The sequence below is a fragment of the Stenotrophomonas sp. SbOxS2 genome (genome assembly GCF_013416715.1).
GTDB classification, from domain to species: domain Bacteria; phylum Pseudomonadota; class Gammaproteobacteria; order Xanthomonadales; family Xanthomonadaceae; genus Stenotrophomonas; species Stenotrophomonas lactitubi.
The window spans coordinates 113564-341374 of the sequence record NZ_JAAVXD010000004.1 but is presented as its reverse complement, the minus strand read 5'-3'; the positions used below and the strand labels follow the sequence as shown (position 1 = coordinate 341374).

Below are 227811 nucleotides of genomic sequence, written 5' to 3'. Positions count from 1 at the left end.
GTGGTTGATCGCCCCGAGCCACCGCCGCCGATCGAGCTGCGCCTGGATGCGTCCAGCCAGTTGAGCTGGGACGGGCAGCCGATGGCCATCGGTGATCTGCAGTCGCGCCTGCAGTCGCAGGCCAGCCAGCATGCCGGCAACCTGCCGGAGCTGCGCATCAGCACCGATCCGTCGGCCGAGTACGACGGCATGGCCAAGATCCTGGCCGCCGCCGAGGCCACCGGCATGCAACGCATCGCGTTCGTGCAGTGATGGCTTGACCGGTGCGGCCTTCCATAGGGAGGGCCGCACTAGGGCAGCAGGCTCTCGGAAGCGCGCCGATGTAGATCGCCGCCTTCGGTGAATACGTAGCCAAATGACGTTATCTGCTCTCAGAATCGTCAAATCTGCGTGAAAGAGTGTCGGGCATCACGCCGCGATCTTTACCGCTTGTTTACAAAGGAGACGCTGCCGCCATGCAGGGGGGAGCGCGGCAGTCCATGTCCCGACATTCCTTTGGAGAGAGAGCGAATGAATTACCTGCACCACCGCCCCTTGGCGGTTGCCGTCGCGCTGTGCGTGACCGCCCTGGCACCGATGGGTGCTGCCGCCCAATCGACCACCACCAATCTGGATGCGATCGAAGTCACCGGCACCCGCATCAAGCGCGCTGAAGTGGAAGGCCAGGTGCCGGTCCAGACCCTCAATCGCGCCGATATCGAACGCACCGGCCTGACCTCGATCGGTGAAGTGCTGCAACAGCTCACTGGTTCCGGCTCGGCGCTCAATGCCAAATTCAATTCGTCGGGCAACTTCGGTTTCCCGCCCGACGGCAGTGGCGTCGGCGCGGGTTCGGCGCAGGTGGACCTGCGTCATCTGGGTGCCAAGCGTGTACTGGTGCTGGTCGATGGCATCCGCTGGGTCAACGAATCCTCGGCCTCGGGCGTGGGTTCGGCCACCGACCTCAACACCATTCCGCTGGCGATCGTTGAGCGCATCGAAGTGCTGGAAGACGGCGCGTCGTCGCTGTACGGCTCCGATGCCATCGCCGGTGTGGTCAACATCATCACCCGCCGCGACTTCGATGGCGGCCAGGTGACGTTGAACTATGGCCAGTACGGCAAGGGCGATGGCACGCAGAAGGGCGTGGACCTGGCCTGGGGCAAGAGTGGCGACCGTTACAGCCTGTTCCTGGGGGCAAGCTGGACCAAGCAGGACCCGGTGTATGCGAAAGACCGCGAGCAGTCGCGCTTCCCGATTCCCGGTACCGGCCTGGCCTTCGGCAGCGGCGGCATTCCGCAGGGGCGCTTTGCCTTCGTCGATCCCAATACCGGTGCCGAACAGGACATCGTGCCCAACACCGGCGTGAGCAGCCCGCGTTACGACGGCAGCGCCGGCTGCAACCGCACCGACGACTACCACTGCTTCACCAGCGCCGACCGCTTCAACTTCGCCGAATACAACATGGTGCTGACGCCGTCGGAGCGTAAGGGCCTGTTCGGCCAGTTCCGTTTCGACATCACCGACAACGTGCAGTGGTACGTCAAGGCACTGGGCAACCGCCGCGAGTCGACCAACCAGGCCGGCCCGGAGCCGTTGTTCTTCGGCCCCGATGGCGCCACCGGCAATCCGCTGGCCGACAACATCGTGGTCTCGGCACTGAACCCGTACAACCCGTTCGGCTTCGACCTGGTGTCGTCCGGCAACATGAGCCTGATCGGTCGCCGCCCGGTGGAAGGCGGCGCGCGCGTGTTCGAGCAGAAGGTGGACACCACGTACTTCGCCACCGGTCTGGTCGGCAACTTCCAGGCGGCCGACCGCAGCTGGTACTGGGACGTCAACGGCATGTACAGCAAGAACAAGGCCGAGCAGACCAACTACGGCAGCTACAACATCTACAACGTCAACATGGCGCTGGGCGATCCGGCGGTGTGCGCGGCCACGCCAGGCTGCGTGCCGCTGAACATCTTCGGTGGCGCCGGTTCGATCACCCCGGACATGCTGAAGTGGATCCAGCCGGTGGTGCGCGACCGCAGCCAGAACGAGCTGAGCCTGTTCACCGCCAACCTGTCCAGCGATCTGTTCACCCTGCCGGCCGGTCCGGTGTCCTTCGCCACCGGCCTCGAACACCGCAAGTACAAAGGCTCGTACCAGCCCGACCCGCTGACGGTGATCGGCCACTACAACGGCGTACCGTCGCGGCCGACGTCCGGTTCCTACGACGTCAACGAAGCGTACCTGGAGCTGAGCGTGCCGATCTTCGCCGACTCGGCACTGGGCAAGAAGCTGGACCTGAGCCTGGCCGGCCGCTATTCGGATTACTCGACCTTCGGTGGCGAGTTCACGCCCAAGTACGGCCTGCGCTGGCAGGTGACCGATGACTTCGTGCTGCGTACCACCTACGCCGAAGGCTTCCGCGCACCGTCGATCGGTGAGCTGTACGGTTCGGCTGCGCGCGCCGACCTGCAGCTGTTCGATCCCTGCTCGGTCGGCCTGGGCGGCACACCGCCGCGCGGCAGTGCGGCCAACTGCGCCTCGCTGGGCGTGCCGACCGGCTTCCAGCAGGCCAACTCGCAGATCTCGGTGACCACTGGCGGCAACCGCGAGCTGGAACCGGAGCGGTCGCGCAGCTTCAGTGCCGGCTTCGTGTGGAGCCCCTGGTTCGGCAACGATGCATCGTGGTCGGAGCGCTTCGACGTGGAAGTGACCTTCTATCGCCACAACATCGATGGCGCGATCCAGGCGATCAACGCGCAGACCCAGCTGGACCTGTGCGTGGATACGCTGGACCCGATCTACTGCGATGGCATCACCCGTGCCAGCACCGGTGCAGTCAGCAGCTTCAACAACCGCCTGACCAACCTGGGTTCGATCAGGACCGATGGTTGGGATGTGGATCTGTTCTGGACCCTGCCGCAGAGCTCGATCGGCCAGTTCAAGCTGGGCTGGAAGAACACCTTCGTCGGTCGCTATGAGGCCACCGGTGCGGCCGGCCAGCGGCAGCCGCAGAAGCCCGGTGTGGAAGTGGCTGACAGTTCGATTCCGGAATGGACCAGCAACGCCAGCATCGGCTGGACGCTGGACAACTGGAGCGCCAACTGGACGGTACGCCACATTTCCGAACTGACCGAAGACTGCGGTGACGCCGTGGCGTTCCCGGTGTGCAGCAACCAGGCTGCCGGCACCAACACGCTGTCGGCCACCACCTTCCATGACGCGCAGGTGGGCTACAAGATCGACTGGATGAAGGGGCTGCAGCTGACGGCCGGTCTGAACAACGTGTTCGACAAGGATCCGCCGATCTGCCTGTCATGCTCGTTGAACGGCTATGACGCCTCGACCTACGACATTCCGCGTGGCCGCTACTGGTACCTGCGCGCGGACCTGCGGTTCTGATGCGGTGACGGCGCCGGGCTCAGCCCGGCGTCCCCATGTGGAGTTAGAGCCGAGCCCATGCTCGGCTCGATCGCCCACAACGTTGCGAAAGGCAGCCGAGCATGGGCTCTGCTCTACAGGTGCGGGGCGATCGTGCCCCGCGCCCGCTCAGAACGACCAGGTGAAGGTCAGCGAACCGTTGCGACCATCGCCATACGCGCCGTACCCATTGATCTGCGACAGATACTTCTTGTCCAGCAGGTTGTTGAGGTTGGCCTGCACGCTGAACTCCGGCGAGATGCGGTAGCGCACGAATGCACTGACCAGGGCGTAGCCACTCTGCTCGATACGGCCATAGGCCGGCACCGGGTAGTAGATGCGGTTCTGCCAGTTGGCACCGCCACCGACAGTCAGTTCCTGTAGCGACTGCGGGGTGTAGCTGGTGAACAGCTTCAGTGCGGTCTGCGGCAGATTGGTGTTGATGTCGGCGTCGTTGGCATCCTTGGCCACGTAGCGCGACGCACCGAAGGTGGCATTCCAGCCCGGTGCCAGTTCGCCGTTCAACTCGAACTCGAAGCCACGGCTGACCGTGCCGCGTGCGGCGACATAGGCCGTTTCATTCTGCTGCCCGTCCACCTTGTCCATGGTGGCCTGGCCGACGTTGTCCTGCTCGATGCGGAACACGGCCAGCGAGGCATTCAGGCGGTTGTCGAACCAGGCACCCTTGACGCCCACTTCGTAGCTCTTGCCATCCACCGGGTCCAGGTAGCTGCCCTGTTTGTTGCGCAGCGTCTGCGGCTGGAAGATCTCGGTGTAGCTGGTGTACGCCGAATAGGTGTCGTTGATGTCATAGACCAGGCCGGCGTACGGCGTGGTGACCTTGTGCGAGCGATCATTGCCTTCGTCTTCGCTCTTCCAGTCGGTGTAGCGCGCACCGACGATCAGCTTCAGCGGATCAGCCAGTGACAACCGCGCGGCCACGTAGCCGGCCTTCTGGGTGATGGTGCCTTCGCTGGCCAGTGCCAGTGGATTCCAGTTCGGCTGGGGGATGTTGCCGGTCCAGTTGAGGTAGGTATCGAATGGGTTCCAGCCCGGGCCGCCCATCTGGAAATCGCCGTAGTTGGCGAACTCGCGCTTGTTGTAGCTCAGGCCGGCCATGAACTGGTGCTCGCGACCGAACAGCTGGAAAGGACCATCGATGTAGCCGTCGATGCCATCGACCTTGCGCTCGGTGTTGTAGAAGCCGGCCATCGGCGTTACACCTGCGCCGGTGGTCTTGTCGAAGGCGGTGTAGGACGGATAGAACAGCTTGTCATCGGCCTGGGTGCGATCGTGGGTGGCGCCGATCTTGAACTTCCAGCCATTGCCGAACGCGTGCTGCAGGGTGGCGAAGGCGCGCTTGCTGGTGGTGTCCCAGTAGGTCCAGTCCGGCGAGGGATTGAACGACGTCGGGTAGTGGGTTGAACTACCGTCCGCGTACCACATCGGGAAGCCGCCCCAGGTCGCGCCGCTGGCCTTCTTGTGCTGGTAGTCGTAGCCCACGCTGAGCTGGGTATCGGGGGTCAGGTCGGCATCGATCACCGCGTAGCCGAGGGTCTTGCGCTGGTTGTAGCGGTCCATCTGCGCGTCGGTGTCCAGGTAGCTGCCGATCACGCGGCCGCGTACGGTGCCGCTGGCGTTGAGCGCGCTGCCCACGTCCACGGTGGTGCGGGTGCGGCCCCAGCTGCCGACGTTCACCGACACGCTGCCGGTCAGCTCTGCGCTGTCGGCGTGCTTGCGGATCAGGTTCACCGATGCCGACGGGTTGCCGGCGCCACTGAGCAGGCCGGTGGCGCCGCGCACCACTTCCACGCGGTCGTACAGGGCCAGGTCCAGGCCGGAGTCGCCGTAGCTCCAGTTCTGCACCATCTGCGTGGGCAGGCCATCGAACTGGTAGCTGTCGATGTAGAAGCCGCGCGCGTAGAACTCGGTGCGCTCGCTGTCCGACTGCGTGCTGGTCACGCCGGTGGTGTTGCCCAGCACGTCGATGATGTCGTCCAGCTTCTGATCTTCGATGCGCTGATGGCTGATGATGCTGACCGACTGCGGGATTTCGCGTGGCGCCAGGTCGAAGCGGGTACCGGCCGAGGTGCGGCGCACCGAATAGCCTTCGGCACGCTCGCCCTTCACCACGACCTTGTCGAGCGTGGTCGGGTCGGCGGCGGTTTCGGCGAAGGCAGCGGGCGCGGCGGCCGTGCAGAGTGCGGCGAACACGGCAGCGGACAGCCGCTGCGGCTGCAGGGGACGGAAGGCGGGACGGATCATTGGGGGATTCCTGGGCGGGCACGCGCGTTCGGCCGGCATCCAGGAGGCGAGGCGCTACGGGTAGGGGAAGGGCGGGCAGGCCGTCCTGGCGCCACCGGAAACGAAAGAAATGGTAATACGAACTATTCCTATTTACAAATAATGAACGGGCGGATCCAAGGCGAGGCCCGCGCCGCAGTCAGCGGATGTCTTGCCCCTGCAGCAGCGGCAGTGGGTCGCGGGCACCATCGGCGCCGTAGATACCCCAATGCAGATGGGGCGGCGTGCCCTTGGCGTTGCCGCTGTCGCCGACGTGACCGAGCAGGTCGCCGGGGCGCACCACCTGGCCGCGCGCCAGGCCCTCGGCCCAGCCTTCCAGGTGCGCGTAGTAATAGCGCTCGCGTCCCGGGCCGATGACCCAGACCTGGCGGCCACCGAGGCCGCTGTCGCGGATGTCGGCGATGACGCCAGGGGTGGCGCTGCGCACCGGCGTGCCGCGCTTGCCGAAGATGTCGATGCCCGCATGCGTGCGGTCACGCCCGCGTGGCGCACCGAAGGTATCGGCGATCTGGCGCGGGCGGACGCCTTCCACCGGCACCGGCAGCTGCGTGGCCGGCGGCATGCGCGAGAGCGTCCACAGCATCTTCGGTGCGGCGGCCCACGGGCTGTTCCAGAAGGCCATCGCCGCGATGACCAGGATCAGCAGGATGGCGCCACGCAGCAGCCAGCGGCGCAGGCGTCTGGCATTGGAGGGGGCAGGGGTATTCATGCGTTGCCAGTGTAGGAGCAGGCCATGCTCGAACGCATCTATGCTATGACAACGGCACGTCGAAGCCACGTTTCAACGTGCCCAGCGCCACCGACGTTCGGAAGCGCTCGATGTTGTCATCCGCACCGAACAACCGCTCGGTGATCGCCTCGTACTCTTCCATCGATGCCGCCGAAAGCAGCAGCAGGAAATCGCCGTCGCCGGTGATCGAGTAGCACTGCTGCACGGCAGGATCGTCCTGCACGCGGCGGCGGAACGGGGCGACCTTCTCGCGCTGTTCGCTGACCACGCGCACCTCGACGATGATGGTCAGCGGCCGGCCGATCTTCGCGGCATCGATCACCGCCACGTTGGCGGCGATCACCCCGCTGTCCTGCAGGCGCTTGATCCGCCGCTGCACGGCCGGGGTCGACAGGTGCACGGCCTCGGCGATCTGCCGTTGCGGCAGGGTATTGTCCTGCTGCAGCAGGGCGAGGATGGCGCGGTCGAAGCTGTCCAGCACGGGGGCGGTGGCCATGGTGAGCAGAAGTTGCACGGACGGGCCGTCAATTGAGCCAAGTGCTCGCCGCCGGCGCAATAGACTGGCGGCATGCAGACTTCTCGAATCGCGCCGATGTTGCCGGCGCTGGCGGTGCTCGGCTCGGTCACCGCACTGGCCATCGGTACCTCCTACGCCAAGCAGCTGTTTCCGTTGATCGGTGCGCAGGGCACCAGCGCGCTGCGCGTGGGCTTCTCGGCGCTGTTGCTGCTGCTGTTCTGGCGGCCATGGCGCTGGAAGACCAGCCGCGTGGATGCGATCACGATCCTGCGCTACGGCCTCACCCTGGGCCTGATGAACCTGTTGTTCTACATGGCCTTGCGCACGATCCCGTTCGGCATTGCGGTGGCCATCGAATTCACCGGCCCGTTGACGGTGGCGATGCTGTCGTCGCGGCGGCCGATCGATTTCCTCTGGGTGGGCTGCGCGGCCGTGGGGCTGCTGTTGCTGCTGCCGATCGGCGGCGGCCCGGCTCTGGACCCGGTGGGCGTGCTGTACGCCATGGGCGCGGCGGCCTGCTGGGGCCTGTACATCGTGTTCGGCAAACGCGCCGGCCACCTGCACGCCGGGCACTCGGTGTCGCTGGGGCTGCTGGCTGCGTCGCTGGTGGTGGTGCCGGTGGGCGTGGTGCATGCCGGTGCGGCGTTGCTGGAGCCGAAGATCCTGCTGGCCGGGCTGGTGGTGGCGCTGGTATCCAGCGCGATCCCGATGTCACTGGAGATGATGGCGCTCAAGCGCCTGCCGAAGGAAACCTTCGGGATCCTGATCAGCATGGAACCGGCGGTGGCCGCGCTGTGGGCGATGCTGCTGCTGCACGAGCACCTGCATGGACTGCAGTGGCTGGCGATCGGCTGCACGGTGCTGGCCTCGGTGGGCAGCACGATGACGGCAAGGCGGTTGAAGGTGCCGGTGGCGCAGGCGGGGTAGCGCCGGGCCATGCCCGGCGGAGAGCGTGCGGACCAACGGTCCGCACCCACCGGATCAGCGTGCCAACCGAGGTTGGCACCTACCAGAAGCGTTAGCGCAAGGCGTCGGCCGGGACGTCGATCGCCATTGCCAGGGCGAGATGGTCGGAGAACGCCGCCGGCACCGCTTCCACGTTGCGGGTCTGCAGGCCGCTGCTGACCAGGATGTGGTCGATGGCGCGGTCGGGGCGCCAGCTGGGGAAGGTCGGCACGATGCAGCCGGGCGGCTGCAGGCGGGTCTTCTGGTACAGCACCTGCATTTCCGGCCGTTCGGCCAGGCAGTTGAAATCGCCCATCAGCACCGCATTGGGATGGTCGGACAACAGCTCGGCGATGAAGCCAAGCTGGGCCATCCGCGAGCCTGCGCCCAGCGACAGATGCGCCACCGCAACGGCCAGGCCATCGCGACCATCGCCGAACTTGGCCAGCAGCACCCCGCGCCCGCCGATGCGGCCGGGCAGGGCGTGGTCCTGCACTTCCACCGGTTCCAGCTTGCTCAGCAGGCCGTTGGCACTGGAGGCAACGCCGCCCATGCGCCGGTTCGGCTGGTGGCTCCAGTAATTGAAGCCGGCACGCTGGGCCAGGTAATGGGTCTGGTTGGTGAAGCCCGAGCGCAGGCTGCCCGGGTCGGCCTCCTGCAGGCCGACGATGTCATGACCGCGCGCCAAAGTGGCAATCGCGTCAAGGCTGCTGCGCTTGCGACCCGCCGGCAGCGCATGTGACCAGCTGCGGGTCACATAGTCGCTGTAGCGGCGGGTACTTGAGCCGGCCTGGATGTTGGCCGTCAGCAAACGCAGGGTCCGTGTTGTGGGGGAAGTCACGGCCGGGAAAACGTCTCTTTGATCAGTGAGCCTGGGCCGCACCGCGTTCGCGGGCGATCAGGTGGTCGGCAATGCGCAGCATGTCCGGGAAGCTCTTGCCCTTCACCAGGTACTTGCCGTTGACGATGATCGACGGGGTGCCGCTGATCTGGCTGCGCTGGGCGAACTGCTTGGCCGAGTTGGTCTTGGCATTCACCGCGAAGCTGCCCATGGTGGCGGCGAACTGCTTCGGATCGACGCCGTAGGCACCGTAGAACTTGGCGATGTCTTCGACCGAATCAGCACCGCGCTCGCCCTTCAGGGTCTTCTGCGAGTGGATGGCCGAGTACAGCGCTTCGTGGGTCTTCTCCTGCACGCCCAGGGTCTGGGCAGCGTAGAAGGCACGGGCGTAGTTGTCCCAGGTGCCGCCGAACATGGCCGGCACGTAGACGAAGTTCACATCGCTCGGCAGGCCGGCCTTCCACGGGCCGACCAGCGGCTGGAACGCGGCGCAGGCCGGGCAGACGTAACCGAAGATCTCGACCACTTCGACCTTGCCGGCGGCCGGCTGGAACGGCTGGCCGTTCGGGATCAGCTGGTAGTCGGCGCCTTCCACCGGGGCCGGGCCGGTCAGCGCGGCGGTGGTCGGGGCAGGGGCGGTGCTGGCGGCGGTCTTGTCACCTTCGGCAGCCGGTGCAGCGGCTTCGCTGCCCGCGGCCGGCGCGGCCGGTTCGGTGCTGGCCGGGGTCGTGGCCGGTTCTGCCGGGGCGGCGGTGTTGGCGGTGCCATCGTCGGCCTTGCAGGCCGCCAGGATCGGCAGCAGCGCTGCGAGGGCGAGGGTGGCGAAACGGGTCTTCATGGAAACGTCTCCAGCATCTGGAAAGGTGGGGCCGGCGTCAGGCGCCGGCCAGAGGGAAATGATGACATGCGGCGGCGACAGCGCCGTGTCGATGGTGTGTGTTGGTTCAGCGGCCGCGGGCGGCGCGGGCCTGGGCGATCAGCGCCGAGGCGATGCGCAGCTGGTCGTCGAAGCTCTTGCCACGGACCAGGTATTGGCCGTTGATGATGATGGCCGGGGTGCCCGGCACCTGGGTGCGCTGGGCGAAGGCACGGGCGGCATCGACCTTCTTCTGTACCGCCTCGCCGCGCAGGGCCTGCGTGTAGCGCTCCGGGGTCACGCCGTAGGCCTTGTAGAAGCTGGCGAGCTCATCGGCCGAGACGTTCTGCATCGGCAGCGTGCCGTCCTCGTGCAGGGCCTTGAACACGGCGGCGTGGCTGCGCTTGGCCACGCCTACTTCGTCGGCGGCGTAGTAGGCCAGGGCCCAGGCATCCCAGGCACCGCCGAAGGCGGCCGGGACCGGGGTGAAGCGCACGTCGGCCGGCAGCTTGGCGGCCCAGGCGGCCAGCTGCGGTTCGAAATGGGCGCAGTGCGGGCAGGTGTAGCCGAACACCTCGACCACTTCGATCTTGCCGGCCAGCGGCTGGAACGGGCCAGGCTGGGCGATGCGCTCGTAGTCTTTGCCTTCGACCAGCGGGGCGTTGGCGGGGGTGGCGGCGCAGGCCGCCAACGGCAGCAGCACCAGCAGGGACAGCAGAAGGCGGGGAATCAACCTCATCGACACGCATCTCCGTTGAAAATGACAACGCCGGCGCAGCCGCCGGCGTGAAGGAAACATACCGCAGCGGCGGGCCGTCGTGGCGACCCGCGCCGACCAGTGGCGGTCAGGGGGCGGCGGCCGGTCGCGTCGAAGCGCTCTCGGCGGCGAGGTCGTCGGCCTTGTTGTGCAGGCCCTGCAGGTAGCTGGAAAGGGCCTGTACCTCCTGCTCGGTCAGCTTCTGCGCCACCGTGGCCATGATCTGGAAGCGCGCCTTGTCGGTCTCGTTGGTCTGCCCGGCCTGGTATTCCTGCAGGCGCCGGGCGACATAGCTGGCGTGCTGGCCGCCGATGTGCGGGTAGGCCGGGCCGGGGTTGCCGGCGCCACTGGGGCCGTGACAGGCCATGCAGGCCGGCAGCCCGCGCTGGGCGTCGCCGCCGCGGTAGAGCTGCTGACCGATCTGGTAGAACTTCAAGCCCTTGTACGGGCCCTCGGCCACCAGCGTGTCGTCGGCGATGCCGGCGTTGGCCTTCTGGGTGGCGAAGAACGCGCCGATATCGCGCATGTCCTGCGGGGTGAGGTTCTGCACGAAGGGCACCATCGCCACAGCAGCGCCGGAACTGCGCTGGCCGTTGGCGATCAGGGCCATCTGCTGGGCGACGTAGCGCTCGCTCTGGCCGGCGATGCTGGGATACATCTCCACCGTGGAATTGCCATCGGCACCATGGCAGGCGGCACACGCGGTGGCCTTGGTCTGGCCGGCCTTGGCGTCGCCCCAGGTGGTCTTGCTGAAATCCACCTCGAGCGAGGCGGTCCTGATCGGGCCGTTGTCGGGCAGCGGGGTCAGCGTGGTCTGCGCAAAGGCAGCAGCGGCAACAACGGCAGTAGCAAGGGCGGATACGGCAAGAACGCGAGCGTGGCGCATGCTGAAGCTCCGTATGGACCGGCCGGGCGGCGGCGGCCGGCATCGCCCGGATTATCAACGCCGTTTCCGTACACGGTCAACGCAGCAGTGCAGCATTTTCCCGCAGGAGGCCCGCGGGCCGGGCGCGCGGCGCCGCAACATGCGATCCTATGCGCATGTCATTGCTCATCGAACGCGCCCAATACCACCTCTCTGCCCACAACATGGGGCAGCTGCCGCCCGATGAAGGGTCCGAAGTGGCCTTTGCGGGTCGCTCCAACGCCGGCAAGTCCAGCGCGCTCAACGCGCTGACCCGCCAGAACAGCCTGGCCCGGGTCTCCAAGACGCCTGGCCGAACCCAGCAGCTGGTGTTCTTCGAGGTCACCCCGGACGCCCACCTGGTCGATCTGCCCGGTTACGGCTACGCCAAGGTGCCGCTGGACCTGCAGGCGCACTGGCAGGCCTTCATCGACCGCTACTTCCGCACCCGCGAGGCCTTGAAGGGCCTGGTGGTGGTGATGGACATCCGCCATCCGCTGAAGGACTACGACCGGCAGATGCTGGCCTACGCCGTGCAGCGTGGCCTGCCGGCGCATGCGCTGCTGACCAAGGCCGACAAGCTGAGCCGCAGCCAGCAGATGCAGACCCTGCAGAAAGTGCGCAAGGAACTGCATTCGTCGTTCGGCGATACGGTGAGTGTGCAGGTGTTCTCCGGCGCCGCCCGTACCGGCGTCGAGGAAGCCCGCGGCATCATCGGCGGCTGGCTGGGGCTGGAATAAGTAACAGGGCGCCGGGCCTTGCCCGGCGACACTTTTGTAGAGCCGAGCCCGCGCTCGGCTGCCGCGCGTAGCGCGGCGAGACCCTGATGGCCGAGCACGGGCTCGGCTCTACACGGGGTCATTTCAGCGGCGAGAACTCCGCCGGCACCCACGCATAGGCCTTGCCCTCGCTGCGTACGTGACCCAGCCCGGGGAAGGGCAGGTGCGCGCCGGCCACCCACCAGCCCTTGGCGGTGGCTTCCTGCAACACGCTGCGACGGCTGGCCGTAGCCGCCTTGCGGTCCGAATCGGCCTCGAATGCCGCTTCCGGGTGCGCGAACTGCACTGCATGGAAATGCAGTACATCGCCCCACACCAGCAGTGACTGGCCCTGGCTGTCGAAGCGATAGGACACATGCCCCGGCGTGTGGCCGTGGGTATCCATCGCCACCGCGTGGCCGGGCAGGGCGTCGCCAGGCTGGAAGGTGTGCAGGCGACCGGCGGCCTGGTACGGCGCCACCGCATTGCGTGCCAGCGCGAAGGCGAAGCGCACGCCTTGCGGCGCCGTGGCTTCGCTGGCCGGGTCGAGCCAGTAGCGGGCATCGGCCTTGGACAACCACACCGTCGCATTCGGATAGGCCGGCTTGCCCTGTGCATCGAGGATGCCGCACAGGTGATCGGGATGGGCGTGGGTCAGCAGCACCTCATCGATCTCGGCCGGGTCCACGCCCGCCGCACGCAGGTTGCCCAGCACCTGGCCCTGGTCAGGGCCGAAGCACTGCGCGGTGCCGGCATCGACCAGGGTCAGGTGCTTGCCCTGGCGCACCAGGAAGGCGTTGATCGCGGTCTGCAGGCCTTTCTTGTCTTCGGGCACGTAGCGGCCTTCGAGCAGGCGGCTGACCAGCGTTGGCGGCACATCGACCACTTCCTGCCGGCCGAGCGCGACTACGCCGTCGAACAGGGCGGTGACCTGCAGCGCACCGATGCGCTGGTGTTGCACACCCGGCACCTGCTGGGTGGGAGCGGGCGAGGTGGCCTCGGCCAGTGCGGTCAGCGGCAGGGAGGACAGGGCCAGCAGCAGGGCGGCGCGCAGCGGCAGGTGGCGCAGGGTCATGGCGGTTCTTCTCGATGAGTGATGGGCAGGCCCGGTGCGCACAGCGTGCCGCGTTGCGCGTGCGTGCGGCGCTCAAACCACTGCGCGGAATGCTCAAGGGGGTTACCGGCAGGGCAGCGCCCTGCACCCGCAGAGGCAACGGACGGCCAAAGCAACGGCAACGGCCGAAGCAACAGCAGAAGCGGGCTTCCTGTGGGGAGGCGGGGTGGGGCCGGTGGCGGGGGACGCCGTGAATACGTCCCTGTAGGCTTGGCCGCGGCATCCATGCCGCGGACACCCCCGCCACCGGACCCACCCCGCCTTCGACAGATTTTCGCGATCTGTTGGGATGGCATGACCTGCTCTTGGTGGGTGTCGACCTTGGATCCACGCCATGGGTGGATGCTCTTCGAATTCAATTCGGAATCATCGAAATGAATCGAATGGAATTGGAGGAAATCATCCACGCATGGCGTGGATCTACTGGGTCACCGGGAAACTGTCAGGGGTGGGGCGGTGTCGGAGTGCGGGGTGTCAGCCGCATGGATGCGGCTGCCAAGCCTACAGGGACATACTTGCGGCGTCCCCGCACTCCGACACCGCCCCGCCATCCCACGGAATGCACGCTGTTGCTGTTGCTGTTGCTGTTGCTTCGGCTGTTGCCGTTGCTTCTGCGGGTGCAGGGCGCAGCCCTGCCGAACAACCTAGATGTCGGTAGGAGCGAGCCCGTACTGCTCGGCGAAGCGCTTGCTGAAGCTCGCTGCAGAGCGATACCCCGCGCGCGCTGCCACGGTCTTCAGCGGCAGATCGGTGGTGTACAGCAGCTGCATGCCGTGGGCCAGGCGCGCTTCGGTCAGCAGCTGGCGCAGGCTGGTGGCCTCAGCCGCCAACCGCCGCCGCAGGGTCGCGCCACTCAGCGCGAAGTGTGCTTCAACGTCGCGTGACTGCCAGTCACGTGCCGGTTCGGCGGCGATGCGGTCGCGGATCTGTTCGCCCAGCGTCGGTGCGTGCGGCAACAACAGGTTGCCGTGGCCCTGCCGGCACCACGCCAGCACCAGCGTGGCCAGTGCCAGCCGTGCTTCGCTGTAGCGGCCATCCTGCAACGACTGCCGCCAGCTGCGCAGCGCCGTGGCGTGATCGCTCAACGCCTGCCGTGCCAGCGCCGGTCCGGCCGTCGGCAAGGCTTCGCTCCACAGCGTGCGCGCCGCCGCCAGCACTTCCGTGCACAGCGGCACGATCGCGCTGAGGTAGCGGCCGGTCTGCGGATCGGGTGTATTGACCACGTCGATGCGGCAACGCTGGGTGATCAGCAGGATGTCGCCCGGGACGAAGGTCAGTGACTGGTGTGCGGTACGCACCTGCTTGCGGCCTTCCAGCAGGATCGCGAACTGCGGCTGCGGTATCTCCACCGAGCTGGCGCCGTGCTCGCGGCGGGCGGTGATGCAGGCGTAGCCTTCGGCGCGTTGGCAGCCGGCCAGGCTGGCCATCTCCGCCAGCAGTGCCATGGCGGTGGGGGGCATGCCGGTCATACGACGTGCGCGCCCAGCAGGCGGCCGACCGCAGCTGCAGCCGCCATCGCCAGCGCACCCCAGAACATCACGCGCAGGGCACCACGCGTCGGTGACGCGCCACCGGCGCGTGCCGCCATCGCGCCGGTCAGGCACAGGCCGGCCAGCGTGCTGACCGTGGTGGCGGTGGCGACGTTCTGTACCGGTGCCAGCAGTGCGGTCAGCACCGGCAGGGCAGCGCCACAGGTGAAGGCGCCGGCCGAAGCCAATGCGGCCTGCAACGGTCGCGCGCGCAGTTCCTCGGTGATGCCCAGTTCGTCGCGCGCATGGGCGCCCAGCGCGTCGTGGGCGGTCAGCTGCTCGGCGACCTGCCGCGCCAGCGCCGGCTCCAGGCCACGGTGGCGGTAGATCGCGGTCAGCTCGTCCAGTTCACTGTGCGGGTCTTCGTGCAGCTCGCGCTTCTCCATCGCCAGATCGGCATTCTCGGTATCGGCCTGGGTCTGCACCGACACATACTCGCCGGCGGCCATCGACATCGCACCGGCCACAGTGCCGGCCACGCCGGTGGCCAGGATCGTGCTGGCCGAGGCGCCGCTGGCAGCCACGCCGACCACCAGGCCGGCGACCGAGACGATGCCATCGTTGGCGCCAAGCACGGCAGCACGCAGCCAGCCGACGCGATCGGCGCGATGCAGTTCAGGATGTCGTGAATGGCGGCTCATGGCCCTGAGTGTACGAGGGTCAAGAGGGTGTCGGTAGGATGCTGAAACCCGTCACCGTCGCATGACGTAACGAGCCGCCACGCTATAGTGCGCCCTTGCGATGCAAGGCTCCCAGCCCCACATCCCCTGCCACCGTCCAGCGAGCCACCCCCTTGTCGAGCCCCAGCCACGTCGCCGATACGCCCATTACCGACCGCGCGCAACTTGTGGCGGAGATCGCCTCCGGCGAGAAGCCCCGTTCGCAGTGGCGCATCGGTACCGAGCACGAGAAGTTCGGGTTCCGCCTGGATGACCTGCGTCCTCCGACCTTCGAGGGCGATCGCGGCATCGAAGCACTGCTCAACGGCCTGGTCCGTTTCGGCTGGACCCCGGTGCAGGAAAACGGCAACACCATCGCCCTGCTGCGTGATGGCGCCTCGGTGACGCTGGAGCCCGCGGGCCAGCTGGAGCTGTCCGGTGCGGCGCTGGAAACCATCCACCAGACCTGCGTGGAAACCGGCACCCACCTCAATGAAGTGGCACAGGTGGCCGGCGAGCTGCAGCTGGGCTTCCTCGGCATGGGCTTCCAGCCGAAGTGGACGCGCGATGAAATGCCGTGGATGCCCAAGGGCCGCTACAAGATCATGCGTTCGTACATGCCCAAGGTCGGTTCGCTGGGCCTGGACATGATGACCCGCACCTGCACCGTGCAGGTGAACCTGGATTACGCCAGCGAAGCGGACATGGTGAAGAAGTTCCGCGTGTCGTTGGCGCTGCAGCCGATCGCCACCGCCCTGTTCGCCGACTCGCCGTTCACCGAGGGCAAGCCGAACGGCTACCTCAGCTACCGCTCGCACATCTGGACCGACACCGATGCCGACCGTACCGGCATGCTCGACTTCGTGTTCGAGGATGGCTTCGGTTACGAGCGCTATGTCGACTACCTGCTCGACGTGCCGATGTATTTCTCCTACCGCGACGGCATCTACCACGATGCGAGCGGGCAGAGCTTCCGCGATTTCATGCAGGGCAAGCTGCCGGTGTTGCCGGGCGCGTTGCCGACGCTGCGCGACTGGTCGGACCACACCACCACCGCGTTCCCGGAAGTGCGGCTGAAGAAGTACCTGGAAATGCGCGGTGCCGATGGTGGCCCGTGGAGCCGCCTGTGCGCGCTGCCGGCCTTCTGGGTGGGCCTGCTGTACGACGACACCGCACTGGATGCAGCGTGGGACCTGGTGCGCGACTTCAGCCTGGTTGAACGCCATGCGCTGCGTGATGGGGTGCCCAAGCATGCGATGAACCTGCCGTTCCGCAATGGCACCGTGCGCGACCTGGCGCGCGAAGCGGTGAAGATTTCCGTGGAAGGCCTCAAGCGCCGTGCGGCGCGCAATGCCGATGGCCAGGATGAAAGCAAGTTCCTGGACGTGCTGCAGGAAATCGTCGAGTCTGGGCTGACCCCGGCCGAGCGCAAGCTGGCGCTGTTCCATGGCCGCTGGCATGGCGATGTGGATCCGGTGTTCCGCGAGTTTGCTTACTGACGCGGGATGGATGACCGCCGGGCATGGCCCGGCGCTACCGTCAGGAATGAAAAAACCCCGGCATTGCCGGGGTTTTTCGTTTCCACAACCGACTTGGATCAGGCGGCGTTGTTCATCGTCGCCATGTCGATCACGAAGCGGTAGCGCACATCATTCTTCGCCATGCGTTCCCAGGCTTCGTTGACGTTCTTGATGTCGATCATCTCCACATCGCTGACGATGCCGTGCTCGGCACAGAAGTCCATCATTTCCTGGGTTTCAGCCATGCCGCCGATCGCCGAGCCGGTCAGGTGCTTGCGACCGAAGATCACGCTGCCACCGGTCAGCGGCGGGTCCAGTTCGGTCAGCACGCCGACCAGGCACATGGTCGCCTCACGCTTGAGCAGGCCCATGTACGGGTTGGTGTCATGACCAACCGGGATGGTGTTGAGCAGGAAGTCGAAGCTGCCGGCGTGTGCCTTCATCTGCGCGGCATCGCGCGAGACCAGCACTTCGTCGGCGCCCAGGCGCTTGGCGTCGGCACCCTTTTCCGGGGTGGTGGTGATCATCACCACGTGCGCGCCGAGTGCCTTGGCGAACTTCACGCCCATGTGGCCGAGGCCACCCAGACCGATCACGCCGACCTTCTGGCCCGGGCCGACCTTCCAGTGGCGCAGCGGTGACCAGGTGGTGATGCCCGCGCACAGCAGCGGCGCGGCGGCCTTCAGGTCCAGCGTTTCGGAGACCTTGACCACGAAGCGCTGCTCGACCACCACATGGTCGGAATAGCCGCCGTAGGTCGGTGCGCCGCTTTCACGCTCGCGGCCGTTGTAGGTCCAGGTGGCACCTTCGGCGCAGTACTGCTCCAGGTCGTGCTGGCAGGCATCGCAATGGCGGCAGGAGTCGACCATGCAGCCGACACCGGCGTGGTCGCCGACCTTGAAGCGGGTGACCTCGCTGCCGACTTCGGTGACCCGGCCGATGATCTCGTGGCCCGGCACCATCGGGTAGATCGAGCCACCCCAGTCGTCGCGGGCCTGGTGCAGGTCGGAATGGCAGATGCCGCTGTACAGGATCTCGATGCGCACATCGTTCGGGCCGACCGCGCGGCGCTCGAACTCGAAGGGTACCAGCGGGTCGGTATGGGTATGGGCGGCGTAACCACGGGCGAGGGACATGGGGAATCCTTGGCGGGTTTGTCGAAAGGCGTTTTACAATACGCCCCGTACCGCAAGGTAAGAAGCGCATATATCGGCATGATTCATCAAGGCAGACTGCACAATCATGGCCACTGACAACCTGTCCCACCTGGCCGCCTTCGCCGCGGTCGCCCGCCACCGCAGCTTCCGCCGCGCCGGCGCCGAACTGGCCCTGTCGACCTCGGCGGTGAGCTATGCGATCCGCGCGCTGGAGGAGCGGCTGGGGGTGGGCCTGTTCCACCGGACCACCCGCAGTGTGGCACTGACCGAGGCAGGGCAACGGCTGCTGGAGCGCCTGCAGCCGGCACTGGGCCAGGTGCATGACGCGCTGGAGGAGATGAACCACTTCCGCGCCGTTCCGGCAGGCCTGCTGCGGATCAACGCGACGCGGGCGGCGGTGGCGACCCAGTTGGGGCCGCGGCTGGCGCGTTTCCTGCACGCGCATCCGGATGTACGGGTGGAGCTGACCGAGAACGATGGTCTGGTCGACATCGTCGCCGAGGGTTACGACGCGGGCGTGCGCCTGCACGAGTTCGTGCCCGAGGACATGGTGGCGGTGCCGATGGGGCCGCCGCTGCGCGGCTTGATCGTCGGTTCGCCCGAGTACCTGCGGCGCCGGCCGGCACCGCAGCATCCGCGCGACCTGGCCGCGCATGAGTGCGTGCGGTTCCGCTTCGCCAGCGGCCATCTGTACAAGTGGCAGTTCGAGCGCGAGGGCCAGACCCTGGAGATCGACGTACCGGGGCGGCTGACGCTCTGCGAGCAGGGCACCGTGGTTGGCGCGGTGCTCGATGGCATCGGCCTGGCCTATGTGCTGGAAGACACCGCGCGCCCGTACCTGGACGATGGCCGACTGGTGGCGGTACTGGAAGACTGGAGCGAACCGTTCGCCGGGTTCGCGTTGTACTACCCGAAGCAGCGGCAGATGCCTGGAGCGTTGCGTGCGTTCGTGGACATGTTGCGCGAGTGAAGCGCGGTGTATCGCATCCACGCATGGCGTGGATCTACTGACCATCGCCGCATGCCCACTTTGACCCCGCCACGCGTGGATGCCGTTGCACAGTAGATCCACGCCATGCGTGGATGGCACCACGCTACGCAGCCTGCAGCATCGGCTCCATCAACTGCAGGCAGTCACGCAGATGCGCATCCACCGATGCGTCTTCGGCAACCACACCGATGGCGCGTTCGCGCAGCGGTTCGGCCACGGCCATGGACAGCACCAGACGTGCCATCCGTTCTGGATCACCGGCACGCAGCAGGCCACGCTGCTGCTGCCGCGCCAGCCAGTCCGCCAGCAACGCACGTCCGCGGCCGATGCCGTTGTCCAGGTAGGCCCGCAGCAGCGCGTCCTTGCCCGGGAAGTCGGTGGTCAACAGCCGGAACACCCGCACCGCCTGTGCTGACAATGCCTGCGCGCACACCGCCTGCAGGATGTCGTGCAGCAGCGGCAGCACGTCTTCTGCGTGGCGGGCATCACGTTGCAGCTGCGGTGCGAAGCCATCGGTCCACTCGCGCACCGCCAGGCCTACCAGCTCATCACGGTTGCCGGCATGCCGGTACACCGTCTTCTTGGCCACGCCGGCATGCGCAGCGACGGCTTCGATGGTGGTCGCTTCGTAGCCCTGCGCCAGCAGCAGATCCAGCGTCGCCTGCAGCACGGCATGGCGGACGTCGGCCTCTGGCCGTGCTGGACGCCCGCGGCGACGGGGTGATGCGATCGGATCGGGAGGCGCAGTAGCGGTCATCGCGCACATTCTAGCGCATTTTGATAATTGCGAAACGAAGTGCGTTTCCGTATTGTCCGGGCTTCACCTCCCCAAGGATTAACCATGGACACCGTCGCCAACGCTCACGCCTGGCTGGACCACCACGATCTGCTCGACCCGGCGCCGATGCACCTGGAAACCGGCATCCAGCGTCGCGAAGACGGCACCCTGCTGGTCGCAGTGCGCACCGATCTGCATGGCTGCAAGGGCCGCATGCTGGACTGGTGGTTCACCTTCTTCGAGACCACCCAGCACATCCGCTGGTGGCACCCGCTGGACCATGTCGAGCATCGTGGCTGGGACGCGGCCTGGCAGCGTGGGCGCAGTTACCATGGCGCCAGCATCCATGCGGTGGAATCGCTGGCCGACATTCCGCCGGTGGCGGCACGCCTGAAGTTCCATGATCCGCGCACGCTGCTCACACCTGGGCGTCTGCAGACGGCGCAGGATGCGGGCGATGTCTCGGCGGTGATTGCCGCACGCATCGGTTTTGGTGACCACGTTCGTCTGGACGCACACGGTGATCCCTGCGACGGCCAGATGCTGCACGTCGTGCGCGATACGCCGTTCGGCTGCGTGCTGCGCAGCCGCTTCGTGTTGGGCCTGGACAGTGAAGACCCGCAGCGCGATGCCAGCGATGCGATCGGCCTGGGGCTGCTCAAGCACTGCTATACCGAGTTCAGTTTCCTGTCGCGGCTGTTGCCATCGCTGTATTACGGCGAACGCGCCAATGGCGAGGCGGTACCGCTGCCGTGGTGAGCAGGCGCGTCATTCCAGCAGGGCGTCGTAGCCTGCCTCGCTGAACTGGATCAGGCAGAAGCCGTGGCCGAACGGGTCGGCCAGCACGGCGATCTTTCCCCAGCGGCGTTCGCGCACGCGGCGTTCGAGCGTGGCTCCGGCCGCAACCGCGCGGGCAAGCGCAGCGTCGATGTCAGCGACCACCCAGTCCAGATGCACGGGCGTCCAATGTCGCTCGTAATCGCGCACGTCGCCGTCTTCGGTCGCTGCGCTGCCGGCGTCGTTCTGCAGCAGGTATAGCGGCGTGGGGCCGCCGAGCAGTTCCAGTGCGCCGGGGCCCAGGCGGCGGCCGATCCTCAGGCTGAAAGCTTCGGTGTAGAACGCCTCGGCCGCTGCAAGATCGGGGACGTCGAGGTTGACGATGAAGGAGGCCGCTGAGCAGTTCATGGGGCAGGACCGAGTCCGGACCGGGCCACGATGCACTCGTGGCCCGGCGGGATCAAGGCGCGGCATCCACGCATGGCGTGGATCTACTGTGCGAGCGGGTAGTCGAGGTAGCCTTCGACGCCGCCGCCGTAGTAGGTGCTGCGATCGGGCACGGCCAGCGGCACATCGCGCTGCAGGCGCTCGACCAGATCCGGATTGGCGATGAACGGCTGGCCGAACGCGGCCAGGTCGATGATGCCGTCCTCGACCAGGCGCAGAGCACGCTCACGGGTGAGCCCACCGGCGAGAATCACGGTGCCGCCGTAGGTTTGCTTGAAAGTCTTCAGGAACGCTTCGCCGATGACGGGCGCGCCGCGCAGGTAGTTGTCGTTCAGATGCACATACGCCAGCCCGCGCTTGCCAAGCTCTTCGGCCAAGTAAAGATAGGTGGCTTCGTTCTCTGCATAGGCCGGCATGTCGAAAGTCTGGCTGTTCGGCGCCAGGCGCACGCCGATCCGCTGTGCACCGATCCGCTGCGCCATCGCATCCACGGTGTCCAGGATCAGCCGTGCGCGGTTGCGCAGTGAACCACCGTAGAGATCCTGCCGATCATTGGTGATCGGGTTGAGGAACTGCTCGAACAGGTAGCCGTTGGCAGCATGCAGCTCGATGCCATCGAAGCCGGCAGCGATGGCATTTTCAGCGCCGCGTACGAAGTCGCTGACGATACCCGGCACTTCGTCGGTGCGCAGCGCGCGCGGCGGCGTCGGATCGGCATGGCCACGGCTGCCGTCATCCAGATACACGAACGAGGTGTTCTTCGGATCGCTCGCCACCGGTCGCGTGCCGGCGCTCACCGGCTGGCCGCGGTCGGGCTGCAGCGAGCTGTGTGACATGCGTCCGACGTGCCACAGCTGGGCGAAGATCGCGCCCTGCGCAGCGTGTACGGCGTCGGTGACAAGCTTCCAGCCGGCGACCTGTTCAGCGGACCAGATGCCCGGCACGTCGATATAGCCCTGGCCCTGCGCCGACACTGGCGTGCCCTCGCTGATGATCAGGCCTGCGCTGGCACGTTGCCGGTAGTACTGCGCAGTGAGTTCGTTGGCGACCGCACCGGGGTTGCGGGCGCGGGTCATCGGCGCCATCGCGATGCGGTTGCGCAGTGGTGTTCCGGCCAGGTCGTAGGGGTGGAAGAGGGGGGAGGTCATGTCAGTCATCTCGGAGCGGGGGAGGGCGCCAACGGCGCGACAGCACCATGATGGAGTTGACATGCAGGCGCATAAAGACGGTAAATTTCCCATCAAGCGGGACTATCTGTCCCCAATGAGCGAGTCCGCCGATGCTTCCCGTCGAATCCCTGAATGGCCTGGCGACCTTCGTCACCACGGCGCGCTCGGCCACCTTCACCGAAGCGGCCGATGCCCTGGGCATCTCGCGCTCCGCGGTCGGCAAGGCCATTGCCCGGCTGGAAGCGCGGCTGGGGGTGCGCCTGTTTCATCGCACCACCCGGCGCATCGCGCTGACCACCGATGGCGAGGCGTACTACGCCTCGTGCGCGGCGGCGCTGGATGAAATCGCGGCAGCTGAAGCGTGCCTGGGTTCGGCTGCGCATCTGCCGAGCGGCCGCCTGCGCATCGACATGCCGTCCTCGTTCGGTCGGCTGGTGGTGCTGCCGGTGCTGCTGAAAATGTGCCAGCAGTATCCGGACCTGCAGTTGACGATGACCTTCACCGATCACTTCGTTGATCCGCTGGAGGAAGGCATCGACCTGCTGATCCGCTTCGGCGGCCTGCACCACGCCGAGCATCTGGTTGCACGCAAGCTGGCCAGCCAGCGGCTGGTGACCTGCGCCGCGCCGTCCTACCTGCAGGCGCATGGCACGCCACGGACCATTGACGATCTACATGCACACCGCAGCATCGTCGGCTACCGCCATGGACAGCCTGTGGCCTGGCGGATGGGAGACGCGGGCACCCACGGTGTGTTCATTCCCAGCGGCACCTACCAGCTCAATGATGGCGATGCGGTGATCGAAGGCGCGCTGGCTGGCCTGGGCATCTGCCAGATGCCGGTATCGCTGGTGCGCCGGCATCTCGAGTCCGGCGCGCTGCAGTCGGTGCTCGACCACTGCATGCAACACCATGTGGACATCCACGCGCTGTGGCCGCAGACCCGGCACCTGCGGCCGAAGGTGCGTTACGTGGTGGAGGAGCTGACCCGACTGGCCGCAGAGGGCGTCTTCGATTGAGGTACCGATCGGCTTCTGTATACTATCCCCCAGTATAGTTCCGAGGCTGGCCTGCCATGCCGCACTCCCCCGAAGAAAAAAAGAAGGTTCTCGCCCGCGTGCGCCGCATCCGCGGCCAGTGCGATGCGCTGGACCGCGCGCTGGAGGCCGGCGCCGACTGCGGGCCGGTGCTGCAGCAGATCGCCGCCATCCGCGGGGCGGTCAACGGCCTGATGTCCGAAGTGATGGAGGCGCACCTGCGCGAAGAGTTCGGCCAGCCTGCCGCTTCCGATGAACAACGCGCCGAACGCGTGCGCGACATGAGCGCGTTGATCCGCTCGTACCTGAAATGAACGACGGCGCGACACAGCGCCGCGCATCCTGTTTCCCGCAAGCCTTTTTGGAGAGTGCCATCATGAAATCCCGTGCCGCCGTCGCCTTTGGTCCTGGCCAGCCGCTGCAGATCGTCGAGATCGACGTCGCCCCGCCGAAGCAGGGCGAAGTGCTGGTCAAGATCACCCACACCGGTGTCTGCCACACCGATGCGTTCACTCTGTCCGGCGATGATCCGGAAGGCCTGTTCCCGGTGGTGTTGGGCCATGAGGGTGCAGGCATCGTGGTGGAAGTGGGCGAGGGCGTGACCAGTGTGAAGCCGGGCGACCACGTGATTCCGCTGTACACCGCCGAGTGTGGTGAATGCCTGTTCTGCAAGAGCGGCAAGACCAACCTGTGCGTGTCGGTGCGTGCCACCCAGGGCAAGGGCGTGATGCCCGATGGCACCAGCCGCTTCAGCTACAACGGTGAGCCGATCTACCACTACATGGGCTGCTCGACCTTCAGCGAATACACCGTCGTTGCCGAGGTATCGCTGGCGAAGATCAACCCGGATGCGAACCCGGAGCATGTCTGCCTGCTCGGCTGTGGCGTCACCACCGGCATCGGTGCAGTACACAACACCGCCAAGGTGCAGGAAGGCGACAGCGTGGCTGTGTTCGGCCTGGGGGGCATCGGCCTGGCAGTGATCCAGGGTGCGCGCCAGGCCAAGGCCGGCCGCATCATCGCGGTGGATACCAACCCGTCCAAGTTCGAGCTGGCCCGCGAATTCGGTGCCACCGACTGCATCAACCCGAAGGATCATGACAAGCCGATCCAGCAGGTCATTGTCGAAATGACCACCTGGGGCGTGGACCACAGCTTCGAGTGCATCGGCAACGTCAACGTGATGCGTGCGGCGCTGGAATGCGCGCACCGTGGCTGGGGCCAGAGCGTGGTGATCGGCGTAGCCGGTTCGGGCCAGGAGATCTCCACCCGCCCGTTCCAGCTGGTCACCGGCCGCAAGTGGATGGGTACCGCGTTTGGCGGCGTGAAGGGTCGCAGCCAGCTGCCGGGCATGGTCGAAGACGCGATGAAGGGCGATATCGAGCTGGCGCCGTTCGTCACCCACACCATGGACCTGGACAAGATCAACGAAGCTTTCGACCTGATGCATGAAGGCAAGTCGATCCGTTCGGTGGTCCATTACTGAGGCGCGTCATGGGCTGGCTGGATGCCCTGCGCCGGCCGCGTGCGGAAGACCCGCGCGCGGCTCTGGTGGCCCCGATCGAGCAGGCGCTGCGCGCGCTGGGCTGGGTCGTGGGTGAAGTGGGGCTACCGCGTGCGGTGACCTCGGCCTTCGGCAGCGACGATGGCATGTCGTTCGAGCAGTGGCTGGGGCAGGTATTCCTGCCGCGTCTGCACGAGGCCCGCGCTGATGGCCAGTGGCCGCCGCGCAGCAACGTGGCAGCGGCGGCATATCGCAATCTTGATGGCCAGCCTGGCGTCGAGCCGTTGCTGCGCTTGCTGGCGCAGCTGGATGAACTGATCAACAAAGGCATCCACGCCGTGCGTGGATAAGCCGACCAAGGTCGGCATCTACCAGAAGCACGCGTGCGCTGACGCGCCGCGCAGGAGAACATCATGGAACGCATCGAACACCGCGCCTGTGCCGGCGGTTGGCAGGACGTCTATCGCCATCACTCCACCACGCTGGGCTGCGACATGCAGTTCGCCGTATACCTGCCCCCGCAGGCCGCCAGCCAGAAGCTGCCGGTGCTGTACTGGCTGAGCGGGCTGACCTGCACCGAGCAGAATTTCATCACCAAGGCTGGGGCTCAGCGCTACGCGGCCGAGCACGGCGTGATCATCGTCGCCCCGGACACCAGTCCGCGCGGCGATGACATGGCCGATGCCGAGGGCTATGACCTCGGCAAGGGCGCGGGCTTCTATCTCAACGCCACCCGTGCGCCGTGGGCGAAGCACTACCGCATGCACGACTACGTAGCGCAGGAACTGCCGGCGCTGATCGAGGCGAACTTCCCGGCTACCGATGCGCGGGGCATCAGCGGCCATTCGATGGGCGGCCACGGTGCACTGGTGATCGCGCTGCGCAACCCGGGCCATTACCGCAGCGTGTCGGCGTTCTCGCCGATCGTCGCGCCCAGTCACGTGCCGTGGGGACAGAGGGCGTTCACCGCCTACCTCGGTGACAACCCGGCCGACTGGGCGCAGTGGGATGCCTGCCAGCTTGTGGCCAATGCCGGAGAGCGCCTGCCGCTGCTGGTCGACCAGGGCGAGGGCGATGAGTTCCTGCACACCCAGCTGCAGCCGCAGCGCCTGCAGCAGGCCTGCGATGCCGCCGGTCATCCGCTGAGCCTGCGCCTGCAGCCCGGCTACGACCACAGCTATTACTTCATCGCCAGCTTCATCGGCGAGCACGTCGCCCACCACGCCCGCGCCCTCAACGCCTGAGGGCTCTCCGGTAGTGCCGGCCGCTGGCCGGCAACCCCAGGGAAACACGGAGCTGCAGGTTGCCGGCCAGCGGCCGGCACTACCGGGCGGTGCAGGAACAGTCCAGTTTGCTGCAGTGGATCACGCCGCTGTGGCGTGGCGGCGCGCTATCGTGCCGCCATACGGCCTTGCGCATGGGGGATGCATGCTGGTTGTGCTGGCGCTGATGTTCGTGATCTGCCATGGCGTGGTCGTGGCGTTCTGGCCGGGTACGGCCGGTGGGGGATCGTTCGTGTTCCTGACCGCGGCGCCTCTGCTGGCCGCCGCGGCCTGCCTGTGGCGCGGCCAACGCGACCGCGCTGCACTGGGCTGGCGGGCCACTGCAATGGCGCTGCTGCTCTGGGCCGGTGGCATGGCCTTCAACATGGCCGACGCCCTGGGGGCCGGACGGTCCGACATCACCCCGCGCGCCAGCCTGCTGTTGTACGTGCTGTACGGCGTGCCGCTGGTGTTCATCCTGGCCCGCGCCCGTCGCGAACGCCGGATGATCAGCCTGATCGACGGCGTGATGGCCGCGCTGCTGGGCGTGCTGTTCTTCGTGCATACCCAGTCCTTCGCCGACCGCATCGACATCGATGACCAGGCGATGGCCCACATGCAGCGCATGTTCGATATCCAGAACCTCTGCATCGCCGGTTTCGCGGTGGTGCGCTGGGTCGCAGGCGACGCGCCTGAACGGCGCAGCTTCTACCGCGCGCTGGCGCTGTACGCATTGTCATATCTGCTGCTGGCGTTCTACATCAATCACTACACCTCCGAACAGTCGTTCGGTGCCTACAACGACCTGTTGATCGACCTGCCGTTCCTGCTGCTGGCGCTGCTGGCGTTGCGCCAGGCACCGGCGCCGGGCTTCGTGCTGCATCCCCGCCTGCTGCGATTGGTGCAGGCGGGTGGGCCGATCATCCTGCCCTTGCTGCTGCTGGTGGTCGGCACTCTGGTGGTGGATCACGCGCGGCCTTTGGCCGTGACCGGCTTCGTGGTGGCGACACTGGGCTTCGGCCTGCGCAGCACGCTGCTGCAGATCGATCTGCTGGAACGGCAGGCGGGCCTGGATCAGCTGGCGCGGCAGGACGGCCTGACCGGCGTAGCCAATCGCCGTGAATTCGATACGCTGCTGTTGGCCGAATGGAACCGTGCGCGCCGCAGCGGCAGCGAAATGGCGTTGCTGCTGGTGGATATCGACCATTTCAAGGCATTCAACGACCAGCACGGTCATCCCGCCGGCGACCGCTGCCTGCAGGCGGTGGCTGCGGTGCTGCAGGCCACCGCCGGGCGCGCGGCCGAAAGCGTGGCGCGCTATGGCGGTGAGGAGTTCGCGGTGATCGTGCCCGGCAGCCCGCTGTCGGGTGTACTTGCGCTGGCCGAGCGTCTGCGCGAGGCGGTGGAAGCATTGCCACTGCCGGAAGGCCCGGTCAGCATCAGCGTGGGTGTGGGCTACCTGCATCCGCCGGCGCTGGCCAGCGCCGAACAGTTGCTGGCCGATGCCGATGCCGGGCTGTACGCGGCCAAGCGTGCAGGCCGCAACCGGGTGATCCTGCACGCGCACGTGCTGGACGACCACGGGGGCGCGCACGGCACGCTGGACTGTTGAGCACGCCTGCGCCACGGCCGCGACAGGAACGTACGCGGCCGATCAGCGCTGGCGCAGCCATCCGGCCGGATCCAGCAGGCGCAGGCCCACTGGTGACAGCGACCGTTGCCGCAACGTCAACGGCGTGGCGTGCACCGCCGCCGCACAAGATGCCAGTTGGCGACGCAGCGGTGCCAGCACATCGTCCTCGCGTGGGCGTGCGTGCCGCCATTGCGCAATGCGCAGCAGGCAGACCAGCAGGTCCAGTTCGCTGGCGGAAATGAACGGCGACCCGGCCGGCAGCAGTTCGATCGGTGCATGCGGCGTGGCCAGCAATGGCAGCAGTTCACGGAAGGCGTCGCGTCCTTCGGCATCCAGGCCCAGTGCGGCCAGTTGCAGCAGGCCCTCGGCCTGCAGCGCAGGGTCGCCCAGTTGCCGCAGCGCAGCCAGCAGGGCCTGTTCGCCGCGACTGAACTGACGGCCGAAGGCGCGATAACTCACGCGGGTGGGAAATACGGGGGAACGTGAGGCCATGCCGGGAGTACCTACGGATCGCGGGTTTCCACCAGCACCGGGCATGGCGCATGGTCGATGGTCCATTGCCCGACCGAGGGCTCGAACAGACGCTGCAGACGCGACAGATGGCGGTGGCCGATGACGATCAGGTCGCACTGCAGGCGCCGCGCCTGCGCGCTGATCACTTCGCCCGGGTCGCCGGACGGTAGTTGTGCGATGGCGTCCACGCCGCGCTCGCGCAGCTCGGCCAGGGCGTCGGCAAGCACGGCTTCGGCATGCGCCTGCTGCCGGGCGGCGGCGGGATATTCGCGGCGGTCGGCATCGCTGGCATCTGCTGCCAGTGCGAATTCGGGGTCGAGCACGCACAGCAGGTGCAGACGGCTGCGGGGGCCAGCCATGGCGGCGGCGAGGTCCAGCACGCGGTCGTGCTGGGGGCCGCCATCGAGCGCGACCAGCAGGGTGTTGAACATGAAAAGCTCCTTTGCAGGGCGGTGATGGTCGCGCATGTCGTCGCGCGCACCCATGCCGTGCGCCGCAGTCAATGCGTGCGCAGGACGCAACTCTGGTTGGTCTGGATTGCAGTAGAGTCATCGCATTTACGGAGACTGCCATGCCCTTGCCGGACCTGAACCTGTTGCTGGCACTGGATGTGCTGATCGACGAATGCAGCGTGGCCGCCGCCGCGCGGCGGATGAATCTCAGTGCGCCGGCGATGAGCCGTACCCTCGGCCGGGTGCGCGTGGCCCTGGGTGATCCGGTGCTGGTGCGCGCCGGCCGTGGGCTTGCCCCCACGCCGCGCGCGCTGGAACTGCGTGAGCAGGTGCGCGATGTGATCGAGCAGGCACACCGCGTGTTCAATGCCGGCCGCGAGGTCGACATGGCCACGCTGGAACGCACGTTCAGCGTGCGCGCCAACGATGTGTTCATCGGCAGCTATGGTGGCCGGCTGCGCGAGGTTTTCCGCCAACAGGCACCGCGCTGCATGCTGCGCTTCGTGCCCGAAGGCGATACCGATGACGATGCGATGGTGCAGGGGCGGATCGACCTGTACATCAGCACTGCGGGCAAGCACAGCCCGGAAACCAAGGTGCAGCACCTGTTCACCACCTCGCTGCTGGGCGCTGCACGCGAGGATCATCCGTTGTTCGACGGCGACATCAGTGCCGAGCGCTTCGCGGCCTGCGACCACATCGCCGTGTCCCGGCGCGGGCTGGCGCACGGCCCGATCGACGAGGAACTGGCCGTGCTCGGCCTGCAGCGGCGGGTGGCGGTGGTCATCCCCACCTTCCACGGTGCGATCTTCGCTGCTGCTGATTCAGACCTGGTACTGCCGCAGATGCCGAGCGTGATGCTCGACCGCATCACCCACATGGGCCTGCCGCTGCGCATGTTCCCGCTGCCGGTGCCGGTACGCACCGTGGCACTGGTGCAGGCCTGGCACCCGCGCATGGACAACGACCCGGCGCACCAGTGGCTGCGGCGGGCGATCAAGGTGATGTGCGATTCGGTCGAGGCGGCCCGCCACTGATCGCCTGCAGGCGTGCGCCGGACGCACGCCTGAGGTGCCGGGCACGCCATTTTTCACAGGCAACGGCCTTTCTAGACTGCGCTCCCGATAGTTTCACTGAGCGCAATCCAATGACTCCACATATGCCGTGCACTGCACGGATGGGCGGCCAGCAGTGAGCACGCCCGCCGCCGTGCTGCCGGCGTCGGCAGCGCCCCGGCCCGTCGCCGCACCCGGGCTCGACCGGCGCATCCTGGTAGGGCTGTGCGGTGTGCTGCTGGCGGTGCTGGTGTCGGGCTTCAACGAGAACGTCACCAAGGTCGCACTGGCCGACATCCGCGGTGCGATGGGTTTCAGCGTCGATGACGGCAGCTGGATCGTGGCGCTGTACAGCGCGATGTCGGTCAGCGCGATGGCGTTCGCACCGTGGTGCGCCGCCACCTTTTCGCTGCGCCGTTTTGCGTTGGCGATGATCGGCGTGTTCATGGTGCTGGGCGTGCTGTGCCCGCTGGCACCCAACCTGCAGACCTTCCTGGTGCTGCGCGCGTTGCAGGGCCTGTGCGGTGGCGCGTTGCCGCCGCTGCTGATGAGCGTGGCGCTGCGCTTCCTGCCGCCGGGCATCAAGCTGTACGGCCTGGCCGCCTACGCACTGACCGCCACCTTCGGGCCGAGCATGGGCACCCCGCTGGCCGCGTTCTGGGTGGAGCAGGTGGGCTGGCACTGGGCGTTCTGGCAGATCGTGCCGTACTGCCTGGCAGCGATGGCGATGGTCGGCTGGGGGCTGCCACAGGATCCCCTGCGGCTGGAGCGCTTCGCACAGTTCGATGGTGTCGGCCTGATGCTCGGCCTGCCGGCGCTGGTGCTGCTGGTACTGGGCCTGGTGCAGGGCCCGCGCTTGAACTGGTTCGACTCGTCGTTGATCACGCTGATGCTGGGTGGCGGTGCGGGTCTGCTGGTGCTTTTCATGGTCAACGAGTGGTTCCATCCGTTGCCGTTCTTCAAGCTGCAGCTGCTGGCCAACCGTAACCTCAGCTATTCGCTGATTACTCTGGGTGGCGTGCTGTTCGTGCTGCTGGCGGTGATCTCCATTCCCTCCGGCTTCCTCGCCAGCGTGCAGGGCTATCGGCCGCAACAGACCGCGCCGATGCTGCTGTGGGTGGCGGTTCCGCAGGTAATCGCGCTGCCGTTGGTAGCCGCGTTGCTGAACATCCGCGCGATCGATTGCCGTTGGGTGCAGGCCACCGGCCTGGCGCTGCTGGCGCTGGCGTGCTGGCTGGGCGCACATCTGGACGTGAGCTGGATCCGCGACAACTTCCTGTGGGTGCAGTTGCTGCAGGTGTTTGCCCAGCCGATGGCGGTGCTGCCGCTGCTGATGTTGGCCACCGGTGGCCTTGCGCCACAGGACGGCCCCTTCGCCTCGGCGTGGTTCAACACGGTCAAGGGCTTTGCCGCGGTACTGGCCAGCGGCGTGCTTGAAGCGGTCGCGCAGGGACGCCGACATTTCCATTCCACCGTGCTGGTCGATCGCCTCTGCGAACAGCCGTGGCTGGCCGATGGACCGCAACTGGGCGCACGCCTGCATGCACAGGTGCAGGCATTGACCTCGGCCGATCTGTACCTGCTGGTCGCGTTGGTCGCGCTGGCCTTCATTCCCCTCATTGCCTGGATGCCCACCCGCATCCATCCGCCACGTGCCGTGGCCTGATTCCCTTCGCAGGAACCCCCTCATGACAATCAATCGAACGTATCTCAACGCCGGCCTTGGCCTGGGCGTGCTGGTGCTGGCCGGCGCCGCATGGCTGCTGCTGCGCGATGGCCGCCACCAGACCACCAACAACGCCTATGTGGTTGCTGATTACACGGTGGTCGCACCCAAGATCGCCGGCTTCGTCAGCGCGGTGGACGTGCAGGACAACCAAGCGGTGAAAGCCGGTGACGTGCTGGCCCGCATCGATGACCGTGACTACCAGGTCGCCTTGCTGGCCGCCCGCGCCGACCTGGCCAATGCACGTGCACAGCTGGCCAACGCACAGGCGGCGCTGGCACAGCAGGGCTCGCTGATCGAACAGGCCAGGGCGAGCGTGGATGTCAGCCGCTCCGAGCTGACCCTGGCCAGCGCCGACCAGCAGCGATACCGCGAGCTGGCCCGCGACGGCGCCGGTACCGTGCAGAACGCACAGCAGGCGCAGTCGAAGCAGGCCGTGGCCAATGCGCACCTGCAACAGGGGCAGGCGGCATTGTCGACCGCACGCCAGCGCACCGACATCCTCACTGCCGGGGTGCAGGCCGCGCAAGCGGCCGTGCAGCGTGCCGAAGCCGCGCAGGCACGCGCCGAACTGGATCTGTCGCACACCGAGCTGCGCGCACCCATCGACGGCATGGTCGGACGCCGCGCAGTGCGCGTCGGGGCCTACCTGACCCCGGGCACGCCGGTGGCCGCGGTGGTGCCGCTGCAGCGCGCCTTCGTGGTCGCCAACTTCCAGGAAACGCAGATGACCCGCATGCAGCCCGGGCAACAGGTTGAGCTGACGGTGGACGTATTTCCCGGCACGCCGCTGCGTGGCCATATCGACAGCATCGCACCAGCCACCGGCGTGACGTTCGCCGCGATTGCACCGGAGAACGCGACCGGCAACTTCACCAAGGTGGTGCAGCGCATTCCGGTGAAGATCGTGCTGGAGCCGGGGCAGGCATTGCTGGGCCAGCTGCGTGCCGGCATGTCGGTGGAAGCGAGCGTGGATCTGCAGAGCACGCAGCACGTGCAGAGTGCGCAGCGCGAGCAGCACCGCAAGGGCGGGGAGGGCGCATGATCCGCGTAATCCCGCGTGTACTGGTTGCAGCGGTACTGTGCACGGCGTTGACCGCCTGCACGCTGGGCCCGGACTTCGTGCGCCCGCAGGCCGAACTGCCCACGCAGTGGCAGGGCGAAGCGGTGGCGTCAGCTGCGCTGGATGACGACGCCCGCTGGTGGTCCGGTTTCGATGACCCGCTGCTGGGCCAGTTGGCGACGCGGGTGTTGCAGGCCAATCTCGACCTGCAGCTGGCGGCCAACCGCGTGCAGCAGAGCCGCGCCGCGCGGGGTGTCACCGCTGCCGATCGCCTGCCCAGCGTCAGCGCCACCGCCAGCGGCGTGCGTGCGCGCAACAGCGAGGTAGGCCTGAACGATCCATCCGGTAATGGCGGTCGTGAAGACTATGGCTTGTTCCAGGCCGGCATCGGCATGAGCTGGGAACTGGATCTGTGGGGCCGCGTACGCCGTCAGGTGGAAGCGGCCGACGCACGCGTGCAGATGGCCGAGGAAGATGCACACGCGGTGCGTATCGCGCTGCTGGCGGAAACCGCGCGCGATTACCTGCAGTTGCGCGCAACACGCCAGCTGCTGGCCATCACCGAGGACAATCTCAGCATCGCCCACGACATCAAGCGGTTGACCGAAGCGCGCCAACGCCAGGGCGTGGCCAGCACGTTGCAGGTCTCCAGTGCGGCGGCGCAGGTGGCATCGTTGCAGGCGCGCATCGCGCCGTTGCGGCATCGAGAATCACAACTGCGCAATGCGCTGGCGTTCCTGCTGGCGCAGCCACCGCAGACGTTGGACGCGCAGTTGCAGAACGCGCGCCGCGACTGGCCAGCGTTGCCGACCGTGTCCGTGGGCATGCCCAGTGAGCTGGCCGAGCGTCGCCCCGATGTCCGCCGTGCCGAGGCCGCACTGCATGCAGCCACGGCGGGTATCGGCGTGGCCAAGGCCAGCTTCCTGCCGCGCATCACCTTGAATGGCGATGCCGGCTTCCAGGCCAGGCAGCTGGATGACCTGGATGGTTGGAACGCGCATCGCTTCAGCGTCGGGCCGTCGATCAGCCTGCCGATCTTCCAGGGCGGACGCCTGAAGGCCAATCTGGCGCTGAGCAGGCTGCAGCAGCAACAGTCGGCGCTGCAGTTCCGCCGTACCGTGCTGCAGGCCTGGCATGAAGTGGACGACGCCATCGACGGCTATGCCGCCGAACAGCAACGCACCGCGCAGCTGCATGTGGCGGTGGATGAGAGCGAGACGGCGCTGGGCGCTGCGCGTCGGCAGTACCAGGCCGGCGTGGTCGACATGCTGGATGTATTGAACACGCAACGCATCGCGCTGGACAACCAGGCCGCGCTGGCCAACAGCCAGGCCACAGCCGCGATTGCGCGCGTGGAGCTGTATCGCGCGCTGGGCGGCGGTTGGTAGGGCGCAGGATGGGGAGTGCCGGCCGCTGGCCGGCAGCTGCAGGATGCATGGATTGCCGGCCAGCGGCCGGCACTACCCTGGTCGTCAGTCCGACGACTTCTCGCGATAGCAGCAGATCCTGGTGCTCGGTAGTGCCGGCAACGAGGAGTCGGTAGATGCCAACCTTGGTTGGCAGCCTTTTGGAAAGCGCCAACCAAGGTTGGCGCCTACCAGAGACGGAATTCAACGCACGTCGCGCAGTTCCCAGTGGTGCCCGGCCAGCAGGCGCAGGCGCTGCTTGAACACATCACTGTCGATGCGGGTGGTGGCCACCAGGTTGATGCGCAGGTCCTTCTGCTCACCGGTCACGGTGGCCTCCGGATCGGTCACGCCCCACTGCGGCTCCACCGCATCCGGGTCCGGCTGCTTGTCGCGCCAGCGCTCGAACAGGCTGCCATTTCGCAGCGCGTTCTGCAGTTCTTCGGCGAAGCCGGCCGCGCCCTGCGAATGGAAAGCCAGGTCGGGGTCATTGCCGCGGGCCTTGGACGGGTCGGGCAGGCTGATGTGGTACTGCGCAGGCATGTTGGTCTCCTTGAGGTGGCGCTAGGCTGGCATAAACGCGGTGGAATCGATGTGCAGATTCCAATGCGTGGTTGGCCTTCATTCAAACCGATGCGGCCCATCGGCGAAGCCCACGGTGACCGCGCCCTTGCCGACGTTGACCATGCCGGTCAGGCTCATCACCGATTCGTACACGGTCACGCCATGGCCGGCGCAGACCTCTTTCATCTGCGCATAGCCGGGCAGGGCGCGTAGCTCGTCCAGTTCACCGCCGTAGCTGACGCACACGGTGGGCGTCATCAGGCCGGCGCGCACACGCTGGCCGACCACGCCGAACAGCTTCAGCACGGCATTGTCGAAACCCTTGATCTTCGCCACCGGCCCGGTCTCGCCGCGATAGCCATGCAGCACCGGCTTGATGTCCAGCGCGCTGCCCAGCGCCGCGCTGAGCAGGCCGACGCTGCGGTCGCCCTTGTGCCGGGCGCGGGCGCGCATGTAGTACAGGTCGCGGGTGACCATGTAGCCGTGCACGTTGCCCGCCAGTTCTTCCAAGCGCTCGCGGATCTGCTGCACGCTGGCGTCGCTGGCACGCAGGCGCACCGCTTCCACCGCCGTCACCGCCTGTGCGGCGAACAGGTTCTGGGTGTCGAGCACACGCAGCGCGAACGGCGAGTTGTAGCCTGCCGCCTGCCGCACCGGCTTGTAGTCGTTGAGGATGGCGAAGCTGGCCTGCAGCGCGTTGTCGTGGATCGGGCTGCGGGTCTTGGTGATGGTCATGCAGAACACGTGGTCGTAGTCGATCACCAGGCGCTGCAGGAACAGGTCGCGGATCTGGTTGACGCTGAAGGGGATGGTCTCCGCTTCGGCGCCGTGCTCGGCGACGTGTGCGTGCAGGAAGCTCAGCGTGGCCTGCTCGTCGCGGTGGTCGGCGAGCACGGCTTCGCCGATCCGTACGGTGATCGGCAACAGCACGATGTTGTGCTCGGCAATGAAGTCCTGCGGCAGGTCGCAGGCCGAGTCGACGACGATTCCGATGCGCATCCGCGGCTCCCCCTCCAGGGCGGTTGTAGGTTCGGAAATGTGAAAACTATCTCAAAACCGGATCGGGCGCGCGAGGGAAATGCGCCACTGCCTGTTCAGCGACTGCGCTGCACTGCCATCGGCAGGGCCACCGCCTGCTGCCAGTCGGGGCGATCCAGCAGGCCCGGGTCGTCCAGCACCGCCGCCATCAGCGGGTGGGTATCGTTGCCCCAGAACAGTTCGCCGTCGATGGCCAGGGTCGGCACGCCGAATACGCCGGCCTCGATTGCCGCGTCGGTGTTGCGTCGCAGCTGTTCCTTGATTGCCGGCTCGCCAATGGCCGCCTCCACATCGCTGATACCCAGCCGGGTGGCGGGTTCGCGCAGGGCCGGGGCGCTGTCGGCCGCGTGGCCGTCGCGCCAGATCCAGTCAAACAGCACATCCACCGCCTCGGTGCTGGCGCCCGCGGCCAGGCACAGGCGCAGGGCCGCCAGCGGGTTGAACGGATGCCCGGGCGGGAAGCGCAGAGGGGTGCCCTCGGCCTGCGCGGTCCACAGCAGCTGGCGGTACATGAAACGGCGCTTGGCCGGGATCTCCGCCGGGCCGAGATTGCCCAGATGGTGCAGGACCGCACCAAAGGCGATCGGTACCGGTTGGATGTGCTCGAACTGCGGCAGCCGCTTCACCTTCTGCCAGTGCAGGTAGGAATAGGGCGAGACGAAGTCGAAATACCAGCGCAGGGTGGGCATCGGTGGCTCCTTGTAACGATCAGGGCTGCGCGTTGCGCTGCAGGTAGCGGTCGCGCAGTTCGGTCTGGCGCGAGCGCATCGGCATCGCACGACCGCCCAGCCAGACCTGTTCGGCATAGTGCGCCACATCCAGCGGATCACCCTCCCACAGCACCAGGTCGGCACGCTTGCCCGGCTCGATGCTGCCGATCTGGTCGGCCACGCCCAGCACCTCGGCCGGTACCCGGGTCAGCCCGGCCAGGCCGTCGGCCCAGGGCAGGCCATTGGCTACCGCATTGCCGGCCAGCTGGCGCATCTTGCGCGCGTTGTGCGAGGCATCGTCGCGCTGTGCGAAGGCCACCGGTACGCCGGCGCGCTGCAACCGCGCGGCGTTTTCCAGGGTGGCGCCGATCTGGTCGAAGGTCGTCGGCAGGTTGCCCAGTGCGTCGACGAACACCGGCACCTTGGCCGCTGCCAGTTCCGGTGCCAGCTGCCAGGCCTCGGCACCGCCGGCGATGGCGATCTTCACTTTTTCGCGGGCCGCCCAGCGCAGCAGCTGGCGGATGTCGGCCGCGCGGTCCACTTCCACCACGATGCGGCCTTGCCCGGACAGATAGCGGGCCAGCGTGCGGCGACCGGCCGGGGTCAGCAGCGCATGCGGCGAATCGGCGGCGACCTGGCCACGTGCTTCATCGACCATCTGCTGCAGCAGCATCCATTGCGCCGCGCGCGATTGCCCGGTCAGTTCAGACGCCGCCGCACCCAGGCGCAGGAACAGGGCGCGCGGGCCGATCGGGTCGGCACTGCCATCGAAACGCACCACGCCACCCTGGCCGGCGACGAAGCCACCGCCGGTGGCAGCGCCCAGTGCCGTGAAGCCGATACCGTCCAGGCGTGCCACCGGAATCAGCACCGAAGCGGGGTTGTAGGCCAGGGTCACGTCGAATTCCGGACGCAGCGGCTGCTCACCGATCTTCAGCGCGCTGTCGACCGTGCTCGATTCGCCGGACACTTCCTCGATGCCGATCTCGGTGATACCGCCGAACAGGGCAGGGGTCAGCGTGCGGCCCTTGGCCTCGACCACCGGCACGCCGGCCGGTGCGGACAGGCCGCGACCCACCGCGCGGATGATGCCGCCCTGCACCAGCACGTCGGCGTCCTCCACGTTGCCGCGTGCGCTGGCGGTAGCGACGGTCGCACCGCGCACCAGCAGGTCCTGCGCCTGTGCAGACGATGCGATGCAGGCCAGCGCCATGACGGCAGCGCCGAGCGTTGCGGCAGGCTTCGCCATTGCCTTGAACATGCCCATCAGCGCAGCTCCTGCCCAAGTTGGAAATCCGACCGCGGCGTTGCCGGCGGCGTGCTGCGGTCGTACACACGGCGGCCATCGACGAACACCTGTTCGGCCAGTGCATACGAACTGAAGGGGTTGCCGTTCCAGATCACCACGTCGGCCATCTTTCCGGCCTCCAGCGTGCCGGTCTGCGCGTCGATGCCCAGCGCCTTGGCGGCGTTGGCGGTCATCCAGGTGATCGCGCGTTCCGGCGCGATCTCGGGCATGTGCGCGCGGCGCGCGGCGGCCATCACCTTGGCCGCTTCCTGGTTCAGGCGCTGGATGCCTTCGGGCGAGTCGGAGTGGACGATGGCGCAGCTGTTCTTCGGCCGGTCGACCAGCGCGATGTTCTCGGCGATGCCGTCGAAGGCCTCCATCTTGAAGCCCCACCAGTCGGCCCACAGTGCCCCGCACACGCCTTCGGCCGCCAGCCGGTCGGCCAGTTTGTAGGCCTCCACGCCATGGTGGAAGGCGGCCACCTTGAAGCCGAATTCCTTGGACAGGTCGAGCATGGTGGCCATTTCATCGGCGCGATAGCAGTGGATATGCACGCGGATATCGCCCTGGATTGCACCCGCCAACGTGTCCAGCTTGAGGTCGCGCTTGCCGCCGGCGTCACCGGCGCTGTCGCCCTTGTCGCTGCCGAACCAGCCCTTGCGCTTGGCCGGCTTCGGTTTGTTCTTGGCGATGTAGTCGGCCGCGTCGATGAAGGCTGCGCGGTAACCGGCCACGTTGCCCATCCGCGTGGCAGGTGCAACGCCCTTGCCGCCACCATAGACGCGCTTGGGGTTCTCGCCGCAGGCCATCTTCAGGCCCCACGGCGCGCCGGGGAATTTCATCGCCTGGTAGGTGGTGGCAGGCACGTTCTTCAGCGTTACGCCGCGGCCACCGACCAGGTTGGCCGAGCCGGGCAGCACCTGCATGCTGGTCACCCCGCCGGCCAGCGCCGCCTGGAAACCGGGGTCCTGCGGCCATACCGAATGCTCGGCCCAGACATTGGCGGTGACCGGCGCGGTCATCTCGTTGCCGTCGCTGTGCGCGCTGACGCCAGGGCTGGGATAGACGCCCAGGTGCGAATGCACGTCGATCAGGCCCGGGGTCACCCATTTGCCGTCGGCGTTGATGCGGGTGACGCCAGCGTCGACCTGCAGCGCATCGCCGACGGCGACGATGCGGCCATCGCGCAGCAACACATCGGCGTTGTCCAGGCGCTGGCCGGTGCCGGTCAGCACGGTGGCGTTCTGGATCAGCAACGGCCCATCGGGATGCGCCTGGTAGGTGCTCGGGTAGGGATCGGCCACGAAGCGCGAAGCGCCCACGGCCGGCGCCGTGCTCAGCGATACCAGCGCCAGACCCAACCCGGCGCGCAACAACGTCGATGTCATGCAGATCCCCTTGGCAGCGTGTTCAACCCACCGACGCTAGCCGGGGACCGGCCTGCTTGCCAAGTGTCCTTGTTCACGGGGCCGCATCTGCCATCTCGACGGCAACGTCCGCCTCCCGGAAAATGGTGCTCCCCACGCCGCACCGGACCGCCCATGAAGAGCAAGCAGGACATCGTCGACAACTGGCTGCCGCGCTATACCGGCGTGCCCCTGGACCAGTTCGGCCAGCACATCCTGCTGACCAACTTCGGGGGCTACCTGCATACGTTCTCCGCGCTGACCGGTGCGCCGGTGATCGGCCTGGACCGGCCCATGGCCAGTGCCACCATCGACGGCATCACCATGATCAACTTCGGCATGGGCAGCCCCAATGCCGCGATCATCATGGATCTGCTGTCGGCGGTGATGCCCAAGGCCGTGCTGTTCCTGGGCAAGTGCGGGGGGCTGAAGCGCAAGAACGAGCTGGGCGACCTGGTGCTGCCGATCGCGGCCATCCGCGGCGAAGGCACCTCGGGCGACTACCTGCCGCCGGAAGTGCCGGCCTTGCCCGCCTTTGCCCTGCAGCGCGCGGTCTCCACCATGATCCGCGACCTTGGCCACGATTACTGGACCGGCACCGTCTACACCACCAACCGCCGGGTCTGGGAGCACGACGAGGCCTTCAAGGAGCGGCTGCGGGCGATGCGCTGCATGGCCATCGACATGGAAACCGCGACGATCTTCGCCGCCGGCTTCGCCAACCACATTCCCAGTGGCGCCCTGCTGCTGGTTTCAGACCAGCCGATGATCCCGGACGGGGTGAAAACCGAGGCGTCCGACGCCAAGGTCAGCTCGCAGTTCGTGGAAAACCATATCCAGATCGGCATCGAGGCGCTTAAGCTTATCCGGCGCAACGGCAAGTCGGTCCGCCACCTGCGCTTCGACGAATGATGATGATGGCCTGGCGCGGTGCGCCGGCCTTGGGGAGTAGGTGATGGACGTTGCCGCGCAAGTGGTGGAATTCTGGAAGGACGCGGGCCCTGAAAAGTGGTTTGCCCGCGATGATGCGTTCGATGCACGGTTCCGTACGCTGTTCGCGGACGAACACCATGCCGCCGCATCGCGCGCGCGCGAGCACTGGCTGGGCAGCGCCGAGGGTGCGCTGGCGCTGATGCTGCTGCTGGACCAGTTCCCGCGCAACTGCTTCCGCGGCACGGCCCATTCCTATGCCACCGATGGCCTGGCCAGGCACTACGCCATGCGCGCGATCGAAGAGGGGCTGGACCTGCAGCTGGTTCCCAAGCTGCGCGCCTTCATCTACCTGCCGTTCGAGCATTCCGAAGATCCGCTGGACCAGGACCGCTCGGTCGCGATGTTCGACGTGCTGGGTGACAAGGAATACCTGCAGTACGCCGAACTGCACCGCGACATCATCCGCCGCTTCGGCCGGTTCCCGCATCGCAATGCGGTGCTCGGCCGCATGCCGTCGCCGGAAGAACTGGACTACCTGGCCGAAGGCGGGTTTGCCGGGTAAGAAACAAAAAACGCCGGCTTTCGCCGGCGTTTTTGTGGGTTTCAACTGCAGCCGATCAGTACTTCGGCACGCCGTTGTCCACTTCGTCCGACCAGGCATCGATGCCGCCGGTGACGTTGAACACCTTGCTGAAGCCCAGCGTACGGAACTGCTCCGCTGCCTGTGCGCTGCGGCCACCGTGGTGGCACAGGAAGGCCAGGGCGGTGTCCTTCGGCAGGGCTTCCAGCTCGGCGCGGCCGTTGCCATCGAAGCTCTTGAACGGCACGCCGACAGCGGCGATGGCACGTTCTTCGGCCGGGCGCACGTCCACCAGCATCACGTTGCCGGCACGCACCAGGTCGTCGGCATCGCGCACGCTGATTTCCTGCACCGGCTTGGGCGCGTTCGGGTTGTCGATCGCCAGGCCCTTGCCACGGATGTCGTCAACCCAGTCGATGGTGATGCCATCGGCGCGGCGGGCGCTGGCCAGGTCGAACTGCACGCGCAGGCCGTTGGACTCGGCGGCGATCGCGCCTTCGTCGTACGGGGCCAGCTGGAAGTTCGGCTGGAAGCGGGCATCGATGCCCAGCTGCAGCGACGCACCCGGCGAATCGGCCAGCGCGCCCTTCAGCATTTCCACCGCAGCCGGGGTGACGGTGATGCGCGGCGGGGTGCGGTCCGGTGCAGCCAGGCCCAGCACGCTGCTCAGCTCACCACTGGCGGCCATCTGCAGCACGATGTCGCTGCCGCCGACCAGTTCGCCGTCGATATACAGCTGCGGGATGGTCGGCCAGTCGCCATAGGCCTTGATGCCTTCGCGGATCTCCGCGTCCGCCAGCACGTTGACGTGGGCGAATTCCACGCCCAGGTCCTGCAGGGCACCCACGGCCTTGGCCGAGAAACCGCACTGCGGCATCGACGGCTGGCCCTTCATGAACAGCACGACGCGGTTGTCGTTGAGGATGGTTTCGATGCGCGAACGCAGGGCGGGATCGAGGGACATGGCAGTCAAGGGTCCGAAAAATTCGAATCATCAATTCTACCCCCCATGGCATCATGGGGAATGACCAGCGCAGGAACATTGCATCGCATCCCGACCCGGCCCTGGCGCTGGGTACCCTGGCTGGTGCTGTCGCAGCTGGCCGTGATCCTGACCTGGGTGCTGGCCGGTTGGCACTGGGGCCTTGCGCTGATGGTGGCAAGCCACGCGTTGTTCATGGTGCCGGTGTTCCTGCCCAACAGCCGCTTCTACGCGCCGGTGCTGAGCCGGTTGCCCGATGCCGGCAACCGCGTCTGGCTGACCATCGACGACGGCCCCGGGGAGCAGACCCCGGCGGTGCTGGATCTGCTGGACCGGTACCAGGCACGGGCGACCTTTTTCCTGGTCGGCGAGCGCGCATTGGCGCATCCGGCCCTGGTGGAGGAGATCCTGCGTCGCGGACACGACCTCGGCAACCACAGCTACAGCCACCCGCAGGCGCGCTTCTGGCGGCTGGGCCCGGGCACGATGGCGGCGGAGATCGAGGGTTGCCAGCAGGCGCTGCAGACGGTGAGCGGGCGACCGGTGCGCTGGTACCGCTCGGTGGTGGGCATGACCAACCCGTTCGTAGCGCCGGTGCTGCGCAAGCTGGGCCTGGTGCGCGTGGGCTGGAGCGCACGCGGCTACGACGGCGTCGGCTGTACGCCGGATGGCGTGCTGGCGCGTCTGCTGCCCGACCTGCGCCCGGGCGCGATCGTGCTGTTGCATGAAGGTGCCGCCCACGGCCACAACCTGGCCATCATCGAACGCGTGCTGCAGGCGCTGGACGAGCGCGGCCTGAAGGCCGAACTGCCGGCCGGCTGACCGGTAGCGCCGGGCCACGCCCGGCGAGCGCGCAGCGCGGAAAGAGCGAAGCGACCCGCTTTTGCTCTTCGCTTTTCTCTCTTGTCTTCCGTGGTGGACGCCCCCGTAAACCGTCCGTGGCCGGGTGGGTGGGCTGCACAGGGGCGTGAGCCGCATGGATGCGGCGACCGAGCTTACATGGACGTACTTGCAGCGCCCCCTGTGCAGTCCACCCACCCGGCCATCTCACGATCACCTTGGCCGCCCACCACGAGGGGCTCAGCCGTTGGCCGCAGTTCCCGGACGCTCAGCCACCAGCAGCCAGCTGTTGAACGGCGTGCGCCCATGCAGGGGACGCAACGGAGCCACCTGCAGCCCAGCCTCGGCCAGCGTGGCCTGCAGCCGCTGTGGATCCGGGTAGTGACGCGGTCGCGTGCCCATCCAGCCGACCAGCCACGCCAGCCGATCAGCCACCCGCGTGGTGCGGTCGCGGCGGTCGCCGGTCGCCAGCGGCGTGCGCAGCAGCAGGCGCCCACCGGGTGCGACCCGCGCGCTCACCGCGCGCAGCAGTTCCAGCTGCGGCGCTTCGTCCAGGTACTGCAGCACATCCAGCAGCAACACATGCCCTGCATGCGCCGGCAAGGGGGCCTGCACATCCAGACAGTCGAAACGTGCATCGGCCAGGCCGGTGCCGGCGCGCTGCGCACGCGCGATCTTGTCGCTGTCCACGTCGATCCCGAGGTAGGCCTGCTGGCGGCCGCGCTGGCGCAGCACGTGTGCGAACAGGCCCAGCCCACAGCCCAGGTCGAGCACCGGCTGGCCGTCGTCCGGCAGGTGCTGCAGTACGCCGTCATACAGCGGGTCGCTGCCCAGCTTGCCGCGGGTGTAGTAGTAATCGCGGCGGCTGCCCCAGGCCTGCATCGGCCGGAAGGACTCGGCGATCAGGCGCGCCTGCCCGGCATCCAGCGGCGAACAGGGTAGAGGCGTGCCGTTCCGTGGCGTGCCGTCCATCGGCTCAGTCCGTCCTGCCCAGCAGGTGCGCGGCCACCGGCAGCGCACGCGCGCTCCACAGCGCATACATCCGCGCGGACGGGTGCAGGCCATCCTCGGCGATCATCGTAGGGTCAGCGCCGTTGTCGCGGCTGATATCGGTGATGTCGACGAAGGCCACGCCCTGCTGGCTGCTGATCACCTCGGCGGCAGCATTGAACTCGTCGGTCTCCAGCTCGACGCGGGCCAGGTCGCGACCGCTGCCTGCACCGTACGGCGTGGTGCCCCAGTCCGGGAAGGACAGCACCAGCACGTGGTCCGCGCGGCCACCGGCAAAGCCGATCGCGCGCTGCAGCAGGGCCTGGAACTGCACCTGGTACTCGTCCAGCGGGCGCTCGCGATACTGGTTGTTGACGCCGATCAGCAGGCTGACGAAGTCGAACGGCCCTCGCGGCGCCACTTGGTCGATGCCGGCGTCGAGCTCGTCGGTGGTCCAACCCGTGGTGGCGATCGTCTGCGGGTCGGCCAGATCGATGCCCTGCGCGCGCAGCGCGGCGGCGAGCTGATGCGGCCAGCGACCGTCGACCGCGACCGCTTCACCAATGGTGTAGGAATCGCCTAGGGCCAGATACGACAAGCCCATCGCTCAAGCCACCGACCGGCGGGGCTTCAGCGGCACCACCTTGGTGGCGTCTTCGGCACGGCGGGCGAGGGCACGATCGATACGGGCGAACACGTCGCGCATCACCGACGCCTCTGGCAGCAGGGTCACGCGGAAGTGGTGGCGGTAAGGCACGTTGAAGCTCGAGCCCGGCACCACCAGCACGCCGTCGTTGTTCATCAGGTCCAGCGCGAAATTGTGGTCGTCGAAGCCCTTGGCGGCGGCGCCGACCACGGCCGGGAAGGCGTACAGCGCACCGGCGGGGGCGACCAGCGACAGATGCTCGCTGGCCTCGCAGGCTTCGATCACCGCACGGCGGGTTTCATACAGACGGCCGCCCGGTGCGCACAGCTCGGAAATGGTGTCCGGCCCGTTCACTGCGGCGTCGATGGCGTACTGGCCCGGCACGTTGGCGCACAGGCGCAGCGCGCCCAGCAGGTCCAGCGCGGCGCGGAAGTCGCCCAGGCGCGCGTCGTCGCCGCTGAGGTGGGCCCAGCCCACGCGCCAGCCGCAGGCGCGGTGCACCTTGCTCAGGCCGCCGAAGGTCAGGCAGGGATGGTCACCAGCCAGCGGTGCGACCGGCTGGAACACCGCGTCGTCGTACAGGATCTGGTCGTAGATCTCATCGACCAGCAGCAGCAGGTTGTGCTGGCGCGCGATCTCGACCACGCGCTCCAGCAGCTCGCGCGGGTAGCTGGCGCCGCTGGGGTTGTTCGGGTTGATCAGCACGATGGCGCGGGTGCGCGAGGACACCAGCGTCTCGATCTCGCTCGGGTCCGGCTGGAAGCCGTTCTCGGCGGCGCAGCGGTAATACACCGGGCGGCCGTCGTTGAGGATGGTCGAGGCCGACCACAGCGGGTAGTCCGGCGAGGGCACCAGCACTTCGTCGCCCGGGTTGAGCAGCGCACGCAGCGACAGGTCGATCAGCTCGCTGACGCCGTTGCCGACGAACACACGGTCGGGGTGGGCATCCGGTGCGCCACGGCGGGCGTAGGCGGCGGCGATGGCTTCGCGGGCGACCGGCAGGCCCTGCTGGTGGGTGTACGGATCGGTGCGGCCCATGTCATCGGCGATGGCGCGCTGCAGATGTTCCGGTGCACGGAAGCCGAAAGCGCCGGGATTGCCGATGTTGAGCTTGATCAGCTTGTGGCCCTGCGCTTCCAGCTCCCGGGCTCGCCGTGCCAGTTCTCCGCGGATTTCGTAGCGCACTTCGGAAAGGCGCTCGCGGATGACCAGGGGTTTGGGCGAGGGAGTGGACATGGGCGGTGGGCCGCAAAAGGCATGGGGGTTCCATGGTAGCGGAATTGCTGCAGCGCATGGCAAGGGCTGCAGGGCCCGCCAACATTGGGCTGGGCGGCATCGCACAGGTAGAATGGCGGCGATGACCCAGACCCCCGATTTCACCGCCCTGCAGACCATTGGCTGGCCCTGGCCGGGCCCGCCGCAGCAGGCCGACTGGCAGGCCGTGATGGCTGCGCACCCGCAGGCCCACCCGGCGCGGGTGATCGAACAGCACCGCACCCATTACGTGGTGGCGGATGGCCCGGAGGCGTCGATCAAGGCCGAATCGTTGCCGGAATGGCAGCGCCCGCGCTTCCCCAGCCACGAACGGCCAGCGGTTGGCGACTGGGTGCTGCTGGACGGCATCCGCATCGTCGCCCTGTTGCCGCGACGTACCGCGATCAAGCGTGGCGCCGCCGGTGAGCATTACCACCAGCAGGTGATCGCGGCCAACATCGATACCGTCTTCATCGTCTGTGGGCTGGATGCGGACTTCAATCCGCGCCGTATTGAACGCTACCTGCTGCTGGTGGGCGGTGGCGGTGCCGAACCGGTGGTGGTGCTGACCAAGGCCGACCAGACCGAGTACAGCGAAGACGCGCTGGCGGTACTGGAAGAGCTGGAGATGCAGGGCATTGCCCTGCACGCGATCAACGGCCTGGATGCAGACAGTGTTGCCGTGCTGGAGCCGTGGCTGGGCCCCGGCCGCACGGTGGTGCTGGTGGGTTCTTCCGGTGCGGGCAAGTCGACGCTGACCAACACGCTGCTGGGCGAGCAGCGGATGAAGACCAACTCGGTGCGCGCCAACGATTCGCGCGGCCGCCATACCACCACCCACCGCGCACTGATGCCACTGCCGATGGGCGCCTGCCTGATCGATACGCCGGGCATGCGCGAACTGAAGCCGACCGGCGAAGAAACGCTGGCCGAAGGTGGTTTCGCCGATATCGAAGCGCTGGCCGCGCAGTGCCGCTTCCGCGACTGCATGCACCAGCAGGAACCCGGCTGTGCCGTGCGTGCGGCGATCGATGCCGGCGAGATTGAAGAGAGCCGGCTGCAGAACTACTTCAAGTTGAAGGAAGAAGTGGCCGCCGCCGCCGCGAAGCTGGCCGTGCGCCAGGCCGAGACCGCGCAGGAGCGCGGTGGCAGGAAAGGCAAGGGCCAGCAGTTCCGCCCCGCCGGCAAGCCGCGCAGGCGCTGACCCGGATCGCGGGGTCGGATCCCATTGCGCCGCAATGGGCTCTGCCCCCGGCAATGATCCCGCTGCTGCCTGCTTCTGGTAGGTGCCAACCTTGGTTGGCACGAACGCGTCCGAAGCCCGCCGTCGGCGGCTGCCAACCAAGGTTGGCACCTACCAAAGCAAGGGCAGGGCGCTATAGTCCGCCCATGGAACCGACCGCGACGCTTGACCGTGACGTGGCCCACCATGCAGCGCTCGATGCGCGCCTGGTCGAGGCCGTAGGAGGCATCCGCCTGCTGGGCCTGACCAGCTGGCCGGCAACCCTGCAAGCACCCTTCCTGGACAGCGTTGCGCGCGGCCAGCCGACGCTGCCGGTGGTCGACTACCCGAAGCTGGACTTCAGCGACGAACGTCGCGCGCTGGCGGCGCTTGCTGCCGAGTGTGATGAAAGCCATCCGCTGGGCCATTACGTGCGGCAGTCCGCGCAGAGCTGGGATCTGGCTGCACAGCTGCTGGAAGGCCTCGGTACCGCGGCCGTGGATGCCTGTTCGGTGCAGTTGTTCGGGTCACCCGAGCAACCGTTGCCCGGCAACGGACCGAGCACGCGCGATGCAGCGCGCCACTTCATCCAGATCGCCGCCGAACTGGATCACGAACTGCTGGCACCGGAAGAACAGGTGCCGGTTTCGGCGATCGCGTTGCAGCTGCAGCTGCAGAATGACCTCGATGCGTTCTTCGAATCACGCATCATCCAGGTGCAGCTGGACCCGGAGCTGGTCTCCAAGGCAGCGGCCGGACCGACCCGCATCCGCCTGCGCACCAGTGCGCGTTTCAGCGCCTACGACCGCGCGCAGCTGTTCCACCACGAAGCGCTGGTGCATTCGCTGACCGCATTGAACGGCCGCGCGCAGCCGGTGCTGCCAAGCCTGGCGCTGTCCTCGCCACGGGTGACGGCCACCCAGGAAGGATTGGCGACATTCGCCGAGCAGATCACCGGCAGCATCGACATCGAGCGACTGAAGCGCATCAGCTTGCGTACCGAGGCGATTGCGATGGCGCGCGAAGGTGCGGACTTCATCGAGGTATTCCGCTACTTCTGCGATGCCGGGCAGAACCCGGAAGAGAGCTTCGCCTCGGCGCAGCGGGTATTCCGCGGTGTGCCGCCGAGTGGTGGCCTGGCCTTCACCAAGGACACGGTGTACCTGCGCGGGCTGGTGTCGGTGCATACGTTCTTCCGCCACATGCTGGCTGAGGATCGCCTGCAGGTCTGCCGTTGGTTGTTTGCCGGCAAGATGAGCCTGACCGATGCGATCGCGTTCGCGCCGCTGTTCGAATCGGGCGTGCTGAAGCCACCGCGTTGGCTGCCGCATTGGATGAGCCGGGCGAATGGCCTGGCCGGCATGCTGGCGTTCTCGTTGTTTGCCAACCGCATCCGGATGGACCAGCTGGCGCCGGAATGAAATGCGTTGGCGGATCCTCCGGCGCCTGCCTGCTATCGGCTGGGAGGAGGCGGGGCACCCTGGCCAGGACACGCAAAAGCCCCTCCATGGTGCTCGATGGCGCCATCCATGGCGCCAACGGTCCTGGCCAGGGTGCCCCGCCTCCTCCAGACAGTTTCCTGCGAGCGCGGTAGCAGGTCCACCAGAGGATTGCGTTTGAAAAGCTTGAAAAGCAAGGAGCCGGGCATCGCCCGGCTCTTTGCTTTTGCCCTTGCTTCTCATTGCCTCCGCGCCGGAGCGGGAAACTGTCGAGAGAGGTGGGACGGGCCGAGGCAGGACCGTGAGGCGCATGGATGCGCCGACCGAGCCTACAGGGACGTACTTGCGGCGTGTCCTGCCTCGGCCCGTCCCACCTCGCCCCACTACGGCATCCCCGCGCCGCAGCGCCCGCTTTTGATTTAGAACTCCGCCGCCACCGTCATGAACACCTGTCGCGGTGCACTCGCATGGATCGCATACCGCGTGCCCTTCGGATCGGTCGGTGCGAACGAACTCAGCTGGCCCGCATAGCGCTTGTTGGTCAGGTTCGTCGCGTTCAACGACACCCGCACGTTGCGCAGGCCCATGCCCGGGCCGAAGTCGTAACCAGCACCCGCATCGAAGGTGGTCACGCCCGGCACCGACTGGTCGTTGGTGTAGGTGTAGTAGCGCTTGCCGGTGTACTTGGCGCGCAGGCTGGCGAAGAAGCCGTCGCGGTTCCAGCTGATTTCGCTGGAGGCCATGCGCTGCGGCGTATCCACGGTGATCTTGCCGGCCACCGGCACGATCGCGCCGCCCGAGGTGTAGTCATCCTCGTAGGTGGTCTTGTTCCAGGACAGCGCGTTGTACCACTGCAGGCCATCAACCGGCTTGAGGATGAAGGTCAGCTCGGCACCGTGGCTCTTCACCGAACCGACGTTGATGAAGCGCGTCACGCACTCCGGCCGCGTGCCGACTTCGATGCTCGAGCACGGGTTCAGCGACAGCAGGCGGTTGTCGAACTTCACGTTGTAGGCGGCGATCGAGGCCTGGTATTTCTCGCCGAAGGTACGGAAACCCGCTTCCAGGCTCTTGGACTTCTCCGGCTCCAGGCCGGCGCTGGCCGCGAACGATTCCGGCGACACCTGCAGCGGGCCACCGCTGCCGCCGCCGACGAAGGCAGCGATGTTCTCCGCATACGAGGCGAACACTTCATTGTTGGCGTTGAGCTTGAAGCCCACGCCCAGCTGCGGCAGCACCGATTCCTTCGCGGTCAGCGTGCCCGAGGCAATGCTGGTTTCCACGCCCGGCTGGGCCTTGGCGGTCATGCGCGTGTTGGGGCTCTTGATGCCCACGTCCACGGTCAGGCGCTGGTCGAGGAAGCGCATCCGGTCCTGCACGTAGAACTGGCGGGTACGGATGTCGAAGTCCTGGTTGAACAGGCGGCGGTCCGGGTTCTGCAGGTACAGGTCGTCCAGGAACGGGCCGCTGATGTAGTAGAAATTGCGCGAGACGTTATGGTCGTTCTGTTCGTACCACACACCGGCTTCCAGCTCATGGATGCCCACCGTCCACGACAGCGCGGCGGTCACGCCGTCGCGGTTGATGGTGTAGTTGGTGCTGCGGATCGAGATCGGCAGCATCTTGTCGGTGCCCGGGTAGGACGGCTGGCCCGGTGCCCACCAGTGGCCCTGGCCACGGTTCTCATGGTGGTAGCCCAGCAGCTTCAGGCGGCCCTGCTCACCCAGGCGGATGTCGGCGTCGATCGAGTACAGGTTGTCGTCGCGCAGCGCACGGCTCTGGTAGTACGCATCGTCGATGCTGTTGACGCCGCCGCTGAACGCGCAGCGCGCCTTGTTGTAGGTGCCCGGTGCACAGTACGCAGCCGCGACGGCGCGATCCCAGTCCGGTGCATAGATGTTCCAGTCGTAACCCAGGCCGCGCGCCAGCATGTCCTTGGACAGGTAGGCATAGTTGGCCTGGCTGGCGCGCGAGGTGGCCACAAAGGCACCGAAGCGGTTGTCGCCCACGTTCCACACCGCCTTGGCGTTGAACTGGCGGGTGGTCTGGTTCTGGTACGGCGCGGCCCACATGTCCTGGTCCTGGTGCACGCCGGAGACATAGGCCGAGAAACCGTTGATGTCGCCGGTGTCCACGCGCAGGTAGCCGCGGCGCTGGTTGTCATCCCCCGCGGTGATGCTGGCGCGTCCGCCGAACTCGGTGGACGGATCCATCGAGAAGTACTGGATGGTGCCGCCCAGGTTGCTGGTCGAGGCCACGCCCAGCGAACCGATGCCCTGCGACAGCTCGGCGCCGGCCAGGTTTTCGGCGATCAGTGCACGGGCGATGCTCAGGCCGTTGTAGTTGCCGTAGCTGTTGTCACCCAGCGGAATGCCATCCAGCGTGTAGCCCAGGCGGCTCTTGTCGAAGCCGCGCAGGCTGATGGTCTGCGATTCTTCATTCGCACCGAATGCATCGTTGGACTGCACCGACACGCCGGGCAGGCGGTCGAGGATCTTCTGGCCGCTGGTACCCGGCGGCAGCACCTGCTTGTCGACGGTGGTGATGCGCTGCACCTGGCGGGTCTCGCCCTGGCCGATGACCGAGACGGTATCCAGCGTCTGCGCGCTCAGCGCGGTATCGGCGGTGGCGTCGGTGGCTTCAGCGGCGTGGGCGCTGGCGGCGGAAAGCGCGATCGCCACAGCGATCGTCAGGTATCGGGTCTGCATGATGGTCCATTGCATGGGGGGTGGTCACCGGCCCGGGGGCGCGGTGCATGGCCACTATGCGAACGGAACATGAAACCTTGTTTACGAAAAACCAACGAATGGCGTCGTGGGGGGAAGCCGCGCAGGGCGTGAACCTACCGGGGGAGGGGAGTACACCCACGCCCTGCGTGGGAAAGCGCTAGCCCATGTACAGGCCACCGTTGACCGGATAGTCCGCACCGGTCACGTAGGAGGCCTCATCCGAGGCCAGCCAGGCACACAGGCCGGCCACTTCTTCCGGGCGACCCAGGCGTCGTACCGGCACCGACGCGGCCAGTCGATCCAGCACGTCCGGCGGGAAGCTGCTGATCGCCTGGCTGGCGATATAGCCTGGCGACAGGGTATTCACGGTGACCCCGCGCGAGGCGACTTCAGCGGCCAGCGCACGGCTGAAACCGTGCATCGCGGCTTTTGCCGTGGCGTAGTTCACCTGGCCGATCTGGCCCTTGTGGGCGCTGACCGAACCGATGTTGATGATGCGGCCCCAGCCACGCGTGGCCATGCCATCGACCACCTGCTTGGTCAGGTTGAACAGCGAGTTGAGGTTGGAGGCGATCACCGCATTCCAGTCCTCCACCGTCATCTGCCGGAACAGCAGGTCGCGGCTGCCGCCGGAGTTGTTGACCAGCACGTCCACCTCGCCGACTTCGGCACGCACCTTGGCGAAGGCCACCGTGGTCGACGCCCAATCGGTCGCGTTGCCTTCGGAGGCGATGAAATCAAAGCCCTGTTCGCGCTGCTCGCGCAGCCAGTTGGCCTTGCGCGGCGAGTTGGGTGCGCAGCCGGCGACCACGGTATGGCCGGATCGGGCCAGGCTCTGGCAGATGGCAGTGCCGACACTGCCCATGCCGCTGGTGACGTAAGCAATTCGAAGCGTCATTGCAGAAGACTCCTTGGTAAGGGATCAGGCAGCGAAGGGGTACAGGCCGAACAGCAGGCCGCCGATCATCAGCAGCAACGAAATGGCGATCGCCCACTTCAGGGTGAATTTCTGGTGGTCGGCGAACTCGACCTTGGCCAGTCCCACCAGCAGGTAGGTGGACGGCACCAGCGGGCTGAGCAGGTGCACCGGTTGCCCGGCCAGCGAGGCGCGGGCCATTTCCACCGGCGTGATGCCGTAGTTGCCGGCCGCTTCGGACAGGATCGGCAGCACGCCGAAGTAGAACGCGTCGTTGGACATGAAGAAGGTGAACGGCATCGACGCTACAGCGGTGATCACTGCCAGGTAGGGGCCCCAGCTGTCGGGGATGATCGCCAGGAAGCTGTGCGACATCGCTTCGACCATGCCGGTGTTGTTGAGGATGCCGGTGAAGATGCCCGCGGCGAAGATCAGCGCCACCACCGACAGCACGCTGCCGGCATGGCTGACCACGCGGCGGCGCTGCTCGGCCAGGTTCGGGTAGTTGATCACCAGCGCGATGGCGAAGCCGATCATGAACAGCACCGGCATCGGCAGCACACCGATGATGAGTGCGCTCATCAGGGCCACGGTCAGCGCCAGGTTCACCCACAGCAGCCTGGGGCGCTTGGTGTCTTCGGCGTCTTCCACGGTCGGCAGCGTATTGCCGTCGTCGGACACGCTGTTGTCCATCCAGCTGCCACCCTTGGGCAGGGTCACCACGCCCAGGCGACGGCGCTCCTTCAGGCCCAGGTACCAGGCCAGCAGCAGCACGCCAGCGCAGGCGATCACCATCGACGGAATCAGCGGCACGAACACATCGGCCGGGTCCACGTGCAGTGCGGTGGCCGCGCGCGCGGTCGGGCCACCCCACGGCGTCAGGTTCATCACACCGCCGGCGAGGATGGTCACGCAGGTCATGTTCAGCGCGTTCATGCCCAACCGCTGGTACAGCGGCAGCATCGCCGACACGGTGATCATGTAGGTGGTCGAACCATCGCCATCGAGCGAGATCAGCATCGCCAGCACGGCGGTGCCAAGCACGATCTTCATCGGGTCGCCCTTGACGAAGCGCAGGATGATCCGCACCAGCGGATCGAACAGGCCCGCATCGATCATCACGCCGAAGTAGAGGATGGCGAACATCAGCATCACGCCGGTCGGCGCGATCTTCTTGATGCCTTCCAGCATCATTTCGTCGATGCCGGCAGCGAAGCCACCGATCAGGGCGAAGATGATGGGAATGGTGATCAGGGCAACGAGTGGCGACAGTCGTTTGCTCATGATCAAGTACATGAACGTAATGACCATGCCAAAGCCGAGGATGCTCAGCATCATCTGCGGACTCCTTGAAGAATCAGGATGTGGGGAAGTGGAAGGGGCTGACGTTTAGAAGTCGAACTGCAGGCGCCCGGTGACCGCGCGCGTGCGGTCCACCGTGGTGCCGGCCAGGCGATCGCGGTTGCGGCTTTCGATCACGTTGAGCATGAAACGCAGGTTGTCGCGCAGGTACCAGTTGCCGCCCAGCGTCCAGCCTTCGGTGCTGCCACGGCGCAGGTCGGGTTGGCCATCGAGGTGCTGTGCGCCCCACATCTGGTCGTAGCGCAGGGCCACTTCGAAGGCACCGGCCTTGTGGCGGATGTTCTTGACCCGGGCGAAGCGGCCGGTCTTGCGGTCGTAGGCACGGCTTTCGCCGGTGACGAACCAGCTGAGCATGCCGTAGGCGGCCATCACGTCACCGCGCTGGGCGCCATCATCGAAGGTGGCGCCGCTGAACTCGCCCTGCCATGACAGCGGGCCGCGCACCTGCGCATATTCCAGCGACCACTTGTTGACGTCGGTATCGCGGCCGGCGGAGAAGTCGACCAGAGTCAGGCGGCTCTCGTCGGACAGATGGCCGGCCGGACGCGGGCGGATCTTCAGGCCCGGCGTGCCGTTGCCGCCCGGGTTGTCGTAGGCCTCGCGGGCCAGCGACAGGCCCAGGTGCAGCACGTCGCCCTCACTGGGGGCCGGTGCCCAGGTGACGCGGCCACCGGCGGCGCGGCCCTTGACCTGCCAGGCATCGATGCTCTCCAGGCTGTACACGCTGGCCGCCCAGGTGAAATCGCCTGGATTGGCCTGCCAGGAGGCGCCCAGACGGTACAGCGGCGCCAGCGTGGTGCCGGCGTTGCCGCGCTCCAGGAAGCTGCCGTAGTTGGAGCCGGTGCGGTCATCCAGCGAGAAGTACTGCTTGAACTGGCCCACGGTGAGCCGGCCGGCATCGCCGAAGCTGCGGCTCAGGTAGACGTCTTTGGCCTCGACACGGTCGCCGGAGAAATCGGCTTCCAGCTTGTAGTCGACCACGAAGAACTTGCCGGAAACGTCAACCCAGGCGCGACGGATCTCGGTGTCATCCTTGTTCGGCGTACCCCGGTTGTCGTTGTCGAAGGTAGCGAAGTCCAAGTGCAGACGGCCGCCAAGGGTGGCCGTGACCGGACGGTCGTCTTCGGCGGCGAAGGCCGGCGCGGACAGCGCAGCCAGGGCCATCATGGCGGCAGGACGCCGCCAGGCAATGCTCAATTCCACAAACCCTCCCAGGTGCACGCCAGGCGCGCGGCAATCGTGGGCACCGGACGGTGCGCGGCCGCAGTCTGTGTCGCGCAAGCTGTCATCGTCCTGTCAGCGGTTTGTGCGGTGCAGCGTAAAGACCGCCGCTGCGCTCGCCGGGCATGGCCCGGCGCTACCCCGCGACGATGCACCCGGTGGCGCCGCCACGCCCGGCGGAACAGGTCAGCATCGGTAGCGCCGGGCCATGCCCGGCGAGCGCAGCGGCGCCATGCGGTAGCATTCGTTTCCCCCCTCACGCCCCCGCCCATGCGCCTGCTGCTGGTCGAAGACAACCCGGACTTGGCCGATGCGATCATCCGTCGCATGCGCCGCAGTGGTCACGCGGTGGACTGGCAGGCCGACGGTCTGGCTGCTGCCAGCGTGCTGCGCTACCAGAGTTTCGACCTGGTGGTGCTGGACATCGGTCTTCCCAAGCTCGATGGCCTGCGCGTGCTGGCCGGCATGCGTGAGCGCGGCGACAGCACGCCGGTGCTGATGCTGACCGCACGCGATGGCATCGAAGACCGTGTGCAGGCGCTGGATGTGGGCGCCGACGACTACCTGGGCAAGCCATTTGATTTCCGCGAGTTCGAGGCACGCTGCCGCGTACTGCTGCGGCGTGCGCGAGGACAGGCCAGCGAAGTGGTGCAGATCGGCGGCTTCCAGTTCGATAATGCCGCGCACCGTGTCAGCCTCGATGGCGAGCCGATCGAACTGCCCAACCGCGAATACCGCCTGTTGGAAATCCTGGTCGGGCGCCTCGGCCAGGTGGTGGGCAAGGACGAGATCGGCAACGGCCTGTTCGGCTTTGATGACGAAGCGGGGCCGAACGCCATCGAGCTGTATATCGGTCGCCTGCGCAGGAAGCTGGCAAGCGCGCCGCTGCGGATCACCACGGTGCGCGGTGTCGGCTACCTGCTGGAAGCCAGCGATGACAGCACCGACACCGATGGCTGACGCGCGCGCTGCGCCTGCCGCTCCGGGATCTCTGCGGCGTACGCTGCTGCTGTACCTCGGTGCGTTGCTGGCGGTATTCGCGGTAGCGCTGTTGTTTGCTGCACGCGATTACGGCCAACGCGCCGCCAACCGCTCCTACGACCATCTGCTGGTGTCCTCGGCCCTGTCCATCGCCGATTCGGTGGCCTTGGTGGACGGCCAGTGGCAGGTGGATCTTCCCTATGCTGCGCTGGACCTGCTGGCGATGGCGCCGGAGGACCGCGTGTTCTACCGGGTTGCCGACAGCCGCGGCACCCTGATCACCGGCTACGGCGACCTCCCCGCGTTGCCGCGTCGGCCGGGCACGCAACCGCAGTTGTTCGATGCTGCCTACAGCGGCGAGACCGTGCGTTTCGTAGTGGTCGGGCGCAGCTTTGCCGCCGCCTCCGCGCAGGGCGAGGTGCAGGTGCAGGTGGGGCAGACCCGGCGTGCGCGCGAAGCGGTGGCGCAGGAACTGGTCAACCGTGCGCTGCTGGCGATCGGCGTGTTGTCGGGGTTGCTGCTGGCACTGGTGGCCTTCGGCGTGCACCGCGCGTTCCGGCCACTGGTCCGGGTCGAGCGCGAACTGTCCCGCCGCGAGCCGTCTGACCTGAAACCGCTGGATGCGCGCGTGCCACGCGAGATGGACCAGATGGTGGCAGCGCTGAACCGCTTCATGGAACGTCTGTCCAGCAGCAATGAAACCCTGCGCGCGTTCATGGCCGAGGCCGCGCACCAGATGCGCACGCCGCTGGCCGCGCTGCGCGCGCAGGCGCAGCTGGCGCTGGATGATGACGACCCACAGGACATGCGGCGCAGCCTGCTGGCGATCGAGCGCAATGCCACCCACATGAGCCGCCTGCTCAACCAGCTGCTCAGCGACGCCAGCGTGATCCATCGATCACATCTGCAGCGCTTCGCCACCGTGGACCTGGCCGAGACCGTGCACCAGGCGCTGCACGAAGCGCTGCCGCAGGCTGGGCCTGCCCCGCGCGTGCAGCTGGCGATGACCGCCGAGCCGGTGCAGGTGCACGGTGACGCGTTGCTGCTGCGCGAGGCCATCAAGAATCTGGTCGACAACGCGCTGAAGTACGGCGGCGAGGGTCCCTTGCAGATCGCGCTGACCGCTGAGGGAGCGCAGGCCGTGCTGACCATCGCCGACCACGGTACGGGCATCGCCGCTGCGGATGCCGAACGCGTGTTCGAGCGTTTCGCACGGGGCGAGGGCGCGCCCTCCGGCGGTGCCGGCCTCGGCCTGGCCATCGTCAAGCGGGTGGTCGACAGCCATGGTGGCCAGATCGATCTCAGCAATCGACCGCAGGGCGGCTTGGTCGCCACCATCCGCCTGCCCCGGAGCAGCACATGATCCGCCTGTTCGCCACCGTTGTTGCCCTGTTGCTGGCCGTGCCGGCCCTCGCTGCTCCGGGCGATGTGCGCCGCTTTCCCGCACAGGGCACCGCCACTGCACAGCTGCGCATCCACGGCACCACCGATATCGAGGTCTTCGCCGAAGTCATCGCCGACTACCAGCGGCTGCATCCGGGCAGCGAGGTGGTATACGAAGACATCATCACCCAGGACCTGTACGCGCGTTACCTGCATGACCGCGCCGGACCTGCGTCGCCGGATCTGCTGATCTCCAGCGGCATGGACCTGCAGACCAAGCTGGTCAACGACGGCCACGCGCTGCCGCACCGCTCGGTGCAGACCCAGGCGCTGCCTGCGTGGGCGCAGTGGCGTGGCGAGGCGTTCGGCATCAGTTACGAACCGGTGGTGATGGTCTACAACACCGGCAGGCTGCCGGCCGCGAAGGCGCCGCACACGCGTCGACAACTGCTGGACCTGCTGCGCGCGGAAGGCGCGCCGTTGCGCGGCAAGGTCGGCACCTACGATATCGAACGCAGCAGCGTGGGTTACCTGCTGGCGACCCAGGATGCCCAGCGCGGCAGCATCGCCGGCGCCCTGCTCGGCGCGCTGGGGGACAACGCGGTGGTGCGCGAGGAACGCACCGGCGTGCTGCTGGACCAGGTGGCCAGCGGCCAGTTGTCGCTGGTCTACAACGTGCTGGGCTCGTATGCGCAGGCGCGTATCGACGCGGGCGCACCGCTGGCCATCGTCGAGCCGGAGGACTACACGCTGGTGGTGCTGCGTACCGCGGTGATTCCGCGCACCGGAGCGCACCCGCAGGAAGCGCGACGCTTCCTCGACTACCTGCTGTCGCCACGCGGCCAGCAGGTGCTCGCGCGCGAGGCGCGGCTGATGCCGATCGTGCGCGGCGATGCAGGCGGCGACGAAGCGCCCGGCCGCAGCCGTCGCCCGATCCAGCTCGGCCCGGGGCTGTTGGTGTACCTGGACGCGCTGAAGCGGCGGCAGTTCCTCGATGCCTGGCGCAGCAGCGTGGAGCCGGCAGGGCGCTGATGCCCTGGCAGCGCCGGCCAATGCCCGGCGTAGGCCGTTTGCTGCCCGTACAATGGCTGCATGAGCGAATACACCATCCTGATCGCCGACGACCACCCGCTGCTGCGTTCGGCGGTGGTGCAGTCATTGCGGCAGAGCCTGCCGCTGGCGCAGGTGCGCGAGGTGGCCAGCGCCGAAGCACTGGCTGCGGCGCTGGATGCACAGCCCGATGTGGATCTGGTACTGCTGGACCTGACCATGCCCGGCGCACACGGTTTCTCAGCGCTGCTGCACGTGCGCGGTTCGCATCCGGACATCCCGGTGGTGATCCTGTCGTCCAACGATCATCCGCGGGTGATCCGTCGTGCGCAGCAGTTCGGCGCAGCCGGTTTCATTCCCAAGTCCGCGCCTGCCGAAACCATCGGTGAAGCAGTGGCGGCGGTACTCGATGGGGGCCTGTGGTTCCCGGCGATGGCGGCCGAGCGCTCCGAGGCCGACGCGCTGCTGGCCAGCCGCCTGGCGCAGCTCACGCCGCAGCAGTTCCGGGTGCTGCTGTGCCTGGCCGACGGGCTGCTCAACAAGCAGATTGCCTATGAGCTGGGGTTGGCCGAGAACACGGTGAAGGTGCACGTGACCGCGATCCTGAAGAAGCTCGAATGCCACAGCCGCACCCAAGCGGCAGTGTTGGTGAAGGCGCTGGAGCCCGAAGGCGACGCGCGCGCCGGGTTGGATGGCTGATCGCGGCAGGTCATTGAATTGACTCGTGTACCAGGTCGTTGTTGATTCTGTTCCGCTTCCTCGATCAGTTTCCGCTGATCGAATTCAGTTCCGGATCGATAGAGAAAATGAATCTGTTTTCGTATCCCGCACCGATACCCTCAGCTACTTCCGCGTAGCTGTAAGTGGGAGACGATCGGTCTGACGCCAGCCTCTGGCCCCATGCCTCGTGATCGGCATTGCTTCGGGCTCGAGCGATGCCAATGCATATGCTCAGGCCGCACGCAAGGCGCTCAAGAACGGTGTTCTGATCCATTGCGCGGATGAGAGACGATCGATAGTGCCTGGCCAGGTCCTGCGCATCAGGGCTGGATGCTGCGTCGATGGTCATGCGGTCGATTGCATCATGGGTACTACGACTCGACCGCAGAAGGTCTTCAGCCGTCTGGCTTGAGATGCCTCTGTTTGCCATGAATCCAGACTCGACCTGAAGGTACTCGAATGTACGTTCCCTACGATTCCCGGCCGACGCCGAAATGCCCTGATTCGACAATGTGCGGCCACGCGGGTTGGCTGAGTCGGGCGTGTCTGGATGACGCTGGCCGATGCTGCTTTCTTCTGTAGTTCCCTGTTGATTCCCGTCTGCTTTCGGTGGTTTGCCATCGATGCATCCGCTGCAGCAAAGGCCGAGGAGCGTCGCCACGATCGGGCTGAAATATCCTGCAGATGCAGGAGGTGCGGGAGAAACGGGCACGATCAATGCCTCTGGTCTGGCTGGCCGATTGGCCCGGTCATGCAATTTTCTGATCTTCAGCAACGGTGGCAAGTAGGGCAATTGCTCGTCTGCTGTTCAGACTATGCCCATCCTCTATCCATGGGTGGGTCGCTTTTCAGCCTCCTCTCAAAGAGCGGCCGATGGTCCGCGCGTGGTGCGACAGCTTTACCCGCGATGCCGCAACAGCAACTGCGTCATCAATGCACGCAGCGCCGGTGGCCGCACCGGCTTGAGCAGGAAGCCCCAACCGTTCTCGGCAGCATGCGCCTTCAGCGCATCATCGCGCTCGGCAGTCACCAGGATCACTGGCGGCCGCGCCTGCCACAGCGTGCACAGCGCTTCATACAGGTCTGGTCCGTGCCACTGCCCCATGCGCACGTCCAGCAGCAACAGCTGCGGCACGTTCAACGCGCTGGCGATTTCCAGCGCGCCCTGCGGGCCGTCGGCAAGTTCCACATTGCAGCCCCAGCGTTCCAGCAGCGCACGGGTCGCCGCGCAGACGTGCGGGTCATCATCGATGCTCCATACCCGACATTGCCGCAGCGGGCTGTCATCGGACGGTTCGGTCGCGATGACCGGCGCTGCCGGCGGTGCAATCACCTCGTCGGCGCGTCCGAGTGCAACGCTGACGGCGAATACGCTGCCCTTGCCCAGCGTGGAACGCAGGCTGATGCGGTGGCCGAGCAGGCGACCGATGCGCTCGACGATGGCAAGGCCCAGGCCGGCGCCACGTTCCTGCTCCACGCCGTCATTCAAGCGGCGGAATTCTTCGAAAATTTCGCCCTGCAGGCTTTCCGGAATGCCCGGCCCCTGGTCATGCACCTCGATGCGCAGCTGGTCGCCGGTGCGCCGACAGCCGATCAACACGCGCCCACGTGGCGTGTAGCGCAGCGCATTGGACAGGAAATTCTGCAGGATGCGCCGCAGCAGCGCTTCGTCACTGATGACCACCGCGCGGGTGTCCACCCAGTCAAGCTGCAGACCGCGGCTCTGTGCGGCGATGCCAAACTCGCGCGCTAGGGTTTCCAGTAAAGGCGAAAGTGCAAAAGCGCGCACGCGGACCTGCAACGATCCCGATTCCAGCCGAGAGATATCCAGCAGGCTGTTGAGAATCGCATCCTGTGCCGCCAGCGCGGCATCGATATGGTCACTGGTCTGCTGCTGCGCTGGGTCACTGAGCTTGCCGCGCAGCACCGACACGAACATGCGCGCGGCGTTCAACGGCTGCAGCAGGTCGTGCACCGCCGAGGCCACGAAGCGGGTCTTGTAGCGGTTGGCCTGTTCGGCCTCGCGGCGGGCTTCGTCCAGATCCTGGGTGCGCTCGGCCACGCGGTGTTCCAGCGCATCGGCCAGCGAGCGCAGTTCGCGCGCAGCGTTCTTGTAACTGGTGATGTCGGCATAGCTGGTGACGAAGCCACCATCGGGCAGCGGGTTGCCGCGGATCTCCAGCACCGTGCCGTCGTCCTTCTCGCTCTCGCGCATGTGCGGGCGGCCACTGCGCAGGTGGGTCAGGCGGCGTTCGATGGCTTCGTCGATCGGACCGGGGCCCAACAGGCCACGACGTGCGTTGAAGCGGAACAGTTCCTCGATCGGGCGGCCCACCCGAACCAGCCCGGCCGGGAAGCGGAACAGTTCCAGATAGCGTGAATTCCACGCCACCAGGCGCTGCTCCTTGTCGATCACCACTACGCCCTGTGGCAGATGTTCGAGGCTGCGGCTCAAGCCGACGTCGGCGTCGGTGGCTGCTTCCAGCAGGCCGTCCTGGGCGGTGCGCAGCTCCTGCGCGTGCTGCTTGAGCAGGGTTTCCAGTTCGCGCCGGCTGCGCTGGCGATGCTTGGACAGGCGACGCCGTTGCTGTACGAACAACACCAGGAATCCCAGCGCCAGCCATGCAGCCGCGCCGGCCACGGCCGCGCCGCGGCCAGCGCTGGTGGCCGCGCCCGCGTCATGCAGCAGATGCAGGCTCCAGTCTTCGTCCGGCAGCGCCAGGGTCTGCCACAGCATTGCCTGCGGCAGTGGTGGGTCGAGCAGGCGGACCATGCGGCCGCCATCGGCCAGCACATCTTCGGTGCGCACGCGCAGCGGTTGCAGCGAGCGATCGGCATACTGCCGCGCCGCGCGCATTTCGTTGCGTTCCTCCGCGCCGAGCGGGCGCAGCAGGCGGTAGCGCCAGGCATCGCGGTTGGCCAGGAACACCACGTCGTGGTTGTCGCTGGTCAGCACCACGTCCGGGCTGTTCAACCACTCCTGTTCCAGCGCGGACAGCTCGATCTTGATCACGATCACGCCGATGCGCTGGCTGTCGGCATCCAGGATGGCTTCGGACATGAAATAGCCGGGCACGCCGGTGGTCATGCCGATGCCGTAGAAACGACCACGGCCATGAGCCAGTGCTTGCTGGTAGTAGGGACGGTAGCTGTAATCCTCGCCGACGTTGCTGGTCGGCTGGTCCCAGTTGCTGGCCGCCACGGCCACGCCATCGCGGCCGACCAGGGTCAGCGTCGAGGTGCGGGTGACCTGGTTGGCGCGCTGCAGTTTCAGGTTCAGGCGTTGCCGCTCGGCGGGCGAGGGCGGTACCCGCAGTGCGTGCTGCAGGTCCGGATCCAGCGCCATCACCTGCGGCAGGGTGCCGAACCGGTCGATGCGCTGTTGCAGCCCCTGGCCATACAGCTGTAGCTGGCGCTGCACCTGTGCGCTTTCCGTGCCCAGGGCGCGACGCCAAGCGTAGTGGCCGGCGGCGACCGCGCACAGCACGGTGCCGGCCACCATCACCAGAACGGTCAGCAACTGCAGGCGGTGGCGGCTGAGCCAGTACATGGCGGCAGTCTACGCAGGGCCGGCGGGCGCGGTGTACACGCCCGCCGGGATCTGACACGTGGAAGGGATCAGAAGTGCATCTGCGCGCGAAGTTCGAAGATCTCCGGGGTGCTGTGCACACCGCGACGGCTGGCGTCGACCTTCACGTAGTTGGCCTGGAACTTGAAGTGGCTGGTCAGGTACCAGTTCGCGCCCAGGGTCAGGTCATGCTGGCGGCCGCCGAGGACGCTGCCGTCGTCCAGGTCCAGGCGGCTGTAGCGGGCCACCAGTTCCACCGCGCCGTAGTCGTGCGCCGGCTTGACGTTGGCAACGGCGCCGGCGTTGTACGGGCGCGATTCGCCGGTCAGCACCCAGCTGGCCATCGCGTACTGGCCGTGGCCGGTGTAGTCGGGCTTGCCATCATTGCGGGTGACCGTCGCCTGCAGCGCTTCGGCCTGCAGCGAGAACGGACCGCGGATCCAGATACCTTCCAGACCGGTGCGGCGGATCTGGTCGGCGGTGACCAGCGCGCCCGAATCGACCAGGCGGATGTCGGTCAGGCCGGCTTCCGGGCGGGCGCGCAGGCGCGCGCTGGCTTCATGATGCACGTCGCGGCCATCGTGGTAACCGCGCGGGTTTTCCTGCGAATAGGCCAGGCCCAGGTGGATCACATCGCCCGGTGCCTTTACCGGCGTCCACACCGCACGCACCGCCTGGGTGGTGCCGGGGTTGTCGCCCTGCAGGTCCTTGCCGCCATAGGCGCCGGCCTGCAGCAGGTACTGCGGACGTTCCAGCACCCATTCCACGCCGGTGCGGCGGCCTGCGTAGAACGCCTGCACGGGCAGCGCGGTTTCCAGGAAGCTGCCGGCGCGCGAGGAGGTGTTCGCATCCAGGCCGACCGGGGTCTTCATGTAGCCGAAGCGGAAGCGGCCGACATCGCGGCCGAAGAACGCCTTGCTCTCGAAGCGCACGAACACGTCCAGCCAGGTATCGGCCTGGAAGTCGTAGTAGACCATCGCGTCGTACACGCCCTTCTTTTTCAGGGTCGCGCCGAATTCCTTGCGGCGCACCGCGTCGTCATCCTCGATGCCGCTGGCGGACGAGAAGTCGTTGTAGTCGTAGGCGATGTTGGCGGTAGCGGCCAGTTCGGTGCCGTCGCCGAAGGCGTACTTGGTCGGCCAGTTGTCGAAATCCGCAGCGGATGCGAAGGCGGGGAGGGCGGCCAGGGAAAGGGCCAGCAAGGTGGGAATCGGGCGCATGGGTGGTGCGGCTCTCTCAGAATGCGTGTGGACAGGACAACAACGGCCGCAATGGCCGGAACTTTCGCAATGACGCGCCCGGCCGTTCAGGTCGGGCCACCGGCATCCCCGCGATCAGCGGTGCGGCGCCAGTGTAGGCAGCGCAGCCACCTGAACCGGGGGGCTAGTACCAATAGGTTATCTGCGCGGCGGTGCGTGGCGCGTACAAAGGCGTCCATTGGTCGCACCCCGCGCCTGCAGTCCAGGGGCGTGCGATCAGTTTCCACGGTAACGGTTCCCGTGCACTTCCGGGGCCGTACGTGCCTGAAAACGCCCCTTCCGGAGTCCGCCATGCACATCCCGACCGCTGCACCGGTGCCCAGCAAGCCGTTGCCGCTCTACCGCCAGCTGTATTTCCAGGTGATCGTGGCGATCGTCCTGGGCGCTGTCCTCGGCCACTACGAGCCGCTGATCGGCGAGAAGATGAAGCCGCTCGGCGATGCCTTCATCAACCTGGTGAAGATGATCATCGCACCGGTCATCTTCCTGACCATCGTCACCGGCATCGCCGGCATGACCCATCTGCGTACGGTGGGCCGGGTGTTCGCCAAGGCGATGGCGTACTTCCTGTTCTTCTCCACGCTGGCGCTGATCGTCGGCATGATCGTGGCGCACGTGGTGCAGCCCGGCGCCGGCATGAACATCAACCCGGCCGAGCTGGACCAGACCGCGGTGCACAGCTACGTCGAGAAGTCGCACGACCTGACCCTGGTCGGCTTCCTGATGGACATCATCCCGAAGACGCTGCTCAGCGCCTTCGTTGACGGCAACATCCTGCAGGTGCTGTTCGTGGCGGTGCTGTTCGGCATCGCGCTGGCCTCGGTGGGCGAGAAGGGCAAGCCGATCCAGAACTTCCTGGAAGCGCTGGTCGCCCCGGTGTTCAAGCTGGTGCACATCCTGATGAAGGCCGCGCCGATCGGTGCCTTCGGTGCCATCGCCTTCACCATCGGCAAGTACGGCGTCGGCTCGCTGGTCAACCTGGCCTGGCTGGTCGGCTCGTTCTACCTCACCGCCTTCCTGTTCGTTGCGGTGATCCTGGGCGTGGTCTGCCGCCTGTGCGGCTTCTCGGTGTTCAAGCTGGCCCGTTACCTGAAGGCCGAGCTGCTGCTGGTGCTGGGCACCTCGTCGTCGGAGTCGGCGCTGCCGTCGCTGATGGAGAAGATGGAGCGTGCCGGCTGCAGCAAGTCGGTGGTCGGCCTGGTGGTCCCCACCGGTTACTCGTTCAACCTGGACGGCACCAACATCTACATGACCCTGGCCGCGCTGTTCATCGCCCAGGCCACCAACACCGAACTGACCCTGGGCCACCAGATCGCGCTGCTGCTGGTGGCGATGCTCAGCTCCAAGGGCGCGGCCGGCGTCACCGGTGCCGGCTTCATCACCCTGGCCGCCACCCTGGCGGTGGTGCCGGAAGTGCCGGTGGCCGGCATGGCGCTGATCCTGGGCGTGGACCGCTTCATGAGCGAATGCCGCTCGCTGACCAACTTCATCGGCAACGCGGTGGCCACGGTGGTGGTGTCGCGCTGGGAAGGCGCGCTGGACCGCGACCGTCTGAAGCTGGCGCTGGATGGTCGCGAAAGCGAACTGCCGCCGCCGGTCGATGCCGTGCCGCTGGCAATGACCGAGGCGCTGCCCGCCAAGGGCTGATCCGGGTGTGTGGTACTGCGGGGCCGGTCACGACAGTGGCACGGCCCCGCAGCGTTTCAAGGCGTCCCACGGCTGTCATCGCCAGCGCCGAAGCTGTGCTCTGATAACGTCGCATACGCCATGGAATTGTGCGGTCGCAGCATCACTGCGACAGCATAGCGACAGGTCCGACCGCTCCAACGGGGGTATGATCCCCTGTCCCTTCTGCCCATTCATGTAACCCACATCGATGTCCAACGAAGATTTCAAACAGGCCGCCCTCGATTACCACCGGATGTCTCCGCCCGGCAAGATCAAGGTTTCCGCTACCAAGCCCATGCTGACCCAGCGCGACCTGTCGCTGGCGTATTCGCCGGGCGTGGCGTACGCCTGTGAAGCGATCAAGGCCGATCCGCAGCAGGCCAGCGAGCTGACCGCCCGCGGCAACCTGGTGGCGGTGATCTCCAACGGCACCGCGGTGCTGGGCCTGGGCAACATCGGCGCACTGGCCGGCAAGCCGGTGATGGAAGGCAAGGGCGTGCTGTTCCAGAAGTTCGCCGGCATCGATGTGTTCGACATCGAAGTGGACGAGAACGACCCGGACAAGCTGGTCGACATCATCGCCTCGCTGGAGCCGACCTTCGGCGGCATCAACCTGGAAGACATCAAGGCACCGGAGTGCTTCATCGTCGAGCGCAAGCTGCGCGAGCGCATGAAGATCCCGGTGTTCCATGACGACCAGCACGGCACGGCGATCATCGTCGGTGCCGCGGTGCTGAACGCCATGGCGATCACCGGCAAGAAGATCGAAGAAGTGAAGCTGGCGACCACGGGCATGGGCGCGGCCGGCATTTCCTGCGTGAACATGCTGGTGCAGCTGGGCCTGAAGCCGGAGAACATCCTGGCCTTCGACCGCGAGGGCGTGATCCACACCGGCCGTACCGACCTGGACCCGGAAAAGCTGCGCTATGCGCGCGACACCGACAAGCGCACCCTGGCCGAGATCGTCGACGGCGCAGACATCTTCCTGGGCCTGTCGGCGCCGGGCATCCTGACCGCCGAGATGGTCAAGACGATGGCGCCGGACCCGGTGATCTTCGCGCTGGCCAACCCGACCCCGGAAATCATGCCGGAACTGGTGCGCGCTGCGCGTCCGGACGCGATCATCGGTACCGGCCGTTCGGACTACCCGAACCAGGTCAACAACGTGCTGTGCTTCCCGTACCTGTTCCGCGGTGCGTTGGACGTCGGCGCGACTGCGATCAACGAGGAAATGAAGATCGCCTGCGTGCGCGCGATCGCCGCGCTGGCCCGTCGCGCCGCCACCGACATGGGCTCGGCCTATGGCGGTGAGACCCCGAGCTTCGGCCGCGAGTACCTGATTCCGCGTCCGTTCGACCGCCGCCTGCTGGTGGAGCTGTCGGCTGCCGTGGCCCAGGCCGCGATGGATTCGGGCGTGGCCGCCCGTCCGATCGCCGACATGGAAGCCTACCGGCAGAAGCTGTCGCAGTTCGTCTACCGCACCAGCCTGATGATGAAGCCGGTCTACGACCGCGCGCGCAGCGACAAGCAGCGTGTGGTGTATGCCGAAGGCGAAGAGGAAGTGGTGCTGCAGGCGGTGCAGAACGTGGTCGACGACGGCCTGGCACACCCGATCCTGATCGGTCGCCCGGAAGTGATCGAATCGCGCATCGAGCGCCTCGGCCTGCGCCTGAAGATCGGCGAGAACATTGAAGTCACCAACATCAATGACGACCCGCGCTTCAACGAATACTGGCAGTACTACCACGGCCTGACCGGCCGTCGTGGCGTCACCGTGGCCGCAGCCAAGAACCTGATGCGCTCGCGCCCGACCCTGATCGCCGCGGTGATGGTGGCCCGTGGCGAAGCCGATGCGATGCTGACCGGCATCGTCGGCCGCTTCCACAAGAAGCTGGGTTACGTGCGCAGCGTGCTGCCGCTGGAATCGAAGGTCACCTCGACCTCGGCGATGACCGGCGTGATCAACCAGCAGGGCGTGTTCTTCTTCGTCGACACCCACGTGCAGGAAGACCCGACCGCCGAGCAGCTGTGCGAAGCGACCCTGCAGGCGGCGTACCGCATGAAGCTGTTCGGCGTCGAGCCGAAGGTGGCACTGCTGTCGCACTCCAACTTCGGCAGCCACGATTCGAAGGATGCGCTGAAGATGCGCCAGGTGCGCGAGCTGCTGCTCAAGCGCAACCCGCGTCTGAACGTGGACGGCGAAATGCAGGGCGACACCGCATGGGATGAAGCCCTGCGCCAGAAGCTGCTGCCGGGCTCGACCCTGCAGGGCCGTGCCAACCTGTTCGTGCTGCCGAACCTGGAAGCGGCCAACATCGCCTACAACCTGGTGCGCGTGTTCACCGATGGCGTGGCGATCGGCCCGATCCTGATGGGCGTCAACAAGCCGGTGCACATCCTGACCACCAGCGCGACCTCGCGCCGGATCCTGAACATGACCGCGATTGCCGCAGTCGATGCGCAGATCCGCAAACAGATCGAAGCGGAAAAGAAGGCATAAGCCTTCGTTCCGCTGCGATCTGCAGAAACGCGCCCTTCGGGGCGCGTTTCTGTTTCCGCCCGGCGGAAACCGGATCGGGTAGCGCCGGGCCATGCCCGGCGAGCGCGCAGCGCGGCGCTTCTCGCATTCCGCCAGGCGTGGCCCGGCGCTACCGGAGAACTGCAGCCGCCCGGTAATCGCCCTGCAACCTCGCTGCGGCCCAATACGCCCACGCGGCCTGGCCGTGGGAAGGGACCGGACCGGCCTTCCCACCCTGGGCCCGACCAACTTTCCATGGGCGGAGCAGTGTCATGCGCAGTCGAGTGAGCAAGCGGTATTTCCAGCAGCTGTTCGCGCTGTACGCCGGCTTCGTGCATTCGCGTTGAAGGCCGCCGGGGCATCGCCCCGGCAACGTCGGGCTTATCGCCGCTTCGCGCGTCGGGCGGGCGGCGGTGCAGGGGCCGGGGAACGCGGCTTGGCGTACTCCGCCCACAGCGCCGGCAGGGTCTTGCCGGTGTGCTTCTGCCACAGCGCGGGTGCATAGCGCCCGTCGCGCAGATCCTTGTCCAGTGCCAGCACCAGTCCGGGGTGTGCCGCTTCGGCCCACTTCAGGAAAGCACCGGTTACCCGATAGCCACTTTCCACCGTCTGGCCCTGGCTCAGCTTGTCCGGCAACGCCCAGCCCGCAGCGGCGTTGTTCATGCCGTAGCGATCGCGCGCGTAGTCGGCGATGCCCTCCACCAGCCAGCCCGGCACGCGCTTGTCGCCGTAGCTGGGGTAGCCCTGCACGATGTGCATTGCTTCGTGGGTCACCAGATCGATGTCATCCGGGTGCTGGGCCAGCCAGCCCGGATTGATGGTGATGGTGCTGGCCTTGTCCTTGTCGCCGACGAAGGCGACGCCGGTGTACGCCGGATCGATCACGATGCGCACTTCGTTCGGCGCGGCCGGGCGGAAGTCCGCACGCTCGCGCAGGTAGGCGAAGTAGAACGTATCGATGATGCGCTTGCGCACCGGCGCGGCCAGCGCACCGGCAGCGTCCTGGTAATACAGCGTTACCCCGTCACGGCTGACCTGGCCATCGAAGGCCTGGGTCTGCGGCTGTGCCTGGCTGAGACTTGGAGATACAAGGGCGGCAAGAGCGAGGGGGAGGAAACGTAGGCGCATGGACGTCATTGTAGGGGGGAGGGCGCCAACAGTTCGATCTCTGCCAGCTGCAGGCGCCCCGGCGCAGCCAGGCGCAGACGGTACTCGGCGTAGCGTGAGGGCGAAGCGATACGGAACGGGCGGGTCTGCCGGGCCGAGGTGAACTCTTCTCCGCGGCGCTGGTCCAGCGTTACCCAACGCCCATTGCCGGTACGTGCTTCCAGCGTCCACTCGCCGCCGCGGATAGCACCATCACCGCTGGTCAGCGTGTACATCGTGGGTACGCCATCGCCCACGTGGCTCAGCGCGATGGTCGCGCCACCACCCAGCGGCACCGCCGTCGTGGCATCGTCGTCCACCAGCGCGGGCAGGGCGCGACCGTCGGCCAGCGTTGCCTGCGCGCCGCCGCCCAGAAGGTCGTGCAGCAGTTGCGGTCGCTGGCCACGCGCGGTCAGCGAGCGCGGCACATCATCCATGCCGCTGCCCCAGCGTGACGGTTGCGGGCCCATCACGAAGTCCAGGGTCGCACCCTTGGCGATCACCTCGTGCGGCACCCAGGTCTTCGTCCACGGCTTGCCGTTGATCTTCAGCGACTGCACGTACACGTTCTCACGCGAATTCTGCGCTGCATTGACGGTCAATACCGCGCCGCCCTGCAGCTCCACGCGCGCATGCTGGAACGCCGGCGAACCAATCGCGTACTCCGGCGCTCCCATCCGCAGCGGATACAGGCCCAGCGAGGCCAGCACGTACCACGCCGAGGTCTCGCCGTTGTCCTCGTCGCCCGGATAGCCTTGGCCGATTTCGCTGCCGACGTACAGCCGCGACAGGATCTCGCGCACATGCTGCTGGGTCTTCCACGGCTGTCCGGCATACAGGTACATCCACGGGATGTGGTGTGCCGGCTGGTTGCTGTGCGCGTACATGCCCATGCGCACATCGCGCGCTTCGGTCATCTCGTGGATGGTGCCGCCGTAGGAGCCGGCGAACGCGGCGTCGGCGGTTTCCGGCGTGGCGAAGAAGGTGTCGAGCTTGGCGGCCAGCTTGTCGCGGCCACCGTACAGCGCGGCCAGGCCTTCGCCATCGTGCGCGGCGGTGAAGGCGAACGTCCAGCCATTGGATTCGGTGTAGTCGTGGCCCCACACGCGCGGGTCGTAATCCTTGGCCTGCAGGCGCCAGCTGCCATCGGGCTTGCGGCCCTGGAAGAAGCCGGCGGCCGGATCGAACATCGTCGCGTAGCTGACGGCGCGGTAGCGGAAGTAGTCGGCTTCGGTGGTGTAGCGTTCGCGCGCGGACGATGTCGTCGCGCGCTTGGCCAGCGCTTCGGCCATGTTGGCGATGCCGAAATCATTGAGCGCACCTTCCATCGTCCACGACATGCCCTCGTGCACGTCGGCGCTGGCATAGCCGCGGAACGTTGAGCGGTCCATGCCCTTGCGGCCGACATGGCGGTCCGGCGGCACCACGGTGGCGTTCTTCAGCGCTGCGGCATAGGCCTCTTCGGGATCGAAGCCACCGATGCCCTTCAGCCATGCATCGGCGAAGGCCACGTCCGAACTGGTGCCGACCATCAGGTCCGCGTAGCCGGGCGAGGACCAGCGCGCGATCCAGCCACCGGCGCGGTACTGCTCGATGAAGCCCTGTACCAGCTGCCCGGCATCATCCGGGGTGAACAGCGCATACGCCGGCCAAGTGGTGCGGAACGTGTCCCAGAAGCCGTTGTTGACGAAGACCTTGCCGTCGCGCACCGGTGCGAAGCTGCGCGTTGCGCTGCCATCGGTGTTGTCATCGGCGGCGCTGGCCTGGCTTGCATAGCGCCAATCCGGAGCGGCGGCGGTGCCCGCATTCTCGTGGCCGGAATTGGGGTACAGGTACAGCCGGTACAGGCTGGAGTACAGCGTGGTCTTCTGGTCGTCGCTGGCGTTGCCGATGTCGAAGCGGGCCAGGCGCGCGTCCCACGCATCCTGTGCACGCCCGGCCACGCTTTCCAGCGTATCGGCGGCGGCAATTTCCAGCGCCAGGTTGTGGCGTGCCTGCTCGATGGAGATCAGCGAGGTGGCGATGCGCATCGTCACCCGGCGCTCGCTGCCTGCGTCGAACTTGATGTAGCCGGTCGGGCGGCCGGTACCGATCTGGCCGCTGCTGCGCCACGGCTTGTCGAAGCTGGCCACCACATACATGCGGGTGGCGCCGTTGGACAGGCCGCTGCGGGTATCGGTGTAGCCGGATAGCGTCTGCGTGGCGGCATCAAGGGTGAGTCCGCCGCGCGCATCAACGTTGTCGAACAGCAGGTTGGCGTCGCCACCTGCGGGGAAGTCGAAGCGGAACAGCGCGGCATGGTCGGTGGGGGCGATGGATGCGGCGATGCCGTTGTCGAAGCGCACGTCGTACCGATACGGGCGCGCGCTTTCCTGCGCGCGGTCGAAGGACAACGCCCGCTTGCTGCGATCAGCTTCAGGCACACCGCGCGTGGCGGAGGGCATCACCTGGAAGGTCTGGCGGTCGCCCATCCACGGGCTGGGCTGGTGGCTCAGGCCAAGCGCCTGCAGCTGCGGCCGGTTCTTCGCATCGTTCTGCTCGTTCCAGCGGTATAGCCAGTTCAGGGCGCCTGCATCGGTCACCGGCGTCCAGAAGTTGAAGCCGTGGGGTACAGCGGTGGCCGGGAAGTTGTTGCCGCGCGAGAAGGTGCCATTGGCCTGGGTGCCGCGCGTGGTCAACACCCAGTCGGAGACACGCTGCGGTGCCTGCCGTGGCTGCACGTCCAGGCGCACGTCGTCGATCCAGCCCGACACGGGGGCGCCATCGGCGCTTGCCACCTCGAGCTCGATGCCGATCACGCGGCGGCCCTTCAACGCGGGCACATCACCAAGGCGTACCGCCTTGCGCGCCCACTGCTGCGGATACAGCGTCTTCGAATCGCCCTGCGCCTGTGCGCCCAGCGCCACGCCGTGCTGGTCGCGCGCGCCGCTGGCGGATACGCGGCTGCCATCGTCCAGCAGCAGGTCCAGCGACACATAGGTGGAGGCCACGGTGTCCTTGCCAACGATCTCCGGCAGTACCAGCCAGGACAACGTGGTGTCGGCGTCGATGGGCACATCGGTCTTGAACAGTTCGCGGCGTGCCGGGCCGCCATTGGCGCTGTAGTGCAGCGCATGCAGGCCGCTGTAGCCGACGTTGCGCTTGGCCGCGTACGGCGCGCCAGGGCCGCTGCCGACGTCAACGGACAGCGCGCCAGCGGATCTGGCCGGTGCCGGCTCGCCCGGCTCGAAGGAGGTCTGCAGCCCTTGCGCCAGCACCGGTGTCGCAGTGGTCGCACAGGCCAGGGCCAGGGCGAGCGGAAGCAGGGCGCGGCGTGGGTCGGACAGGGTCATGCAGGGTCTCCCGGTAGGGCAGGCGGCAGGCAGAACCCGCATCGGCGAACACCACGGACAGCATCGCCCCGCCCGCCACGGGGCAGTCGGGAGGCGATGCAGGTCCGGTGGGGGGCGGGCCATGCGATCGGGTCAGGAATGGATCGGACCCGATGCTGCAACAGCCGGCGGGGCCCTGACAAGTGCCATTTAGTTCGATCCAAATGCGGGAAATTCGGACGAAGACCGGTTCTGCACGGAACTGGCTGGTGCGCTTGGGGATTTCCTGCCGCCGTGGCTCGGCGCCGTCGCCGGGGAGCGGGCAGGGCGGTTGCATGGCGGGACCAGGGCGTGGGGGTAAAGCTGGCCGCCGCGCGCAGCGGCCACGCCGCGCACGGTGTTTGCCGGGCCCAGATGCTAGAATCGCAGGCCTCGCAATCCGTTCATCGACATTCGCCATGAGCCATACCGCCACCGCGCCCGCCAACGCTGAAAAGCGCTACACCGTGCACCGCAGCGATCTGCCGCTGAGCTGCCCGACTCCGGAAATGGCGCTGTGGAACTCGCATCCGCGGGTGTACCTGCCCATCGAAGACGAACCCAACGGGCAAGCGCAGTGTGCTTACTGCGGTGCCGTGTTCGTGCTGGCCGACTAAGCGGCCGCCCCCTCGATGCGCCGATTGACCGTGGTGCAGTTGCTGCCGGCGCTGCACTCCGGTGGCGTCGAGCGCTCGACCCTTGAAATCGCCGCGGCCCTGGTCGCTGCCGGCCATCGCGCGCTGGTGGTGTCGGCCGGCGGTCGCCTGGTGCAGCCGCTGCTCGACAGCGGTGCCGAGCATCTGACCCTGGATATCGGCCGCAAGTCGCTGCTGACGCTGCGCCATCTGCCCACGCTGCGTCGCTTGTTCACCGAAGTGGGCGCCGACATTGTCCACGCCCGTTCGCGCCTGCCGGCGTGGCTGGGGCTGTATGCGATCCGTGCGATGCAGCCGGCGCAGCGCCCGCATTGGGTCACTACCGTGCATGGGCTGAATTCGCCCGGCCGCTACAGCGCGGTGATGACCAGCGGCGAACGCGTGATCTGTGTATCCAACAGCGTGCGCGACTACGTGCACACCCATTACCCCACGGTGGCCCGCGACAGGCTGCAGGTGATCCCGCGTGGGGTGGATGTCAGCCAGTTCCCGCGTGTGGCACGCGCCGATCGACGGCCCCGGCTGGCGCTGGCGGCGGACTATCCCTGGCTGGCCCAGGTCGATGGACCGCTGTTGCTGCTGCCTGGTCGCGGCACCCGGCTGAAAGGCCACGCCCACGCGCTGCAGTTGCTGGCCGATGTCCGTGCAGCGGGCGTGCCGGCGCAGCTGTGGATGCTGGGCACCGACGAGCCTGGCCGCGAAGCCTATGTGGCAGAGCTGCGCAGGCAGGCAGACGTGCTTGGCGTGACCGGGGCCGTGCACATCAGCACGCCCACCGCACGCATCGCCCAGGCGTACGCCGCCAGCGATCTGGTGCTGCAGCTGTCGGACAAGCCGGAAGCCTTCGGTCGCACCGTGGTCGAAGCGTTGTCGGTCGGCAGGCCGGTGCTGGGTTGGGACCACGGCGGCGTCGGCGAACTGCTGCAGCAGCTGCAGCCCAGTGGCGCCGTGCCGCTGGGCAATGCGCAACTGCTGGGTGAACGTGCGCTGGCCCTGCTGGCACAGCCGCCATCACTGCCGGGTCGTATCCCGTTTACCCTGCAGGCCATGCAGCGCGATACCCTCCGTCTTTATGCCGACCTCGCTGGCTGACGCCACGCCGCCCCTGCGCGACGAGCGCGCCGGCCGCTGGGCACCCTGGTGGGTGCTGGCCTACGTCGCGTTGTGGCCGCTGCCAGGCATCGCCGAAACGGTGCTGGGCCTGGGAGCGTTGTACGCCGCCGCACGCATGGTCATCCGCCGGGTGCAGCATCGACCGCATCTGCTGAGCCCGGCCGCGTGGGCGCTGACATCGATTCTCTTCCTCGGCTACTGGTTGCCGCAGGCGTTCTCGGCCTTCGATGCCGTGGACCCGTCGGCGTCGTGGACCAAGGCGGCGGCCGGGCTGCGCTATCTGCCTTTCATGTGGCTGGTGGCGATCGCCGTGGCCACCCCGCAGCGGCGGCGCTTGACCCTGGGTGGGTTGGCGCTGATCACCGGCCTGTGGACGCTCGACGCGCTGGTGCAGGCACTGGCAGGCACCAGCCCGTGGTTCTGGTCGCTGCAGCAGCTCAAGTTGGCCATCAGCGGCCACGCATTGTGTCCGGCTGAAGAAGCCGCGCTGGCTGATCGTCTCAGCGGGGCGCTTGGGCCGTGCAACCTGAAATTCGGCCAGGTGCTGGCCAGCCTTTCGCCGTTCCTGTTGTTGCCGGTGGCGCGCCGTTTCGGCAATGCGGGCTGGTTGCTGGCCGCTGCCGCAGTGGGTGTGGTGCTGCTGCTGGCCGGCTCGCGAGCGTCATGGATTACGTTCGGCCTGGTGGTTGTCTACAGCGGCGTGCGCCAACTGGGGTGGAAGCGGCTGGGCCTGCTCGCGCTGGTGGGGGTTCTCTCGGCGGGCGTACTGACCGCCAGCGTGCCGCAGCTGCGGGAGCGTGTGGCGCGCACGGCAATGGCCTGGGATGGGGGCGAGGACGGGGTCGAACAGGCACTGTCCGGTCGTACCCGCATCTGGAGCGCGGCGGCCTGCATGATCGAAGCGCATCCGATCAATGGTGTCGGTGCACGTGGCTTCCGCGATGCCTATCCCCATTGCGTTGCGGATGAAGGGCCGGCGGTGTGGGGCACGATGCCGGCGCTGCACGCCCATCAGATCGTGCTGGAAATCCTTGCCGAAACCGGTGTGCTGGGTCTGTTGCTGTGGCTGGCGGCGGTGGCGCAGGCATGGCGTGCATGGCGCTTCGCCCCGGCAGCGGCGCGTGAGCGTGCACGGCCGGCGATGCTGGCACTGGCGGTCACCGTGTTCCCGCTCAACACCCACCTGGCGTTCTATTCCGCATTCTGGGGCGGCCTGACCGTGCTGCTCGCCGCGCTGTTCGTCGGCACGTTGCTGGCGCGCGAACCGGACGATCTGCCGCGCGCCACGTAGCGCCGTATCCACGCATGGCGTGGATCTACCGGAGATACCGATCAGTAGATCCACGCCATGCGTGGATGGGCTTTCCCATGAACATTGGCCGTCGTCGCGGCTTTTCCCGACCTGCCGCGAGGTGGTCCGCCAATGCACGCAGGGTCGCGCAACCCGCAGTCTGTGCCCATGGCAAGCCCCAGACTCCGTTACGGTCGCTATTCCCGATCCGGCAACGTGTACTCACTGACCACGGCGACCCACGGCCGTGCGTCCTTGTTCGCAGATGCCGCCAACGTGGCGGTCCTGGTCGATACCCTGCGTTTCATCGAACGCAATGGTTTCAGCCACAGCCTCGCCTGGGTGGTGATGCCCGACCACCTGCACTGGTTGATGGAACTGCAGAAGGGAACCCCGGCCCAGTGCATGGCCGTGCTCAAATCACGCAGCAGTCGGCTGCTGAACCGGCAACTGGGACGGAAAGGACCGCTGTGGCAGCACGGCTACCACGACCATGCGGTACGTACCGATGAATCCCTTCATGAAAAGGCGATGTACATCCTGGCCAATCCGGTGCGGGCTGGACTGGCCGGCGAGTTGGGGGAATACCCCCACGCCTGGTGTCGTTGGCCGTTGTAGATTCCGGCATCGGAACGGAGAGCATCCACGCATGGCGTGGATCTACCGGGGAAGCAGTAGATCCACGCCATGCGTGGATGGGACGTTCCCGACCGCCCGTCATATCACTTGTAGAAATCGCTCCGCCCACCGGGCTGGCGCTTGAAGCGACGATGGATCCACAGGTACTGGTCCGGTGCCTCGCGCACCATCTGTTCGATGGCCTGGTTCACCCGCGCGGTATCCGCTTCGACATCTTCGCTGGGGAAGTTCTCCAGCGGCGCGCCGATCTTCAGGAAGTACTTCCCGCCTTCGCGGCGATGGAAGTAGGGGATGACCGCGCAACCGGTCATCCGCGCCAGCTGGTGGGTCGCGGTGATGGTGGATGCGGTGTGGCCGAAGAACGGCACGAACACGGTGTCCTTGCCGCGCATGTCCTGGTCGGGCGCGTACCAGAGGAAGCCGCCCTTCTTCAGGTGGCGCACCGTCGCGCGGATGTCCTCGTTGGCGTACATCGCCTTGGCGTAGCGCAGGCGGCCGAACTTCACCGCCCACTCGTACACCGGGTTCTTGTGCTTGCGGTACATGCCGGACAGGTCGACGTGGTCGCACAGCAGGCGGCCGCACATCTCCAGGGTCATGAAGTGGCCCGAGACCAGCAGCACGCCGCGGCCTTCGGCCTGCATCTGCTTGAGGTGTCCCAGCCCTTCGATGTGCACCTGCGGGCGGATGCTGTCGATGCTGCCCCACCAGGAGCGCGCGCATTCGAAGATGCCCACGCCCAGTGCATCGAAGCTGTCGCGCACCAGGCGCTTGCGCCAGGCCTCGTCCTTCTCGGGGAAGCACAGCTTGAGGTTGACCTCGGCGGCATGGCGGCGGCTGCCGGCCAGGCGCCAGGCGATCGAGCCGACCCCGCGGCCGAGCGCGCGCTGCAGCATCCACGGCAGCCGGGCGATCCCGAAGGCAGTGAACATGACGGCAAACATCGGCCAGTTGCGTGGATCACGCAGCGACGGACGGACGGCGGTGGTGGCATCGGACATGCCGCCATTCTACCAACCCGGCCGCGTGTCTTTCCCGGGGGGCTCCCGTATCCTTGCCGCATGCGTAAAGACCCTGTCGAATGGATCCTGCGTGGCCTGTACTCGGCCGTGCTGTACCTCCTGCTGCCGATCACCGTGTACCACCTGGTCTGGCGCGGCTTCCGGGTCCGTGAATACTTCCGGCGCTGGGATGAACGCTATGCGTCCTATCCGCAGCCGACAGGCCAGCCACGGGTCTGGCTGCATGCGGTCTCGGTGGGCGAGGTCAACGCCGCTGCACCGCTGGTCAATGCGCTGCGCGAGCAGCGGCCCGACATCCGCTGGGTCATCACCACCATCACCCCGACCGGCTCGGAACGGGTGCGTGCGCTGTGGGGCGATGCGCTCGACCACGTGTACCTGCCGTACGACGTGCCGGGCAGCGTCAACCGCTTCCTCGGCCACTTCCAGCCCAGCCTGGCGCTGATCCTGGAAACCGAGCTGTGGCCGAACATGCTGTTCGGCTGCCGCGACCGTCGCATTCCGGTCTACATCCTCAATGCACGCCTGTCGGCCCGATCGCTGCGTGGCTACCGGGTGCTGGCAGCACTGATCCGGCGTGCGCTGCGCACGGTCACCTGCGTGGCCGCACAGTCACAGGATGACGCCGCACGCTTCGTGCAGCTGGGCGCGGCGCCGGAACAGGTGCAGGCGCTGGGCAACCTGAAGTTCGACATCGCCACGCCGGACGTGCAGCCCTTCATCGAACAGTTCCATGCCCATGTACCGGCCACGCGCCCGGTATGGATCGCGGCCAGCACGCATGATGGCGAAGAGCAGGCGGTGATCGACCTGCACCGCCGTCTGCGCCAGCAGCATCCGGACCTGCTGCTGCTGTGGGCGCCGCGGCATCCCGAGCGCTTCCCAAAGGTGGAAGCGCTGGCCCGCGAGCAGGGCTGGAGCGTGTCGACGCGGCGCGCACAGCAGTGGCCAGGGGCCGGCAGCGATGTCTTCGTCATCGACACGCTGGGTGAACTGATGCCGTTCTACGGCTGCGCCCAGGTTGCCTTCGTCGGTGGCAGCCTGCAGGCCATCGGCGGCCACAACCTGCTGGAGCCTGCGGCAATGGGCACTGCAGCGGTGACCGGCCCGCACCTGCACAACTTCGCCGAGATCTCGCGGCGCATGCGTGAAGCCGGCGCACTGCTGATCGGCGAGGACGTGCAGGCGGTGGGCGATCTGCTGCTGCACCTGCTCGACGACGCGCAGGCGCGCGAGGACATGGCCCGCGCCGGTTGCACACTGGTCAGCAATGGGCGCGGCGCGCTGCAGCGGACCCTGCAGTTGGTGGCTCCGCACCTGCCCCCACCGCTGGCCTGAGACCCTGCCAGTCGCCATCAGGGGGCTCAAGGCAAACCCGGCCTTGGCTCTGTCGTGATCGCCTGCATCAAGCCTGCTTGATGGCGTTGAAAGTGTCGTAGCCGGACCGCTCCCACCGCTCGCGGCGTGCAGGCTGTCACATCATCGTGGCTACGGTGCTGATTCCGATTCCGCCTACCGCGTCAGGCTGCCAGCCTGTTGTCGACCACGCTTGGGCGACATCAAGGGAGCTTTGAATGATTGGCGACAACGGAAGCGCGCAGCAGCCCAGCGAGAAGACCGGGGGGCTGGGCACCGACCATCTGCTGGTGGTGGCGCTGACCCTGCTGTTGGGGGGCAGCGTTGTCGCCCTGGTCGGCCAGCACACGGCGGCGCAGGCGGGGCCCGCCATTGTTCTCAGTCTGTTGCTGGCGGCTCTGGGTGCGGTGCCGATGCTGTATTGCCTTCGTATGGCAATGCGGCGTCTACCGAATCCTTCAGGTCTGCATGCTCTGCTGCGTGCCGCCTGGGGCAAGCTGTTCGCGGATGTACTGGTGATCGCCCTGCTGCTGGAACTGACGGCGACCACCGCAGGCCTGGCGCAATCGATGGCGCGCCATCTGTATGCAGCCGCTGAGGTCATCGATGCGGCTCCCGCGCAATGGGTGACATTGCCGCTGGCGGCTTCGATCATGGTGTTGCTGCTGGGGGCCGCCACTGCAGTGCTGCGGACGCCGCGCGTGCTGCTGTTGGCCAGTGCACTGCTGACAGTGAAGCTGGGCGTTGGCCTGCTGCTGTTGTTGCTGGCAGCACGCCATGTGCACTACGCGAATTGGATTCCATGGCTGCCATCGGCTACCGCGCCCTATCGCTTCGGGCTGGGCGGCGTGCTTGCAGCTGGCGTGGCATTGCTCGGTGTGCTGCTCGGTGCAGGCTTGCTGGCAGGGTTTGCCGGCGGGGTGCCGCACCCTCGTTCGCAGGTTTCCAGAGCCGCCGGCGCGGCAGTGCTGATGGCGATGCTGTGGCTGATGGTATTGGCTGCGCTGCAGTCCGGCCTGGTCGAATTTTCTGCGCTGGCCAGCACGCGACCGCTGTCGGTGGCATTGCAGGGTGTGCCGCAGCTGCAATGGTTGCTGCCACTGTTGCCGTTGGCGGGCGGCGCGGGGCTGGCGGCACTGCAGTTGGTATCGCTGCTGTTGGCCGCGCGGTTGGGGGTGGAGGTCTGGCCGCCGGAACCCGGCGACGTGCGCACCGATGCGCATCTGCGGGTGACGATTGCGCTGACCATGCTGGCGGCGACGTTGGCGTTGTCGATGCCGGAGGGCTGGCTTCCACAGCTGCCGGGGCCTGCCGGCCTGCTGGTACTGGCCGCCGTATGCCTCGGCGTTGCCCGCAGCCAATGGCAGGCGCGGGCGGCGGCTGGCGAACGGCGGTTCATCCCGATGCTGCTCGCACCTGTAGCGACCGCACTGTGTCTGTTGCCGGCAGTCATGTCCCGCTTGTTCGTACCGGTGCTGATGGTGCTGGCGGTCGTGCTGGCAGGCGCTCTGATACGTCGACATGCGGGGCGTTCGCGCTAGCACCATGCGCGGCGCCGGCCATCTGCAATCAATAAAAAAGCCACCCTCACGGGTGGCTTTCTGATCAGACCGGTGACGCCGACTCAGTTCGTGGTCGTGGACGGGTTGCCCGCGTCCTGGGTCAGCAGGCGGTTGATGTCCTGCAGTTCGGCGACATCCAGGCCACCCACGGCCTGGCTCAGCAGCAGGCGGTTCTGCAGGAAGTTGTAGCGGGCCTGCGCGTAATCCAGCTGGGCGGAGAACAGGATGCGCTGGTTCTGGATCACGTCCAGCACCGTGCGGGTACCCACTTCCAGGCCGACCTGCGAAGCGTCGTAGGCGCTCTGTGCGGAAACCACGGCCAGACGGCGGGCTTCCACTTCGCTGATGCCCTGTACCAGGGTCTGGTAGGCATTGCGCGTGTTGCGGTCCAGCGCGCGCTTCTGCTGCTCGAAACCATCCTGGGCGATATCACGCTGGGCCAGGGCCTGGCGCACGCCGGACTGGGTGGCGCCGCCAGAGAAGATCGGCACGCTCAGGGTCAGGCCGATGCTGTTGGTGCGTGCATCGGGTGAGAGCGAACCGGCGCCGACGCTGTCGCCCCAGGTCGCGCTCTTGCCCCAGCTGCCGCCCAGCGACAGGGTCGGATAGTGGCCACCACGGGCTGCCTGCACGCCGGCTTCGGCGGCACCGACCTTCAGCTCCTGCGCCTTCAGCGCCGGGTTCTGCGTGGTCGCCTGCTGCACCAGCTGGTCCAGGTTGCCGCGGTTGGCCGGCACTTCCGGACGGAAATCGGCCGGCAGGCCCTTCAGGTTCATCACCGGCTGGCCGGTCAGTTCGGTCAGGGCCTGGTAGTTGTCGGCCAGGGTGTTCTGCGCAACGATCGTGTTGGCGCGCGCCTGGTCGTACTGGGCGCGTGCTTCGTGCACGTCGGTGATCGGCGCCAGGCCCACTTCCAGGCGCTTGTCGGCGAAGTCGAACTGCTTCTTCGCGGCTGCTTCGTTGGTCTGTGCGGCGTTCAGCGATTCGATCGCCACCAGCACGTTGAAGTAGGCCGCCGAGGTGCGGACGATCAGGTTGTCGTTGGCCGAGTCGAGGGTGAAATCCGCCGCCTTGCTCAGCTCGCGCTGCGAACGCAGGTTGTTGATCTGCGTCCAGTTGAACAGCGTCTGGGTGCCATCGACCGTGTAGTTACGGCTTTTGCTGGTGAACGAGCCGGAGTTGGCGTCGGCATTCGGCTCGCTGCGCGAACGGTTCAACTGGGCCCGGCCATTGATCTGCGGCAGCAGGGCAGCGCGCGCCTGCACGGCGCCTTCCTTGTCGTACAGCCGGGTGGATTCGGCGGCGGACAGCTGCGGGTCGCCATTGCGCGCCATTTCATAGACCTGCAGCAGGTCGGCGGCATGGGCGGACAACGGCAGCAGGGCAGTGGCCAGCGCAACAGCGAGGGATCGGCGGATCATTGCGGCTTCCTTGGACTCAGAGGTGGAACTGGGGGGCCGGGGCGGCACCACGCAGGTAATCGATATCGGTCTCGAACAGCGACTCGGTGCTGCCATCGGCCTTCACCAACAGCGCTTCCATGGCCGGCGAACGGCCCTGGATGACATACAGACGACCACCCGGACGCAACCACGAAGCGAACTGTGACGGCACCACGTCAACGGCGCCAGTGACACAGATCACGTCGAAGCGGCGTTCGGTCTGCCAGGCCAGGCCATCGGCCACTTCCACGCGCACGTTGGTGCCCAGGCCGGTGGCATCCAGGCGGGCGCGCGCAGCGGCGGCCAGTTCCGGATCGATTTCCAGGCTCAGCACGTCGCGCGCCAGCGCGCCGATGCAGGCCGACAGGAAACCGCTGCCGGTGCCGATTTCCAGCACTTCGTCACCCGGCTGCAGATCCAGTGCCTGCAGGGTACGGCCCTCGATGACCGGCTTCATCATCTTCTGGCCGTTGCCGATCGGCAGTTCGACATCGGCATAGGCCAGCGCCCGGTGCGCGTCGGCGACGAAGGCCTCGCGCGGCAGGCGGGCCAGGACGTCGAGCACCTTGATGTCCAGCACGTCCCAGGGACGGATCTGCTGTTCCACCATCAGTTCGCGGGCGTGGGCGTAATCAATCGTCATGAGGTTCAAATCCAGCGCAGTGGGCCGGCCATTTTACCGGTGCCGGAGGCCGGCGGCGCGCCCAGAGCATCTGCTGCGGGGTGGCCGGGGTCGCAGTGCCGGAAGTCATCGCGACCTCCGGTTCGTTCAGTTTTGGTTATCCAGCGGTTCCGGCCTCTCGCGGGGCGTAGGCGCGCAGGAAGAAATCCACGCTGGCGGCCACGTGGAGCGCAGCATCGGTCTCGACGGGTGACAGTGGCATGCCGCACATCATATGCATGTGCACTTCGCCCTTCACCAGGGTCAGGAACTGCTGGCCGGCGATGTAGCAGTCGGGGATGTCCAGTTCACCGCGCTCGGCACGCAAGCGCATGAAGTCGGCCAGCGCCTCGCAGGTGCGTTGCGGGCCAGCCTGCCAGAACAGTTCGCGCAGGCGCTCGTCGGTCTCCGGGGCCATCATCACCCGCTGGATCGACAGGGCCGCGTCGGAGGTGATCATCTCGAAGAACGCCATGCCGATGCCCAGCAACTGGTCGCGCAGGGGGCCTTCGACGTCGGCCACGAACAGCGCGTCGGGCAGCATCTCGATGCACTTGGACTGCACAGCTTCGGAGAACAGGGTCTCTTTGTCGCCGAAATGGCTGTATACGGTCAGCTTCGAGACGCCGGCCTGGGCCGCGATGCTGTCCATGCTCACGCCGCTGTAGCCCTGTTCGATGAACAGTGTCTTGGCTGCCTCGAGTATCGCCGCGCGCTTACCCAGGTCCTTGGGGCGCCCGGGACCGGCAGCCTTGGCAGCGGGCTTGGCCGACGGCTTTCGGGAAGTGGGAGAACTCATCCCGCTAATACTAGACCAAGCGGTTCGATATTTATACTATACCGGCTGGTTCACTAATGTCCGCGTTGCAACAGTATGTTGCCGGCGCGTTCCCCCCGGATTTCTTTTCAGGTCCTGTACCTCATGAAAAACATGCGTTGGTTGGGCGTAGGCGTACTGGTCGTGGTGTTGGCAGCGTGCGGCAAGCAGGCCGCCGAGCCGGTGGCGGCCATCCCGGTGCTGGTGGTGCATCCCACCACGCAGGATGGACAAGCCGCGGCCGCCTACCCCGGCGAGGTGCGTGCCCGCCAGGAAAGCCCGCTGTCGTTCCGCGTTGGCGGCAATCTGGTCAAGCGCCACGTCGACGCCGGCGAGCGGGTGAAGAAGGGCCAGCTGCTGGCCGAGCTGGATGCGGCCGACTACGCCTCGCAGGCGGCGGCGTCGCAGGCGCAGCTGGCGGCGGCGGAAGCAGACCTGGTGCGCGCTCGCGATGACCAGAAGCGCTACGCCAAGCTGGCTGAAGATCAGCTGGTGAGCCGCTCGGCACTGGACCAGCAGACGGCGGCGTTCAAGGCCGCGCAGGGCCAGGCCAATGCCGCCCGGGCCAACCTCGCCGTGGCCCGCAACCAGGCCGAGTACGCGCAGCTGCGCGCGCCCGCCGATGGCGTGATTGCCAGCCGCCAGGCCGAAGCCGGGCAGGTCGTGAGCGCGGGGCAGACGGTGTTCACCCTGGCCGCCGACGGTGGCCGCGAGGTGCTGATCGCGCTGCCGGAAAGCAACATCCGCGACTACAAGGTCGGCCAGTCGGTACAGGTGGAACTGTGGAACCGCCCGGGCCAGTTGCTGCCCGGCACCCTGCGCGAGATCGCCCCTGCTGCCGATGCACAGGCCCGCACCTATGCCACCCGGGTCAGCCTGGCGCCGGAAGCGCTGAGCGAAGTGGAACTGGGCCAGAGTGCGCGGGTGTTCGCCACCGCCGGGCGCAGCGGTGCGTTGCAGCTGCCGCTGGCGGCCGTACTGCGCGGCAGTGATGGCAAGGCCAGCGTGTGGGTGGTCAATCCGTCCAATGGTGCGCTGAAGGCAACTCCCGTGCAGGTCGGTGCCTATGGCGCGCAGGCCGTGCCGGTCGTGTCCGGCGTGGGCGCGGCGGACTGGGTGGTCGCTGCCGGCGGCCATTTGCTGCGCGAAGGCCAGGTGGTGACGCCGGTCGATCGCCAGAACCGCCCGGTGCTGGCACCGTCGGCCGCCACGCCGGCGCCGGCCGCAGGCAAGGGGCACTGACCCGTGCGCCGCTTCAATCTCTCCGAATGGGCGCTGGGCAACCGTGCGCTGGTGTTGTTCGCGATGCTGGCGTTCGCCGTCATCGGTGCCTGGTCGTACAAGCACCTGGGCCAGTCCGAAGATCCGCCGTTCACCTTCAAGGCGATGGTGGTACGCACGATGTGGCCGGGCGCCACCGCCGAGCAGGTCTCGCGGCAGGTGACCGAGCCGATCGAAAAAGCACTGATGAACACCGGCGAGTACGAGTTCATCCGCTCGTACTCGCGCCCGGGCGAATCGCAGGTGATCTTCATGGCGCGCGACAGTCTGCGCTCCAAGCAGATCCCTGACCTGTGGTACCAGGTGCGCAAGCGCGTGGGCGATATCCGCGCGACGCTGCCGAGGGAAATCGTCGGGCCCTTCTACAACGATGAGTTCGGCGACACGTTCGGCAACATCTATGCGCTGACCGGCGAAGGCTTCGACTACGCGGTGATGCGCGACTATGCCGACCGCATCCAGCTGGAGCTGCAGCGCGTGCCCGACGTCGGCAAGATCGACCTGGTCGGCCTGCAGGACGAGAAGGTGTGGATCGAGCTGTCCAACACCAAGCTGGCCACGCTGGGCGTATCGCTGCAGCAGGTGCAGCAGGCATTGGCCGACCAGAATGCGGTCAGCGCCACCAGCTTCTTCGAAACCCCGACTGACCGCGTGCAGCTGCGCGTGACCGGGCAGTTCGATTCGATCGAGGACATCCGCAGATTCCCGATCCAGGCCGGCGAACGCACGCTGCATCTGGGCGACATCGCCGAGGTCAAGCGCGGCTTTGCCGACCCCTCTTCGCCGAAGATGCGCTTCATGGGCCAGGATGCAATCGGCCTGGCGGTGGCGATGAAGGACGGCGGTGACATCCTCAAGCTCGGCGCCACCCTGGATGCCGAGTTCGAACGCCTGCAGAAGACCCTGCCGGCCGGCATGCAGCTGCGCAAGGTGTCCGACCAGCCACATGCGGTGGAAGAGTCGGTGGGCGAGTTCGTGCAGGTGCTCACCGAAGCGGTGGTGATCGTGCTGCTGGTCAGCTTCTTCTCTCTGGGCCTGCGTACTGGCCTGGTGGTGGGCGTGACCATTCCGCTGGTGCTGGCGATGACCTTCTTCGTCATGCACTACTTCGATATCGGCCTGCACAAGATTTCGCTGGGTGCGCTGGTGCTGGCACTGGGCCTGCTGGTGGACGATGCGATCATCGCGGTGGAGATGATGGCCACCAAGATGGAGCAGGGCTACGACCGCCTGCGCGCGGCCAGTTTCGCCTGGGAATCCACCGCCTTCCCGATGTTGACCGGCACCCTGATCACTGCTGCCGGCTTCCTGCCCATCGCCACTGCCGCATCGAGCACCGGTGAATACACCCGCTCACTGTTCCAGGTGGTGACCATCGCGCTGGTGGTGTCGTGGATCGCGGCAGTGCTGTTCATCCCGTACCTGGGCGACAAGATGCTGCCGGACCTGTTCAATCCGCAGCTGCCCAAGCCGGACAGTCTGGCCGGCCGTTGGCGCGCCAAACGCCTGCAGTGGGCTGACCGCCATCCGTCGCTCGCGCGCTGGATCGCTCCGAAGGAGCATGCGCACGATCATGATCCGTACCAGCGGCCGTTCTACACCCGCTTCCGGTCGTTCCTGGATACCTGCCTGCGCCAACGCTGGTGGGTGATCGGTGCGACCATCGCACTGTTCATCGGCTCGCTGATGCTGTTCCGTTTCGTGCCGCAGCAGTTCTTCCCCGATTCGACCCGCCCGGAACTTATGGTGGACATCGAGCTGGCCGAAGGTGCGTCGCTGGCCGCGACCCAGGCACAGGCCGACAAGCTGGAGAAGCTGTTGAAGGGCCGCGAAGGCATCAGCAACTACGTGGCCTACGTCGGTACCGGTTCGCCGCGCTTCTACCTGCCGCTGGACCAGCAGCTGCCGGCCACCAACTTCGCCCAGTTCGTGGTGCTTACCGAAGACGCGAAGGCCCGCGAATCGACCCGCGACTGGATGCTGAAGGAAGTGATAAAGCAGTTCCCCGATGTGCAGATGCGCGTGACGCGCCTGGAGAATGGGCCGCCGGTCGGCTATCCGGTGCAGATGCGCGTGTCCGGCGAGCACATCGCACAGGTACAGGCGATTGCGCGCAAGGTCGAGGCCAAGGTGCGCGAGAACCCGCACGTGATGAACGTGAACCTGGACTGGAGCGAGCCGAGCAAGGTGGTGCGGCTGGTGATCGACCAGGACCGCGCACGCGCGCTGGGTGTCAGCAGTGCCCAGGTCAGCCAGTTCCTCAGCAGCTCGTTGTCGGGCATGAGCGTGAGCACCTATCGCGAAGGCAATCGCCAGATCGAGATGCTGCTGCGTGGCCCGGACAACGAGCGCGCGCAGCTGGACCTGCTCGGCAGCCTGGCGATTCCGACCAGCAGTGGCACTGCGGTGACGCTGTCGCAGGTCGCGCGGCTGGAATACGCGTTCGAGGACGGCATCATCTGGCACCGCAACCGCCTGCCGACGGTGACCGTGCGTGCCGACATCAGTGATGGCATGCAGCCGCTGGATGTGGTGCAGCAGATCGTGCCGACGCTGGATGGCATCCGTGCCGAGCTGCCCAGCGGCTACCTGCTGGAAACCGGCGGCTCGGTGGAGGATTCGGCTCGCGGCCAGAACTCGATCAAGGCCGGCATGCCGCTGTTCCTGATCGTGGTGGCCACGTTGCTGATGCTGCAGCTGCGCAGCTTCTCGCGTGCGGCGATGGTGCTGGTGACCGCGCCGCTGGGCATCATCGGTGCGACGTTGTTCCTGCTGCTGTTCCGCGCGCCGTTCGGCTTCGTGGCGTTGCTGGGCACCATCGCGCTGGCGGGCATGATCATGCGCAACTCGGTGATCCTGATCGACCAGATCCAGCAGGACATCGATGCCGGGCATGACCGCTGGCATTCGATCATCGATGCGACGGTGCGGCGTTTCCGCCCGATCGTGCTGACCGCGCTTGCGGCCGTGCTGGCGATGATTCCGCTGTCGCGCAGCGCGTTCTACGGCTCGATGGCGATTTCGATCATGGGTGGGTTGATCGTGGGCACGGTGCTGACGCTGGTGTTCCTGCCGGCGCTGTATGCGGCGTGGTTCCGGGTCAAACCGGACGAATCCGGGGCGTAATGCCCCGGGTTTCCCGGCCACCGGGCTGAGCCCCCTCTGCGGGGGTGGTTCAGAAGCGGGATCGCTTGTTTGGGCCGGGTGGGTGGGCTGTTCGGGGGACGCCGCAAGTACGTCCTTGTAGGCTTGGCAGCCGCATCCATGCGGCTGACACCCCCGCCCAGCCCACCCACCCGGCCCCTTACAGTTTCCTGCGGCCTCCACCGCAGGAAGAGAAAGAAGAAGAGCGAAAAGCAACAGCAACAGCAACAGCCGCGTGCTGATGGTTGGGGTCGGATCCGTTTTCCATTGGAAAACGGATCCGACCCCTTCGTGTTTTCCGATACACCTCATCCACGCATGGTGTGGATCCACCGGCCGTCACCGGGAAATGATCGGAGGCGGGGAGGGGGCAGATGGCGGGACCGTCCACGGCATGGATGCCGTGGCCGAGCCTACAGGGACGTACTTGCGGCGTGTCCCGCCATCTGCCTCCTCCCCGCCAACCAAGCAACAACCCAGAGCCGCTCTGGCTGTTGCAGTTGCAGTCGCCTCTGCGGGCGCCGGGCAGCCGCCCGGCCGATCACCCCTGCAACTGCAGTCGCTCACGCAGCAGCGGCTCCAGCCAATTCAGGAACACCTGCACACGTTGCGCGCGATGCTGCCGATGCGGCAGCAACAGGGTCACCGGCAGCGGCTGCGCGACGTGCTGCGGCATCACTTCCACCAGCGCGCCCGATTGCAGTTCGGCCTGCACGTCGTAGCGCGGAATCTGCAGCAGTCCCAGCCCCGCGACGCAGCAGGCAATCGATGCCTCGGCGCTGTTCACCCGCACCCAGCCGGTCATCGGCAACGTGCGCAGCTGCGCGCCGTCCTGCCATTCCCAGGGCTCCACCCGCGCCGTGGTCGGCGATGCGTAGTTCACCGCGCGGTGCTGCTGCAGGTCGGCAGGATGCTGCGGTACGCCGTGCTCGTGCAGGTACGCAGGCGCGGCAACGTTGACGAAGTCCAGCTGGCCCAGCGTGCGGGCCACCAGGCTGGAGTCACCCAGCTGGCCCACCCTCAGCACCGCATCGCAGCCGTCCTCGATCAGGTTTACCGCGCGGTCGGTCATGCCCAGGTCCAGCTCGACCTGCGGATGCCGTGCGAAGAAGTCGGGCAGGGCCGGGGCGATGATGCGGCGACCGATCCGGCTGGGCACATCGATCTTCAACAGGCCCTTCGGCTCTGCATCGTCCTGGCGGAACAGCGACTCGGCATCTTCCATTTCGGCGATCAGGCGCAGGCAGCGCACGTAGAAGGTGTCGCCATCGTGGGTGGTGGAAACCCTGCGGGTGGAGCGCTGCAGCAGGCGTGTGCCCAGACGCTGCTCGAGTTCCGCCACGGCCGCCGAGACGGTGGAGCGGGGCAGGCCGAGCTGGTCGGCGGCGCGGGTGAAGCTGGTGCACTCCACCACCCGGGCAAAGATGCGGAAACGCTCGATCCGGTCCATTGTTCGCCCACTCTGGAAAGTTAAGTCAATGTTGCGGGCTTTATCCGCGATTTCTGCACGATATCGTCGTCAGCACAGGGTTGCCAGTCCGGCAGCCCCTTACCGGGACCGATGCCATGACCGACCACCGTATCCAGGGCAAGACCGTGCTGATCGCCGGCGGTGCCAAGAACCTCGGCGGGCTGATCGCCCGCGACTTCGCCGAGCAGGGCGCCAAGGCCATCGTCATCCACTACAACAGCGCCGCCACCCAGGCCGATGCCGAGGCGACCGTTGCAGCCGTGCAGGCCGCAGGTGCAAAGGCCATGGCGTTGCAGGCCGATCTGACCTCGGCCGCGGCGATGGAGCGCCTGTTCGCCGACGCGGTTGCCGCCGTCGGTCGCCCTGACATCGCCATCAACACCGTCGGCAAAGTGCTGAAGAAGCCGATGCTGGAGATCAGCGAAGCGGAGTACGACCAGATGAGCGCGGTCAACGCGAAGACGGCGTTCTTCTTCCTCAAGGAAGCCGGACGCCATGTCAACGACGGTGGCCGCATCTGCACGCTGGTGACGTCGCTGCTGGGCGCGTTCACTCCGTTCTATTCCAGCTACGCCGGCACCAAGGCGCCGGTGGAGCACTTCACCCGCGCAGCATCGAAGGAATTTGGCGAGCGTGGGATTTCGGTGACCGCGATCGGCCCCGGGCCGATGGATACGCCGTTCTTCTATCCGGCCGAGAGTACCGATGCGCAGGCGTATCACAAGACCGCCGCGGCGCTGTCGGCGTTCACCCGTACCGGTCTGACCGACATCGCCGACATCGTGCCGTGGATCCGCTTCCTGGTGACCGACGGCTGGTGGATGACCGGGCAGACCATCCTGGTCAATGGTGGTTACACCACAAAGTGACGCAGGGTGAGGTGTCATTGAGCCGGGTCCATGCCCGGCTCGTCCTGCTCTGGCGACGCGGGAATTCTGCGTTGCACAGGTTGCGCAGGCACAATGTGCGACTGTTCCCGGGCTGGAGTGCCTGCCATGTTCCCCGCGTCCCTTAGCACATCGTTCCTGCTGCTGGCGCTGGTCGGCACTGTCGATGTGAATGCAGCGAGCGGTGATCCTGAGGCCGCCCGCTTCCAGCGGGACCTGCTTGCAGTTCTCGAATGCCGTGCCGGTGCAGACACCCAGCAGATCGTCGCCAACACCCTGCGTGCCGCACGCTACGGTGACCCGGACAGGCGTCCGTTGCATCTGCGTGACTGGCACTTCGAGCACACCGGAGACACCGGCGATGCTGCGGTGACCGTGATCGATATGCCGGTGCCATTGACTCTGCAGGGCGTGCAGACCCGCCGCGTTTTCGCAGATGACCAGGGATTCTCCATTGCCATCGATGCTGCGGCTCGCGATCGGATCGTTGCCAGCCATGGCCTGCAGCTGCGGTCGAGCACACTGCGTGAGCCGTTCAAGGTGTGGTCCGCACAATCCGTCGATGGCAGCGTGTCGACCTCGTCCATCATGGTGCGCAGTGTTGGCGATGAATATCGATTGGGATGCGCCGCGCCACATGTCGGGACGCAAGTCGCGCGGTCACCGGATCGACAGCAGCGCGCTGATGCCAATGACCTCACAGCGGCCATCGAGTGCCGCGCCGACGATGCGACCCTGGACCGCGTCGAGCGCGTGCTGCAGCAGGTGATGGAACAGCCGCAGAGTGGATGGCCGGCAGAGGTGCGCACCGTTTCAGCACCCACGCATGCGATCAACGGCACGGTGCTTCCTGTCTTCCAGATCGAATTGCAGACGCCGCTGCAGATCCAGGGGGTGGCCACCGACAGGTTGCTCGTCGCACCTGCTGGCCTGTTTGCTGCGGACCTCGGCAGGGTCAACGTGGCAAGTGTGTTGCTCGACGCTGGCCTGAACGCTGCTGATCAGCAGGCCGGCGTGCAGGTCTGGCAACGCGAAGCTTCACGTAGCGGACTGCCGTCGGCCAGCATCCGCATCAATGAACGCGTGGTGGCCAGAACTGACGACGGCACTGTCCTGACCGGATGCAGCAGCTCGCAGATGCGCAAGGCGGGGAGCGATCCAAAGAACGTGAACATCCCGCACTGAGTGAAGCAGGGCGGGATGTGCAGAGAAAGGGTGCCGGGCGCAGCCCGGTACCCTGGCGACTCATCCCAGCTTGGTCAGAACCGCGTCGGTCGCCGCCGCAGTACTCACTGCCGAACCCTTCGCCGCCAGATCCGCAGTGAACACGCCATCGTCCAGCACCGCGTGCACCGCCGCTTCCACCGCTGCGGCTTCGGCGTCCAGCCCCAGCGAATGGCGCAGCAGCATCGCCGCACTGAAGATCGTCGCGTACGGGTTGGCGATGCCCTTGCCGGCGATGTCCGGTGCCGAACCGTGGATCGGTTCGTAGATGCCGACCGCTCCCGGCTCGCCCAGCGAGGCCGATGGCAGCAGGCCCAGCGAACCGGCCAGCATCGACGCTTCGTCGGTGAGGATGTCGCCGAACATGTTCTCGGTCACGATCACGTCGTACTCGCGCGGCTTGGCCAGCAGGTGCATGGCCATCGAATCGACCAGCTGGTGTTCCAGCGCGACGTCCGGGAATTCCTCGCGGCCGATGCGCGCGGCCACGTCACGCCACAGGCGCGAGGTTTCCAGTACGTTGGCCTTGTCCACCGAGGTGACCTTGCCGCGACGCTGCTGGGCCAGGCGGAAGGCACTGCGCAGCACGCGCTCGATCTCGGCCACGGTGTAGCGGCACAGATCGCTGGCGCTGTCGGCATCGCGGGTCTTGTCGCCGAAGTAGATGCCACCGGTCAGTTCGCGCACCACCACGAAGTCCACGCCCTGCAGCAGCTCGGCCTTGATCGGCGAGGCGTGCAGTGCGGCTTCGTGGGTGCGCACCGGACGCAGGTTGGCATACAGGCCTAGCGCCTTGCGTATTGCCAGCAGGCCCTGTTCCGGCCGTACCTTGGCGTTCGGGTCGGACCACTTCGGGCCGCCCACCGCGCCCAGCAGCACCGCGTTGGCAGCCTGACAGGCGGCCAGGGTCGAGGCTGGCAACGGCTCGCCGTGACGGTCGATGGCGATGCCACCGATATCGTGCTCGCTGAAGGTAAAAGTGTGGTTGAAGCGTTCGGCGACGGCGTTCAGTACGGCGACCGCAGCGGCGGCCACTTCCGGGCCGATGCCATCACCGGGCAGGACAACAATCTCAGCGTGCATGCTCACTCTCGTAACGTTCGATTTCAGGGACACGGCCCAACAGATAACCCAGCTGATCGACGCCTTCCAGCAGACAGGTCTGCGAGAAGCCGTCCAACGGGAAGGAGTAGACGCGGCCATCGGGCGTGCGCAGTTCGCGCGCGGCCACGTCAATGGTCAGCTCATCGTCCGGGCGCTGCATCAGCACCTGCACGTCGGCTTCGTCCAGCACGATCGGCAGCAGGCCGTTCTTCAGCGAGTTGCCGCGGAAGATGTCGGCGATCTCGCTGCTGACGATGGCGCGCAGGCCGAGGTCGGTCAGCGCCCAGGGTGCATGCTCGCGCGATGAGCCGCAGCCGAAGTTGCGCCCGGCCAGCAGGATACTGCGGCCGGCGTTGTGCGGCTGGTTGAAGGCGAAGTCGGCCACCGGGGAGCCATCGGCCTGCCAGCGCCAGTCGTTGAACGCGTTGCGGCCCAAGCCGGCGCGCTCGGTGGTGGACAGGAACCGGGCCGGAATGATCTGGTCGGTATCGATATTGGTCTGGCGCAGCACCACGCTGGCCGAACGCAGGGTACGGAAGCCGCTCATCAGGCCACCTCCTGTGCGAACAGTTCACGGGCATCGGCCACGTGGCCCTGCACGGCCGCCCAAGCGGCACTCATCGGCGAGGCCAGCAGGGTGCGCGAGCCCGGGCCCTGGCGGCCTTCGAAATTGCGGTTGCTGGTGCTGACTGCCAGTTGGCCGGGGGCGACCAGATCGCCATTCATGGCGATGCACATGGAACACCCCGGCTCGCGCCACTCGGCACCGGCCGCTCGCACGATCTCGTGGATGCCCTCGGCCTCGGCCTGGCGCTTGACGATTTCAGAGCCGGGGACTACCAGCATGCGCACGCGCTCGGCGACGCGACGACCGCGCAGCACCTGCGCCACTTCGCGCATGTCGCTCAGGCGGCCGTTGGTGCAGGAGCCGACGAAGACCACGTCCACCGGTGTGCCGGCCAGCGTCTGTCCCGCCTGGAAGTGCATGTAATCCAGGCCCTTCTGCGCGGCGGCATCGTTGGCCGCCGGGATCGGCGCGTCCACCGCGATGGCGGTGCCGGGGTGGGTGCCCCAGGTCAGGGTCGGGCGGATGTCGGCAGCATCGATGTGCACCTCGCTGTCGAAGCGCGCGCCTTCATCGCTGCGCAGCTGCGTCCAGCGGGCCACGGCGTCGTCGAAGTCGGCGCCCTTCGGCCCGCGTGGCGTTTTGGCAACGAAGTCGAACGTCACCTGGTCGGGAGCGACCATGCCGGCGCGTGCACCGGCTTCGATCGACATGTTGCACAGGGTCATGCGCTGTTCCATGTCCATCGCTTCGATGGTGCTGCCGCGGAACTCGATCACGTGACCGGTGCCGCCATTGACGCCGATCACGCCGATGATGTGCAGCACCACGTCCTTGGCGCCGACGCCGGGTGCCAGATGGCCATCGACGGTGATCGCGAAGGTCTTCGCCTTGCGCTGCAGCAGGCACTGCGTGGCCAGCACATGGCCGACTTCGCTGGTGCCGATGCCGAAGGCCAGCGACCCGAATGCACCATGGGTGGAGGTGTGGCTGTCGCCGCAGACGATGGTCATGCCGGGCTGGGTGAAGCCCTGTTCCGGGGCGATCACGTGGACGATGCCGCGATTGTCCGAGGCCATGTCGAACAGCTCGATGTCGTGCTCGGCGCAGTTGCGCGCCAGCATGGCGACCTGCGCTTCGGAGGCAGCGCTGGCGTAGGGCAGCGTACCGTCGGCGGCGGCTGGCAGGGTCGGCGTGGAATGGTCCATCGTCGCCTTGGTCCGATCCGGACGGCGCGGCTTCAGGCCGCGTTCGCGCAGTTCGGTGAAGGCCTGCGGCGAGGTCACCTCATGAATCAGGTGCAGGTCGATATACAGCACGGCGGGCGCGCTGTCGGTTTCGGGAACCACCACGTGGGCGTCCCACAGTTTGTCGTACAGGGTGCGGGGTGCGGAAGTCATGCGTTTGCCTGGCAGGAGTACGAAGTAGCGGACATCTAAGAGAAAGTAACAGGGTCAGGTCAGCGCCGACGCGCGAGCACGCGCAGGCGCACGTAGTCGGCCAGCGGCTGGCCAGCGGCGTTGCGCGGCAGATCGGCCAGCAGGGCGGCGGCGGCATCGCGCACGGTGGCGCGCGCGTCGGCCGGCAGGTCGTCCAGCAGCGGTGCGGCGAACACCCGCAGCCAGCCGGCAACGCCGGTCGGCAGCGCGGTCGGGCGTGGCAGGCATTCGATCAGCTGCACCTGGAAGCCATGCTGGCGCAGGCGTTCGGCGTAGGCATCGGCGCTGGGGAAGTACCACTGGAATGCGCTGGCACCGTGGCCATGGGCGACGCGCGCGGCCTGTACCGCCGCAACGATCGTGGCCACGTTGCCATGACCGCCGAACTCGGCGACGAAGCGGCCGCCGGGGCGCAGGGCGCGGCGCACGCCTTCCAGCACGCGATCCGGGTTGGGCATCCAATGCAGCGCTGCGTTGCTGAACACCGCATCGAACGCGCCGTCGAAGGTCAGGGCGTGGCCGTCCATCACCTGCGCATCGACACCCCGTGCACGGGCGGCGATCACCATTTCCGGTGAAGCATCGACGCCCTGCAGGTGTGCGCCGCTGAGGGCCAGTTCGGTGGTGAGCACGCCATCGCCACAGCCCAGGTCGAGGATGCGCTCGCCGGCCCGCGCGTCGAGCAGGCGCGCTACGGCGCCACCGAGGGTCGGCACGAAGCCGGCATCGATCGCATAGTCCTGGGCATTCCACTGCTGGCCAGCGCTGCTGGTGGCGGTTGCGGTGTCGAAGGCGCTCATCTTGGATTCCTCAGGCGGTGGCGGTGGCAGGTGCTTCAGTGCTGACGCCGGCGTTGGCCTGGCGCTGGCGCAGCAGGCGGTTGGCTACGTCCAGCCAGGCCAGCGCGGAGGCTTCGATGATGTCCTTGCTGGTGCCGGTGCCGTCGTACTCGACGCCCTCGTGACGCACGCTCAGATTGGCTTCGCCGCGCGCATCGGCGCCGATGCCGACGCTGTGCACGTGGTAGCTGTCCAGCATCAACTGCACGCCGGTGGCGGCCGACAGGGCGCCGAACAGGGCATCGACCGGGCCATCGCCCTGTGCGGTCTCGGCCACGCGGTTGCCGTCCGGGTCGGACAGTTCGACCAGCGCATTGGCGCGGCTGCCGACATCGCTGATGGTCATCGAGGCCAGGCGGTAGCCCTGCGCGTTGGAGCCGCCCTGCATCAGTGTCTGCAGGTCGGCGTCGGTGACCACACGCTGCTGCTCGCACAGGCCCTTGAACTGCTCGAACACCAGCTTCAGCTCGTCTTCTTCCAGCCAGAAGCCCAGTGCGCGCAGGCGCGCTTCGACGGCGGCGCGGCCACTGTGGCGGCCCAGCACCATCTGCGAGTCCTCCCAGCCCACGTCTTCCGGACGCATGATTTCGTAGGTGCCGCGATGGCGCAGCATGCCGTGCTGGTGGATGCCCGATTCATGGGCGAAGGCATTGGCGCCGACGATGGCCTTGTTGCGCTGTACCGGCATGCCGACCAGGCGCTGCAACAACTGCGAGGTGCCGACGATGCGCGGGGTGTCGATGGCGGTGTCCTGCTCGTAGAAGGCCTGGCGCACCTTCAACACCATCGCGATTTCTTCCAGCGAACAGTTGCCGGCGCGTTCACCGATGCCGTTGACGGTGCATTCGACCTGGCGCGCGCCACCTTCGATGGCGGCCAGTGAGTTGGCCACGGCCAGGCCCAGGTCGTTGTGGCAGTGCGCGCTGAAGATCACGTTGCCCGCGTTCGGCACATCGGCGACGCCCGCGATGACCTGCTGGAACATCGTGCGGATTTCTTCCGGCGTGGTGAAGCCGACGGTGTCGGGCAGGTTGATGGTGGTGGCGCCGGCAGCGATCGCCACGCGCGAGACCTCGATCAGGTAATCCAGCTCGGTACGGGTGGCGTCCTCGGCGGAGAACTCCACGTCATCGATGTAGGAGCGGGCCAGCGCTACGTGCCTGTGTACCGATTCCAGTACCTGCTCACGCGTCATCCGCAGCTTGTGCTCACGGTGCAGCGGGCTGGTTGACAGGAACACATGCAGGCGCGGGTTGGCCGCCGCTTCCAGCGCACGCGCCGAGGTCTCGATGTCCGCCTGCAGGCAGCGCGACAGGACCGCCAGGCTCAGGCTCGGGCGGCGCAGTTCGCGGCCGATCAGGGCCATCGCTTCGCGGTCGGACTGCGAGCTGGCCGGGAAGCCGGTCTCGATGATGTCCACGCCCAGTTCGTCCAGCGCACGCGCCATCACCAGTTTCTGCGGCGGGCTCATGCTGCAGCCGGGGGACTGCTCGCCGTCACGCAGGGTGGTGTCGAAGATGCGGATGCGCGGGGTGGTAATTCGTTCGATGGTGGTCACAGGGAAATCTCCTCGACAGCGGGTGCGACGGCTTGCAGGGGGGAAGGGGAAAGCGTTGGGAAAGCGGTGGCGGTCGCCTTGGCGGGCGAACGCGGAGTTTCTGCCCGGCGTCGGCGCGGTTTGCGCGGCGGACGCGGACGGATATCGGTGAGCAGGCCGGCGAGCACGCCGGCATCGATGTTGCCGCCGGAGACGACCGCGCACTTGCGGCGGCCGGCGACGCGACGCCCGGCGGCCAGTGCCAGCGCACCGGCGCCCTCGGCGATGATGTGTTCTTCCAGTGCCAACCGCACCAGGGTCTCGCGCAGTTCGGCTTCGCGCACGATCACCACATCGTCCAGCAGCGAGGTGCACAGGCGGCGGGTCAGGAAGCCGGGAATCTTCACCCGCACGCCGTCGGCCAGCGACGGCACAGGATTGATCTCGCGCACGTCGCCGCGGATCGCGCGGGCCATCGAATCGACACCTTCGACCTGCGCGCCGACGATGCGCACACCCTGCGACTTCAGCGCCAGGGCGACACCGGAGGCCAGGCCGCCACCGCCGATCGGTACGATCACCACGTCCGGCGCATGCGCGGCCAGCTCGATGCCGACGGTGCCCTGACCGGCGATGACATCGGCATCGTCGAACGCGGACAGGAAGCGGTAGCCGTGGCGCTGCGCCAGCTCGACAGCGAACGCGTAGGCCTCGTCATAACTGTTGCCATGCTGGCGTACCGTCGCGCCCCAATGGGCGACGCCAGCGATCTTGGTGGCCGGTGCGCCATGCGGCATCACGGCAATGGCCGGCACATCCAGGCGATAGGCGGCCCAGGCGACGCCCTGGGCGTGGTTGCCAGCCGAGGCGCAGATCACCGGCCGGGTATCGCCACGTTCGCGGGCGGCCAGCAGGGCATTCAGCGCGCCGCGCACCTTGTACGAGCCGGTGCGCTGCAGGTTCTCCAGCTTCAGCCAGGTGCCGAAGCGCTCGGCATGATGCAGCGGCGTGGGCGGCAGGAAGCGGCGCAGGCGGGCCTGCGCAGCCAGTACGTCGGCAACGGTTACGTCGCCGACATCGCTTTCCGTGCTGGCATCAGCGGCCGGCATGGGCCACCAGCAGGGTGTTGCCGACCAGCGCCTGCGGGCACGGGCGGCGAAGAAGACGCCTCCGTACCGGCACCGTGGTGAATACGGTACGGGCGTTCATGCGGATACTCCTTCCAGTGCGGTCATCTGCACCGAAACACAGTCGTAGATCTTTTCCATCTGCCGGCACAGTGTTTCCGGCGGGCGCTGGCTGTCCACCACCAGTTGCAGGTGCCAACGGCCATCGTCGGCGGCCACCGGCGCACCGGTGATCGCGCGCGGTGCGAAACCGCGGCGTTCGGCCATGCCGATCACGCGCAGCAGCGCGCCCTCGGCCGGTTGCAGCACCAGGTCAAGCCGGTATTGCATTGGGGATCTCCTGGCGTGCATGTGCAGGGTTGCTTTCCAGCATGGTGCTGTTGGCGGTATTGGGCGGCACCAGCGGCCACACGTTCGCGCGTGCATCGATGGCCACGTGCAGCAGGGCCGGGCCGGGCTCGGCCAGCAGTGCGGCCAGGCCACCTTCGACGTCATCGCGCGCATCGATGCGCGTCGCCGCGATGCCGAACACCTTGGCCAAGGCCACGAAGTCCGGGTTGTCGGACAGGTCGATCTCGCTGTAACGCTCGGCGAAGAACAGCTCCTGCCACTGCCGCACCATGCCCAGCGAACTGTTGTCCAACAGGATGATCTTCACCGGCAGGCGGCAGCGGGCGATGGTCGCCAGCTCCTGCACGTTCATCATGAAGCTGCCATCGCCGGACACCAGTACCACGGTGCGCTCAGGGCAGGCGAACTGCGCGCCCATCGCCGCCGGGAGGCCGAAGCCCATCGTGCCCAGCGCACCGCTGGTCAGGTGGTTGCGCGGATGATTGAAGCGGCAGTGCTGCGCCACCCACATCTGGTGCTGGCCGACGTCGCAGGCGATCACCGTATCGGACGGTGCCAGCTCGCTCAGGCGCTTCAGCAGCGCCGGGGCGTAGATGTGCTGGCCCGGTGCGTCGTAGCGTGCGGCGAAGCGATCGCGATGCTGTGCGCAGCGCTTGCGCCATGCGTCCTGGTGGGCCTTGGGGGAGGGGAAGGCCGCACGCAGGGCGCGGATGGCGTGGCCGACGTTGCCGGGCACGGCGACATCGGCGCTGCGCAGCTTGGAGATCTCGTACGCATCGGCATCGATGTGCACCACGCGGGCGAACGGCGCGAACTCGGCCAGCTTGCCGGTTGCCCGATCGTCGAACCGCGCACCCAGCACCAGCAGCAGATCGCTCTCCTGCACGGCCATGTTCGCTGCACGGGTGCCATGCATGCCCAGCATGCCCAGCGACTGCGGGTGCTGGGGAGGCAGCGCGCCCAGCCCACGCAGGGTCATCACCGTGGGAATGGCGCTGGCTTCGACGAACGCGCGCAGGTCCTGCACGGCATCGCCCAGGGCAATGCCACCACCGGCATAGACCACCGGCTTTTCGGCCGCGGCCAATGCGGCGATGGCTTCGGCGATGGCGGCGTCGGCGGCGGCCGGCGGCGGTTCGACGCTGGCCGGCACATGCGCCGGCAGGTGGCTGGCATCGGCCAGCTGCACATCCTTGGGCAGGTCGATCAGCACCGGTCCGGGACGGCCCTCGCGGGCGATGCGGAAGGCATCGGCCACCACGCGCGGCAGATCATCGACGCTGCGCACCAGCCAGCTGTGCTTGACGATCGGCATCGTCAGGCCGAACACATCCAGTTCCTGGAACGCATCGGTGCCCAGCAGTGGCGTGGCCACCTGGCCGGTGATGCAGACCATCGGCACCGAATCGAGCATCGCATCGGCGATGCCGGTGACCAGGTTCGACGCGCCCGGCCCGGAGGTCGCCACGCAGACGCCAACTTGGCCACTGGCGCGCGCAAAGCCGTTGGCGGCCAGCGCCGCGCCCTGCTCATGGCGCACCAGGATGTGCTTCAGCGACGAATCCACCAGCGCGTCGTAGAACGGCATGATGGTGCCGCCCGGGTAGCCGAACAGCGTACGGACACCCTCGGCCTCCAGCGCCTGGGTCAGCCAGCGCGCGCCGTTGGGCGGCGCGCTGCGGTGTGTGGGAGAGTTCATGGGGGAACCTTGCAGAGCGGGTGGGGGTGCCGCGTTGTTACGCGGCTTGACCTTGCAACCAGACCATCTTGGCGCGCAGTTCCTTGCCTACCTTCTCGATCGGATGCTCCAGGTCGGCCTGCTTGAACCTGTTGTAGTTCGGCAGGCCCGCTTCGTACTCGGCCACCCAGTTCTTGGTGAAGGTGCCGTCCTGGATGTCCTTCAGCACTTCCTTCATGCGCTCCTTGGTACCGGCGTCGATCACCCGCGGGCCGCTGACGTAGTCGCCGTACTGCGCGGTCTCGGAGATGAACTCCAACATGCGCGAGATGCCGCCTTCGTAGAACAGGTCGACGATCAGCTTCAGTTCGTGCAGCACTTCGTAATAAGCGATTTCCGGCTGGTAACCGGCTTCAACCAGGGTCTCGAAGCCCGCCTGCACCAGCGCCGAAGCGCCGCCGCACAGCACCGCCTGCTCACCGAACAGATCGGTTTCGGTTTCTTCCTTGAAGGTGGTCTGGATCAGGTTGGCACGTGCGCCACCCAGGCCGCCGGCATAGGCGAGTGCGTACTCGGCGGCCTTGCCGCTCTTGTCCTGGTAGACCGCCCAGATGCACGGCACACCGCGGCCGATTTCATATTCGCGACGGACCAGCGCACCCGGGCCCTTCGGTGCGACCAGCACCACGTCCAGGTCGTCGCGCGGCTTGATCATGTCGAAGTGCACGTTCAAGCCATGCGCGAACAGCAGCACCGCGCCCTGCTTCATGTTCGGTGCCAGCACGTCCTCGTACAGCTTCTTCTGCACCATGTCCGGGGTCAGCACCGCAACCAGGTCGGCATCCTTCACCGCATCAGCCGGTGCCTTCACGGTGAAGCCATCGGCCTGCGCCTTGACCTCGGTGGGGCCGCCCGGGCGCAGGCCTACCACCACATCGAAGCCGGATTCACGCAGGTTCAGCGCGTGCGCGCGGCCCTGGCTGCCGTAGCCGATGACGGCGATCTTGGTCTGGGGCAGTTCGTTGGTGCTCATGGGGGAGGTTCCTTGCGGGTGGGAAGAAAAAAGACGGCCGGCAGTCGAATCGACGTACCGGCCGGTCAGGGAAAAGCGGGGAGGGCAGCGCCGCGCGTCGCACAGGTACTGCCACCACGAGGATTCGTGGTGCAGCGGGCTTGGGTTGTGCGATGGGCGTTGGTCATGGTGGTTGCGTCTGAAACCAGGTCCTGAAATGAAAAAACCCGCACCTGGGCGGGTGCGGGTTTTGAAGAGTTCCGGTGTATTTGCTGCTTACACGCTGGCTCGTCCCGCACCTGTTGGTTGGGTAATAAGTACGAGCACAAGAATCGAACGCAGCGAGGCGGCGCCGGTATCGGCGGCTTCAATGTGGGTTCGGGGTGGCGTGTTGTGATGCAACATGTGATCGAGAAAACCACAGCCGTTTCGGCGCTGTCAACCCTCGCAGCGATATTCCTGTCAGTTTCCACTGCATGCAGTGCAATCGCTTGTGGCACAAGGATGGTTGCCGCTGAAAGTGTTTCGGTGAACCCGAATTCACTCTTTTCAACGGGTTTTTTGCGCGGATTCCGGATGATTCTGTCTTGCTGGGTGCGGACCAAGATCCGCAGCCACCGAAGGGCGGCCGTCCATGACCTATGCCCGATGGCCCCTGATCGCCGTAGCAGCGAAGATCGGTTACCACCCTTCCATTCGGAACCCGACCGTGTCCCGACGCCTTGCCCGTTCCCTGCTGGTGGCTGCCGTGCTGGCTGCCGTGCCCGTGCTGTCCCAGGCTGCCGACCGCATCACCGGCCACACCTTCGCCACCCGTTCGGAGGTGATCGCCCCGCTTGCGATGGCCGCCACCTCGCAGCCGCTGGCTACCCAGATCGCGCTGGACGTGATGAAGGGTGGTGGCTCGGCGGTCGATGCCGCCATTGCGGCCAACGCAGCGCTGGGCCTGATGGAACCCACCGGCAATGGCGTCGGCGGCGACCTGTTCGCCATCGTGTGGGACCCGAAGACGCAGAAGCTCTACGGCTACAACGGCTCCGGCCGCTCGCCGAAGTCGCTCACCCTGGCCGAGTTCCAGCGTCGTGGCCTGAAGGAGATCCCGGCCACCGGTCCGCTGCCGGTTTCGGTACCGGGCGCGGTGGATGGCTGGTTCGCGTTGCACGACCGGTTCGGCCGCAAGCCGATGGCTGACAACCTGGCCCCCGCCATCCGCTATGCGCGCGAAGGACATCCGGTGGCCGAAGTGATCGCCTATTACTGGGATCGCTCGGTACCGAAGCTGTCGCAGTATCCGGGTTTCAAGGAGCAGTTCACCATCGACGGCCACGCCCCGCGCAAGGGTGATATGTGGAAGAACCCGAATCTGGCGGACACCCTGCAGAAGATTGCCGACGGGGGGCGTGATGCCTTCTACAAGGGCGACATCGCCCACACCATCGGCGATTACTTCAAGAACAATGGCGGATATCTGAGCTACCAGGACATGGCCGACCATCATGGCGAGTGGGTTGAGCCGGTCAGCTGCAACTACCGCGGCTATGACGTGTGGGAGCTGCCGCCGAACAGCCAGGGTATCGCCGCGCTGCAGATCCTCAACGTGCTGGAAGGCTACGACTTCTCGAAGATTCCGTTCGGCTCGCCCGAGCACGTGCACCTGTTCGTGGAAGCAAAGAAGCTGGCGTTCGCCGACCGCGCGCGCTTCTACGCTGACATGGCGTTCCAGCCGGCACCGGTACAGAAGCTGATTTCCAAGGACTACGCCGCGCAGCGTCGCGCGCTGATTTCGATGGACAAGGCGCTGAAGGAAGTACAGCCGGGTACGCCGAAGCAGCTGGAAGAGGGCGACACGATCTACATGACCGTGGCCGACGCCGACGGCATGATGGTGTCGCTGATCCAGTCCAACTACCGCGGCATGGGCAGCGGCATGGCGCCGCCGGGGCTTGGCTTCATCCTGCAGGATCGCGGCGAGATGTTCGTGCTGCAGAAGAACCATCCCAATGGCTACGCACCGGGTAAGCGCCCCTTCCAGACCATCATTCCGGCCTTCATCACCAAGGGCGGCAAGCCCTATGCAAGCTTCGGCGTGATGGGCGGCGCGATGCAGCCACAGGGACACGCGCAGATCGTGATGAACCTGGTGGACTTCGGCATGAACCTGCAGGAAGCCGGCGATGCGCCGCGTATCCAGCACGAGGGCTCGACCGAACCGACCGGACAGGCGACGGCGATGACCGATGGCGGTGAGGTCAATCTGGAAACCGGGTTCCCGTACGAGACAGTGCGTGCGCTGATGCGCAAGGGACACCGCGTGGTGTTTGCCGATGGTCCGTACGGCGGCTACCAGGCGATCCTGCGTGATCCGGACACGGGCGTGTATTACGGCGCGTCGGAGAGTCGCAAGGATGGGCAGGCGGCGGGGTATTGAGGTTTCCCGGCCGCCGGGCTGAGCCCCCTCTGCGGTGGGTTCAGAAGCGGAATAGCTCGTTGGGCCGGGTGGGTAGGCTGTTCGGGGGACGCCGCAAGTACGTCCTTGTAGGCTTGGCAGCCGCATCCATGCGGCTGACACCCCCGCCCAGCCCACCCACCCGGCCTCTGACAGTTTTCTGCGGCCGCCACCGCAGGAAGAAGAAAGAAGATCAACAGCAACAGCAACAGCCGCGTGCTGATGGTTGGGGTCGGATCCGTTTTCCGCAGGAAAACGGATCCGACCCCTTCTTGTTTTCCGATACACCTCATCCACGCATGGCGTGGATAGATTGTGTCGACCAAGGTCGACACCTACCGGCCGCGGGAAACTGTCGGGGGTGGGGCGGTGTGGGTGGGCAGGACCGTTGGCGCCATGGATGGCGCCATCGAGCCCCCAGGGATGGGTTTACGGCGTGTCCTGCCCACCCACACCGCCTCGCCCAGCCAGCAGTAACCCAGAGCCGCTTTGGCTTTTGAAGTTGCACTTGCCGTTGCTTGAAAAAAGCGGTGCAGCCGCAGGCTGCAAAACACCCTCAATCCGAATCCTGCGCCCGCGCCGCCTCCGCCTGGGTCTCTTCCTGCGCCGCCATCTCACGTGCGATCCACGCATCGATCATGCGTCGCTGGCGCTGCGTCTGCCGGCGCTCGCGCGTGTACTCCTGGTCCAGCACCCGGTACAGCGACACCATCACCAGCACCATCAGCAGAGCGAATGGCAACGCTGCGATCGTGATCATTCCCTGCAGCGCATCCAGCCCACCCGCCAGCAGCAATGCCGCCGCGATCAACGCGACCGCGATGCCCCACGCCAGTTTGCGCTTCAGCGGCGGATCGCCGGCTTCGTCGGTGGACATGCTGGCCAATACCAGTACCGCCGAATCGGCCGAGGTCACGAAGAAGATCATCAACAGCACCAACGCCACCGCCGACAGCATCAGCGATGCCGGCAGGCTGTCGAACAGGGTGAACAACACCGTCTCGTAGCCATTGCCCAGCGCCTGCACCAGGTCGGCGTGGCCGAAGATCTGTGCCCACAGCGCGGTGCCGCCGAAAACCGCGAACCAGAAGAAGCCCAGCAGCGTCGGTGCCAGCACCACGCCGATCACGAACTCGCGCACGCTGCGGCCGCGCGAGATGCGTGCGATGAACGAGCCCACGAACGGTGCCCAGGAAATCCACCAGGCCCAGTAGAAGATCGTCCAGTCGGCCACCCAGGTGCTGCCGGAGAACGGCGACATGCGCAGGCTCATGGTCACCAGTTGGTTTAGGTAGGAACCCAGCGTGGTGGTGAACGTATCGAAGATGAATCCGGTCGGTCCCAGCACCAGTACGGTCGCGGCCAGCAACGCCGCCAGCGCCAGGTTGAAGTTGGACAGCCACTTCACGCCGCGCTCCACGCCGCTGGCGGTGGAGGCCATGTACAGCACGAAGGCAATGGCGATGATGGTCATCTGCACCTGCACCGTAGCCTGCAGGCCGAACACGCGCTCCACACCCGCAGCGATCTGGATGGTGCCGAAGCCGAGCGTCGTCGCCACGCCGATCGCCGTGGCAACCACCGCCGCGATGTTGACGACGCGGCCGATCCAACCGCGGTGGTGGCGGCCGATGATCGGCTGCAGCATATCGCTGACCAGTCCGCGTCCATTGCGGTTGAACTGGAACCAGGCCATCGCCAGACCGATCAGCGCGTAGATCGCCCACGGATGCAGGCCCCAATGGAAGAACGCATAGCGCATCGACGCACGCGCAGCATCCATGCTCTGTGGTGCCAGGCCTTCCGGTGGCTTGGTGAAGTGCGAAATCGGCTCGGCCGCTCCCCAGAACACCAGGCCGATGCCCATGCCGGCAGCGAACAGCATCGACATCCAGCTGGCGCGCGAAAACTCGGGCTCGGCGTCTTCGCCACCGATGCGCAGGTTGCCGAAGCGGCCGAACGCCAGGTACATCAGGAATACCAGTGCCAGGAATACGACCAGCAGGTACAGCCAACCGACGCTGCGGATGACATCGGCCAGCGCCGCCTGCACGACGGTATTGAAGGGGTCAGGCGCGAGGCCGGCCAGCAGCACCAGGGCAAGCACCAGTGCGATGGAAATGCGAAACACCATGAAGGAGCTTCTCCGATCAAGGGATTGAGGGGAGCGAGCAAAAGCTTGCAGGGAGTGGGCCGGCGACAGCGTGCGCGCACCGGACAGGAGCCGCGATGGCGGCAGGGAAAGCACCGCTTGCGGCGGTGCGGCACGCGTGCACGTTACTGAATACGACGTCACGGTTCTGTTAACGCGGGTGTAGTAGATCCACGCCAGGCGTGGGTGTACGGCCAGGAGGCCGAGTGGTTTCTATGTTCTAATGCGCACCAAGAAGCGGGGGTACCGCGGCCTTGTGGCCACGGTTGAGATAGTCCCTTGGAACCTGATCCGGCTCATACCGGCGTAGGGAAGCTTTGCAATGCAGCCGTGCCCCGACCCCGCCCAAGGACTGCCTTGGTGCTGTCCGGGCGTGGGTGCAGTGCGCCGCCGCTTCGTCCCTGACCTTTCTGGACGATGCCCGATGAACGCACAGCTCTCTGCCCTGCAGCAACAGGCCCAGCAACTCTCCGAGTCCGTGACCCGGCCCATACCCGGCTCGCGCAAGATCCACGTGCCCGGCTCGCGCGCGGACCTGCAGGTGCCGATGCGCGAGATCGCGCTGACCCGCACGCCCACCGTGTTCGGTGGCGAAGAGAACGCACCGGTCACCGTCTACGACACCTCCGGCCCGTACACCGATCCGGACGTGCGCATCGATCTGTCTGCCGGTCTGCCGGCACTGCGTCGCGGCTGGGTGGAGGAGCGCAACGACACCGAACAGCTCGACGGCCTCAGCTCTTCGTTTGGCCGCGCGCGTGAGCACGATCCCAAGCTGGATCCGGTGCGCTTCCCCGCGCGCAGCCTGCCACGCCGCGCGCGTGCTGGTGCCAACGTCACCCAGATGCACTATGCGCGCCGCGGCATCATCACCCCGGAAATGGAATTCGTTGCCATCCGCGAGAACCAGCGGCTGGAGGCGATCCGTGATGCCGCACTGCTGCAGCAGCATCCCGGTGAATCCTTCGGCGCATCGATCCAGCACATCATCACCCCGGAATTCGTGCGCGAGGAAATCGCCCGCGGCCGTGCGGTGCTGCCCAACAACATCAATCACCCGGAAAGCGAGCCGATGATCATCGGCCGCAACTTCCTCACCAAGATCAACGCCAACATCGGCAACAGCGCGGTGTCCTCGGGTATTGCCGAGGAAGTGGAAAAGCTGGTGTGGGCGATCCGCTGGGGCGGTGACACGGTGATGGACCTGTCCACCGGCAAGCACATCCACGAAACGCGCGAGTGGATCATCCGCAACTCGCCGGTGGCGATCGGTACGGTGCCGATCTACCAGGCGCTGGAGAAGGTCGACGGCCGCGCCGAAGCGCTGACCTGGGAGATCTTCCGCGACACCCTGATCGAACAGGCCGAACAGGGCGTGGACTACTTCACCATCCATGCCGGCGTGCTGCTGCGCTACGTGCCACTCACCGCCAAGCGCGTTACCGGCATCGTCAGCCGCGGCGGTTCGATCATGGCCAAGTGGTGCCTGGCCCACCACAAGGAAAACTTCCTTTACACGCATTTCGAAGACATCTGCGAAATCATGAAGGCCTATGACGTGACCTTCTCGCTGGGCGATGGCCTGCGCCCGGGCTGCATTGCCGATGCCAACGATGCCGCGCAGTTCGGCGAGCTGGAAACGCTGGGCGAGTTGACGAAGATCGCCTGGAAGCACGACGTGCAGACCATGATCGAAGGCCCCGGCCATGTGCCGATGCAGCTGATCAAGGAGAACATGGACAAGCAGCTGCGCGAGTGCGGCGAGGCACCGTTCTACACGCTTGGCCCGCTGACCACCGACATCGCGCCGGGCTATGACCACATCACCAGTGCCATCGGCGCGGCGATGATCGGTTGGTTCGGTACCGCCATGCTCTGCTATGTCACGCCGAAGGAGCACCTGGGCCTGCCCAACCGCCAGGACGTGCGCGACGGCATCATGGCCTATCGCATTGCCGCCCATGCTGCGGATCTGGCCAAGGGGCATCCGGGTGCGCAGGTGCGTGACAACGCCCTGAGCAAGGCACGCTTCGAGTTCCGCTGGGACGACCAGTTCCACCTCGGCCTGGACCCGGAGAAGGCCAAGGAATTCCACGACGAGACGCTGCCCAAGGACGCGCACAAGCTGGCGCATTTCTGTTCGATGTGCGGCCCGCACTTCTGCTCGATGAAGATCACCCAGGACGTGCGCGAGTACGCCGAGAAGGGCATGCAGGAGAAGTCCGAGCAGTTCCGTGCAGCCGGCGCCGAGGTGTACCAGCAGGGCTGATCGCAGAGGGCGGCGCCGGGCCACGCCCGGCGTCATCCCATCACCCATCTCACCGACACGCCGCTATCCTCGGCCCATCGTTCCCTGGGGATAAGGAACCATGCCCATTGCCGTGACCACCCGCTGGCTGGCCATCGCCCGCCGTCATCCTTCTGCCTGGCTGCTCGGGGCACAGCTGCTGTCGGTACTGCTGTACCCGGCGCTGGACGAAACCGCTGCCGGGCGCGCGGCCGTAGGCGTGTTCGGCATGGCCGTGCTCGGCCTGGCCCTGTGGGTGGTGCAGCGCAGCCCGCTGGGAACCTGGCTGGCGTTGGTGCTGGCCATCCCGGCGGTGGTGTTTTCCCTCTCTGCGGCACTGCTCGACCGGCCGGCACTGGGCATCACCGCACAACTGCTGGAAAGCCTGCTGTATTTCTATACCGCGGGTGCGCTGATCGCCTACATGCTGCAGGACCACAAGGTGACCCGCGACGAACTGTTTGCGGCCGGCGCCACGTTCACGTTGTTGGCGTGGGCATTCGCTTTTACCTTTGCGGTATGTCAGCAGTGGTATCCGGGCAGTTTCCAGGGCGGCAGTGGTGGGCCGCAGCGCACGTGGATGGAGCTGCTTTATCTGAGCTTCAGCTTATTGTCAGGCGTTGGGCTGAGTGATGTCGTGCCACTGCATCCGCAGGCCCGCGCGCTGGTCATGCTGGAGCAGTTTTCCGGCGTCATGTATGTCGCGCTGGTGGTTTCGCGGCTGGTCGGCCTGACCATGCTGAAACGCTTCTGAAAATGAACGCCAGATAAAAATATCGCGCCCGAGAGGGCGCGAATGATGATGCGTATTATGTGAATGCGTCGGCGAGAGAGAGCCTGATGTCGACCACGCGATAGGCGAGGTAACTCGCATAGGCTAATATCCGGAGGCTTCGTTTTTTTTGCGGTATGCGCCGATGCTTTGTGCGGAATCTGGCTTCTTGCTGTGCCAAGGATGGGAAGGGATCGATGGTGAACAGTGTTTGCGGCCTGTTTCAACCCCATAGCAACGAATGATCAACAGCGAAATCCAGTCGCCTGAATCCGACCGCGTCCGCGTCGGCGAGTGCATCGTTACTTTGTCCTCGCGTGAGGTCGAAGTCGCCGGTGCCCGCCGTACACGCCGTTTGACGCCCAAGTCGCTGGGCGTGCTGCGCATGTTGATGCGGCAGCCCGGGCGGGTGGTGACCCGTGACGAACTGTTCGCCGAAGTGTGGCCGGACACGCTGCCGACCAACGATGTGCTGACCCAGGCGGTTACCCAGCTGCGCAAGGCGTTCAGCGTCGACGACGACAACGGCCAGGCGTACATCGAGACCATCGCCAAGACCGGCTACCGCTTGCTTGTACCGGTGCAGCCGCTGGCGGACCACGAGACCGATGCGATCGCGGCTGCCGAGGAATCGTCTGTACCGCCGCCACCTGCGCCGGATGCCGTCGCCCCCGTCGGCGCGCCCGTGGTTGAACGCGGCAGCCGTCGCTGGCGGCGCCTCCGCCGTCGCCTGCTGCTGGCGCTGGGCGTGGTGATGCTGCTGGCACTGGTGGTGTTGAGCGTGCTGCTGCTGCGCCGCCCGGCGCCGGTGAACTCTCCGGTGGACGCGGCAGTGGAGAACGGCACGCGGGTGATCGGAAGCCCTGAACGACCGTATCGATTGATTACCGCCACGGCCGGTTTTGAGACCTATCCCACACTTTCGCCTGACGGATCGCAGGTTGCCTACGAAGGCGCCAACGACGACGGCAAGGGCGGCAACGCCATCAAGGTGCAGACCTCCGGCAACGCGCCCGCACGCCAGCTGCTTTCACCGCCGGCAGGTGCCAGCGACCGTTTCCCGAACTGGTCGCCGGATGGCCGCGAAATCGCCTTCGCCCGCTTTGGTGCCGATGACAGCTGCCAGGTATTGATCGCCAGTGCCACTGGCGGCGCCGTGCGCCAGGCCACGCGCTGCGACGGCACCGAGCTGCTCAGTTTCGACTGGACACCCGATGGCCGCGGCCTGGTCTTCGGCAGCATGGTCGGTCGCTATGCCCATCGCGGCATCCGCGTGCTCGATCTGGCCACCGGCCAATGGCGTGCGCTGGATTACGCTGTCGACGAAGATGATTTCGATTACGCCCCGCGCTATTCCCCGGATGGCAAATGGCTGGTGTTTGTCCGCAACCCTCAGCTGGGCGACCTGTGGCGGATGCCTGCCAGCGGCGGCACGCCCGAGCAGTTGACGGCCGAATCGGCCGAGCTGCGCGGTTGGGCATGGCTGGGCGACGGTCGACATATCGTGTTCGGTCGCCGCGTGGACAGCGAAGCGCGCCTGTACTACCTCGACGTCGAGCGCCGCACGCTGCGCGACGCCGGGCTCGACGATGCGCAGTGGCCGGCGGTCTCCCGCCGCGGCGACATGCTGGCGTTCGTGCATCGGCGCGCGCAGTTCGGCGTGTTCAGGATGCCGGCGCAGGGAGGTGCAGGCGAGCGTCTGTTTGCCTCCAGTGGCCGCGATGGGCAGCCGATGGTGGCGCCGGATGGACGGCAACTGGTGTTCAGTTCCGATCGTTCCGGCAGCTTCGCGCTGTGGTGGGCCGACATGCAGCGGCCGGAGTCGCTGCGGCCGATCGAAGGGTTGAAGCCGGAAGCACGGCAGGCACCCGACTGGTCGGCCGACAGCCGGCATCTGCTGGTGGTGGGCCGCGATGAGCATGGCGAAGCCGTGGTCTACGAGATCGCCCCGCGCGACGAACAGCTGCATCGCCTTCCGGTTCCGGCCGAGCAGCCGTTGCAGGCGTTGTACGGCGCCGACGCGGATCAGCTGCTGGTGGTTGAACGTGATGCCGACCAGCACACCCGGTTGAGCCTGTTCGACCGCAGCGCGCAGCCATGGCGGCGCTTGGCCAGCCTGGAAGGCGTGTCGCAGGCGCGTTTCGACCGCAGTACCGGGCGTGTGCTGTTCACCCGGCTGGCAGCCGGCGGGCTGTGGTCGGTGGACGCGGCATTGACCCCGGCCAGCGTGCAGCAGATCAGCGAGGACCGGCCCAGCCGTTGGCGCTACCGGACCTGGACCGTGGCCGGCAATGGCAGTATCGACTACCTCGGCAGCAGTGCCAGCTGCGGCACGACCCTTGTCCGTATCCAGTCCGGACGCGAGGAAGCGGAGCGCTGCCTGGACGCGCAGCGCCTGAGCGCGGGCAATGGACTCAGCGCCAGTGCCGACGGAAACAGCCTGTACCTGGCCCTGGCCATCAGCGATGGTGCCGACATCGGCGTGATGCGACTGCCCGAACAACCGCCCGCGCTGTTCCCTGCATTCTCCAAATTGTTGATCTTGAACGAAAAAGGGCCTTCGTAACTTCTTCGTGACGATCTCGCCGCGAATTCGTGGCGATCTCGTCAGTCTTTCCTGACGCGCTGCCGCCTGATTTGGCAAAACGGAGGCCTGTACTTGGCAAATCCGTGGTGCCCCTATGCGTCAACTCTCGCTGGCCGATCGTGGCCAAACCCTCTCCCTGGACAAGTCGATCGACGATGTCGCGCCGACCTGCATGGGCGTTGCCCGCCTCGGCAGCCTGCAGACCGCCGGCATCAGCTTCAGTGTCTGGATGCAGGTGCGCGGTACCTCGTGGGTGGAAGCCAAGGAAGGGCGGTTCCGCCTTCGCCAGGGCGAGTGGATCGCGTTCGAGAAGGAGTCCAGGCCGCTGGTCCAGGCCGGACGCAACGGCTTGTGCGTGGGCATGAACCTGAACGTCGAAGCACTGCGTGTGCTGACCGAAATGGCCGACTGCGGCCTGTACGCCGGCCGCGGCCTGATGAACCGGGCCGATGCACGCGTGGCACTGCGCCTGTGGCGTGATGCCCTCGCCAGCGGGCAGCCGGCGCAGGCGCTGCGTCCGCTGCTGCTGCATCTGGCCGGTCTGCAGCGCAGCCTGGCAGACAACGTGCAGCGTTGCCCCGGCCGCTCGCGCAGTCGCAAGCGCCAGGTGTTCGGTCGCATGCAACGCGCGCGCCTGTATCTGGAAGGCAACAGCCACCGTGTGGTGCGCATCGGCGAACTGGCCGAGCTGACCAACTTCTCCAGCTGGTATCTCTCCAAGACGTTCCAGAGCCTGTACGAGGAAAGCCCGCAGTCGCTTTCGGCACGGTTGCGCCTTGAGCGCGCGGCCGATCTGCTGCGCGACACCGACATGATGGTCGGTGAAGTCGCTGCTGCCAGCGGTTTCGACAACTGCTGCAGCTTCGCGCGCGCCTTCCGCGCTCGATATGGGCAGTCCGCTTCGCGCTTCCGCGAGAACGACGGACAGCTTCCGCCACACTCCGCAAAGTCTCCGGTTGTGTCGCGCAAATACAGCGCTGCAACGCAATCGTAACGTGCTACGGCGTTTTAACACGCTACTAACACGTACCTTGGAGAGATTGATGAACGTTCGTATTCCTGCAGTGCGGCTCGGCTTGTTGCCGGCCGGCATTGCGCTTGCCTTGGCACCGTCCTTCGCTTCGGCGCAGGACGCAGCTGCCGGCGGCACGACCGACCTGGACCGCATTTCGGTCACCGGTTCGCGCATCCGCCAGGCAAGCATGGAAACCGCGCAGCCGGTGATCGCGCTGCAGCGCGCCGACATTGAAAAGCAGGGCTTCACCAGCGTTGCCGACATCGTGCAGAACCTGTCGGCGACCGGTTCGCCGGCGATCAGCCGCGCCGATGCCCTGTCCTCGGGCGAAGAAGTCGGCGGCCAGTACGTCGACCTGCGCAACCTCGGCCCGCAGCGCACCCTGGTGCTGTTGGACGGCAAGCGCATGGGCGTCAGCTCCGGTGGCTACACCGATCTGGCCTCGATCCCGACCTCGATCGTCGAGCGCGTGGAAGTGCTGACCGACGGCGCATCGGCCATCTACGGCTCCGATGCCATTGCCGGCGTGGTCAACATCATCACCCGCAAGAACTTCGATGGCCTGGAAGCCAGCGTCTACCGCGGCCAGTACGGCCAGGGCGACGGCGACAAGGAAACCTACAACTTCGTCTACGGCATGACCAATGACCGTGGCTCGTTGACCCTGGGTGCAGAGTACAGTGACGAGAAGCCGGTGCTGGCCAAGGACCGCAGCTTCAGCGCCTACGCCAACGGCCCGCGTCATGCGTTCCCGACCGAAGACGATGCCAATGGCTGGTCGGCGATCACCGAGAAGGGCGTGCTGGTCACCGGCGGCAACAACTACGTCGTGAACCCGGGTGCCGATCCGACCGACTTCGCCAACTACCACGAGCTGACCAACGCCGACCTGTCCAACCCGTCGCAGCAGATGTATCTGTCGACCGGGATCAAGCGTCGCTCGGTGTTCGCCAACGGCCAGTACGATTTCACCGACAACATCCGCGGTACCGCCAACGTTCTCTACACCGAACGCGAGGCGCTGCAGCAGATCGCCGGTTACCCGTACCGTTCCAGCGCCTACGGCACCAAGCTGTCCAAGGACAGTGCGTTCAACCCGCTGGACCAGGATGTCGACTTCATGCGTCGCACCTGGGAAATGCCGCGCCAGACCAAGTCCGAGCTGAACACTTTCCGCTTCTCGGCAGGCCTGGAAGGCTCGTTCGAGTTCGGCGACAAGTACTTCGACTGGGATGTCGGTTACGTCTACAACCGTAACAAGGGCACCAAGACCGGCACCGGCAACCTGTTCATCCCGAACGTGAAGAATGCCGTCGGCCCGTCGTTCGTCGAGAACGGTGTTGCCTACTGTGGTGCCCAGGGCGCGGTCATCGCCGGTTGCACCCCGTGGAACCCGCTGCTGGGCTATGGCGTCGAAGGCGCTGGCTCGCTGTCCAACCCGGATCTGCAGAAGTACCTCTTCCTGCCGACCCACGACACCTCGCTGACCACGTCCAAGGTCTACAGTGCCAACCTGTCCGGCGCGCTGTTCACCCTGCCGGCGGGTGACCTGTCGTTCGCCGCAGGCTATGAGCACCGCGAAGAGGAAGCCGAGTACAACCCGGATGCGCTGCTGCAGTCGGGCCTGAGCACCGATCTGGCCGGTGCCTCCACCGCGGGTGGCTACAAGCTCAACGAGTTCTTCCTCGAGCTGAACGTGCCGATCCTGGCCGACCTGCCGTTCGCCAAGGAACTGTCGGTCGACATGGCCGGCCGTTACTCGGACTACAACACCTTCGGCAACACCTTCAACAGCAAGTTCGGCCTGAAGTGGAAGCCGATCGACGACCTGCTGGTGCGCGGTACCTACGCCACGGGCTTCCGTGCGCCGACGGTGGCCGACCTGTACGGCGGCACCTCGCAGACCTTCGACAAGTACACCGATCCGTGTGACACCCTGTTCGGTGCTGCGGTACGCAACCCGCAGGTTGCCGCGCGCTGCGCCGGCGCAGTCCCGGCCAACTTCCGCCAGGAAGCATCGGGCGGCATCGATGCCACCGGTCCGGGGTCGCAGTCCAACTACGCCTACCTGTCCGGCTCCAACGCCGAGCTGCTGCCGGAAACCTCCAAGACCTGGACGGTCGGCTTGGTCTACAGCCCGAACTTCGTCCAGGGCCTGGACATCAGCCTGGACTGGTGGAAGATCCGCATCGACAACGTGATCGCGGCCGAATCGGTGACCTCCATCCTCAACCAGTGCTACATCCTGGGCAACGCCAATGCGTGTGACCGTGTCACCCGCGATCCGGAGAATGGCTCGCAGGTGACCGACGTCACCCGCACGCTGATCAACGGCGGCTACCAGGAAACCGCCGGTTACGACCTGGGCATCAAGTACCGCCTGCCGGAGTTCTCCTTCGGCAACATCGTCATCGACTGGAAGACCACCTACGTCGATTACCTCGAGTACAAGCGTGACAACGAAGAGCAGACTGCCGTCGAGCAGCACACCGGCTGGGGCACTGGCGACTGGGGTGGCAACTTCCGCGTGCGCTCGAACCTGAACATCGATTGGAGCCTGGGCAACTTCGGTGTCAACTGGGGCATGCGCTACTACTCGGGCCTGAAGGAAGAGTGCTCCTACGACCGCACCGGCGGCGCCGAGTGCAATAACCCGGACTTCTCCTCGGCCTACACTCTGGCCATTCCGGTCCGCAACACCGGTTCGAACACCTTCCACGACCTGCAGGTGCGTTACAACACGCCGTGGAACGCCACCATTTCGGCGGGCGCCAACAACGTGTTCAACCACCAGGGTCCGATCATGTACAGCCAGCCGAACTCGAGCTTCTCGTACTACGGTGGCTTCGACATCGGTCGCTTCTACTACATGAAGTACACCCAGCGCTTCTGATCCATCGAAGCGTGACAGCAGAAAGAGGAGGGCGGACCGCAAGGTCCGCCCTTCTTGTTTGAGCGCTGCACCGACTGGGTAGATCCACGCCATGCGTGGATGAACGTTCCGGCACAACGGCACCACGAAAAAAGGCAGGCCACCCGGCCTGCCTTTCATTCCCTGCGCACCCGCCTGCCGCTACGCCTCAGGCGTCGCTGGGCACCAGCCCCATCAGGCTGTTGGCGTGCTCGCGCCACTGCGGCAGCTTGTTCAGCACACCGGCGCGCTGCAGATACTCCTCATCCACCGGATCGCCGTTGACCAGTGCCAGTGCCACGTGCACCGCACCGGTCACCCAGAAGCTGCGGGTGTTGGCGCGCTGCGGCTGCAGATGGAACGCCACCGCCTCGATGATCGGCATCGGCAGGCCCCACAGGCCCAGCAGATAGGCGCCGGCTTCGGCATGGCCGGGACGGTCGTCGTCCGCCAGTTCGGGTTCGCTGCGTTCGTTGCGCACGCCCGGCAGCAGCAGGCCGATGTCGGCCAGCAGTGCGGCGGTGGCACCGAGTTCGGCGCTGGAGTCGGGCAGCAGGCGTGCGGCCAATCGCGAGGCCATCAAGGCACGCTGCTGCAGCGAGTTGCGTTCGGCGCCGGACAAGGTCGGCGCGGAGAACACTTCACTGGCCAGTACCAGATCGCGCAGCGTGGCCAGGCCCAGCCGGGTCACGGCTGTGCGCAGGTCGGCGATGGTGCGACCTTGGCTGAAGAACGCCGAATTGGAAAGCTGCAGCACCTTTGCTGCGATTGCAGGGTCGGCGGCGACCAGCTTGGCGACATCGGCGCTGTCGGCGTCGTCGTCATGTTCCAGTGCCTGGGTCAGGCTCAGGTACAGATGCGGCGGCGAGGGCAGCTTCTCGATGCGGCCGATGGCATCGCGCAGGCGCGGGCTGTCCAGCACTTCGCGCAGCTCTTCCAGGCTGGTCAATGCTTCCAGCAGCACTTCCGGTGCCAACGGCAAGGGCAGGAAGCGATGGGCGACACCGATCAGGCGCGCCGGCGGCGGCCGGTTGCCATGCTGTGCATCGACAAGTGCGATGCGGATGGTCTCCGGGCGCAAGGTGCGGATCTGTCCCAGCAGCGTGGTCGCGTTGAGATCTGGCAACTGCGGGCAGACGATCACCGCGTCCACGCCCTGGGTGGCGACCGCGGTCATCGCGGTATGGCCATCGGTGGCGGTCAACGGCTGCCAGTCTTCCCCAAGATCGGCAATGAATTCGGTCAGCTCAGCCGGCAGGCTGGCTGTATCCCCAACAAGCAGAATACGCACGACACATTCCCCTGGCTGTCTCGACGGTCGATGTCGAAGACGTGTGAAGTGACGCAATTTACCTAATACGGCGGCAAAGGTGATGTGCCGCCGTCATGAAACGTGACCCGCATCGCTCCGACGCCGTGCGCCGGAGCAATGCTGTTCAGTCTCAGGCCTTGCTGTCGAGGTGGCGCTGGTGCGCCTCGATCAGGATCTGCTTGGCCTCAGCCGCGCCGCCCCAACCGTCCAGCTTGACCCACTTGCCCTTCTCCAGGTCCTTGTAGTGCTCGAAGAAGTGGCCGATGCGCTCCAGCCAGTGGCTGGACACCTGCTCGATGTCTTCCACGTGCGCGTAGCCGCCGAACACCTTGGTGACCGGCACGGCCAGGATCTTCTCGTCGCTGCCTGCCTCATCGCTCATCTTCAGCACGCCGACCGGACGGCAACGCACCACCGAACCCGGGACCAGCGGCAGCGGCAGCACCACCAGCACGTCGGCCGGATCGCCGTCGCCGCACAGGGTGCTCGGCACGTAGCCGTAGTTGCAGGGGTAGCGCATCGGGGTCGACAGGATGCGGTCGACGAAGATCGCGCCGGTTTCCTTGTCCACTTCGTACTTCACCGGCTCGGAATCCTTCGGGATCTCGATGATGACGTTGATTTCTTCCGGCGGGTTCTTGCCGGGCGAGACGAGTTCCAGACCCATGGTGTGCTCCAGGTGGGGGATGTAGACGGATAGCTCTCCATTTTATGCCTTTGCCGGTCGCTGTGCAGGGTAGGGCGCTGACGGGCCGTCGCGGTGGCCGATGACCGGTCAGGACGGGGTATCCCGATGGGGACGGGCCGGCGACCGGAGCAGGCTGGAATCCCGAACCGAGGAGACCTGCAATGAACTGGAACCGTTGGCGCTGCGGCGTTCTGCTGCTGCTTGTCCCGCTGACCGCGCTGGCGCGCGGGACGCATGTCGACCTGATCGACTCCCCAACCGAGCAAGCTTCCTGGGACAGGGCCTACGCGCTGGAGGGCGCGCTTGCCCAGGCATTCGACCGTCTGTGCGCCGATACCTTCTGCGAAGGCGATTACAGCAACTACCGGGTGCTGGAGTTCCGCTGCGCGGTGCTGGCCCACCGGGGAACGGTGCAGCGCTGCGTCTGGGTGCTGGCGGCCAGCGAACTGGCAGTGCACCCCGACACAGGGCAGGTACAGGTCGACAACGGCCACTGGACCTGCCCGGTGGAGATGCAGCCCGGGGTGCCGGTTGAAGCCTTCTTTGCCTCGCTGGAGGCGCCGGATGGCCTGATGGCGCCGCTGCCCGGGCTCGATCATGGTCTGTTCGAGGTGCTGCCTGATTGCCTGCAGAGGAGGGGCGCCTGATGCGTGCCTTCCCGGGACGATGGCTGCTCTGTGGTCTGCTGCTGGCCGGAACCGCGCAGGCGGCGCCGGCGTTCGTGGACGCCCGTGACTATCCCGATCCCGCGACCGGCCGGGAGCGCTTCCTCGCTGCCGAGCGGATGCTGGTGCGTGGGTTCGATGATATCTGTGGCGACACGTTCTGCGAGGGGCAGTACTACAACCTGTGGGCCATGCGCCTGCGCTGCTCGGTGGAGCGCGCGACAGGCGTGGTCGCCAGCTGCGTCTGGACCTTCGCTGGCAGCGAAACCTGGGTGCAGAAGGACGGCCGGATCGATGTCGACCATGGCACCTACGCCTGCACGCTGCCGCTGGCGCCTGCAACCCGGCTGGAGGAGCTGCTCCAGGTCTGGCAGGCTTCCGGGCATGAGGCGATTGATGCCCCGTTGCCCGGCACGACCACGAGCGTCTATGACGGCCTGACAGACTGTCTCTGATGCAGTGGCTCGTGAATGCAAACGTGATTTATTCGCATTAACGGAGTAGCATGCGCGCCGCCCCCGTCTGTCCCGTCGCCGCGCATGTCCTCCAACGCCGTCACCCTGACCGAACTGCTGATCCGCGAACGATCGGCACTGCTGCGGCGCGTGCAGCGCATTCTCGGTGGCGAGAGCGGGGCGGAAGACGTGATCCAGGCGGTCTGGTTCAAGGCGCGCGGTGTCGACAACAGCCAGAGCATCGACAATCCGCGCGCCTATCTCTATCGACTGGCCATCAACCTCGCCACCGACCATGGCCGCGAATCGACGCGGCGCAACCGCCTGCTGGCCGAGCACTACCTGTGGCAGGAGGACGAGCAGATCTCCACGGAGGAGCAGGTGATGGCGCAGGATGAGTTGCAGCGCGTGCTCGATGCCGCCGGCCACCTGCCCGAGCCGACGCGTACCATCTTCCATCTCAATCGCCTGCAGGGCCTGACCCAGGCCGACATCGCCCGACGCCTCGGGGTGTCGGTGACCACGGTGGAGAACCACGTACGCACTGCGCTGCAGCGGCTTGCCTGGGCACGCAGCGGTCGATGAACGATCCGGCTTGGGGCCGCACACCCGCCGTGCGTCTTGATTCGCAGGCCGCCCATGCGGTCTAGTCCTTCCGCCCACCTCTGATCGTGTCCCCCGCCAGCCGATGAGCCCGCCCCCGACACCCCGCAGCACCGCCGATGATGCCGTGGCCGAACAGGCCAGGGACTGGATCGTGTGCCTGGCGTCCGGCGACGTCAGCGACGCGCGCATGGATGCGTTCGAGCGCTGGCTGGCCGAGCCTGCGAATCGGCGTTCATTCGAGCATGAGCGCATGCTGTGGCGCAGTGTGGGGCCGCGTCCGGTCGCCATCGAACGCAGGCAGGCTGCGCGTCGCCCGCGGCGGCTGCGTTGGGCCATGGCCACCGCCGCTGCGCTGGCAATGCTGGTGGTCTGGCCCGATACCTGGCTGCGCCTGCAGGCGGATCATCGCAGCGACCACCGCGTGCAGGATGTGCATCTGCCCGATGGCAGCCGTGCCGTGCTCGATGCCGACAGTGCGATCGCCGTGCACTTCGATGACCAGCGTCGTCGCATTGAACTGCTGCGTGGCCGTGCCTGGTTCTACGTGGCGCCTGATGCGCAGAGGCGCTTCAGCGTCGCGGCTGGCAACGGTGTGGTGGAAGACATCTCCACCGCATTCACGGTCGCCCACGTTGCCGCCGGGGTGGAGGCCGAAGTCGGACAGGGCCGCGTACGCGTGGCCAGTCCGGTTGATGGCGGCTGGACCTATCTGCAGGTGGGGCAACGTGCGGGCTATGGCGAGCATCGAAGCGTGCAGCGCCTGACCGACGTTGCCGCAGACAGCGTCGGTGCCTGGCGACGGGGCGAGCTGCTGCTGGAGCAGGCCAGCGTGATCGATGCCGTGCATGAGGTCGGTCGCTATCGCGCAGGGCCGACGTTCGTGCGCGGCAATCTCCAGGCGCTTCCAGCCGTCAGCGCGGCGCTGCGCGTCGATCATCCGGAGCAGGCACTGGACGCGCTGGCGGCCACCGCGGGCCTGCAGGTCACCCGCCTGCCACTGGGTGTGGCAATCGTCCACCGGTAACGCCACGCCATCCGCGGATGCAGCGGCTGCAGCGCATCCGTCTTGGGGATCGCGCGCCGCCATGCGTCTCATCCACGAACGTACCCGCCGCCGCCACGTACGTCGTTGGGTCCGCGCATGCGCGGATGATGCCGCGCCCGCGGCCACGCTCCTCTGACAGGTTCCCCCATGTACGAATTCCGCCGCCCGGGCCGCTCACCGCGCCCGTCCCGTCTGTGCATCGCGCTGCTGGCCGCCGGCCTGGCAACCGCCACCCCCACCGTGATGGCGCAGTCCAGCACCGCTGGCCCGGCTGCGGTACAGCACTTCGATATTCCCGACCAACCGCTGGACGATGCACTGCGCGCCTACATGCGGCAGTCCGGTGTGCAGGTGGTCTATCCGAGCACGCTGGCCAAGGGCGTGCTCTCGCAACCGGTCAGCGGCACGCTGTCAGCCGACGAGGCCCTCGCACGTCTGCTGCGCGGCAGCGGCCTGAGCGTGCGCCGGGTAAGCGCCGATGCGGTGACGCTGGAGGTCGCTGCGGCGGGCCAGACGGGCGGTGTGATCGTCACCGATACCCTCAGCGTGGCCGGAGACCGCGTGCAGGGCGGCGCGGCCAGCGATGAAGCACGCCTGCTCGACAGCTACCGCAGCGTGGGTTCGACCACCACCATCGGCCGCGTCGCACTGGAGCGGTTCCGCGGCACCTCCAACGGCGACATCGTCAAGGGCGTGGCCGGTGTCACTGCGGGCGATCCCCGTGTGGGCAATGGCTTCGACGTCAACATCCGCGGCATCCAGGGCCAGAGCCGGGTGCCGGTCATCATCGACGGTGGCCAGTCCAGCATGGACACCTACCGTGGTTATGCCGGCCAGTCGCAGCGCACCTACCTCGACCCCGACCTGATCTCGCGGCTGACCATCACCAAGGGCCCGAGCCTGCAGGCCAATGCCTCCGGCGGTATCGGTGGCGTGGTCGAAATGGAAACGCTGAATGTCGATGACGTGCTGCGCGAGGGGCGCGATGTCGGCGTACGCGTGCGCGGGGGACTGGCCAACGGCAGCGCCAACAACCTGCCCGGCTACGAGGCCGCGCCGCGCAGCGATCGCAGCGCCACCGGCAGCCAGTTCTTCAACGTGGCCGCCGCCGGGCACTGGGATCGCTTCGACCTGGTGGCCGCCTATGCGTACCGCGACAACGGCAATTACTTCTCCGGCAGCAAGGGCTACGACGACTTCCCGCAGACCCGTCGCACCCTGGCCCCGCTGAATCCGCCGCGCACCGAAGTGTTCAACACGTCCTCGCGTTCGAAATCGACCCTGCTCAAGGGCACCTGGCGCATCGACGACGCACAGACGCTGGAAGCGGGCTATCGGCGCTATGAAGGCACCGCTGGCGAGATCATGGCCTCGCAGATCATCCGCGTCGACCGCGACCGCGTACCGCAGTGGGACCCGGGCCACGTCGACATGGACAGCTACAGCCTGCGCTACCGGTTCAACCCGGACAGCGAGCTGATCGACCTGCGCGTCAACGCGTGGTACACCGATGCCGACAGCGTGATGTACAACAGCCTGACCGGCATCACCCCGTGGTACTTCGACCGCCGTACCGAGTGGTACGACGCGCCCAGCTTCAGCGGCAACCCCGGCTACAAGGATGCCTACCGCAACCCGTTGCGGCAGAAGCGCTTCGGTCTGGACGCCAGCAATACCTCGGTGTTCGACAACAGTGCCGGCCGCTTCACCCTCGACTACGGCCTGTCCTACAGTGATGAAGACATCGCCCCGGGCAGCTCCGGCCCGATCATGCACGACGACCTGGTCAACAACCGATTTCTGCGCAATGCCGAGCGCAAGGAATACAGCGCGGTGGCGTCGTTGAAGTGGGCGCCGGACGAACACTGGGAGATGCTGCTGGGCGGGCGCTGGAACCGCGTGGACGTGCATGACCGCAACCGCCTGGCCACGCCGGACGGATATGAAGTGCAGGGCCAGTACCGCTACACCGAGCTGCTCAATGGCAATCCCAAGCTGCCGTCGTGGCGGGCCAAGCGCATCGCCCTGTTGAACTGGTATCCCGACGCGAACGGCAACTTCACCCAGGAGTCGCTGCTGGCCTCGCCGTACAAGAAGGGCACCGTCGGCGACATCGGTGGCTGGAACTTCTATGACGCCGATGCTGCTGAGGATCTGAAAGTGCCGGTGAGCTGGACCTGGTCGCAGCCGATCCGCCGCCGTGACAGCGCGTTCTCGCCGACCGCCAGCGTGGCCTTCCGTTTCAGCGAAGACAGCATGGTCTACCTGAAGTACGCCGAAGGCACCAAGCTGCCGAGCCTGTTCGAGACCACGCTCGGCCTGTTCACTGCGGCCAAGCCGGTGGACGAACTCAAGCCCGAGCGCGCGCACAGCTGGGAACTGGGCGCCAGTACGATCCAGCACGACCTGTTCACTGCCGGTGACCGCCTGGCGCTGAAGCTGGCGTACTTCGATACCCGCATCGATGACCTGATCACCCGCGACTACCGCACGTTGTCGGCCGGCCTGATCCGCAACGTCGACCGCTTCAAGGTGTCGGGCATGGAGTTCCAGTCCAGCTATGACAGCGGCAGGCTGTTTGCCGATCTGTCCGCGCACTATTACTTCAAGGCCAAGACCTGCGCGCCGGACATCGCCGCCGAACGCCGTGCCTACGGCGCACAGCGGAAGAATGACGAGCTGGCCAACACGCCCAACTGCGTGGACGGTGGCTTCGAAGGCTCCTACAGCAACACCCAGAACCCGCCGCGCTACATGGTCAACCTGACCCTGGGCTCGCGCCTGTTCGACGAGCGGCTGACCTTCGGCACCCGCGTGGTCCACAACGCGGGCCCGATCAGCAAGCTGGACAAGGAGTGGAACGTCGGGTTGTCGGCGATCCAGCAGCTGTACCGGCCGACCACGCTGGTGGATCTGTTCGCGAGCTGGAGTTTCAACGACCAGCTGTCGGTGGAAGCGAACGTGGACAACGTGACCGACCGCTACTACCTGGACCCGCTGGCCCTGGGCGTGATGCCGGCTCCGGGCCGGACCGCGCGATTGGCCTTTACCTGGCGGTATTGATCAACCATCCACGCATGGCGTGGATCCACCGGTAGCGCCGGGCCATGCCCGGCGGATCACCCGCAACATAACGGTAGCGCCGGTTCATGCCGGCGCTACCACCCGGCGATTACAGCCCGGTCGCCGCCTTCACCGCCGCCTCGTGCAACGCTTCGTTCAGTTCGTCGACCACGGTGGTCCAGGCTGCATCAGCCTGCAGCGATTCGGCCAGGAACTGGCGCTGGGCATCGTTCCAGTAAGGGGCATCAGCCACTTCCACACCGGCGGCCAGCTGGTGGTCGGCGATGAACCTGGCAATGCCCTCGGCACTGGCATCCAGACCCAGCTGCAGGAACAGGTTGGTCATGCGCGGTTCGGTGGTGATCATCGGTGGGGTCCTGGCAATGGAAAGGAACCTGCATTATCGACGCAAGCAGGGTTGGGGGAACCCTCGCCGGGATCGTCTACAGGGGGACGCTTTCCCTGGCACTCCCGATGACCGTTCAGACATCCCTCGAAGACAGCCGCAGCGTGCGGCTGAAGGCCGCCACCCGCGACAGCCATGGCGCCCTCGACAAGCGCATCATGGCCGGCGACATCTTTGCCGACCGCAGCAATTTCGCTCGCTTCCTGCGCGTGCAGTACCGCTTCCACCGCAGCATCGACGCGTTGTACGCCAGCCCTGCGCTGGACGCATTGCTGCCGGACCTGGCTGAACGTCGCCGCCTGCAGCAGGTACGCAGCGACCTGCAGGACCTGGAGCAGGCGCTGCCGGGCGAGGACATCATCGCACTCGGGAATGACCTGCCGCTGCCGACTGCGTTGGGCTGGTTGTATGTTGCTGAAGGCTCCAACCTGGGTGGCACCGTGCTCTACAAGATGGCGGCTGCGCTTGGCCTGGATCGTGATTTCGGTGCGCGCCACCTGGCGGCACATCCTGATGGGGCCGCGCGGCACTGGCGCGAGTTCACTGCTGCACTGGATGCAGTGGTGCTGTCGCCGGCGCAGGAGCAGGAAGTGATCGATGCCGCCGATGCCGCGTTCCGCAGCGTACACGGCCATGTCGAAGTGGAGTTTTCCTGATGTCCCTGCACTGCGCGCTGGCGCGCGATTGATGCGCTGGCTCTGGTTCGCGCTCGGCTGGCTGATGGTCGCGCTGGGGGTGATCGGCGCGCTGCTGCCAGTCATGCCGACCACCATCTTCCTGATCCTGGCGGTGGGCTGCTTCGCGCGCAGTTCACCCAGGTTCGAGCAGCGGCTGCTTTCCCATCCGCGCTACGGCCCGTCGCTGCGCCTGTGGCGTGAGCAGGGCGCGGTATCGCGCAAGGGCAAGGCGTTTGCCAGCGCGGGCATGGCGGTGGGATTTGCGATGTTCTGCTGGGGCGCACACCCGTCCTGGCGCCTGCTGCTGGGCGTTGGCCTGTTCTTTGCGGTCAGTGCCGGCTATGTCCTGAGTCGACCGGCGCCACGTTTCGATCTTTCGCCGCTGGTGGGCGTGGACGATGCCGCCGATCCGCGCGCTGCCCGCCGTCGCGCCTCCTCTTCCGATTCCAATGGAACCTCTGACGATGCTGCCTGCTGATCTGGCGCCCATGGCCGCCCCCGCACTGACCCCCTGGGGTATGTACCTGGCTGCCGATGTGGTGGTGAAGGGCGTGATGATTGCCCTGGCTGTAGCCTCGCTGGCCACCTGGACTGTGCTGCTGGCCAAGGGCTGGGAACTGGCACGGCAGGCGCGCGCCTTGCGCCTCGCGCGAAGCCTGCTGCTGTCGGCACCCAGCCTGCCGGTCGCAGGCGGCGAGCCCGCACTGCAGCAGAGCATCGCCGTCGCCATGCTGGATGCTGCGCGCACCGAGCTGCATCTGTCGCAGGAACTTGATCATCGTGAGGGGATCAAGGAGCGGGTGGCGTCACGACTGGAGCGCCTGGAACTGGAGACCGCACGCAACCAGCGTCGTGGCATCGGCGTGCTTGCCAGCATTGGCGCAGTGGCGCCCTTCGTGGGCCTGTTCGGCACCGTGTGGGGCATCATGAACAGCTTCATCGGCATCGCCCACAGCAACACCACCAATCTGGCCGTGGTTGCGCCAGGCATTGCCGAGGCGCTGCTGGCTACCGCGCTCGGTCTGGTCGCAGCGATCCCGGCGGTACTGGTCTACAACCACTTCACCCGGGTGCTGGCGGGCCTGCGTGGCCTGCTGGGCGATCTGTCCGCAGCTGTGCAGCAGTTGGTGTCGCGTGATCTGGATCGGGCTGCACGCCGTGCGCCGGCAGGCACGCTGCGTGCAGTGAACTGAGGCACGCCATGGCGATCAGGACCGCATCCGGACGCGATGACACCCCGCAAGAAGCCCATGAGATCAATGTCACGCCCTTCATCGACGTGATGCTGGTGCTGTTGATCATCTTCATGGTGGCCGCGCCGTTGGCTACGGTGTCGGTGCCCGTGCAGCTCCCCGCCAGCAGCGCACAGGCGACGCCGACAGAAAATGCGCCGGTGTATGTGACCGTGCAGGCCGACCTGTCGCTGCGGGTGGGCGAGGCGCCGGTGGTGCGCGATGGCCTCGCCACTGCGCTGCGCTCGGCAACGCATGGCGATACGTCGCAGCGTCTCTATCTGCGTGCCGATCAGCGCGTCTCCTATGGAGACCTGATGGCGACGCTGGATGCGCTGCGCAGTGCCGGTTACCTGAAGGTCGCCCTGGTCGGGTTGGAGCAGGGCGCTCCATGAGCGGGCTGCAGCGCTGGGCAGCCAGCCTGGCGATCGTGCTGATGGCACATGCGGTGCTGATCGTTACGCTGTGGTGGTGGGCGGCGCGCACGCCGCCGGTCGTAGCAGTGGCACCTCCTGCCGCCTTGATGCTGGAATTGGCTCCCGCCGCCCAGGCGCCGCCGGTACCGCCGCGCGCGCTGCCCGCCGGACCGTTGCAGCAGGAGCAGCAGCGGCGCGTGACCGTGCCGAAGCAACACGAACAGATCAAAGCGCCGGCGCTGCCACAAGGGGAACTTGCGGCCCCGCTCGAGCCAGCTGCGAAGCCGACAGAGGACGCTGCGGACGCCAACGTCGATCGCACGCTGGCGCCGCCGGACGTTCCTGCACAGACAGCAGCACGTTACGCTGCACCGCGCACCACCGCTGGCGAACGCAGCAGTGCCAACGCCACCTGGCAGGGGTTGCTGCTGGGACACCTGCAACAGCATCGGCGTTATCCACGCCAGTCCGAACGGTTGCGCCAGCAGGGCGTGGCCTATGTGCGCTTTGCGGTTGCCCGCGACGGCCGCGTGTCGGCGCCGCGCATCGAGCGCAGCAGCGGCTTCGCCCTGCTCGATCAGGAGACACTGGACACCGTGCAGCGGGCCAGCCCGGTGCCGGTGCCGCCGGCCGATGTGGCCGGCGACCCGGTAGAAGTGATAGTACCGGTGGCGTTCTATCTGCGCGGTCGGTGATCGGCGGCGGGGGCGGCCATCCACGCATGGCGTGGATCTACAGCAACGGCACCAGCAACAGCGCCACGATGTTGATGATCTTGATCAGCGGGTTGATCGCCGGGCCGGCGGTGTCCTTGTACGGATCACCCACGGTGTCGCCGGTCACTGCCGCCTTGTGCGCCTCGCTGCCCTTGCCGCCGAAGTGGCCGTCCTCGATGTACTTCTTGGCGTTGTCCCAGGCACCGCCGCCGGTGGTCATCGAAATGGCCACGAAGAGCCCGGTGACGATCGTGCCGATCAGCAGCCCGCCCAGCGCGCGCGGCCCCAGCAGCAGGCCGACCACCACCGGCACGGCCACCGGCAGCAGCGACGGCACGATCATTTCGCGGATCGCCGAGCGGGTCAGCATGTCAACCGCCTTGTCGTACTGCGGCTTGGCGGTGCCCTGCATGATGCCGGGAATCTCGCGGAACTGCCGCCGCACTTCCTCCACCACCGCGCCAGCCGCGCGACCGACCGCTTCCATCGCCATCGCGCCGAACAGGTAGGGAATCAGGCCGCCGATCAGCAGACCGATGATCACCGTGTGGTCGCTGAGGTCGAAGCGGAACTCCTGGCCGGGATTGGCCGCCTGCAGGTTGTGCGTGTAATCGGCGAACAACACCAGCGCGGCCAGTGCTGCCGAACCGATGGCATAGCCCTTGGTGACTGCCTTGGTGGTGTTGCCCACCGCATCGAGCGGATCGGTGATGTCGCGGATCTCCGAGGGCAGTTCGGCCATCTCGGCGATGCCACCGGCGTTGTCGGTGATCGGCCCGTAGGCATCGAGTGCGACGATCATGCCCGCCATCGACAGCATTGCGGTGGCGGCGATGGCGATGCCGTACAACCCTGCCAGCGCGTGCGCGCCCCAGATCGCCACACAGACGGCGATAACCGGCAGCGCCGTGGACTTCATCGAGATGCCGAGGCCGGCGATGATGTTGGTGCCGTGGCCGGTGGTCGAGGCCTGCGCCACGTGCTGCACCGGCTTGTACTGGGTGCCCGTGTAGTACTCGGTGATCCATACGATCAGGCCGGTCAACACCAGGCCGATCAACGCACAGCCGTAGAGTGCGACAGGGCCATGCACGTTGTCTGCCATGAGACCTGTGGTGATCGGATAGAACGCGATCGCTGCCAGCACGCCTGAGACGATCACACCCTTGTACAGCGCGCCCATGATCGAGCCGCCGGGCTTCACCTTCACAAACAGCGCGCCGATGATCGAAGCGATGATCGACACACCGCCCAGCACCAGCGGATACAGCACCGCATTGGCACCGGCCTCGGCCAGCATCAGGCTGCCCAGCAGCATGGTGGCGATCACGGTGACAGCGTAGGTCTCGAACAGATCGGCGGCCATGCCGGCGCAGTCGCCGACGTTGTCACCGACGTTGTCGGCGATCACCGCCGGGTTGCGCGGATCGTCCTCGGGAATGCCGGCTTCGACCTTGCCGACCAGATCGGCGCCGACATCGGCCCCCTTGGTGAAGATGCCGCCGCCCAGACGCGCGAAGATCGAGATCAGCGATGAGCCGAAGGCCAGGCCGACCAGTGCATGCAGTGCCTGGTCCATCGGCAGGCCCAGCCGCAGCAGCAGTGCGTAGTAGCCGGCCACGCCGAGCAGGCCCAGGCCGACCACCAGCATGCCGGTGATCGCACCGCCGCGGAACGCAACGTCCATCGCCGCACTGATGCCATGGCGCGCGGCCTCTGCGGTGCGTACGTTGGCGCGCACCGACACGTTCATGCCGATGTAGCCCGCTGCGCCGGACAGCACCGCACCGACCGCGAAGCCGATCGCGGTGTACCAGCTCAGGAAGATGCCGACCAGCACGAACAGCACCACGCCCGCGATGCCGATGGTCAGGTACTGACGGTTGAGGTAGGCGCGCGCGCCTTCCTGGATGGCCGTGGCGATGGCGACCATGCGTTCATTGCCGGTGGGTTGGCGCAGGATCCAGCGCGCCGAGACGATTCCGTACAGGATCGCGAGAATGGCGCAGCCCAGCGCCAATGACAGCCCGTGACGTTCCAGCATTAGACCCCTCCGCAGAATGGATGGACAAGCATCCAGTGGCGATGAACTGCACCACGAGGGGGACGACGGGCTGCAGCCTGGAACCAACCCGTACCGACCTTGGTGGTCGTCCGACGTATGGCGGTGTTCAGCATTCCCTGGTGTCCGCAGTATGCGTCCGGCTAGTTGTAGAGTCGAGCCATGCTCGACTAGCCGCGCCCGGCGAGCGCAGCGGCTGCTCGATGGATGCGCCTTTGCACCCCGTTAAGCCAACCTCTGCAAGCCTGCGCGCAGTCCTGTCGGAGAATCCCCATGCGCCTGTCCCTGTTGATGCTTGCCGTTCTGGCCCCGGCCCTGCCTGCCTTCGCGGCGGAAGCACCCGAACTGCAGCGCGCGGTCGGTGCACCGCAGGCGGTCGGCGCGGTGCATACCCTGCGGCAGATTCCCGAGGCCTGTGCCCGCCTGGAAGGCGCGTTCACCGGCCAGGCCGCGCAGCCCTATCGTTTCTCGGCGGTGCGCACCAGCGAGCAGTGCCAGCCGCGCGCCCGCTTTGTCGACTACGCCAAGGCACAACCGAGCGCCGACAAGGGCTGGAAGCTCAATGACGTGATCCGGGTTCCGAATGCGGCGTGCCCGGCGCAGCAGGCGGTGGTGCGCGTGTGGCGTCTGCCGGTGAACAACGCGCAGGCGCTGGATGGGCAGGGCCAGTCGCGCATCTATCTGGAAGAAGCCAAGAAGCAGGCCGCTGCGGGCAAGATCCCGCAGGTGACGATGTTCGCCGCGCAGCTGCAGATGGAAGGCAAGGCCTGCAATTGAAGCCAAGCATCCACGCATGGCGTGGATCTACTGCAAGCGAGACCTAGGTAGTGCCGGCCGCTGGCCGGCAACCCATTGATCAATCCGCAAGTCTCGCCCCGCGCGCCACCAGCAGTTCGCGCAGTGCCGATCGGTGGCAGCGCGCCGCATCCTCGCAATAGCAGCCCACCGCGATATCGCTGTGCTGCGACAGTGCCGCCAGAAGGTCCAGCGCGTGCGCCGCATCGGGTGCCTTCATTTCGACTTTGTAGTGACGGAAGAACGCCGTCCAGTCGGCGGCGGTCTTCGCCTCGTGCGCCTGTTTCACCAGCTCCGCGCTGGGAGACAGCGTAGGAAACCAGACGTCGTACCAGTCCTGCTTCGCGAACTCGCTGCGCGGCACACCGCGCGGCGGGCGCCGCACGGTGCCGATGCGCAGGCCTTCACCGGGCGCACGCGGTGAGCCAAGTCGAACAACACGCAGCGCCATGGCATTCCTCCTGAAAAGGGGACGGAGGGGTCAGCCTTCGAACGCTGGCAGCTTCTGCTTCACCGCGACGTTCTTCAGCGTCACGTACTTCGGCAGGCCATCGCTACCGTAGGGCAACGGTGCTTCGCCCTTGATCAACGGCTGCAGGTAGGCGCGCGCCTTGGCCGTGATGCCGAATCCATCGCGGCGGATGAAGCTGGCCGGCATCTTCTTCTCATGGTTGGCGATCTTCGACAGCGGTGCGGCTTCGATCTTCCAGCGATACGGCGCATCGCTGCTGCGCACGATCACCGGCATCACCCCGTTCTGGCCCTTCAGCGCCAGCTGCACCGCGGCCTTGCCTACCGCCTGGGCCTGTTCCCAGTCGGTCCTGCTGGCCAGGTGGCGGGCCGATCGCTGCAGGTAGTCGGGCAGGGCCCAGTGCACCTTCAGCCCCAGCTGGTCCTTGACCCGCCCGGCCAGATGCGCGGCCACGCCGCCCAGCTGCGAATGGCCGAAGGAGTCCTTGCCGCCGCCGGCGTCGGCGACGAAGCGGCCATCGGCGGTGGCGATGCCTTCCGACGCCACCACCACGCAGTAGCCCACGCGCGCCACCACGGCCTTGACCTTGGCCAGGAACGCGGCCTCGTCATAGGCGCGCTCGGGCAGCAGGATGATGTGCGGAGCGTCGTCCTCGCCGGTGCCGGCCAGGCCGGCGGCCGCGGCCAGCCAGCCGGCGTGGCGGCCCATCGCCTCGTAGATGAAGACGCGGGTGGAGGTCTCGGCCATGGCCGCCACGTCCAACGCCGCTTCGCGCACGGACACGGCCGTGTACTTGGCCGCCGAGCCGAAGCCGGGGCAGGTGTCGGTCACCGCCAGGTCGTTGTCGATGGTCTTGGGCACGCCGATGCAGGTCAGGTCGTAACCGGAGCTTTTTGCCAGCTGCGATACCTTCAGGGCGGTGTCCGCCGAGTCGTTGCCGCCGTTGTAGAGGAACCAGCGCACGTCGTGGGCGCGCAGGACCTCCAGCAGGCGGTCGTAACGGGCACGGTCGGCCTCCAGTGATTTCAGCTTGACCCGGCACGAGCCGAACGCGCCGCCGGGGGTGTGGGCCAGGGCACGGATGGCCGCAGCACTCTCCTTGCTGGTGTCGATCAGCTCCTCGCGCAGGGCGCCAAGGATGCCGTTGCGCGCGGCCAGGACCTTGATTCCCTTGGCGCGGGCCTGTTCGATCACCGCCGCGGCAGTGGCGTTGATGACGGCGGTGACGCCGCCGGACTGGGCGTAAAGGAGGGTGCCATTGCGCATGCTTCTACCTGCTCGGGGGAGGGGACATTGCAGGGACATTACCCGGATGCGCTAAAGTGGCGCTATTGCGGTGCAGCGATACCGGACCGTCCGGGACGCGAACCTTCTTTATTTTCAACACGTTGGAGTCAGGTCAATGCGATTGGTTCTGTTGGGACCGCCCGGTTCGGGCAAGGGGACACAGGCGACGCGCCTGAAGGAAAAGCTCGAGATCGCCCACATTTCCACTGGCGACATGCTGCGCGCGGAAATCGCCGCCGGCTCCGAGCTGGGCAAGCAGGCCAAGTCGGTGATGGATGCCGGCAACCTGGTGTCCGATGAGATCCTGCTGGGCATGCTGAAGTCGCGCCTGGCCCAGGCCGATGTCGCCAAGGGCTTCATCCTTGACGGCTATCCGCGCAATGTGGCCCAGGCCAACGCGCTGGACGGCATGCTGGCCGAGATCGGCCAGCCGCTGGATGCCGTGGTGCAGCTGGATGTGGCCACCGAACTGCTGGTCGAGCGTATCGCTGGCCGTGCGCAGGAACAGGGCCGCGCCGACGACAATCCGGAATCGGTGCGCAAGCGCCTGCAGGTCTACACCGAGCAGACCGCTCCGGTGGTCGACTTCTACGCTGGCCGTGGCACCCTGGCGCGCGTCGATGGCGTCGGCGAACTGGACGAGATCGAAGCCCGCATCCTGGCGGCGATCAAGCGCTGACCCGTTCGGGCGGTCGATGCCGGCCGCCGCTGGCGCAAAAAAAACAGGCCTGATCCGCGAGGATCAGGCCTGTTTCGTTGCATAGGTGCCAGCAAAGGGCTTGCTCAGGGCCCCCACAGCATGAGCTCCCTTGGGGATGGCCTCTTGGGGAGTAGGACCGGTTCGGGTACTGCGGCTGGCATCCTGAATTGTGTCCGGGTTCACAGAACATCGCTATCGGGAATTCCCTGACATGCGATTGGAGTTTTCTCACAGTGACTGTAGGGGTTCTCTTACCCTGTTGCCGACAATGGCCCTATACAGCCGTGATCGGTCACAATCCCCGGTCATGAGCAGCGTACATATCCTTGCAATCGCCGGCACCTTCATGGGTGGCGTGGCCGCCCTGGCGCGGGAACTGGGCCATACGGTCAGTGGCAGCGACCAGGCCATCTATCCGCCGATGTCGACCCAGCTCGAGCAGCTGGGCATCACCCTGGATCAGGGCTACCGCGCCGACAGCGTGCCGCAGGGCACCGGGCAGGTGGTGATCGGCAACGCGCTGTCGCGCGGCAATCCGGCCGTGGAAGCCGTGCTGGATGCCGGCCAGCGCTACATTTCCGGCGCCCAGTGGCTGTCCGAGCAGGTCCTGCCGGGACGCGACACCCTGGCCGTGGCCGGCACCCATGGCAAGACCACCACCACCACCATCCTGACCTGGCTGCTGGAGAATGCCGGTCGCTCCCCCGGCTTCCTGATCGGCGGCGTGGCCGAGGACTTCGGCGTGTCTGCCCGGTTGGGCCAGGGCCGCGAATTCGTCGTCGAAGCCGACGAGTACGACACCGCGTTCTTCGACAAGCGCAGCAAGTTCGTGCACTACCGGCCGCTGGTGGCGATCCTCAACAACCTCGAATACGACCACGCCGACATCTTCCCCGACGTGGCGGCGATCCAGCGCCAGTTCCACCACCTGGTGCGTACCGTGCCGGCGCGCGGCCGCCTGATCGTCAACGGCGAAGACGCGCACCTGGCTGAAGTGCTGGCGATGGGCTGCTGGACCCCGGTCGAACGCTTCGGCTTCGATCCGTCGCTGGAATGGCATGCCGAGCTGCTGGCCGCCGATGGCAGCGCGTTCCGCGTCCATCATCGCGGGCAGGCACTGGGCGATGTGCACTGGTCGCTGCTGGGCCGGCACAACGTGCTCAATGGCCTGGCCGCACTGGCCGCTGCACATGCAGTGGGTGTCGCGCCGGCCGAGGTGATCCCGGCGCTGGCGCGCTTCCGCAGCGTCAAGCGGCGCATGGAAGTGATCGGCAACCACGATGGCATCACCGTCTACGACGACTTCGCCCATCACCCGACCGCGATTGCGACCACCCTCGAAGGCCTGCGTGCCAGGGTCGGTGATGCGCGCATCGTGGTGGCGATGGAGCCGCGCAGCAATTCGATGCGGCTCGGGGCCCACGCGCAGGCGCTGGCACCGTCGTTGGCACTCGCCGATGAGGTGGTGTTCCTGCACCGCCCGGAGCTGGCCTGGGATGCGGCCGCAGTGATCGCCGCGGTGCGCGGTGAGGCGCACGCGGTGGCCGATACCGACGCGCTGTTGGCGCAGCTGCAGACCGATGTGCGCAGCGGCGACCATGTGGTGTTCATGTCCAACGGTGGCTTCGACGGTGCGCCGCGCCGCTTCCTGGCAGGACTGCAGGCACGATGAGCGGCGAGGGTTCGCTTCCGCTGTTCCCGCTGCATGCGACGCTGCTTCCGGGAGCGGCCATCGGCCTGCGCGTCTTCGAGCCGCGCTACCTGGATCTGGTCCGCGAAACCGGCCGCAGCGGCGAAGGGTTTGGTGTCTGCCTGATCCTGGAAGGGCACGAAGTGGGAGCGCCGGCAACGCCGGCCGCCTTCGGCGTGCAGGTGAAGATCGAGGATTTCGACGTCGGCGCCGATGGCGTGCTGCAGCTGCGATTGCGCGGCACCCGCCGTTTCCATGTCGAGCGCACGCGCGTGCGCGACAACGGGTTGGTGGTGGCCGATGTGCGCTGGTGCGATGAGGATCCCGATGACGAACTGCGTCCGCAGCATGCGCTGCTGGCGACGGTACTGGACCACATCATCGAGCAGGCGGGCACGGCATTCGCACCGGCCACGCCGGCCTTGATGGACCAGGCCAGCTGGGTCAGCTGGCGGCTGGGCGAACTGCTGCCGCTGAGCGAACAGCAGCGCCTGCAGCTGCTGCAGCTGGACGACCCGCACCAGCGCCTGCAGCAGCTGCTGGGCTGGATGCCGTAAAAAAGCGGCCGCAGCGCTCGCCGGGCATGGCCTGGCGGCGGTAGATGCCAACCTTGGTTGGCAGCCTTTGCCCGAAAGCGCCAACCAAGGTTGGCGACTACCAGAACGGAGGCGGTAGCGCCGGGCCATGCCCGGCGGATCCATCAGGGCGCGGTGGTCTTGAACCGCAGTACCGGCAGTCCGGTCTCCGGGTGCACGGCTTCCTGCTGAGGCAGCGCCTGCACCGCTTCCTTCACCGCGTTCAACGCCGGATCGATCCCGCGTACCGGGTGCCACATGCCGATCCACTGGAAGTGACGCTCGTAGCGCAGGGTCTGCGCGCTGCCCAGCCACAACGGCGTGTCGCCCGGCTGCAGCTGCGCTGGTGCCTGCCACAGGCGCAGCACGTAGCGCTCATCGGCCTGCGCGCCCTGGCGCACCATCAGCAGCGCTTCGACGCGCGTATCCAGTGTTGCCGGCAGCACCGGCAGTTCATCGGCGCCGGTGTTCTTGTCCAGCATCAGCAGCGCTTCCTGCCAGCCGGCCTGGGCCTGCACCTGCCAGCCGCGCGCTTCCAGCTGCGCCTGCAGCGGTGCCAACGGGCCAGCCACCTGCACGTCCAGCGGCCAGCGCTGGTCGTCGTCGAATTCGTTGCGGCGTGCCGGCAGCTTCGCCCAGTCGTGCTGCCACCAGGCCTGCGCGTCCATCGCCAGCGGCGCCGGAAGTGTCGGCTCGAAGCGTTCCAGCTTGATGGCGATGTTGCGCGGCGCGTACCACATCGCCGCCACCGCGAAGACGCCGTAGAACAGCCAGGCCACCGGCTTGACCCAGAACGAGCGGTTGAAGCGGCGACGGTAGGCGATGCCCAGCACCAGCAGCCAGAACGTGCCGAACAACATACCGCCGATGACGTCACTCAGCCAGTGCGCGCCCAGGTACAAGCGCGAGAAGCCGATCAGGCTGACCACGATGCCCGATACCAGGTACGGCCAGACGCGGGTGCGGCCGGGCATTTCGCGGGCGATCAGCACCGCGAAGAAGCCGAAGGTGATGGTGGCCATGGTCACTGACACCGACGGGAAGCCGAAGCCGCTGCTGGCATCGATCGGGCGCACCACATCGACGGTGGCGCCGAGCAGTTTGGTCAGGGCCAGGCCGAAGGCCAATGCGGCCAACCAATGTGCAGCCGCCATCCAGCGCCGGCGCCAGACCAGGTAGCCCATTGCCGCAGCGGTTGCCGGCAGCAGCACCTGCCATGCGCCCAACGAGGCCAGGGCGGCCATCGGGTAGTCGGCCAGCGGATTGCGCAGCGCCAGCATCGCCTGGTGCACCAGCAGATCCACCGCCAGGGGCTCGCCGTGGGCGACTACCACGGTCAACAGGGCGAACCAGCCCCAGCCCAACAGCAGCAGCATCAGCGCCAGCATCGCAAGCGGTACCGACTCGCGGCGCTTCGGGTCGAGCACGCCGACGGTGTAGCGACCGAGTGTCGGGTGCCGGTTGGACCAGTCGAGCAGTCGGGCCAGCCAGTTGTCCATGCGCGCGGCCGACCAGCGATAGCCGTACAGCACGATGGCCCAGACCAGGCTGAGAATCACCGCCAGCAGGCCCGCCACCACGACCAGCCGCCCGGCAACAGCAGCAACGGCGTCATAGGCTTCGCCGAGGATCCAGCCCGGGGCCAGGAACAGCACAGCCCAGGAAATACTGGCGATGCCACTGGCCTGTACGTAACGGCTGGCGGGCATCTTCATCATGCCGGCAATGGCGGGCACGAATGGCCGGATCGCGCCGACATAGCGGGCAATCAGGATGCTCTTGAATGCATTGCGGCGGAACAGGTTCTCGCCCCGGTCGAGCAGCTGCGGGTAGCGGCTGAACGGCCAGACGCCGCGCAGGCGATCGCCCCAGCGCCGGCCTATCCAGTAGCTGATGCCATCACCGGCGAACGCACCCAGCGCCGCAGCCGCAACTGCATACGGCCCGGAGATCTGGCCCAGGCCGATGAACACGCCGACGGCGAACAGCAACGGCAGCGCTGGCACGATGGCGCCAAGAATGATGACCGCATCGCAGAAGGCGATCAGAAAGATGACCGCACCCGCCAACACGGGATGAGCGGCAATCCACGCGAGGGTGGCGTCGATCCATGAAGAGTCCATTTCCCGATTATAGAGGCGTGAAGGTGACTGGTTCCCAGCCGCTTGGTGACCGTTTGCAACCATCGCCATCGCCTAGAATGTCGCCATGCCTGTATCCAACGACGCGCCAACGCATGCACTGAAGGCCGACAGCTTTGGCCGGATCCTCCTCGTGCAGGGCCCGGGAGGCCCCTTCGTGCGCCGCGATCTGGGGGCCACGCCGCTGTGGCTGCGGCTGCCTGCGTGGTGGCTGGCGCGGCGCGAAGCGCGCGCGCTGAAGCACATCCACGGCATGGCCGACGTGCCGCAACTGCTGGACTGGAATGGCCGCAACCTGGACCGCAGCTTCATGGCCGGCGATGCGATGTACCAGCGCCCGCCGCGCGGTGATGTGGCCTGGTTCCGCGCCGCGCGTCGCCTGCTGCAACAGCTGCATCGACGCGGTGTGGCCCACAACGACCTGGCCAAGGAAGCCAACTGGCTGGTGACCGAGGACGGTCGTCCGGCGCTGATCGACTTCCAGCTGGCGGTGATCGGCGACCCGCGCTCGCGCTGGATGCGCTTGCTGGCGCGCGAAGACCTGCGCCACCTGCTCAAGCACAAGCGCATGTACTGCCGCGCGTCGCTGACGCCGGTGGAGAAGCGCGTGCTCAAGCGCACCTCGTGGGTGCGCGACCTCTGGTTCGCCACCGGCAAGCCGGTCTACCGCTTCGTCACCCGCCGCATCCTGCATTGGGAAGACAACGAAGGGCAGGGCCCTAAGCCATGAGCGCGCTGCTGAGCGAAAGTAGCGTGCTGCATTCGCAACTGCCGGGTGCCGATTTCGTCCATGCCTGCCAAGAGGCGGCGCCGCGCAACGGGCGTTCGGCGCTGCAGGCCTACCGCGATATGGCAGCGGCGGTGCCGGGCTGGTTCGACGGGCTGATGGGCCTGCGCAACTGTGGCATGCGGCTGCTGCGCATGAAGGATCTCGGCTCACTGCGCGCGGTGCAGCAGACGGTCGATCCTCAGCCCGGGCAACGGCTCGGCATCTTCACCCTGCAGGCGCTGGGCGAAGATGCCATCGTGCTGGAAGACGACGACCGCCATCTGCGCGTGCAGCTGGCGCTGCAGTGGCATGGCGACGCGCTGGAAATAGCGACGGTGGTGCGCACCCACAACGCGTTCGGTCGCCTGTACATGCTGCCGGTCGCGCCGGTACATCGCTGGATCGCGCCGCACCTGCTCAGCAAGCAGGTGCGCGGGTATCAGTAGATCCACGCCATGTGTGGATGCGCTTTACCGAATGGCGCGGCGAACTGCTACGGCGTCACCGGTACCACCTGCTGGCCGATGAAGTTGCGCTTGCCGTCGAAGTCATAGCCGGTCTGCAGCTGCCCCACATCCGGGCACGCATGGCAATCGCGCAGCGGCGTGCGGTACAGCAGGCGGATGCCACCTCCATCCAGTGCTGCAGTACCTGCGGCCTGCGCCGGCGCGAACGGCGTGGCCTGCGGGTTCGCCTTCAGCACCTCCTGCACGCCGGGATCGGCGCGCAGCGTGTCGTCCAGCTGCACTGCATCCACGTCGATACGCTTGCCTCCGGCATCGACCAGGCGCGTGCCTTCATTGGTGTTGGCGCGGAACGGGTATTCGACGGTGGCCACGCCCAGGCCGTCATGTTCATGCCAGGCGGTCACGTAGGCCAGTTCGCCACCGGTGGAAAGCTGTTCGGCGGCGGTGACCGCATCGGCACTCGCCCCGCCGGCGCGCATCGCATCGCGAAGGCAATCACGGGTGGCCGCGCTGTCGCCCTGGCGGCAGGTGTTGAGGTCACCATCCCAGACAACGGCCTCGCTCCAGCGCAGCTTGCCATCACCGGCCGCCTTGTCGACGCTGGCGGCGTCATCCTTGGCCGGCGCGCTGCCGGGTTCAGGCGAACGGCCCTGGCAGGCAGTGAGCAGGGCCAGGCCCAGGGCAGGCAACAACAGGCGGGAACAGCGCATGGCATGGACCTCGTGCAGTGACCGGGCCGCCAGTATCGTCAACGTGCGGTGAACTCCGCGTCGGCGCGGCATACTAGCGGCTCATTGCATACGCTGGAGTGTGGAACGTGGGCAGTCTGCAGGGCAAAACCCTTTTCATCACCGGTGCCTCGCGTGGCATCGGCCTGGCGATCGCATTGCGCGCCGCGCGCGATGGCGCCAACGTCGCCATTGCCGCCAAGTCGTCGGTGCCCAATCCGAAGCTGCCGGGCACCATCCACAGCGCCGCCGAGGCCGTCACCGCAGCCGGTGGCCAGGGCCTGGCGCTGAAGTGCGACATCCGTGAAGAAGACCAGGTGCAGGCAGCCGTTGCTGCCGCCGTGGACACCTTCGGTGGCATCGACATCCTGGTCAACAACGCCAGCGCCATCTGGTTGCGCGGCACCCTGGACACGCCGATGAAGCGCTTCGACCTGATGCAGCAGGTCAATTCGCGCGGCAGTTTCCTGTGCGCGCAGGCCTGCCTGCCGTACCTGCTGCAGGCGCCGAACCCGCACATCCTGACCCTCGCACCGCCGCCGAGCCTCGATCCCAAGTGGTGGGGCGCGCATACCGGCTACACGCTGGCGAAGATGGGCATGAGCTTTGTCACCCTCGGCCTGGCCGCCGAGTTCGGCCCGCAGGGCGTGGCGGTCAATGCGCTGTGGCCGCGCACGGTCATTGCCACCGATGCGATCAACATGATTCCCGGCGTGGACATCGGCGGCTGCCGTACGCCGCAGATCATGGCCGATGCTGCGCATGCGGTGCTGGTGCGTGAAGCGGCCGGCTTCCATGGCCGTTTCCTGATCGATGACGAGGTGCTGGCCGAGGCCGGCGTGACTGATCTTTCCGGGTATGCGGTGGATGCGTCGCGTCCGCTGCTGCCGGATCTGTTCCTGGATTGAGCCAGGAGCATCCACGCATGGCGTGGATCTACTGTGCTGCCTTCGGTGGGGCTTCATCCACGCATGGCGTGGATCTACTGCCGTTCGGTGGGGCTTCATCCACGCATGGCGTGGATCTACTGCCGCAGGCATTGGTAGTGCCGGCCGCTGGCCGGCATCATCGTCAGTGGCTGAACGTATCCGGCAACGGTCCGCCACACTTGCGGCAGTGCCGCGCATCGGGCTCGTGGCCTTCCAGCCCGCAGTGCGGACAGCCACGTGCATCGCGGCGCGCGGCCAGTTCGGCATCGCGCATGGTGCTGGCCAGCTCGGCGGTGTAGATGCCGGTGGGCACGGCGATGATGCTGTAACCGATCAGGATCAGCACCGAGGTGACGAATCGGCCGAGCACGGTCTGCGGCACGATGTCACCGAAGCCGACCGTGGCCATCGTCACCACCGCCCAGTACATGCTGCTGGGGATGCTGGTGAAGCCATGGTTCGGCCCCTCGATCACGTACATCAGGGTGCCGGCGATGATCGTGATGGTGACCACCGTGAACAGGAACAGCAGGATCTTGCGCCGGCTGCGCCACAGCGACTGCATCAGCACGCCGCTCTCTTCGATGTAGCGGGTCAGCTTGAGGATGCGGAACACACGCAGGATGCGCAGTGCGCGCACCACCAGCAGGCTCTGCGCACCGGGAATGAACAGCGACAGATAGGTCGGCAGGATCGAGGCCAGGTCGATGATGCCCCAGATGCTCACCGCATAGCGCAGGGGGCGCTTCACTACCGCCAGGCGCAGCACGTATTCGGCGGTGAACAGGATGGTGAAGCCCCATTCCAGCACGTACAGCCAGTCGGCGTGGGCGATGTGGAAACGCTGCACGCTGTCGAACATCACCACCAGCACGCTGGCGATGATCGCGTACACCAGCAGCAGGTCGAAATTGCGCGAGGGCCGGCTGTCGTGGCGATAGATGATGTCGAACCATCGGCGGCGCCAGCCGGTCTCGGTGGCGGGGTTCAGCTGGGGGGCGGAAAACGGTCGCATGCGTGCATTGTGCCGCACGGGTTCCGGCGCGAGAATGGGCGTTCCTGAACCCTGCCGACTGCCATGACCGCCGCTACCGATCCGCTGATCTCCCTGTCGCACTACTACCTGCCGGTGTACAAGCCCCGCCAGGTGGTGCTGGAGCGAGGCCAGGGCGCCCGCGTGTGGGACAGCCAGGGCCGTGAGTTCATCGACCTGGCCGCCGGCATCGCCGTGTGCGGCCTGGGCCACAACGATCCGGACCTGGTTGCCGCACTGGTCGAACAGGCCGGCAAGCTGTGGCACACCAGCAACGTGTTCTACAGCGCGCCGCCGCTGCACCTTGCCGAGGAACTGGTGAAGGCCAGCCGCTTCGCCGAGCGTGTGTTCCTGTGCAATTCCGGCGCCGAAGCCAATGAAGTGGCGATCAAGATGGTCCGCAAGTGGGCCTCCAGCCAGGGCCGTCCGGCCGATAAGCGCGTCATCATCACCTTCCGTGGCAGCTTCCATGGCCGCACCATGGGCGCGGTGACCGCCACCGCGCAGCCGAAATACCAGGAGGGCTACGAGCCGCTGCCCGGTGGCTTCCGCTACATCGACTTCAACGATGAGGTGCAGCTGGAAACGGCGATGGCGGCTGGCGACGTGGCGGCGGTGATGCTGGAGCCGATCCAGGGCGAGGGCGGGGTGATGCCGGCCAAGTCCGGTTTCCTCAAGCGCGTGCGCGAGCTGTGTGACCAGCACAACGCACTGCTGGTGCTGGACGAGATCCAGGCCGGCATGGGCCGTACCGGTACCTTGTTCGCGCACTGGCAGGACGACGTGGTGCCGGACATGGTGACCCTGGCCAAGGCGCTGGGTGGTGGTTTCCCGATTGGTGCGATGCTGGCCGGCCCGAAGGTGGCCGAGACCATGCAGTTCGGTGCCCACGGCACCACCTTCGGCGGCAATCCGTTGGCCGCGGCGGTCGCCCGCGTGGCGCTGCGCAAGCTGGCTTCGGCCGAGATCGCGGCCAATGTCAGTCGCCAGTCGAAGGCACTGCGCGATGGCTTCGCCCGCATCAATGACGAGTTCAAGGTGTTCAGCGAGGTGCGCGGTCGCGGCCTGATGCTGGGTGCGGTGCTGAGCAAGGAGTTTGCTGGCCAGGCTGGCGCCATCCTCGACCACGCCGCCGAACAGGGCTTGTTGACCCTGCAGGCGGGCCCGGACGTGCTGCGCTTCGTGCCGTCGTTGAACATCGCCGACGAAGAAGTGGCCGAAGGCCTGAAGCGCCTGCGCGCGGCGATTGCCGCGTTCGTCGCAGCACGCTGAAGCCCTGACGCCGGGGTCGGATCCCTCTCCTGCGGAGAGGGCTCCGACCCTACTGCTGCGGAACCTCCGTAGAGCCGAGCCCATGCTCGGCTCATCGCGATGTCAGGCAACAGCAGCCGAGCATGGGCTCGGCTCTACAGAATTGCGGATCACCGTACCGCGTAGCGCTTCAGTACCTTCCCCAGTCCACGTCCGTCGTGCACGGTTTCCGCGTGCAGGCCCGCCGCGCGTGCACCGCGCACGTTGGCGAACAGGTCATCGACGAACAGTGTGTGCCCCGGTGCCACGCGGAGGGCTGCGAGCGTGCGCAGGAACACCTCCGGCGCAGGTTTGCGCAGGCCGAAATCAGCGCTGCAGAACACGCGATCCTGCAATGCAGGAAACAGCTGCGGCAGCAGCGTCGGCAGCGCCTGTGCCATCAACGCACCGTTGTTGGTCAGCACCGCGATCGGCACCTGCAGTGCCTGCAGTCGCTCCAGCACGGCTTGCTGTGGCTGGCTGGCGGCATGCCGGGCAGCGATCCAGGCCCCCACATCCACGGGCACACCGAGCAGTTCGCCAAGCTTGGCCAGATAGCGCCCGCCATCCAGCGTGCCGCTGTCGTGTGCCGCTTCGAGCCCGCTGTCATACAGTGCGGCGTGCACGTGCGCGGTCGGCACGTCCAGCGCCTGTGCCAGATGCAGCACGCGCTGTGCGCGCTGGTAGTGCACCAGCACGCCGTCGACATCGAGCAGGAGAAGGTCGATCCGCATCGGGCGAGCATGCCATTGCCGCATCCCAGCGCAAACCCTGGACCATAACTGCGACACACGGTCGCAGCCGGGCCGGCAGGCCGCTGCCTAGAATGGCCATCGAACCTGCAGGAGACGTGATGATGAAGGCTTGGATGGTAGCGGTGGGACTGGGCGCGTTGATGCTGGCGCCGTCGGCGATGGCGCGCGTATGTGCGGTCAGCATCGACAGTACCGACCAGATGAGTTTCAGCAGCCGCGAGATCAAAGTGGCTGCCGATTGCAGCGAAGTTGACCTGACCCTGCGCCACACCGGCAGGCTGGCCGCCACTGCGATGGGCCACAACTGGGTGTTGACCCGCACCGCCGACTACCAGCCGGTGGCGATCGCGGGCATGCGCATGACCTTGGCCGACAGCTACCTGCCGAAGGCCGACAAGCGTGTCCTGGCCCACACCAAGGTGATCGGCGGTGGCGAGACCACCCGCGTGCGTTTCTCCACGAGGGGTCTGCAGAAGGGCGGCGATTACACCTTCTTCTGCTCGTTCCCCGGCCACTTCGCGATGATGAAGGGCAAGTTCGTCTTCGGTTGAGTGCGCAGCAGCCACGCATGGCGCGGCTCTACTTCTGGTAGTAGATCCACGCCATGCGTAGATGGAAGCACCGTGATCAGTAGATCCACGCCACGCGTGGATGGAAGTGCCGACCAAGGTCGGCACCCACCACGGCGGGGCTCAGCCCTTGGCCGCCTTGAACGCCACGCGCGCCGCTGCCAGCGTGGCCTCGATCACCGCATCATCATGAGCGCTGGACAGGAAGCCGGCCTCGTACGCCGACGGTGCCAGGAACACGCCCTGGTCCAGCATCGCGTGGAAGAAGCGGTTGAATGCCGGGATGTCGCAGGCCGTGGCCTGGGCATAGGTCTCCACCTTTTCGCTGGTGAAGAACAGCCCGAACATAGCGCCCACCTGGGTGGTGGTCACCGCTACGCCCGCATCGGCGGCGGCAGCTTCCAGGCCCGCACACAGGCGTGCGGCGCGCGCGCTCAGATCGTCGTGGAAACCCGGCTGCTGGATCAGCTCCAGCATGGCCAGGCCGGCGGCCATCGCCACCGGATTGCCGCTGAGCGTACCGGCCTGGTAGATCGGGCCGGCCGGGGCGATCTGCTGCATCAGTTCGCGACGGCCGCCGTAGGCGCCCACCGGCATGCCGCCGCCGATGATCTTGCCGAAGGTGGTCAGGTCCGGGGTGATGCCGTAGTACTCCTGCGCACCGCCAAGGGCAACGCGGAAACCGGTCATCACTTCGTCGAAGATCAGCAGGGCGCCGTACTGCGTGCACAGCGCACGCAGGTGCTGCAGGTAGCCTTCGCGCGGCGGAATGCAGTTGGCGTTGCCCACCACCGGTTCGATGATCAGGCCGGCGATCTCGCTGCCGCGTGCCTCGAACAGGGCGGTGGCGGCCTCGAAGTCGTTGTAGGGCAGGGTCAGGGTCAGTTCGCTCAGGCCGGCCGGCACGCCGGGCGAGGTCGGCACGCCCAGGGTCAGCATGCCGCTGCCGGCCTTCACCAGGAACGAGTCGCCGTGGCCGTGGTAGCAGCCTTCGAACTTGACGATGCAGTTGCGGCCGGTGGCACCGCGCGCCAGGCGGATCGCCGACAGGGTAGCCTCGGTACCGGAGTTCACCATGCGCACCATCTCGCACGACGGCACCAGCCGGGTGATGGTCTCGGCCATGGTCACTTCCGCTGCGCACGGCGCACCGAAGGACAGGCCGTTGTCGATCGCCTTCTTCACTGCCTGGCGCACGGCGGTGTGGTTGTGGCCGACGATCATCGGGCCCCACGAACCCACGTAGTCGATGTAGCGGTTGCCGTCGACGTCGTACAGGTAGGCGCCGTCGGCGCGCTCGACGAAGAAGGGTTCGCCGCCGACCGACTTGAACGCGCGCACCGGTGAGTTGACGCCGCCGGGCAGCAGTTCCTGGGCGCGGGAGAACAGGGCGTGGGACTGGTCGTGGTTCATGGGGTTTCCTGGGTATTACTGCGGCGTATCGAAACGGGCGAGGTAGGCGCGCTGGGTCGCGACCGGGTCCTGCGCGGCGTAGATGCCGCTGACCACGGCCAGCAGATCGGCGCCGGCATCGATGATGGGACCGACATTGTCCGGGCTCAGGCCGCCAATCGCCACCCGCGGCACGCCCAGTGCGGCGCTTTGCCGCAGCAGGTCAACATGGGCGCGGCTGCTGGTGACCTTGGTGGTGGTGGGGAAGAACGCGCCGAAGGCCACGTAGCTGGCGCCGGCGGCCACGGCACGCTCGGCATTGGCCAGCTGGTCGTAGCAGGACGCGCCGATGATGGCGTCGGCGCCGAGCAGGCTGCGCGCGGCGCCGATGTCACCGTCGGTGCCGCCCAGGTGCACGCCGGCCGCGCCGATGGCCTGGGCAAGCGCCGGGTCGTCGTTGACGATCAGCGGCACGCCATGGGCTGCGCACAAAGCCTGCAGGGCCGTGGCCTGTTCCCGCCGCAGGGCATCGCTGGCGGTCTTGTTGCGGTACTGCAGCCAGGTGGCGCCGGCAGCCAGCAGCGGCGCGGTGCGCGCCAGCAGGCGGGCGGTATCGGGTTCATCCGGGGTGATCAGGTAGACGCCGCGGGGCGTCGGGGAAGCAGAAGTCATCGATGGCTACCGGTGAGTGGACCGCGATGGGACAATGGCGGCCCGTGAATCCAGCCCTGATTATCCGATGAGCGAAGCCACCCCCACCACCCTGCGTACCTGGATGTGCGTGGTCTGCGGATTCCTGTACCGCGAAGCGGATGGGCTGCCGGAAGAGGGCATCGCTCCGGGAACGCGCTGGGAAGACATCCCCGAGACCTGGACATGCCCGGATTGCGGCGTGACCAAGGACGATTTCGAGATGGTCGAGATCGACTGAGCGCAGTCGCCGCCGGGCATGGCCTGGCGCTACCGGTGGGTGCGGACCGTTGGACCGCACACCGGACAACCTCAATGCAGCCGCGGTACCGGTCCGCCGAGATCAATCAGCTTCTCGCGCAGCCATTGCGCGTCGCTGGCCTCGGGGTTGCGCTTCAGGTACAGGCCCAGGTCGGTGCGGGCCCCGGCCAGGTAGTCCAGCTGCAGATAGGCCAGGCCGCGATCACGCAGGGCATCGTCCTGTTCGGGGGCGAGCTTGAGCAGGCGGTCGGCACTGCGCGCGGCACGATCCCACTCGCTGGCCTCGGCATAGACCCCATGCAGGTTGCGCAGCATGCGGATCAGGATCGCGCGGCTCGGTGCAGGATCGAGGATCTGCGCCAGCACCTGGTCGTCGGGCATCTGCCCGCCCAGGTGCGACTTGGCGCGTTCGCGCAGTTCGTCCACGTCCAGCGGGCGGCCACCGTTGAACGGGTCCATCACCAGCACGCCATCGTCGACCGGCAGGCGCACCAGGAAATGACCGGGAAATGACACCCCGTCCAGCGGAATGCCCAGCCGTCGCGCCACTTCCATCTGCACCAGCGCCAGCGAGATCGGATTGCCCAGACGGCGCTCGAAGACCTGGTTGAGGTAGCTGTTGCGCGGGTCGTAGTACTCCTGGTGGTCGCCGCTGTAACCCAGCTCATCGAACAGATGCCGGTTGATGGCGGCCATCTTCAGCGGGCTGTGCTCGATGCTGTCCACCTCGGCGCGCAGGTGCTCGACGTGGCTCTGCACCAGCGCATCGTAGGTCGACGGCTGCAGATCGGGATATTCATCGCGCGCGATCAGCAGCGCGGTCGGCAGCAGTGGCAGCGCCTCGTCGTCGAAGGCGGCCAGTGCATCCCAGTCGGGGAGTGTGATCCGGTCCTGCATGTCCACAGACTGGCGGCAATCGTGGGCGGTTTCAAGCAGTGCGGCGTGAATTTCTCATCCCACCGATTTCCCATCCACGCATGGCGTGGATCTACCGTGTCGACCAAGGTCGACACCTACCAACAGCAGCAGGAAGCTGTCAGAGGTGGGGCGGTGTGGGCTTGCAGGACCGCAGGCGCCATGGATGGCGCCTGCGGTCCTGCAAGCCCACATCGCCCCGCCATCCCTCGGACGCCCAGATGTTGCATTTGATGTTGATTCGGCGGGTGCCGGGCGCAGCCCGGCCGAACCTTTATTTCTCGATGCCCGGGCCGAAGGTCAGCTCGGTACCATCCTTCAGCTTGAGCTTCTCCGCCTGGCCGGCATTGAGCTCCAGCACGAAGCGTGCCGGGCCACCGCTGGGGTAGGGCGGGCACATGTCGCCGGCCGAGCACGGCGGCACGTCGCGCTGCTGGCTCACCAGCCGCCGCTCGCTGTCGAAGTACAGGATGTCCAGCGCGATCTTGGTGTTCTTCATCCAGTACGCCTGCATTTCCTCGCGGTCATGCACGAACAGCATGCCGTGGTCCTCGGCCATCTGGTCGCGGAACATCAGCCCACGCGCACGGGTTTCATCGTTGGTGGCCAGTTCAACGTCATAGCGTGCGCCGCCCAGTTCCACCCAGTGGCGGGCGGCATCGGTGGCGCAGCCGGTCAGGGCCAGCAGCGGAAGCATCAACAGGGAGCGCAGCAACGACATCGTAGGGTCCTTCGAAAGGATCAGAGCACGATCGGCGGCTCACCGCCGACGATCACCACATCGGCACGGCGGCGCGCGAACAGGCCGACACAGACCACGCCCGGCAACTGGTTGAGCTCGCGCTCCAGCTTTTCCGGGTCGGTGATCTGCAGGTTGTGGATGTCCAGGATCTGGTTGCCGTTGTCGGTCACCACGCCTTCGCGCCAGGTCGGCTGGCCGCCGGTCATGTCGCGGATCTGGCGGGCGACCAGGCTGCGTGCCATCGGGATCACTTCCACCGGCAGCGGGAACCTGCCGAGCACCGGTACCTGCTTGCTCGGGTCGACAATGCAGACGAAGCGCTCGCTGGCCTCGGCGATGATCTTCTCGCGGGTCAGCGCAGCGCCACCGCCCTTGATCAGGCACTTGTTGGCATCGCACTCGTCGGCGCCATCCACGTACAGCGACAGGGTGCCGGTGTGGTTCAGCTCGATCACCTCGATGCCATGCTGCTTCAGGCGCGCGGTGCTCTGCTCGGAACTGGACACCGCACCCTTGATGCGATGCTGGATGCGGGCCAGCGCATCGATGAAATAGGCGACGGTGGAACCGGTACCGACACCGACGATCATGCCGTCTTCGACGTACTCGATGGCCTTTTCGGCGGCCAGGCGCTTGGCTTCAGACATTGCGGGGAGCTCTCAGGCAGGGAATCAGGATTTCTTTTCCAGCGACAGCAGCAGCTTCCACTGCGCGGCGGTCACCGGGAACACCGACAGGCGGTTGCCCTTGGCAACCAGCGGGAAGCCTTCGCCGAGTTCCTCGGCGTGCAGCTTGATCTCGTCCAGCGCGATCACCTGCTTCAGCTTGCGGTCGAAGGCCACGTCCACCAGCATCCAGCGCGGGTTCTCGCGCGTGCTCTTGGGGTCGTGGTAGTCGGATTTCGGATCGAACTGGGTGTCATCCGGATAGGCCGCGCTGGCCACCGTGGCCAGGCCGACGATGCCGGGCACCTTGGTATTGGAGTGGTAGAACAGGATGCCGTCGCCGACCTGCATGCCGTCGCGCATGAAATTGCGCGCCTGGTAGTTGCGCACGCCGTTCCAGGGTTCAACCTTGACCTTGGCCAGGTCATCGATGGAAAAGGCGTCCGGTTCGGACTTCATCAGCCAGTAGCGCTTGCGGGCGGTCATGCGTTCACGGGGGCAGCGGAAGGGAGCAGGGTGCCGGCTTCAGTGCAGATCGCATCCACCGGCACGTCCCAGGACGCTACCGGCAAGGACTCGACCTGCTGCACCGAGAATGCCGCGCCGACCAGCCAGGGTGGCGCCGGCCGATCATGGCGGAAGGCGAAGCTGCGATCATACCAGCCGCCTCCCATTCCCAGCCGCCGGCACTGTGCGTCGAAGCCCACCAGCGGCGTCACCACCAGGGCCATCTGCGCGGGTTCCAGCGTGTCTTCGATGGCGATGTCCGGTTCGGGGATGCCGTAACGGTTGCTGGTCAACGGCTGGCCCGGGCGCCAGGGCGCGAAGCGCAATACGTCGCCGTGCAGTACCGGCAGGCAGTAGCGCAGCGTGTCGGGCAGCTGCAGCTGCCAGCGGTGCAGGGCGATCTCGCCATCCAGCGCCCAGTAGCCGGCCACGGCGCCTTCGCGCGGGGCGAACGGCAGTGTCAGCAGCGCGTCGGCCAGTGATTCGGCAGCGGCAATACGGGCGGGGGCGGAAAGGTCGCGGCGGCGTTGCCGCAGGTCGTGGCGCAGGGCCTGTCGCGGGTCGGTCATGGCAGCGTGCGGCAAGGATCAGCCGTCATTGTGCCGGAAAGAACAAGGGCGACGTCCGAAGACGCCGCCCTTGCTGGAATATTGCATTCTCCGCAATGTCGATGCATGCGAAACGACCTTGAACCCGGGGGCTCAAGTGGGAACGCTGGAGAACCATCGGGCTTCCCGCTGCAAGGCGGACCTGCACTCCCGGCGCTGTCGCGCTCCCGGTGTCGTTCTTAAGGGACAAGGCGAATGTTTGCACATGCCGTCGAGTACCGCAGAGAACGCGTGGCCATTATAGCCAGCACGCAGGATCTGGATAGGCCGTTCGTCGGCAACAGTGCGTGCCAATTCAGAAAAGAGAAGGCGCATTCCGCGCCTTTCTCACGTGCTGCTGTCGATTGCCCGGTCCAGACGCCGGTTCAGGTCGGCCAGGGTCTGCTGCAGGGCCACCGCCTGGCGGGCGTTCTCGTCGCGCAGCAGCTGCAGCTCGTGCGCCAGATTGAGCGCTGCCAGCACCGCGATGCGGTCGACGGCGGCCATCCGGTTGCTGCCACGGATCTCGCGCATGCGCGCATCCAGCAGGCGGGCGGCCGCCATCAGGCTGTCGCGTTCATCGCCACCGACGCCGACCGTGTATTCACGGTCGAGGATGCGGACGCTGACCGGTTCGGCACTCATGTGTGCTGCTCCAGGGATTTGAGCCGGGTGATCATCGCTTCCACCCGCGAACGCGCCTGCTCGTTCTTGGCCAGCAGCGTCGAGCGCTCGGCCACCAGCTGTTCCTGCTGGTGGCGCAGGCTGCGGTTCTCCTCGGCCAGCCGCTGGTTGCGGTCGAGCAACGCCTCCACACGGGCGGCGAAGGCCTGCAGCTGGGCAAGGGGATCGGCGGGTTCCATGCCCGCACGATAGGCAAGCCGGGTCAGGGCGGTCAAGCACTGTCGCAGCAGGCCCCGGCGGCTACGGAGAGCAGGCGGACAGATTGCTACACTACCCGGCTCACGGGCGCGCGCGTGCGCGCTCCGCAGTTTCCCTTCCGAACGAGCCGCACGATGACCGAACTTCCCTCCGTCGACGACGTTACCCGCGCCAGCCAGGAACTGGGCCTGGGCGCCACTGCTGCCGAGCTGCATGGCGGGCTGTGCGGCTGGCTGGCCGCTGGCGGTGCCCCCGGCAATGACTGGCCGGCGCGCGTGCTGGCCGACGACAATCTGCCGCAGGTAGCTGCCGACAGTGCGCTGGCGCAGCTGCTGGAAGCCACCATCAAGCAGCTGGAAGACCGTGACTTCGCCTTCGAGCTGCTGTTGACCGACAGCAGCGACGTGGCCGCGCAGGCGGACGCCATGTTCAGCTGGACCCGTTCTTTCCTGGGCGGCTTCGGCCTGGGCAGTGGCGGCCACCGGCCGACCCTGTCCGAAGAAGGCGAGGAAGCACTGAACGACCTGGCCAGCCTGGCCCGTGCCTCGAGCGAGGACTTCGAAGCCGGCGGTGACGATGACGACGAAGCCCTGTCGGAGATCGAAGAGTTCATCCGGGTGGCGGTGCTGCTGCTGCACGGTGACGTGGTGCTGGCCGCGCGCCATCGGCAGCGCCTGAACTGATGGATATCAAGCAGCGCACCGGCATCGCTGCCGGCGAGTACAAGCGTCGCCGGCGCCAGTTGATGGATATGGCGGGCGAAGACGCAATCCTGGTGCTGCCGGCGGCATCGGAGAAGGTGCGCAGCCTCGATACCCACTATCCGTACCGGCAGGATTCGGATTTCCAGTACCTGACCGGCTTCCCGGAGCCGGAAGCGGTACTGGTGCTGATTCCCGGTCGCCGCCACGGCGAAGCCATCCTGTTCTGCCGCGAGCGCGATCCCGAGCGCGAAGCCTGGGATGGCGGTCGCGCCGGCCAGGAAGGCGCCGTGGCGCAGTACGCGATGGACGATGCGTACCCGATCACCGATCTGGACGACATCCTGCCGGGCCTGCTGGAAGGGCGGTCGCGGGTGTACTACCACTTCGGCCGCGATGCGGATTTCGACCTGAAGCTGATCGGCTGGGTGAACCGCGTACGTTCGCAGGTGCGTCACGGTGCGCAGCCGCCGCATGAGTTCCTGGAACTGGGCCATCTGCTGCACGAGCAGCGGTTGTTCAAGTCCGGTGCCGAGGTGGCGTTGATGCAGCGCGCGGCCGACATCAGCGTGCTGGCACATCGTGTCGCCATGCAGGCCGCGAAGGCCGGCATCCACGAGTACGAACTGCAGGCCGAACTGGAGCGGGTGTTCCGCGCCAACGACGCGGTGCCTGCGTACTGCAGCATCATCGGTGCCGGCCGCAACGCCTGCATCCTGCATTACCGCGACAACAACGCGCGTTCGCGCGACGGCGAACTGGTGTTGATCGACGCCGGTGCCGAGTTCCGCGGCTATGCCAGCGACATCACCCGTACGTTCCCGGTCAATGGGCGTTTCAGCGCCGAGCAGCGCGCGCTGCATGATCTGGTGGGCGCGGCGCAGGCGGCGGCACTGGCCCAGGCCAAACCGGGCGTAGCGTACGAAATGGGCCATCTGGCGGCGGTGCAGACCCTCACCGAGGGGTTGCTGCAGCTGGGCCTGTTGAAGGGCACGCTGGAAAAGAATCTTGCCGAAGGGTTGTACCAGCGTTTCTACCGGCACAAGACCGGGCACTGGATCGGGCTGGATGTGCACGACGTAGGCGACTACCGCCTGGCCGGCGATTCGCGCCTGCTGGAGCCGGGCATGGCCTTCACCATCGAGCCGGGGCTGTACATCGGCGTGGACGACACGACGGTGGAACCGCGCTGGCGCGGCATCGGCATCCGTACCGAAGATGACGTACTGATTACTGACGACGGGCATCGGGTGTTGACCGAAGGCCTGGAACGCAGCGCCGACGAGATCGAAGCGTTGATGGTGGGGTAAGAGGGGTTTCGGCAGGGCTTGCAGCCCTGCACCTGCAGAGGCAACAGCCGAAGCAACAGCAACAGCAACAGCAACAGCGGCATTCCGTGGGATGGCGGGGTACTGTGGGTTTGCGGGGACGCCGCAAGTACGTCCTTGTAGGCTTGGTCGCCGCATCCATGCGGCTCACACCCCGCAAACCCACAGTACCCCGCCTTCGACAGGTTCGCGTGGCTGTTGGTAACGGCGGTTGTTGGGACGCGCGGCCGTTGGTAGGTGTCGACCTTGGTCGACACAGAGCGAGCGCAGCGAGCGACCCGCTTTTGCTTTTCTTTCTTTCTTCCGTGGCTGGCCGCACACGGAAACTGTCAGAGGCGGGGCGGGTTGGGTTCGCGGGGGTGTCCGCGGCATGGATGCCGCGGCCAAGCCTCCAGGGATGGATTCACGGCGTCCCCCGCGAATCCAGCCCGTCCCGCCAAGCGCGGCTTTTGATCTAGGCGACCAACCACGAGGGGCTCAGCCGTTCGCCGCCGCAAACACCGGCCGCGTCAGATTGTCCGCCTCGCCATCAGTGCACAGCACTTCGTCTTCGATGCGGATGCCGCCGTACGGACGGAAGAAGTCCACGCGATCCCAGTTGATCGCATCGCCATGGCCGGCAGCCTTCACTTCGTTCAACAGCATGTCGATGAAGTACAGGCCCGGCTCGATCGTCACCACCATGCCCGGTTCCAGTACGCGGGTCAGGCGCAGGTACGGATGACCCGCTGGGCGCTCGATGCGTCCGCCTTCGTCACTGGCAGCGAAACCCGCCACGTCGTGCACCTGCAGGCCGATCAGGTGACCGATGCCATGCGGGAAGAACGCGGCGCTGACGCCGGTTTCCAGCGCAGTCTGCGGCGACACCTTGATCACGCCGAAGTCCTTCAGCACGCCCATCAGCGACAGATGCGCATCAACATGCAGCTGCTTGTAGTCGAAGCCCGGGCGCACCGCTGCGCACATTGTCTGCTGCGCGGCATCGACGGCTTCGATCATTGCCGCGAACTCGTCATGGCCGGCGGCGGCGTAGGTGCGGGTGATGTCGCTGGCATAACCATGCGCGCTGGCGCCGGCGTCGATCAGGAAGCTGCGCAGCGGCTGCGGTGCCTTGCGGCCCAGTTCGGTGTAATGCAGCACTGCCGCATGTTCGTTCAGGGCCACGATGTTGCCGTACGGCAGTTCAGTGGCGTCCTGGCCCACGGCCTGGCAGTACGCCATGTGGATGCTGAACTCGTCGGCGCCATTGCGGAACGCCGCTTCGGCTGCGCGATGGCCGCGCACGCCCAGCACCTGCGCCTGGCGCATCAGTGCGATTTCATAGGGCGTCTTGCTGCCGCGATGCCATTCCAGGTAGTTCACCACCGGCGCCGGGTTGTTCGGCACATACGCGCCCAGCGCGCTCTGCGATTCACCCAGGATCGCGCAGCGCGCCGGGTCGGACGGCAGCAGTGCCAGCGCTTCCTCGGGCGTGCGGATGATGTGGATGTCGAAGTGCTCGACCCACCAGCCGCTCGGTGCATCCGGCACTACATGCCAGTAGTCGAACGGCTGGTGGAAGATCACCGCCGGACGCTTGCCCGGGGTGAACACGATCCAGCTGTTGGGCACCCGGGTCAGCGGCAGCCAGGCCTTGAACTGCGGGTTGACCGCGTACGGGTAGTCACGGTCGTCGAAGACCTGGTAGTGCAGGGTGCCGCTGGGCACCACCAGGTGGTCGAAGCCGCCGCGTGCCAGCGCCTGCTCGGCGCGTCGGCACAGCACGGCCAGGTGGTCGGGATACAGGGCGCCGGGGTCTTGCTGGATCATTGCGGTGGCTCGACACGGAAAACGGCCCTAGATTCTGCCGGATACCGACGCACTCCGCTGTGCCGGAACCGGCACTCAGCCCGTCGAAACCGGTGCCTCGTCGCTGTCTTCGCCGATCCACAGGCGTAGTTGCTGCCGATGCTCGCGTGACAGGGTCAGGAAGCGGAAGCCTGCCCAGCTCTGGCCGGGCGCATGCGCCGGTTCGCTCCACAGCAGGTGTACGCCGACATCGATCACCTCGCTGCGACCATCGGCCAACGGCAACGGGAAACGCAACTGATACAGCGCATCGTCGCGCAGCGCGGCGCTGGCCAGCATCAGCATGCCGGTCTCGGATACGTTGCCCAGGCGTCCAACCACGCAGTCGCGCATCTGGTCGGTCACCGGTACCAGGTCGGAGACCTGCCGTCGCGGCGCGCGGCGGGTATCAAGGGGCGGTTGCGTACTCATGCGTTGGGCTCCTGTGGGCGACGTCCGGCGAGCGTGCGCAGTGCGCTCAGGCTGGCCTGCCAGGCGCGGTCGACCAGACGGCCTTTGTCTTCGGTGACCAGCTGCGCGCGTCCGGCGCTCATCTGCCGGGCCAACGTATCCAGGGTGGTTTCGCCGATCTTCTGCCCACGCGCGTTGACGAACAGCACATGGCCAGTCAGCAGGCTGTACCAGGACAGGCGCTGGCGACGCAGAGTGCCTTCGCCGTCATCGATATCGAACCAGCTGCCGAAGGGCAGCGCGCACAACTGCTGGTAGCAGGCCTCCTCGGCCTCGCTGCGCGGTGCGGAATCGCTTGCCAAGGGTTGTGCGCCTGCGTGTTCGCCCAGACGCGCATGCGCCTTCAGGCGCGCGCTGAGTTCGGTGCGTGAGGTGCTTTCATCTTCGCCACCGGGTGTGGACAGGCGGCGCGCGACGGCTGCGGCTTCCTCTGCGTGGTAGCCGACCTGCAGCAGGGCCGATTCAACCTCGGCGGCCAGCGGAGCATCGGTCACGCTGCTTTCGCTGGCGGCCTCGGCAGTGATCGCAGCGATGCGTTCGGTCTGCTGCAGGCGCTCCTGCCATTGCGGCGAATCATCACCGTGGCGCAGGCGGGTCAGCGTCAACGCGTCCGCCCAGGCCTGGCGCAGCAGTGTCTGCACGAAGCGTGGCGGTTCCTGCGTGTCGCAGCACTGGTCGATCTGCGCATTGGCCTGGCGTCGCGCAAGTTCCAGCCGTTCCTTGCCGCGTGCGGCTTCCACGTGACGGCGCTCGGCCAGTTCGGCGCGGTGCGCGGCGGCACGCTGGTGCTGTTGTATCTCTTCGTTGGCGGCGGCAAAGGCCTCGGGCGTGCGCGCATCCTGGCCGAGCAGGCCCTGCACGCTCTGCGCCAGCCGTTGCAGCAGCTGCGGATCGACATCGTCATCGCCGAGCCAGCTGGCGCCGGCTTCAGCGACATGGTTGAGCAGTTCGCGTGCCGGGTGTTCGTCGCGAACGAAGAACCCGGGATCGGCCATCGCTGCGCGCGCCAGTGGTACCTGCAGGCGCGCGAGCAGCGCGGCCGGCACCGGGTCCGGACGTTGCTGCTGCTGTACCTGCTGCAGCAGCAGGCGCAGCAGATCAAGATTGTCACGATCGTGGCTGCCAAGGCTGGCCTGCGCGCCATGTTCGCTGCGCAGCTGGGCGACCACGGCGGCCTGCAGATCGGTCATGGCGCTGGCGGCGCTGGCCTGGCCCTGCAGGCGCGCCAGCACGGCATCAACCGCTGCACTGGGCAGGGCAGCGGGATCGGCCGCTGGTTGCGGGGTCGGCCGCGCCCGTTGCAGCATTTCATGCAGCACGCTGCTGGCCGGTACCGTCAGCCCGGCCGAGGCGCCGGGCGCAGCCGCATCGGCGAAGGCGTCCTGCATCAATGTCGACCATGAGCCGGCCGGTGCCGAGCCACCCCAGCCGGTCATCGGCGTGGGCACGCGCGGTGACGGGCGTCCGCTGCGGCCGCTGCCGACCGACTGGGTGATGATCCGGCGGGTGCTGGAAGAACGCGCCAGGTATGGGGTGTAGACCAGGCCTGGCAGGATGCCGTGCTGCGCCAGCAACGCATTGGCACGGTCCAGCACATTGCCCAGCCGTTCCAGTACCTGCCGCTCGAAACTGCGGTACAGCGCCATCTGCACGTCGGCGCTGAGGGCATCCTGTTCGGCCAGCTTGCGCACCATTGCGCACAGGGCCTGCGGTGCCAGGGGCAGGGTATCGGCTTCAAAGGCCGGCGCGCCGGCTACAACACCCAGACGCTGGCCGAGCAGGTTCAAGGCGTTGGCCGAACGCAGCGTTTCCCGGCGCACCATTTCGGTCAGCAGCAGGTCGCGGTCGACCTCATGCTCGGCTACCAGGGTCAACCCGAGCATGCCGGGCAATGGCGGAGGGGTGGCGGCGGTCACGACCGGGGTGACCGGTTCCCGCAGCCGCGCAAGCGCATCAGCCAGTGCATCGAGCATGCGGTCGCTGAAGTGACCGGCGAACGCATGCAGCTGCCCGCGTTGGCCCAGCAGGTCAGCCTGCTGTTGCGGGTTGCGGGCATGGTCGGCGTCATGCAGCAGGGTCTGCTCCAGCGCTTCCACGGTGAGGATGAGCGGTGCCGTCAGGGCCTGGTGGCACAGGCCGATCAACGCGCCCAGCAGCTCGCGTACACGCGGCGGCAGGTCGGCCGCGGCCAGGCGGGCAGTGTCGGCACTGGAAAGAGAGAAGACAGCAGACATCGGCGAGGGGATCCGGATTCCCGCGTATCGAACTTGGAATCTACCGTGTCGGCCGGTGACGGCGCTACTTTAGCCGCAGATTCATTCAGCGCGGCCTTCCATGGCCGCGCGGCAGGCAGATCAATCTTCCAGGAACAGGCTGACCACATCGTTGGTGAAGCGCCGGCCGAGCTCGGTCGGTTGCACGTACCCGTCCGCCACCAGCAGCCAACCGCGCTGCACCGCTTCGGCCAATGGAACGTCCAGCACGCTGCGGGCCAGGCCGGTCCGCGATTCGAAGTCGCGCAGGCTGAAGCCTTCGTGCAGGCGCAGCAGGTTGAGCATGTACTCGAACGGCAGGCGATCAGCGGCGATCACCTCGTCGCCACCGAACGATGCGGCGGTGCCTGCGGTATCCATGAACGTCTGCGGGTGCTTGTGCTTCCAGCGCCGCAGCACGTGCTCCTCGGCGCCGGAACTGATCTTGCCGTGTGCGCCGGCGCCAATGCCGAGGTAGTCACCGAAACGCCAGTAGTTCAGGTTGTGCGCGCTCTGCCGGCCGGGGCGGGCGTAGGCACTCACCTCGTACTGGCCGAAACCGGCCTGCGCCAGCAGCGCCTGGCAGTGTTCCTGCATGTCCCAGGCATTGTCTTCATCGGGGATGCCCTGCGGTGGCCGCGCGAAGAACACGGTGTTCGGTTCCAGGGTCAGCTGGTAGTGCGAGATGTGGGTCGGCTGCAACGCGAACGCGCGTTCCAGGTCGGCCTCGGCACCGGCCAGGGTCTGCTCCGGCAGGGCGTACATCAGGTCGATGTTGAAATTGTCGTAGCCCGCGTCCTGCGCCATCTTCACCGCGCGCTCGGCCTCGCCACTGTCGTGGATGCGGCCCAGGCGCTTGAGCATCGCATCATCGAAACTCTGGATGCCGAAGCTGAGGCGGTTCACCCCGGCCGCACGGTAGCGGTCGAAGCGGCCGTGCTCGGCGGTGCCCGGGTTGGTTTCCAGGGTGATCTCGGCATTGGGCGCGAAGCGCAGACGCGCGCTGGCCTGCTGCAGGAAGCGGTCGATGGCTTCCGGCGGGAACAGGCTGGGCGTGCCGCCACCGAAGAACACGCTGCTGACCACCCGGCCCCAGACCAGCGGCAGGTCCTGGTCGAGGTCGCGCACCAGCGCATCAATGTAGGCATCGAAGGGCAGTTCGCCCTTTGCCTGGTGCGAGTTGAAATCGCAGTACGGGCATTTGCGCACGCACCACGGCAGATGCACGTACAGCGCCAGCGGCGGCGGCACCAGACGTGGCGGGGTGTCGTGGTCGCAGGACTCGCCGGGCAGGTGGTTGCAGTGATCGTGGTCGTGGTCGTGCGGCATGGCAGTCATCGGTAGTGCCGGCCGCGGGCCGGCTTCCCTGTGTTGATCGGGTGGGGTGTCAGAGCCAGGCCGCGAGCTGCTGCTTGAGCTGCTGCAGGGCGATGGCACGATGGCTGATGGCATTCTTCAACGCCGGTTCCATTTCCGCAGCGGTCAGGCCGTGGGCAGTATCCAGGAACACCGGGTTGTAGCCGAAGCCGTTGCTGCCGCGCAGTTCGCGGATGATCTGCCCTTCCCAGCGGCCTTCGCAGATCAGCGGCTGCGGGTCGGTGGCGTGCCGCAGCAGCACGATCACCGCATAGAAGCGGGCGCTGCGCTGGCCATCAGCGATGTCGGCCATCGCTTCCAGCAGCTTGGCGTTGTTGGCCGCTGCATTGGTCGGATGGCCCGCATAGCGCGCGCTGTACAGACCCGGCGCACCGCCGAGGGCGTCGACGATCAGCCCCGAATCATCGGCCAGCGCCGGCAGGCCGGTTGCTTCGCAGGCGGCGCGCGCCTTCAGCAGCGCATTCTCGACGAAGGTCAGGCCGGTCTCTTCCACATCGCCCAGGCCCAGTTCGGCGGCCGAAGTGATCTGCAGCGGCAGGTCGGCGAGGATTTCCTGCATTTCCACCAGCTTGCCAGCGTTGTGGCTGGCCAGGACAAGCTTCTTCATCAGCGGGGCTCCAACAGGTCCCAGGTGTTGCCGTACAGGTCGCGGAACACCGCGACGGTGGCGTAGGGTTCTTCGCGCGGCTCTTCCAGGAATTCGACACCGGCGGCCAGCATCGCCGCGTGGTCGCGGCGGAAGTCATCGGTGTTGAGGAAGAAGCCGACGCGGCCGCCGGTCTGGTTGCCGATGCGGCTGCGCTGGTCGTCGTTGCTGGCGCGGGCCAGCAGCAGGGCGGCGGCGCTGCCGTCGGTGGGGCCGACCACTACCCAGCGCTTGCTGCCCTGGTCGATGTCGTCCAGCAGCTGGAAGCCGAGCTTGCCGGTGTACCAGGCAATCGCTTCGTCATAGTCGGCCACCACCAGGGTGGTCAGGGCAATGCGCCGGTTCATGCTGACAGCGCTGCCTGCTGTGCGGCCAGCAGCTCGGTCACGCCCTTCTCGGCCAGGCCCAGCAGCGCATCCAGCTCGTCACGGCGGAAGGCATGGCCTTCAGCGGTGCCCTGCAGTTCGATGAAACCGCCGCCATCGTTCATCACCACGTTCATGTCGGTGTCGCAGTCGCTGTCTTCGGCGTAATCCAGGTCCAGCACCGGGGTGCCGCGGTAGACGCCGACCGACACCGCCGCCACCGCGCCGAGGATCGGGTTGCGCTTGATGTCACCGCGCTTCATCAGCACGTTCACCGCATCGACCAGGGCCACGTAGGCGCCGGTGATGGCAGCAGTACGGGTGCCACCGTCGGCCTGCAGCACGTCGCAATCGAGGGTGATGGTGCGTTCGCCCAGTGCGTTGCGGTCCACGCAGGCACGCAGGCTGCGGCCGATCAGGCGCTGGATCTCCAGCGTGCGGCCGCCCTGCTTGCCGCGTGCGGCTTCGCGGTCGCTGCGGGTGTGGGTGGCGCGCGGCAGCATGCCGTACTCGGCGGTCACCCAGCCTTCGCCCTTGCCACGCAGGAAGCCCGGCACCCGGTTCTCGATGCTGGCCGTGCACAGCACGCGGGTTTCACCGAAGCAGACCAGCACCGAACCTTCGGCGTGGCGGGTGAAACCGCGCTGGATGACGACCGGGCGCAGCTGATCGGGCTGACGGCCACTGGGGCGGAAATCGGACATGGGGCAGGTTCCGTTGGGAAAGGGAGTACGCCGCCATCCCCGCGGCCTTCACGGGGCGGGGAAAGGGGCTCAAAAGAGACCGCTAGGGTACCATTCCCCCTTTGCAAGCACCGGATACATCCATGATTCGAAGCATGACGGCCTATGCCGGCGGCGAGCGTTCCACTACCTGGGGCACGCTGGGCTGCGAGCTGCGCTCGGTCAACCACCGGTTCCTGGAAGTGGGCACCCGCCTGCCCGAGGAACTGCGCGCATTGGAACCGCAGCTGCGCGAGCGCATTTCCGCGCGGCTGAGCCGTGGCAAGCTGGATCTGGTGATGCGCCTGCGCGCGCCGGAATCGGCTGCCAGCCTGCAGGTCAACGAGGTGCTGCTGGGCCAGCTGGGCCAGCTGGCACACCGGCTGACCTCCGATTTCCCCAACCTGCAGGTCAGCTTCACCGACCTGCTGCAGTTGCCCGGCGTCACCCAGGGCGAGGCCACCGATGCCGCAGCCCTGCAGGTTGAAGCATTGGCGCTGCTGGACCAGGTGCTGGACGGCTTCGTCGCCGCCCGCGAGCGTGAAGGCAATACGCTGGCCACCGCCATCGCCGAGCGCGTGGATGCCATCGAGCGCATCGCCGCCGAGGTCCGTACGCTGATTCCAGCCATTCGCGACGGCCAGCGCGCCAAGCTCGCCGCCCGCCTGGCCGACCTGCCGCATCCGGTGGATCCGGGCCGCGCCGAGCAGGAACTGGTGATGTGGCTGCAGAAGCTGGACGTGGACGAGGAGCTGGACCGCCTGTCCAGCCACATCGTCGAGATCCGCCGTGTGCTCAAGCAGCGCGAGCCGGTCGGCCGCCGCCTGGACTTCCTGCTGCAGGAGTTCAACCGCGAGGCCAACACGCTCGGTTCGAAGTCGGTGGACAGCCGCACGTCCAATGCCGCCGTCGAGCTGAAGGTGCTGATCGACCAGATCCGCGAGCAGGTGCAGAACATCGAATGAGCATTTCCACGCCCCCGGCCGCGATCGCACGCGGCACGCTGTACATCGTTGCCGCGCCCTCCGGCGCCGGCAAGAGCAGCATCGTCAACGCCACCCTGGCGCGCGACCCGCAGATCGCGCTGTCGATCTCCTTCACCTCGCGGGCCATGCGCCCGGGTGAAGTGAACGGCCAGCACTACCACTTCGTCAGCGCGGAGAAGTTCGAGGAGATGATCGCCGCCGGCGACTTCTTCGAACACGCCTGGGTGCATGGCGACTGGAAGGGCACCGCCCGGCAGTCGGTGGAGCCACAGCTGAACGCCGGCCAGGACGTGCTGCTGGAGATCGACTGGCAGGGCGCGCAGCAGGTGCGCCAGCTGGTGCCGGGCACGGTGACGGTGTTCATCCTGCCGCCGTCCAAGCAGGCCCTGCAGGACCGCATGCGCAAGCGCGGCCAGGACAGCGAGGCGGTCATCGCCCAGCGTCTGGGTGCTGCCCGCGATGAAATGCTGCACTTCAACGAGTTCGACTACGTCATCGTCAATGAAGTGTTCGACACCGCCGTGGACGAACTGTGCGCGATCTTCACCGCCAGCCGCCTGCGCCGGGACGCCCAGAAGGTCCGCCATGCCGGCCTGATCCAGGCCCTGTTGACCCCGGATGCGAGTTCAACTGATTGATTCCTAAAGGGTCCGGTGGGGGTTGGCTTGATTTTGTCCAGCCCCTGCCAGTACACTCCGTCCCCTTTCCCTCATTCGACTGAGCGGCCGACCGGTCGCCGGGAGCCCGTATGGCCCGCATTACCGTAGAAGATTGCCTGGAAGTCGTTAACAACCGTTTCGAGCTGGTGATGATGGCCTCCAAGCGCGCCCGTCAGCTCGCCAATGGCGTGCAGGCCACGCTGGACAACAGCGAGACCGAGGACAAGCCGACCGTGCTGGCGCTGCGCGAGATCGCTGCCCGCAAGATCGACAACGCGCTGATCGACGAAGTCGAGAAGGCCGAGCGTGAGCGCGCCGAGCGCGAAGCGCTGGAGTGGGCCGCCGCTGAAGTGGTCGCCGACGAAGACATGTCCAAGAACGACGATTGATCGCATCGATCAACGTCATCGCTGGATACGCCGAACAGCCCGCCCCGTGCGGGCTGTTTCGCATTCAGGGTTTGCCGTAAACGTCGCGCTGGCATAGGCTTTGGCCATGAACCCAGGCCCCACTGCCAAGGTCGCCGCAGTCCCCGCTGCCGCCGTACCCGATTACGTCCTCCAGCTCGAACGCGCCGCCCACTATCTGCCGCCCGAGCAGCTGCCGCTGCTGCGCCGTGCGTGGGAAGTCGGCGCCTCCGCGCACGCTGGGCAGACGCGCAAGTCGGGCGAGCCCTACATCACCCATCCGGTGGCCGTGGCCCAGGTGCTGGCCGAGCTCGGCCTGGACGTGGAAGCGCTGATCGCCGCGATCCTGCACGACACCATCGAAGACACCCCGCTGACCCGCGAGGCGCTGTCGGCCGAGTTCGGTGAAGCGGTGGCCGAGCTGGTGGACGGTGTCACCAAGCTGGACAAGCTGAAGTTCCGCGACCGCCAGGAAGCGGCTGCCGAGAGCTTCCGCAAGATGCTGCTGGCGATGTCACGCGACCTGCGCGTGATCATGATCAAGCTGGCCGACCGCCTGCACAACATGCGCACGCTGGGCGCGCAGAGCCGCGAAGCGCGCGGCCGCATCGCCCGCGAGACGCTGGAGATCTACGCCCCGATCGCGCAGCGGCTGGGCATGAGCCTGGTCAAGAGCGAACTGCAGAACCTCGGCTTCAAGGCGCTGTACCCGTGGCGCCATGCCATCCTGGAAAAGCACATCCGCAGCCAGCCGGTGGTGCGCCGCGAGGCGCTGGCGCAGGTGGAAGTGCAGCTGTCGCAGCGCCTGGCCAAGGAAGGCATCGAGCACCGCCTGGTCAGCCGCATCAAGACCCCGTGGAGCATCTACAACAAGATGCGCGACGAGAACAAATCCTTCGACCAGGTGATGGACGTGTTCGGCTTCCGCCTGGTCGTGCGCGGCGTGCCGCAGTGCTACCACTCGCTGGGTGCAGTGCATGCCGCGTTCAAACCGCTGGACGGGCGTTTCCGCGATTTCATCGCCATCCCCAAGGCCAACGGTTACCAGTCGCTGCATACCGTGCTGTTCGGCCCGTATGGCTCGCCGATCGAAGTGCAGATCCGCACCGAAGAGATGGACCTGATTGCCGAGCGCGGCGTGGCGGCGCACTGGACCTACAAGTTCGGCGGTGACTCGCCCAACAGCGCGCAGAGCCGCGCGCACGCCTGGATCGTCGAGCTGATTGATTCGCAGCGTGCCGCCGGTTCCTCGCTGGAGTTCCTCGACAACGTCAAGGTCGACCTGTTCCCGGACGAGGTCTACCTGTTCACGCCGAAGGGCAAGATCCTGGCGCTGCCGCGCAATTCCACCGCGCTCGACTTCGCTTATGCCGTGCATACCGATGTCGGCAACATGGCCGTGGCCTCGCGCGTGGACAAGAAACTGGTGCCGCTGCGCACCAAGCTGGTGTCGGGGCAGTCGGTGGAGATCATCACCGCGCGCTCGGCCACGCCCAAGCCGCAGTGGCTGGAGTTCGTGGTCACCAGCAAGGCACGCACCGCCATCCGCCACCAGCTCAAGCAGCTGGAGCACGAAGATGCCGTGCAGCTGGGCCACCGCATGCTCGACCGCGCGCTGGAGGCGATGGACAGCTCGCTGGAGCGCCTGCCAAAGGGCCGCCTGGATGCGTTCCTGGCCGAACATCGTTTCCCGCGCCTGGAGGCCCTGCTGGCCGAAGTCGCGCTGGGCAACTGGATGCCGACCCAGGCCGCACAGGCGCTGATGGCGTACGCCGAACTGCGCGGCGGCGCGCATTCGCGCCACAGCTCGCAGGAAAAGATCCTGATCAACGGCAGCGAGCGCGGCGTGGTCACCTTCGCCGGCTGCTGCCAGCCGATTCCGGGCGACGACATCATGGGCTACCACACCGCCGGCAAGGGCATTGTGGTGCACCGCATGGATTGCCCGAACCTGGCCGAACTGCGCAAGTCGCCCGAGCGCTGGGTGCTGATCGGCTGGGATACCACGGTGTCTGGCGACTACGACACCTCGCTGGTGGTGGAAGTGGAGAACGGTACCGGCGTGCTCGCGCAGCTGGCTGCGGCGATCGCGCAGAGCCATTCCAACATCGAGCGCGTGGATTACCTGGACCGCGATTTCAACGCCGCAGTGCTGGCGTTCAACATCCAGGTACGCGACCGCAACCACCTGGCTGAAGTGATGCGTCGCCTGAGGCGCCTGTCGGTCGTGCAGGCGGTTCGCCGCCAGTAGATCCACGCCACGCGTGGATGATTCCGGCCGTGCCGGCCCGCCGCGCGGTTCATGCGGGGTAGATCCACGCCATGCGTGGATGCACCCCCACCCGGTACAATCACCGCTCTGTTTTCCCCCAACGCACCGGAGCGACCCATGTCCCGCCAGATCATCAACACCGAAAAGGCCCCGGCCGCCATCGGCCCGTACTCGCAGGCCGTGCGCGCCGGCAACACCGTGTATTTCTCCGGCCAGATTCCGCTCGACCCGGCCACCGGCGACATCGTCGGCGTGGGTGACGTCGAAGCACAGGCCCGTCGTGCCTTCGACAACCTCAAGGCCGTGGCCGAAGCCGCTGGCGGTTCGTTGGACAAGGTCGTGCGCCTGGGCCTGTACCTGACCGACCTGGCCGAATTCGCCAAGGTCAACGCCGTGATGCAGGACTACTTCCAGGCCCCGTTCCCGGCCCGTTCCACCATCGAAGTCTCCGGCCTGCCGAAGGGCGCCAACTTCGAGGTCGACGCGGTGATGGTCATCGACTGACCGCCACGTGGCACGCAAGGCGGCGGTCACCCCGGCACTGGCACCGTCCGGTGAAACATCGCTTGCGATGCTCGCCGGCGTCGGTCCGGCCGTGGCCGCCAAGCTGCAGGCGCGTGGCCTGGCCACCCTGCAGGATCTGTGGCTGCACCTGCCGCTGCGCTATGAAGACCGCACCCGGCTGACCCGCATCGAAGACCTGCGCAACGGCATTCCGGCGCAGGTGGAAGTGCGGGTGATCGCCGTCGAGCGCGGCATGCGCTACCGGCCGATGCTGAAGGTAGCGGTGGAGGATGAAGGGCAGGGCACCCTGGTGCTGCGCTTCTTCCATTTCCGCCAGCAGCAGGTCGGCCAGTTCGCGGTCGGCAATCGCCTGCGCTGCTTCGGCACGCCCAAGCCCGGGCATCTGGGGTTGGAGATCGTCCATCCCAGTTACCAGGTGCTGGGGCGCAATGACGATCCCGATCTCGGCGACCGCCTCGACCCGGTGTATCCCACCGTCGAAGGCGTCGGCCCGATGACGATGCGCAAGCTGATCGGCCAGGCGCTTGATCGCCTGCCGGAAGAAAGCACGCTGGAACTGCTGCCCACCGGCTGGCTCGATGGCCTCGGCCTGCCATCGCTGCGCAGCGCGCTGCTGACCGTGCATCAGCCGCCGCCGGATGCCGATCTGGCCGCACTCGCTGCCGGCACCCACCCAGCGCAGCGCCGGCTGGCGATGGAAGAACTGCTGGCCCACCACCTCAGCCTGCGTCGCCAGCGCATTGCGCTGCAGGCGCATCACGCACCGCCGCTGGCCGGCCCCGGCAAGCTGGCCAAGGCGCTGCTCAAGCAGCTGCCATTCGCGTTGACCGGTGCGCAGGCGCGCGTGTTCAAGCAGATCCGCGAAGACCTCGCGCGCCCCAGCCCGATGCTGCGGCTGGTGCAGGGCGACGTCGGCTCGGGCAAGACAGTAGTGGCCGCGTTGGCGGCGATGCTGGCGGTGGAGCAGGGCAAGCAGGTCGCACTGGCTGCCCCCACCGAACTGCTGGCCGAACAACATCTCAACAATCTGCGCGGCTGGCTGGAACCGCTGGGCGTGCGCATTGCCTGGCTGGCCGGCAAGGTCACCGGCAAGGCGCGCGCGAAGGTAATGGAGCAGGTCGCCAACGGCGAAGCGCAGGTGGTGGTGGGTACCCACGCGCTGATGCAGGAGGCGGTGGTGTTCCAGGATCTGGCCCTGGCCATCGTCGACGAGCAGCACCGCTTCGGCGTGCACCAGCGGCTTGCGCTGCGCGACAAGGGCAAGGGCGGCAACAACGTGCCGCACCAGCTGGTGATGACCGCCACGCCGATTCCTCGCACGCTGGCGATGTCCGAGTACGCCGACCTGGATGTATCGGCCATCGACGAGCTGCCGCCGGGCCGCACGCCGGTGCAGACCGTGGCACTGAACAATGATCGTCGCCCCGAACTGATCGAGCGCATCGCCCTTGCATGCCAGGAAGGGCGGCAGGTCTATTGGGTATGCACGCTCATCGAAGAAAGCGAAGAGCTGGATGCCACGCCCGCGCAGGCCACCTACGAATCGCTGCAGGCGCTGCTGCCTGGCGTGCGCGTGGGGCTGGTGCATGGCCGGCTGAAAGCGGCCGAGAAGCTGGCGACGATGGTCGCGTTCAAGGCCGGTGACATCGACCTGCTGGTGGCCACCACGGTGATCGAAGTCGGCGTGGACGTGCCCAATGCCTCGCTGATGGTGATCGAGAATGCCGAGCGCCTGGGCCTGGCCCAGCTGCACCAGCTGCGTGGCCGCGTCGGCCGTGGTTCGGCGGTGTCGCGCTGCGTGCTGCTGTATCAAGCGCCGCTTTCGCAGATGGCGCGCGAACGCCTGCAGACCATGCGCGAGACCAACGACGGTTTCGTCATCGCCGAGAAGGACCTGGAACTGCGCGGTCCGGGCGAACTGCTGGGCACCCGCCAGACCGGTCTGGCCGGTTTCCGCATCGCCGATCTTGCGCGCGATGCGGGCCTGCTGCCGGGTGTGCATGAGTTGGCCGAACGCCTGCTGGCGCAGCAACCGGCGCTTGCAGATCGCGTGGTGCAGCGCTGGATCGGCACCGCCGTGCGTTACGCCTCGGCCTGACCGGTTGGGGGCGGATCCCCTTGCCGAGCAAAGGGCTCTGACCCCGCAAGGGCCAGGATATCCGCCGCGGACTGGTAGAGCCGAGCCCATGCTCGGCTGCTGTTCGCGCTGCGCGCGTGAGTCGAGCATGGCTCGACTCCACAAAAGTCTATCCACGCATGGCGTGGATCTACTGGGCATTTGCTAGACGGCCGGCAACTGCGTACCCATGTATTCGGACAAACCACGGCAGGCCAGCAGCAGTCCTTCGCGGATGTCATCGCCTATCTGCTGCACTTCTTCGCCGTCCACGCGCACGCGCTCACTGGCGTGCAGCATCTCCAGCAGCAGGATCAGCCCGGCATTGGCGCGGTCGATGCGGGCCAGCGCCACACGTTGGCCAGGTGTATGCCAGCGGCTCGGCCACGGCTGACCATCGGCACCTTCGTCCTGGCGGATGCGCTTGAGGCAACCCAGCAGGGTGAAGCCGTCGTCCGTAGGGCCGGTCGCGGGGGCGGCGAGGGTGGTTTCCAGCGCCTGCGCCAGCTCATCGGGGATGCTGGCGGCGGCATCGCCCAGCGTGGCGAACAGGAAGGGATAACGGGATGCGGTCATGTCGGCAGTCCTTGTGCGCAAGGCAAGAGGCCACCCACGCGAAGGTGAGGGTGGCGGACGGTGAGTGGTTGCAATACCGGTGACTACCTCAAGAACGCCGGCGGGCGCGAAGCCCCCACGCACCGCCCGCCATAGAACGCACGGACGGATTGCCTGCCGGACGCCACGCAGGAACACGCGCGCAACGCCGGCAGGCAAGCGTAAACAACAAGGCAGTCAAACGGGATTGCAAGCCCGTGCCATCCGTTGTCGATGGCCCCTCATGATGTCCACGACAGCCCTCGTCGCTTCAATGAGAATCATTGGAAAAGTCGAAAACGCTGCAATTGCAGCGTGGCCCTGCAAGGCAGGCCGATTACGTCATCTTTCCCGATCCCTCCGACATCCATCCACGCATGGCGTGGATCTACCGTGTCGACCAAGGTCGACACCCACCAACAGCAGCAGGGTCGACACCCACCAGGAGCAGGTCATGCGTCCATCCACGCATGGCGTGGATCTACCGTGTCGACCAAGGTCGACACCTACCAACAGCTGCAGGGTCGACACCCACCAAGAGCTGCAGGGTCGACACCCACCAACAGCAGGCCATGCCATACCGACAGATCACGGAGAACTGTCGAAGGCGGGGTGGGTCCGGTTGCGGGGTCGTGAGCGCCATGGATGGCGCGACCGAGCCTACATGGACGTATTCACGGCGTCCCCCGCCACCGGACCCACCCCGCCATCCCAAGGAATCCCAGCTTTTGCCGTTGCCGTTGCTCCGGCCTCTGCGGGTGCAGGGCGCCGCCCTGCCGAACCCCCATACTTGCAACGGTCATCTTCCCGGTCCACACTTCGTTGCCGATCTGAAGACGGCAACGATGACCAAGAAGATCCCGCTGTTGATCGATACCGACCCCGGTGTCGACGACGCACTGGCCCTGCTGATGGCCTTCGCCGATGAACGGCATGACGTGGTCGCCCTGACCATCGCCGCCGGCAACGTAGGCCTGCAGTACACCGTCCGCAACGCCCTCAAACTCTGCGACATCGTCGGCCGCACCGACGTGCCGGTGTTCGCCGGCAGCCCCGATCCGCTGCTGCATCCGTCCGTTGACGCCGCCCACGTGCATGGCCGCGATGGCTACGGCGACGTGGACCTGCCGCCGCCGAGCCGCCAGGCCGCCGCCGAGCACGCCGCGCTGGCGATCCTGCGATTGTCGCACGAACATGCCGGCGAACTGATGCTGGTGATGCTCGGCCCGCTGACCAACCTGGCGCTGGCGCTGAAGCTCGACCCGACGCTGCCCCAGCGCATCAAGCGCATCGTGGTGATGGGCGGTGCAGTCACCTGCCACGGCAACATCACCCCCGCTGCTGAATTCAACATCGCCTTCGATCCGGAAGCCGCGCATGTGGTGTTCACCGCGTTCCCGCACCTGCTGGTGTCGGACTGGGAAGCCACCGTTGCCCACGGCCTGCCGCTGACCGAAGCCGAACAGTGGCTGGGCGCCGATTCCGATCGCGCGCGCTTCTACGAGCTGATCTCGCGCAAGACCCGTGGCCTGTCCGAAGACAGCAAGGGCGGGCGCTGGTACACCGCCGATGCGCTGGCCATGGCCTGGGCGTTGAACCCGGAAGGGCAGCTGCAGGTCGAGTCGCGGCCGCTGAATGTGGAACTGAACGGCACGTTCAGCCGTGGCGCCACCATCGTCGACTGGAACCGGCAGACCGGCCAGCCGGACAACTGTGATCTGCTGATGGCCTACGACCAGGGGCGTTTCGAGGCCCTGGTACGCCAGGCCCTGGGCGCGGACTGAGATTCGCCCCGCGCACTGGTTGCCCCGGGCGGCAACCAGTGCTTATAATGCCGCTCTTGACCACCAGCCCATTTACGGTGTGAGCCCATGAAGGCCGATATCCATCCGAACTACCGCGACGTCGTCTTCCATGACGTCACCTCCGATTTCAAGATCCTGACCCGCTCGACCATGGCGACGAAGGAAACCATCAAGTGGGAAGACGGCAACGACTACCCGCTGGTGAAGGTTGAAATTTCCTCGGCTTCGCATCCGTTCTACACGGGCAAGCACAAGGTCATCGACACCTCGGGCCGTATCGACAAGTTCCAGAAGCGCTACGCGCGCTGATACGTCGTACCCGGTTCGAACCGACGGCCGCGCTCTGCGCGGCCGTTTGTTTTTGTCCGACGCCTGCCCAACGGGCGTTTGGATGGACGGAACACTGCGTCCTTGTGACAACGCGTTTGCCGATCCCGGCCGCTCGCTGGCAGGGTGTCGGCTGCCTGTCGTCTACGACTTCTGTCTAGCGCCCGGCAAATGCTGCTGTGCGATAATGACCTGATCCCCGGCACAGGCCGAGGACGTCATTCACGTGCCTGACCAATGCGCTTGGGCAGGCGCCTTCCCATGAAGGAGCGCACACAGTGTCCGATCTTGATCAGGTCACGCTCAACGCCGGCGATAAGTCGGTCGTTCTGCCCGTCATCAAACCCACCCTCGGCAACGACTGCGTCGACATCGCGAAGCTGACCAAGGAAACGGGGTATTTCACCTACGATTCCGGTTTCACCGCGACGGCCAGCTGCAAGTCTGCCATCACCTACATCGACGGCGACAAGGGCGTGCTGCTGTATCGCGGCTACCCGATCGAGCAGCTGTCGGAGAAGTCGAGCTACGTCGAAGTGGCCTACCTGCTGATCAACGGCGAGCGCCCGAGCGCCGAGCAGCTGAAGGCCTTCACCGACGAGCTGGCTGCCGAAGCCAACGTCGATGCGTCGATCAACACCCTGATCGGCAGCTTCGCCAAGGATGCCCATCCGATGGCCATCCTGACCGCCGCCATCGCGCAGCTGTCGGGCATCTACCATGCCTCGCTGGACCTGTCCGACGCCGAACAGCGCCGCCAGGCCGCCGTGCGCCTGATTGCCAAGGTGCCGACCCTGTCGGCGCTGATCTACCGCCATGGCAAGGGCCTGCCGGCCAACAAGCCGGACACCTCGCTGGACTACGTCAGCCGCTTCCTGAAGCAGACCTTCGAGTCGGCCGATGGCAAGTACGAACTGAACCAGGACGTGGTCAAGGCGCTGGATCTGCTGTTCATCCTGCACGCCGACCACGAGCAGAACGCGTCGACCTCGACCGTGCGTCTGGTCGGTTCGACCGGTGCCAACCCGTACGCGTCGGTCGCCGCTGGCGTCACCGCGCTGTGGGGTCCGGCCCACGGCGGTGCCAACGAAGCCGTGCTGAAGATGCTGGAAGAAATCGGTTCGGCCGACAACGTCGAGTCGGCCGTGCTCAAGGCCAAGGACAAGACCTCCGGCTTCCGCCTGATGGGCTTCGGCCACCGCGTGTACAAGAACTTCGACCCGCGCGCGAAGGTCATCGGCGAGATGACCGGCAAGGTGCTCAAGCAGCTGGGCGTGCAGGATCCGCTGCTGGACGTGGCCGTGAAGCTGGAACAGGCCGCGCTGCAGGACGAGTACTTCGTCGCCCGCAAGCTGTACCCGAACGTCGATTTCTACAGCGGCATCATCTACAAGGCGCTGCAGATCCCGACCGAAATGTTCACCGTCATGTTCGCCCTGGGCCGTACCTCCGGCTGGGTCTCGCATTGGCTGGAACAGCAGGTCGACCCGGAAATGAAGATCGGCCGTCCGCGCCAGGTCTACACCGGTCACGACGTGCGCGACTACCAGGGCTGATCGCCCCGCGTAGGTTGTGCTGAAGGCGCCCCGCGATTGCGGGGCGTTTTTTTTTGCTTCTGGTAGATGCCAACCTTGGTTGGCAAGCTTTCGGCGCTCGCGAAAAAACATCCACGCATGGCGTGGATCTACTGCAGCCCTGCCTCGGTAGGTGCCAACCTTGGTTGGCACGCTTTCCCATCCACGCATGGCGTGGATCTACCACGGCACCCCGCCTTTGGTAGGTGCCAACCTTGGTTGGCACGCTGTTCGCCGCGCCAAGAGCGCGTGATTCAAGGGTCTCACCAGCTTCACAAGCGCTCGCGCAGCCTCAGGACGCTAGCTGCACCTGCAGCACTGATACGGAGCATCCAACCCATGAGTACCCGTTTCGACCTGCCCGAGCGCGATCCACTCGGTCCTGACATCGCCACCGTGGTGGCCACTCCCGTTGTGCCAACGCCAAGCGAAAGCGCGGTGTCCTGGGGCGCCATTTTCGCCGGCGCCGTTGCCGCTGCTGCACTGTCCCTCATCCTGCTCATCCTGGGTGTAGGCCTTGGTCTGTCATCGGTATCGCCGTGGTCGTTCGAGGGTGTTTCCAAGGAAACCTTCGGCTGGACCAGCGTTGCGTGGCTCACCTTCACCGCGCTGGCCGCTTCCGGTCTGGGCGGCTATCTGGCAGGCCGCCTGCGCACCAAGTGGACGCAGATCCACGGCGATGAAACCTACTTCCGCGATACCGCGCACGGCTTCGTGTCGTGGGCCGTGGCCACGCTGCTCACTGCCGGTCTGCTGACCTCGGCCATCGGTGGCGTGCTGGGCGCCGGCGCAAAGGTGGCCGGTGCCACCGCGGGCGCTGCTGTCTCCACCGCAGGCGTCGCTGCTGCCGGTGTCGGCACCGCGGCTGCCGGCGGTCAGGAAGGCGACCTCAACTACTGGGTGGATTCGCTGTTCCGCAACGCCACCACGACGGGCCCGGACGCCGCCGGTGCACCTCCGGCTCCGCCGGCAGCGGGCGCAGCACCGGGCAATGGGCCGATGGACCCTGCCGCACCGCCGCCGCCCCCGGCCGCCGCCAGCGTTGGCCCACGTGACGCGCGCACGGCTCCGCCGCCGCCGCGCCCGATGCCGGGCAATGGCCCGATGGGCGACCGCCGCGAAGTCCGTGCCGAAGTGAACCGCATCATCGTCAACAGTCTGCAGGGGGATGGCCTGGACCCGGCCGATACCCAGTACCTGTCGCAGCTGATCGCGCGCGAGACCGGCATGAGCCCGGCTGAAGCGCAGGCCCGTGTGACCGACGTGCAGACCCGCATGCGTGCTGCGCTGGAAAAGGCCAAGACCACCGCCAAGCAGGCTGCCGACGATGCCCGCAAGGCCACGGCGCATGCCGCGCTGTGGCTGTTCATCACCCTGCTGATCGGCGCGTTCTTCGCCAGCCTCAGCGCCACCTGGGGCGGCCGTCGCCGCGACCTGTAATCCGCATCCGATGCAAGGAGACCTGCCATGAAGACGCTTCTGCTCTGGTTCCTGGGCGTACCGATTCCGTTGCTGATCCTGTACGCGATCTTCTTCTGAGATCGTGTCGTTGAGTGAGACCCATCAGGCCGCCGCAAGGCGGCCTGATGCCATCCAGTGGCGCGAGCCACGCTCGCCGCATGCGCGCAGTGCCGCGCGGCAGCCGAATGCCTCCCCAGTACTACGCCTCTGCGTACCGGCTCGGCGAACTTCCCAGCACACGCCGGAAGGCCGCAGAAAACGCGCTCGGGCTTGCATAGCCCAGGTCCAATGCCACATGCGTCACCGGCTGGCCCTGTCCCAGCCGCTCGATGGCCGCCAGCAGGCACACCTGCTGCCGCCACTCGGCGAAACTCACCCCGGTATCGGTGCGGAACAAGCGCGTGAAGGTGCGCCGGCTCATGCCTGCTTCTGCGGCAACGTCATCGAGGCGGACTGCCAGCGAGGGAGTATCGAACAGGACACGACAGACACGTGCAATGCGTGCATCGGCGGGCAGCGGTGCATGCAGGGAAAGTGTCGGCATCGATGCGATCTCCGCCACCAGCAGCTGCATCAGTTTGCCTGCGCGCCCGTCCTCGTCGTACAGCGGGGGCAGGTCCACCGCCGCCTCCAGCAGCAGCTGCAGCAGCGCAGAGACCGCGTACACCCGGCAGTGCTCCGGCAGCGCCACTGCGTCGGCCGCCTCGGCGGAGAGAAAGGCGTTGAGCATCGTCACCGGCCCCTGCATGGTCATCTCATGCGCCAGGCCTGCAGGCACCCAGCAGGCGCGCCGTGGCGGAACCAGCCAGCGCCCCTGCGGCGTGGCGACACTGATGGTGCCGCGCGCAGCGAACGCGAACTGCCCACGCCGATGGGCATGGCGGGGAAACGTGGACTCGGCTGCGTAGTCGTTCGAGGTGACCACGACATCGCGTGGCAGGTCTTCGTAGGGATCAAGCAGCGAATTGCGCATGGCCCGGATTCTATAGCGATTGACCCGTCATCGACGGCGCCACTGAGGCGCGCTGCCTAGCATCGGGGATTCCCGAAACTGCACTGGAACCCCATGGCCAATACCTTTCATCGCGTGGGGCACGGATCGCACCCTGTCCTGGTCCTGCACGGCTGGTTCGGCGACGCGCACGCGTTCGAGCCGATCGAGCCCTGGCTGTCGCGTGACGACTTCAGCTACCTCTTCATGGACTGCCGCGGCTACGGCGGCATGCGCGATGCGCCCGGGGCGTACACCATCGACGAGATTGCATCCGACGCATTGGATCTGATGACTGCCCTGGGCCACGAACGCTTCAGCGTGGCGGGTCACTCGATGGGCGGCATGGCCATTGAACGCATGGCGGTGCTTGCGCCGGAACGGATACGCGGCATGGTGGCCATTGCGCCGGTGCCCTGCGGCGGCATTGCCTACGACGCCGCAACGCGAGATCTGCTTGAAGCGGCAGCCGGGGACGTCGGCATCCGCCGGACCATCATCGATCGCAGTACCGGCGGACGGCTGCCGGCGCAATGGCTCGACTGGAAGGCCGCGTATTCGGCGGCACATGCTTCACCTGCAGCATTTGCTGCCTATCTTCCAGCGTGGGCGGATACCGATTTCAGCAATGAGATCGTCGGCACTCATCGGTTGAAGGTGCTGGTGGGCGGGCACGATCCCACCTTCAACCGTGCACTGATGGAGCGCACGTATCTGCGCCGCTACCGGCAGGCCGCGATGGAGGTCCTGCAGGATGCCGGGCATTACCCGATGAACGAGACGCCGCTGGCCCTGGTTGCGGCCATGGAATCGTTCCTGAAAGAGGCGTCGGGTCCGGGATGAATGGTTTCTGACATTGGATGTCGTTTTCAGATCTTTTCGGATTTATTGCATGGGCATCACATTCGAGGCGATAGAACCTGAGGGTACTTATCCCTGCATGGAGAACACCATGAACCGACGACTCACCCTTGCGCTCCTCGCCACCTCCTTGAGCCTGCTCAGCGCCGGGGCTTTTGCCCAGTACACCGGCCCGGGCGCCACCAGCGCCGTCACCACGGTTGCCGAGGCGCGCGACCAGCGTGACGACCAGCCGGTGGTGCTGCAGGGCACGCTGGTGGCCAAGATCGGCCATGAGCGCTACCGCTTCAAGGACGCCACCGGCGAGATCGATGTGGAAATCGACGACAAGGATCTGCCCAGCCACCAGGCTGTCAGCGCGACCACCGTGGTGGAGCTGCACGGTGAAGTGGATACGCACCGCTTCAAGCCTACCGACATCGACGTGGATCATGTGCGGATCGTCAGCACGCGTTGAGGCGACGGTAGTGCACCCGTGCGTCGAGCATGGCCCGAATAAACAAGAGTGCGTGTCTCGCAATGAGGGTTGTTGCAAAAGCCGGATGAGGAAGTTTGCATAACCCTCAAACATTGAACGCCCTCAAGGAATCTCCTTAACGTTCAGTTATTTAGGAATGCTTGAATGGCCGGCGCAGGGTAGGCATACCTACCATTCTCTCGTCGGCCGCACCCACCTCTGCGGACGGCGCTTCCCTCCCTTTCTCCTTGGGGAGGGGAGCTTTCATATCCCCCTGTCCGAGAGAGACAACCATGCACGCCATTCTGAAGAAGGCCACGCTCGCTGCAGCGCTGGCCACCGTTTCGCTGTCCGCCCATGCATTCGACGCCGACATCAAGGTCTGGGCCAACGTCGACCCGACCCTGGCCCTGCTCAAGGCCGATGGCACCGCGCTGGATTCGGTCGTCAACATGATCCACAACCCGGTCAGCGGCCTGGTGCCGTGGTCGCAGCAGGTGCGCGTCTACTCCAACGATGAAGACAAGGACATCGAAGTGCGCGTTGGCAGCACGCCGCAGCTGCTCAACACCGATGGCAGTGGCGCACCGGTGCCGCTGACCGTCAGCCTCAACGGCAAGGCGCTGACCGTGGCCGCGCAGGACTTCTCCGCCTCCGATCTGTTCGACGGCGCGCTGCCGGGCGCATCGATTCCGATGCCGCTGCGTATCGCGCAGACCGTCCAGGCGCCGATCGCCAAGGGCGGTACCTACGAAGGCATCGTCACCATCGCCATGCAGCAGAAGACCACCAGCCCGTAAGGCGCCCGCGCCGGCCCGCTTGCCGGGCCGGCCGCTTCCGGTAACACCCCCATGAAATCTCCCGCACCCGCCGTCACCCGGCTGGCGGTCGCGCTCGCCCTGTCGTTGGCCACGCCCCTGGTCGCGGCGCGCGGCGTTCCCGCCGGTTTCGAGGATCTGGTCGAAGGCCAGACCGAACAACTCGAGGTACGCCTGTTCGGTCGTTCGACCGGGCTGGTGCCGGTGCGCGTAACCCTGGAACACGTGCAGCTGGAGGCTCCGGCCGAGGCGCTGCAGGCATTGCAGCTGCCCGCCGAGGCACAGGCCGCGTTGTTGCCAGCGCTGTCGCAGCCGCTGCCGCGCAACAGCCATCTGGCCTGCCGTTACGGTGGCGCCAGTGCCGGTTGCGGTTACATCGATCCCCCCGAGGAGCCCACCGCCGTGCGCGCGCTGTATGACGAAGGCGAGGGCGCCGTGCGCCTGTTCGTCGCCCGCCAATGGATTCCCGGCGAACCGGCCGCCGAGCGCTACCACCAGGTCAGCGCCAATGCCGAAAACGCCTTCCTGCACCAGCACACGCTCAATGTCAGTGGCGGCCGCGGTTACCAGTCGCTGGCCGCGCAGGGCATGGGTGCGCTGGGCGTGTTCCAGCGCGGGCACCTGTCCGCCGACTGGACCTTCAGCCAGCAGCATTACCGCGGTGGCCGTGCCAACCGTGATTTCCAGCTGGACAACGCCTACTACCGCCACGACCTGGGCCAACAGCACTACCTGCAGGCCGGGCGCATGGACCGCCGCAACCTGAGCAGTCCGCAGGGCGGCACCTTCAGCTTCAGCATGCTGCCGATGGACCGCTTTCAGGGCCTGCGCCTGGGTACCACGCAGGCCTACGTGGATTCCGCCGCTGCCGTGCAGGCCACGCCGCTCACCGTGTTGCTGGCGCGCGATGCACGCGTGGATGCGTTCGATGGTGAGCGCCTGCTGCAGACTTTCTACCTGCAGGCCGGTATCAACCAGCTCGATACGCGCCGGTTCCCGCTGGGCAACTACACCATCACCCTGCGCATCTACGAAGACGGCGTACTGGTGCGCAGCGAAGACGCGCCGTTCGACAAGGGTGGCGACTGGACCGACAGCAGTGTGCAGTGGTTCATGCAGGGCGGCCGCCGCAACGAGCGCCGCAGTGACCGCTTCGATGATGAGCTGGCGGCGATGGGCGGCGTGCGCGTGCCGATGTCGCGCAACGTGGCGGTGACGGCGGGCCTCGCCGACCTCGGCGGCTTTAGCTATGGCGAACTGCGGCTGGACCTGCGCCACGTGTTCGCCACCCAGGAGATCCGCGCCACCTTCAGCGGCATGCACGGCAGCGACGGCAGCCGTGGCCAGCAGCATCAGCTTTCGTATCGACGCCGTGCCTCGTGGAATGTGTACCACCAGCGCATGCGCGGCCGTGCCTGCCAGTTCGAGGACGATGCGCGCGACCGGCTCGGCTGTGCCGACTCGCTCAGCGCCTCGATGGCGCTGCCGGTGGCCGGCGGCAATGCCTATCTGGCCTATACCCGCCGCCAGACCTGGCGCGCAGGCACCGTGCAACCGGGGCTGGGGGATGATCCGATGGCCGGGCTCGACCCGCTGTTGCCGCCGTGGATTCCGCAGCCCGCACGCGTGCCGCAGCTCAGCCGCACCTGGCAGGCCAGCTACAGCCGCAGCCAGCGCTGGGGAGAGTTCAGTGTCTCCGGCCGGATCGGCGTGTGGCAGCAGACCAGTGGCGGTGGCCTGCTCGATGGCCGCGACCGCGGCATCTATTTCAACGTCAGCCTCAATCGCCTGCAGCGCGGTGACCGCGGGAGCTCGCAGCGTCGCTACGGCCTGGATGTGCGCCAGCCGCAGCACGCACGACCGGACGTCAACTACAGCGCCGGCCAGACCCTGCGCCAGGAGTACGAAGACCAGTACCGCGAAGTGTCCGGCGAACTACGCGGCAACAACAACGAACGGTACAGCGCCACGCTGAGCGGGCAGCTGCAGAACCGCATCGGCCAGACCGGTGCCACGGTATCGCGCTACCAGCACCAGGGCGGCAACGAGGTGGCGTACAGCGCCACACACAGTTCCGGCCTGGCCATCGGCTCGCGCGGGCTGTACTGGGGCGCAGGCGTGGGCGCCGATGCCGGGCTGGCGGTGCAGGTGGATGGCACCGACGATCTGGACCTGACCGGCGTGGCCGCCGAACTGCAGGTAGGCGGACTGCGCCGGCAGCGGCTGAAGCTGGGCGAACGCCGCCTGCTGCCGATTTCCGCCTACCAATCGCACCGCGCCGAAGTGCAGGACGCCAGCGCACTGGACAGCATCGCGGCCGTGCGTGTGAGCGGCGTGGGGGGCGCACGCCCGCTGTTCCTCTCGCCCGGCCGGCTGGTGCGTATGCCGGTGCCGATTGAAGTGACCTACACCTTCATTGGCAACGCCCACGACATCGCCGGCGCACCGCTGCGCGGCGCCCGCATTCTCAACGCGCCGGTGCCTGGCACCGGCAGTAATGGAGGCTTCGTGGCCGACTTCCCACGACGCGAAACGACCCTGTACCTGCTGCAGGACGACCGGCTGCTGCACTGCCCGCTGCATGTGCGCGAGCGCCGCAGCGTGGTGATGCTGGTGGGCGCCGTGCAGTGCGAACCGCTGGCCGTGGCCCAGCTACCCGCCGACATCCGCCATCAGGCACGGGTGACGCGACTGCTGCAGGAGCAGGCGTTGATTGCGGCCACGCCGCAGACCGCAGCAGCGGGAGGTGCGCAGTGAGCCGGCGGGTGTGGTGGGTGATGGCTGTGCTGTGTGCGCTGGTGGTGCTGGCGCCGCGGGCGATGGCGCAGCGGCCGCCGGAGACGCATCCGACGAGTGAACATCGCGACATCGTGATGAGCTGGGATCGCTCTGCGATGCCTGGGGATATCGAGTTGTGGGCGCCGAGGACTGTGTTGGGCTACGAGGCAAATTCGACACGCTACGGAACACTGCACCTGACTTGCCGATCGTCAACTGACGCAGCTCAAGGACGGTGCCCTACTGCCGGCACTGAGTTTGATACTGGCCGGGGGGCGGTAACGATTCGCGCTACCGAGAAGCGGTCGGGATTGGTCGAGGAGATACAGCTGCTGGGCTCCCTCGCGAGAGCAATGCCTGGGCGAGGTTGTTCAAGTGACTACTGGGGCAAGGCGGTGCTTCCGCCATGGTCTTCCTCTGCAGCTGAGTGCGCGGGGGAATGGCCGATAGGTACAGGCGCTCACTTGGAGTTGCCGAGTTCCGAGCTTGAAAGGCTTGTGGCCGGAACATGGGAGGCAGTTGTTTTCCTCGACCTTCATGAAGCGGTCAACGGCCCAGTGCTCGCGACCTACTCGTTCAAGTTCGACTTCACAATCACCGACTACAACGCAGTCTCCATCTACTTCCCGCTCTTCGACCAGGTCACCCCGCACGTCGGCCTGAACCTGCAGTACGACCCGATCGCCCAGACCGTCGGCGGCCGAACCCAACTCGACATGTGCCTGTATGACGGACTGGGCTCGCAGAGCCAGTACCTGGGCGTCACCGTGCGCGACAGTGGGCCGCGCCCGCCGGGGCCTTCCGGCTATTCGGTCTGGCATACCGAAGGCGGCAGTGACGCTACGCAGCGCGTGGACTACACCGTCACCCTCGATCACAACGGCAGCGCCTTGCCCATGCGCAACGGTGTGGAGCAGCTGCTGCATGGCATCGATACCGCAAAGCTGCGCCTGGTGCTGCTACCCGGCATGACGCAGCCGGTGTTCTGCGTGCCCACGCCATTGACGCTGGAAACCCCTCGCGTGCCGGTCAGCAGCAAACGCCCCGGCTACTACGACGGCGATCTCAAGGTGGAACTGCGCGTTCCCACTGTCACGCCCTGATTCCCATGGAGCCCCCGATGAAGCCTCTCATTCGCTGCCTGCTTCCCTTGTCGCTGCTGATGGCGATGCCTGCCCACGCCAACCTCACCGTGCACCCCATGCGCACATCGGTAGACGTGAAGAAGGGCGCGCAGATCCGCATCTATTCGCAGTCCACCCAGCCGCAGTACGTGCAGGCCTCGATCAAGCGCATCGTCAATCCGGCCGGTGCAGAAGAACACGAGGTCGAGGTCGAGCCCGGCGAAGCGGCCATCGCCATCACCCCCGGCAAGTTCGCGCTGGCCGGTGGTGGCAATCGCCTGATCCGGGTGATTCCGCTGCAGCCGGTCGAGAAGGAAACCGCCTACCGCGTGTACTTCGAAGGCGTGCGTGGTCCAGACGGCATTGAGCGCGCGGGCGATGGCGAGCGCGCACAGGCCAATGTCGGCGTCAGCCTGATATGGGGTGCGCTGGTCAATGTGCTGCCCGCGCAACCGGCCATGGCGGTGCAGGTGGAAGGCAACCGCCTACACAACACCGGCACGGTGCGCGTGGGCATCACCAGCATCGCCGACTGCGATGGCGCGCGCTGCACGGCGCACGACGTGTCGCGAAGCCTGTATCCGGGCAGTGCGTTGGAGCTGCCGTTCCCCGTGCAGCCGGGACACACGCTGCAGATGCGTTATCGACTGACCCGCGATGGCTATCGCGAATACGTACAGACCCTGGCGCCCAGCGCCGGTTGATTCCTCAGCCCCGCCAGCGGCGCTGGTGGGGCTCTTTCTGACATTCCTGTTAAGGAGATCCAATGAATCGTATCTATCGTCGTTTGTGGAGCCGCGCCAAGCAGTGCTGGGTGGTAACCAGTGAGTTGTCCCTGGGAAAACGCAAGGCTGCAAAAGGGGCGCAGGCATGTCTCAGGAAAACAGTATTGGCTGCGGCACTACTTGGGATGGTCCCGTATGGGGCTAGCGCAGGCGCAGTTTTCTATGGTTGTGATAGCAAAACATCTGGTCTTGTTCGCTGTGCACCGTTCATTGGGCATGAGGACATCGGATACGCGAACGCTTCGCTTGCAAGCTCCTACTTTCTTTCCATGGGCGGAGGAGCCTGGACTGACGGGAGCTACTCCACGAGCTTCGGAAATCGTACAAACGCCGTAGGTGATAGTAATTCGGTGTTCGGCTATTGGTCTGAGGCCCGGCAGGGATATGCCTCCGTGTTCGGTGCCTATGCGACTGGTGATGGCATTGGCACGGCAGCTTTTGGCCATAACGCGAAGGCATACACAGAGAATTCCATAGCTATCGGTAGCGGGTCCAGGACTGCGGATGGCGCTGGCGTGTCCAAAATTTCCATTGGCGGAAATGCTAACGCGGGAACCAATGGCTGGACCGGTGCGATTGCGTTGGGTGGCGAAGCTCGCGCTGAGTACGATGGTGTGGCCATTGGTCATGGCGCAAAGACCTCAGCAAATGGCACTGTTGCACTTGGTCGTGGATCGCTCGCCACAGAGGCCAACACCGTTTCGGTCGGTACCAGTAGCGTGAAGCGTCGGGTGGTCAATGTGGCCGATGCGCGGCTGAACTCGACCAGCAGTGATGCGGTCACAGGCAAGCAGTTGTATGCAACCAACTCCAACGTAACCAAGGCTCAGAGTGCCGCCGATGGAGCGAGGACGACGGCCACGGCGGCACAGTCTACGGCCAACTCGGCCAACACCAATGCCAGTACGGCGCTGGCGAAGGCCAATGCGGTCAGCGGCTTGGTCAGCCAGGTATCGGTGAGCGGCAATGTACGCCTGGGCGGTGAGAACACCGGCACCGTTCTGGATGTTCGTAACAAGTCCAACGCAGTTCGCAGCATCACCGGCTTGAAGGATGGGGCGCTTTCTGCATCCAGCACTGAAGCTGTGACGGGCAAGCAGCTCAATGCAACCAACACCAATGTGACCAGTGCCAGAACTGCAGCCGATGCCGCGAAGACGACGGCCACGGCAGCGCAGTCCACGGCCACTACGGCCAATACCAATGCCAACACTGCATTGGCCAAGGCCAATACGGTCAGTGGCCTGGTCAGCCAGGTATCGGCCAGTGGCAACGTACGCTTGGGCGGCGAGAACACCGGCACGGTGCTGGATGCCCGCAACAAGTCCAATGCTGTTCGCGCCATCACCGGTCTGAAGGATGGAGCGCTGAGCACGACCAGCACCGAGGCGGTTACGGGTAAGCAGCTCAACGCCACCAATGCGAATGTCAGCAAGGCGCAGGCAGCAGCCGACGCAACGGCTGCACGGCTGAATGCTAGTGCCGTGGCACTGGGCGCGGGAGCTGTCGCGGAGCAGGCCAGCTACGGCATCAGTACTGCGCTGGGCAACAACGCCAAAGCCTACAACGGCAAGAGCGTCGCCATGGGCGCAGACGCTCGCGCGACGGTGGATGACGCGGGTAACAAGATCAGTGGCAACGGAGGTGTGTCGATCGGTGCTGGCACCCGCAGTGGCAACGGTGCGGTGGCACTTGGACTGGACGCTGTGGCAACGGGTGACCGTGGTATTGCCGTTGGTCATGAGGCGTCCGGCAAAGGCACGCACGCAACGGCTCTAGGCTTCCAGAGCAACGCGTCGGCCAACCAGGCCACGGCCGTTGGGCGCGGGGCCGTTGCCAGCAGCCTGTATGCCTCGGCCGTGGGCAATCAGGCGAGTGCCACGGCGCAGAGCGCGTTGGCCCTCGGTGATCGCGCCAGTGCGACACATGCGGGCGCGGTTGCGCTCGGCAATGGCTCAGCCACGACTGCAACCAATCAGGTGTCGGTGGGCAATGGCTCGTTGAAGCGCAAAGTGGTCAACGTGGCCGATGCCACCTTAAGTACGTCCAGCAGTGAAGCGGTGACCGGCAAGCAGCTGCATGCCACCAACACCAGCATGGCTGCTGTAAAGGCGACCGCGGACGGTGCGCAGGCGCGGGTGGCGGTACTGGATGGCCTGGTGGGGCAGGTATCGGCAAGTGGAAACGTACGCCTGGGTGCAGACAACACCGGCACCGTCGTCGACGTTGCCAACAAGGCCGGTGCCAAGCGCAAGCTGCAGAATCTGGCTAATGGCGTGCTCAGTACGTCCAGCACTGATGCGGTAACCGGGCAGCAGCTCAATGCCACCAATAGCGAAGTGACCAGCGTGCGCACGGCCGCAGCCGCGGCGAAGACGGCGGCCGATGCCGCCCGTGGTGTGGCCGATGGCGCTGTGCAGAAGGCTGATGCCTTGGGCGGTCTGGTGGGCCAGGTATCTGCCAGTGGCAACGTGCGTCTGGGTGCGGAGAACACTGGGACCATCGTGGATGTTGCGAACAAGACCGGAGCCAAGCGACGCATCTACAACATCGCCAACGGCACGCTGAGTGCGGGCAGCACGGATGCAGTGACCGGGCAGCAGCTGTTTGCGACCAATGCCACGGTGGAGACCCAGCGACAGGCTTTGGCTGGGCATGCGCAGCAGCTGACGGATCAGGACGGGCGTATCGCTGACAACCGGGTCGAGCTGGATGCGCTGCGCACGGATTTCGATAATTTCGATCCGGATCTGGATGGCGTGGTGAAGTTCAGTGCCGATCGCAGTCTGGTGGACATGGAAGATGCGCGTGTATCGGGTGTTGCAGCGGGTGATATCAGTTCTTCGGCCAGCACGGATGCTGTGAATGGTGGGCAGTTGTTTGCGACCAATGTTCGAGTCATAGAGCTCGAACGCAAGGGGCGATTCCTGAGCGTCGGTTCTGACGATGAGAGCATTGATGCAGATGCTGGCCTGCTTGGGGTTGCATTGGGCGATTCGGCAAGAGCTTCGGTGGGTTCTGAGGGCGGGGTAGCCATAGGTAGCTTTGCGGCTGCAGATGCATTGAACTCAGTCGCGCTAGGAAGGGGTGCGGTTGTTGCGGAGTCTGCAGAAAGCGGCTTTGCGTTGGGGGTCGGTTCCAACGTGTATGCGAAGGAGGGCGTCGCTTTTGGAGCGCTGAGCCGTGTCGTAGCGGGCGCTGATGGCGCCGTGGCGCTGGGTTCTTATTCAGTTGCAACCGAAGAAAACACCGTTTCAGTGGGTAACAGCTCTGTAAAGCGGCGCCTGGTAAATCTTGATCGTGGCGTTTCCGATCACGATGCGACCACCATTGCGCAGCTCAACGAAGCTCTTGCTGGACTCGGTGGCGGTGCGGGCCTGGATGCTTTAGGGAACGTTGTTGGGCCTACCTATAGCGTGCAAGGTGGCAAGCAGAACAACGTCGGAGACGCCTTGGCCGCACTTGATGGGGCGGTGGTTAGGTCAGACAGCCGCGTAGATGGCCTCGAAGGTCAGCTGCGTGCGACGTTCCAACAGTCGCCCTCGACCCGGGCGGATGGAGTTGGTCAGCTGAACTTGGCAGGTGCGCAGGGCATGGTTCTGTCGAATCTGGCCGATGGTCGTATTGCCGCTGGTAGTCGCGATGCGGTGACTGGTAGCCAGCTGTATGCAGCCAAGCAAGATATCGCCGACAACAGAAGCGAGATCGATCAGATGAAGGAGCAGCGAAAGAGCCTGGCTGGCTTTACTCGCCAAGGTCCGATTGACTTTGCTGGCGCTCGGATTATCGGTCTGGCCGATGGTGATATCAGTTCGGCATCGAGCAGTGATGCCGTCAACGGCGGGCAGTTGTATACGACAAACAGCAGACTTACTGATCTGGAGGATTCACAACGGTTCCTGTCGGTAGGCTCAGCCGGTCCGGCAGTTTCCGCAAGAGCTGGTTTGGTGGGTGTTGCGCTAGGTGATTCGGCAGTGGGAGTTGGCGAGGGCGCGACTGCGTTGGGCAGTTTCTCCCGCGCAGGAGGCAAGAACTCTGTCGCTCTTGGTCGTGCCGCGCATGTCATGGAATCTGCGGAGGATGGCTTCGCCGTGGGTGTAAGGTCGGTGGTTGACGCGGAGAAGGGCATTGCAATAGGCGCTGCGAGCTCAGTCCAGGCGGGTGCCAACTATAGTGTTGCCATTGGTAGTGGTTCTATCGCCAGAGATGCTCTTACTGTTTCGTTCGGAGAAGGGGCTCTCCAGCGTCGCCTAGTCAACGTAGCCAACGGCCGCAACGCCAACGACACAGCCACCATCGGCCAGCTGCGCGGCGCGCTTTCCACCCTCGGCGGCAACATCGACGCCAACGGCAATGTCACCACCTCCGGCTTCACCGTCCAGGGCCAGCACCAGAGCACCGTCAACGACGCTCTCACCACGCTGGACTCCGCCGTAGTCACCACCGGCTCCCGCATGGATCGCGTCGAAACCCAGCTCCGTTCGGTCTTCCATGAAGCCCCCTCTACCCGCAGCGACGGCACCGCCCAGCTCACCCTGGCGGGCGCCAACGGCATGGTCATTTCCAACGTGGCCAACGGCCTGATCGCCGCTGGCAGCCGCGAGGCGGTCAACGGTGGCCAGCTGCACGCTGTGCAGCAGCAGCTCAATGGCCGCATGGATGGTCTGGAGCAGCGCGTCGATGGCCAGCCGCAGTCGCGTGCGCTGGCTACGGCTTCGGCCGCGCCGACCGAACAGGTCACGCCGACGCCGGAAGCCAGCGATTCGCCGCAGGTGGCCTCGGCAGGCGAGGGCACGTCGCCCACGCCTCAGCCGAAGTCGAAGCAGGACGACACGCCGTCGCCCACGCCGCAGGTCGATACCGCTGAACTGGAGAAGATGCTGGCCCGCGCCAACGAATACACCGATGGCGCCATCAGCAACTTCGAACGCCGCCTCGACAAGATGGACAAGCGCTTCAACCGCATGGCGGCGATGAGCAGTGCGCAGACGGCGATGGCCATGAACACCGCTGGCCTGGCCACCTACAACCGCCTCGGTGCGGGCGTGGGCTACGCCGAGGGCGAGTCGGCCATGGCGGTGGGTTATCAGCGCGTGCTCAACGACAAGGGCTCAGCCACCTTCAGCCTCAATGGTGCGTTCACCAACAGCGGTGAACGCAGCATGGGCGTGGGTGTGGGCATCGGCTGGTAAGCCATGGCGCCCCGGTGTGGTGCGCGTAACGAGCCCCGCCGCGCCGGGGCCATTGCAGAGGAAATTGCGATGTACAGCTTCATGAGCCGCTTCATGACCTACCGGCGCTACTACGTCTGGCGCGCCCGCATCCGCTACGTCACCCACGACATGGATACGTGGACGCTGGCGTGCCTGATGCTGATGATCTGCATGGGGTTGATGGTGTGGGGGTTCTGGCGCGTGGTGAACGTGCCGCAGCCGCGCATCCATCCGGAAGCCGCCGCCGTGCGGGTGGAAGTGCTGACCGACGAAGCGATCCACCGCATCGTGCTGGTACGCCACGGCGGCACGACGCCGGGTCATCCTTTCTACAGTGCCGCGGAGATCCGCGGCAGCACCCAGCGCACGCTGCGGGTGCGGCAGACGCTGCAGGACCCGGTGGCGATGAAGTTGCAGGCGGACATGTATGCGGACATCGCCGATTACATCAACGCTACCGGTGCCTGCATGCCTTTTCCCTGCCGCCGCGTGAGTTTCCGCATCGAACAGCTGCAGCGGTCGGGGCACGAGAGTGCTGTACGCAACAAGGCACTGGCCGAGATCCTGCAGGTGCCGTGGTACCTGGTGCCGAATCTTGATGGGGAACGCATGCGGGTGCGCAGTGGTTGGGCGGATGATTTCCAGGACGTGTACTCGCACGCCTGGCACCTGCATGACCTGCAGAAGATGCATGCACGCATGATGGCCGAGTATCCGTACCGTGCTGCGGTGCCGTGGCTGGCACGATTGGCAACCCCGTCCGAAGAAAAGCTGATCTTCCCGTAGCGCCGAGCCATGCTCGGCTGCTCTCCGCGCAGATCGCGGCAGCCCCAAGCCGAGCATGGGCTCGGCTCTACGCCGGTCATCCGCCGATATAGGCGGTGATCTCCATTTCGGCCAACAGCTGCCGCAACTGCGTGGCCGACGCCCGGCGCATGGGCTTCTCATCCACCGGCGACAGCGGCGCCTGGCGCAGGGCGTCATAGGGCAGCACGGCCAGGTCGAAGGTCAGTTCTTCGGCGCTGAACACCCACACCGGTACGTCCAGGTTGCGCTCGCGGTCCAGCCGCAGGCGCCGCGTACGCGATTCGGCGGGGATGCGATGTTCGTCCAGGAAGCGATGCACCGCCTCAGGGTCGTCGCTGTGCAGGTGCAGCTGCACGGGGCTGTTGGCGTCAGCGGTGCCGTCCAGCACGGGCCCGGCCAGGCGCGGCGAGAACCCATGCAGGAACTCCAGCGCGCGCAACGCGGACTCGCGCCGCCGCTGCAGTTCGTTGCCGTGTTGTGGGCCGGAAAACAGCCGCTGGTACTCGCGCAGGGCCTGTTCTATCTCGACGTTGCGGGGCAGCGAGGCATCGTCGTGGATGCCGAGGCGGCTGGCGGCCTTGAGTTTGGCCTGGTGGAAGTCGCGGATTCCGCCTTCGGCCATCAGCCGGGCGGCTTCGTGGGCGAGGCGATGACGCCGTTCGCGGGTCTGGCTGGCAGCATGCTGGTGAGCGCGGTGCATGCGATGACTCCCTGTTGCGACCTGGCTACAGACTAGCGCAGGCATGTGACATCTGCGTGGGTATTTGAACCGCATCTGGTAGATGCCGACCTTGGTCGGCACGTGGCGCCAACCAAGGTTGGCGACTACCAGGGCAACGCCGGGCCGTGCCCGTAGAGCCCTTCGGCTGCCGGATGCAATCGCTTCGGTAGATGCCGACCTTGGTCGGCACGGGGCGCCAACCAAGGTTGGCGACTACCAGGGCAACGCCGGGCCATCGTGCCAACCAACGGTTGGCACCCACCGCACCTGCACCTTTAGAAGATATCGAACGCGGCCGCGTCCGCCTGCGGGGTGCTCTGCAGGTTGAGGTCGTAGTCGGTCAGGCGGTCCATGTCTTCCACCTTCACCCACTCCACCGCGCCGTTGAGGGTGGCCTGGACCATGCCGCTCGGCGGTTCGTTCTGGGCGATCGGGGTGTCCTTCAGCGCGGTGCGCATGTAGTCGATCCAGATCGGCAGGGCGGCCTTGCCACCATATTCGCGGTAGCCCAGCGAGCGGAAGTCGTCGCGGCCCACCCACACGGTGGTCACGTACGGGCCGCCGAAGCCGGAGAACCATGCGTCACGGTGGTCGTTGGTGGAGCCGGTCTTGCCGCCCACGTCCTCGCGGCCGAGCACCTTGGCCTGTGCGCCGGTGCCACGCTGGACCACGTCGCGCATCATCGACACCAGCTGGTAAGCAGTACGGGCGTCGATCGCACGCGGTGCGGTACGCGCGTCCGGGTTGACCGGCGTGGCCGGCGTTTCGGTCTTGGCTTCCGGCTTGGCGGCGGCAGTGGCGTCAACCTTGGGTGCCGGGGCGCCGAAGTTGAAGCCATCCACCACCTGGTTCACCGGCTGGTCGCTGCTGCCAGCGCAGTCGCGGCAGGCCATCGCCGGGTTTTCCTTGAACACCAGGTTGCCATCGCGGTCGTTGACCTGGTCGATCAGCCAGGTGTCCACGCGCGAGCCGCCGTTGGCGAACACGGCATAGCCGCGGGCCACCGACAGCGGCGTCAGCGAGGCGGTACCCAGCGACATCGACAGGTTCGGCGGCAGCTCGGATTCGGCAAAGCCGAACTGGCTGATGTACTTGCGCGCGTAGTCCACGCCCATGCCATCAAGCAGGCGCACCGAGACCAGGTTGCGCGACTGCACCAGCGCCTCACGCAGGCGCATCGGGCCACGGAAACCACCGCCGTCATTCTGCGGCGCCCAGGTCTTGCCGCGGCGGTCGCGGAACACGACCGGGGCGTCGAGCACGATCGAGGCCGGGTTGTAACCCTTGTCGAAGGCGGCCGCATAGACGAACGGCTTGAAGCTCGAACCTGGCTGGCGACGGGCCTGGGTGGCACGGTTGAACTTGTTGCCGGAGAAACTGAAGCCACCGACCAGGGCCTTCAGTGCGCCACTGTGGGCGTCCAGCGAGACCAGCGCGGACTGGCCGCGCGGCAGCTGGTCGAGCAGCCACTCGCCTTCCTTGGCACCGGCGCGCACGCGCACGATGTCGCCGCGCTGTACCAGCTTGGCCGGGCTCTTGTTGGCCCACTTGGCGGCACCGGCCGGCAGCACGATCTCGCTGCGGTTGGCCAGCACCACGGTGGCACTGCCGTCGGCACCGGTGCTGGCGACGATCGCCGGCAGCAGGCCGGCCTGGCCGAACATGCCGCGCAGGTGCTCTGCCAGTGCAGCGGCATCATCGCCGGCACCCAGCTGTACCTGCTTCTCCACGCCGTGCCAGCCGTGGCGGTGGTCGTACAGCAGCAGGCCGTCGCGCACCGACAGATTGGCAGCGGTCTGCAGGGTCGAATCGATCGTGGTGGTGACGTGGTAGCCCTTGTTGACCACGTCGCCGCCGAAGCGGGCGATCATTTCCTGGCGCACCAGTTCGGCCACGTAGGGCGCATCGACCTGCACCGGCGGCTCATGCGCGGTGGCGTGCATCGGCACGGCCTTGGCCGCGTCGGCCTCGGCCTGGCTGACGAACTTCAGGTCGGCCATGCGCTGCAGGACATAGTTGTCACGGCGCTGGCGGGCGCGCTCCGGGTTGGAGATCGGGTTGCCCGAGGACGGGAACTTGGGGATGCCGGCCAGCGAGGCCATCTCGTCCAGGTCCAGTTCGCCCAGCTTCTTGCCGTAGTAGAACTCGGCGGCGGCGGCCACGCCGTAGGCGCGGTTGCCGAAGAAACTCTTGTTCAGGTACAGCTCGAAGATCTCGTCCTTGCTCAGCTCGGACTCGATCTTGCGCGCCAGCAGGATCTCGGCCAGCTTGCGGGTGTAGCTGTACTCGGAGCTGAGGAAGAACTGGCGGGCCACCTGCTGGGTGATGGTGGAGCCACCGGGCACGCGCTTGTCGTTGGTGGTGGCCAGCAGCCACACCGCGCGGCCGATGCCCTTGTAGTCCACGCCGCCGTGCTCGTAGAAGCGGGCATCCTCGGTGGCCAGGAACGCCTGCTTCAGCTTCTCCGGCACGTCCTTCATGGTGATGGGGGTACGCCGGGTCTCACCGAACACCGCCATCAGCTTGCCGTCGGCAGCGTAGACGTACATCGGCTCCTGCATTTCCACGTCGCGCAGGGTCTGCACGTCGGGAAGCTTGGAAGAAACGGCGTAGTACAGGCCGCCAACGGCGGCCGCTCCGACCAGCGCCAGGACCAGGACAACAAGAAAGATCCAGCGCAGCCAGCGGCGGAGACGGGTCATCGGTGTCAGATTCCGATTGCGAATTTCGTGGTCGCAGAGTATAGATTACGCAAGGTGGCGGCTGGGGCCGGCACTGGGGAGTGCAAGGGGACGCCAGGGGCTGCGTGTTCATCCTGTGAGGGATGTCACAGCAGGGCGGTTGCCATTTGCTAAGAATACGTTATTAATGCGCGGACGCAGCTCTTGCGTCCAAGTGCCCGTCGGCAGGGGAGAAACCGTGGGGCTCATCCCAAAAAGTCAGTCGCCGCTCATTGGCGTCGACATCAGTTCGACTGCGGTAAAGCTGTTGCAGCTTTCCCGCAGCGGCAACCGTTTCCGTGTGGAACATTACGCCGTGGAACCGCTGCCGCCGAACGCGGTGGTGGAGAAGAACATCGTCGAAGTGGAGGCCGTGGGAGAGGCCATCCGCCGGGCGATGAACCGTTCCGGCAGCAAGGCCAAGCTGGCCGCTGCGGCCGTGGCCGGTTCGGCGGTGATCACCAAGGTGATCCCGATGCCGGCCGACCTGGACGAGAACGACATGGAAGCCCAGATCGAGCTGGAAGCGGTCAACTACATTCCGTATCCGATCGAGGAAGTGAACCTGGACTTCGAGGTGATCGGGGCGATCCCGAACAACCCGGAAATGGTCCAGGTGCTGCTGGCTGCCTCGCGTTCGGAAAACGTTGAACTGCGCCAGTCGGCACTGGAACTGGGTGGCCTGCAGGCCAAGGTGATGGACGTGGAGGCCTTCGCGGTCGAGAACGCCTTCGCCCTGGTGGCCAGCGAGCTGCCGGTTTCGGCCGAGGGCGTGGTTGCGCTGGTCGATATCGGCGCCACCATGACCACCCTCAACGTACTGCGCGGTGGCCGCAGCCTGTACAGCCGCGAACAGGTGTTCGGTGGCAAGCAGCTGACCGACGAGATCATGCGCCGCTATGGCCTGAGCTACGAGGAAGCCGGTCTGGCCAAGCGCCAGGGCGGGCTGCCGGAAAGCTACGAGATGGAAGTGCTGGAGCCGTTCAAGGAAGCCACGGTGCAGCAGATCAGCCGTCTGCTGCAGTTCTTCTATGCCGGCAGCGAATTCAACCGCGTCGATCACATCGTGCTGGCCGGCGGCTGTGCTGCCCTTGCAGGCCTGCCGGAGATGGTCGAGGAACAGCTGGGTGTGCCGACCGTGGTCGCCAACCCGCTGGCACAGATGACCCTGGGGCCGAAGGTGCAGGCGCACGCGCTGGCCCAGGACGCCCCCGCGCTGATGATCGCGACCGGTCTGGCGCTGAGGAGCTTTGACTGATGGCACGCATCAATCTATTGCCCTGGCGCGCCGAACGGCGCAAGCAACGCCAGCGCGAGTTCGGCATCATGCTGGGCATGGCCGCCCTTGGTGGCCTGCTGCTGTCGCTGTTGATCTGGTTCTACTACGACATGCAGGTCAGCGGGCAGAGCGATCGCAACGCCTACCTGCAGACCGAGATCGACAAGGTCAAGGAGCAGAACAAGGAAATCGACCGCCTTGACGAGCAGAAGAATCGATTGCTGGCCCGCAAGGCCGTGATCGAGCAGCTGCAGGCCAAGCGCTCGCAGATGGTCCACCTGTTCGATGCGCTGGTACGCACCATCCCCGATGGCGTGGTGCTCACCGCCCTGCAGCAGGAAGGCGACGTGCTGACCCTGGAAGGCCGCACCCAGTCCAATGCCCGTGTCTCGGCCTACATGCGCAACCTGGAAGTCTCTGGCTGGATGACCAATCCGGAGCTGGCGATCATCGAGGCGCGTGAACCGGACAAGGACAAGGAAGGGCGCGCGACCGGCCCGGTGGCTGACATCAAGGCGTTGCCGTACGTGTTCAAGGTCAAGGTCAAGCTGCCCGCGCAGAGTGAGGAAGCAGCGACCACTCCAGGCCTGAACCCTGATGGCAGCGTGGCCGGCACCGCGCCGGTGGCACCGACCGTCGCACCGCTCAGCGCAGGGCCCGACGCGGCAGCGCCGGCTGCTGCCGCACCAGCGCCGGGATCTACGCCGGCACCGGCAGCCACGCCTGCAACTGCTCCGGCACAGGCCCCGGCACCGCCGGCAGCACCTGCGCCGGCCAAGCCAGCGCAGGCCGCACCCGTACCCAAGCCTGAGGGCAGCCGCCTGGCGCAGCCGCCGCAGGCCTTCCACGCCCCGCTGCAGGGGGATCGCGCATGAGCAAGAAAGTCGACATCAAGAACCTGGACTTCAACGACATCGGCAACTGGCCGAGGAACGCGAAGATCGTGTTCTGCTCGCTGATCGCCCTGGTCATCATGTTCGTGCTTTGGATGCTGCTGGTCAGCGGCAAGCGCGAGGAACTGGCCGGTCTGGAGTCGCGGGAAACCGAGCTGCGTGCCGAGTTCACCAAGGAACAGGAACGCGCGGTCAACCTGGAACCGTTGAAGCAGCAGCTGGCACAGATGGAGCAGGTCCTGCAGCAGATGCTGCGGCAGCTGCCCAGCAAGACCGAGATGCCGGACCTGATCATCGACATCTCGCAGACCGCACTGTCCAGCGGCCTGGCCAACGAGCTGTTTGAACCCGAGCAGGAGCAGATCAAGGAGTTCTACGCCGAGAAGCCGATCAAGCTGCGGATGGTGGGTAGTTACCATCAGTTCGGCGCCTTCGTCAGCGGCGTGGCCTCGTTGCCGCGGGTGGTGATCCTGACCATGCACGACATCAACCTCAAGCCGAAGGACAAGACTGGCGGCAACATCCGTGCCGGTGCGCTTGAACTGTCCGGTACGGTCAAGACCTACCGTTACCTGGATGAGGCCGAGGTCGAGGAACAGCAGAAGGCTGAAGCGGGCAAGGAGGCGAAGAAGTGATCCGTTCCTTCATTGCACGTGGTGGTATGGCGTTGACGGTGCTGCTGCTGGCCGCCTGCGGCCGCGGCGTGACCAGCACGCCGGGTGATGCACCCAACCTGGAAAAGTGGGTCGAGAGCGAGCGTGCGCGACCGGCACAGCCGCTGGAGCCGCTGCCGGTGATGCAGCAGTTCGAGACCTTCGAGTATTCCGCGCAGGGCATGCGCGATCCGTTCACCGATGCCTGGACCAACCCGCAGCAGGGGAATGGGGGACTGCGGCCAGATCCGAACCGACGCAAGGAGCCGATGGAAGGCTTCCCGCTTGACGCGCTGGACATGGTCGGCACCATCGGAACAGGCGCCGGCACCGTGGCGCTGGTGATGGGGCCGGACAAGGTGACCTACCGGGTGCGTCCCGGCGGTTACCTGGGGCAGAGCGACGGGCGGGTCACCGCGGTCTTCGAAGACCGCGTGGAGCTGATCGAACTGGTGCCGGATGGCGCGGGTGGCTGGCTGGAACGTCCAGCAACACTCGCGCTGGAAGATCAATGATCGTTTACTGGGGATAGCACGATGACCTTTCACCAAGCCAAGGGGCTGCGTCCCATCCGGCGCTCTACCTTGAACCGCATCAGCGCGCTGGGAGTCGCGTTGATGCTGGCCTGCGCTCCGGCGCTGGCCGCCGCACCGTCGGAAAAGCCGACCGGCACCGCGCTGGCGGCGACGCCGGCCGCTGCGCCGGCAGGCCTTTCGGTCGCACGCATCGACTTCAAGCGTGGCGATGACGGCGCGGGCCGCCTGATCCTGCAGTTCGACGGCCAGGGCGCCATGCCCGACCTGCGCAGCCAGGGCAACAGCGTGGTTGTCGATGTCGGCAACGCACGCCTGCCGGCCAATCTGCAGAAGCCGATGAACGTCACCGACTTCGCCACCCCCGTGCAGCGCATCGACGCCAAGCCGTCCGGCGTCGGCACCCAGCTGGTGCTGAGCACCGGCGGTCCGGTCGAGTCACTGGCCTACCAGAGTGGCAACGAGTATGTGGTGGAGATCAGCCCGCGGCAGGCCCAGGCCGCCGTTGGCGCCGTCACTGCCGGCAGCGTGACCCAGGCCGCCAAGGGCGTGCCGCAGCGCGGCTACGCCGGCAAGCCGGTGACCTTCAACTTCCAGGACGTGCCCGTGCGCACTGTCCTGCAGCTGATTGCCGAAGAGTCGAATCTGAACGTGGTGGCCTCCGACTCCGTGCAGGGCAATGTGACCCTGCGCCTGGTCAACGTGCCGTGGGACCAGGCGCTGGATATCGTGCTGCGTGCCAAGGGCCTGGACAAGCGTCGTGACGGCAGCGTGGTGTGGGTTGCGCCGCAGTCCGAGCTGGCCAAGTTCGAGCAGGAGAAGGAAGACGCGCGCATCGCGATCGAGAACCGCGAAGATCTGATGACCGACTACGTCCAGATCAACTATCACAGTGCCACACAGATCTTCAAGGCACTGACCGAGGCCAAGGGCATCGGCGGCTCCGGTGGTGGTGGCGGCGGTGGTCAGGGTGGCAGCGGTTCGGCGTCGCAGGAAGACAGTGGTTTCCTGTCCGCGCGTGGCCGCATCGTCGCAGACGAACGCACCAACACGCTGATGATCAGCGACATCCCGAAGAAGATCGCGCGGATGCGCGAACTGATCAACGTGATCGACCGCCCGGTCGACCAGGTGCTGATCGAGAGCCGCATCGTCATCGCTACCGATACGTTCGCCCGCGAACTGGGTGCCAAGTTCGGCATCAGCGGCAGCCGCGACAACGTGTACTTCAGCGGCAACCTGGAAGCCAACGCCAAGACCCGTCAGTCGCAGGTGGACGCCAACAACGCCAATGCGAAGGCCGAGCGCGACTGGATCGCCGGTGGCCGCGTGGGTCCGCCGCCGGTTTCGGTCGGTTCGGCCATCACCCGCGGGCTGAACTGGAACCTGCCAGTGGCAGCGGCCAGCAATCCGGGCTCGCTGGCATTGTCGATCCTCAACGCGGGCTACCTGTTGGACGTCGAACTGTCGGCCATGCAGGAAGAGTCGCGCGGCGAAGTGATCTCCAACCCGCGCGTGGTCACCACCAATCAGCGTGAAGCGTTGATCAAGCAGGGCAAGGAAATCGGCTATGTCACCATCAGTGGTGGCGGTGCCGGCGGTGCAGCTACCCCGAACGTGCAGTTCAAGGAAGTGGTGCTGGAACTGAAGGTCACCCCGACGATCACCAACGACAACCGCGTGTTCCTCAACATGGCGGTGAAGAAGGACGAGGTCGAAAGCTACATCGTGCTGGAAGGCTACGGCCAGGTGCCCAACATCAACCGCCGCGAGGTCAATACCGCCGTGCTGGTGGAAGATGGGCAGACCGTGGTGATCGGTGGCGTGTATGAGTTCACCGATCGCAACAGTGTCAGCAAGGTGCCGTTCCTGGGCGACGTGCCCTTCCTCGGCAACCTGTTCAAGAAGCGCGGTCGCAACAAGGACAAGGCCGAACTGCTGGTGTTCGTGACCCCGAAGGTCCTGCGCGTGGCGCGCCAGAACTGAGACGTTGCACCTGTTGCATTCGACCGGGGCCGCCACGTGCGGCCCCGCGTCGTTTGCGCCAGTAGATCCACGCCATGCGTGGATTGGTGAGTAGATCCACGCCATGTCCCTCCAGTAGATCCACGCCATGCGTGGAGGCTGTTCAGCCGTTCTTGATGCCAGCAGCCGGACGGCCTGCGATGATGTGGGGAACCCGAGCCATCCTGCGCCGGTCAAAGGCCCCCATGAACCTGCCTCCGCCGATGCCCGAATCCATTTTTCCGCCGCCTGCCCCCGCCACCTCGCGCCTGCATGCCGCTTTCAGCGACCTGCGCGATGCACTGTCGGCCGAGATCGTCGGTCAGGCGGCGCTGGTCGAACGCCTGTTGATCGCCTTGCTGGCCGATGGCCACCTGCTGGTGGAAGGTGCACCGGGCCTGGCCAAGACCACGGCCATCCGAGCCTTGGCGGCACGCCTGGAAGCAGACTTCGCACGTGTGCAGTTCACCCCGGACCTGCTGCCTTCCGACCTGACCGGCACCGAGATCTGGCGCCCGCAGGAAGGGCGTTTCGAGTTTGTGCCGGGGCCGATCTTCCATCCGATCCTGCTGGCCGATGAAATCAACCGCGCGCCCGCCAAAGTGCAGTCCGCGCTGCTGGAAGCGATGGGTGAACGCCAGGTCACCGTCGGCCGCCACACCTACGCGCTGCCGTCGCTGTTCCTGGTGATGGCCACGCAGAATCCGATCGAGCAGGAAGGCACGTTCCCGCTGCCGGAAGCGCAGCTGGATCGTTTCCTGATGCACGTACGCATTGGTTATCCGGACCAGGCGGCCGAGTCGGAGATCCTGCGGCTGGCCCGCGAGCGCGCCCGGGGCGCGCTTGGCGAGGCCGCAACGGCACCGGAAAAACTGCCGATGCAGGATGTCTTCGACGCGCGCCGCGAGGTGCTGGAGCTGCACATGGCCCCCGCGCTGGAGCGCTATCTGATCGAACTGGTGCTGGCCTCGCGCGACCCTTCGCGCTACGACGCCTCGCTGGCGCGCCGCATTGCCTGGGGCGCCAGCCCCCGTGGCTCCATCGCACTGGAACGGTGCGCACGGGCGCGAGCGTGGTTGGCGGGGCGTGATTTCGTCACCCCCGACGACGTGCGTGCCGTGGCCGCCGATGTGCTGCGCCACCGGGTCCTGCCCAGCTATGAAGCCGTCGCCGAAGGGTGGGATGGTGAGCGCCTGGTGCAGGAGCTGCTGGCCCGGGTACCGGCACCCTGAGTGCGCGCATGACCGGCACGACCAACGGACCTGCTCCGGGTACCAGCGAAGGCGATGGTCTGCGACCGCAGTTAGCCGAGCTGGTGGCATTGCGGCGCTTGGCACAGCGTCCGCCACCGCCTCGTCGAGGGCGAGCGGGCAGTGCAGGCCAGGCACCTTCGCCGCTGCGCGGACGCGGCATGGAATATGCAGAATCACGCGAATACGTGGCGGGCGACGACGCGCGCCACATCGACTGGCGCGTCACTGCACGCACCGGTCGCACGCACACCAAACTGTTCCAGGCAGAACGCGAGCGGGTCACCCTGATCGTTGCCGATACGTCGCCTGCGCTGTACTTCGGTACCCGCGTGCGCTTCAAGTCGGTGCAGGCGGCGCGCGCCGGTGCCGTCGCGGCATGGTCCGCACAGCGTCGCGGCGATCGCATCGGTGCATTGCGCGGCAGTGATCGTGAGGCACCGATCGCACCGGCCGGCGGTGCGCGCGGTGTACTGCGCGTACTCGACGCACTCACGCGCTGGTACGCGCAGCCACCCGCCGATGACCTCGGTCTGGAGCGCGCGCTGGACCATGCCGGGCGGGTGCTGCGCCCCGGCGCGCGGATGCTGGTACTGGCCGATCCGCAGCAGGCGATCCGCATTCCGCCAGCGCGCTGGAGCGCACTGGCCCAGCACCATGACCTGAGTCTGCTGCTGCTGGTCGATCCGCTGGAGTTGCAGCCGCCAGCGGCGCCCCTGCAGTTTCTTGCCGCACAGCAGCGCATCGGCCTGGACCTGCGTCGCAGCGATGTGCAGGCGCACTGGCAAGCGCATTTCGTCGAACCGCTGCAGCAGCTGCGCAGCCAGCTTGCCGCACGTCGCGTCGATGTGCAGGTGCTTTCCACCGATGCGGCCAGTGATGCCTGGCTGGCGCCGGCACCGACGGAGGTGCCGGCATGAGTGCCTCCCTGCCACTGCGTGATGTGCAGTTGCCGGCCTCGCCAGCGTGGTGGCCCCCCGCACCTGGCTGGCTGATGCTGATCGCACTGATTCTGCTGTTGCTGGCAATCGTTGCTGCGCTGGCCTGGCGTCGGCGCCGCCGACGCCAACAGTGGATGCGTGTGTTCGATCAGGAGATTGCGGCAGTGAACGGCGCGCCGTCGGAACTGGCAGCCATCGCCAGCCTGCTGCGGCGTGCGGCGCGTCAGGCACGCCCCGGCAGCGAAGCACTGCACGATGCCGCGTGGTGGCAGCATGTCGATCCCAAGGACACCCTGCCGCCTGCGCAGCGCAATCTGTTGGCCGAGGGTGCCTATCGTCCTCACGTGGACGCCGCTGCCGTGGCCGATGTGCGCGCGTGGGCGCGGGCGCGTTACCTGGCGTTGCTGCAGGAGCGCCGACGATGAGCGCGCTGGCAGCTTACTGGCCGTGGCCGGATCTGCAGCTGGCGTGGCCGCTGGCACTGCTGGCACTGCCGTTGCCGATCCTGATGTACGCGTGGAAACGGCGTGCCGACCCGGGCGCGGCGCTGCGCGTGCCCTACGCCGCTGCCGAGCTGGAAGCACTGGCTGGCGGCGGTCGTGTCGGCGTTTCCTGGCTGCGCAGCGGCTTGCTGTGGCTGGGCTGGCTGGCGCTGTGCGTGGCGATGGCGCGTCCGCAGCAGCTGGGTGAGGTGATCACCCCGCCGCAGGAAGGCCGGCAGATGATGCTGGCAATGGACGTGTCCGGCAGCATGAGCGAGCCGGACATGGTGCTCGGCGCACAGGCGGTAGAGCGCCTGACCGCTGCCAAGGCGGTATTGGCCGATTTCCTCGACCGTCGTGCCGGTGATCGCGTCGGCCTGCTGGTGTTCGGTGATCGTGCCTACACGCTCACGCCGTTGACTGCGGATCTGTCCAGCGTGCGCGATCAACTGCGCGACAGCGTGGTCGGTCTTGCCGGGCGCGAGACGGCCATTGGTGATGCCATCGCGCTGGCGGTCAAACGCCTGCGCAACCAGCCCGAAGGGCAGCGTGTACTGATCCTGCTGACCGACGGCGTCAGCAACGCCGGTGTGCTGGAACCCCTGCGCGCCGCCGAGCTGGCACGTGCCGAAGGCGTGCGCGTGCACACCGTGGCCTTTGGCAGCGACGGTAGTGCGCGGTTCTTCGGCATTCCCGTGGCCGCCGACCGCGACCCGGTGGACGAGGCAACACTGCGCAGGATCGCCGAGATGACCGGCGGCCGCTTCTTCCGTGCGCGTGACACCGACCAGCTGGTCGGCATCTATGCCGAACTGGACAGGCTGGAGCCGATCGCCGCGAAGGGACCGACACTGCGTCCGCGCAACGAGCGCTATGCGTGGCCGCTGGCTGTCGCGTTGCTGCTGGGCGCGTTGGCGTGGGTATGGCCGGAGCGCCGCCGATGAGCGCCACCTTCCTGAAGATGCCCGACTGGAGCGCGTTCGACTTGAGCACGTTCGATTGGAGCGCGCTGCATTTCCTGCGTCCGGACTGGTTGTGGATGCTGGCGGCACTGCCGCTGATCGTGGCGGTGGCCGTATACCGGCAGCGGCGCAGCGACGCCTGGCGGCAGGCAGTCGACGCCCATCTGTTGTCCCACCTGCTGGCCGGTGAGGGGAAGCGACGCGCGCGCCTGCCATGGGCTCTGCTGCTGGGCTGGACCCTGGCTGCACTGGCGATGGCTGGCCCCAGCTGGCGGCAGCAGGCGCAGCCGGTCTATCAGGCCAGCGCGCCGCTGGTGGTGGTGCTGGATCTCTCCAGCCGCATCACCGCGACCGACCTGCCACCCTCGCGGCTGCTGCAGGCGCGGGCAAAAATCGGTGCGTTGCTGCGTGCCCGTCAAGGCGGGCAGGTGGGTCTGGTGGTGTATGCCGAAGATGCCTATACCGTGGCGCCGTTGACCGACGACGCTGCAAACGTGGCGCTGTACCTGGATGCGCTGGCGCCGGAGGTGATGCCGCGTGATGGCCAGCGCGCCGACCGTGGCATCGACTGGGCGGTGCGGTTGCTGCGGCAGACCGGTGCCCTGCGCGGCCAGATTCTCCTGGTCAGCGACCAGGCTGACAGCGAAGCGATGCTTGCGGCAACGCAGGCGCGTGGTCTCGGCCTGCAGGTGTCGGTGCTGGGCCTGGGCACGCCGTCCGGCGCCGCCTATCGCGATGGTCAAGGCCAGATCGCTCAGGCCGCGCTGGATGAAACCAGCCTGCGTGCCGTCGCCACCGCAGGCGGCGGGCGTTACCAGCGCATCGCCAGCGATGATCGCGACCTGCAGGCATTGGGCGTGCTGGATGCCAGCGATGGCGGCGCACTGCAGCGGCCCGGACAGGCCCGGCAATGGCAGGACGAAGGCTATTGGTTGTTGCCGCCGGTGATGCTGTTGGCACTACTGGCGTTCCGCCGCCGTGCGGTGCTGGCGGCAGTGCTGGCCGTGGGTCTTCTGCCCTTGAGCGGGCAGCTGCAGGCGCAGCCACGCGCGCCGACAGCTGCACAGACACCTGCACCGGCAGCGGGCACGTTGTGGGAACGTGCCGACCAGCGTGAGCACGCGCGCCTGGCCGCGGGCGTGCAGGCCTACCGTCAAGGTGATTTCGCTACTGCCCGCAAGCAGTTCGAAGGCATCGACAGCGATGCCGGCTGGTACAACCTCGGCAACGTGCTTGCCCGCCAGGGTGACTACGACGGCGCCATCGCCGCCTACGACAAGGCCCTGACGCGCCACCCGCAGATGGCCGACGCCGTCGCCAACCGCGCCGTGGTCGACGCTGCGCGCAAGCGCAAGCCGCCGTCGAACAATGACCAGGGGCAGGGCAAGGGGCAGCAGAAGCCGCAGCAGGGCCAGCAGCAGAACCAGCAGGGACAGCAAGGGCAGCAAGGGCAGCAGAATCAGCCGCAGCAGGGCCAGCAGAATCCGCAGCAAGGCCAGCAGAATCCTCAACAGGGTCAACAAGGCCAGCAGCAACCGCAGGGCCAGAAGGGCCAGCAGAATCCAGCGTCTGCAGGCTCCAGCCAGCAGGGTGCGAAACAGGAGCCGCCGCAGGCAGCTGACCCGCAGGCCCAGGCGCAGGCCGATGCCCAGCAGCGTCAGCGCATGCAGCAAGCCCTGCAGCAGGCGCGTGCTGGCGAAGCCGGCAAGACGGCAGTGCGCGGCGCTGGCGGCACACCGCAACAGCGCGAGGAGCAGCAGGCCGTGGAGGCCTGGATGCGGCGCGTACCGGATGATCCGGGGGCACTGCTGCGGGCCAAGTTCCAGTTGGAAAACGAACGTAGAAAGAGGGAAGGGCGATGACAGGCATGGCGAGCAGGCAATTCCGGTGGCCTCTGCCTGTGCTGGCGATGCTGCTGCTGTGGCTGCCGATGGTGGCCATGGCGCAGACGCGCGCCTGGCTGGAACAGGACAGCATCGCCGCCGGTGATGCGGTCACCCTGCACATCGAGACCGACGAAGGTGCACCGGACTATGCACCGTTGAATGCCGATTTCGCGCTCAGCGCGCAGAGCAGCAACCGTCAGGTGCAGTGGAGCAATGGCGGCGTCCAGCAGCGCAACCTCTATACGGTTGCGTTGACGCCGCGCCGCACCGGTACGCTGCAGGTGCCCTCGTTGCAGGTCGGCAGTGCACGCACGCTGCCCTTGGTGCTGCAGGTCAGTGATGCCGTGGTGGCCACCCCGCAGAGCAATGCCACCGCCTTCATCGAAACCGAGGTGGATGACCCTGCGCCCTACGTGCAGCAGAGCGTGGGCGTGGTGGTCAGGCTGTACTTCGCTTCGCAGCTGGCGTCGGGCGAACTGGTGCTCGACACCCCCAGTGGCGCGTCGCTGCAGCGGGTGGGCGAGGATCGCAGCGACGTACGCCAGGTCAACGGCCGTCGCTACAACGTGGTCGAACGTCGCTTCCTGTTGATCCCCGAGCGCAGCGGTGCGTTGCGTCTACCTGGCGCGCGCTTCACCGGCCGCAGTGCAGGTGGCTTCTTCGATGACTTCTTCGGCAACGGTGGCGATGGCCGCATGAATGCCGTCGGTGCCGAACGCACGCTGCAGGTGCAGGCGCAGGCCGTGCAGCCGTGGCTGCCCCTGCACAGCCTGCAGTTGCGCTACACCACGGCACCCAGCAGTGGGCGCACGGGCGAAGCGGCCACCGTGATGGTCGAAGCGATCGCCAACGGCGCTACCCGGGCCCAGTTCACCGATCTGCCCGTGCCCGACCTCGGCGACGCCGCTCAGGTGTTCGCCGAACCGGCCCAGTACGAGGAGACCTTCAACGGCAGTACGCCACGCCTGAAGATCACCCGGCGCTATTCGATCGTGCCGCGGCAGGTTGGATCGCTGCGCGTGCCCGGGCCACGCGTGGCCTGGTGGAACGTGGACAGCGGCAGTGCCCAGCAGGCCGGCCTGCCGGATCTGGAACTGGCCGTGGCGGCGGGCCGCGCCGGCGCGCCCGTGGCACAACCGATCGATACCGATGCCGCGCTGCCGGAAGACGCCGCCCCTTCGGTTGCATCCTCTCTTGCACCGACCGCAGCCGGCACCCGGCCGTGGCCGTGGATGGCCGCCGCCGCAGGTCTGGCCGTGCTGTGGCTGTTGACCCTGGCATGGGGATGGCGACGTGGTCGCCATGCAGTCGCCCATGTCCGTACGGTTCCCCGCCCTGGAGTTGTCGCACCTGCGACGTCGTCGCGTGCCAGCGTGGCCGAGCTGCGCCGGGCCATCGATGGCGAGGGCTTCGACCAGGTGGAGGCGCTGCTGTGTTCGATGGCGGGCGTGGAGCGCCTGGAACAGGTGATCGAGCGGCTGGCCGATCCGGCCCAGCGGCAGACCCTGCAGGCGCTGCAGCAGGCGCGCTGGGGCGGGGTGGGCGATGTCACCGCGCTGCGGGCCCGCCTGCGCGATAGCTTCCGTGACGGACCGCATTGGTCGGGCGCCAGCGGCGCCGTCGACACTGGGCTGCCGCCGCTGTATCCGCCGCGGCAACCCTGAACCGGCGCGGCTTGCGCGCTTTGTTAGAGTAGATTCATTTTTCGAGGAATCCCGCGCATGACAGCAGCTGCTGCCGACAAGAAGAAGTTGCCCCTGCATTGGAAGATGGGCATCGGCTTTGCGATCGGCCTGGTCCTGGGACTGATCGTGCATGCCCTGGGCGGCAGCATCGAAGGCCTGCAGACCGGTGCCAAGTGGGTAATGGACTACGTCACCACCCCGGCTTCGGGCCTGTTCCTCAACCTGATCTTCATGCTGATCGTGCCGCTGATCTTCTCGGCGCTGATCATGGGCGTGTCGGAGATGGGCGACATCCGCGCCCTTGGCCGTATCGGCTGGAAGACGTTGGCCTACACCGTGCTGCTGTCCGGCATCGCTGTGGGTATCGGCCTGGTGCTGGTCAATCTGCTCAAGCCCGGTGCCGGCGTCGACCCGCAGGTGGCCGCGCTGATGCTGTCGGAGAACGCCGAGCGCAGCAAGGAAATCGTGGCTGGCATCCATGGCACGCCGAAGGGCATGGACATGCTGCTGTCGATCGTGCCGAGCAACGTGCTGCAGGCCGCTTCGGACAATGGCGCGATCCTGTCGCTCATGTTCTTCGCGCTCATGTTCGGTATCGGCATGGTGCTGACCGACGAGGCCAAGGTAGCCCCGCTGCGTCGCGCCATCGAAGGCGTGTTCGAAATCTCGATGACCCTGATCAATCTGGTCATCCGCCTGGCGCCGTATGCCGTGGCCTGCTTCATGTTCAACCTGGCCGCGCTGTTCGGCTTCGACCTGATCATCCGCCTGGGTGCCTACGTGGGCGTGGTGGTGCTGGCGCTGGGCCTGCACATGGTGGTGACCTACGGCACCGCGGTATGGCTGTCGGGGCGTTCGCCGCTGGCATTCTTCCGGCAGACCCAGGAGGCCACGGTGATGGCCTTCTCCACCGCCTCCAGCAACGCCACCCTGCCGACCGCGCTGCGCGTGGCCGACCAGATGGGCCTGCCGCAGCGCGTGTCGCGCTTCGTGCTGACCGTGGGTGCCACCGCCAACCAGAACGGCACCGCACTGTTCGAGGGCGTGACGGTGATCTTCCTGGCCCAGTTCTTCGGTGTCGACCTGAGCATCGGCCAGCAGGTCATGGTGATGGCGGTCTGCATCCTTGGTGGTATCGGTACGGCCGGTGTGCCGTCCGGCTCGCTGCCGGTGGTGGCGATGATCTGTGCGATGGTCGGCGTCAATCCGCTGGGCATCGGCCTGATCCTGGGCGTGAACCACTTCCTGGACATGTGCCGCACCGCGCTGAACGTGACCGGCGACCTGGCCCTGACCACGCTGGTGGCCAAGGGCGAAGCGCCGGACACCCCGGCCGAGATCGCTGCCGCCGCGGCCCGTCTGGACAACTGACCCAGGCAATACCTGATCGGGGTCGGAGCCCTTTCCGCAGGAAAGGGCTCCGACCCCTTCTCATATGCGGAATCCAGCGAAAATCATGAAGTTGCCGGCCAGCGGCCGGCGCTACCGCCTTGTTGGCCTGACCCCACCCGGCGTCTGTGGGACAATAGGCCGCCCGCAGTTCCGCGGCCGCCTCCCGATTCCGACAGAACCATGACGCAGCCTACCCGTCGCCAGTTGGCCAACGCCATCCGCTTCCTCGCCGCCGATGCGGTTGAAACCGCAAAGTCCGGCCACCCCGGCATGCCCATGGGCATGGCCGACATCGCCGAAGTCCTCTGGAACGACTACCACCGTCACAACCCGAACAACCCGCAGTGGTTCAACCGCGACCGCTTCGTGCTGTCCAACGGCCACGGCTCGATGCTGCAGTACGCGCTGCTGCACCTGAGCGGCTATGACCTGCCGATCGAGCAGCTGAAGGCCTTCCGCCAGCTGGGCAGCCACACCGCTGGCCATCCGGAGCGTCATGAGACCCCGGGCGTGGAGACCACCACCGGTCCGCTGGGCCAGGGTTTCGCCAATGCCGTCGGTTTTGCCTTGGCCGAGAAGCTGCTGGCACAGCGCTTCAACCGCCCGGAGCTGGAAATCGTCGACCACCGTACCTGGGTGTTCATGGGTGACGGCTGCCTGATGGAAGGCATTTCCCACGAAGCCGCCTCGCTGGCCGGCACCTGGGGCCTGCACAAGCTGGTCTGCTTCTGGGATGACAACCACATCTCCATCGACGGCAACACCGAAGGCTGGTTCACCGACAACACCCCGGAGCGTTTCGAGGCCTATGGCTGGAACGTGATCCGCGGCGTCGATGGCCACGACCCGGAGAGCATCAAGGCCGGTATCGAAGCGGCCCTGTCGCAGGACGGCAAGCCGACCCTGATCTGCTGCCGCACCACGATCGGTTTTGGTTCGCCGAACAAGGCCGGCAAGGAATCCAGCCACGGCGCGCCGCTGGGCAAGGACGAACTGGAAGCTACCCGCAAGGCGCTGGACTGGAACTACGGCCCGTTCGAAATTCCGGAAGAGATCTACGCCGGCTGGCGTGCTGGCGGTACTGGCACTCTGCGCCAGGCCGAGTGGGAGCAGCAGTTCGACAAGTACGCTGCGCAGTACCCGGCCGAAGCCGCTGAACTGACCCGTCGCTCGCATGGCGATCTGCCGGCCGACTTCGTCGCCAAGGCCGACGCCTACATCGCCCAGGTTGCCGCCGAAGGCCAGACCATCGCTTCGCGCAAGGCGTCGCAGCTGGCCATCGAAGCGTTCGCACCGCTGCTGCCGGAAATCGTTGGCGGTTCGGCTGACCTGGCGCACTCGAACCTGACCCTGTGGAAGGGCAGCAAGTCCGTCGCCACCGACGATGCCAATGCCAACTACGTGTACTACGGTGTGCGCGAGTTCGGCATGACCGCGATCGCCAATGGCCTGGCCCTGCACGGTGGTTTCATTCCGTTCGATGCCACCTTCCTGGTGTTCAGCGACTACGCCCGCAATGCCGTGCGCATGAGCGCGCTGATCCCGGCTCACGCCATCCACGTCTACACCCACGACTCGATCGGCCTGGGCGAAGACGGCCCGACCCACCAGCCGGTGGAGCACCTGGCCTCGCTGCGCTACATCCCGAACAACGACGTGTGGCGTCCGTGCGACGCGGTCGAGTCGGCCGTGAGCTGGAAGGCTGCGATCACCCGCCAGGATGGCCCGAGCTGCCTGGTGTTCAGCCGCCAGAACCTGCCGCACCAGCCGCGCGACGCCGAGCAGATCGCACAGATCGAGCGTGGCGGCTATGTGCTGGCCGATGCTGCCGGCACCCCGGACGTGATCCTGATCGCGACCGGTTCGGAAGTCTCGCTGGCGACCGAAGCGAAGGCGCAGCTGGATGCGGCCGGCCTGAAGACCCGCGTGGTCTCGATGCCGTCCACCGATGTGTTCCTGCGCCAGGATGCGGCCTACCGCGAATCGGTGCTGCCGAACGCCGTGCGCAAGCGCGTGGCCATCGAGGCCGGTATCACCGGCTTCTGGCGCCAGTTCGTCGGCCTGGACGGTGCAGTGATCGGTATTGACACGTTCGGTGCGTCGGCCCCGGCCGACAAGCTGTACCAGCACTTCGGCATCACCACCGCGCACGTGGTGGAAGCGGCCAAGGCGCTGTAAGCCGCGCTGCATGGAATACGGGGAGGCCGGCGCAAGCCGGCCTTTCTCGTTTGCGGAGCGAAACGAATCGCCCGCGCGTCAGTAGATCCACGCCATGCGTGGATAGGCGTTACATCGCGTCCCGCACGTCCATCAGCGCAAACCCCAGAAGATTCAATCCGCGCCACTGCGCCGGGTTGTGTGCGTCGGCGTGATCCTTGGCCAGGCCGATTCCCCAGACGAAATCCACCGGACTGGCTTCCACCAGTACCTGATCTTCCGTGGAGCGCAGGAAATCGCCCAGCGCCGCATTCTGCGAGAACTTGGCCCGATTGCCTTCGACCACCAGGGCGTAGCGCGCCTGCGCCCAGAGAGCCTCGTCGAAGCCCTCGATCTTCCGGCCCAGCGCTTTCACCTTGTCAGGCGTGCGGCTGGCGAGAACCTGTTCGAGGATGTCGGTGGCACCAAACAGTCGCGCTTTGCCGGCCATCATGAAGTGCTCGGCGGTGGGGTAGTGCACGCCGTCGATGTTGAAACCTGCGTCGTACCACTGGCTGAAACACGACGCCGCCACGCCCGTGCGCGGCGGCTGGTGGCCCCAGAAGCAGAGATAGCGCAGGTGCTCGCCATCGGCTTGGCGGCGTTGCAGGTCATGCAGGAAACGGGAATCGTTGTTCATCCGCACAGGATAGCGTGCCGCGCCACTGCGGTAGGTGCCAACCTTGGTTGGCACTGATCGTTATCCGCCGGGCATGGCCCGGCGCTACCATCCGCGCGATTACGCGGTGCGCGCCAGGGCCAACCTCAACAAACGTGCATTGAGCCGTTCGCCGAAGTCCTTGGGCGACTGCAGTTCCATCCGCTGCAGGTACACCGCGTCGCCATCACCTGCAGGCTGCCACAGCGCGTCCCACACGGTGCGCAGCTTGCTGCCGCGCGTCTGCGTGTTGGCCTTCAACCAGCCCAGCGCCTTCACCAGCACCTGTTCGATCTCGGTGAAGTCGCTGCCCAACGGGTAATCGGGCAGAGTGCCATCGTTGCGGAACGGCGCCAGCGCCGCCGCCAGTGCCTGTGGTGTGTTGCGCTGCTGTCGCTGCGCATCGGGCTGTGCCGTTGCTGCCAGCTTGCGCGCTGCGAAGGCCTGCTGCAGCAACGCGCCCTGGAATGGCGCCTCGGTGATTGCCGCCATCGCGTGCACGCAGTCGTCATCGGTCAGGCCGCGCACATCGGCGATGCCGTACTCGTTGAGATAGATGTCACGCAGGTGGCGCGCAATGGTCGTGTGCCCGTAATTCCAGCGCACATTGGAGTCGCGCTGGCCCTTGTCATCGCGCGCGGCGCGGAACATCAACACACTGCGCGCTTCCGGCAGCGCATGCGCCATCGCCACGAAGTTGTACTGGCCGCCCACACCGGAGACCACGCGTCCATCTTCCAGTGCATCGGACACCGCTGCGCCCAGTGCGGTGGCCATCATGCAGGAATTGAAGAAGCGCGCGTGCCGGCGCTGCAGGCGTTCCAGTGTTTCGTTGCCGCCGTACAGCTGGTTGATCTCGCTGATGCGGCGCATGCCGATCGCCCGGCATTCGTCCTCGGGCAGGGTGCGCAGCCATTCGTAGAATTCGGATGAGCCCAGGTAGAACGCGCCGTGCAGATACTCGCCCTCCGCCTCCAACGTGGCGTGATCGATGGACAGCGTGCTGCCGTTCTCGATGCGCTGCATCAACGCCAGGTCATCATGCACCTTGCGCTTGATCACGCCGGTCTGCACCAGCCGGCGGAAGCCCTCGTTGAGCATTTCGCTGCAGCCGTACAGGCCGATCTCGAACGGCTCCAGCCCGCCGATCTCCTGTACCAGCGGATGGCTGGCAAGTTGCGGGTCCAGTGCATCCAGCACGCGCCGGTAGCGCGCGTTGTCGGTGTGGCGCAGTACCAGTGCATGGCTGAGTGCATCGGCCAAGGTGCCGATGCCGATCTGCAGCGTGCCGCCGTCGCGCACCAGGGTGCTGGCATACAGGCCGATGGCGTAGTCGGCGTCGGCCACCGGTTGCCGCGGCAGCCCGAACAACGCCGGATACGGTGCTGGCGGGGTGATGACCAGATCGAAGAAGGACACGTCGACCGTGGCCGTGCCGCCCAGATACGGCAGCTGCGGATCGATCTCGGCAACCAGCAGCGGGCGCGGCAGGCCGCGCGCGGTCATCGCGTCCAGCGTGTCCTGGGTGATGTCGTTGTTGCACGACAGCGAAAGGCGCCGGTCGTCCGGGCGCATCGCTACTTTCTGCACGATCACCTGCGGCGCGCGCTGGGCCACGGCGTCGGCAGCGTGGGTGTAGTTGAGGCTGGTGTAGCTGGACTGTGCCTGCCGCGAACCGAGCAGGGCACCGGACTGCATGTAGAACTCTTCCACCTGCACGTGCGCTGGCAATGCGTCGCGCGCGATCGCATCGGCATAGGCCAGGCGCGGGAAGTCTTCACCGAAATGGCGGGACGCGAACGGCGCCATGAAGCGCGCTTCCAGGCCGTCTCCCTTTGCCTGCGGCGGGTTCAACGACAGCGCGGTATACAGCTGCAGCGGCCGCGACGGGTCCTGTTCCACACGCGCATACAGGGCGTTGAGCAGGCGGTGGGGTTTGCCCAGCGCCAGCGGTGCACCGATCCGCAGCGGCCCATCCACGCGCGCGAACAGCCAGTCAACGGCGGCGTCGAGGTCGGTGAGGTGTTCGGTCATCCGGGGCGATCCTGCTTGGGGGGAGTGCTGGCATTACAGCATGTCGGGCTTGAACCGCCGTCGACGCGAGACTTCGGCGCCGGACACCATGAACCGGCCATCGCCGCGATAGTGCACCGTCCGTGGCAGCTTCGGCCGCGGCGCCACGTGTGCGCGCACGATTTCCCAGATGAAGAGATTGCTCGATTCGACCTGGCTGTCGTCATGCAGGAGGCACTCGAAACTGGAATGGCACTGGCCTACCAGCGGTGCCCCCACGTCCCGCGCCGGCACCGCATCCAGGCCGAACCGTTCGAACTTGTCCACGTCGCGGCCGCTGCAGTTGCCGATGTCGACCACGGTGTCCAGCAGTTCGACTCCCGGCACGTTGATCACGCACTCGCCGCTGCCACGGGCCAGGCCGAAGCTATGGTTCTCGTTCCACAGGTAGGTGGCCACCAGTGAGGGCGAAAAGCCCATCACCATGTGCCAGCCCATCGTCATCAGGTTGCGCTGCCCCCGCCACGCGGTGCTGACCAGCACGATCGGGCCAGGTTCGAGGAAGCGCTGGGCCTGTTCGACGGGGAAATCACGCTTGCGCAAGGGCTTCATGCCGGTACCTGCGATGGAGGCCCCTCATGCTGGCGCAGGCGCGATGAAGTACCGGTCGAGGGCTTGACAGTCGGTTCGATTACGCGCGTAATCAAGCCATCGATTACGGATGTAAACCATGACCCCGATCAGCGAAGCAGAGGCCGTAGTGATGGAGGTGCTGTGGCAGCAGGCACCGCGCACCGCCGATGAGGTCGTGGCGGCACTGGCCCACCGCAACTGGGCCGAGCCGACCATCAAGACCCTGCTCAACCGCCTGCTGACCAAGGGCGCGATCGCCGCCGAGCGCGATGGCCGGCGCTATCTGTACCGGCCGCTGCTGCAGCGCCAGGCATGGGTGCAGGCGCAGAGCCAGGACTTCCTCGGGCGTGTGTTTGAGGGCCGGGTGGCACCGCTGGTGGCGCATTTCAGCGAACGCGGCCAGCTCAGCGCACAGGACATCGCCGAACTGAAGAAGCTGATCCAGGAGCTGGATGATGAATGAGCTGCTCGACGGACTGTGGCGGGCCAGCCTGTGGCTGGCGCTGGGTGTAATCCTGCTGGCGACGGTGCGGCCGCTGCTGCTGCGGTTGGGCGGCGCTGGAGTGGTGTATTGCAGCTGGTGGCTGCTGCCGCTGCTGCTGGCCGCGCTGTTGCTTCCGCTGCCGCAGGTTGCGTTGTTGCAGCATGTGCCGACCTTGCCGCTGAAGGTGGTGCCCGAAGCAGTGAAGGGCCTGCCTGCGTCATCTCTGCAATGGCCCTTGCTGCTTTTGTTGGTGTGGGCGCTGGGCGCGGGCGTCTGCTTGTTGCGCGACCTGCGTGCACAGCGCCGCTTCGAACGTGGCATGGGCGGCCTGCAGGCACGCGCCGATGGCAGCTGGCAGGCCAGTGGCGATCCCGGGCTGCCGGCGCTGGTGGGCCTGTGGCGGCCACGCATCGTGGTCGGCCCGGATTTTGACCGGCAGTTCAGCGCGCAGGAACAGCGCCTGATCCTGCAGCACGAGCACAGCCATCGTCGCAATGGCGATCACTGGGCCAACGGCGCGCTGTTGCTGATGCGCGCGATGTTCTGGTTCCACCCGCTGCTGCCCTGGGCTGCACGTCGTTTCCTGCGTGACCAGGAACTGGCCTGCGATGCCCGCACCATTGCCCCGCAGCCCGCGCTGCGCGGCCTCTACGCCAGCACGCTGCTGAAGGCGCAGCTGGTCCACCCGGTTGCGCCGGCGGTCTGCCACTGGCGCAGCCAACCTGTGTTGAAGGAGCGTATCGCCATGTTGAAGCAGTCCAAGCGGAAGGCATTGCCGTGGGTGTCGGGTCAGGTGCTGGTGGTCGGGTTGTGCCTGGGGATGGGGGCGGTGGCGTGGGCGAGCCAGAGTGGCGCAATGGCGGTCGGCCCAACGGTGGCCGTCATGGATCGGGAGATCCGGGTCGACAAGATGCCACCGCCGAGCTACCCGAAGAGCGCGTTCGAGCAGAGCCAGACAGGCGTGGTGGTGCTCCGCGTCGACGTTGATGCGCAGGGTGCTGTCAGCGATGTGCGTGTAGTGAGCGCCACCAATCCGGGCGTGTTCGAAGCGGTATCGATCGCAGCAGCGCGAAGCTGGACCTACCGCCCGGCGCTGAAGAACGGCAAGCCAGTGGCGGGCGCCGTGCGCATTCCGATCACCTTCGCCATGGATGAGAGCGACGACGTGACGGAGACCACCAGGTGATGCGCTTCGCACTGCTGATGGCAGCGGGGATGCTGGCGGGCTGCGCCACCCAGGAACGGCTGAGCACCGTCGACACCCGCAATGAAAGCGTTGGCCATCAACGTCTGCATGCGGAAGGAAAAGGCGGCAGCGGCCAGGTGCAGGCGTACACGCTGGGTGCAACCGAAGGCTATCGGATGCCGCAGCTGTATGTGGCGCCGGATCCGCAGATCGGTGATCGTGACCCGCGCACCGAGCTGGCGCCGACCACGATCTGCCTGCAGGTGGTAATCGATGCCGACGGCGCTGTCGAGCGAAGCCTGGCGCTGGTAGACCGCAGCGAATGTGCTGCAGGCGCGGCCAGTGAGAATGCGCCTCTGCTGCAGGCGGCGCAGGAGGCGGTGGCGATGTGGAAGTATTCACCCGCCGCCGTCTGCCACTTTGCCCCGGGCAAGGTGCCGAGCGACCGTGGCAACTGCGAAGGCGCCGAGCGCGTTGAGCCAGTGCCGGTGAGCCTGCTGTATGCCTTCACCTTCGAGATCGTGAAGGGCCAGCATGTGGTGCGCACGCAGGGCAAATGACGCCGCGTCATTCCCGCCGCGATGAAGCGACCGTGCGGCCCCTACGCCCCGCCCTGGATGTTGGCCTTCACCGCTGGCTGCATCAGCGTTGGCTCTGCCAGCGTCGCATCACGCGCCTGACGCACGCTGACGAACTCGGCTTCGGCCACGCCCTCATGCACGTGGATGTTGTGCGCGCGCTGTTCACCGATGGTGGTTTCATTGGCGAAATCGCGGCCGCCCGGGCCGTAGTCGTGGCAGACGAACACGCGGGTGGCATCGGGCAGGGCAAGCAGACGCTGGATCGAGCGGTACAGCTGCGCGGCATCGCCGCCGGGGAAATCGCAGCGTGCAGTGCCGCCATCGGGCATGAACAGCGAGTCGCCGGTGAAGACGGCATCGTCGATCAGGTACGCGATGCTGTCGCTGGTGTGGCCGGGGACGGCGATGATGCGCCCCTGCAACTCACCCAGTGCGAAGGTCTCGCCGTCGGTGAACAGGTGATCGAAGACCACATGTTCATCGGGCAGCTGCAGGCCATAGCGCGGTGCGAACGTGGCCTGCACCGCGCGGATGCCTTCGCCGATGGCCAACGTCGCCTGCGGGAACCGCTGCTTCAGTCGACGCCCCGCCGACACGTGGTCGGCATGGGCGTGGGTTTCCAGCAGCCAGCGCACGTGCAGCTGCTGTTGCGCGATGGCCTCGAGTATCGCGCGCACCGGTGACTCGCTGCTGGCGTCGGTATCCGGGTCGTAATCCAGTACCGGGTCGATCAGCGCGGCCTCCCTGCTGGCCGGGTCGCTGACCAGGTAGCTGAAGGTATTGCTGTCACGGTGGAAGAACGATTGCACCTGGACCGACATCGGATACTCCTCAGCGTGTGGCGAGCACGCGGTTCAGCAACTGCGCCAGATTCTCACCCGCCAGTCGCAGCTGCGCTTCGGCCACTGGCCGGTAACGCGTGGTGTAGTCGTCGCCGATCTTACGCGAGGCAGGGTAAACGCCAGGTTGCACGGAAATGCGGCAGCTGGCTTCGGCCCAGCTGACCGGGTCGCGCTGCGGGTTGGACTGGCGTGCCAGCTTCGGCGCCGGCAGCGCGCGCAGCACCGGCAGGTAGCCGGCATCGTCGACCTTGCGGGTATTGAGCATGCCGCTGTCCCACAGCGAGTGCAGGTTGGTACCGCGGTTGCCGAACTGCAGCTGGAAATCGTTGCCGCCCTTGTCGTGGCCGTAGCCGGCATGCATCGGCTGATGGATGTCGCCGACCAGGTGCACGACGAACTTCAGCGCCTGCAGACGCTCGCCATCGGTCAGGCTGCGGTCGCCGAGGATCGCGCTCTGCGCCTTCAGCGCTTCGACGATGCAGTTACCGCTCTTGCAGTGCTTCGGCGCCTCGTAGTGGCAGCCATCTTCGGCGATGTTGACGTAGTGCCAGCCGGCCGAGCGACGGCCGAGGCCGGGGTCCTTGGCGCGCAGCTGGTCGGCCCAGGGCGCGATGCTGGCGAGGGTGGCGCCGGGTTCGGCGGCCAGCAGGCGGTCGACCTCGGTGCGTGCGGTCGGGGTGAGGCGGCTGTCGGCGACTTCGGCGACCAGGCGGTGGCCTTGCGCGCCCCAGGCGTGGGCGGGTGCGGACAGGGTCAGCAGGGCCGGCGCGAGGGCGGCGGCGAGGAACAGGGAGTGCAGTGCTTTCATCCGCTCATTCTAGCGGGGTGCGGAGAAGACGGGGCTGGCATGACCACCCATGGATAGACAGTGGGGACCTCGTCGGCTTTTCTGGTTGATTGAGAGCCGGGCACTGCAATCACAAAAGCAGCCGGGAGAGTGCCCCGCGTGGTGGATTTGACCAAGCGAAGAGCATCGTTGTGGTTTCAGGGATTTAGCCGATAGAGCTCGAGAGGTATCGTGGTTATTTCGACGTCGACTCTATTGGTTCCGCTGCCAACGCGCCGCCATTTGCCGGTTTCGAAGTCGAGCTTCTCCACTGCACGCCACCATTTGTTGAGGCCAATGGCCCCGGATGCCGCCTGTCGGGGTGCGCGAGCAGCAACGACGAGATAGACGGGGGAAAGATCATCGTCGCCATACTCGCCGACAAGGAACGATGAGTTCGACAGCCAGCCTGAGATCTGGGCGGATGTAACGCCGAGACTATTGTCGACGAAGCCCAGGTATTTGACGTTCTTCAGAGCGGATTGAACCTGTCTGGTCACACCAAAAGTGCTTTGCTGATCCGAAGCAAGGTTGCGCGGGTTGTTGTGTTTGTCGAGCAGCCCAAACATGTCATTCCCATTCGAGACACTGGCGACATTGCTGACGTCGTGGGTGATGAAGTTCGAGAAGCCAGTGACGCCGAATGCGAAAGAACACCCGGCGAACCAGCGCAGGTCATGAAAGTTGGCGTACTCGAAAGGGTCTTGGGCCAGTGACGGATGTGCGGACTGCACATTCTGAAGGTAAGCAATAGGCGTTTGCCCCCTGGACCTGGCGAGATTCGAGATGATCGACATGTTCTCGGACAAGAGGAGATCCCTCGCTGCCGGACACTTCCTGAATGAAGGAGTGAAGGGGTAGATGTCAAAGGAAAGGTAGTCTGGACGAACTTCGTCAGATATTCGGCGCGCGAACGTGGAGTAGTGAGCCACCATCTGCGCGGTCCTGTCTGGATGCTGGATGTTTCCTGCTGTGCAATCTAATCCATAGTCCGTGGGCTGCATGGCGCCGGCATGTTCAGAGCCTGCATAGCTGCCAGCGTTGGCGTGCAGTGGGAACAGATTGATGAACACCTTCATGCCGGTGAGACGAGGGTCGGCTTTGACGCACCGGTTCATGTCTGCGAGCGGGGAAATGTCTGCTTCTGGCGGCTCGTCCTTAAAATGAAGGCCCACAAAGCTCTTGCCAAACTCTGCTCTGAGCTTGACTAAAACCGGGTCAACCCGCTCTTGGATGAACTTCTGGCAGTTGAATTTTCCGGCCTGGGTTGCAGACTCGAACGTCCAACGCTCATACGTATAGAACTCAAGCCCTCGTGCACTGATCGGGGTAGCAATGGTGCGCAACTGGCTTAAGGTTGCCGACGGTACGAGAAAACGCGTGACACCCATTTCGGCGAGCTGATCGACTACTTTTTCTGCCATCGCAGGATTGTCGAGGTAGCAGTCTGGGGCAAGGTCATCACAGGATCCTCCGGACATCATGGCGAACGTGCCATCTGCGACGGTGGTAGCGTGTGCCGCCGGTGTTCCTAGGAGAAATGCGATAGCGATCCAATTCACCTTCATTACTGAGATCCTTTTCTTTCCGGTGGGTGGGTCTGCAACTTCTCGACGCCTGGCGCATTCATGCGTTTCTAACAGGGCATTACCATCGCAGGGAATTTTAGATAAAAAAAGCCCCGGCACACACATACCGGGGCAACATGCTGCGAGGGTTTTGCCTGTAGCGGGGGAGCGGGGGCGAAGCCCCCGCCAAACAACCCCTTAGAACTTGAAGACGTAGGACGCGCCGTAGACCAGCGGATCGATGTTGACCGTGCCGATCTTCTCGCCATCCAGCTTCACCTTGCTGTCGATGTCGATCCAGCGCATGTCCACGCGCAGGGCGCCCTTCTCGCCAATCGCGAAGTCGATGCCCGCATGGGCGGCCAGGCCCCACGAATCCTGCAGCTTCAGCTTGCTGCTGGCCAGCGCACCGGTGGTGTCTTCGCTGAAGAAGGTGGTGTAGTTCAGGCCGGCGCCGACGAACGGCGACACCTTGCCCTTGCTGTTGAAGTGGTACTGCAGGGTGATCACCGGCGGCAGCTGCTTGGTGCTGCCCACGCGGCCCAGGCCGTTGATGTTGATGTCGTGCTTGAACGGCAGCGCCGCCAGCACTTCGATGCCCAGGTTGTCGGCGATGAAATACTCACCGGTGATGGTCGGCTTGACGTCGTTGTCGACGTCGACCTTCAGGGTGCCGCCGGCCAGCCAGCCGTTGTTCGACTTCGGGGCGACCTGGTGCACGCCGGCGGAAAGGGTCCAGTCGCCCTTGGACTGGGCCATGGCCGGGGCGGCGGCCAGCGACAGGGCGGCGGCCAGGCTGGCCACGATCAGGGGGGAGGTCTTGCGCATGGGGGTGATCTCGTTGCTGGGTGGATGTGGCCAGTCTCGGCCTCACGCCGCGCTAACGCTTTGATCCGGATCAAATCCTGTCCGGCCCCCGTCCCGGGGCCGACCTTGGCCGGCGGTGGTCAAGGCCGGCCTGCTAGACTTGTGGGCCCTATCCACCCCGCCGCACCTGTCGCGGCTGCAGGAGCTTGAGAACATGGCAATCAAGGTTGGTATCAACGGTTTCGGTCGCATCGGGCGTAACGTCCTGCGCTCGGCGGTGCTGAACTTCGGCGACGACATCGAAATCGTGGCCATCAACGATCTGCTGGAGCCGGATTACCTGGCCTACATGCTCAAGTACGACTCCGTGCACGGCCGTTTCAAGGCCGACGTAGCCGTCGATGGCAAGGATCTGCTGGTCAACGGCAAGAAGATCCGCCTGACCCAGGAACGCGATCCGTCCAACCTGAAGTGGGACGAAGTCGGCGTCGACGTCGTGCTCGAAGCCACCGGCCTGTTCCTGGACAAGGTCAGCGCGCAGAAGCACATCGATGCCGGTGCCAAGAAGGTCATCCTGTCGGCACCGTCGAAGGACGACACGCCGATGTTCGTGTTCGGCGTGAACGACAAGACCTACGCCGGCCAGGCGATCATCTCCAACGCCTCGTGCACCACCAACTGCCTGGCGCCGCTGGCCAAGGTCATCAATGACAAGTGGGGCATCAAGCGCGGCCTGATGACCACCGTGCATGCGGCCACCGCCACCCAGAAAACCGTCGATGGCCCGTCCAACAAGGACTGGCGCGGCGGCCGCGGCATCCTGGAGAACATCATTCCGTCCTCCACTGGTGCAGCCAAGGCTGTCGGCGTGGTCATTCCGGAACTGAACAAGAAGCTGACCGGCATGAGCTTCCGCGTGCCGACCTCGGACGTGTCGGTGGTCGACCTGACCGTCGAGCTGGAAAAGGAAGCCACCTACGCCGAGATCTGCGCCGAAGTGAAGGCACAGAGCGAAGGCGCGCTGAAGGGCATCCTGGGCTACACCGAGGACAAGGTGGTTGCCACCGATTTCCGCGGTGAAACCCACACCTCGGTGTTCGATGCCGACGCCGGCATCGCCCTGGACGGCACCTTCGTCAAGCTCGTGTCGTGGTACGACAACGAGTGGGGCTACTCCAACAAGTGCCTGGAAATGGCCAAGGTCGTCGCAGCCAAGTAAGGCCTGCGAAGATCGTCACGCGAACCCCGGCCTGGCCGGGGTTCGTCGTTTAAGAGGCCCGGCCTGACGTAGCATGGGCCCGTCGACCGCCGCCATCGTGGCGCGGGATCGCATTGGAAGGCGAGGAATGGAAGCACTCTTGGTCCTGGCAGTACTGGTCCTGCTGGCGATACCGCTGCTGCTGGTGGTGGCGCTGGTGATGATTGCCGGCCTGCGCCGGCGGGTCGCCGCGCTGGAGGCCGCACAGACCGTGCAGGTCGCGCCCACTCCGGCAGGGACGGTAGGCCGTGCGCCCTCGGCCGTAGCCGAGCCGCCGCGCGCGCCTGCGGCAATACACGAGCCCAGCAGCGAGCCCTCGTTCCTGCGGCCCACGGCAACCCCTGCATCTGCGCCGGTCGCCGCCCGCGAAGAGCTGCCGCCGCCGGCCCAGCCCGCGCGCCCAATGCCGCCACCGCCGTTGCCACCGGAGCCCACAGTGCCGCCGCTGCCGGCAGAACCGGCCCTGCCGAACCTGGTCGAGCGCGCGATCGGTGCGGTCAAACACTGGTTCACCCAAGGCAACGTGCCGGTGAAGATCGGCATGCTGGTGCTGCTGGCCGGTGTCGCCGCGCTGCTCAAGTACGTCAGCGACCAGGGCTGGCTGGTGGTGCCGGTCGAACTGCGGCTGGCGGGCATCACCGTCGGTGCGCTGGGCCTGCTGGCCTTCGGCTGGCACCAGCGCGAGCGCCGGCGGATGTTCGCGCTGGCCTTGCAGGGGGGCGCCATCGGCGTGCTGCTGTTGACCATCTTCGCCGCCTTCAAGCGTTTCGATCTGCTCGCGCCCGGTTTCGCTTTTGCCAGCTCGATCGCCCTGGTGGCGGGGCTGTGCGTGCTGGCGGTGGTGCAGAACTCGCGCACGTTGGCGGTGCTGGGCATCCTGGCGGGCTTCATGGCGCCGCTGTGGCTGTCCACCGGCAGTGGTAACCACGTCGGGCTGTTCAGCTACTACGCTGTGCTCAACGCGGGTATTTTCGCCATCGCCTGGTATCGCCCGTGGCGTGTGCTGAACCTGCTCGGTTTCGCGTTCACCTTCGGCATCGGCACGTTCTGGGGCGTGCTGCAGTACGACGCGGCCAAGTTCGCCAGCACCGAACCGTTCCTGCTGCTGTTCTTCGCCTTCTACCTGCTGATTCCGCTGTTGTATGCGCGCCGGCAGCCGGCCGGGCGTCGCGATCTGGTTGATGGCAGCCTGGTGTTCGGCACGCCGCTGATCGCCTTCTCGCTGCAGGCCGGCATGCTGCACGAACAGCCGATGACGCTGGCCCTGTGTGCGCTGGGCCTGGCCGCGATCTACGCATTGCTGGCCCGCGCTCTGATCGCACGCGCGTCGTATACGGTGCTGGCGCAGTCGCATGCGGTACTGGCCGTGGGCTTTGCGACGCTGGCGGTGCCGTTGGCATTCTCGGCGCGGGCCACCGGCGCGGTGTTCGCGCTGGAAGGTGCCGGCCTGGCGTGGCTGGGGTTGCGCCAGAAGCGCTGGTTGCCGCAGGTGACCGGTGCGCTGCTGCAGCTCGCCGCCGCATTCGCGTTCGTGGTGGGTGCCGACCATTGGCACCAGGACCAGCGCTTCCTGCTCAACCCGACCGCGATCGGCGCGCTGCTGCTGGCCGTGGCAGGTTTCGCGGCGGCGTGGAGCTATCAGCGCAGGCAGCGCCATGACATCGCCCTGGCGTATTACCTGTGGGGCCTGCTGTGGTGGTTGGGTGGTCTGGTGCATGAAATCGGCCGCTTCTTCCAGCATTCGACGCAGGCCGATGCCGTGCTGGTGCTGGCCGCCGTCACCGCCTGGTTGGCGTCGGAAGTACAGCGCCGCATGCCGGCACGTGCGCTGGGCGTAACCGCGCTGGTGATGCTGGCAGCGGGCTTCCCGTTGGCGCTGCTGCAAAGCGACGCGCACCAGCAGCCGTTTGCCGGCTATGGCGCGCTGGCATGGGCAGTGTTCGCCGTGCTCGGCGTGCGCAGCCTGCTGTGCCTGCGTCAGGGCAGTGGTGGCGTGGCCCGTATCGCCCAGTTCCTGTGGTGGCTGCTGTGGCCATCGCTGCTTTCGCTGCTGGCCCTGTGGGGCGGCGGCGACGCGCGCCTGGCGCAGGGCTGGACCGCGTTGCTGGTGACCCTGCCGTGGTTGCTGCTGGCGGCGCTGTCGCTGTGGCGCTGGAACGTGCTGCGCTGGCCGCTGGGTGCTGCGTTTGATCCGGTGCGCCTGCCACTGCAGAGCGTGATTTTCTCGGTGCTGGCGTTGGCCTGGTTGTTCGGCCTGACCCTGGCGGGCGACGCCACGCCGTTGCCGTGGTTGCCGCTGCTCAATCCTGCCGAACTGGCGCAGTGGGTCAGCCTGTTGCTGATCGCACGCTGGCTGTATGACGCGCAGGGACCGGCGCCGCTGCAGCGGTTGCGTGTGCCGGTGCTGGCCGTGGCCGGTTTCATCGCGTTGACCAGCACCGTGCTGCATGGCGTGCATCATTGGGGCGGGGTGGCCTGGGATCCGACAATGGCCCGCTTCAGCCTGGCCCAGACCAGCCTGACCGTGTTGTGGAGCGTGCTCGGCGTGATCGCCTGGGTGTGGGGCTCGCGTCGCGGCCAGCGTGTGCTGTGGATGGTCGGTGCCGTGTTGATGGCCGTGGTGCTGGCCAAGCTGGTGCTGATCGATCGCCAGCACCTGGGCAACCTGCTGGGAATCGCATCGTTCATCGCCTACGGCCTGCTGTGCACCGTGGTGGGTTACCTGGCGCCCGCGCCGCCGAGCGCGCCGCCAACCGTGGAGGAAAACCAATGAGGAAGTGGAGCCGAGCCTTGCTGCCGGTGTTGTTCGGGGTGGCCGGTGCAGTTGCTGCACAGGCCACGGACTACCGCGCGCAGTACGCCGAACAATGGCCGCTGAGCCTGTCCAGCGCGCAGTCCGGTGCCTACCGCGTGGTGCTGGAGCCGGCGATCTATCGCCGTGCAGGCACAGCCGATCTGGGCGACCTGCAGGTGTTCAACGCCGCCGGCCAGGCGTTGCCGTCGGCGCTGCTGGCGCCGGACCAGCCATTGGCGCAGCCGCCGGTGCAGCGCGAGCTGCCGTGGTTCGCGCTGCCCCCGCTGGCCGAGGCCCAGCGCAACGACCTGCAGCTGCTGACCGAGCGCGATACCGACGGCCGTGTGCGCCGGGTCGAAGCTCGCCTTGGTGGTGGTGCGGTAGCGAACGGGCAGGGTGGTTGGTTGATCGATGCCAGCGTGCTCGGCCAGCAACCGCTGGCGGCACTGGTGCTGGACTGGGCCGAAAGTGGCCAGCCGCTGCAGGCGCAGGTGCAGCTTGATGCCAGCGACGATCTGCAGCACTGGCAGTCGATCGCCCGCGATGTCCCCCTGGTGGACCTGCAGCGCGCGGGCAAGCGCCTGCTGCAGCGCCGCCTGCAGGTCGACAGCAACGTGCGCTACCTGCGGATCCTGCCGCAGGGCGAGGCGCGCCTGCCGGAACTGCGCAGCGTCCTGGCGGAACTGCCGCCGGCGCCGGCAACGGTGCCGTGGGAGTGGCTGTCGCTGGAACCGACCGCGCAGGGCAAGGGTGAATTCACCTTTGAACTGGATGGTCGCTTCCCGGTGACCCGCGCCGATGTGGCCAGCACCGACAACAGCCTGGTGCAGTGGACCCTGTTCAGTCGCGATGACGCTGCCGCCGAATGGCAGCGCCGCAGCGCGCCCTGGATTGCCTATCAGCTGCAGCAGGGCGCACCGGGCCAGCGCCAGCAATCGGCGGCACAGCCGTTGGGCGGCATGTACCGCGACCGTTACTGGAAGCTGGTAGCGAGCCCGGTGGAGACCACCAGCGCGCCGACCCTGCGCCTGGGCTATCAACCGGAAGTGATGGTGTTCCTCAGCCAGGGCGCGGCGCCCTACGCGCTGGCCTTGGGCAGTACCACCGCGCGCCGCGCGGAGGCACCGATCACGGTGCTGATCGAGGAACTGCGCCAGCGCAACGATCCGTCGTGGCAACCGACGCTGGCACGCTTGGAAGGCAGTCCGGAGACGCTGGCCGGTGATGCGGCGCTGAAGCCGCAGCGCGACTGGAAGGCGTGGCTGCTGTGGGCGTTGCTGGGGTTGGGTGTGCTGGTTGTCGGTGGACTGGCGTTGAGCCTGCTGAAGCAGAAGCCGTCGCCGTCGGCGTAGTTTGCAGCGAACGGCGCAGCCCCTCGTGGGTGGTCGGTTGGTCGCATGGAGCAGAAGCCGTGCTTGGCCGGGCGGGTGGGCTGGGCAGGGGACGCCGCAAGTACGTCCCTGTAGGCTTGGCAGCCGCATCCATGCGGCTGACACCCCTGCCCAGCCCACCCGCCCGGCCTCTGACAATTTCCGTGTGCGTCTACCCACGGAAGAGAAAAAGAAGAGCAAGAGCGAAGCGGGTCGCTTCGCTCGACCCCTTCTTCCTTCCTCCGACACCAGAAACCGCCTTTGCTTTCGCCGTCCGCTCCGCCTCATGAACCTGTCGAGGCCGGGGTGGTGTGGGCTCGCGGGGGCGTAAGCGCCATGGATGGCGCGCCCGAGCCTCCAGGGATGGATTCACGGCGTCCCCCGCGGGCCCACACCGCCCCGGCCCACCCACAGCACCACGAAGCGCCAGTGCTTCGGCCGTTGCTGTTGCCGTTGCCGTTGCTGTTGCCGTTGCTTCGAAGCCTGCCGCAGGCAGCGGCGCGGCCGCCAGCCGCACCCGATACAATGACCGTCTGCCGCAAACCGGCATCCCATCTCCAGAGCCAAAGAGTTGCCCATGTCCATCGTCCGCATGACCGACCTCGACCTCTCCGGCAAGCGCGTGCTGATCCGCCAGGATCTGAACGTGCCGATCGAGAATGGCCGCATCACCTCCGAACAGCGCATCACCGCTTCCCTGCCGACGCTCAAGCGCGCGCTGGAGCAGGGCGCGGCGGTGATGGTCACCTCGCACCTGGGCCGCCCGAAGGAAGGCGTGTGGAGCGAAGCCGATTCGCTGGCGCCGGTTGCGCAGCGCCTGTCGGCGCTGCTGGGCCGCGAAGTGCCGCTGGTGCGTGACTGGGTCGACGGCGTCGACGTGCAGCCGGGCCAGCTGGTGCTGCTGGAAAACTGCCGCATGAACGTTGGCGAGGGCAAGGATGATGAGGCCCTGTCGAAGAAGTACGCCGCCCTCTGCGATGTGTTCGTGATGGATGCGTTCGGTACCGCGCACCGCGCGCAGGCGTCCACCCATGGCGTGATCCGTTTCGCCCCGGTCGCGGCCGGTGGTCCGCTGCTGATGGCCGAGCTGGATGCGCTGGCCAAGGCCCTGGATGCGCCGGCCAAGCCGCTGCTGGCCATCGTCGCCGGCAGCAAGGTCAGCACCAAGCTGGAACTGCTGGCCAACCTGGTCGGCAAGGTCGACCAGCTGATCGTCGGTGGCGGCATCGCCAACACCTTCATCGCGGCGGCCGGCTACAAGGTCGGCAAGTCGCTGTACGAGCCTGACCTGCTGGATACCGCGAAGAAGATCGTGGCCGACGCCAAGGCGCGCGGTGCGGACATCCCGCTGCCGGTGGACGTGGTCACCGCCAAGCAGTTCCTGCCCGACGCGGTTGCCGAAGTGAAGGCCGTCGATGCGGTGGCCGAAGATGATCTGATCCTGGACATCGGCCCGCAGACCGCCGCGCAGTACGCGCAGCTGATCCAGAAGGCCGGCACCGTGGTCTGGAACGGTCCGGTCGGCGTGTTCGAGTTCGAAGCCTTCAGCAAGGGCACCGAAGCGCTGGCCCGCGCCATCGCCAGTTCGCCGGCGTTCTCCATCGCCGGTGGTGGCGATACCCTGGCCGCGGTCGACAAGTTCGATATCGCCCAGCAGGTCAGCTACATCTCCACCGGTGGCGGCGCATTCCTGGAATTCCTGGAAGGCAAGACCCTGCCGGCCGTCGCCGCCCTGGCCGCGCGCGGCGCATGAGCGTCGACCTGCGGGTGGACGGAGAAGAGCGTGCAACGCTCTTCTTCGACATGGACGGTACGCTGATCGATTCGGAAGTGGGCATCACCACCTGCATCGCCTATGCGCTGCAGAAGATGGACCATCCGGTGCCGTCGCAGGAAACGCTGCTGGGCTGGATCGGTCCGTCGCTGCGCACCACGTTCGCGCCGCTGTTCGGGGATGCCGAACGGGTCGAGCAGGCCGTGGCCTTCTATCGCGAGCGCTTCGACGTGGAAGGCTGGCGCGAGCACACGATCTATCCGGACATCGAAGCGGTGGTGCGCGCACTGCACGAACGCGGCCATCGTCTTGCGGTGGTCACTGCAAAGAACGAGCCGCATGCCCGCCGCATCGTCGAGCATCTGCCGTTCGGCGAGCTGTTCGAGGACGTGATCGGTTCAACGCCGGATGGTTCGCGCAGCAGCAAGCCGCAGCTGGTGGGCGAAGCGCTGCATCGCCTGCAGCTGGCGCCGGAACGCTGCTGGATGATCGGCGACCGCCGCATGGACATCGAAGGCGCCCGACACCACGGCCTGCGCAGCGTGGGCGTGCTGTGGGGCTTTGGTGGCGAGCAGGAGCTGACCGAGGCCGGTGCAGGGCAGCTGGCCCGTGATCCGGCGCAGCTGCTGGCATTGCTGGCCTGAAGCAGACGAGGCGCGCGCCGGGCCTTGCCCGGCGGCGTTTCCGCTGCCATCGACCGGCGTATGTCCGGAACATGTCCGTGCGATGTCCCGCAGAGTCAGACAGCACAAGGCTGTAACCGTATACATGGGACGTGAAGGATGTGCTAATTTCCGTCCTTTAACGGGAGAGGCCCATCCATCATGTTCGAGCGTCAGCGTCGCACCAAGATCCTTGCCACCCTCGGTCCGGCTACCGATCCGCCGGGCGTGCTGGAGGATCTGTTCCGCGCCGGCGTCAACGTGGTGCGCCTCAACTTCAGCCACGGTGACCCGTCCGGCCAGGCCAAGCGTGCCGCCGATGTGCGCGCCGCCGCGCAGCGTGTGGGCGTGGAAGTGGGCATCCTGGCCGACCTGCCGGGCCCGAAGATCCGCATCGAGCGCTTCGCCGAAGGCAAGGTGCATCTCAAGGCGGGCGACCGTTTCGACCTGATCGCCAGCACCAATGCCGGCCCCGGCGACGCGACCCAGGTGGGCGTGAGCTACCTCGGCCTGCCGCAGGACGTGACCGCCGGTGACGTGCTGCTGCTCGACGATGGCCTGATGCAGCTGCAGGTGGTGGAAGTGCAGGGCGAGCGCATCATCAACACCGTGCTCAATGACGGTCCGTTGTCCGATCGCAAGGGCCTGAACAAGCAGGGCGGTGGCCTGTCGCTGGGCGCGCTGACCGAGCGCGACAAGGAGCTGATCGGCATCGTCGCCAAGATCGGCGTGGACTTCATCGCCGTGTCGTTCTGCCGCAATGCGCAGGACATGAACGATGCGCGCGAGATCGCCGAATCGCACGGCTGCTACGCCGCGCTGGTATCAAAGATCGAGCGCACCGAAGCCATCGAGAACCTGGAAGAGATCGTCGACGCCAGTGACGTGGTGATGGTGGCGCGTGGTGACCTGGGCGTGGAAATCGGCGATGCCGAGCTGCCGGGCCTGCAGAAGAAGATCATCAAGGCCTCGCTGGCGCAGAACAAGGTGGTGATCACCGCCACGCAGATGCTGCAGTCGATGGTCGAAAGCCCGATCCCGACCCGCGCCGAAGTGCTGGACGTGGCCAACTCGGTCATCGACGGTACCGATGCGGTGATGCTGTCGGCCGAAACCGCCGCCGGTGCGTATCCGGTCAAGGCGGTCGAAGCGATGGCGCGCATCTGCCTGGGCGCCGAGCGCCAGTTCCAGACCGAGACCGACTTCGGCGCCTCGCCGCGCAACCTGGAACGTGCCGACCAGGCCATTGCCATGGCCACCATGTTCCTGTCCCAGCACGTGGGCGTGCGCGCGATCGTGGCGATGACCGAATCCGGTGGTACCGCCCGCTACCTGTCGCGCTTCCGTGCCTCGGCACCGGTGTTCGCGGTGACCCGCCACGACGGCGCCCGCCGGCAGATGGCGCTGATGCGCGATGTGTTCCCGATCAACTTCGACAGCCGTGGCTTTACCCCGCGCGAAGCCGCACGCGGCAGCATCCGCCTGCTGGTGGAAGGCGGCATGCTGCAGGCCGGCGACCGTGTGGTGTTCACCAGCGGTGAGCACATGGAAACCCACGGCGCGACCAATACCCTGCGCCTGCTGGAAGTGGGCGACGACGGCCGCGCCAGCGGTCTCGGCGACCTGTAAGACGTATCGCGTCGGGTCGGAGCCGCTGCGCGGATCCGACCCGGGGTCAGATCCCCGAAGGGGCTCTGACCCTATGCGGCAGGACATTTCCTGTCCCGCTCAGACAGTGGAACCGGTTCCATCCGAGCCTCCACGTCGGGGCAACGGGTAGCGGGGCTATACTTACGTTTTTCCCGCACCCGCCACAGGAAGTACATGAGCATCGAACAGCTGGCTGAAACCGCCCAGGCCATGGTTGCCCCGGGCAAGGGCATCATCGCGATCGACGAATCCACCGGTACCATCGCCAAGCGCTTTGCCAGCGTCGGCATCGAGAACACCGAAGAGAACCGTCGCGCCTACCGCGAACTGCTGCTGACCACGCCGAAGCTCAACGAGCACATTTCCGGCGCCATCCTGTATGACGAGACCATCCGCCAGTCGACCAAGGACGGCGTGCCGTTCGCCAAGTACATGACCGACCACGGCATGATCCCGGGCATCAAGGTGGACAAGGGTGCGCACCCGCTGGCCGGTTGCCCGGGCGAGCTGGTCACCGAAGGCCTCGACGGCCTGCGTGAGCGCCTGCAGGAGTACTACAAGCTGGGCGCGCGCTTCGCCAAGTGGCGTGCGGTCATCAACATCGGCGAGAGCATTCCGTCGGGCACCTGCATCGAGTCCAACGCGCATGCGCTGGCCCGCTATGCCGCGCTGTGCCAGGAATGCGGCCTGGTGCCGATGGTCGAGCCGGAAGTGATCATGGACGGCGAGCACGACATCGAGACCTGCTACGAAGTCACCGAAGCCACCCTGCGCTCGCTGTTCGACGCGCTGTACCAGCAGAACGTGCTGCTGGAAGGCACCATCCTGAAGGCCTCGATGGTCATCTCCGGCAAGGGCTGCGACGAGCAGGCCGACGTCGAGGAAGTGGCCGAGTCGACCGTGATGTGCCTGAAGAGCACCGTGCCGGCGATCCTGCCGGGCGTGGTGTTCCTGTCCGGTGGCCAGAGCGATGAGCAGTCCACCGCCCACCTCAACGCCATGAACCAGATGGGCAACCTGCCGTGGCCGCTGAGCTTCTCCTATGGCCGCGCCATGCAGCAGGCGGCTTTGAAGCTGTGGGGCAAGGACATGAAGGGCAACTACGCCGCAGCACAGAAGACCGTCTACGAGCGCGCCAAGGAAAACGGCCAGGCCGCGCTGGGCAAGTGGAACGGCTGATCCGCCGTTCCGCAGCATGAACTGAACAGGGCAGCGCCGGCATCATGCCGGCGTTTGCTTTTGCCGGTATCGTTGCCGCCTCCCGCACGCCAGGCCAGTGCGTGGGGCATACATGGAAGGCCAAGGAGAAAGAACATGCGTATCACCGCAATCACGCTGGCAGTGGCCACCGTGCTGGCTGTCGGCGGCTGCAACCGGATGGGTGGCAGCCCGGACGTGGGCAAGGCCCCCTCGCTGGAGTTCGACAAGCCGGTATCCGGCGAAATCACCTCGCGCAGCGGCGTCAATTTCAACGATGGCAGCCACCATCAGCTGTACCAGCTGAAGCTGGACGACAAGCAACTGGTCGGCATCAAGTTGACCGGCGCGCTGCGTGGCTCGATCGCCGTGTTCAACAATGGCGTCCTGGTGTCCAGCAGCAGCCCGGCCTATGAGCGCGGCAACGACGCTTCGCTGGCGTTCCGAGCCAATGGTGCTGGCAGCTACCAGGTGGCGATCAACGCCGACGGCCCCTCCGCCTTCGGCCCGTACCGCGTGCGCGCCGAGAAGCTGGTGCCGTATGACGGCAAGCCGATGGTGGGCGAAGGCGAGATCGGCGACCTGCTGGTCTCCAAGTCGCAGGATTACACCCTGCAGGTGGAAAAAGCGGGCATGTACGAGATCCGCCTGGAATCGGAAGCGTTCGACACCGTGCTGAAGCTGGACGGAAACGGCGCGCAGGCGGAGAACGACGATGATGGCGATGGCACCAATTCGCAGCTTCGCATGCCGCTGGAGCCGGGCAAGTACACCCTGCGCGTGCGCAGCCTCGGCGAAGACGCTACGGGCGCCTTCACGCTGACTGCCAAGCGCGCCGAGTTGCCGGCCAACATGGTCATGCGCGATGGCACCACCCTGCCGACGTCCGGCAGCGTGTTCGCCATGCTTGATGGCGAAGGCCGCCGCCGCTTCCTGCTGAGTCTGCCGCGTCCGGCCAATGTGCGCCTGGATGCGGTGTCCAGCGAGGTGGATACGGTGCTGCGCGTGGTCGGCGGCGACGTGGAACTGGCCGATGACGATGGGGGCAATGGCACCAACGCGCGCCTGGAAGAATCGCTGCCGGCCGGCCACTACACCGTGGACGTGTCCAGCCTGAGCGACGAAGCGGGCATGGTGGAAGTGCGTGTGCAGGTCGACGGCGCCGCTTCGGCCGCGGCATCGGCGGCTGCTACGGCGGCGGCCGACGCTGCCGCCGAAGTAACGAACTGACGCTGTCGCGACGGATGCAAACGAAAAGGCCGGGCAATGCCCGGCCTTTTTTTCTTCCACGCCCTGCATTGTTTCAATGCGCCGGCACGAATCCGGTATCGCCCAGTGGCGGCAGCAGCGATCCGCGCCCACTGTCGGCGACCTGGCCTGCGGCCGACAGCGCCTGCTGGTAGGCCTTGGCCGTCGCTGTGTTGAACGCCACCAGCACGATCCGCATCGGCTGGGCGTGGCTGCGCTGCCAGGCCAGTGTTTCGGTCACCGCGATCTGCGCCGCCTGGTACAGCGGATAGCCATATACCCCGCAGCTGATGGCCGGGAACGCGATCGACTGCAGATTCAGCGATTCGGCCAGCTGCAGCGACTTCCAGTAGCAGTTCGCCAGCAGTGCCGGCTCGTCGCGCTGGCCGTCGTGCCAGACCGGGCCGACGGTGTGCAGTACGTGCCGTGCCGGAAGTGCATGGGCATCGGTTGCGCGCACCTCACCGGTGGGGCAGCGTACGCCGGGGCGGAGCTCCGGCAGACGCTCGCACTCGGCCAGCAGGCCGGGGCCAGCCGCACGATGGATCGCGCCGTCGACACCGCCGCCACCGAGCAGTGATTCATTGGCCGCGTTGACGATCGCATCCACCGCCAGGGCCGTGATGTCGCCCTGCCACACTTCGATCTTCATGCGTCCGTCTCCTGCCTGTAGTTGTTGCGCGCCGTGCCCACGCTGGCTGCACCCGCATCTTGCGGGACAGGGCATCGATGCTGCGTCATGACCGTCTCACGCACTGCGATCCGCGCTGTTCATGCACGATGGCCGGCAGCGCCTTCACGCAGGCTGAAGCGAGCGCCGCATGCAGGCGAAACGAAAGTTTCCGAATTGAATTTCTTCTGATTTCCGGGGGAAACGGTCCGCTTGCAACGGCAGGGCCCAGTCAGGATTGCCCAAATGGAAACGCCCACCGCGAGGGTGGGCGTCATCCTGCTGTCATCGACAACGCGGCGATCAGGGCAGACCGGCCAGCCAGTCGTCGTCGGAACCTTCATTGACGTCGGCGAACAGCGGCGTGGAGAAGTAGCGTTCACCGGTGTCCGGCAACATCGCCAGGATCACCGCGCCCGGTTCAGCGCGATGTGCCACGTCCAGTGCGCTGGCCACGGTGGCACCGGCGGAGATGCCAACGAAGATGCCTTCCTCTGCGGCCAGCTGGCGGGCGGTGGCGATCGCGCGATCATCTTCCACCGTCACCAGTTCGTCCACCACATTGCGGTTGAGCACATCGGGCACGAAGTCCGGGGTCCAGCCCTGGATCTTGTGCGGCTTCCAGTCATCGCCCTTCAGCAAGGCGGCGCCTGCCGGTTCGGTGGCGATGATGCGGGTGTCGGGGCGGGCGACCTTCAGCACTTCACCGACACCGGTCAGGGTGCCGCCGGTGCCCCAGCCGCTGACGAAGTAGTCCAGGCGCTTGCCGGCGAAATCACGCAGGATCTCCGCGGCGGTGGTGTTGCGGTGGTAGGCCGGGTTGGCCGGGTTGGCGAACTGGCTGGCCAGGAACCAGCCGTGCTCCTCGGCCAGTTCGCGCGCCCTGCGCACCATGCCGCTGCCGCGCTCGGCGGCCGGGGTCAGGATGACCTTCGCACCGTAGGCGCGCATCAGCTTGCGGCGCTCCACCGAGAAGGTCTCGACCATCGTCGCCACGAACTTGTAGCCGCGTGCGGCGGCCACCATCGCCAAGGCGACGCCGGTGTTGCCCGAGGTGGCCTCGACAATCGTGTCGCCGGGCTTGAGCAGGCCACGCTGTTCGGCATCGAGGATGATCGCCAGCGCCAGGCGATCCTTCACCGAGCCGCCCGGGTTGAAGGATTCAACCTTGGCGTACACGGTCACGCCCTGCGGCGCCAGGCGCTGCAGCTTGACGATGGGGGTGTTGCCGATGGTGTCGAGGATGGAGTCGTACAGGGCCATGGGAGCGCTCCAGGAACAGGCCGCACCGGGCTCGGCGGGCATAAGGGAAGAAGGCTGGCTGTTCAGGCCAGCGGCTGCCGGCTGACCGTAGCGCCGGCATATGACGCCCGGAAATGACCAGATACCTTTCTTAAACAACCTTTGGTTATAAGCTGGTGACGGCAATTGACCCTAGAGTGGACCTCCGCCCCCACATCGCCCGCCTGCCATGACGCTGACCCAGCTGCGCTACCTGGTTGCCATCGCCGACGCCGAGCTGAACATCACGCTCGCCGCCTCGCGGGTGCATGCCACCCAGCCCGGCCTGTCCAAGCAGCTCAAGCAGCTTGAGGACGAACTGGGCTTCCTG

197 protein-coding genes, 1 other RNA gene and 1 riboswitch (2 of these 199 only partly in view) are annotated in these 227811 nt (G+C 66.5%); of the genes, 109 read left to right on the top strand and 89 right to left on the bottom strand.

Going from position 1 to position 227811, the window contains the following annotated elements; translation table 11 throughout:
* Both HFK18_RS09485 and HFK18_RS09480 read left to right on the top strand, forming a co-directional pair.
* Positions 1–252 carry the 3' portion of a biopolymer transporter ExbD gene (locus HFK18_RS09485; protein WP_180166010.1) on the top strand. 156 nt of this gene lie to the left of the window's left edge, so only the last 252 of its 408 coding nucleotides appear in the window; the start codon falls outside the window, past its left edge; it ends in the stop codon at positions 250–252.
* A 258-nt stretch (positions 253–510) separates the two neighbouring features.
* Positions 511–3375 carry a TonB-dependent receptor gene (locus HFK18_RS09480; protein WP_180166008.1) on the top strand — a complete coding sequence of 955 codons (2865 nt, stop codon included), beginning with the start codon at positions 511–513 and terminating at the stop codon, positions 3373–3375.
* A 147-nt stretch (positions 3376–3522) separates the two neighbouring features.
* On the opposite strand, the gene fhuE is transcribed toward HFK18_RS09480, so the two are convergent.
* The 3 genes from fhuE to HFK18_RS09465 form a co-directional block, all read right to left on the bottom strand.
* Positions 3523–5658, bottom strand: a complete 2136-nt coding sequence (gene fhuE / locus HFK18_RS09475) for a ferric-rhodotorulic acid/ferric-coprogen receptor FhuE (RefSeq protein WP_180166006.1) — start codon at positions 5656–5658, stop codon at positions 3523–3525.
* A 178-nt stretch (positions 5659–5836) separates the two neighbouring features.
* Complete coding sequence (locus HFK18_RS09470) at positions 5837–6406, bottom strand: M23 family metallopeptidase (RefSeq protein ID WP_180166004.1); 570 nt, start codon at positions 6404–6406, stop codon at positions 5837–5839.
* A gap of 43 nt (positions 6407–6449) precedes the next feature.
* Positions 6450–6923, bottom strand: a complete 474-nt coding sequence (locus HFK18_RS09465; protein WP_165378087.1) for an Lrp/AsnC family transcriptional regulator — start codon at positions 6921–6923, stop codon at positions 6450–6452.
* A gap of 72 nt (positions 6924–6995) precedes the next feature.
* On the opposite strand from HFK18_RS09465, the gene HFK18_RS09460 reads away from it, so the two are divergent.
* The gene (locus HFK18_RS09460) at positions 6996–7871 is read left to right on the top strand and encodes an EamA family transporter (RefSeq protein WP_089236864.1); all 876 of its coding nucleotides are present in this window, start codon (positions 6996–6998) and stop codon (positions 7869–7871) included.
* 91 nt (positions 7872–7962) lie between these two features.
* Here HFK18_RS09460 and HFK18_RS09455 read toward each other — a convergent pair whose 3' ends face one another.
* From HFK18_RS09455 to HFK18_RS09440, 4 genes are all read right to left on the bottom strand, one after another.
* Positions 7963–8730, bottom strand: a complete 768-nt coding sequence (locus tag HFK18_RS09455; protein WP_089236863.1) for an endonuclease/exonuclease/phosphatase family protein — start codon at positions 8728–8730, stop codon at positions 7963–7965.
* A 22-nt stretch (positions 8731–8752) separates the two neighbouring features.
* Entirely contained in the window at positions 8753–9568 is an 816-nt protein-coding gene (locus tag HFK18_RS09450) for a thiol:disulfide interchange protein DsbA/DsbL (RefSeq protein WP_180166002.1), read from the bottom strand.
* 106 nt (positions 9569–9674) lie between these two features.
* On the bottom strand, positions 9675–10325 hold the full coding sequence (locus HFK18_RS09445; protein ID WP_180166000.1) for a thiol:disulfide interchange protein DsbA/DsbL: 651 nt from the start codon (positions 10323–10325) through the stop codon (positions 9675–9677).
* A gap of 106 nt (positions 10326–10431) precedes the next feature.
* Complete coding sequence (locus tag HFK18_RS09440) at positions 10432–11229, bottom strand: c-type cytochrome (protein WP_180165998.1); 798 nt, start codon at positions 11227–11229, stop codon at positions 10432–10434.
* 155 nt (positions 11230–11384) lie between these two features.
* On the opposite strand from HFK18_RS09440, the gene yihA reads away from it, so the two are divergent.
* On the top strand, positions 11385–11987 hold the full coding sequence (yihA, locus tag HFK18_RS09435) for a ribosome biogenesis GTP-binding protein YihA/YsxC (RefSeq protein ID WP_180165996.1): 603 nt from the start codon (positions 11385–11387) through the stop codon (positions 11985–11987).
* A gap of 118 nt (positions 11988–12105) precedes the next feature.
* On the opposite strand, the gene HFK18_RS09430 is transcribed toward yihA, so the two are convergent.
* The 3 genes from HFK18_RS09430 to HFK18_RS09420 all read right to left on the bottom strand — a co-directional run bounded on the left by HFK18_RS09430 (position 12106) and on the right by HFK18_RS09420 (position 15289).
* Positions 12106–13080: an MBL fold metallo-hydrolase gene (locus HFK18_RS09430; RefSeq protein ID WP_180165994.1), complete on the bottom strand. Its 975-nt coding sequence runs from the start codon at positions 13078–13080 to the stop codon at positions 12106–12108.
* 683 nt (positions 13081–13763) lie between these two features.
* A complete protein-coding gene (locus HFK18_RS09425) occupies positions 13764–14588 on the bottom strand; it encodes a helix-turn-helix transcriptional regulator (RefSeq protein WP_089236853.1) in 825 nt (274 codons plus the stop codon).
* Entirely contained in the window at positions 14585–15289 is a 705-nt protein-coding gene (locus HFK18_RS09420) for a VIT family protein (RefSeq protein ID WP_089236851.1), read from the bottom strand. The genes HFK18_RS09425 and HFK18_RS09420 overlap by 4 nt, the downstream gene beginning before the upstream one ends.
* 152 nt (positions 15290–15441) lie before the next feature.
* Between HFK18_RS09420 and HFK18_RS09415 the strand changes: the two genes are divergently transcribed.
* Complete coding sequence (locus HFK18_RS09415) at positions 15442–16806, top strand: glutamate--cysteine ligase (protein ID WP_180165992.1); 1365 nt, start codon at positions 15442–15444, stop codon at positions 16804–16806.
* 98 nt (positions 16807–16904) lie between these two features.
* On the opposite strand, the gene HFK18_RS09410 is transcribed toward HFK18_RS09415, so the two are convergent.
* Positions 16905–17963 carry an NAD(P)-dependent alcohol dehydrogenase gene (locus HFK18_RS09410; protein ID WP_180165990.1) on the bottom strand — a complete coding sequence of 353 codons (1059 nt, stop codon included), beginning with the start codon at positions 17961–17963 and terminating at the stop codon, positions 16905–16907.
* Between the two features lie 106 nt (positions 17964–18069).
* On the opposite strand from HFK18_RS09410, the gene HFK18_RS09405 reads away from it, so the two are divergent.
* The gene (locus HFK18_RS09405) at positions 18070–18954 is read left to right on the top strand and encodes a LysR family transcriptional regulator (protein WP_100462607.1); all 885 of its coding nucleotides are present in this window, start codon (positions 18070–18072) and stop codon (positions 18952–18954) included.
* Between the two features lie 124 nt (positions 18955–19078).
* On the opposite strand, the gene HFK18_RS09400 is transcribed toward HFK18_RS09405, so the two are convergent.
* The gene (locus HFK18_RS09400) at positions 19079–19732 is read right to left on the bottom strand and encodes a TetR/AcrR family transcriptional regulator (RefSeq protein ID WP_180165988.1); all 654 of its coding nucleotides are present in this window, start codon (positions 19730–19732) and stop codon (positions 19079–19081) included.
* 84 nt (positions 19733–19816) lie between these two features.
* Here HFK18_RS09400 and HFK18_RS09395 point away from each other — a divergent pair, with 84 nt between their 5' ends.
* Positions 19817–20512 carry a hydrolase gene (locus HFK18_RS09395; RefSeq protein ID WP_180165986.1) on the top strand — a complete coding sequence of 232 codons (696 nt, stop codon included), beginning with the start codon at positions 19817–19819 and terminating at the stop codon, positions 20510–20512.
* Positions 20513–20521: 9 nt separating this feature from the next.
* Here HFK18_RS09395 and HFK18_RS09390 read toward each other — a convergent pair whose 3' ends face one another.
* Together HFK18_RS09390 and HFK18_RS09385 are read right to left on the bottom strand one after the other, a co-directional pair.
* On the bottom strand, positions 20522–20938 hold the full coding sequence (locus HFK18_RS09390; protein ID WP_180165984.1) for a VOC family protein: 417 nt from the start codon (positions 20936–20938) through the stop codon (positions 20522–20524).
* Between the two features lie 83 nt (positions 20939–21021).
* Positions 21022–22125: an alkene reductase gene (locus HFK18_RS09385; protein WP_180165982.1), complete on the bottom strand. Its 1104-nt coding sequence runs from the start codon at positions 22123–22125 to the stop codon at positions 21022–21024.
* 131 nt (positions 22126–22256) lie between these two features.
* Between HFK18_RS09385 and HFK18_RS09380 the strand changes: the two genes are divergently transcribed.
* The 6 genes from HFK18_RS09380 to HFK18_RS09355 all read left to right on the top strand — a co-directional run bounded on the left by HFK18_RS09380 (position 22257) and on the right by HFK18_RS09355 (position 27561).
* Complete coding sequence (locus HFK18_RS09380) at positions 22257–23165, top strand: LysR family transcriptional regulator (protein WP_180165980.1); 909 nt, start codon at positions 22257–22259, stop codon at positions 23163–23165.
* A gap of 56 nt (positions 23166–23221) precedes the next feature.
* Positions 23222–23497 carry a formaldehyde-responsive transcriptional repressor FrmR gene (gene frmR, locus HFK18_RS09375; RefSeq protein WP_005411009.1) on the top strand — a complete coding sequence of 92 codons (276 nt, stop codon included), beginning with the start codon at positions 23222–23224 and terminating at the stop codon, positions 23495–23497.
* A 62-nt stretch (positions 23498–23559) separates the two neighbouring features.
* Positions 23560–24669, top strand: a complete 1110-nt coding sequence (locus HFK18_RS09370) for an S-(hydroxymethyl)glutathione dehydrogenase/class III alcohol dehydrogenase (protein WP_108265928.1) — start codon at positions 23560–23562, stop codon at positions 24667–24669.
* A gap of 8 nt (positions 24670–24677) precedes the next feature.
* Positions 24678–25037, top strand: a complete 360-nt coding sequence (locus HFK18_RS09365; protein WP_100553533.1) for a YqcC family protein — start codon at positions 24678–24680, stop codon at positions 25035–25037.
* A 63-nt stretch (positions 25038–25100) separates the two neighbouring features.
* Positions 25101–25931 carry an S-formylglutathione hydrolase gene (gene fghA, locus HFK18_RS09360; protein WP_180165978.1) on the top strand — a complete coding sequence of 277 codons (831 nt, stop codon included), beginning with the start codon at positions 25101–25103 and terminating at the stop codon, positions 25929–25931.
* A 184-nt stretch (positions 25932–26115) separates the two neighbouring features.
* The gene (locus tag HFK18_RS09355; protein ID WP_180165976.1) at positions 26116–27561 is read left to right on the top strand and encodes a GGDEF domain-containing protein; all 1446 of its coding nucleotides are present in this window, start codon (positions 26116–26118) and stop codon (positions 27559–27561) included.
* Between the two features lie 42 nt (positions 27562–27603).
* Here the strand turns inward: HFK18_RS09355 and HFK18_RS09350 are convergent, their stop codons facing one another.
* Entirely contained in the window at positions 27604–28074 is a 471-nt protein-coding gene (locus HFK18_RS09350; protein ID WP_180165975.1) for a hypothetical protein, read from the bottom strand.
* 11 nt (positions 28075–28085) lie between these two features.
* The gene (locus HFK18_RS09345; protein WP_108265927.1) at positions 28086–28526 is read right to left on the bottom strand and encodes a universal stress protein; all 441 of its coding nucleotides are present in this window, start codon (positions 28524–28526) and stop codon (positions 28086–28088) included.
* Positions 28527–28666: 140 nt separating this feature from the next.
* Between HFK18_RS09345 and HFK18_RS09340 the strand changes: the two genes are divergently transcribed.
* From HFK18_RS09340 to HFK18_RS09325, 4 genes are all read left to right on the top strand, one after another.
* Positions 28667–29584 carry a LysR family transcriptional regulator gene (locus HFK18_RS09340; protein WP_100462647.1) on the top strand — a complete coding sequence of 306 codons (918 nt, stop codon included), beginning with the start codon at positions 28667–28669 and terminating at the stop codon, positions 29582–29584.
* Positions 29585–29738: 154 nt separating this feature from the next.
* A complete protein-coding gene (locus HFK18_RS09335; protein ID WP_180165973.1) occupies positions 29739–31268 on the top strand; it encodes an MFS transporter in 1530 nt (509 codons plus the stop codon).
* A gap of 22 nt (positions 31269–31290) precedes the next feature.
* On the top strand, positions 31291–32373 hold the full coding sequence (locus HFK18_RS09330) for an HlyD family secretion protein (RefSeq protein ID WP_180165972.1): 1083 nt from the start codon (positions 31291–31293) through the stop codon (positions 32371–32373).
* A complete protein-coding gene (locus HFK18_RS09325; RefSeq protein WP_180165971.1) occupies positions 32370–33779 on the top strand; it encodes an efflux transporter outer membrane subunit in 1410 nt (469 codons plus the stop codon). Before HFK18_RS09330 ends, HFK18_RS09325 begins: the two co-directional genes overlap by 4 nt.
* A 222-nt stretch (positions 33780–34001) precedes the next feature.
* On the opposite strand, the gene HFK18_RS09320 is transcribed toward HFK18_RS09325, so the two are convergent.
* The 5 genes from HFK18_RS09320 to HFK18_RS09300 form a co-directional block, all read right to left on the bottom strand.
* Positions 34002–34340 (bottom strand): hypothetical protein, encoded by a 339-nt coding sequence (locus tag HFK18_RS09320; RefSeq protein WP_180165970.1) that lies wholly within the window; start codon positions 34338–34340, stop codon positions 34002–34004.
* Positions 34341–34418: 78 nt separating this feature from the next.
* The gene (locus HFK18_RS09315; protein ID WP_049464775.1) at positions 34419–35360 is read right to left on the bottom strand and encodes a DegV family protein; all 942 of its coding nucleotides are present in this window, start codon (positions 35358–35360) and stop codon (positions 34419–34421) included.
* A gap of 95 nt (positions 35361–35455) precedes the next feature.
* On the bottom strand, positions 35456–36088 hold the full coding sequence (locus HFK18_RS09310) for a DsbA family protein (protein WP_180165969.1): 633 nt from the start codon (positions 36086–36088) through the stop codon (positions 35456–35458).
* 19 nt (positions 36089–36107) lie between these two features.
* The gene (locus tag HFK18_RS09305; RefSeq protein ID WP_180165968.1) at positions 36108–37376 is read right to left on the bottom strand and encodes an amidohydrolase family protein; all 1269 of its coding nucleotides are present in this window, start codon (positions 37374–37376) and stop codon (positions 36108–36110) included.
* The gene (locus tag HFK18_RS09300; protein ID WP_180165967.1) at positions 37376–38785 is read right to left on the bottom strand and encodes an amidohydrolase; all 1410 of its coding nucleotides are present in this window, start codon (positions 38783–38785) and stop codon (positions 37376–37378) included. Before HFK18_RS09300 ends, HFK18_RS09305 begins: the two co-directional genes overlap by 1 nt.
* Positions 38786–38938: 153 nt before the next feature.
* Here HFK18_RS09300 and HFK18_RS09295 point away from each other — a divergent pair, with 153 nt between their 5' ends.
* Both HFK18_RS09295 and HFK18_RS09290 read left to right on the top strand, forming a co-directional pair.
* Complete coding sequence (locus HFK18_RS09295; protein ID WP_025874105.1) at positions 38939–39715, top strand: AMP nucleosidase; 777 nt, start codon at positions 38939–38941, stop codon at positions 39713–39715.
* Between the two features lie 43 nt (positions 39716–39758).
* The gene (locus tag HFK18_RS09290) at positions 39759–40298 is read left to right on the top strand and encodes a DUF924 family protein (protein WP_089236798.1); all 540 of its coding nucleotides are present in this window, start codon (positions 39759–39761) and stop codon (positions 40296–40298) included.
* 55 nt (positions 40299–40353) lie between these two features.
* Here the strand turns inward: HFK18_RS09290 and grxD are convergent, their stop codons facing one another.
* Positions 40354–41280 carry a Grx4 family monothiol glutaredoxin gene (gene grxD / locus HFK18_RS09285; protein ID WP_180165966.1) on the bottom strand — a complete coding sequence of 309 codons (927 nt, stop codon included), beginning with the start codon at positions 41278–41280 and terminating at the stop codon, positions 40354–40356.
* Positions 41281–41340: 60 nt separating this feature from the next.
* Between grxD and HFK18_RS09280 the strand changes: the two genes are divergently transcribed.
* Entirely contained in the window at positions 41341–42120 is a 780-nt protein-coding gene (locus HFK18_RS09280; protein WP_180165965.1) for a polysaccharide deacetylase family protein, read from the top strand.
* A 258-nt stretch (positions 42121–42378) separates the two neighbouring features.
* Here the strand turns inward: HFK18_RS09280 and HFK18_RS09275 are convergent, their stop codons facing one another.
* From HFK18_RS09275 to HFK18_RS09265, 3 genes are read right to left on the bottom strand one after another with little or no spacing between them, the layout of a single operon-like run.
* On the bottom strand, positions 42379–43110 hold the full coding sequence (locus HFK18_RS09275; protein ID WP_180165964.1) for a class I SAM-dependent methyltransferase: 732 nt from the start codon (positions 43108–43110) through the stop codon (positions 42379–42381).
* 4 nt (positions 43111–43114) lie between these two features.
* Complete coding sequence (locus HFK18_RS09270) at positions 43115–43732, bottom strand: SGNH/GDSL hydrolase family protein (protein ID WP_180165963.1); 618 nt, start codon at positions 43730–43732, stop codon at positions 43115–43117.
* 3 nt (positions 43733–43735) lie between these two features.
* Positions 43736–45010 (bottom strand): pyridoxal phosphate-dependent aminotransferase, encoded by a 1275-nt coding sequence (locus HFK18_RS09265; protein ID WP_100462668.1) that lies wholly within the window; start codon positions 45008–45010, stop codon positions 43736–43738.
* Positions 45011–45131: 121 nt separating this feature from the next.
* On the opposite strand from HFK18_RS09265, the gene rsgA reads away from it, so the two are divergent.
* Positions 45132–46232, top strand: coding sequence for a ribosome small subunit-dependent GTPase A (gene rsgA, locus HFK18_RS09260; protein WP_257216108.1), 1101 nt, complete (start codon positions 45132–45134; stop codon positions 46230–46232).
* 185 nt (positions 46233–46417) lie between these two features.
* On the top strand, positions 46418–47671 hold the full coding sequence (locus tag HFK18_RS09255) for a flavohemoglobin expression-modulating QEGLA motif protein (protein WP_093817976.1): 1254 nt from the start codon (positions 46418–46420) through the stop codon (positions 47669–47671).
* Between the two features lie 437 nt (positions 47672–48108).
* Here the strand turns inward: HFK18_RS09255 and HFK18_RS09250 are convergent, their stop codons facing one another.
* The 4 genes from HFK18_RS09250 to HFK18_RS09235 all read right to left on the bottom strand — a co-directional run bounded on the left by HFK18_RS09250 (position 48109) and on the right by HFK18_RS09235 (position 53863).
* Complete coding sequence (locus tag HFK18_RS09250) at positions 48109–50397, bottom strand: TonB-dependent receptor (protein WP_089238098.1); 2289 nt, start codon at positions 50395–50397, stop codon at positions 48109–48111.
* Between the two features lie 178 nt (positions 50398–50575).
* Entirely contained in the window at positions 50576–51316 is a 741-nt protein-coding gene (gene phbB, locus HFK18_RS09245; RefSeq protein WP_180165961.1) for an acetoacetyl-CoA reductase, read from the bottom strand.
* Between the two features lie 24 nt (positions 51317–51340).
* Positions 51341–52669 carry a CitMHS family transporter gene (locus HFK18_RS09240; protein ID WP_180166072.1) on the bottom strand — a complete coding sequence of 443 codons (1329 nt, stop codon included), beginning with the start codon at positions 52667–52669 and terminating at the stop codon, positions 51341–51343.
* A gap of 54 nt (positions 52670–52723) precedes the next feature.
* Positions 52724–53863: a porin gene (locus HFK18_RS09235; RefSeq protein ID WP_180166070.1), complete on the bottom strand. Its 1140-nt coding sequence runs from the start codon at positions 53861–53863 to the stop codon at positions 52724–52726.
* A 324-nt stretch (positions 53864–54187) separates the two neighbouring features.
* On the opposite strand from HFK18_RS09235, the gene HFK18_RS09230 reads away from it, so the two are divergent.
* Genes HFK18_RS09230 through HFK18_RS09215 form a run of 4 tightly spaced genes read left to right on the top strand, consistent with a single transcriptional unit; the run spans position 54188 to position 58030 of the window.
* Complete coding sequence (locus tag HFK18_RS09230) at positions 54188–54877, top strand: response regulator transcription factor (RefSeq protein WP_180165960.1); 690 nt, start codon at positions 54188–54190, stop codon at positions 54875–54877.
* Complete coding sequence (locus HFK18_RS09225) at positions 54870–56261, top strand: sensor histidine kinase (protein WP_180166068.1); 1392 nt, start codon at positions 54870–54872, stop codon at positions 56259–56261. The genes HFK18_RS09230 and HFK18_RS09225 overlap by 8 nt, the downstream gene beginning before the upstream one ends.
* On the top strand, positions 56258–57313 hold the full coding sequence (locus HFK18_RS09220; RefSeq protein ID WP_180165959.1) for an ABC transporter substrate-binding protein: 1056 nt from the start codon (positions 56258–56260) through the stop codon (positions 57311–57313). The genes HFK18_RS09225 and HFK18_RS09220 overlap by 4 nt, the downstream gene beginning before the upstream one ends.
* Positions 57314–57373: 60 nt before the next feature.
* On the top strand, positions 57374–58030 hold the full coding sequence (locus tag HFK18_RS09215) for a response regulator transcription factor (RefSeq protein WP_180165958.1): 657 nt from the start codon (positions 57374–57376) through the stop codon (positions 58028–58030).
* A gap of 64 nt (positions 58031–58094) precedes the next feature.
* Here the strand turns inward: HFK18_RS09215 and HFK18_RS09210 are convergent, their stop codons facing one another.
* The 3 genes from HFK18_RS09210 to HFK18_RS09200 form a co-directional block, all read right to left on the bottom strand.
* Positions 58095–58835, bottom strand: coding sequence for a hypothetical protein (locus HFK18_RS09210; protein WP_180165957.1), 741 nt, complete (start codon positions 58833–58835; stop codon positions 58095–58097).
* A 114-nt stretch (positions 58836–58949) separates the two neighbouring features.
* Entirely contained in the window at positions 58950–61601 is a 2652-nt protein-coding gene (locus tag HFK18_RS09205) for a PAS-domain containing protein (protein WP_180165955.1), read from the bottom strand.
* A 68-nt stretch (positions 61602–61669) separates the two neighbouring features.
* Positions 61670–62839 carry a porin gene (locus tag HFK18_RS09200; RefSeq protein WP_180165953.1) on the bottom strand — a complete coding sequence of 390 codons (1170 nt, stop codon included), beginning with the start codon at positions 62837–62839 and terminating at the stop codon, positions 61670–61672.
* 330 nt (positions 62840–63169) lie between these two features.
* Between HFK18_RS09200 and HFK18_RS09195 the strand changes: the two genes are divergently transcribed.
* Together HFK18_RS09195 and HFK18_RS09190 are read left to right on the top strand one after the other, a co-directional pair.
* Positions 63170–64525: a dicarboxylate/amino acid:cation symporter gene (locus HFK18_RS09195; protein ID WP_099820994.1), complete on the top strand. Its 1356-nt coding sequence runs from the start codon at positions 63170–63172 to the stop codon at positions 64523–64525.
* Between the two features lie 229 nt (positions 64526–64754).
* The gene (locus HFK18_RS09190; protein ID WP_025874126.1) at positions 64755–67046 is read left to right on the top strand and encodes an NADP-dependent malic enzyme; all 2292 of its coding nucleotides are present in this window, start codon (positions 64755–64757) and stop codon (positions 67044–67046) included.
* A gap of 399 nt (positions 67047–67445) precedes the next feature.
* Here HFK18_RS09190 and HFK18_RS09185 read toward each other — a convergent pair whose 3' ends face one another.
* Together HFK18_RS09185 and HFK18_RS09180 are read right to left on the bottom strand one after the other, a co-directional pair.
* Entirely contained in the window at positions 67446–68201 is a 756-nt protein-coding gene (locus HFK18_RS09185) for a basic secretory protein-like protein (protein ID WP_180165951.1), read from the bottom strand.
* A complete protein-coding gene (locus HFK18_RS09180) occupies positions 68198–71542 on the bottom strand; it encodes a GH92 family glycosyl hydrolase (protein WP_180165949.1) in 3345 nt (1114 codons plus the stop codon). Before HFK18_RS09180 ends, HFK18_RS09185 begins: the two co-directional genes overlap by 4 nt.
* A 437-nt stretch (positions 71543–71979) precedes the next feature.
* Between HFK18_RS09180 and HFK18_RS09175 the strand changes: the two genes are divergently transcribed.
* From HFK18_RS09175 to HFK18_RS09160, 4 genes are all read left to right on the top strand, one after another.
* Positions 71980–72177 carry a zinc-finger domain-containing protein gene (locus tag HFK18_RS09175; RefSeq protein ID WP_025874129.1) on the top strand — a complete coding sequence of 66 codons (198 nt, stop codon included), beginning with the start codon at positions 71980–71982 and terminating at the stop codon, positions 72175–72177.
* Positions 72178–72192: 15 nt separating this feature from the next.
* Entirely contained in the window at positions 72193–73308 is a 1116-nt protein-coding gene (locus HFK18_RS09170; RefSeq protein ID WP_180165947.1) for a glycosyltransferase, read from the top strand.
* Complete coding sequence (locus HFK18_RS09165; protein WP_180165945.1) at positions 73289–74620, top strand: O-antigen ligase; 1332 nt, start codon at positions 73289–73291, stop codon at positions 74618–74620. The genes HFK18_RS09170 and HFK18_RS09165 overlap by 20 nt, the downstream gene beginning before the upstream one ends.
* A gap of 168 nt (positions 74621–74788) precedes the next feature.
* Positions 74789–75238, top strand: coding sequence for a transposase (locus HFK18_RS09160; protein ID WP_180165943.1), 450 nt, complete (start codon positions 74789–74791; stop codon positions 75236–75238).
* A 104-nt stretch (positions 75239–75342) separates the two neighbouring features.
* Here HFK18_RS09160 and HFK18_RS09155 read toward each other — a convergent pair whose 3' ends face one another.
* On the bottom strand, positions 75343–76260 hold the full coding sequence (locus HFK18_RS09155; RefSeq protein WP_180165941.1) for an LpxL/LpxP family Kdo(2)-lipid IV(A) lauroyl/palmitoleoyl acyltransferase: 918 nt from the start codon (positions 76258–76260) through the stop codon (positions 75343–75345).
* 60 nt (positions 76261–76320) lie between these two features.
* On the opposite strand from HFK18_RS09155, the gene waaA reads away from it, so the two are divergent.
* Together waaA and HFK18_RS09145 are read left to right on the top strand one after the other, a co-directional pair.
* Positions 76321–77619 carry a lipid IV(A) 3-deoxy-D-manno-octulosonic acid transferase gene (gene waaA, locus HFK18_RS09150; protein WP_180165939.1) on the top strand — a complete coding sequence of 433 codons (1299 nt, stop codon included), beginning with the start codon at positions 76321–76323 and terminating at the stop codon, positions 77617–77619.
* Between the two features lie 236 nt (positions 77620–77855).
* A complete protein-coding gene (locus HFK18_RS09145) occupies positions 77856–79178 on the top strand; it encodes an amino acid transporter (protein ID WP_257216107.1) in 1323 nt (440 codons plus the stop codon).
* A gap of 83 nt (positions 79179–79261) precedes the next feature.
* Here the strand turns inward: HFK18_RS09145 and HFK18_RS09140 are convergent, their stop codons facing one another.
* From HFK18_RS09140 to HFK18_RS09130, 3 genes are all read right to left on the bottom strand, one after another.
* Positions 79262–80620: a TolC family outer membrane protein gene (locus tag HFK18_RS09140; RefSeq protein WP_180165937.1), complete on the bottom strand. Its 1359-nt coding sequence runs from the start codon at positions 80618–80620 to the stop codon at positions 79262–79264.
* A gap of 16 nt (positions 80621–80636) precedes the next feature.
* Positions 80637–81284 carry a protein-L-isoaspartate O-methyltransferase gene (locus tag HFK18_RS09135; protein WP_032975442.1) on the bottom strand — a complete coding sequence of 216 codons (648 nt, stop codon included), beginning with the start codon at positions 81282–81284 and terminating at the stop codon, positions 80637–80639.
* Positions 81285–81420: 136 nt separating this feature from the next.
* Positions 81421–82101 carry a TetR/AcrR family transcriptional regulator gene (locus HFK18_RS09130; RefSeq protein ID WP_100553500.1) on the bottom strand — a complete coding sequence of 227 codons (681 nt, stop codon included), beginning with the start codon at positions 82099–82101 and terminating at the stop codon, positions 81421–81423.
* A gap of 123 nt (positions 82102–82224) precedes the next feature.
* On the opposite strand from HFK18_RS09130, the gene HFK18_RS09125 reads away from it, so the two are divergent.
* Positions 82225–83361, top strand: a complete 1137-nt coding sequence (locus HFK18_RS09125) for an efflux RND transporter periplasmic adaptor subunit (protein WP_100553499.1) — start codon at positions 82225–82227, stop codon at positions 83359–83361.
* Positions 83362–83364: 3 nt separating this feature from the next.
* The gene (locus HFK18_RS09120) at positions 83365–86526 is read left to right on the top strand and encodes an efflux RND transporter permease subunit (RefSeq protein WP_180165935.1); all 3162 of its coding nucleotides are present in this window, start codon (positions 83365–83367) and stop codon (positions 86524–86526) included.
* A 559-nt stretch (positions 86527–87085) separates the two neighbouring features.
* On the opposite strand, the gene HFK18_RS09115 is transcribed toward HFK18_RS09120, so the two are convergent.
* On the bottom strand, positions 87086–87994 hold the full coding sequence (locus HFK18_RS09115) for a LysR family transcriptional regulator (RefSeq protein ID WP_180165933.1): 909 nt from the start codon (positions 87992–87994) through the stop codon (positions 87086–87088).
* Positions 87995–88110: 116 nt separating this feature from the next.
* On the opposite strand from HFK18_RS09115, the gene HFK18_RS09110 reads away from it, so the two are divergent.
* Positions 88111–88884, top strand: a complete 774-nt coding sequence (locus tag HFK18_RS09110; protein ID WP_180165931.1) for an SDR family oxidoreductase — start codon at positions 88111–88113, stop codon at positions 88882–88884.
* A gap of 30 nt (positions 88885–88914) precedes the next feature.
* Positions 88915–90087: a hypothetical protein gene (locus HFK18_RS09105; protein ID WP_180165929.1), complete on the top strand. Its 1173-nt coding sequence runs from the start codon at positions 88915–88917 to the stop codon at positions 90085–90087.
* Between the two features lie 60 nt (positions 90088–90147).
* Here HFK18_RS09105 and leuB read toward each other — a convergent pair whose 3' ends face one another.
* The 9 genes from leuB to ilvC form a co-directional block, all read right to left on the bottom strand.
* The gene (gene leuB / locus HFK18_RS09100; RefSeq protein WP_180165928.1) at positions 90148–91209 is read right to left on the bottom strand and encodes a 3-isopropylmalate dehydrogenase; all 1062 of its coding nucleotides are present in this window, start codon (positions 91207–91209) and stop codon (positions 90148–90150) included.
* On the bottom strand, positions 91199–91777 hold the full coding sequence (gene leuD, locus HFK18_RS09095; RefSeq protein WP_100462694.1) for a 3-isopropylmalate dehydratase small subunit: 579 nt from the start codon (positions 91775–91777) through the stop codon (positions 91199–91201). The genes leuB and leuD overlap by 11 nt, the downstream gene beginning before the upstream one ends.
* The gene (gene leuC / locus HFK18_RS09090; RefSeq protein ID WP_180165926.1) at positions 91777–93195 is read right to left on the bottom strand and encodes a 3-isopropylmalate dehydratase large subunit; all 1419 of its coding nucleotides are present in this window, start codon (positions 93193–93195) and stop codon (positions 91777–91779) included. The genes leuD and leuC overlap by 1 nt, the downstream gene beginning before the upstream one ends.
* Positions 93196–93254: 59 nt before the next feature.
* Positions 93255–94034, bottom strand: coding sequence for a class I SAM-dependent methyltransferase (locus HFK18_RS09085; RefSeq protein WP_180165924.1), 780 nt, complete (start codon positions 94032–94034; stop codon positions 93255–93257).
* Between the two features lie 10 nt (positions 94035–94044).
* Complete coding sequence (locus tag HFK18_RS09080) at positions 94045–95631, bottom strand: 2-isopropylmalate synthase (protein ID WP_180165922.1); 1587 nt, start codon at positions 95629–95631, stop codon at positions 94045–94047.
* Positions 95628–96719: a threonine dehydratase gene (locus tag HFK18_RS09075; RefSeq protein WP_180165920.1), complete on the bottom strand. Its 1092-nt coding sequence runs from the start codon at positions 96717–96719 to the stop codon at positions 95628–95630. The genes HFK18_RS09080 and HFK18_RS09075 overlap by 4 nt, the downstream gene beginning before the upstream one ends.
* 96 nt (positions 96720–96815) lie before the next feature.
* On the bottom strand, positions 96816–97067 hold the full coding sequence (locus tag HFK18_RS09070) for an ACT domain-containing protein (protein ID WP_089236730.1): 252 nt from the start codon (positions 97065–97067) through the stop codon (positions 96816–96818).
* Positions 97051–98787, bottom strand: a complete 1737-nt coding sequence (ilvG, locus tag HFK18_RS09065) for an acetolactate synthase 2 catalytic subunit (RefSeq protein WP_180165918.1) — start codon at positions 98785–98787, stop codon at positions 97051–97053. Before ilvG ends, HFK18_RS09070 begins: the two co-directional genes overlap by 17 nt.
* A gap of 37 nt (positions 98788–98824) precedes the next feature.
* Positions 98825–99799: a ketol-acid reductoisomerase gene (gene ilvC / locus HFK18_RS09060; RefSeq protein WP_099821015.1), complete on the bottom strand. Its 975-nt coding sequence runs from the start codon at positions 99797–99799 to the stop codon at positions 98825–98827.
* A gap of 688 nt (positions 99800–100487) precedes the next feature.
* On the opposite strand from ilvC, the gene ggt reads away from it, so the two are divergent.
* The gene (gene ggt / locus HFK18_RS09055; protein WP_180165916.1) at positions 100488–102206 is read left to right on the top strand and encodes a gamma-glutamyltransferase; all 1719 of its coding nucleotides are present in this window, start codon (positions 100488–100490) and stop codon (positions 102204–102206) included.
* Positions 102207–102780: 574 nt separating this feature from the next.
* On the opposite strand, the gene HFK18_RS09050 is transcribed toward ggt, so the two are convergent.
* Positions 102781–104358 carry a BCCT family transporter gene (locus HFK18_RS09050; RefSeq protein WP_180165914.1) on the bottom strand — a complete coding sequence of 526 codons (1578 nt, stop codon included), beginning with the start codon at positions 104356–104358 and terminating at the stop codon, positions 102781–102783.
* Between the two features lie 247 nt (positions 104359–104605).
* Positions 104606–104707, top strand: a riboswitch (TPP riboswitch).
* A 93-nt stretch (positions 104708–104800) separates the two neighbouring features.
* Between HFK18_RS09050 and thiC the strand changes: the two genes are divergently transcribed.
* The 5 genes from thiC to HFK18_RS09025 all read left to right on the top strand — a co-directional run bounded on the left by thiC (position 104801) and on the right by HFK18_RS09025 (position 113930).
* Complete coding sequence (thiC, locus tag HFK18_RS09045) at positions 104801–106645, top strand: phosphomethylpyrimidine synthase ThiC (RefSeq protein ID WP_180165912.1); 1845 nt, start codon at positions 104801–104803, stop codon at positions 106643–106645.
* Between the two features lie 100 nt (positions 106646–106745).
* Complete coding sequence (locus tag HFK18_RS09040) at positions 106746–107417, top strand: ion channel (protein ID WP_180165910.1); 672 nt, start codon at positions 106746–106748, stop codon at positions 107415–107417.
* Between the two features lie 259 nt (positions 107418–107676).
* Positions 107677–110001 (top strand): winged helix-turn-helix domain-containing protein, encoded by a 2325-nt coding sequence (locus tag HFK18_RS09035; RefSeq protein WP_180165908.1) that lies wholly within the window; start codon positions 107677–107679, stop codon positions 109999–110001.
* A 115-nt stretch (positions 110002–110116) separates the two neighbouring features.
* Positions 110117–111016, top strand: coding sequence for a helix-turn-helix transcriptional regulator (locus HFK18_RS09030; protein WP_100553484.1), 900 nt, complete (start codon positions 110117–110119; stop codon positions 111014–111016).
* Positions 111017–111065: 49 nt separating this feature from the next.
* A complete protein-coding gene (locus HFK18_RS09025; protein WP_180165907.1) occupies positions 111066–113930 on the top strand; it encodes a TonB-dependent receptor in 2865 nt (954 codons plus the stop codon).
* A 187-nt stretch (positions 113931–114117) separates the two neighbouring features.
* Here HFK18_RS09025 and HFK18_RS09020 read toward each other — a convergent pair whose 3' ends face one another.
* Positions 114118–115239, bottom strand: coding sequence for an HDOD domain-containing protein (locus tag HFK18_RS09020; RefSeq protein ID WP_180165905.1), 1122 nt, complete (start codon positions 115237–115239; stop codon positions 114118–114120).
* A 151-nt stretch (positions 115240–115390) separates the two neighbouring features.
* On the bottom strand, positions 115391–115927 hold the full coding sequence (gene ppa / locus HFK18_RS09015; protein WP_025874161.1) for an inorganic diphosphatase: 537 nt from the start codon (positions 115925–115927) through the stop codon (positions 115391–115393).
* A 182-nt stretch (positions 115928–116109) separates the two neighbouring features.
* On the opposite strand from ppa, the gene HFK18_RS09010 reads away from it, so the two are divergent.
* The 5 genes from HFK18_RS09010 (at position 116110) to HFK18_RS08990 (ending at position 121782) form a co-directional block, all read left to right on the top strand.
* Positions 116110–116595 (top strand): hypothetical protein, encoded by a 486-nt coding sequence (locus HFK18_RS09010; protein WP_180165903.1) that lies wholly within the window; start codon positions 116110–116112, stop codon positions 116593–116595.
* Positions 116595–117068, top strand: a complete 474-nt coding sequence (locus HFK18_RS09005; RefSeq protein ID WP_180165901.1) for a hypothetical protein — start codon at positions 116595–116597, stop codon at positions 117066–117068. Before HFK18_RS09010 ends, HFK18_RS09005 begins: the two co-directional genes overlap by 1 nt.
* 84 nt (positions 117069–117152) lie before the next feature.
* On the top strand, positions 117153–117653 hold the full coding sequence (locus tag HFK18_RS09000; protein WP_180165900.1) for an RNA polymerase sigma factor: 501 nt from the start codon (positions 117153–117155) through the stop codon (positions 117651–117653).
* Between the two features lie 103 nt (positions 117654–117756).
* On the top strand, positions 117757–118698 hold the full coding sequence (locus HFK18_RS08995) for a FecR domain-containing protein (RefSeq protein ID WP_180165898.1): 942 nt from the start codon (positions 117757–117759) through the stop codon (positions 118696–118698).
* 168 nt (positions 118699–118866) lie between these two features.
* Complete coding sequence (locus tag HFK18_RS08990) at positions 118867–121782, top strand: TonB-dependent receptor (protein ID WP_180165896.1); 2916 nt, start codon at positions 118867–118869, stop codon at positions 121780–121782.
* 109 nt (positions 121783–121891) lie between these two features.
* On the opposite strand, the gene HFK18_RS08985 is transcribed toward HFK18_RS08990, so the two are convergent.
* Entirely contained in the window at positions 121892–122149 is a 258-nt protein-coding gene (locus tag HFK18_RS08985) for a DUF2789 domain-containing protein (RefSeq protein ID WP_180165894.1), read from the bottom strand.
* 107 nt (positions 122150–122256) lie between these two features.
* On the opposite strand from HFK18_RS08985, the gene HFK18_RS08980 reads away from it, so the two are divergent.
* From HFK18_RS08980 to HFK18_RS08960, 5 genes are read left to right on the top strand one after another with little or no spacing between them, the layout of a single operon-like run.
* Positions 122257–122844 carry a biliverdin-producing heme oxygenase gene (locus HFK18_RS08980; RefSeq protein WP_100553478.1) on the top strand — a complete coding sequence of 196 codons (588 nt, stop codon included), beginning with the start codon at positions 122257–122259 and terminating at the stop codon, positions 122842–122844.
* Positions 122845–122875: 31 nt separating this feature from the next.
* Entirely contained in the window at positions 122876–123343 is a 468-nt protein-coding gene (locus tag HFK18_RS08975) for a YbaN family protein (protein WP_100553477.1), read from the top strand.
* On the top strand, positions 123330–124058 hold the full coding sequence (gene exbB / locus HFK18_RS08970; protein WP_180165892.1) for a tonB-system energizer ExbB: 729 nt from the start codon (positions 123330–123332) through the stop codon (positions 124056–124058). Before HFK18_RS08975 ends, exbB begins: the two co-directional genes overlap by 14 nt.
* An 8-nt stretch (positions 124059–124066) precedes the next feature.
* Positions 124067–124492 (top strand): TonB system transport protein ExbD, encoded by a 426-nt coding sequence (gene exbD / locus HFK18_RS08965; protein WP_180165890.1) that lies wholly within the window; start codon positions 124067–124069, stop codon positions 124490–124492.
* Complete coding sequence (locus HFK18_RS08960) at positions 124489–125208, top strand: energy transducer TonB (protein WP_180165888.1); 720 nt, start codon at positions 124489–124491, stop codon at positions 125206–125208. The genes exbD and HFK18_RS08960 overlap by 4 nt, the downstream gene beginning before the upstream one ends.
* A gap of 37 nt (positions 125209–125245) precedes the next feature.
* On the opposite strand, the gene HFK18_RS08955 is transcribed toward HFK18_RS08960, so the two are convergent.
* Positions 125246–127273: a sodium-translocating pyrophosphatase gene (locus HFK18_RS08955; protein ID WP_180165886.1), complete on the bottom strand. Its 2028-nt coding sequence runs from the start codon at positions 127271–127273 to the stop codon at positions 125246–125248.
* Between the two features lie 291 nt (positions 127274–127564).
* On the opposite strand from HFK18_RS08955, the gene HFK18_RS08950 reads away from it, so the two are divergent.
* Positions 127565–128068, top strand: coding sequence for a hypothetical protein (locus tag HFK18_RS08950; RefSeq protein ID WP_180165884.1), 504 nt, complete (start codon positions 127565–127567; stop codon positions 128066–128068).
* Between the two features lie 79 nt (positions 128069–128147).
* On the opposite strand, the gene HFK18_RS08945 is transcribed toward HFK18_RS08950, so the two are convergent.
* Together HFK18_RS08945 and HFK18_RS08940 are read right to left on the bottom strand one after the other, a co-directional pair.
* Entirely contained in the window at positions 128148–128537 is a 390-nt protein-coding gene (locus HFK18_RS08945) for a DUF488 family protein (protein WP_180165882.1), read from the bottom strand.
* A gap of 30 nt (positions 128538–128567) precedes the next feature.
* A complete protein-coding gene (locus HFK18_RS08940) occupies positions 128568–129824 on the bottom strand; it encodes a 6-phosphofructokinase (RefSeq protein WP_099821615.1) in 1257 nt (418 codons plus the stop codon).
* Between the two features lie 136 nt (positions 129825–129960).
* Between HFK18_RS08940 and HFK18_RS08935 the strand changes: the two genes are divergently transcribed.
* The 3 genes from HFK18_RS08935 (at position 129961) to HFK18_RS08925 (ending at position 132792) form a co-directional block, all read left to right on the top strand.
* Positions 129961–130524, top strand: coding sequence for an adenylate kinase (locus tag HFK18_RS08935; protein WP_025874177.1), 564 nt, complete (start codon positions 129961–129963; stop codon positions 130522–130524).
* A 328-nt stretch (positions 130525–130852) separates the two neighbouring features.
* A complete protein-coding gene (gene mpl / locus HFK18_RS08930) occupies positions 130853–132217 on the top strand; it encodes a UDP-N-acetylmuramate:L-alanyl-gamma-D-glutamyl-meso-diaminopimelate ligase (protein WP_180165880.1) in 1365 nt (454 codons plus the stop codon).
* Complete coding sequence (locus tag HFK18_RS08925) at positions 132214–132792, top strand: LON peptidase substrate-binding domain-containing protein (RefSeq protein WP_180165878.1); 579 nt, start codon at positions 132214–132216, stop codon at positions 132790–132792. The genes mpl and HFK18_RS08925 overlap by 4 nt, the downstream gene beginning before the upstream one ends.
* A gap of 143 nt (positions 132793–132935) precedes the next feature.
* Here HFK18_RS08925 and HFK18_RS08920 read toward each other — a convergent pair whose 3' ends face one another.
* Complete coding sequence (locus tag HFK18_RS08920) at positions 132936–134933, bottom strand: bifunctional DedA family/phosphatase PAP2 family protein (RefSeq protein WP_180165870.1); 1998 nt, start codon at positions 134931–134933, stop codon at positions 132936–132938.
* An 85-nt stretch (positions 134934–135018) separates the two neighbouring features.
* Between HFK18_RS08920 and HFK18_RS08915 the strand changes: the two genes are divergently transcribed.
* Positions 135019–135681, top strand: a complete 663-nt coding sequence (locus tag HFK18_RS08915; RefSeq protein ID WP_180165868.1) for a serine/threonine-protein kinase — start codon at positions 135019–135021, stop codon at positions 135679–135681.
* A complete protein-coding gene (locus HFK18_RS08910; protein WP_180165866.1) occupies positions 135678–136166 on the top strand; it encodes a DUF2867 domain-containing protein in 489 nt (162 codons plus the stop codon). Before HFK18_RS08915 ends, HFK18_RS08910 begins: the two co-directional genes overlap by 4 nt.
* Before the next feature lie 47 nt (positions 136167–136213).
* On the opposite strand, the gene HFK18_RS08905 is transcribed toward HFK18_RS08910, so the two are convergent.
* Positions 136214–136897 carry a hypothetical protein gene (locus HFK18_RS08905; RefSeq protein ID WP_180165864.1) on the bottom strand — a complete coding sequence of 228 codons (684 nt, stop codon included), beginning with the start codon at positions 136895–136897 and terminating at the stop codon, positions 136214–136216.
* Between the two features lie 107 nt (positions 136898–137004).
* Between HFK18_RS08905 and HFK18_RS08900 the strand changes: the two genes are divergently transcribed.
* On the top strand, positions 137005–137823 hold the full coding sequence (locus HFK18_RS08900) for an NAD(P)-dependent oxidoreductase (RefSeq protein ID WP_180165862.1): 819 nt from the start codon (positions 137005–137007) through the stop codon (positions 137821–137823).
* 163 nt (positions 137824–137986) lie between these two features.
* Here the strand turns inward: HFK18_RS08900 and HFK18_RS08895 are convergent, their stop codons facing one another.
* Positions 137987–138859, bottom strand: a complete 873-nt coding sequence (locus HFK18_RS08895; RefSeq protein ID WP_089238093.1) for an ion transporter — start codon at positions 138857–138859, stop codon at positions 137987–137989.
* A gap of 63 nt (positions 138860–138922) precedes the next feature.
* Between HFK18_RS08895 and HFK18_RS08890 the strand changes: the two genes are divergently transcribed.
* The gene (locus HFK18_RS08890; protein ID WP_180165860.1) at positions 138923–140149 is read left to right on the top strand and encodes an acetylornithine transaminase; all 1227 of its coding nucleotides are present in this window, start codon (positions 138923–138925) and stop codon (positions 140147–140149) included.
* A 149-nt stretch (positions 140150–140298) separates the two neighbouring features.
* Here the strand turns inward: HFK18_RS08890 and HFK18_RS08885 are convergent, their stop codons facing one another.
* Positions 140299–140901: an HAD-IA family hydrolase gene (locus tag HFK18_RS08885; protein ID WP_180165858.1), complete on the bottom strand. Its 603-nt coding sequence runs from the start codon at positions 140899–140901 to the stop codon at positions 140299–140301.
* A gap of 122 nt (positions 140902–141023) precedes the next feature.
* On the opposite strand from HFK18_RS08885, the gene azu reads away from it, so the two are divergent.
* Positions 141024–141473 (top strand): azurin, encoded by a 450-nt coding sequence (gene azu, locus HFK18_RS08880; RefSeq protein ID WP_180165856.1) that lies wholly within the window; start codon positions 141024–141026, stop codon positions 141471–141473.
* Positions 141474–141614: 141 nt separating this feature from the next.
* Here the strand turns inward: azu and hemL are convergent, their stop codons facing one another.
* Positions 141615–142904 carry a glutamate-1-semialdehyde 2,1-aminomutase gene (hemL, locus tag HFK18_RS08875; protein WP_180165854.1) on the bottom strand — a complete coding sequence of 430 codons (1290 nt, stop codon included), beginning with the start codon at positions 142902–142904 and terminating at the stop codon, positions 141615–141617.
* A gap of 15 nt (positions 142905–142919) precedes the next feature.
* The gene (thiE, locus tag HFK18_RS08870; RefSeq protein WP_180165852.1) at positions 142920–143555 is read right to left on the bottom strand and encodes a thiamine phosphate synthase; all 636 of its coding nucleotides are present in this window, start codon (positions 143553–143555) and stop codon (positions 142920–142922) included.
* Positions 143556–143589: 34 nt separating this feature from the next.
* Here thiE and HFK18_RS08865 point away from each other — a divergent pair, with 34 nt between their 5' ends.
* Entirely contained in the window at positions 143590–143814 is a 225-nt protein-coding gene (locus tag HFK18_RS08865) for a rubredoxin (protein WP_025874193.1), read from the top strand.
* Positions 143815–143885: 71 nt separating this feature from the next.
* Here the strand turns inward: HFK18_RS08865 and HFK18_RS08860 are convergent, their stop codons facing one another.
* The 8 genes from HFK18_RS08860 to HFK18_RS08825 form a co-directional block, all read right to left on the bottom strand.
* Positions 143886–144731 (bottom strand): SirB1 family protein, encoded by an 846-nt coding sequence (locus HFK18_RS08860; RefSeq protein ID WP_180165850.1) that lies wholly within the window; start codon positions 144729–144731, stop codon positions 143886–143888.
* A gap of 292 nt (positions 144732–145023) precedes the next feature.
* Positions 145024–145470, bottom strand: coding sequence for a DUF192 domain-containing protein (locus HFK18_RS08855; RefSeq protein ID WP_180165848.1), 447 nt, complete (start codon positions 145468–145470; stop codon positions 145024–145026).
* Positions 145471–145490: 20 nt separating this feature from the next.
* Positions 145491–146138, bottom strand: coding sequence for a ribose-5-phosphate isomerase RpiA (gene rpiA, locus HFK18_RS08850; protein WP_099820806.1), 648 nt, complete (start codon positions 146136–146138; stop codon positions 145491–145493).
* Positions 146139–146162: 24 nt separating this feature from the next.
* The gene (locus HFK18_RS08845; RefSeq protein ID WP_025874197.1) at positions 146163–146642 is read right to left on the bottom strand and encodes an EVE domain-containing protein; all 480 of its coding nucleotides are present in this window, start codon (positions 146640–146642) and stop codon (positions 146163–146165) included.
* Positions 146639–147232 carry a 5-formyltetrahydrofolate cyclo-ligase gene (locus tag HFK18_RS08840; RefSeq protein ID WP_180165847.1) on the bottom strand — a complete coding sequence of 198 codons (594 nt, stop codon included), beginning with the start codon at positions 147230–147232 and terminating at the stop codon, positions 146639–146641. The genes HFK18_RS08845 and HFK18_RS08840 overlap by 4 nt, the downstream gene beginning before the upstream one ends.
* Positions 147233–147315: 83 nt before the next feature.
* Positions 147316–147501, bottom strand: a non-coding RNA gene (gene ssrS / locus HFK18_RS08835) — 6S RNA.
* A 97-nt stretch (positions 147502–147598) separates the two neighbouring features.
* A complete protein-coding gene (locus HFK18_RS08830; protein WP_025874199.1) occupies positions 147599–147895 on the bottom strand; it encodes a cell division protein ZapA in 297 nt (98 codons plus the stop codon).
* Positions 147892–148113, bottom strand: coding sequence for a TIGR02449 family protein (locus HFK18_RS08825; protein ID WP_025874200.1), 222 nt, complete (start codon positions 148111–148113; stop codon positions 147892–147894). Before HFK18_RS08825 ends, HFK18_RS08830 begins: the two co-directional genes overlap by 4 nt.
* A 153-nt stretch (positions 148114–148266) precedes the next feature.
* On the opposite strand from HFK18_RS08825, the gene HFK18_RS08820 reads away from it, so the two are divergent.
* Both HFK18_RS08820 and HFK18_RS08815 read left to right on the top strand, forming a co-directional pair.
* Entirely contained in the window at positions 148267–148815 is a 549-nt protein-coding gene (locus HFK18_RS08820; RefSeq protein WP_089236676.1) for a YecA family protein, read from the top strand.
* Complete coding sequence (locus HFK18_RS08815; RefSeq protein WP_180165845.1) at positions 148815–150143, top strand: aminopeptidase P N-terminal domain-containing protein; 1329 nt, start codon at positions 148815–148817, stop codon at positions 150141–150143. Before HFK18_RS08820 ends, HFK18_RS08815 begins: the two co-directional genes overlap by 1 nt.
* 495 nt (positions 150144–150638) lie before the next feature.
* Here HFK18_RS08815 and pepQ read toward each other — a convergent pair whose 3' ends face one another.
* The 7 genes from pepQ to rph form a co-directional block, all read right to left on the bottom strand.
* Positions 150639–151970 (bottom strand): Xaa-Pro dipeptidase, encoded by a 1332-nt coding sequence (pepQ, locus tag HFK18_RS08810; RefSeq protein WP_180165843.1) that lies wholly within the window; start codon positions 151968–151970, stop codon positions 150639–150641.
* A gap of 75 nt (positions 151971–152045) precedes the next feature.
* Positions 152046–152420 (bottom strand): PilZ domain-containing protein, encoded by a 375-nt coding sequence (locus tag HFK18_RS08805; RefSeq protein ID WP_180165841.1) that lies wholly within the window; start codon positions 152418–152420, stop codon positions 152046–152048.
* Positions 152417–154693 carry a DUF1631 family protein gene (locus tag HFK18_RS08800; protein ID WP_180165840.1) on the bottom strand — a complete coding sequence of 759 codons (2277 nt, stop codon included), beginning with the start codon at positions 154691–154693 and terminating at the stop codon, positions 152417–152419. The genes HFK18_RS08805 and HFK18_RS08800 overlap by 4 nt, the downstream gene beginning before the upstream one ends.
* 120 nt (positions 154694–154813) lie before the next feature.
* On the bottom strand, positions 154814–156040 hold the full coding sequence (gene hemW, locus HFK18_RS08795) for a radical SAM family heme chaperone HemW (protein ID WP_257216121.1): 1227 nt from the start codon (positions 156038–156040) through the stop codon (positions 154814–154816).
* 58 nt (positions 156041–156098) lie between these two features.
* Positions 156099–156695 (bottom strand): RdgB/HAM1 family non-canonical purine NTP pyrophosphatase, encoded by a 597-nt coding sequence (rdgB, locus tag HFK18_RS08790; RefSeq protein ID WP_180165838.1) that lies wholly within the window; start codon positions 156693–156695, stop codon positions 156099–156101.
* Positions 156695–157081, bottom strand: a complete 387-nt coding sequence (locus tag HFK18_RS08785) for a VOC family protein (RefSeq protein ID WP_180165836.1) — start codon at positions 157079–157081, stop codon at positions 156695–156697. Before HFK18_RS08785 ends, rdgB begins: the two co-directional genes overlap by 1 nt.
* The gene (rph, locus tag HFK18_RS08780; RefSeq protein ID WP_025874210.1) at positions 157078–157803 is read right to left on the bottom strand and encodes a ribonuclease PH; all 726 of its coding nucleotides are present in this window, start codon (positions 157801–157803) and stop codon (positions 157078–157080) included. The genes HFK18_RS08785 and rph overlap by 4 nt, the downstream gene beginning before the upstream one ends.
* 122 nt (positions 157804–157925) lie before the next feature.
* Between rph and HFK18_RS08775 the strand changes: the two genes are divergently transcribed.
* From HFK18_RS08775 to recG, 6 genes are all read left to right on the top strand, one after another.
* Positions 157926–158786 (top strand): YicC/YloC family endoribonuclease, encoded by an 861-nt coding sequence (locus HFK18_RS08775; protein WP_180165834.1) that lies wholly within the window; start codon positions 157926–157928, stop codon positions 158784–158786.
* Positions 158783–159445, top strand: coding sequence for a guanylate kinase (gene gmk / locus HFK18_RS08770; protein WP_033831917.1), 663 nt, complete (start codon positions 158783–158785; stop codon positions 159443–159445). The genes HFK18_RS08775 and gmk overlap by 4 nt, the downstream gene beginning before the upstream one ends.
* Positions 159446–159555: 110 nt before the next feature.
* The gene (gene rpoZ, locus HFK18_RS08765; protein ID WP_005410877.1) at positions 159556–159855 is read left to right on the top strand and encodes a DNA-directed RNA polymerase subunit omega; all 300 of its coding nucleotides are present in this window, start codon (positions 159556–159558) and stop codon (positions 159853–159855) included.
* A gap of 106 nt (positions 159856–159961) precedes the next feature.
* Positions 159962–162124: a bifunctional (p)ppGpp synthetase/guanosine-3',5'-bis(diphosphate) 3'-pyrophosphohydrolase gene (locus HFK18_RS08760; protein WP_025874213.1), complete on the top strand. Its 2163-nt coding sequence runs from the start codon at positions 159962–159964 to the stop codon at positions 162122–162124.
* A 138-nt stretch (positions 162125–162262) separates the two neighbouring features.
* On the top strand, positions 162263–162649 hold the full coding sequence (locus HFK18_RS08755) for a RidA family protein (RefSeq protein WP_025874214.1): 387 nt from the start codon (positions 162263–162265) through the stop codon (positions 162647–162649).
* A 7-nt stretch (positions 162650–162656) separates the two neighbouring features.
* A complete protein-coding gene (recG, locus tag HFK18_RS08750) occupies positions 162657–164768 on the top strand; it encodes an ATP-dependent DNA helicase RecG (protein ID WP_180165832.1) in 2112 nt (703 codons plus the stop codon).
* Positions 164769–164951: 183 nt separating this feature from the next.
* On the opposite strand, the gene HFK18_RS08745 is transcribed toward recG, so the two are convergent.
* Positions 164952–165362, bottom strand: coding sequence for a hypothetical protein (locus HFK18_RS08745; protein WP_180165830.1), 411 nt, complete (start codon positions 165360–165362; stop codon positions 164952–164954).
* A gap of 863 nt (positions 165363–166225) precedes the next feature.
* On the opposite strand from HFK18_RS08745, the gene HFK18_RS08740 reads away from it, so the two are divergent.
* From HFK18_RS08740 to HFK18_RS08725, 4 genes are all read left to right on the top strand, one after another.
* Positions 166226–167164 carry a nucleoside hydrolase gene (locus HFK18_RS08740; RefSeq protein ID WP_180165828.1) on the top strand — a complete coding sequence of 313 codons (939 nt, stop codon included), beginning with the start codon at positions 166226–166228 and terminating at the stop codon, positions 167162–167164.
* Between the two features lie 87 nt (positions 167165–167251).
* Positions 167252–167494: a type B 50S ribosomal protein L31 gene (locus HFK18_RS08735; protein ID WP_010484049.1), complete on the top strand. Its 243-nt coding sequence runs from the start codon at positions 167252–167254 to the stop codon at positions 167492–167494.
* 296 nt (positions 167495–167790) lie between these two features.
* Positions 167791–169068 carry a citrate synthase gene (locus HFK18_RS08730; protein ID WP_033831906.1) on the top strand — a complete coding sequence of 426 codons (1278 nt, stop codon included), beginning with the start codon at positions 167791–167793 and terminating at the stop codon, positions 169066–169068.
* 357 nt (positions 169069–169425) lie between these two features.
* Positions 169426–170526 (top strand): hypothetical protein, encoded by a 1101-nt coding sequence (locus HFK18_RS08725; RefSeq protein WP_180165826.1) that lies wholly within the window; start codon positions 169426–169428, stop codon positions 170524–170526.
* Positions 170527–170746: 220 nt separating this feature from the next.
* Here the strand turns inward: HFK18_RS08725 and HFK18_RS08720 are convergent, their stop codons facing one another.
* The gene (locus tag HFK18_RS08720) at positions 170747–171520 is read right to left on the bottom strand and encodes a helix-turn-helix transcriptional regulator (RefSeq protein WP_180165825.1); all 774 of its coding nucleotides are present in this window, start codon (positions 171518–171520) and stop codon (positions 170747–170749) included.
* Between the two features lie 93 nt (positions 171521–171613).
* Here HFK18_RS08720 and HFK18_RS08715 point away from each other — a divergent pair, with 93 nt between their 5' ends.
* From HFK18_RS08715 to HFK18_RS08680, 8 genes are all read left to right on the top strand, one after another.
* Positions 171614–172381 carry an alpha/beta hydrolase gene (locus tag HFK18_RS08715; protein ID WP_180165823.1) on the top strand — a complete coding sequence of 256 codons (768 nt, stop codon included), beginning with the start codon at positions 171614–171616 and terminating at the stop codon, positions 172379–172381.
* A 109-nt stretch (positions 172382–172490) separates the two neighbouring features.
* On the top strand, positions 172491–172856 hold the full coding sequence (locus HFK18_RS08710) for a NirD/YgiW/YdeI family stress tolerance protein (protein ID WP_100553448.1): 366 nt from the start codon (positions 172491–172493) through the stop codon (positions 172854–172856).
* A gap of 293 nt (positions 172857–173149) precedes the next feature.
* Positions 173150–173656: a CS1 type fimbrial major subunit gene (locus tag HFK18_RS08705; RefSeq protein WP_180165821.1), complete on the top strand. Its 507-nt coding sequence runs from the start codon at positions 173150–173152 to the stop codon at positions 173654–173656.
* A 51-nt stretch (positions 173657–173707) separates the two neighbouring features.
* Complete coding sequence (locus tag HFK18_RS08700) at positions 173708–176431, top strand: TcfC E-set like domain-containing protein (RefSeq protein WP_180165819.1); 2724 nt, start codon at positions 173708–173710, stop codon at positions 176429–176431.
* Positions 176432–176451: 20 nt separating this feature from the next.
* Positions 176452–177555, top strand: a complete 1104-nt coding sequence (locus HFK18_RS08695; protein ID WP_180166064.1) for a CfaE/CblD family pilus tip adhesin — start codon at positions 176452–176454, stop codon at positions 177553–177555.
* A gap of 17 nt (positions 177556–177572) precedes the next feature.
* Entirely contained in the window at positions 177573–178280 is a 708-nt protein-coding gene (locus tag HFK18_RS08690; protein WP_180165817.1) for a pilus assembly protein, read from the top strand.
* Between the two features lie 596 nt (positions 178281–178876).
* Complete coding sequence (locus tag HFK18_RS08685) at positions 178877–183553, top strand: YadA-like family protein (protein WP_343202954.1); 4677 nt, start codon at positions 178877–178879, stop codon at positions 183551–183553.
* A 69-nt stretch (positions 183554–183622) separates the two neighbouring features.
* A complete protein-coding gene (locus tag HFK18_RS08680; RefSeq protein ID WP_180165813.1) occupies positions 183623–184360 on the top strand; it encodes a hypothetical protein in 738 nt (245 codons plus the stop codon).
* A 76-nt stretch (positions 184361–184436) separates the two neighbouring features.
* Here the strand turns inward: HFK18_RS08680 and HFK18_RS08675 are convergent, their stop codons facing one another.
* Both HFK18_RS08675 and HFK18_RS08670 read right to left on the bottom strand, forming a co-directional pair.
* Positions 184437–185081: a hypothetical protein gene (locus tag HFK18_RS08675; protein WP_100460222.1), complete on the bottom strand. Its 645-nt coding sequence runs from the start codon at positions 185079–185081 to the stop codon at positions 184437–184439.
* A gap of 296 nt (positions 185082–185377) precedes the next feature.
* On the bottom strand, positions 185378–187804 hold the full coding sequence (locus HFK18_RS08670; RefSeq protein ID WP_180165811.1) for a penicillin-binding protein 1A: 2427 nt from the start codon (positions 187802–187804) through the stop codon (positions 185378–185380).
* Between the two features lie 217 nt (positions 187805–188021).
* On the opposite strand from HFK18_RS08670, the gene HFK18_RS08665 reads away from it, so the two are divergent.
* From HFK18_RS08665 to tkt, 13 genes are all read left to right on the top strand, one after another.
* Positions 188022–189080 carry a pilus assembly protein PilM gene (locus HFK18_RS08665; RefSeq protein ID WP_032951624.1) on the top strand — a complete coding sequence of 353 codons (1059 nt, stop codon included), beginning with the start codon at positions 188022–188024 and terminating at the stop codon, positions 189078–189080.
* Entirely contained in the window at positions 189080–189976 is an 897-nt protein-coding gene (locus HFK18_RS08660) for a PilN domain-containing protein (protein WP_180165809.1), read from the top strand. Before HFK18_RS08665 ends, HFK18_RS08660 begins: the two co-directional genes overlap by 1 nt.
* Positions 189973–190629, top strand: a complete 657-nt coding sequence (pilO, locus tag HFK18_RS08655) for a type 4a pilus biogenesis protein PilO (RefSeq protein ID WP_100553441.1) — start codon at positions 189973–189975, stop codon at positions 190627–190629. Before HFK18_RS08660 ends, pilO begins: the two co-directional genes overlap by 4 nt.
* Positions 190626–191162 (top strand): pilus assembly protein PilP, encoded by a 537-nt coding sequence (locus tag HFK18_RS08650; protein WP_170919634.1) that lies wholly within the window; start codon positions 190626–190628, stop codon positions 191160–191162. The genes pilO and HFK18_RS08650 overlap by 4 nt, the downstream gene beginning before the upstream one ends.
* Before the next feature lie 21 nt (positions 191163–191183).
* On the top strand, positions 191184–193166 hold the full coding sequence (locus HFK18_RS08645) for a type IV pilus secretin PilQ family protein (protein WP_180165808.1): 1983 nt from the start codon (positions 191184–191186) through the stop codon (positions 193164–193166).
* A gap of 224 nt (positions 193167–193390) precedes the next feature.
* The gene (locus HFK18_RS08640) at positions 193391–194416 is read left to right on the top strand and encodes a MoxR family ATPase (RefSeq protein WP_180165806.1); all 1026 of its coding nucleotides are present in this window, start codon (positions 193391–193393) and stop codon (positions 194414–194416) included.
* Positions 194417–194424: 8 nt separating this feature from the next.
* On the top strand, positions 194425–195354 hold the full coding sequence (locus HFK18_RS08635; RefSeq protein WP_180165804.1) for a DUF58 domain-containing protein: 930 nt from the start codon (positions 194425–194427) through the stop codon (positions 195352–195354).
* Positions 195351–195800: a DUF4381 domain-containing protein gene (locus HFK18_RS08630; RefSeq protein WP_180165802.1), complete on the top strand. Its 450-nt coding sequence runs from the start codon at positions 195351–195353 to the stop codon at positions 195798–195800. Before HFK18_RS08635 ends, HFK18_RS08630 begins: the two co-directional genes overlap by 4 nt.
* Entirely contained in the window at positions 195797–196801 is a 1005-nt protein-coding gene (locus tag HFK18_RS08625; RefSeq protein ID WP_180165800.1) for a VWA domain-containing protein, read from the top strand. Before HFK18_RS08630 ends, HFK18_RS08625 begins: the two co-directional genes overlap by 4 nt.
* A gap of 17 nt (positions 196802–196818) precedes the next feature.
* A complete protein-coding gene (locus HFK18_RS08620) occupies positions 196819–198681 on the top strand; it encodes a tetratricopeptide repeat protein (protein ID WP_180166062.1) in 1863 nt (620 codons plus the stop codon).
* Complete coding sequence (locus tag HFK18_RS08615) at positions 198678–200369, top strand: BatD family protein (RefSeq protein ID WP_180165798.1); 1692 nt, start codon at positions 198678–198680, stop codon at positions 200367–200369. The genes HFK18_RS08620 and HFK18_RS08615 overlap by 4 nt, the downstream gene beginning before the upstream one ends.
* Before the next feature lie 57 nt (positions 200370–200426).
* On the top strand, positions 200427–201761 hold the full coding sequence (locus tag HFK18_RS08610; RefSeq protein WP_180165796.1) for a dicarboxylate/amino acid:cation symporter: 1335 nt from the start codon (positions 200427–200429) through the stop codon (positions 201759–201761).
* Positions 201762–201962: 201 nt separating this feature from the next.
* Positions 201963–203960, top strand: coding sequence for a transketolase (tkt, locus tag HFK18_RS08605; RefSeq protein ID WP_099820836.1), 1998 nt, complete (start codon positions 201963–201965; stop codon positions 203958–203960).
* Between the two features lie 109 nt (positions 203961–204069).
* Here tkt and HFK18_RS08600 read toward each other — a convergent pair whose 3' ends face one another.
* Genes HFK18_RS08600 through HFK18_RS08590 form a run of 3 tightly spaced genes read right to left on the bottom strand, consistent with a single transcriptional unit; the run spans position 204070 to position 207261 of the window.
* Positions 204070–204672, bottom strand: a complete 603-nt coding sequence (locus tag HFK18_RS08600; RefSeq protein ID WP_286041717.1) for an NADAR family protein — start codon at positions 204670–204672, stop codon at positions 204070–204072.
* Positions 204673–204717: 45 nt separating this feature from the next.
* A complete protein-coding gene (locus HFK18_RS08595; protein ID WP_180165794.1) occupies positions 204718–206670 on the bottom strand; it encodes an acetyl-CoA hydrolase/transferase C-terminal domain-containing protein in 1953 nt (650 codons plus the stop codon).
* A 33-nt stretch (positions 206671–206703) separates the two neighbouring features.
* Positions 206704–207261 carry a flavin reductase family protein gene (locus tag HFK18_RS08590; RefSeq protein ID WP_180165792.1) on the bottom strand — a complete coding sequence of 186 codons (558 nt, stop codon included), beginning with the start codon at positions 207259–207261 and terminating at the stop codon, positions 206704–206706.
* A 118-nt stretch (positions 207262–207379) separates the two neighbouring features.
* Between HFK18_RS08590 and HFK18_RS08585 the strand changes: the two genes are divergently transcribed.
* The 3 genes from HFK18_RS08585 to HFK18_RS08575 are packed head-to-tail and all read left to right on the top strand — an operon-like array spanning position 207380 to position 209512.
* The gene (locus HFK18_RS08585; RefSeq protein ID WP_100553432.1) at positions 207380–207745 is read left to right on the top strand and encodes a BlaI/MecI/CopY family transcriptional regulator; all 366 of its coding nucleotides are present in this window, start codon (positions 207380–207382) and stop codon (positions 207743–207745) included.
* Positions 207738–208952, top strand: coding sequence for a TonB family protein (locus HFK18_RS08580; protein ID WP_180165790.1), 1215 nt, complete (start codon positions 207738–207740; stop codon positions 208950–208952). The genes HFK18_RS08585 and HFK18_RS08580 overlap by 8 nt, the downstream gene beginning before the upstream one ends.
* Positions 208952–209512: a hypothetical protein gene (locus HFK18_RS08575; RefSeq protein WP_180165788.1), complete on the top strand. Its 561-nt coding sequence runs from the start codon at positions 208952–208954 to the stop codon at positions 209510–209512. The genes HFK18_RS08580 and HFK18_RS08575 overlap by 1 nt, the downstream gene beginning before the upstream one ends.
* 41 nt (positions 209513–209553) lie before the next feature.
* On the opposite strand, the gene HFK18_RS08570 is transcribed toward HFK18_RS08575, so the two are convergent.
* The 4 genes from HFK18_RS08570 to HFK18_RS08555 form a co-directional block, all read right to left on the bottom strand.
* The gene (locus tag HFK18_RS08570; protein WP_180165787.1) at positions 209554–210354 is read right to left on the bottom strand and encodes an MBL fold metallo-hydrolase; all 801 of its coding nucleotides are present in this window, start codon (positions 210352–210354) and stop codon (positions 209554–209556) included.
* 10 nt (positions 210355–210364) lie between these two features.
* Complete coding sequence (locus HFK18_RS08565) at positions 210365–211183, bottom strand: S1/P1 nuclease (RefSeq protein WP_180165785.1); 819 nt, start codon at positions 211181–211183, stop codon at positions 210365–210367.
* 176 nt (positions 211184–211359) lie between these two features.
* On the bottom strand, positions 211360–212769 hold the full coding sequence (locus HFK18_RS08560; protein WP_180165783.1) for a hypothetical protein: 1410 nt from the start codon (positions 212767–212769) through the stop codon (positions 211360–211362).
* A 198-nt stretch (positions 212770–212967) separates the two neighbouring features.
* On the bottom strand, positions 212968–213597 hold the full coding sequence (locus tag HFK18_RS08555; protein ID WP_180165781.1) for an OmpW family outer membrane protein: 630 nt from the start codon (positions 213595–213597) through the stop codon (positions 212968–212970).
* Between the two features lie 193 nt (positions 213598–213790).
* Between HFK18_RS08555 and gap the strand changes: the two genes are divergently transcribed.
* The 8 genes from gap to HFK18_RS08515 all read left to right on the top strand — a co-directional run bounded on the left by gap (position 213791) and on the right by HFK18_RS08515 (position 225511).
* Complete coding sequence (gene gap / locus HFK18_RS08550) at positions 213791–214795, top strand: type I glyceraldehyde-3-phosphate dehydrogenase (RefSeq protein WP_025874252.1); 1005 nt, start codon at positions 213791–213793, stop codon at positions 214793–214795.
* A 127-nt stretch (positions 214796–214922) separates the two neighbouring features.
* Positions 214923–217607: a DUF2339 domain-containing protein gene (locus HFK18_RS08545; protein ID WP_180165779.1), complete on the top strand. Its 2685-nt coding sequence runs from the start codon at positions 214923–214925 to the stop codon at positions 217605–217607.
* A complete protein-coding gene (locus HFK18_RS08540) occupies positions 217604–218980 on the top strand; it encodes a DUF3999 domain-containing protein (RefSeq protein WP_180165777.1) in 1377 nt (458 codons plus the stop codon). The genes HFK18_RS08545 and HFK18_RS08540 overlap by 4 nt, the downstream gene beginning before the upstream one ends.
* Positions 218981–219575: 595 nt before the next feature.
* Positions 219576–220751 carry a phosphoglycerate kinase gene (locus tag HFK18_RS08535; RefSeq protein WP_180165775.1) on the top strand — a complete coding sequence of 392 codons (1176 nt, stop codon included), beginning with the start codon at positions 219576–219578 and terminating at the stop codon, positions 220749–220751.
* Positions 220748–221416: an HAD hydrolase-like protein gene (locus HFK18_RS08530; protein ID WP_100460199.1), complete on the top strand. Its 669-nt coding sequence runs from the start codon at positions 220748–220750 to the stop codon at positions 221414–221416. The genes HFK18_RS08535 and HFK18_RS08530 overlap by 4 nt, the downstream gene beginning before the upstream one ends.
* Positions 221417–221596: 180 nt before the next feature.
* On the top strand, positions 221597–223063 hold the full coding sequence (gene pyk, locus HFK18_RS08525) for a pyruvate kinase (protein ID WP_089236630.1): 1467 nt from the start codon (positions 221597–221599) through the stop codon (positions 223061–223063).
* 195 nt (positions 223064–223258) lie between these two features.
* Positions 223259–224263: a class I fructose-bisphosphate aldolase gene (locus HFK18_RS08520; RefSeq protein WP_099820850.1), complete on the top strand. Its 1005-nt coding sequence runs from the start codon at positions 223259–223261 to the stop codon at positions 224261–224263.
* A 135-nt stretch (positions 224264–224398) separates the two neighbouring features.
* Positions 224399–225511, top strand: coding sequence for an ABC transporter substrate-binding protein (locus HFK18_RS08515; RefSeq protein ID WP_180165773.1), 1113 nt, complete (start codon positions 224399–224401; stop codon positions 225509–225511).
* 73 nt (positions 225512–225584) lie between these two features.
* Here HFK18_RS08515 and HFK18_RS08510 read toward each other — a convergent pair whose 3' ends face one another.
* Both HFK18_RS08510 and cysK read right to left on the bottom strand, forming a co-directional pair.
* A complete protein-coding gene (locus tag HFK18_RS08510) occupies positions 225585–226181 on the bottom strand; it encodes an O-acetyl-ADP-ribose deacetylase (RefSeq protein ID WP_100460196.1) in 597 nt (198 codons plus the stop codon).
* Positions 226182–226502: 321 nt separating this feature from the next.
* Positions 226503–227462 carry a cysteine synthase A gene (cysK, locus tag HFK18_RS08505; RefSeq protein WP_100553421.1) on the bottom strand — a complete coding sequence of 320 codons (960 nt, stop codon included), beginning with the start codon at positions 227460–227462 and terminating at the stop codon, positions 226503–226505.
* 208 nt (positions 227463–227670) lie between these two features.
* Between cysK and HFK18_RS08500 the strand changes: the two genes are divergently transcribed.
* Positions 227671–227811: the beginning of a LysR family transcriptional regulator gene (locus HFK18_RS08500; RefSeq protein WP_180165771.1), read on the top strand. 843 nt of this gene lie beyond the right edge of the window; only the first 141 of its 984 coding nucleotides appear in the window; it begins with the start codon at positions 227671–227673; its stop codon lies off the right edge, out of view.

What these genes read in the sequence shown, in the direction of transcription:
- leuC (WP_180165926.1), bottom strand. Translation starts at nt 93,195, where the DNA reads ATGACTTCCGCACCCCGCACCCTGTACGACAAACTGTGGGACGCCCAC.
- HFK18_RS09395 (WP_180165986.1), top strand. Translation starts at nt 19,817, where the DNA reads ATGGACACCGTCGCCAACGCTCACGCCTGGCTGGACCACCACGATCTG.
- HFK18_RS09310 (WP_180165969.1), bottom strand. Translation starts at nt 36,088, where the DNA reads ATGCCCACCCTGCGCTGGTATTTCGACTTCGTCTCGCCCTATTCCTAC.
- HFK18_RS08985 (WP_180165894.1), bottom strand. Translation starts at nt 122,149, where the DNA reads ATGATCACCACCGAACCGCGCATGACCAACCTGTTCCTGCAGCTGGGT.
- rsgA (WP_257216108.1), top strand. Translation starts at nt 45,132, where the DNA reads ATGACCCAGACCCCCGATTTCACCGCCCTGCAGACCATTGGCTGGCCC.
- HFK18_RS09390 (WP_180165984.1), bottom strand. Translation starts at nt 20,938, where the DNA reads ATGAACTGCTCAGCGGCCTCCTTCATCGTCAACCTCGACGTCCCCGAT.
- HFK18_RS08775 (WP_180165834.1), top strand. Translation starts at nt 157,926, where the DNA reads ATGATTCGAAGCATGACGGCCTATGCCGGCGGCGAGCGTTCCACTACC.
- HFK18_RS09175 (WP_025874129.1), top strand. Translation starts at nt 71,980, where the DNA reads ATGAGCCATACCGCCACCGCGCCCGCCAACGCTGAAAAGCGCTACACC.
- mpl (WP_180165880.1), top strand. Translation starts at nt 130,853, where the DNA reads ATGAGCAGCGTACATATCCTTGCAATCGCCGGCACCTTCATGGGTGGC.
- HFK18_RS09380 (WP_180165980.1), top strand. Translation starts at nt 22,257, where the DNA reads ATGCTTCCCGTCGAATCCCTGAATGGCCTGGCGACCTTCGTCACCACG.
- HFK18_RS08680 (WP_180165813.1), top strand. Translation starts at nt 183,623, where the DNA reads ATGTACAGCTTCATGAGCCGCTTCATGACCTACCGGCGCTACTACGTC.
- exbD (WP_180165890.1), top strand. Translation starts at nt 124,067, where the DNA reads ATGGCGATCAGGACCGCATCCGGACGCGATGACACCCCGCAAGAAGCC.
- azu (WP_180165856.1), top strand. Translation starts at nt 141,024, where the DNA reads ATGAAGGCTTGGATGGTAGCGGTGGGACTGGGCGCGTTGATGCTGGCG.
- HFK18_RS09425 (WP_089236853.1), bottom strand. Translation starts at nt 14,588, where the DNA reads ATGACCGGCATGCCCCCCACCGCCATGGCACTGCTGGCGGAGATGGCC.
- HFK18_RS08615 (WP_180165798.1), top strand. Translation starts at nt 198,678, where the DNA reads ATGACAGGCATGGCGAGCAGGCAATTCCGGTGGCCTCTGCCTGTGCTG.
- HFK18_RS09355 (WP_180165976.1), top strand. Translation starts at nt 26,116, where the DNA reads ATGCTGGTTGTGCTGGCGCTGATGTTCGTGATCTGCCATGGCGTGGTC.
- HFK18_RS09085 (WP_180165924.1), bottom strand. Translation starts at nt 94,034, where the DNA reads ATGAGCGCCTTCGACACCGCAACCGCCACCAGCAGCGCTGGCCAGCAG.
- HFK18_RS08725 (WP_180165826.1), top strand. Translation starts at nt 169,426, where the DNA reads ATGAGTACCCGTTTCGACCTGCCCGAGCGCGATCCACTCGGTCCTGAC.
- HFK18_RS08515 (WP_180165773.1), top strand. Translation starts at nt 224,399, where the DNA reads ATGCGTATCACCGCAATCACGCTGGCAGTGGCCACCGTGCTGGCTGTC.
- HFK18_RS09010 (WP_180165903.1), top strand. Translation starts at nt 116,110, where the DNA reads ATGAACTGGAACCGTTGGCGCTGCGGCGTTCTGCTGCTGCTTGTCCCG.
- HFK18_RS09130 (WP_100553500.1), bottom strand. Translation starts at nt 82,101, where the DNA reads ATGAGTTCTCCCACTTCCCGAAAGCCGTCGGCCAAGCCCGCTGCCAAG.
- HFK18_RS08960 (WP_180165888.1), top strand. Translation starts at nt 124,489, where the DNA reads ATGAGCGGGCTGCAGCGCTGGGCAGCCAGCCTGGCGATCGTGCTGATG.
- thiC (WP_180165912.1), top strand. Translation starts at nt 104,801, where the DNA reads ATGAACGCACAGCTCTCTGCCCTGCAGCAACAGGCCCAGCAACTCTCC.
- HFK18_RS09265 (WP_100462668.1), bottom strand. Translation starts at nt 45,010, where the DNA reads ATGTCCACTCCCTCGCCCAAACCCCTGGTCATCCGCGAGCGCCTTTCC.
- HFK18_RS08860 (WP_180165850.1), bottom strand. Translation starts at nt 144,731, where the DNA reads ATGCAGGACCGGATCACACTCCCCGACTGGGATGCACTGGCCGCCTTC.
- HFK18_RS09230 (WP_180165960.1), top strand. Translation starts at nt 54,188, where the DNA reads ATGCGCCTGCTGCTGGTCGAAGACAACCCGGACTTGGCCGATGCGATC.
- HFK18_RS09025 (WP_180165907.1), top strand. Translation starts at nt 111,066, where the DNA reads ATGAACGTTCGTATTCCTGCAGTGCGGCTCGGCTTGTTGCCGGCCGGC.
- HFK18_RS08510 (WP_100460196.1), bottom strand. Translation starts at nt 226,181, where the DNA reads ATGAAGATCGAAGTGTGGCAGGGCGACATCACGGCCCTGGCGGTGGAT.
- HFK18_RS09465 (WP_165378087.1), bottom strand. Translation starts at nt 6,923, where the DNA reads ATGGCCACCGCCCCCGTGCTGGACAGCTTCGACCGCGCCATCCTCGCC.
- HFK18_RS08890 (WP_180165860.1), top strand. Translation starts at nt 138,923, where the DNA reads ATGACCGCCGCTACCGATCCGCTGATCTCCCTGTCGCACTACTACCTG.
- HFK18_RS09000 (WP_180165900.1), top strand. Translation starts at nt 117,153, where the DNA reads ATGTCCTCCAACGCCGTCACCCTGACCGAACTGCTGATCCGCGAACGA.
- HFK18_RS08715 (WP_180165823.1), top strand. Translation starts at nt 171,614, where the DNA reads ATGGCCAATACCTTTCATCGCGTGGGGCACGGATCGCACCCTGTCCTG.
- HFK18_RS09110 (WP_180165931.1), top strand. Translation starts at nt 88,111, where the DNA reads ATGACCGACCACCGTATCCAGGGCAAGACCGTGCTGATCGCCGGCGGT.
- HFK18_RS08945 (WP_180165882.1), bottom strand. Translation starts at nt 128,537, where the DNA reads ATGGCGCTGCGTGTTGTTCGACTTGGCTCACCGCGTGCGCCCGGTGAA.
- HFK18_RS08670 (WP_180165811.1), bottom strand. Translation starts at nt 187,804, where the DNA reads ATGACCCGTCTCCGCCGCTGGCTGCGCTGGATCTTTCTTGTTGTCCTG.
- phbB (WP_180165961.1), bottom strand. Translation starts at nt 51,316, where the DNA reads ATGACGCTTCGAATTGCTTACGTCACCAGCGGCATGGGCAGTGTCGGC.
- HFK18_RS08755 (WP_025874214.1), top strand. Translation starts at nt 162,263, where the DNA reads ATGTCCCGCCAGATCATCAACACCGAAAAGGCCCCGGCCGCCATCGGC.
- HFK18_RS08560 (WP_180165783.1), bottom strand. Translation starts at nt 212,769, where the DNA reads ATGAAGGTGAATTGGATCGCTATCGCATTTCTCCTAGGAACACCGGCG.
- HFK18_RS08920 (WP_180165870.1), bottom strand. Translation starts at nt 134,933, where the DNA reads ATGGACTCTTCATGGATCGACGCCACCCTCGCGTGGATTGCCGCTCAT.
- HFK18_RS09480 (WP_180166008.1), top strand. Translation starts at nt 511, where the DNA reads ATGAATTACCTGCACCACCGCCCCTTGGCGGTTGCCGTCGCGCTGTGC.
- HFK18_RS08660 (WP_180165809.1), top strand. Translation starts at nt 189,080, where the DNA reads ATGGCACGCATCAATCTATTGCCCTGGCGCGCCGAACGGCGCAAGCAA.
- HFK18_RS08645 (WP_180165808.1), top strand. Translation starts at nt 191,184, where the DNA reads ATGACCTTTCACCAAGCCAAGGGGCTGCGTCCCATCCGGCGCTCTACC.
- HFK18_RS09220 (WP_180165959.1), top strand. Translation starts at nt 56,258, where the DNA reads ATGATCCGCCTGTTCGCCACCGTTGTTGCCCTGTTGCTGGCCGTGCCG.
- HFK18_RS09370 (WP_108265928.1), top strand. Translation starts at nt 23,560, where the DNA reads ATGAAATCCCGTGCCGCCGTCGCCTTTGGTCCTGGCCAGCCGCTGCAG.
- HFK18_RS09440 (WP_180165998.1), bottom strand. Translation starts at nt 11,229, where the DNA reads ATGCGCCACGCTCGCGTTCTTGCCGTATCCGCCCTTGCTACTGCCGTT.
- HFK18_RS09195 (WP_099820994.1), top strand. Translation starts at nt 63,170, where the DNA reads ATGCACATCCCGACCGCTGCACCGGTGCCCAGCAAGCCGTTGCCGCTC.
- HFK18_RS08820 (WP_089236676.1), top strand. Translation starts at nt 148,267, where the DNA reads ATGACCGAACTTCCCTCCGTCGACGACGTTACCCGCGCCAGCCAGGAA.
- HFK18_RS08705 (WP_180165821.1), top strand. Translation starts at nt 173,150, where the DNA reads ATGCACGCCATTCTGAAGAAGGCCACGCTCGCTGCAGCGCTGGCCACC.
- HFK18_RS08830 (WP_025874199.1), bottom strand. Translation starts at nt 147,895, where the DNA reads ATGAGTGCCGAACCGGTCAGCGTCCGCATCCTCGACCGTGAATACACG.
- HFK18_RS08565 (WP_180165785.1), bottom strand. Translation starts at nt 211,183, where the DNA reads ATGAAAGCACTGCACTCCCTGTTCCTCGCCGCCGCCCTCGCGCCGGCC.
- HFK18_RS09180 (WP_180165949.1), bottom strand. Translation starts at nt 71,542, where the DNA reads ATGACCCTGTCCGACCCACGCCGCGCCCTGCTTCCGCTCGCCCTGGCC.
- fghA (WP_180165978.1), top strand. Translation starts at nt 25,101, where the DNA reads ATGGAACGCATCGAACACCGCGCCTGTGCCGGCGGTTGGCAGGACGTC.
- frmR (WP_005411009.1), top strand. Translation starts at nt 23,222, where the DNA reads ATGCCGCACTCCCCCGAAGAAAAAAAGAAGGTTCTCGCCCGCGTGCGC.
- HFK18_RS08555 (WP_180165781.1), bottom strand. Translation starts at nt 213,597, where the DNA reads ATGCGCAAGACCTCCCCCCTGATCGTGGCCAGCCTGGCCGCCGCCCTG.
- HFK18_RS09035 (WP_180165908.1), top strand. Translation starts at nt 107,677, where the DNA reads ATGATCAACAGCGAAATCCAGTCGCCTGAATCCGACCGCGTCCGCGTC.
- HFK18_RS08675 (WP_100460222.1), bottom strand. Translation starts at nt 185,081, where the DNA reads ATGCACCGCGCTCACCAGCATGCTGCCAGCCAGACCCGCGAACGGCGT.
- HFK18_RS08520 (WP_099820850.1), top strand. Translation starts at nt 223,259, where the DNA reads ATGAGCATCGAACAGCTGGCTGAAACCGCCCAGGCCATGGTTGCCCCG.
- HFK18_RS09040 (WP_180165910.1), top strand. Translation starts at nt 106,746, where the DNA reads ATGCCCATTGCCGTGACCACCCGCTGGCTGGCCATCGCCCGCCGTCAT.
- cysK (WP_100553421.1), bottom strand. Translation starts at nt 227,462, where the DNA reads ATGGCCCTGTACGACTCCATCCTCGACACCATCGGCAACACCCCCATC.
- HFK18_RS08940 (WP_099821615.1), bottom strand. Translation starts at nt 129,824, where the DNA reads ATGCGCAATGGCACCCTCCTTTACGCCCAGTCCGGCGGCGTCACCGCC.
- HFK18_RS08995 (WP_180165898.1), top strand. Translation starts at nt 117,757, where the DNA reads ATGAGCCCGCCCCCGACACCCCGCAGCACCGCCGATGATGCCGTGGCC.
- HFK18_RS09420 (WP_089236851.1), bottom strand. Translation starts at nt 15,289, where the DNA reads ATGAGCCGCCATTCACGACATCCTGAACTGCATCGCGCCGATCGCGTC.
- HFK18_RS09275 (WP_180165964.1), bottom strand. Translation starts at nt 43,110, where the DNA reads ATGGACGGCACGCCACGGAACGGCACGCCTCTACCCTGTTCGCCGCTG.
- HFK18_RS08530 (WP_100460199.1), top strand. Translation starts at nt 220,748, where the DNA reads ATGAGCGTCGACCTGCGGGTGGACGGAGAAGAGCGTGCAACGCTCTTC.
- HFK18_RS08610 (WP_180165796.1), top strand. Translation starts at nt 200,427, where the DNA reads ATGACAGCAGCTGCTGCCGACAAGAAGAAGTTGCCCCTGCATTGGAAG.
- HFK18_RS08760 (WP_025874213.1), top strand. Translation starts at nt 159,962, where the DNA reads ATGAACCCAGGCCCCACTGCCAAGGTCGCCGCAGTCCCCGCTGCCGCC.
- HFK18_RS09430 (WP_180165994.1), bottom strand. Translation starts at nt 13,080, where the DNA reads ATGACCCTGCGCCACCTGCCGCTGCGCGCCGCCCTGCTGCTGGCCCTG.
- HFK18_RS08785 (WP_180165836.1), bottom strand. Translation starts at nt 157,081, where the DNA reads ATGAACCGGCGCATTGCCCTGACCACCCTGGTGGTGGCCGACTATGAC.
- HFK18_RS09155 (WP_180165941.1), bottom strand. Translation starts at nt 76,260, where the DNA reads ATGTCCGATGCCACCACCGCCGTCCGTCCGTCGCTGCGTGATCCACGC.
- HFK18_RS09450 (WP_180166002.1), bottom strand. Translation starts at nt 9,568, where the DNA reads ATGAAGACCCGTTTCGCCACCCTCGCCCTCGCAGCGCTGCTGCCGATC.
- HFK18_RS09470 (WP_180166004.1), bottom strand. Translation starts at nt 6,406, where the DNA reads ATGAATACCCCTGCCCCCTCCAATGCCAGACGCCTGCGCCGCTGGCTG.
- HFK18_RS08825 (WP_025874200.1), bottom strand. Translation starts at nt 148,113, where the DNA reads ATGGAACCCGCCGATCCCCTTGCCCAGCTGCAGGCCTTCGCCGCCCGT.
- HFK18_RS09185 (WP_180165951.1), bottom strand. Translation starts at nt 68,201, where the DNA reads ATGACGTCCATGCGCCTACGTTTCCTCCCCCTCGCTCTTGCCGCCCTT.
- pyk (WP_089236630.1), top strand. Translation starts at nt 221,597, where the DNA reads ATGTTCGAGCGTCAGCGTCGCACCAAGATCCTTGCCACCCTCGGTCCG.
- HFK18_RS09005 (WP_180165901.1), top strand. Translation starts at nt 116,595, where the DNA reads ATGCGTGCCTTCCCGGGACGATGGCTGCTCTGTGGTCTGCTGCTGGCC.
- HFK18_RS09070 (WP_089236730.1), bottom strand. Translation starts at nt 97,067, where the DNA reads ATGCAATACCGGCTTGACCTGGTGCTGCAACCGGCCGAGGGCGCGCTG.
- HFK18_RS08955 (WP_180165886.1), bottom strand. Translation starts at nt 127,273, where the DNA reads ATGCTGGAACGTCACGGGCTGTCATTGGCGCTGGGCTGCGCCATTCTC.
- HFK18_RS08885 (WP_180165858.1), bottom strand. Translation starts at nt 140,901, where the DNA reads ATGCGGATCGACCTTCTCCTGCTCGATGTCGACGGCGTGCTGGTGCAC.
- HFK18_RS08575 (WP_180165788.1), top strand. Translation starts at nt 208,952, where the DNA reads ATGCGCTTCGCACTGCTGATGGCAGCGGGGATGCTGGCGGGCTGCGCC.
- HFK18_RS09115 (WP_180165933.1), bottom strand. Translation starts at nt 87,994, where the DNA reads ATGGACCGGATCGAGCGTTTCCGCATCTTTGCCCGGGTGGTGGAGTGC.
- HFK18_RS08690 (WP_180165817.1), top strand. Translation starts at nt 177,573, where the DNA reads ATGAAGCCTCTCATTCGCTGCCTGCTTCCCTTGTCGCTGCTGATGGCG.
- HFK18_RS08950 (WP_180165884.1), top strand. Translation starts at nt 127,565, where the DNA reads ATGCGCCTGTCCCTGTTGATGCTTGCCGTTCTGGCCCCGGCCCTGCCT.
- HFK18_RS09410 (WP_180165990.1), bottom strand. Translation starts at nt 17,963, where the DNA reads ATGTCCCTCGCCCGTGGTTACGCCGCCCATACCCATACCGACCCGCTG.
- tkt (WP_099820836.1), top strand. Translation starts at nt 201,963, where the DNA reads ATGACGCAGCCTACCCGTCGCCAGTTGGCCAACGCCATCCGCTTCCTC.
- rpiA (WP_099820806.1), bottom strand. Translation starts at nt 146,138, where the DNA reads ATGTCTGAAGCCAAGCGCCTGGCCGCCGAAAAGGCCATCGAGTACGTC.
- HFK18_RS09400 (WP_180165988.1), bottom strand. Translation starts at nt 19,732, where the DNA reads ATGACCGCTACTGCGCCTCCCGATCCGATCGCATCACCCCGTCGCCGC.
- HFK18_RS09160 (WP_180165943.1), top strand. Translation starts at nt 74,789, where the DNA reads ATGGCAAGCCCCAGACTCCGTTACGGTCGCTATTCCCGATCCGGCAAC.
- HFK18_RS08745 (WP_180165830.1), bottom strand. Translation starts at nt 165,362, where the DNA reads ATGACCGCATCCCGTTATCCCTTCCTGTTCGCCACGCTGGGCGATGCC.
- HFK18_RS09290 (WP_089236798.1), top strand. Translation starts at nt 39,759, where the DNA reads ATGGACGTTGCCGCGCAAGTGGTGGAATTCTGGAAGGACGCGGGCCCT.
- rph (WP_025874210.1), bottom strand. Translation starts at nt 157,803, where the DNA reads ATGTCCGATTTCCGCCCCAGTGGCCGTCAGCCCGATCAGCTGCGCCCG.
- HFK18_RS09235 (WP_180166070.1), bottom strand. Translation starts at nt 53,863, where the DNA reads ATGATGGCCCTGGCTGCGCTGTCCGCGCCGGCCTTCGCCGCCGAAGAC.
- HFK18_RS09295 (WP_025874105.1), top strand. Translation starts at nt 38,939, where the DNA reads ATGAAGAGCAAGCAGGACATCGTCGACAACTGGCTGCCGCGCTATACC.
- rpoZ (WP_005410877.1), top strand. Translation starts at nt 159,556, where the DNA reads ATGGCCCGCATTACCGTAGAAGATTGCCTGGAAGTCGTTAACAACCGT.
- HFK18_RS08990 (WP_180165896.1), top strand. Translation starts at nt 118,867, where the DNA reads ATGTACGAATTCCGCCGCCCGGGCCGCTCACCGCGCCCGTCCCGTCTG.
- pepQ (WP_180165843.1), bottom strand. Translation starts at nt 151,970, where the DNA reads ATGATCCAGCAAGACCCCGGCGCCCTGTATCCCGACCACCTGGCCGTG.
- HFK18_RS09340 (WP_100462647.1), top strand. Translation starts at nt 28,667, where the DNA reads ATGCCCTTGCCGGACCTGAACCTGTTGCTGGCACTGGATGTGCTGATC.
- exbB (WP_180165892.1), top strand. Translation starts at nt 123,330, where the DNA reads ATGCTGCCTGCTGATCTGGCGCCCATGGCCGCCCCCGCACTGACCCCC.
- HFK18_RS08975 (WP_100553477.1), top strand. Translation starts at nt 122,876, where the DNA reads ATGCGCTGGCTCTGGTTCGCGCTCGGCTGGCTGATGGTCGCGCTGGGG.
- HFK18_RS09125 (WP_100553499.1), top strand. Translation starts at nt 82,225, where the DNA reads ATGAAAAACATGCGTTGGTTGGGCGTAGGCGTACTGGTCGTGGTGTTG.
- HFK18_RS08595 (WP_180165794.1), bottom strand. Translation starts at nt 206,670, where the DNA reads ATGACCGAACACCTCACCGACCTCGACGCCGCCGTTGACTGGCTGTTC.
- HFK18_RS09255 (WP_093817976.1), top strand. Translation starts at nt 46,418, where the DNA reads ATGGAACCGACCGCGACGCTTGACCGTGACGTGGCCCACCATGCAGCG.
- pilO (WP_100553441.1), top strand. Translation starts at nt 189,973, where the DNA reads ATGAGCAAGAAAGTCGACATCAAGAACCTGGACTTCAACGACATCGGC.
- HFK18_RS09030 (WP_100553484.1), top strand. Translation starts at nt 110,117, where the DNA reads ATGCGTCAACTCTCGCTGGCCGATCGTGGCCAAACCCTCTCCCTGGAC.
- HFK18_RS09305 (WP_180165968.1), bottom strand. Translation starts at nt 37,376, where the DNA reads ATGGGCATGTTCAAGGCAATGGCGAAGCCTGCCGCAACGCTCGGCGCT.
- HFK18_RS08800 (WP_180165840.1), bottom strand. Translation starts at nt 154,693, where the DNA reads ATGTCTGCTGTCTTCTCTCTTTCCAGTGCCGACACTGCCCGCCTGGCC.
- ilvG (WP_180165918.1), bottom strand. Translation starts at nt 98,787, where the DNA reads ATGAACTCTCCCACACACCGCAGCGCGCCGCCCAACGGCGCGCGCTGG.
- HFK18_RS09345 (WP_108265927.1), bottom strand. Translation starts at nt 28,526, where the DNA reads ATGTTCAACACCCTGCTGGTCGCGCTCGATGGCGGCCCCCAGCACGAC.
- HFK18_RS08980 (WP_100553478.1), top strand. Translation starts at nt 122,257, where the DNA reads ATGACCGTTCAGACATCCCTCGAAGACAGCCGCAGCGTGCGGCTGAAG.
- hemW (WP_257216121.1), bottom strand. Translation starts at nt 156,040, where the DNA reads ATGCCGCACGACCACGACCACGATCACTGCAACCACCTGCCCGGCGAG.
- HFK18_RS09240 (WP_180166072.1), bottom strand. Translation starts at nt 52,669, where the DNA reads ATGCTGAGCATCCTCGGCTTTGGCATGGTCATTACGTTCATGTACTTG.
- HFK18_RS09205 (WP_180165955.1), bottom strand. Translation starts at nt 61,601, where the DNA reads ATGTACTGGCTCAGCCGCCACCGCCTGCAGTTGCTGACCGTTCTGGTG.
- HFK18_RS08570 (WP_180165787.1), bottom strand. Translation starts at nt 210,354, where the DNA reads ATGTCGGTCCAGGTGCAATCGTTCTTCCACCGTGACAGCAATACCTTC.
- grxD (WP_180165966.1), bottom strand. Translation starts at nt 41,280, where the DNA reads ATGTCCCTCGATCCCGCCCTGCGTTCGCGCATCGAAACCATCCTCAAC.
- HFK18_RS09200 (WP_180165953.1), bottom strand. Translation starts at nt 62,839, where the DNA reads ATGCGCCCGATTCCCACCTTGCTGGCCCTTTCCCTGGCCGCCCTCCCC.
- HFK18_RS09170 (WP_180165947.1), top strand. Translation starts at nt 72,193, where the DNA reads ATGCGCCGATTGACCGTGGTGCAGTTGCTGCCGGCGCTGCACTCCGGT.
- HFK18_RS09300 (WP_180165967.1), bottom strand. Translation starts at nt 38,785, where the DNA reads ATGACATCGACGTTGTTGCGCGCCGGGTTGGGTCTGGCGCTGGTATCG.
- gap (WP_025874252.1), top strand. Translation starts at nt 213,791, where the DNA reads ATGGCAATCAAGGTTGGTATCAACGGTTTCGGTCGCATCGGGCGTAAC.
- HFK18_RS09460 (WP_089236864.1), top strand. Translation starts at nt 6,996, where the DNA reads ATGCAGACTTCTCGAATCGCGCCGATGTTGCCGGCGCTGGCGGTGCTC.
- gmk (WP_033831917.1), top strand. Translation starts at nt 158,783, where the DNA reads ATGAGCATTTCCACGCCCCCGGCCGCGATCGCACGCGGCACGCTGTAC.
- HFK18_RS09315 (WP_049464775.1), bottom strand. Translation starts at nt 35,360, where the DNA reads ATGCGCATCGGAATCGTCGTCGACTCGGCCTGCGACCTGCCGCAGGAC.
- HFK18_RS09325 (WP_180165971.1), top strand. Translation starts at nt 32,370, where the DNA reads ATGATCCGCGTAATCCCGCGTGTACTGGTTGCAGCGGTACTGTGCACG.
- HFK18_RS08895 (WP_089238093.1), bottom strand. Translation starts at nt 138,859, where the DNA reads ATGCGACCGTTTTCCGCCCCCCAGCTGAACCCCGCCACCGAGACCGGC.
- HFK18_RS09350 (WP_180165975.1), bottom strand. Translation starts at nt 28,074, where the DNA reads ATGGCCTCACGTTCCCCCGTATTTCCCACCCGCGTGAGTTATCGCGCC.
- HFK18_RS08735 (WP_010484049.1), top strand. Translation starts at nt 167,252, where the DNA reads ATGAAGGCCGATATCCATCCGAACTACCGCGACGTCGTCTTCCATGAC.
- HFK18_RS08695 (WP_180166064.1), top strand. Translation starts at nt 176,452, where the DNA reads ATGGCTGTGCTGTGTGCGCTGGTGGTGCTGGCGCCGCGGGCGATGGCG.
- HFK18_RS08720 (WP_180165825.1), bottom strand. Translation starts at nt 171,520, where the DNA reads ATGCGCAATTCGCTGCTTGATCCCTACGAAGACCTGCCACGCGATGTC.
- leuD (WP_100462694.1), bottom strand. Translation starts at nt 91,777, where the DNA reads ATGAGCGGCTTCCGTACCCTGCGTTCGGCCAGCGTGGTGCTGCGCCAG.
- waaA (WP_180165939.1), top strand. Translation starts at nt 76,321, where the DNA reads ATGCGTAAAGACCCTGTCGAATGGATCCTGCGTGGCCTGTACTCGGCC.
- HFK18_RS08910 (WP_180165866.1), top strand. Translation starts at nt 135,678, where the DNA reads ATGAGCGCGCTGCTGAGCGAAAGTAGCGTGCTGCATTCGCAACTGCCG.
- HFK18_RS08840 (WP_180165847.1), bottom strand. Translation starts at nt 147,232, where the DNA reads ATGACCGACCCGCGACAGGCCCTGCGCCACGACCTGCGGCAACGCCGC.
- HFK18_RS08545 (WP_180165779.1), top strand. Translation starts at nt 214,923, where the DNA reads ATGGAAGCACTCTTGGTCCTGGCAGTACTGGTCCTGCTGGCGATACCG.
- HFK18_RS08905 (WP_180165864.1), bottom strand. Translation starts at nt 136,897, where the DNA reads ATGCGCTGTTCCCGCCTGTTGTTGCCTGCCCTGGGCCTGGCCCTGCTC.
- HFK18_RS08855 (WP_180165848.1), bottom strand. Translation starts at nt 145,470, where the DNA reads ATGTCGTTGCTGCGCTCCCTGTTGATGCTTCCGCTGCTGGCCCTGACC.
- HFK18_RS09225 (WP_180166068.1), top strand. Translation starts at nt 54,870, where the DNA reads ATGGCTGACGCGCGCGCTGCGCCTGCCGCTCCGGGATCTCTGCGGCGT.
- HFK18_RS09320 (WP_180165970.1), bottom strand. Translation starts at nt 34,340, where the DNA reads ATGCCTGCGCAGTACCACATCAGCCTGCCCGACCCGTCCAAGGCCCGC.
- HFK18_RS08580 (WP_180165790.1), top strand. Translation starts at nt 207,738, where the DNA reads ATGAATGAGCTGCTCGACGGACTGTGGCGGGCCAGCCTGTGGCTGGCG.
- HFK18_RS08805 (WP_180165841.1), bottom strand. Translation starts at nt 152,420, where the DNA reads ATGAGTACGCAACCGCCCCTTGATACCCGCCGCGCGCCGCGACGGCAG.
- HFK18_RS08640 (WP_180165806.1), top strand. Translation starts at nt 193,391, where the DNA reads ATGAACCTGCCTCCGCCGATGCCCGAATCCATTTTTCCGCCGCCTGCC.
- rdgB (WP_180165838.1), bottom strand. Translation starts at nt 156,695, where the DNA reads ATGAAGAAGCTTGTCCTGGCCAGCCACAACGCTGGCAAGCTGGTGGAA.
- HFK18_RS09075 (WP_180165920.1), bottom strand. Translation starts at nt 96,719, where the DNA reads ATGCCGGCCGCTGATGCCAGCACGGAAAGCGATGTCGGCGACGTAACC.
- HFK18_RS08535 (WP_180165775.1), top strand. Translation starts at nt 219,576, where the DNA reads ATGTCCATCGTCCGCATGACCGACCTCGACCTCTCCGGCAAGCGCGTG.
- HFK18_RS09365 (WP_100553533.1), top strand. Translation starts at nt 24,678, where the DNA reads ATGGGCTGGCTGGATGCCCTGCGCCGGCCGCGTGCGGAAGACCCGCGC.
- ilvC (WP_099821015.1), bottom strand. Translation starts at nt 99,799, where the DNA reads ATGAGCACCAACGAACTGCCCCAGACCAAGATCGCCGTCATCGGCTAC.
- thiE (WP_180165852.1), bottom strand. Translation starts at nt 143,555, where the DNA reads ATGACTTCTGCTTCCCCGACGCCCCGCGGCGTCTACCTGATCACCCCG.
- HFK18_RS08925 (WP_180165878.1), top strand. Translation starts at nt 132,214, where the DNA reads ATGAGCGGCGAGGGTTCGCTTCCGCTGTTCCCGCTGCATGCGACGCTG.
- HFK18_RS09405 (WP_100462607.1), top strand. Translation starts at nt 18,070, where the DNA reads ATGGCCACTGACAACCTGTCCCACCTGGCCGCCTTCGCCGCGGTCGCC.
- ppa (WP_025874161.1), bottom strand. Translation starts at nt 115,927, where the DNA reads ATGGGTCTGGAACTCGTCTCGCCCGGCAAGAACCCGCCGGAAGAAATC.
- HFK18_RS08630 (WP_180165802.1), top strand. Translation starts at nt 195,351, where the DNA reads ATGAGTGCCTCCCTGCCACTGCGTGATGTGCAGTTGCCGGCCTCGCCA.
- HFK18_RS09330 (WP_180165972.1), top strand. Translation starts at nt 31,291, where the DNA reads ATGACAATCAATCGAACGTATCTCAACGCCGGCCTTGGCCTGGGCGTG.
- HFK18_RS09445 (WP_180166000.1), bottom strand. Translation starts at nt 10,325, where the DNA reads ATGAGGTTGATTCCCCGCCTTCTGCTGTCCCTGCTGGTGCTGCTGCCG.
- HFK18_RS08815 (WP_180165845.1), top strand. Translation starts at nt 148,815, where the DNA reads ATGGATATCAAGCAGCGCACCGGCATCGCTGCCGGCGAGTACAAGCGT.
- HFK18_RS08865 (WP_025874193.1), top strand. Translation starts at nt 143,590, where the DNA reads ATGGCGGCCCGTGAATCCAGCCCTGATTATCCGATGAGCGAAGCCACC.
- HFK18_RS09050 (WP_180165914.1), bottom strand. Translation starts at nt 104,358, where the DNA reads ATGGTGTTTCGCATTTCCATCGCACTGGTGCTTGCCCTGGTGCTGCTG.
- HFK18_RS08740 (WP_180165828.1), top strand. Translation starts at nt 166,226, where the DNA reads ATGACCAAGAAGATCCCGCTGTTGATCGATACCGACCCCGGTGTCGAC.
- HFK18_RS08540 (WP_180165777.1), top strand. Translation starts at nt 217,604, where the DNA reads ATGAGGAAGTGGAGCCGAGCCTTGCTGCCGGTGTTGTTCGGGGTGGCC.
- HFK18_RS09165 (WP_180165945.1), top strand. Translation starts at nt 73,289, where the DNA reads ATGCCGACCTCGCTGGCTGACGCCACGCCGCCCCTGCGCGACGAGCGC.
- HFK18_RS09190 (WP_025874126.1), top strand. Translation starts at nt 64,755, where the DNA reads ATGTCCAACGAAGATTTCAAACAGGCCGCCCTCGATTACCACCGGATG.
- HFK18_RS09270 (WP_180165963.1), bottom strand. Translation starts at nt 43,732, where the DNA reads ATGGGCTTGTCGTATCTGGCCCTAGGCGATTCCTACACCATTGGTGAA.
- HFK18_RS08845 (WP_025874197.1), bottom strand. Translation starts at nt 146,642, where the DNA reads ATGACCGCCCGCAAGCGCTACTGGCTGATGAAGTCCGAACCGGACGCC.
- HFK18_RS08935 (WP_025874177.1), top strand. Translation starts at nt 129,961, where the DNA reads ATGCGATTGGTTCTGTTGGGACCGCCCGGTTCGGGCAAGGGGACACAG.
- HFK18_RS08915 (WP_180165868.1), top strand. Translation starts at nt 135,019, where the DNA reads ATGCCTGTATCCAACGACGCGCCAACGCATGCACTGAAGGCCGACAGC.
- HFK18_RS08585 (WP_100553432.1), top strand. Translation starts at nt 207,380, where the DNA reads ATGACCCCGATCAGCGAAGCAGAGGCCGTAGTGATGGAGGTGCTGTGG.
- HFK18_RS09280 (WP_180165965.1), top strand. Translation starts at nt 41,341, where the DNA reads ATGACCAGCGCAGGAACATTGCATCGCATCCCGACCCGGCCCTGGCGC.
- HFK18_RS08635 (WP_180165804.1), top strand. Translation starts at nt 194,425, where the DNA reads ATGACCGGCACGACCAACGGACCTGCTCCGGGTACCAGCGAAGGCGAT.
- HFK18_RS09105 (WP_180165929.1), top strand. Translation starts at nt 88,915, where the DNA reads ATGCCCGGCTCGTCCTGCTCTGGCGACGCGGGAATTCTGCGTTGCACA.
- HFK18_RS08710 (WP_100553448.1), top strand. Translation starts at nt 172,491, where the DNA reads ATGAACCGACGACTCACCCTTGCGCTCCTCGCCACCTCCTTGAGCCTG.
- HFK18_RS09135 (WP_032975442.1), bottom strand. Translation starts at nt 81,284, where the DNA reads ATGACGATTGATTACGCCCACGCCCGCGAACTGATGGTGGAACAGCAG.
- HFK18_RS09215 (WP_180165958.1), top strand. Translation starts at nt 57,374, where the DNA reads ATGAGCGAATACACCATCCTGATCGCCGACGACCACCCGCTGCTGCGT.
- fhuE (WP_180166006.1), bottom strand. Translation starts at nt 5,658, where the DNA reads ATGATCCGTCCCGCCTTCCGTCCCCTGCAGCCGCAGCGGCTGTCCGCT.
- leuB (WP_180165928.1), bottom strand. Translation starts at nt 91,209, where the DNA reads ATGCACGCTGAGATTGTTGTCCTGCCCGGTGATGGCATCGGCCCGGAA.
- HFK18_RS08620 (WP_180166062.1), top strand. Translation starts at nt 196,819, where the DNA reads ATGCCCGACTGGAGCGCGTTCGACTTGAGCACGTTCGATTGGAGCGCG.
- HFK18_RS08625 (WP_180165800.1), top strand. Translation starts at nt 195,797, where the DNA reads ATGAGCGCGCTGGCAGCTTACTGGCCGTGGCCGGATCTGCAGCTGGCG.
- HFK18_RS09385 (WP_180165982.1), bottom strand. Translation starts at nt 22,125, where the DNA reads ATGACCTCCCCCCTCTTCCACCCCTACGACCTGGCCGGAACACCACTG.
- HFK18_RS09250 (WP_089238098.1), bottom strand. Translation starts at nt 50,397, where the DNA reads ATGCAGACCCGATACCTGACGATCGCTGTGGCGATCGCGCTTTCCGCC.
- HFK18_RS08590 (WP_180165792.1), bottom strand. Translation starts at nt 207,261, where the DNA reads ATGAAGCCCTTGCGCAAGCGTGATTTCCCCGTCGAACAGGCCCAGCGC.
- HFK18_RS09145 (WP_257216107.1), top strand. Translation starts at nt 77,856, where the DNA reads ATGATTGGCGACAACGGAAGCGCGCAGCAGCCCAGCGAGAAGACCGGG.
- yihA (WP_180165996.1), top strand. Translation starts at nt 11,385, where the DNA reads ATGTCATTGCTCATCGAACGCGCCCAATACCACCTCTCTGCCCACAAC.
- HFK18_RS09140 (WP_180165937.1), bottom strand. Translation starts at nt 80,620, where the DNA reads ATGATCCGCCGATCCCTCGCTGTTGCGCTGGCCACTGCCCTGCTGCCG.
- HFK18_RS08700 (WP_180165819.1), top strand. Translation starts at nt 173,708, where the DNA reads ATGAAATCTCCCGCACCCGCCGTCACCCGGCTGGCGGTCGCGCTCGCC.
- hemL (WP_180165854.1), bottom strand. Translation starts at nt 142,904, where the DNA reads ATGAACCACGACCAGTCCCACGCCCTGTTCTCCCGCGCCCAGGAACTG.